Here is a 228,146-nt window from a genome sequence, read left to right as displayed (position 1 = left end):
AGGGTGTGAACCCGGACGAGGTCGTCGCCATCGGCGCCTCGCTCCAGGCCGGTGTCCTCAAGGGCGAGGTCAAGGACGTCCTGCTCCTCGACGTCACCCCGCTCTCCCTCGGCATCGAGACCAAGGGAGGGATCATGACCAAGCTCATCGAGCGCAACACCACGATCCCGACCAAGCGTTCCGAGATCTTCACGACGGCCGAGGACAACCAGCCGTCCGTGCAGATCCAGGTCTACCAGGGCGAGCGCGAGATCGCGGCGTACAACAAGAAGCTCGGGATGTTCGAGCTGACCGGTCTGCCGCCGGCCCCGCGCGGTGTGCCGCAGATCGAGGTCGCCTTCGACATCGACGCCAACGGCATCATGCACGTCGCCGCCAAGGACCTCGGCACCGGCAAGGAGCAGAAGATGACCGTCACCGGCGGCTCCTCGCTGCCGAAGGACGAGGTCAACCGGATGCGCGAAGAGGCCGAGAAGTACGCGGAGGAGGACCACGCCCGCCGCGAGGCCGCCGAGTCGCGCAACCAGGGCGAGCAGCTCGTCTACCAGACGGAGAAGTTCCTCAAGGACAACGAGGACAAGGTCCCGGCTGACGTGAAGACGGAGGTGGAGACCGCCGTCGGCGAGCTGAAGGAGAAGCTCAAGGGCGAGGACTCCGCCGAGATCCGCACGGCCACCGAGAAGGTCGCGGCCGTCTCCCAGAAGCTGGGCCAGGCGATGTACGCCAACGCCCAGGCCGAGGGTGCGACCCCGGGCGCCGACGCCCCGGGCGACGGTCAGGCCAAGGCCGACGACGACGTCGTCGACGCCGAGATCGTGGACGACGAGAAGGACACCAAGGGCGGTGCGGCGTGACCGAGGAGACTCCGGGCTTCGAGGAGAAGCCCGACGTCCCCTCCGGCGCCACCCCTGATGACGCCGAGCCGAAGGCTGCCGACTCCTCCGAGGAGGAGGAGACGGCAGCCCCGGCCGGGGACCTCGACCCGACCGTCGGTCTGACCGCACAGCTGGACCAGGTACGCACCGCGCTCGGTGAGCGCACCGCGGACCTCCAGCGGCTCCAGGCCGAGTACCAGAACTACCGCCGCCGCGTCGAGCGGGACCGGGTCACGGTCAAGGAGATCGCTGTCGCGAACCTCCTGTCCGAGCTCCTGCCCGTCCTCGACGACGTCGGCCGCGCGCGGGAACACGGCGAGCTGGTCGGCGGCTTCAAGTCGGTGGCCGAATCGCTGGAGACCACCGTCGCGAAGCTGGGCCTCCAGCAGTTCGGCAAGGAGGGCGAGCCCTTCGACCCGACGATCCACGAGGCCCTGATGCACAGCTACGCGCCGGACGTCACCGAGACGACCTGCGTGGCGATCCTGCAGCCGGGGTATCGCATCGGCGAGCGCACCATCCGCCCCGCGCGGGTGGCCGTCGCCGAGCCGCAGCCGGGCGCCACGCCCGCCGCGGCCAAGGAAGAGAAGACAGACGACGAGGAGAGCGGTGGCACCGAGGAGGTCTGACGGCAACGCGTCTGACCACCACGGTGCCCACCGACCGGCCCGGCGGCCGGCCCACGGGCCGGCCGCTCGGCCGATCGTCCGGAAGGAGGGACGTCGATGAGCACGAAGGACTTCGTCGAGAAGGACTACTACAAGGTCCTCGGCGTCCCCAAGGACGCCACCGACGCCGAGGTCAAGAAGGCGTACCGGAAGCTCGCCCGCGAGTTCCACCCGGACGCCAACAAGGGCGACGCCAAGGCGGAGGAGCGCTTCAAGGAGATCTCCGAGGCGAACGACGTCCTCGGTGACCCCAAGAAGCGCAAGGAGTACGACGAGGCGCGCGCCCTCTTCGGCAACGGCGGCTTCCGGGCCGGCCCCGGTGGTGCCGGCGGCAACTTCAACTTCGACCTGGGCGACCTCTTCGGAGGCGGCGCCCCCGGCGGGGGCGGACAGGGCGGAGCGGGCGGCGGCTTCGGAGGCGGGGGCGGTCTCGGCGACGTCTTCGGCGGGCTGTTCAACCGCGGCGGCACGGGCACCCGTGTCCAGCCGAAGCGCGGCCAGGACATCGAGTCCGAGGTGACGCTCAGCTTCACCGAGGCGGTCGACGGGGCCACGGTCCCGCTGCGGATGTCCAGCCAGGCGCCCTGCAAGGCGTGTTCCGGCACCGGCGACAAGAACGGCACCCCCAGGGTCTGCCCGACCTGCGTCGGCACCGGCCAGGTCTCGCGCGGCAGCGGCGGCGGCTTCTCGCTCACCGACCCCTGTGTGGACTGCAAGGGCCGGGGCCTCATCGCCCAGGACCCCTGCGACGTCTGCAAGGGAAGCGGCCGGGCGAAGTCGGCGCACACCATGCAGGTGAGGATCCCGGCGGGCGTCTCCGACGGCCAGCGGATCCGGCTGCGCGGCAAGGGCGGCGCGGGCGAACGCGGCGGTCCGGCCGGCGATCTGTACGTCGTCGTCCACGTCGACGCCCACCCGGTCTTCGGCCGCAAGGGCGACAACCTCACGGTCACCGTGCCCGTCACCTATCCGGAGGCGACGCTCGGCGGCGAGGTGAAGGTCCCCACCCTCGGCGGCCCCCCGGTCACCCTGAAGCTTCCCGCCGGCACCCCCAACGGGCGTACGATGCGCGCCCGGGGCAAGGGCGCGGTGCGCAAGGACGGCACCCGCGGCGACCTGCTGGTCACCGTGGAGGTCGCGGTCCCCAGGGAGCTGGGCCAGGAGGCCAGGGACGCCCTGGAGGCCTACCGGAAGGCGACCGCGGACGAGGACCCGCGGGCGGAACTGTTCCAGGCTGCGAAGGGAGCTTGAGATGGACGGCCGTCGACGCAATCCGTACCAGCTGACCGATGAGACACCGGTGTACGTGATCTCGATCGCGGCCCAGCTCTCGGGCCTGCACCCGCAGACACTGCGCCAGTACGACCGTCTCGGCTTGGTCTCCCCGGACCGTACGGCCGGGCGCGGCCGGCGCTACTCGGCCCGCGACATCGAGCTGCTGCGCACCGTGCAGCAGCTGTCGCAGGACGAGGGCATCAACCTCGCGGGCATCAAGCGGATCATCGAGCTGGAGAACCAGGTCGCGGCCCTCCAGCAGCGCGTCGCCGAGCTCTCGGCGGCGGTGGACGGCGCGGCGGTCGCCCTCCAGCAGCGCGAGGCCCAGGTGCACGCCTCGTACCGCCGGGACCTCGTGCCGTACCAGGACGTGCAGCAGACCAGCGCGCTGGTGGTCTGGCGGCCGAAGCCGAAGCGGCCGACGGACTAGAAGCGGCCGACGGACTGGAAGCGGCCGACGGACTGGAAGCGGCCGACGGACTGGAAGCGGCCGACGGACTGGAAGCGGCCGACGGACTGGAAGCGGCCGACGGACTGGAAGCGGCCGACGGGCCGAGGACAGTCCTTGGCGTCCGGCGGGTCCCTTCGTACGACCATGGGGCCGGGAGGGCGTTCATCCGCTCTCCCGGCCCCTTGGCGTGTGCGGGGCGCGGGGCCTACGGCAGGAACTCGCTGACCGTTTCGACCGCCATCATCCACATCGGCTGGCCCCCGGTCCCGAACGCGGCGGCCAGCGCGTAGCCGATCGCCGCGTCGCGCGGCTGGACGGCGGCCCCGGGCCGCCACTCGGCGAGCACCCGCCGGTCGCCGCCCGAGGAGAAGTCCCCGAGGCGCTTGCCGTTCCGGGTCAGCCGGCTGCTCGGGATCGAGTCGGGCACGAGCCGGTAGGACGTACCCGCGCAGCGGACGTCGACCCGGTAGGAGCGGCGGCGGAGTCTCCCCTTGCCGGGCTTGATCGTCGCTTCCTGGCCGTCCACGGTGAGCGTGAGGCGGCGGGGGTCGCGGGTGCCGATGGCGATGTGGTCGTCGACCTCCGTGCCGGGAGCGCGGGTGAGGACGACGCGGGGAATCCTCTCGCCGCTCACGACGAGCATCTCGCTCTGCTTGCCCGCGAGTTCGACCAGGATCTCCCCGTGGTGGTCGTCCTCGACGGCGGCGGGTATGGGGGTGGTGTCGTGCATCCGGTCTTCGAGGTCCTTCTGTGGCGTGGCGGGAACGCGCCAGGTCGGTCAGGCCTGACGTAGGGAATTCTCGCAGGCGGCAGGGGAGTTCGGGATTCCACCGGCCGTCGGCCATGTCGCCGGTCGTCCGCCACGGAGTGCTTCATGCTCCGGGCTGGGAGTTGAGCGCGTGATCGGGGCCTGATTCCAGGATTCCGGACCGTGCGATCAAATAGCCGAGCTGGGCGCGGCTGTTGCTGCCGAGCGCGACGCTGAGTTTGGCGATGTGCGACCGGCAGGTGCGTACGTTCATGCCGAGGCGGCGGGCGATGGCCTCGTCGACGTGGCCCTCGACGAGCAGTTTGGCGATCGAATGTCTCACCCCGGAGATGCCGTCCGTCGTGGAGTCGTACGGAATCTGTTCCTGGAGGGGTACCGCGCGGTGCCAGAACTGCTCGAAGACCTTGGCGAGGTACTCCACGATGCCGGGGTGTCGCAGCTCAAGGGCTACGGTGCGGTCGTCGGTGGCCGGTATGAAGGCGACGGTGCGGTCGAAAATCATGAGCCGCTCTATCAGCTCTTCGAGTGTTCGGATCTCCACCTTGCTCTCGGCCATTCGGGCCGCGTAATTGAGGGTTCCGTGGCTGTGGCGGACGGTGTGCTGATAAAGGGTGCGCATGCCGACGCCACGTTCCGTGAGCATCTTGCCGCGTTCCATGGCGATGGTGAGCGCGTTCTCGCTGCGCCCGCCGCCCGGCTGAATGGTGAGGACTTCCGAACGGCACTCGGCGAGGGCGAGTTCGATCGAGGCGTTGATGCGGCCGATGCCTTCGAGGACCGTGATGGCGTGTGTGGTCGGCGGAGCCTGGGCACTGATCGCCATGAAGGGCTCGAACGCCTCGGTGAGCTCCACCGAGAGCCGCCTTCGCTCCTGGATCTCCCGCTCGATCGGGTGGAGCCGCTGTGTGAGCGCCGCGGACGGCGGCACCGGCCGCAGCCAGGTGGGGTCGTCGGGATCGGGATGGAGCAGGGCGAATTCCAGCAGACAAGGGGCGTCCTCCGCCTCGACGCGAGCTATTTTGCCCACGCTCAGCGCACTGGCGTAGAGCCGTGCTCCCTCGTCACACAAGGCACTAACCGAGTGGGGATGTACCGCTTTGGTGCTGTCTGTGGTCAATTCTCCACCCCCCAGGAACATGAATCAGCAGGAACATGATGCATCGCTTCTGTGGCGTTGACGTGCCTGGATGGGCCATCGTCTTGTTCTGCGGGGGAGAGGAAACCTTGGAAGTGAGGACGAAGCCCATCATGAGTAACAAAACGCTTCGCTCGGTGCTTGCTGTTGCCTTCTCCTTTGGGCTGACGACCGGGGCGCTGAGTGTTCTTGACCTCGTTGAGGGCGGCGTGACCCACGGTACGGGCGGCGCACAGGTGCAGGCCGCTCCGCCTCCGGACCTGGCCTGGGACTCGATGCCCGCACGGACGACGGGGGCGGAAGCAGCCCCCGGGTCGCTGCTGGAGAACGCCCCTGCAGCACGGGGCCGGGTATGAGCACCCCGCCGGACGACCGCACCTTCCGGCGCGAGATGGCGACCGCCTATCGCTCAGGGTGGCATTTCATCGATCTGCTCACGGCACTCCCCCGCCGTGGCGACTCGTTGATGGTCACCCTGTTCGGAGAGCCGGTCGTCGTGGTGATGGAAGAGGACGAGGACGTCCGCGCCTATCGCTGTCTCCGTCGGCCGCGCGGTGCGCCGCAGCCGGTCCGCTGTGCCGTCAGGTACGGCATGATCTTCGTCAATCTCGATCAGCGGGACCACGAGCTGTTCGACGCAGAACCCCTTTCCGCCACCCCCCGCAGTGCCTGAGCGATTCCCCCGTCGTCACCTATCGCTCCGGCGCTTCCCCCACACAGCGGCGCCACCGTGACCTGAACACGGTGGCGCCGTTGTGCTGTCCCCGTACGGGGGCGGCGCCCGGGGGAGCCGGGGGTCAGGCCTTGCCGAGCGCCCGGTCGAGGGTGATCTCGATGACGACCCGGGTCGGGTTGATCCGCGGGGCGCGGCCGTAGCGCGCCTCGTGACGGGCTTCCGCGTCCGCGACGGCCTCCGGCTCCGTCCGGATGACCGCGAGGCCCTCCAGGGTCGCCCAGCGGGCCCTGTCGATCTGGCAGACGGCCACGCGTGCCCCGCCGTGGCCGGCGGCCCGGATGTTGGCGACCTTGCGGCTGCCCCCGTCGGTGATCACGCGCGCCACCCCGGCCTCCGGGTCGTACGTCACGCACACCGGCACCACGTGCGGCGTGCCGTCCGGGCGGGGGGTCGTCAGGGTGGAGAGGTGGCTCTCGCGCCAGAACGCGACGTATGCGGGAGTGGGGTGGTGTACGTCTGCCATGGGGGCAGCGTACGAGGCCGGTCCCCGCGTGCCCGCAGCGCGTGCGCACAACGCCTTGAGTGGAATAGACTCAACTTTGTGTACGTTAATTGAGTCAACGAAGCACGTACGACCCACCAGCTGCGAGGAGGAGTAACCACACGTGGACGCCGAGCTGACCAACAAGAGCCGGGACGCCATCAACGCGGCCACCAGCAGGGCCGTGAAGGACGGGCACGCCGATCTGACCCCGGGGCACCTGCTCCTCGCGCTGCTGGAGGGTGAGGACAACGAGAACGTCATTGACCTGCTCGCCGCCGTCGAGGCCGACCAGGCCGCGGTGCGGGGCGGGACCGAGCGGCTGCTCGGGGGCCTGCCCAGCGTCACCGGCTCCACCGTCGCCCCGCCGGCGCCCAACCGCGAGCTGCTGGCCGTCATCCAGGACGCCGCCCAGCGGGCGCGGGAGCTGGGCGACGACTACATCTCCACCGAGCACCTGCTGATCGGCATCGCGGCCAAGGGCGGCCGTGCCGGTGAGATCCTCGACGGGCAGGGCGCCAGTGCGAAGAAGCTGCTGGCCGCTTTCGAAACGAGCAGGGGAGGGCGCCGGGTGACCACACCCGACCCGGAGGGCCAGTACAAGGCCCTGGAGAAGTTCGGCACCGACTTCACGGCCGCCGCGCGCGAGGGCAAGCTGGACCCGGTCATCGGCCGCGACCAGGAGATCCGCCGCGTCGTGCAGGTGCTGTCCCGCCGGACGAAGAACAATCCCGTGCTCATCGGTGAGCCCGGCGTCGGCAAGACCGCCGTCGTCGAAGGTCTCGCCCAGCGCATCGTCAAGGGCGACGTTCCCGAGAGCCTGAAGAACAAGCGGCTCGTCTCGCTGGACCTCGGCGCGATGGTCGCCGGCGCGAAGTACCGCGGCGAGTTCGAGGAGCGCCTGAAGACCGTCCTCTCCGAGATCAAGGAGAGCGACGGCCGGATCATCACGTTCATCGACGAGCTGCACACGGTCGTCGGCGCGGGCGCCGGCGGCGACTCCGCCATGGACGCGGGCAACATGCTCAAGCCGATGCTGGCCCGCGGCGAGCTGCGCATGGTCGGCGCGACGACGCTCGACGAGTACCGCGAGCGCATCGAGAAGGACCCCGCCCTGGAGCGGCGCTTCCAGCAGGTGCTGGTCGCCGAGCCCTCCGTCGAGGACACCATCGCGATCCTGCGCGGGCTCAAGGGCCGTTACGAGGCCCACCACAAGGTGCAGATCGCGGACTCGGCGCTGGTGGCCGCCGCCACCCTCTCCGACCGTTACATCACCTCCCGCTTCCTCCCCGACAAGGCCATCGACCTCGTCGACGAGGCGGCCTCCCGGCTCCGTATGGAGATCGACTCCTCGCCGCTGGAGATCGACGAACTCCAGCGCTCCGTCGACCGGTTGCGCATGGAGGAGCTGGCACTCAAGAACGAGTCCGACCCCGCCTCCAAGCAGCGCCTGGAGAAGCTGCGCCGCGACCTCGCCGACAAGGAGGAGGAGCTGCGCGGCCTCAACGCCCGCTGGGAGAAGGAGAAGCAGGGCCTCAACCGGGTCGGTGAGCTGAAGGAGCGCCTCGACGAGCTGCGGGGCCAGGCCGAACGCGCCCAGCGTGACGGCGACTTCGACGCCGCCTCCAAGCTGCTGTACGGGGAGATCCCGGGCCTGGAGCGGGAGTTGGAGGAGGCCGCCGAGGCGGAGCAGGAGGCCTCCAAGGACACCATGGTCAAGGAGGAGGTCGGCCCGGACGACATCGCGGACGTCGTCGGCGCCTGGACCGGCATCCCGGCCGGGCGGCTGCTGGAGGGCGAGACCCAGAAGCTGCTGCGGATGGAGTCCGAGCTGGGCAAGCGGCTGATCGGGCAGAGCGAGGCCGTGCAGGCCGTCTCCGACGCCGTACGCCGCACGAGGGCCGGGATCGCGGATCCCGACCGGCCCACCGGGTCGTTCCTCTTCCTCGGCCCCACCGGCGTCGGTAAGACCGAGCTGGCCAAGGCGCTCGCGGACTTCCTGTTCGACGACGAGCGGGCCATGATCCGCATCGACATGAGCGAGTACGGCGAGAAGCACAGCGTCGCCCGCCTCGTCGGCGCCCCGCCCGGCTACGTCGGCTACGAGGAGGGCGGCCAGCTCACCGAGGCCGTCCGCCGCCGCCCGTACAGCGTCGTGCTGCTGGACGAGGTCGAGAAGGCCCACCCCGAGGTCTTCGACGTCCTGCTCCAGGTCCTCGACGACGGCCGGCTCACCGACGGCCAGGGCCGTACGGTCGACTTCCGCAACACCATCCTCGTCCTCACCTCCAACCTCGGCTCCCAGTTCCTGATGGACCCCCTGGTCAAGCCCGAGGTCAAGAAGGAGCAGGTGCTGGAGGTGGTGCGGGCCTCCTTCAAGCCGGAGTTCATCAACCGGCTCGACGACCTGGTGGTCTTCTCCGCCCTGTCCGGCGACGAGCTCACGCACATCGCCGGGCTCCAGATCGACCGGCTGGCGAAGCGCCTCGCCGACCGCAGGCTCACCCTGGAGGTCTCGCCGGAGGCGCTGGCCTGGCTCGCCGAGGAGGGCAACGATCCGGCGTACGGGGCACGGCCGCTGCGCCGGCTCATCCAGAGCGCGATCGGCGACCGGCTCGCCAAGGAGATCCTGTCCGGCGAGGTCCGCGACGGTGACACCGTACGGGTGGAGCGGACCGAGGACGGGCTGATCGTCGGCCCCGCCGCGTAGCGGCCTCCCCACGCGCTGTCTGTCAGCTTGTGGCGGATCGGGGCCGCCCGGGCTTGCCATGCCCCGCCCGCCATGGGAGAGGATGGCCGTACTCGTCACGAAGGGAAATAACGGTGAGCATCGATCCGTCCTCGATTCCTAATTTCGGGGGCCAGCCCGAACCGCAGGCGGCAGGACCGGAGGGCCCCGTCGTCCCTGACCAGGACCTCGTCAAGCAGCTCCTCGACCAGATGGAGCTGAAGTACGTCGTCGATGACGAGGGCGACCTCGCGGCGCCGTGGGAAGAGTTCCGGACGTACTTCATGTTCCGGGGCGAGGACGAGCAGCAGGTCTTCTCGGTCCGCACGTTCTACGACCGCCCCCACGACGTCGACCAGCGTCCCGTCCTGCTGGACGCCATCGACGACTGGAACCGCCGCACCCTGTGGCCCAAGGTCTACACCCACGCCCACGAGGGCGAGGAGGGCGAGGCGGGTTCCGTCCGGCTGATCGGTGAGGCGCAGATGCTCATCGGCACCGGCGTCAGCCTGGAGCACTTCGTCTCCTCGACGGTGAGCTGGGTCCGCGCCTCGATCGAGTTCGACAAGTGGCTCGTCGAGCGCCTCGGCATCGAGTCCGCCGAGGACAAGACGGAGGGCGAGGAGCCCGCGGGCGCCTGAACCCACGGCCCACGGCAGCGGCCCGGGCGGCGGTCACCATGACCGCCGCCCGGGCCGTCTCCGTGTTCAGCCCAGCCGGGCCAGGCGCTCCACCGCCTCTTCCAGGACCTCGTCCTTCTTGCAGAAGGTGAAGCGGACCTGGCTGCGGCCGGCCTCCGGATCGTCGTAGAAGACCGAGACCGGCACGGCCGCCACCCCGCAGCGCTCCGGGAGCGCGCGGCAGAAGGCGCCCGCGTCCTCGTCGCCGAACGGGGAGATGTCGGTGGTGATGAAGTACGTCCCCTCCGGCTCGTAGACCCGGAAGCCCGCGGCGCGCAGCCCCTTCGCCAGCAGGTCCCGCTTGCGGCGCATGGACTCCCGGAAGTCGGTGAAGAAGGCGTCGGGCAGGGCGAGCGCCTCGGCGATCGCGTACTGGAACGGGCCCCCGCTGACGAAGGTCAGATACTGCTTCGCCGCGCGCACGGCGGCCACCAGCGGCGCGTCCCCGGTGACCCAGCCGATCTTCCACCCGGTGTACGAGAACGTCTTGCCCGAGGAGGAGATCGACACAGTGCGCCCGCGCATCCCGGGGAGCGCGGCGATCGGGTGGTGCGCCCCCGCGAAGACCAGGTGCTCGTACACCTCGTCGGTGACCACCAGCAGATCGTGCTCCACCGCGAGGGCCGCGATCCCGGCCAGCTCGTCGGGGGTGAGCACCGTGCCGGTCGGGTTGTGCGGGGTGTTCAGGAGCAGCAGGCGGGTGCGCGGGGTGATCAGGGTGCGCAGTTCGCCGAGGTCCGGGCGGAAGTCCGGGGCGCGCAGGGTGAGCGGTACGCGCTTCGCGCCCGCCATGGCGATGCAGGCGGCGTACGAGTCGTAGTACGGCTCAAAGGCGATGACCTCGTCGCCCGGTTCGAGGAGGGCGAGCAGCGAGGCGGCGATCGCCTCGGTGGCGCCGGTCGTCACCAGGACCTCCGTCTCCGGGGACCAGGTCAGGCCGTAGAAGCGTTCCTGGTGGGCGGCGACGGCGGCGCGCAGCTCCGGGACGCCGGGGCCCGGCGGGTACTGGTTGCCGTGCCCGGCGCGCAGCGCCCGGACCGCCGCCTCCCGGATCTCCTCGGGGCCGTCGGTGTCGGGGAAGCCTTGGCCGAGGTTGATGGAGCCGGTCCGCACCGCCAGCGCGGACATCTCCGCGAAGATCGTCGTGCCGAACGCGGCGAGGCGGCGGTTGAGCAGTGGCCGCCCTTCTGCCGGGGTTCCCTGGGTCGCTCGTCCCTGTGTCATGGGCGCCATCCTGGGCCGAAGCTCTGGAGTTGCTCAAGTCCGCTTTGGCGCGGGGCGGGCCGGGGAATCCCCCTGTCACAACAACGGGGAAGCGACGGGGGACCTCGCTTCGGGGGAAGGAAAGGCGGGTGGGGAGCATGAGCGTCTTCACCGCGGTGCTGGTCGCCGTAGTCGTCATCGGAGCACTGCTGGCCGGTCTGCGGGTCACCGGCGGACGCGGACCGGCCAAGCCGCGCGCCGGGCGCCGGCGCTCCGCGAGCGGAGCCTCCGCCGACGGCGGGGGCGGCTCCGGCGGCTGGTGGTCGGGGGGTGACTCCGGCGGCGACGGTTCCGGCGGGCACTCCTGCGGCGGCGGCTCGTCGTGCGGGGGCGGCGGGGGCGGCTGCGGCGGGGGCGGCAGCTGACCGGGCCGCCGGCGCACCGTCACCGAAAGTGACGTGCCGCCGAGCGTCCGGAGGGTGAACTCCCTCCGGACGCTCTTTTGTTGAGCGACGCGGACGTTTTTGGTTGAACAAGTGAACCGGTGGGCCCCCGGTGGGATGGAAACCACGGCAAGTTGGGCGAAAACGCTGTGAGTGGGCGTACTTCGTGATTCCCTCGTGGAAGAGAACAATCAGCCCTCGGACCCCAGTCGGACCAGATCGGGCGCTCCCCACCTCCCACGTGCGGCAACTCGGGGCGTCCTGCTGTCCATGCGTCCATGTGTGTTTGCGGAGCCCACCCATGCTCACCACCCTCCAGACGGCCTATACCGATACCCGCGCCGCCGACCTGGCCTGGATGCTGGGGCGGGAGCCGCTGCCCGCCCTGGCGGTCCTCGATCTCCAGCTCGGCGGCGCCGAACTCCAGTTGAGGCTGCTCGGCGCCTCCCACCAGGTCCTCCTCCAGGAGGACCGCGGCGTCTGCTCCGAGACCGTGGCCTGTATGCCCGGCAGCAGCACCCCCCTGCCCCTCGGCGTCGCGAAGCGGCTCGGGGACTGGGAGTACGAATTCGCGGCGCGCGTCGAGAACCTGACGCAGGGACAGTTTGCCGGGCGCGCGCAGGAGTTGCTCGCCCTGGTGAGCGACCACCCGCACGGCCTGGCGGGCACCTTCCCCGGCAGCCCGTACGCCTTCACCGCGATGCTCGCCCAGCGCACCGAGGGCCAGGTGCGGTGGCGCACCTGGCACGCGTACCCGCAGGAGGGGCAGTTGGTGGTGACCCGGACCAGGGTGGGGGTGCGGATTCCCGTACCCGCGGCCTGACCGGCAGGGACGCGGGGCTCCGGCGCCCGCGGCCTGACCGGCAGGGGCACGGGGCTCCGGCACCCGTGGCCCGACCGGCGGCGGTACTTACACCCGTGTGGGTGACAGGTGGCGATGGCGCGGTGACGTAGCGTTCGCATCATGATCGACCAGCAGATGTCGCTGCGAGGGGGCGCGGCGCGGCTTCCCGTACGGCCGAGGACCGGCCGGTTCCTCGTGCTGGCCGCGGTCTTCGTCTGCGCCGCCTGCGGTCTCGTCTACGAGCTCGAACTGGTGGCCCTCGCCTCCTACTTGATCGGCGATTCGGTCACCCAGGCCTCCGTCGTGCTCTCCGTGATGGTGTTCGCGATGGGCATCGGCTCCCTTCTCGCGAAACGTTTGCGCTGCCGTGCCGCCGTCGGTTTCGGGATGGTCGAGGCGGCCCTCGCGCTGATCGGCGGCTCCTCCGCGCTGGTGCTCTACGCCTCGTTCGCCTGGCTCGGTGACTCGCAGTACGCGCTGGTCGGGTTCTCGCTGGCGATCGGGGTGCTGATCGGCGCGGAGATCCCGCTGCTGATGACGTTGATCCAGCGCGTCGACCGGCAGGACGCGGGCGGTGCCGTCGCCGATCTCTTCGCCGCCGACTACGTGGGCGCGCTGGTCGGCGGGCTCGCGTTCCCGTTCCTGCTGCTGCCGGTGCTGGGGCAGTTGACCGGTGCGCTGTTCACCGGCGCGGTCAACGCGGCGGCGGGCGGCGCGCTGGTTCTGTGGGTGTTCCGGCGCGACCTCACCACGCGTTCCCGGTGGCTCCTCATCATGGTCAACGGCTCGGTGATCGCGGTGCTGGCCACGGCCACGGTGCTGGTCGACGACTTCGAGCGGGCGGCGCGGCGGGCGGTGTACGGGGACCAGGTGCGGGTCGCCGTGCAGACCGGGGTGCAGGAGGTGGTCCTGACCGGCGCCGACCGCGATTCCCTCGACCTCTATCTGGACGGCCGGCTGCGGGTCAGCGCCCGCGACGAGTACCGCTACCACGAGGCGCTGGTGCACCCCGCGATGAACGGGCCCCGCGCCCGGGTGCTCATCCTGGGCGGCGGCGACGGACTGGCCGCCCGCGAGATGCTGCGTTACGCGGATGTCCGCTCGGTCACCGTCGTCGAGCTGGACCCGGCCGTCACCCGACTGGCCCGCACGGACCCCGCCCTCTCCGAGCTGAACGACCACGCCTTCCGCGACCCCCGCGTCTCGGTGGTCGGGGCGGACGCGTTCACCTGGCTCCGGGCCGACCGGGGACGCTACGACGTGGTGATCTCCGACCTTCCGGACCCGGGCATCACCGCCAGTACGAAGCTGTACTCCGCCGAGTTCTACGGGCTGGTCGCCGAGTCCCTGGCCCCGGACGGGCGGCTCGTGGTGCACGCCGGGCCGCTGGGCGCCCGGCCGCGGACCTTCTGGACGGTGGAGGCCTCGGTGCGCGCGGGCGGCCTCGCGACCCGCCCGTACCGCGTCACCGGCCGGTACACGGGCCTCGCCGCGAGCCCCGACCGGGGCGGCGGCGAGGACCGGGAGCGGGAGGACTGGGGCTTCCTCCTCGCCGGACCGGGCGTGGCTCCGCGGCTCGCGCTGGCCCCGGGCGGGCCCGTCCCGCGGTCGCTGGGCGGCCGGGAGCTGCGCGAGGGGGCGCGGGCGGCGGACGACGCCCGGCTTCCCGGGCTGATTCCGTCGACGCTGATCCATCCCCGGTACTGGGAGGACGTGTGAACGCGCCCGGCTTTCGGCGGACGGAAGCGTTTCGGCGGGCGGAAGCGCTGACGTCCGGGCCGGGGCCGATTAGGCTCGGGCTCCATGGAGCATGAGGTGTTCGTTCCGGTTCCCGTCCCGACCCTGCTGCGCACGCTGGGCGATCCCGCCCGGGTCGCCCGCTGCGTCCCCGGCCTCCAGCAGGACGCCGACGCGTCGGCATCGCCCCTGGCGGGCCGGCTGAAGCTGCGGGCCGGCGGCCACACCATCACCTACCGGGGCGAGCTGCGGCTCACCGGCCCGGAGAGAGACCGCTTCTCCGTCACCGGGAAGGGCGTGGAGGCCCGGGGCACCGGTGCGGTCGAAGTGGCCCTGACCATCGGCCTCACGGCGACGGACGGCGGGACGACGATCGCCTACAGCGGCACGGCCGACGGGGACGGGCGGCTGGTCGAGCTGGAGGAGGGCGCGGCGCTCGCGGCCGCCCACCGGCTCCTGGACCGGTTCACCCAGCAGCTGGTGACTGAGTCGCTGGCGGCACGGGAGGACGCGGACGGGGACGGGGACGCGGACACGGACGCCGATGTGGACGCCGATGTGGACGACGCCGTGGCCGCGGAGGGGCTTGAGGGCGACGAGAGCGACGACGACCCCGGGTCCGTGTTCGACTCGCCCGTGCCGCCGCCCTCGCTCGACCCCGTCGCCGGCGTGGAGTTCACCGTTCCGGACGAACCGCCCGCCGAGGCCGCACACGCCCGCCGCACCATGATCGGGCGCAGCGCCGAGGAGGTCGACCACGCGCCCCCTCGGGGCCGCTACGCCCCCGTGCCCTCCCCGGAGGCCGGCGGTGCGAGCACCACCCTGCGGTGGGTCGCCCCCGCCGCCGCCCTCGCGCTCGCCTCCGCCGTGGTGCTGAGCCGGGCGCTGCGACGCCGGAGGTAGCGGTGACCGGTGGCGACGGGCGCCGGAGGCCATGGTCATCGGTGGCGACGGGCGCCGGAGGCCATGGTGATCGGTGGCGACGGGCGCCGGAGGCGGAGCGGGCCAGTAGGGTCGTCGGGTGAGCAGGAGCGAAGAGAACGTCAGGCTGACCGTCGGCGAAGCCGAGTTGACCGTCGACCCCGGGCACGGCTGCCGGATCAGCAGCCTGCGGATCGGGGGCGCCGAGCTGCTCCGCCAGGGCGAGCGCTACGGCTGCTTCCCGATGGTGCCCTGGTGCGGGCGCACCGGGAACGGGGAGTTCCGCAACGGCGACGAGCTCCACCGGCTGCCGCTGAACTCCCCGCCCCACGCCATCCACGGCACCGGCCGCGACACCTCCTGGCAGCCGGCGTTCACGGCCGCCGACCTGGAGGAGGGGCGGGCCGCGTTCTACTACGACCTCGCCGAGCCCTGGCCGTACCGGGGCCGGGTGACGCAGACCTTCGAGCTGACCGGGGACGCGCTGACGCTGGGCCTCGCCGTCGAGACGTCACGCGACTCCTTCCCGGCCCAGGCCGGGTGGCACCCCTGGTTCCACCGCACCATCGACGGCGTGGCCGCCGAGCTCTCCTTCGACGCCGCCTGGCAGGAGGAACGCGGCGCGGACCATCTGCCCACCGGCCGTCGCATCGACCCCCTGCCCGGCCCGTGGGACGACTGCTTCGGCATGCCCGACGGCGTGGACGTGAAGCTCACCTGGCCGGAGCGGCTGGAGCTGACGGTGAAGAGCCGCAGCGAGTGGGTGGTCGTCTACGACGAGCAGGACGAGGCCGTCTGCGTCGAGCCGCAGTCCGGGCCGCCGAACGGGCTGAACACCGCGCCGCGGCTGGTGACTCCTATCGACCCCCTGGAGATCACGACGACCTGGAGCTGGACGCGGCTCTGAGCCGGTGCCCGGCGGTGGGCCGGTGCGGTACCGCTTACCCTCGTGCACATGACTGACGTACGCGCTGACCTGCTCCAGCAGATCAAGGACAAGGCCGTGGTGCACGGCAAGGTGACCCTCTCCTCGGGGCTGGAAGCCGACTGGTACATCGACCTGCGCCGGATCACGCTGGACGGCAAGGCCGCGCCGCTGGTCGGCCAGGTCATGCTCGACGCCACCGCCGAGCTGGACTACGACTGCGTCGGCGGGCTGACCCTGGGCGCCGACCCGGTCGCCACCTCGATGCTGCACGCCTCCGCCGCCCGGGGTAAGAGCCTGGACGCGTTCGTCGTCCGCAAGGCGCAGAAGGCGCACGGGATGCAGCGCCGGATCGAGGGCACCGACGTGAAGGGCCGCCGCTGCCTGGTCGTCGAGGACACCTCGACGACGGGCGGTTCACCGCTGACCGCCGTCGAGGCGGTGCGCGAGGCGGGCGGCGAGGTCGTCGCCGTCGCCGTGATCGTCGAGCGCGGTGCCGCCCCGGCGATCGCCGAGGCCGGTCTGCCGTACATCCACGTCTACTCGGTGGCCGACCTCGACCTGGGCTGAGGCGGGGGACCGACGGTTTCACGTGAAACCGGGTCCGCCGAGTGGAGCCGGATGAGGAGTCTGGGAAGATGGGGGCGACGATGACGTCGCCCCCAGGTCAGGGACTCAAAGCCTGCACACCCGCACATCCCAAGGAGCGGTCAGATGCCCATCGCAACCCCCGAGGCGTACGCCGAGATGCTCGACCGGGCAAAGGCGGGCAAGTTCGCCTACCCGGCCATCAACGTCACCTCGACCCAGACCCTGCACGCCGCCCTGCGCGGTTTCGCGGAGGCCGAGAGCGACGGCATCGTCCAGATCTCCACCGGCGGTGCGGAGTTCCTGGGCGGCCAGTACAACAAGGACATGGTCACGGGTGCGGTCGCCCTGGCGGAGTTCGCGCACATCGTCGCCGCGAAGTACGACGTCACCATCGCGCTGCACACCGACCACTGCCCCAAGGACAAGCTGGACGGTTACGTACGTCCGCTGCTCGACGTCTCCGCGGAGCGCGTCGCCAAGGGTCTGAACCCGCTGTTCCAGTCCCACATGTGGGACGGCTCGGCCGAGACCCTCGCCGACAACCTGGCCATCGGCCAGGAGCTGCTGGCCAAGGCCGCCGCCGCCAGGATCATCCTCGAGGTCGAGATCACCCCGACCGGCGGTGAGGAGGACGGCGTCACGCACGAGATCAACGACGAGCTGTACACCACCGTCGACGACGCGCTGCGCACCGCCGAGGCGCTCGGCCTGGGCGAGAAGGGCCGCTACCTGCTGGCCGCCTCCTTCGGCAACGTCCACGGCGTCTACAAGCCGGGCAACGTCGTGCTCCGTCCCGAGCTGCTGAAGGACCTTCAGGCGGGCGTCTCCGAGAAGTACGGCAAGCCGGCCGGCAGCCAGCCGTTCGACTTCGTCTTCCACGGCGGGTCCGGCTCCACCGCCGAGGAGATCGCCACCGCGCTGGAGAACGGCGTCGTGAAGATGAACCTCGACACCGACACCCAGTACGCCTTCACCCGCCCGGTCGTGGACCACATCTTCCGCAACTACGACGGTGTCCTGAAGGTCGACGGCGAGGTCGGCAACAAGAAGACCTACGACCCCCGTACCTGGGGCAAGGCCGCTGAGGCGGGCATGGCCAAGCGCGTCACCGAGGCCTGCGGCCACCTGCGCTCCACGGGTACGAAGCTGAAGTAATCCCCGTCCGCACGGACGCACGGACGCACGGTGTCGGGCCCGGTCCTCCTTCAGGGGGCCGGGCCCGCTGCCGTGCCAGGCCGTGCCAGAAGAGACCAGAAGAGACCAGAAGAGAGAAGAGGCCCCGCTGTGGGTGCGACTTACGATTTCGACACCGTCGTCGACCGCCGGGGCACCTGGTGCGTCCAGTGGGACGGGGTCGCGGACCGGTTCGGGGTCGACGGGCTGCTGCCGTTCACCATCTCCGACATGGATTTCGCCACGGCCCCCGAGGTCCTGGCCGCGCTCCGGGACCGGCTGGAGCACGGGGTGTTCGGCTACACCACCTGGCAGCAGGACGACTTCCGCTCGGCGATAGCCCACTGGTACGCGACCCGGTACGACACCACCATCGACACCGGGCAGCTGGTCTACGGCCCGTCCGTGCTCAACCAGCTCTCCCAGCTGCTGCGGATGTGGACGGTGGAGGGGGACGGCGTCGTCGTCCACACCCCCACGTACGACGGCTTCCGCAAGGCGATCACGGGGCTCGGGCGCGAGCTGCGGGGGGTGCCGGTGGGGGACGAGGAGGCGCTGGAGCGCGAGCTGGCGCGGGCGGACGCGAAGGTGCTGGTGCTGTGCTCGCCGCACAACCCGACGGGGCGCGTGTGGACGGCCGGCGAGCTGGCCCGGACGGCGGAGCTCGCGGAGCGGTACGGGGTCGCGGTGATCAGCGACGAGATCCACGCGGACTTCGTGCACGACGGTGGTGTGGGGCGCGCCCATGTGCCGTGGACGCGGGTGGCGGGCGCGGGGCGCTGGGCGCTCATCTCCTCCGGGTCGAAGGCGTTCAACTTTCCGGCGCTGACCGGTTCGTACGGGCTGATCGGCGATCCGGCGGACCGGGCGGAGTACGTGCGCCGGATGGAGACGGGGGAGGGGCTGGCGTCCCCGGCCGTGCTGTCGTTGACCGCGCACATCGCGGCGTACCGGGAGGGGGCGGCGTGGCTGGACGCGGTACGGACGTATGTGGCGGGGAATCTCGGGTACGTCGCGGAGCGGCTGGGCGAGGCCTTCCCCGAGCTGGGGTGGGCGCCGCCGCAGGCCGGGTACCTGGCCTGGATCGACCTGCGGCCGCTGGGGGTGGACGACGCCGCGTTGCAGCGGGTGCTGGTGGAGCGGGAGGGGGTGGCGATCATGGGGGGTGCCGTTTATGGGGCGCCCGGGTTCGTGCGGCTGAACGTGGGGTGTCCTCGGGAGAAGGTGGTTCGGGGGGTGTCGGCGTTGGTGCGGGCGGTGGGGGCCGTGCGGTAGGGGGGGTTTCGGGGGCGTTGCCCCCGGGCCCCCGTTACGGGGGCTCTGCCCCCGCACCCCCGCTCCTCAATCGCCGGAGGGGCTGGAGATGCGGGCTTCGGTCCCGCGCCCCCGCTCCTCAATCGCCGGAGGGGCTGGAGATGCGGGCTTCGGTCCCGTGCTCCCGCTCCTCAATCGCCGGAGGGGCTGGAGATGCGGGCTTCGGTCCCGTGCTCCCGCTCCTCAATCGCCGGAGGGGCTGGAATGGTGTCCCCGGAGGGGATGGAAATGCGCCGAAAGGCGTGAATCGGGGCATGCTGCTCCCATGGCTGCTGCCCCCGCACCCGGAGAGATTCGGGTCGCCTCGTCCGTCGGGCGGTGGGTCGTTCTGACCACCGTGCTCGGCTCCAGCATGGCGATGCTGGACTCCACGGTCATCAACGTGGCCCTTCCTCGCATCGGCGAGGACCTCGGCACCGACATGGCCGCGCTCCAGTGGACCGTCAACGCGTACATGCTCACCCTCGCCGGGCTGATCCTCCTCGGCGGGGCGCTCGGGGACCGGTACGGGCGGCGGCGGGTGTTCGTGGTGGGGGTGGTGTGGTTCGCGTTGGCCTCGTTGCTCTGCGGGATCGCGCCGAACGCCGGGGTTCTCGTCGCCGCCCGGGCCTTGCAAGGGGTTGGCGGCGCGCTGCTCACTCCCGGGTCCCTCGCGCTCATCCAGGCGAGCTTCCATCCGGACGACCGGGCCCGGGCCGTGGGGCTCTGGTCCGGGTTCGGCGGGGTCGGGGCGGCCGTGGGGCCCTTCGTGGGCGGGTGGCTCGTCGACGGGCCCGGGTGGCGGTGGGTCTTCCTGCTCAATCTGCCGCTCGCCGCGATCTGCGTGCCCGTCGCGCTCCGGCACGTACCGGAGTCGCGGGATCCGGCGGCGCACGGCCGGTTCGACGTGCTGGGGGCCGTCCTCGGGGCGCTGGCGCTCGCCGGGGTGACGTACGCCCTGATCGAGGCCCCGGGGCGGGGCGCGTCGCCGGTGGTGATCGGGTCGGCCCTCGGCGGGGTGGCCCTCGGAGTGGCGTTCGTCCTGGTCGAGCGTCGGCGGGCGGATCCCATGCTGCCGCCGTCGATCTTCCGCTCCCGGCTGTTCACCTCGGTCAACCTGGTGACCTTCTGTGTCTACGCGGCCCTCGGCGGCTTCTTCTTCCTCTCCGCGATCCAGCTCCAGGTGGTGGCCGGATACTCCGCGCTGGGGGCGGGCACCGCGCTGCTGCCGACCACGGTCCTCATGCTGCTGTTCTCCGCCTGGTCGGGGGAGCTGGGGCGGCGGATCGGGCCCCGTATCCCCCTCACCGCGGGGCCGCTGCTGGCCGCCGCCGGGATGCTCCTGATGCTCCGGGTGGGGCCCGGCACCCCGTCCGTCGGTTCGTACGTCGGTGAGGTGCTGCCCGCCGTATCGGTGCTCGGCGCCGGGCTCGTCGTGGTCGTCGCGCCGCTCACCGCGACCGTCCTGGCCGCCGTGGACGCCGGGCGGGCGGGGCTGGCCAGCGGCATCAACAACGCCGCCGCGCGGGCCGCGGGGCTCATCGCGGTGGCGGCTCTGCCGCTGCTCGCCGGGATGGGGCCCGAGGCGTACCGGGACGCGGGCGAGTTCGCCGCGACCTTCCGGCGGGCGATGCCGATGTGCGCCGGGCTGCTGGTGGCGGGCGCGGTCGTCGCCTGGTGGACGGTGCGTACCCCGACCGCCGCCGTCCGCGGTGAGCGGCCCGAGTGCGCGGTGCACTGCGGGGTCGCCGCCCCGCCGCTGGAGCCGGAGCGCCGCGACGGATGACGTACGCCCGCGGGTCAGGCCCCGGAGCCCGGGCGGCCGAGTCGGGGCGCGGTGCCGCCGGTCCGTCGCGGCAGGCACACTTGAGCCATGTCCATCCACGAGAACCTGCTCGGGGGCCCCGCCCCGACCCACCTCCCCGACGACCCGGAGCCGCGCGAGCTGCTCGCCGCCGGCACCCCGCCCACCGAGGTCGCCGCGAAGTACCCCACCTCCTCGCTCGCCTGGGCGCAGCTCGCCGACGAGGCGTTCGAGGGCGGCCGGGTCGTCGAGTCGTACGCGTACGCCCGTACCGGCTACCACCGCGGCCTCGACTCCCTGCGCCGGGCCGGCTGGAAGGGCCACGGCCCCGTCCCGTTCGAGCACGAGCCGAACCGTGGCTTCCTGCGCGCCCTGCACGCCCTGGCGCGGGCCGCCGGGTCGATCGGGGAGACCGAGGAGCACGAGCGCTGCGCGACGTTCCTGCGGGACTCCTCGCCGACCGCCGCCGACATCCTGAGCTGAGCAGTCCTCCCCCGAGCCGCTCCCTGCCCACGCGAACCGGGCGGGGAGCGGCTTAGTATGCGAGCAGGGGACCGGAGCTCCATCACCTCACGGAAGGGGCGGACCGCTACCCGGAAGCTCGTGTCGAGGAGACAGAAATGTCGACGAATCACCCCGACCCCGAAGCCACCGGTGCGGACACCCCGCACCTGGACTTCGAGGGAACGACTCCGTACGAGGACTATGTCCAGGCGGATGTCCTGACCCACCTCCAGCACCTGTGCTCGGACGATCCCGGCGAGATGGTCTTCCTGGTCACCACCCAGGTCATGGAGCTGTGGTTCACGGTCATCGTCCATGAGTGGGAGACCGCGACCCGCGCCCTGCGCGAGGACCGCATACCCGTCGCGCGCGACGCCCTGAAGCGTTCGCTGCGCGAGCTGGAGGCGCTCAACGACTCCTGGCGGCCGCTGGCCGGCCTCACCCCCGCCCAGTTCAACTCCTACCGGGGTTCCCTCGGCGAGGGATCCGGGTTTCAGTCGGCGATGTACCGGCGGATGGAGTTCCTGCTCGGCGACAAGTCCGCCTCCATGCTGGTGCCGCACCGGGGCGCGCCCCGGGTGTACGCCGAGCTGGAGAAGGCGCTCGGGGAGCCCAGCCTGTACGACGAGACCCTCGCCCTGCTGGCCCGGCGCGGCTATGCCATCCCCGAGTCGGTCACCGGCCGGGACCTGACCAAGCGGTATGAACCGTCGCCCGAGGTCGAGGGCGCCTGGGCGGAGATCTACGCCTCCGACGACCAGAACGACGAGCTGGTGCGCCTCGGCGAACTGCTCACCGACGTCGGCGAGCTCGTCTGGCGCTGGCGCAACGACCACCTCGTCGCCACCCGGCGCGCGATGGGCTCCAAGACCGGCACCGGCGGTTCCGCCGGGGTGGCCTGGCTGGAGAAGCGCGCCACGAAGAACGTGTTCCCCGAGCTGTGGACGGCGCGCAGCCATGTCTGAGGCCTCCACCCCGCGTACGGACCTCCGGGAGCGAGCGCTCGTCCTCGACGCCGCCGATCCGCTCGCCGCGCGGCGGAAGCTCTTCGCCCTCGACGACGGCGTCTACCTCGACGGCAACTCGCTGGGGGCGCTGCCCGTCCACGTCCCCGCCCGCGTCCAGGACGTCCTCACCCGCCAGTGGGGCGAGCTGCGCATCCGGTCCTGGGACGAGAGCGGCTGGTGGACCGCGCCCGAGCGGATCGGCGACCGGATCGCCCCGCTCGTCGGGGCCGCCACCGGGCAGATCGTCGTCGGTGACTCGACCAGCGTGAACGTCTTCAAGGCCGTCGTCGCCGCGGGCCGGCTCGCGGGGGAGGGACGCGACGAGATACTGGTTGACGCGACGACCTTTCCCACGGACGGGTACATCGCCTCGTCCGCCGCCCGGCTCACCGGCCACCGGATCGTGCCCGTCGCGCCCGCCGACGTCCCGGCCGCGCTCGGGCCGCGTACCGCCGCCGTGCTGCTCAACCACGTCGACTACCGCTCCGGCCGGCTGCACGACCTGCCCGGACTGACCGCCGCCGTCCACGCGGCGGGGGCGGTCGTGGTGTGGGACCTCTGCCACAGCGCCGGCGCGCTGCCCGTCGGCCTGGACGAGCACGGGGTGGACCTCGCGGTCGGCTGCACCTACAAGTACCTGAACGGCGGCCCCGGTTCGCCCGCGTACCTGTACGTCGCCGAGCGTCACCAGGCCGCCTTCGACTCGCCGCTGCCGGGCTGGAACTCGCACGCCGACCCGTTCGGCATGACGCCCGACTACGCCCCCGCGGACGGTTCCGTACGGGGCCGGGTCGGCACGCCCGACATCGTCTCCATGCTGACGCTGGAGGCGGCGCTGGACGTGTGGGACGGGGTCTTGGTCGACGTGGTGCGGGCCAAGTCCCTCGCCCTGACGGACTTCTTCCTGGAGTGCGTCGAGGCGTACGTCCCGGCGGGCCGGGTCACCTCCGTCACCCCGGCCGCGCACGCCGAACGCGGCAGCCAGGTCGCCCTGCGCTGCGACGGGGCCGAGCCCGTGATGCGCCGGCTGATCGAGCGGGGCGTCGTCGGCGATCTGCGGCGGCCGGACGTGCTGCGGTTCGGCTTCACCCCGCTGTACGTGGGATACGCCGACGCGGAACGGGCGGCGCGGATTCTCGCCGAGGTGCTCGCCGAGGTGTATGCCGAGGCGCTCGCCGACAACACCGTCGGCTGACGGGTCGTCACCGTCTGTTCGACCGGGCGGGGACGGTGCCGAGTGCTGGTACCGTCCCCGCAGGTCAGCCCAGTTGGGCAAGAACACAGGCACTGGACACAGGCATAGGACGGTTGAGCAGCATGTCGGATTCTGCCGCGCGTGATCGGGACGTCGCCGAGACGGAGTCGGCGCTCGCGCATCCGGAGGTCGCGCCCGACCGGTCCGCCGCCTACGGGGACCACCCCGACCAGGTCATCGACTTCTACGCGCCGCGCGACGGCCGCACCGGCGCCCCGCTCGTCGTCCTCCTGCACGGCGGCGCCTGGCGGACCCCGTACGACCGGGCCCATGTCTCCCCGTTCGCGGACTTCCTGGCCCGCCGGGGCTTCGCCGTGGCGAGCGTGGAGTACCGGCGCGGCGGCGAGGACATCCCGCAGCAGCGCGGCGGGGAGAACACCCGGCCGAGCGGCGCCGACCCGGTCGCGGGGCGCTGGCCGGAGACCTTCGACGACGTGGCCGCGGCGATGGACGCGATGCCCGTGCTGGCCGCCCGCGAGCTGCCCGGGGCCGATGTGCGGCGGATCGTGGTCACCGGCCACTCGGCGGGCGGGCACCTCGCCCTGTGGGCGGCGGCGCGGCACGTCCTGCCCGAGGGGTCGCCGTGGCGGCTGCCCGCCCCGCCGCCGCTGCGCGGGGCCGTCGCCCTGGCCCCGATCGCGGACTTCACGGTGGCGGCCGAGCTGGGGGTGTGCGGCGGTGCGGTCGCCCAACTCCTGGGCACGGGGGCCGACTTCGAGGGCCGGGCGGCGCAGTCCGACCCCGGGGTGCTGTTGCCGACCGGGATCGCCACCGCGATCGTGCAGGGCGTCGAGGACATCGTCGTCCCGCAGGCCGTCTCCGAGGCGTACGTCGACGCGGCGGCCAGGGCCGGCGAGATGGTGGGGCTGACGCTGCTCGGTGGCGTCGGGCACTTCCCGCTGATCGATCCGGCCGCCGACGCCTGCGCTGTCGTGGCCGAGGAGATCACCCAGCTCGCCTGGTGAATGTTTTCCGGCCCCCCGTCGCGATTGCGGACGGAAGCTGTCCGCAAGGGTCTCTACGTTGGTCCTGTTGCCGCTCAGAGGGAGCCGGTACCGACGAAGGGGAACCACATGACGATCCTGGTGACCGGAGCCACGGGAACGGTCGGACGCCGCGTGGTCGAGCAGCTGCTGGAGCGCGGCGAGCACGTCCGGGCCCTGACCCGCGACCCGGCGCAGGCGGAGTTCCCGGACGGGGTCGACGTCGTCGCCGGCGACCTCACGGACCCGGCGTCGCTGGGTCCCGCGCTGGACGGGGTGAGCGGGCTGCACCTCATCACCTTCGGCGGCGAGCTCTTCGTCCCGCTGGAGACCGGTGAGGAGATCCTCGCCCTGGCCCGGAAGGCCGGCGTGCGCCGGGTGACCGTGCTGCACGGCGGCGGCGAGACCCCGATGGAGGCGGCGGTGCGGGCGAGCGACTTCGCCTGGGCCGTCGTGATGCCGGTGGAGTTCATGGCGAACGCCCTGGAGTGGGCGCCCGGCATCAGGAGCGAGGGCGTGGTGCGCGAGCCCTTCGTCGGCCGGCTGAGCGCGATGGTCCACGAGGCGGACATCGGGGCGGTGGCGGCGGCGGCCCTCACGGAGGACGGCCACGGCGGCCGGCAGTACCTGATCACCGGCCCGCAGGCGCTGACCGTCGGCGACAAGACGGCGGCCGTCGCGGCGGCGCGGGGCGCGGACGTGGAGCTGGTCGAGCTGACCGAGGAGCAGGCGCTGGAGACCTGGCGGAACCAGGGCATGCCGGAGGACGTGATCGCGTTCCTCATCGACGTCTACCGGGACACCCCGCCGGAGGGCCGGACGGTGACCGACACGGTGGAGAAGGTCACCGGGCGGCCGGCCCGGACCTTCGCCCAGTGGGCCGAGGAGCACGCGGACCACTTCCGCGCGGGGGTCTGAGGAGGCTGCCACCAGGGGTTTTCCGGTCCTCGGGACAGTACGGCGGAGGCGGGTAGTCCTTGAGGGGGACGCCCCGGAATCCGTAGCGATGCTGACGACCCGCCGTCCGCCGCCGCCTACCGTGGAAGCGTGACCGAGACCCAGACGAAGACCAGTGGCCCGGAGTTCCGGGCGGCCGCAGGGGCCATCGACGGCCTGCGGAACGACCTGATGCGTGATGTACTCGCCTACCGGCCGCTGCCGCCGCTGAACCCCGACGGCCGGCTGATACGGCGGCTGCCCGAGGGCCTGCGGAAGGCCACCGTCTGGACCCCGCACGCGCTGGTGCTGTTCGCCGCCTTCCTCGTGATGATGGCCGGGTTCGCCGAGTGGAACCACCGCTTCCTGATGGGCGTGGTGCCCGCGATCCCGGTCGCGATGACCCTCATCAGGCCGGTCGCCGCCTTCTGGGCCTCGATGCTGGCGACCGTCTTCTGCGGGATCCTGGGCAGCGAGCTGTGGGGGCCGAGCACCTTCGCGGCGCAGGTGGTGGTCCTGGTGGTCGTGGCCGCCCGGACCCGGCCCCGTACGGCCGCCTTGATGTGGCTGCTGACCCTGTTGTTCGGGGTGCTGGTGGAGGGCGGCGACCCGTCGATCACCGCGCCCCTGGTGACGCTGTCCGCCTTCGCGCTGCTCGTCGTCGCCGTGGTCCAGATCCGGCGCGACGCCGAGCGCGAGGTCACCGTGCAGCGCACCGTCACCGCCGTCGAGCGCGACCGGCGCACCCTGCTGGAGGAGCGCACCACCATCGCCCGGGAGCTGCACGACGTGGTGGCCCACCACATGTCGGTCGTCGCGATCCAGGCCGAGGCCGCCCCCTACCGGGTCGAGAACCCGCCGCCCGAGCTGGAGCAGGCCTTCGTCACCATCCGGGAGAACGCGGTGGCCGCCCTCACCGAGCTGCGCCGCGTCCTCGGGGTCGTCCGGGCGGAGGACTACGAGGCCCCCGACGCCCCGCAGCCCACCCTCGCCGCGCTCGACGGGCTCCTGGACAACGTCCGCGAGACGGGCCTGGAGACGGAGAAGGTGATCACCGGGGCCGTCCGCGAGCTGCCGCAGGGCGTCGAGCTGTCGGCGTACCGGATCGTCCAGGAGGCCCTGAGCAACAGCCTGCGGCATGCCCCGGGAGCCTCGGCCCGGGTCGAGCTCGGCTATGTCCTCGGCGGGCTCGGGCTGCGGGTGGTCAACGGGCCCCCGCGCGGTCTGGTCAAGCCCTCGCCGGGGGCCGGGCACGGGATCACCGGGATGCGGGAGCGGGTCGCGATGCTGAACGGCGAGATGACGGCCGGGGCGACGGAGGACGGCGGATACGAGATCTCCGTGTTCCTCCCCGTCCCGCTGTCGGACGGGCCGGAGCCACGGGAGACGGCCGGCGGCACGGCGGACGCGACGGGCGCGACGGGCGCGACGGGCGCGACGGGCGACGCGGACACGGTCGTCGTCGAACGGGGTGGCGGCGCATGAGCGGCACCGACATCCGGGTCCTGATCGTCGACGACCAGATGATGGTCCGCGAGGGCTTCTCGGTCCTGCTCAACGCGATGCCGGGGATCACCGTCGTGGGCGAGGCGGTCGACGGGCGTCAGGCCCTCGCCCAGGTCGCCGCCCTCCGCCCGGACGTGGTCCTCATGGACATCCGCATGCCGGAGATGAACGGCATCGAGGCGACCCGCGAAATCGTCGCGCGGGACGCCGACGCGAAGGTGCTGGTGCTGACGACCTTCGACCTCGACGAATACGTCTACCAGGCGCTGCGGGCCGGGGCCTCGGGCTTCCTCCTCAAGGACGCGTCCGCCCGGCAGCTCGCCGACGGGGTACGGGTGGTGGCCTCGGGCGAGGCGCTGCTCGCCCCGACGGTGACCCGGCGGCTGATCACCGAGTTCTCCAAGCTCGCCGAGACCCCGCGCCCGCCCGCCCTGGCCCGGATCGGCGATCTCACCGAACGCGAGACGGAGGTGCTCGTCCTGATCGCGCAGGGGCTCTCCAACGCGGAGATCGCCTCGCATCTGATCGTCGCCGAGTCCACGATCAAGACGCACGTCAGCCGCATCCTGGTGAAGCTGGGGCTGCGGGACCGGACCCAGGCGGCGGTGTTCGCCTACGAGGCGCGGCTGGTGACGCCCGGGTAGCACCTCTTGCGGCGGCCCCGGGCGGTCCCGGGACCGCCCGGGGCAGGCGCACGTACCTCTTGCTGTGGCGGCGGGCGGTCCCGGGGAGGCCCGGGCGGGATCACCCCTTGCGGTGGCGGCGGGCGCGGGTAGCGTCGGGTCATGCACGTGTCCTTCGATCCCTGGTCGCCCGCGTTCGTCGCCGATCCCTACCCCGCCTACACCGCGCTGCGCGCCGCCGGCCGGGCGCACTGGTTCGAGCCGACGGGGCAGTGGCTGATCCCGCACCACTCCGACGTGTCGGCTCTGCTGCGCGACCGCCGCCTCGGCCGGACGTATCTGCACCGCTTCAGCCACGAGGAGTTCGGCCGGACCCCACCGCCCGCAGCGCACGAGCCGTTCACCACGCTCAACGGGCAGGGCCTCCTCGATCTGGAGGCCCCCGACCATCCCCGGATCCGGCGCCTGATCTCCAAGGCGTTCACCCCGCGTACGGTCGAGAACCTCGCCCCGACCGTCCGGCGGCTGGCGGCCGAGCTGGTCGACGCCTTCGTGGCCGAGGGCGGCGGGGATCTTCTCGCGGAGGTCGCGGAGCCGCTGCCGGTCGCCGTGATCGCGGAGATGCTGGGCGTTCCGGAGGCGGACCGGGGCCTGCTGCGGCCCTGGTCGGCGGCGATCTGCAGGATGTTCGAGCTGAACCCGTCGGAGGGGACGGCCGAGGCCGCCGTCCGGGCCTCCGTCGACTTCTCCGCGTATCTGCGCGGGCTCATCGCCGAGCGGCGCACCAACCCCGGCGAGGACCTGGTCTCGGCGCTCATCGCCGCCCACGACGAGGGCGAGCGGCTGACCGAGCAGGAGATGATCTCGACCTGTGTGCTCCTGCTGAACGCGGGCCACGAGGCGACGGTGAACACCACCGTCAACGGCTGGCGCACCCTCTTCCACCACCCGGAGCAGCTGGCCGCCCTGCGCGCCGACCCCGCGCTGCTGCCCACCGCTGTCGAGGAACTGCTGCGCTACGACACCCCGTTGCAGATGTTCGAGCGGTGGGTGCTCGACGACATCGAGATCGACGGCCAGGTGATCGGGCGGGGCGCGGAGGTGGCGCTGCTGTTCGGCTCGGCCAACCGGGACCCCGAGCGGTTCGCGCGCCCGGACACGCTGGACCTGTCCCGGGAGGACAACCCGCACATCACCTTCGGCGCGGGCATCCACTTCTGCCTGGGCGCCCCGCTGGCCCGGCTGGAGCTGGCCGCCTCCTTCGGGGAGCTGCTCCGCAAGGCGCCGGCGCTGCGGATGACGGCCGAGCCCGAGTGGCAGCCGGGGTATGTGATCCGGGGGCTGAAGGAGCTGCGGGCGGAGGTGTAGCGCCTGCGCCGGTGGCTCAGCAGGGGTCGTAGCACTCCGGCCTCGGCGCTCCGGCCAGCGCGTCCACGCCGACGCCGATCGCGAAGAGTGCGGCGATGGCCGCGACGAGGCCGAGCGCCCGCTTCCACTCACCCCGGACCAGGAAGAACAGGGCCAGGGCCGCCGCGATCCCGCCGAGGATCATGAGGGGCAGGCCGACCCAGAGCACGTTCCAGTTGGAGGCGCCCTCGAAGCCGTCGAGGAGGCCGCCCTTGCCGTGCGGGGCCCAGAGCACGATGCCCGCGAGCGCTCCGGCGAAGGCGGTCAGACAGCCGGCGGTTCCGACGACGGCTTCCCGCCGCGCGTTCTGGATCTCCATGTGGTGGAGGACGCGGCGGGGTGCGGGCGCGGTTCCGCTTACGGGGGCGCTGCCCCCGGACCCCCGCTCCTCGGCACACTCAGCCCCTCCGGCGATTGAGGAGCGGGGTCCGGGGCGGAGCCCCGGTGCTACGTCAGGGGGTACGACGACCTGCCCGACGCCTCGTCGATCTCGTCGTGCGCTTTGGTCAGCAGTCTCATCGCCAGTTCGTTCAGCGCCCTGGCCCCCGCGATCTCCTCGCCGACCCTCTGCTGGTCGGCGTCCGACGGATGGCGGCTGGCGTAGCCGTGGGCGCGTACCTCTGTTCCGTCGGAGAGGCGGACGAGCGCCGCCGCGCGGGTGCGGTGGGTGTCCTCCTCGAAGGCGAGGTCGATGTGCCATCCGACAGCGATCCTGGTCATGACGGTCACCTCCGGGACGTCTCGGGCCGTCTTCTACCAGCGTGCGCCCGCTGATCCGACCGCGCTCGCCGGGCCCGGCAGCATCAGCCCCCAGGCGCCCGCCCGGACCGTCCAGGTCCGGGTGCGTACCGGCCCCCCGGTCTGTATGTCCGCCCGGTAGCGGAAATCCGCGCCGGAGACCGTGACGGCCTTGGCCTCCGCCGTGACGTCCTCGCCCGAGGCGGTGCGGACGACGACGTCGGCCTGGCCCCCGTCGCCCTGGGAGGTCACCTGGACGCCCCGGACAGGGGTGTCCAGGTCGCTCAGCAGCACCCCGTCCGCCTCGACGCGCAGCCGGTGCGTGCCCGGGTGCGTGTTGGCGGCGACCGGGGCCGGGCGGACCAGGGACGTCATCAGCGAGCGGCAGGTGTCCCAGACGGCCGTGACGCCCGTGTGCGGGCCCCCCGGGCCGGACGGCGGGGCCGGGGCGGGGATGCGGAGGCGGCCGAGGACGACGCCGTCGCTGTCGTCGACCAGGAGGTCCAGACGTCGCACCGCGCCGTCCAGCGCAGTCCGGGCGGCCGCCACGGCGCCCCGGGGGACGCCGAGGGCGTGGGCCACCTCCAGGGCGTGCGCCGCGCCGACGGGGATCAGGGAGAGGACGCCGTCGGCCAGCTCCCGTTCGCGGTGGAGCTGGGCCACCGCGCGCAGCAGCGCGTGATCGTCGCCGACCACCACGGGCCTGCGCGAACCCCGCCGGGACAGGGCCCGCGCGAACTCCTCGGGGGTGTCCGGAAGGCAGATCTTGGCGTGCGAGCCGGCGCTCAGCACGTCCTTGGCGATACGGACGGACTCGCCGTCGGTCCGGCGGGCGACCGGGTCGATGACCACCAGAAGCTGGTCGTCGCCGTCGCCGGGGGGCTCTGCAGCCGACACCTCGGTCCTTCCTCGGGTAGCATCTTGGTGCAAGAGCCCCTTGCGCTATTGCGCCAGGGGCTTCGTCTATTCCGGGGCACCCGGTTCGACGGCTCAGGTTTTGCCGTACATCGTCGTACGGCAGGTACGACCTTTACGTACGCCCCCTGACCTTGGACATGCCCCGCCCGGAAGGGGTGTACGCCTGTGCCCGCACTTGTGCTGCTCGGTGCTCAGTGGGGTGACGAGGGCAAGGGGAAGGCCACCGACCTCCTCGGTGGATCCGTGGACTATGTCGTGCGATACCAAGGCGGTAACAACGCCGGTCACACGGTCGTCGTGGGCGACCAGAAGTACGCACTGCATCTCCTCCCCTCCGGAATCCTGTCGCCGGGGTGTACCCCGGTCATCGGGAACGGTGTCGTGGTCGACCCGGCGGTCCTGCTCTCCGAGCTGAGCGGTCTGAACGAGCGAGGCGTCGACACGTCCAAGCTTCTGATCAGCGGCAACGCTCATTTGATCACTCCGTACAACGTCACGCTCGACAAGGTGACCGAGCGCTTCCTGGGGAAGCGCAAGATCGGCACGACGGGCCGGGGTATCGGTCCGACGTACGCCGACAAGATCAACCGGGTGGGGATCCGCGTCCAGGACCTCTACGACGAGTCGATCCTGGTGCAGAAGGTGGAGGCGGCCCTGGAGCAGAAGAACCAGCTCCTGGCCAAGGTCTTCAACCGCCGGGCCATCGAGGCCGGCAAGGTCGTCGAGGACATGCTCCAGTACGCGGAGCAGATCAAGCCGTTCGTCGCCGACACGACCCTGATCCTGAACGATGCCATCGACGAGGGCAAGGTCGTCCTCTTCGAGGGCGGCCAGGGCACCCTGCTCGACGTCGACCACGGCACGTATCCCTTCGTCACCTCGTCGAACCCGACCGCGGGCGGCGCCTGCACCGGCGCCGGCGTGGGCCCGACGAAGATCAGCCGGGTCATCGGCATCCTCAAGGCCTATACGACGCGGGTCGGGGCCGGTCCGTTCCCGACGGAGCTGCACGACGAGGACGGCGAGGCGCTGCGGCGCATCGGCGGCGAGCGCGGTGTCACCACCGGCCGTGACCGCCGCTGTGGTTGGTTCGACGCCCCGATCGCGCGGTACGCGACCCGGGTCAACGGCCTGACCGACTTCTTCCTCACCAAGCTGGACGTCCTCACCGGCTGGGAGCAGATCCCGGTCTGCGTGGCGTACGAGATCGACGGCAAGCGCGTCGAGGAACTCCCGTACAACCAGACCGACTTCCACCACGCGAAGCCGATCTACGAGAACCTGCCGGGTTGGTCCGAGGACATCACCAAGGCCAAGACCTTCGACGACCTGCCGAAGAACGCGCAGGATTACGTGAAGGCCCTGGAGGAGATGTCGGGCGCACCGATCTCCGCGATCGGCGTCGGCCCCGGCCGGACCGAGACCATCGAGATCAACTCGTTCCTGTAGAAACGCCTCCTGGGGACGCGTTCCTGTAGGGACGCCTCCTGGGGACGGCCGGACAGCGACGCGGCGGCGGACGACGGGGAGGCCCCGTCGTCCGCCGCCGCGTGTGTGTGTTCGTCAGGCCGGGAGGGCGGCGCGATCACCGCCCTGTTCGTGGTCCTGTTCGTGGTCCTGTCCGTGCCGGCCTCTGGCTCGTCGTCAGTCGATGGCCTGGTAGAGCTTGGTCCAGAAGTCGTTCATGGCGCGGGGCGAATCCGGGGTGGACAGTCCGACCTGGGTGAGCAGGACCCCGGTGAGCTGGTTGGTCCTGTCCGCGAAGGCGGTAGTGCCGGTACCGCCGAACCAGCCGAACTGGCCGATGGGCGCGTAGTCGCCGCGATGGGTGCGCACCGCCATGCCGATGCCCCAGCCGCCGGTCGACCCCTGGCCGGACGACAGGTGGGCGACGTTGCTGAACATGGCTTCCCGGGCGGCCAGTTGCCCGGGCGAGAGACGGTTGGTGGTCATCAGCTCGACGGCGGCGCGGGACAGGATCCGTTCATTCCCGTGCATGCCGTGGTTCAGCAGCATCTGGAAGTAGGCGTGGTAGTCGTCGGCGGTGGAGACCAGCCCGCCGCCGGCGCCCTGGAACGCGGGAGGCGCGCTGGACCTCCCCCCTGCCGCCTCGTCCCACACGACGAACTCGCCGGTCCGCGGGTCGGGCCCGTACAGGGGCGGCAGTCGGTCGATCTTGTCGGCGGGCACGTGGAAGGCGGTGTCCTTCATCCCCAGGGGATCGAGGACGCGCGTCCGCAGGAACGTCTCCAACGGCTGTCCCGTGACCCTGGAGACGAGGACACCGACCACCTCGTTGCTGAGGTCGTACTGCCACCGCTCTCCGGGCTGGAACTGCAACGGCAGCTCGCCGAGGCGGCGCATCCACTCGTCCGGACCGGGCGCGGGCCCGGATGACACGCTGTAGTCGAGACGTTCGTGGGTCGCGGCCCTGATCGGGGAAGCCATCGACTCGAAGTCCACTCCGAGCCCGAACGTGGAGGTCAGCAGGTCCCTTACGGTGATCGGCCGCCGAGCCGGCACGGTCTCGTCCAGCGGCCCGTCGGGCCGCTTCAGCACCTGCCGGTCGGCGAGTTCGGGCAGCCACTGATCCACCGGGTCGTCCAGCCGCAGCCGGCACTCGTCGAGCAGGATCATCGCTGCCGCCATCGTGACGGGTTTCGACGTGGACGCCATCCGGAAGATCGTGTGCCGGTGCATCGGCGGACCGCCGTCATGGCGCATCGTCCCGATCGCCTCGACGTGCGTCCGGCCGCCGCGGCTGACCAGGGCGACCAGGCCGGGAATCCTCTGGGACTCGACGTGCCCTGCCAGCACCTCGCGCAGTCGGCGCAGCCCTGCGTCCGAGAAGCCGTTGTCGCTGGTTCCCATGGTGGATCTCCTGTTCGCGGAGTGAGTTCTCACGGCGGCCCCGGTGGCTGCCTGGCCCTTCGAGCGGCCCTGTGCAGAGCCTGCGTCCTTGACCCGAGGTCAAGGTCAACCCCCCCCGTCGTGCGCCAAGGGTTGCCAGGCGCCGGCCGCAGGCGTCCCGGCCCTGCTCGGCGGCAGGGGGCGGGCGGGAGCGGGTGCGCGCTATCCTCGCCCCGGTGATCGTCCGGGCTTCCCGGCCGTCGCCGACGCGCTTCGCGAGACCGCGGCCGTCCACGAACCGGAGGTGCTGAGCCGATGGCAGACGGACTGACGATCGGTCAGGCGGCGGCGTACGTCGGTGTCACGATCAAGACCGTGCGGCACTACCACCGGCTCGGACTGGTCGCCGAGCCGGAACGCGACGGCTCCGGCTACCGCCGTTACCGGTCGGGCGAGCTGTTCCGTCTGGTCCAGGTCCGGACCCTGGCCGCGGCCGGCGTGCCGCTGGGCGAGATCGGTGACCTGCTCGACGCCGATCCCCGGACGTTCGCCGCCACCCTGGACGACGTCCATCACCAGCTCACCGAACGGATCGAAGACCTGATCGCTCGCCGCGACAGGCTGCACCGCCTCGACCACGGCGACCGGGCCCTGCTGCCCGACCGAGCCTGCGCGGTCCTGGACGGACTCGCCGGACTCGGCTTCGCTCCCGACTACGTGGCCGTTCAACGGGAGGCCCTGGTGCTGGCCCGAGCGCTGGTCCCGGAGATCTTCCACAACTTCCTGACCCGGCTCGAACGTGCTTTGGACGATCCCGAGTCCGTCGAGCTGACCAAGCGGGCCTGGGATGCGAGGTCCTGGGAGCCGGACGACCCGCGGATCGAGGAACTGGCGTCCGCGCTGGCCGGCAAGCTGCTGGCCGACCGGACGCTCCTGGCGATGCCGGCAGGGTTGGGGAACCAGTCCGACGCCGCCTCCCGGTACGCCCTGGTCAACCACCACCGCGAAGACCAGTCGCCGTCCATCGCCCGGTTGAACACGCTGGTCGAGGCGGACCTGCGCGCGGCCGGCATCACCGTTCCGCATCAGTGACGGCCGCCCGGCGGACCCGGCGCCGCAGTGGAACGCCCGCCGCGTCCCGCCGCGTCCGAACCGGGAACTGCGCCGCGTCCGAACCGGTAACTGCCCGGCGGGCGGCCCTGCGTACCACCCTTGCCCCGCACGGCCGTGCGATGTTCCTCAGCCCTGACTACACCGGCTTCGGTGACGGCTCCCGCGCGGCGGATTCCGGCTGTGCCGCGCTGTCCTTGGCGAGCAGTACGGCGATGAGCGCGGCGCCGAGAGCGAGCAGCCCGGCGGCGATGGTGAGCGTCAGGGAGAACCCTTCCGTCGCCGCGCGCAGCGGGCCGACGGAACCGGTCAGCTCCTCGCTGCGCCGGGTGGCCACGGAGACCAGGACGGCCAGTCCCACGGCGCCGCCGATCTGCTGCACCGAGCTGAGGACCGCCGAACCGAGGCCGGCGTTCTCCTCGTCGGTGCCGGAGACCCCGGCGATGGCGAGGGCGGGGAAGCCGAGGCCGGAGCCGAAGCTCACCACCAGCATGCCGGGCAGCACGCCGATCGCGTAGCTGTCGTTCGGCGACACCCCGGAGAGCAGCAGGAGTCCGCCCGCGCTGATCAGGAACGCCAGCACCAGCGCCCACCGCAGCCCGAGCCGGACCACGACGCGGGAAGAGCACCAGACGCCGGTGAGGATGCCCGCGCCGTAGGGGAGGAAGCCGAAGCCGGCCGTGAGCGGCCCGTATCCCAGCACCGTCTGCAGATGCAGCATCAGCAGGAAGGACAGGGAGAAGAAGGCGGCGGCGAAGAGCAGGCCCGCCGCGTTGGAGACGACGCGGATCCTGACGGCGAGGAACGACAGCGGGATGAGCGGATCCGCCGTGCGTGCCTCGACCACGAGGAAGAGGGCCCCCAGGGCGGTGCCGAGCAGCAGCGGCACCAGGACCGGCGGGTCGCTCCAGCCCGCCCGCTCGGTCTGGAGCAGGGCGTAGACCAGGGAGACGACGGCGCCGGTGCCCAGCAGCGCGCCCGGGACGTCCAGCCGGGCGGGGCGGTCGGTGCGGCTCTCGCCGACCAGGCGCGGCAGGAGCACCAGGGCCAGGACGGCGACCGGCAGATTGATCAGGAAGATCCAGCGCCAGGACGCCAGCCCGGTGAGCGCCCCGGAGATCACCACCCCGGTGGTGCCGCCCAGACCGGCGATGGCGCCCCAAATGCCGAGCGCCTTGGCGCGCTCCTCGCGGCCGGGGAAGAGCAGGGTGATCAGCGCCAGGGCTGCCGGGCTGGCCATGGCCGCGCCCGCCCCCTGGGCGAACCGTCCGGCCACGAGCTGCCAGGGCTCCTGGGCGAGTCCGCAGAGCAGGCTCGCGGCGCCGAACAGGGTCACGCCCCAGAGGAAGACCCGGCGGCGGCCGATCAGGTCGCCGAGGCGGCCGAAGAGCAGCAGCAGTCCGCCGAAGGCGAGGAAGTACGCGTTGGCGACCCAGGTCAGGTCCGTGGTGCTGAAGCCGAGGTCGCTCCTGATGCTGGGGAGGGCGACGTTCACGACGGTGTCGTCCAGCACCAGCATGAACTGGACGAAGCAGAGAACGACGAGTGCGGCCTGTCGGCGGGGGTGCGCGGTTATCACCCGACGACGCTATGGAGGGGGCGTCACTCGCCGCAATGGCTTGACCGGCCATATACCCGGGGCGGGTATCCAGCCCGGGCGGGGCGGGCGCGACCCGGCATGTCTGGTCTAGACCTTGACAGGTCCAGACCATGCGGGCTTGGGTGGTGACCCGTCATGTCGGCCTGCCGGGGTGCTCGGTGTGCCGCACCGAAGGAGTGAGCAGCCTGAACCGCATCGACCGCATCGACCGCATCGTTGGCCGCGTTCGCATCGTTCGCCTTGTTCGTGCCAAGAGGTTCCTGACCGTCCCTGCGGCCCTGGCCACCCTCGCCGCCGCTCTCGTGACGGCGGCCCCCGCCGCGTCGGCCGCCGCCCCCGCCGACGGGCTCTGCGCGCCGCTCCACAGCGCCTCGGTCGACTACCGCGCCGGGGACACCGTCTCCCACCACGGGCGCAACTGGAGCGCCAAGTGGTGGACGCGGGGGGAGAATCCGGGGGCCAGATCCGCCTGGTCGGACCGCGGCGCCTGTACGGGAGGGGTGTCCGACTTCGTCATCAGCGAGCAGCGGTTCGACGACATCTTCCCGGACCGCGACCCGTTCTACACGTACCAGGGCCTGATCGACGCGCTGCACGCCTACCCGCGGTTCGCCAACGTCGGTACGCCGCAGACGCGGGCCCGCGAGGCGGCGGCGTTCCTGACGCACGCGGACTTCGAGTCGGTGGGGCTGCAGTACGTCAAGGAGATCAACGAGGCCAACTACTGGCGCAAGTGCGACGACACCCAGCCCTTCGGCTGCCCGGCGGGGCGCGAGGCGTACTACGGGCGCGGCCCGATCATGTTCAGCTGGAACTTCAACTACAAGGCCGCCGGTGACGCCCTCGGGCTCGACCTGCTGAACGATCCCTGGCTGGTCGAGCGGGATCCGTCCGTCGCCTGGGCCACCGCCCTCTGGTACTGGAACACCCAGAACGGGCCCGGCACCATGACGTCCCACGACGCGATGGTCGGCGGCGCCGGCTTCGGCGAGACGATCCGCTCGCTCAACGGGGCCCTGGAGTGCGACGGCGGCAACCCGGGGTCGGTGACCGCGCGGGTGGAGCGGTACGAGCGCATCACGGGCATCGTCGGGGTGGCCCCGGGGGCCGGACTCACCTGCTGAGCCTGCCGGGCCCGGGTGCCCGTAGGTCATCCGGAACCGTCCGCATGCTGGGCGGGCCGGAAGATTTTACTTTCGGTTCCGCCCCCGTTCGCCGGGGCCCCGGACGGACTCCCTCCGGAGTAGCGGCTGTTGAGGGCCCTCTTGACGCGATCGCCCCGGGCGGCGGCGGTCGGAACCGGTGGAACCGGCATCTTCTTCGAGGATGGTCTAGACCTTGACAGGTCCAGACCATCCTCGCTTGAGTGTCGGCACCCCCACTGCGGCGCAGGCCGGACGTCGCGCCGCGTCCAAGGAGTGTGATCACGTGATCCGACGTGTCATGAGTCTGCTGGTCGCGCTCGCCGCGATCGTCGCGGCGCTCGTCGTCCTTCCCGCCACCACCGCGCAGGCAGCTACCTGCGCCACGGCCTGGAGCTCCTCCTCCGTCTACACGAACGGCGGCGCGGTCTCGTACAACGGCCGCAACTACACCGCGAAGTGGTGGACCCAGAACGAGCGTCCGGGCACGTCGGACGTCTGGGCCGACAAGGGTGCCTGCGGCACCGGCGGCGAGAACCCGGGCGAGAACAACGGCTTCGTCGTCAGCGAGGCCCAGTTCAACCAGATGTTCCCGAACCGGAACGCCTTCTACACGTACAAGGGCCTCACCGACGCCCTGAGCGCCTTCCCGGCCTTCGCCAAGACCGGCACCGACGAGGTGAAGAAGCGCGAGGCCGCGGCCTTCCTCGCCAACGTCAGCCACGAGACCGGCGGGCTGTACTACATCAAGGAAGTCAACGAGGCGAACTACCCGCACTACTGCGACACCACCCAGTCCTACGGCTGCCCGGCCGGCCAGGCCGCCTACTACGGCCGCGGCCCGATCCAGCTGAGCTGGAACTTCAACTACAAGGCCGCCGGTGACGCCCTGGGCATCAACCTGCTCGCCAACCCGTACCTGGTGGAGCAGGACCCGGCCGTGGCGTGGAAGACCGGCCTCTGGTACTGGAACACCCAGAACGGCCCCGGCACCATGACCCCGCACAACGCCATCGTCAACAACGCCGGCTTCGGCGAGACGATCCGCTCGATCAACGGCGCCCTGGAGTGCAACGGCGGCAACCCGGCGCAGGTCCAGAGCCGCATCAACAAGTTCACCCAGTTCACCCAGATCCTCGGCACCACCACGGGTCCGAACCTGAGCTGCTGACCGCTCCGACCGCCCCTCACCGGCCCGCGAGGGCTGCTGAGGGGCCCTGAGGATCCCCGAGAGACCCCACCCGAACGGGGGTGTGTCCGGCTCACGCCGGGTGCACCCCCGCTCCGGCGTCCGGCGCCCCTCACCCCAACTGCGGCTTCACCGACATCAGCAGGTGCCGGTGGACGTCCGTGCCCGTCTCGTCCGTGATCATCGCGCGCTGACCGGCCCCCAGCAGCAGGAGCCGCAGGGACGGCTCCGTGAAGGACGCCAGGGCGTCCGCCAGATAGCCGGGGTTGAAGGCCACGGTCAGCTCCTCGGCCCCCTCCAGGGTGGCCGGCAGGCGCTGGGACGCCACGTCGTCCTCGTAACCCGCGCGGAGGGTCACGGAGGCGTCGGCGCGGGAGAAGGTCATCTGCACCGGGCTGTCCCCGTCGGCGACGACGGAGACCCGCTTGACGGCCTCCGTCAGCCGGACCCGGTCCACCACCGCGGCCGCCGGGTCCACCATCGCGAACAGCTTCTCGTGGCGCGGCAGCCGGCCTTCCAGCAGCCGCACCGTGGTCCGCATCCCGGAGTGCTCGAAGCCCGCCGAACCGGCGTCCAGAGCGACGCTCACGAGCCCGGAGCGGCCCAGTGAGCGGGCGATCTCGGTGAGGCGGCGGGCGGAGACGATGACGTCGGCGGTCTCGCCGGGCGTCGTCGCCTTCCACGGGAGGGTCCGTACGGCGAAGCGGTACCGGTCGGTCGCGGCGAGCGTCATCGTGTCGCCGTCGAGCCCCAGCCGGATCCCGGTGAGCGCGGGCAGCGTGTCGTCGCGCCCCGCGGCCACCGCCACATCGGCCACGGCCGCCGCGAACAGCCCCGCGTCCACCGCGCCCCGGAGCTGCGGGAGCGGGGGCAGGGCGGGATAGTCGTCCAGCGGCAGCACGGAGAGGCCGAACCGGGCCCCGTCGCCCGACACCGTGAACCGCGAGCCCTCCACGGCGCACTCCACGGGCCCCTCGGGCAGCACCTTGCAGATGTCCAGCAGCCGCCGCCCCATGACGAGCACCTTCCCGGGCCGCACGACCTCGGCGTCCACGTCGATGCGCGCGGACGCCTCGTAGTCGAGCCCGGAGATCCGCAGGGGCCCGCCGCCGCCCTCGCCCCCGCCCGCCGTGTCCAGCAGCAGCCCGCCCAGCACGGGGACGGGCGAGCGCACCGGCAGGACCCGGGCCGCCCAGGAGACGGCTTCGGTCAGGGCACTGCGTTCGATACGGAACTCCATGGGGGCCTTTCCTGGCGCGTCGCAAGCCGGAGCCGGAGGCCGGCTCCCATGACGACGACGATAAAAGGCACCACTGACAATCGGCGCGGGGCGGGAGCCGACGACAGCGACCACCCCCGTGAGCCGCTGCCGCCGCGTTCCCCGTACCCCCGTACCCCCGTACCCCCGTACCCCCGTACCCCCGCGCCCCCTGTTCCGGAGCCGTCCCCCGACGGGCTGGAACACGTTGGGACGATAGAACGCAGGGTAGGGAGACGGGAGATTCAATGCGCCCAGTGGGACGGTCACGGGGGTATCGGTCCGCACAGTCAGTCGTGCGGGGCGGTCCGCCGGCTCCACGGCCGTGTCCAGGGCGGGAACGGGGGAACAGGTGCGAGCACGGGAGCGTGCGGACGACCTTCTGCTGATGCACCGGCTGGCCCGCACCGGCGGAACCGCCGAGCTGCTGCGCTGGCTGGCCGGGCGGGCGGGCGGCTGGGCCGGGCTCGTCGGCCCGGACGGGACGGTGCTGCACGCGGCGGCCCGTACGGCACGGGTGGTGGTTCCCGACATCGCGGGGCTCGTCGCCGAGGGCGCGAGCGCCCTCACGGAGCGCGCGGCCCGGGCGTACTCCCTCGACACCGGCGCGCACACCGCCCTGCTGTTCCCCCTGAACGCCGACGACCGCGCGGCCCCCGTGCTCGCCGTCGTCACCCCCCGGCCCGTGGCCGCCGGACTCGCCACGCTGCTGGCCGACGTGGTCCTGCCGCTGTCCCTGTGCCGGCAGGCCGAGACCCTGGAGCGCAAGCGCCGCCGGGTCGACCTCGCCGAGTCGCGGGGCCGCGAGGCGGTGCTGCACCTGCTGATGACGGGCCAGCTCTCCATCGCCCAGCAGGTCGCCGGTGCGCTGCGCCCCCGGCTGCCCGATCCGGTACGGGTGTGCGTCGTGGAGTGCGCGGGCGACGGCCGCGACGAGGTGGCCCGGATCTGCCTGGACGCGGACGGCGCCCGGTCCTGGATCGTGCGGTGCCCCGTCTACGCCCGCCACCTCATCCTGGTGATGCCCGCGCAGGAGCCGCAGGAGGGGGCCGCCCCGACCGACGAGGCCGTCGCAGCCCAGGTCGGCGACTGTGTCGTGGGCGTCAGCGAACCCGTGCCGCTGGCCGACACCGCGACCGGCTACCGCCAGGCCTTCCACGCCCTGGCCGTCGCCCGCGAACTACCCTCCCGGCACGCTCGGTTCGGGATCTCGCCGGATCCCGCGCTCGTCGTCGGACCGGCCGGGCGGCAGTGGGCGCACGACCTGCTGACCCCGCTCCTGACCCATGTGCCGCGCCGCGCGCAGGACCCCGGGGCCCAGGAGCTGGCGGCCACGGCCGGCTCCTGGCTGGCGTTCTCGTCGCACGCGACCGCCCACCTCAAGGTCCACCGCAACACCCTGGCCGCCCGGCTGCGGCTCATCGGCGAGCTGCTCGGCCTCGACCTGCACCGGCTCGCTGACCAGGCCGCCCTCGACCTGGCCCTGCGCGTCCGCGCCACCCCCGCCCCGGCGTGCACCACCGAGCCCGCCCCGTACGCCCCCACCGGGGCCGGTACGCGAGAGGCGGCGCGGGCGCTCGACGAGGTCCTGCGTCGCCCTGCCGTACTGCACTGGGCCGACCAGCAACTGGCCCCCGTCCTCGGGGCCGAGGAGACCCTGCGCACCTGGCTGCGCTGCGAGGGCCGCCTGGGGCCGGCCGCCGCCGAGCTGGGCATCAGCGTGCCCGGCGCCCGCAAACGCCTCACCCGGCTCGAAACGGTCCTCCAGCGCTCGCTGTTGCGGCCCCCGAGCGCCCGCTACGACCTGTGGCTGGCGCTGAGGGCCCGCGACCTGGGCGCGGCGGCCTGAGGAGCTGTCCCGCTGTTCGTACGCCCCCCTCCTGCGGGCCGGGGGCCGGTTGCTCCCGTGGGCCTGCTCAGGCGCTGAGCATCGGGTGTGTCTCCAGCAGCGCCTCGGGTACGGCGAAGGCGCGGGTGAGGGTCAGCGCGTGCGGTTCCAGGAAGATGAGGACCGCCTCGACCGCGTCGGGCAAGCCCTCGACCTGATGAGCCGTCAACCGGCCGCGTGCCAGCAGGTCCCCACTGTGCGCGGCGACCCGGCGCAGCGCGAACAGGGCGTGCAGCCCGCGCAGCAGGTCCGCCGGCAGCCCGGAGGGGGCCTGGTCGGCGGCGGTCAGCAGGGACTCGGCTGCCAGCCGGTGGACGTGTGCGTCGGCCAGCGCCACGGCGGGCGTCACGGTCGCGTTCCATCGGGCCAGCGGCGACGCGGCGCGCTGCCGGAGCCGGGCTTTCGCACGGGCGTGGGAGATGCGCTCGATGTCGGCCAAGAGGTCCTGGAGGAACTGGGGGTCGGTCAGCTCCCGGCCCCCGGGTGGGATCTCGCTCTCCGGCTTGAGGTCGACGCCGCCGAGCAGCATCTCTCCCCCGGCTTTCTGCATGATGACCTGGTTGTCACCCTCGGCCGTGATCGTGCCCTCGATGGAGGCGAGCTGGAGCGCGATGCCGTTCGCCTGGATCAGGCCCTGGGCGCCGCACCGTTCGCGGCACTCGGTCATGACCGCGCGGGCCCGCCAGGTGATCCATGCCTTGCTGATCGCTGTCAGCCGCTCGTACGCCTCGCGCTCCTCGCCGGTCGCCCGGTCCCACTGCCGCACGACCGACCGCTGGAGCAGCGTGGCGGCGTAGGTCGTCGCCGCGGCGTCGAGCAGAGGGGTGTGGTGCCCGCGGTGGGCGATCAGCGGGACGCGCTGGCCGTTGGTCATGCCCGAGGTGACCCGGGTGTGGGCGTAGCGCATGGCGATGTCGAGAGCGTGCCGCATGACGCCGAGGCTGTGGGCGGTCATGCAGAGCTTGCCCATCGTGACTCGTCCGATGGACTGGAGGAACCGTCGGCGGGGGCTTCCGAGCGTGCTGGTGAACTCGCCGGCGGGGGTGAGGTGGCCGTGGTCGCCCTGGAGGAGAGCGCTGTGCGGGAGGCGGACGTGGTGGAACGTCGTGGCGCAGTGGTCGACGGGGCTGCTGGCCGTCTGGGGCAGCGGCCGCACCTCCACACCTGGCAACGGGCTGCCGTCGCTGTCGCTGAGCGGTGTCAGGAACAGGAAGACGCCGTGGTCGGTGCCGTCGACGATCAGGCGGGCAGCGACGACGGCCCCCTTCGCCCCACCGGCCGGGCTGGTGTTGGGCATGAACTTCGCCGCGGCGGGTGTGGGGGTGTTCAGCACGAACCCGCGCGTCGCCCGGTCGTATGTCGCCGTGGTCTCCATGTGCGCGGCATCGTTGCCATGGGCGATCTCGGTGCAGAGGAAAGTCCCTATGCGGTCTCCGCGGATGTACTCGCTCAGGTCCCGCCCGGCCGCCTCGTGGTCTGCCAGGCTGCCGAAGAAGAGGTTGTAGTGGATGGCCACGATGGTCGCCATGCCCGGGTCCACCGCACCGGCCCACTCGTGGATGGCGGTGAGTTCGGCCGGATCGTTCGCCAGGACCTGCGGTGCCTCCACGGCCTCGTTGACCAGGCGGAGTCGGGCGTAGCTCAGGTCTATGCGTTCTCGGTGGGTCAGCCCCTCCTCGAAGCGGAACGGGGCGGAGCTGAAGAGGTGCCTCCATCGCTCGTGAGTCGTGCCCAGCTGACCGGCGAACAGGGCGTCGGCGAGGGCGGTGGAGGCGTGTGCGGTATCCGGGATCTGAGAGTCAGTCACACGGAAGAAAACTAGCCTGATCGATCACGTCTGACGGGGTGATGATCAACACGATTGAGCTGGGCGAAAACACGGTAGGTGCCTGCCTCGTCACTCGCTTCCGCCTGACGCGGGCAGCCGCCGTTGGACGATCGATTCCGCCTGGTGCCCGCAGCCGATTCACTGCTGCGTGGCGGACAGCTCACTGCTCCGGGGCGGCGGGCCGTCGCACCTCGAAGTGGAAGCATCCGTACTCCAGTGCCCTGACGTGTACGAGCACCACGTCCGGATCGTTGAACGCGTCGTCGAAGGCCGCGTCGAAGCCGGCCGTGGCGTCGGCCGGGATCTCCAGGAGGCGGCCGCCTGCGATATGGCCCCGTGCGTCGTAGCGCCGCACGGTACGCAGGGCTCCCGGCCGAGCGAAGGGGTAGCCCTCGCCGGGAGTGAACCCGCCGCAGTCGTCGGCATGGATGAAGACCGGGCCCTGTTCGTCGTACGCGCCCGGGTCTGCGCCCCTCGTGGTGGCCCAGCGGCGCAAAGGGGCGTAAGAAACAAGGGCTATCCGCTCGCCGAGCGTGACGGGGCGCAGGCAGCAGCGCAGCGGAGAGCCCGCGTCGTCGCCGGTCGCGGTGTACGGGGCGCAGGGGCGGCCCGCGTCGTCGAGGACCCGCAGTTCCTTCAGGACGGCCGGGTCGACAGGGAGCACGGTGTAGGTGGTCATGCGCCCATGCTGAAGCGGCGCGCGGGCGGTTGCTGGCAGAAAACGGACGTCGCGTTGGTGCGTGCCCGCGCAGAAGGCCGGCAGTCGTCACTCACCGCACCACGATCCGCGGCGCCGCCCCTGCGCCACCTCACGCCCGAGCGGCGTCAGGGCGTGCACCACCTCGCAGCCCCTGCGCGTACTGGTGATGAGCCTCGCCCTGCGCAGCACCGACGCGTGCTTGCTCGCGCTCGCGATCGACACACCGATCCGCACGGCCAGCTCGCCCGTCGAGCACGGTGAGGACAGCGCGCACAGAGCCATGGCCCGTGTGCGGCCCAGCAGTTCGGGCAGGCCGTCCAGGGTGTCCGCACCGTCGGAGCGACGGCTCGCGGGGTAGACCAGAACGGGAGGGAGGCCGGGGTCGATGAGCGTGATGGGACGCCCCGTGCAGAAGAAGGACGGGATCAGCGAGATACCGCGGCCGCGCAGGTGGAGGTCGCCGTCGCGCGGATAGTCGGCGATCAGCGTCGGCGGTTCCCAGCGGATGCAGGGCGACAGCGCCCTCAGTAGCCGTTCCGCGCCCCCTTCCAGCAGATCCCGGCTGTGGTGCGCGCGGTGGTTGTGCACCGCGTCGTCGATCAGTCGCCGTTGTGGGGCGAGGAGTTCGCTGAAGTAGACGGCAAGGGCGGCGTCGAGCTCCTGCCGGGCGGCGCGGTCGCCTTCCGCGAGCCGCCGGAGCCGGTCGGGCGGCTTTCGCTGCGTGCAGCATGCGGCTAACTCGGCGCGCACGCGTTCCGTCGGCGTGGCGAGAATCAGGTCACGGGCTATCTCCATTCCGCCTCTGTGGGGTGGGGTCAGAAAGTCGGGGAATTTCCCCCGGTCCGGCACCAACGCGGTGAGCAGGCGGATCGGCTCTCTCAGGTCGCTTCTGGCCAGCCGGCTGCGCACGTGCTCCCGCCACGGCGCGTGGTCGGGGGCGGGTCGCGGGGCCTGAAGTGCATGCAGGCTGGTGACCAGCTCCCACATGGGGTCGGGGCGGGGAGCCACCGTGATGCGTGTCAGATCGTCTGCTGTGAAATGGATACGGAGTTCCATGGATCCCCCGAATGAACACATCCGTTTGCCGTGCGACGAAAACCCTTGGACCCGTCTTCACGGGCTTCTTCATCATCGATGGAGAAGCTCCTGAAGGAGCGGGGAAGGACCCAAGACCGACCAGATGGGGGAAAACGCGCATGCGTCAGTTTCGGAGCACCATGAAGAGGACAGCGATGGCCGCCACGGCGCTCGCCACCGGCGCCGTACTCACGTTGGGCGGATCGGCCACCGCGGTGGAGGCGGCGGCCACGATCCACGGCTGCCCGTCCGGTGCGGTCTGTCTGTATCCCAACGCGAGCTGGAACGGCGACAGGCCGAGCCACGCGTTCTACTCGTACGGGACCCACAGGATCTACGACCAGATCGGCATGAAGCGCTGGTTCAACAACCAGACCGGCGGCGCCAAGGCGTACCGGTGCACGGGCTCCAACGGCACCGGCTGCGGGGGCAACCAGGCGGCCGGCACGTACTACGACTACGACTTCACGCCGATCAACTCCGTGAAGCTGGCCGCGTGACGGAGTCGCGCCTTTCGTGAGCGGTCTGCCTCCTGGCGTGGTGGTGATGCACGCCAGGAGGCAGGCCGCCGAAGTGGTGGTGCCGGGCTGTCAGCCCGTCCAGCCGAGGAACGCGGACCAGGCGTCCGGCGCGACGGCGAAGGCGGGGCCTGCGGGCACCTTGGAATCACGGACGTGGACGGCGTGGGGGCAGGTGGCCACCTCGATGCAGTCGCCGCCGCTGGAGCTGCTGTAGGAGGACTTGTGCCAGTCGTAGGCGACCTCGATGCAGTTGCCGCCGCTGTCGCTGCTGTAGCTCGACGTGAACCATCGGAGGGTGCTGCTCATTCCACTACTCCTGCCAACCGCTTGATGAGGTCCAGCGATTCACGAGGACCCAGAGCCTGTGACCGGATCTTCGCATAGCGCTGAGCGTAGGTGCTCACCTTTGCCGGGTCGCTGATCAGCAAGCTCTCGTCCTGCACCTCCAGATAGACGAGATGCTCGTGCGCCGGAGTCTCCACCAAGTTCATCTCGCCGCGAGCTCCTGCGTACTCCCCATACTTACCGGCGTCCAGCGGCAGCACCAGCAGTGTGACATTGCGGCGACGGGCACACTCCACGAGGTGGAGCAGCTGCTCCCGCATGATCTCCTCGTCGCCGATGACCCGGCGCAGGACGGACTCGTCGATGATGATCTCGATCATCGGGACCGGCTCCCGGTCGAAGAGCGCCTTGCGCTCCATCCGCAGCTGGACCAGCTCCTCCACGCGCTGGTCGGAGAGCGGCGGGCATCCGCCGCCGATCAGCGCACGCGCGTACGCCTCCGTCTGGAACAGCCCGTGGATGACGTTCGTCGCGAACAGCTGAAGGCTCAGTGCCGCCTGCTCCAGTAGCGCGTAGTCCTGGAACTGGAGCGGATACCTCTCCATCCGCATGTACCGCCGCGCGCTCTCGAACATGGCGGCCCCGTTGCCGAATACCCGTCCCAATTCGACCAGCATCGCGTCGCTAGCGGGCTGCGCGCACGTCTCCATGGCGCTCACCGCCGCTGCCGAGTAGCCCAGCTCCAGGCCGAGCTGTTCCTGTGTCCACCCCCGCTGGATACGCATCGTCCGGACCACTTCCGCCACCATGAGGGCCATCGGGCTCGCGGTCTGCTTGTTCTCAGCACTCGCCATTACGCGATCTCTTTTCGACTCAACCGAACTCAACCGGTCATTACTCGAAGTCGTTGAATTCCACCCCACTTCACAGAAGTTCGAGCAGGTCAACGGCTGTACGACGCACCTCGGCAGGTACGGAGAACGCTAGGTGATCGGGGTCACAATCGTCTCGTGAACGCACTTAATGGTGGGCTGAGGGCCGAGTGGATTCCGGACTCCGGATTTCACCTTCGCAAGGCGGGCGTGCAATTCGACGCCGTCCGCGTGGACGGCGACGACGGGCGGCGGCTGGCCGACCTGATGGAGGAGTTGGTCGGCGGCGAACCGGGACCCGTCGTCACCGAGTCGAACGGCCGGCGCGGGGTGTACTTCCTCGTGCCGGCGGGCTCCACGGCCGGGCGGCCGTGGCCGCGCGCGGTGACGACGTTCAACGGGGCCACGGGTCGGATCAGTTATGTTCCCGTACCGGCGCTCGGGGGTGACACCTGGCCGCTGATGTGGCGGTACCCGCCCACGCGCGCGGGACGGTTCGTGCACACGCTGATTCTGTTCAACGCGGCGTACACGTTACTGAGTTGAGCGGCCCAGGTACGTCACGGGTCCCGCGTCCGAAACGGCGATCTCGTGGAAGCCGACGCGGTCGTAGAAGGCGCGGGCCCGGGTGTTGGCGGTGAGCATGCCCAGATGGACCGCCTTGACGCCCTGCCCGTGCAGGGCGGCGAGGAAGGCCTCCATGAGCCGTCGCCCGTGCCCGGACCGCTGGTGGGTCGGGAGCAGGTCGATGTGCAGGTGGGCCGGATAGTCGGCCAGCTCCGGCACGATCATGCGCTCGGGGTCGTGCATCAGGGCGGTCATCCGCTCGGTGGGGGACGCGGGTTCGCGTACGGGGGCCGGGTAGCGCTCGGCGAGGCCGGGGAGCCATTCGGCGCGGTAGCGGTCGACGAAGGACGCGGTGTCCGCCGTGCCGAGGATGTAGCCGACCGCGCGCCCGCCGTCCTCGACCACGAACGCCAGCTCCGGCTCCAGGGCGGCGTAGGGCGCGGCGAAGATGTTCGGCAGCAGGCCCGGGTCCGGGTAGAGGTGGCGGGCGTCCCCACCCTCGTGCCCCGTGCGTACGCAGATGTCGAAGAGGGCCTCGCGGTCCTCGGGGCGGTACGGGCGCAGCACGGCCGACGGAGAAGTCATGCGGGGATCCTTCAGGTGCGGGAGCGCTCCCGCAAGGGGTTTCGGTCCTGTTCTCCCGAAGCTGCCGCGAAGGGGCACGTAGATCCGCGTGAGGCTCGGCTCCCGGCTCTGTGCGCTGAGGTGAGAGCGCAGGGGGCGCAGGGGGCCTTTCCCGATGGGTGAGGAGGCAGCAGGCAGGAGAGCTGCTGGTGGGTGGGCGCGCGCCCTCGATCGCCGCCCACCCACCCTGTTCCCCAGCGCGTCTCACCCGACCTCGGTGCGGTGGAGGTGGTGTGTATGACTACCGCGGTGTGGAGTCCTGCCGCCGGCCCGGTTTTCGGTGCGCCTGGCGCCCGTGGAGAAGCCGGAGTCGTGGCTGAGGCGGTGTTCAGACGGCCGCGTGAATGGCGTCACGCATCTTCTGCTCGGTCCGCTCCTGCGCCTCGGTGCGTTCGATCGTGTCCGACAGGGCGTGCTGCGGGATGACCACGATGCCGTCGTTGTCGCCGATGATGGCGTCGCCGGGGTTGCAGACGATGTTGCCGCAGGCGACCGGGAATCCGATACGGCCAGGGCCGTTCTTCCACGGGCCGGCGGGGGAGATGCCCCGGGCGTAGACGGCGAGGCCCTGCCCGGCGAGTTCGTCGACGTCTCGGATGGAGCCGTCGACGACGATGCCGGTCACCCCCTTGGCGAGGCAGATCTCGCCGAGGATGTCCCCGAAGACGGCGCGGTTGGTCTCGGCGTTGGCGTTGATGACCAGGATGTCGCCGGGGAGGGCGTCGTCGAGGGCGCGGTGGATGGCGAGGTTGTCGCCTTCACGGGCGTGAATGGGAAGGACCGTGCCCGCGAGGCGTGGTGAGGGCGTAACGGGGCGGATGGGCGACGCCATCATGCCCAGGCGGGACTGGGCGTCGCCGATCAGAGCCACCGGGTACTGGGCGAGCTTCTTCACTTCGTCGAGGTCGGCGCGCGGCCACGGCGGGGCGATCTCGATGTTGTCGGTGGGGGCCTTGATGAACAACGGAGGTCTCGATTCTGGTCGTGCGGCGGGATGCGCTCAGCGCCTGGCTCAGGCCGCGGAGGCCGGGTGGTTGACGGCGTGCTGCGGCGTGCCGCCGGTCAGAACCTGCTGGATGCACTGCAAGGCCTGGGTGCCGGCGGCGAGCAGGGACTGGGTGGTCTGTCCGCCCACGTGCGGGGTCACGATCAGGTTGTCGAGGTGACCGTTGCGCGCGGTGATGCCGTCACTGTGGGGCAGGGGGTCCTGCATGTCGGCGGACTCACCCTCGATGACGTCAAGGGCGGCGCCGCCAAGGTGCCCGGACTCCAGGGCCAGCAGCACGGCCGCTTCGTCGATGAGCGCACCGCGTGCGGTGTTGATGAGTACGGTGCCGGGGCGCATGCGGGCGATGGCGTCGGCGTCGATGATCCGCTTGGTCGCCGCGGTGAGCGGCGCGTGCAGGCTGAGCACGTCCGACTGGGTGATGAGTTCATCGAAGGCGACGAGTTCGGCGCCGTACTGTCGGACGAACTCCGGGGCCACGTAGGGGTCGCACACGAGGACGGGCATGCCGAAGCCCCGTGCGATCTCGGCGGTCAGGAAGGCGATGCGGCCGAAGCCGAACAGGCCCAGGGTGCGGCCGTGCAGCTCGAAACCGGTCAGGCCCGGCTTGATCGCCGACCACTGCCCCGCGGCGGTACCGGCGGCCGCGGCGGGGATGCGCCGTGCGAGTGCCAGCGTGAGGGCGAAGACGTGCTCGGCGACGGAGCGGGCGTTGCTGCCCGGTGTCACGGTGACCCACACGCCGCTGCGGGTGGCGGCGTGGATGTCGACGTTGTCGGTGCCCACCCCGTGCCTGGCGATGATCTTCAGGCGTGGTGAGGCTTCGATCTTGTCCGCGGTGAACTGCTCGGCGCGCAGCATGACGGCGTCGACACGATCCTGGACGGCCGCGTACGGGGTTGCCGAGGGGCCGTAGCCGAGGTGAACCTCGCCGATCTCGCGCAGTTGGGCGAGCACGTGCGTGTGGATGGCGTCGGAGACGTAGAGGGACGTCATGCGTTCTGGTCCGTTCGGTCAGAGAAGGGCGGTCAGGCGTAGAGGTGGTCGCGCGAGGCGCTGGGGCGCATGAGACCGAGGACGACGGCGAGTCCGAACAGGCCGAAGAAGACGAGGATGTAGGCGGGCACCAGGGTGCTGCCGGTGGAGTCGATGAGCCAGGTGGAGGCGTAGGGGCCGGCGCCGCCGCCGATGACGGCGCCGACGCTGTGGCCGAAGGCGACGCCGGTGTGGCGGACCTGGACGGGGAAGAACTCGGGCATGGCGGCGTAGGTACCGGCCTGGCACAGCGCGTAGGGGATCATGCCGAGCAGGAGGCCGGCGATGGCCAGACCCACCGATCCGCGTCCCATGAGCCAGAAGGACGGGATGGTGAGGGCCACGTAGGCGATGTAGGAGACGATCAGGACCCGCTTGCCGCCGACGCGGGAGCCGAACTGGCCGCACAGGGGGATGAAGACGGCGGCCGCGAGGACGGCGAGCAGGACGATGGTGGCGGCTTCGCCTTCGCTGAAGTCGAGGACGCTGCTCAGGTAGGAGGCCACGAACACGGTGCCCACGTAGGTGCCGACGTTCTGCACGGTGGAGATCGCCATGACCTTTCCGAGCGGGCCGGGGTAGTCGGCCATCAGTTCCTTGAACGGCTTGCGGTCCGGGCGGGCGGAGCGGTCGGCCGACTGGGTGTCGCGGAACTCGGGGGTGTCCTCGATCTTCAGGCGCAGGTACAGACAGAGCAGGCCGAGCGGGACGGCGAGCAGGAACGGGATGCGCCAGCCCCACGACTCCATGGCGCTCTCGGGGATCAACGTGGCGGCGAGGGCGGCCATGCCGGCGGCGCAGGCCTTGCCGAACACGGCCACGCCGGGGATGAAGGAGATGTAGAGCGAGCGGCGTTCCTTGGGCGCCCACTCGCGGATGTAGCTGGCCGCGCCGCCGATCTCGCCGCCGGTGGAGAAGCCCTGGAGCATGCGCAGGATGATGAGCAGGATCGGGGCGGCTACGCCGATGCTGGCGTAGCCGGGGAGCAGGCCGGTCAGAGCGGCGGCCAGACTCATGAGGCCGATGCTGGCGATGAGGCTGACGCGACGGCCGGCGCGGTCGCCGAGGCGGCCGAAGAACAGTGCGCCCAGGGGGCGGACGGCGAAGGCCGAGCCGAAGACCAGGAACGTGTTGAGCAGGCCGACGGTCGGGTTGTCACTGGGGAAGAAGACGATCGCGAGCGTCGCGGCGACGTAGCCGTAGACGCTGAAGTCGTAGTACTCGATGAACGTGCCGAAGGCAGCGACCGCTGTCGCCTTCTTGGCCTTGCGCCGGTGTTCCTCGGTGGCGGGCGGGCTCACCCCTGCAGTGTCTGTCGAGACTGACATCTCGCACCTCCCTGTGCAAAAAATGGGACACTGTCCTGTAAAGCGTTCAGTGAGTGTCTGGCTGGGATTGGCCTGGTGTCAACCCCTTGCCGCAAGGCAGGAGAAACGTTGGCGAAACAACTGACCGCCCCTCTGAGCAGCAACGACATCGCCCGCAAGACCCGTGGGGCGCCGCGTAAAATGGCCGAGCCGCCCGGAACCGCGGGCGCGACAGGACGGGGAGGCCCGCAATGCTGACGTCGCCACGGAGCCCGCGAGCGCGCGCCGACCGGCGCGTCGTATGAGCGGATCGGCCGTCAACGACCGGCTCGTCGTCACCCTTGACGCCCTCACCCGCCGACCGGTGAACGAGCCGTGGGGCGTGCGTGAGCTGGCTGCGGAAGCACACCTGAGCCGCAGTACCGTCCATCGTGTCCTGCAGGCTCTCACCGAGTGCGATCTGGCCGCCCAGACCGCCAACGCCACCTACAGCTTCGGGCCGCGCCTGCGCGTGCTGATGGACAACGTCCACCGCACTCACCCACTGTTCTGCCAGGCCCGACCGCTGGCGGAGCAACTCGCGGCCACCTGCGACGCCACCATCCTTCTGTCGCTCTACGACCCGATCCGCACCGAGGCCTTCGTCGCCCTCGCCGCCGTGCCGGACGGACCACTGCGCTATCGGCTCGACCCCGGAAAGATCATTCCCCTGCACGCGGGCGCGGCCGGCCGCGCCATCCTCGCCGAACTGGGACCCGAGGTTCTCGAACGCCTCGACCTGATCGCCTATACCGCGGACACCGTCACCGACCGCGCCACCCTGGCCCGGTCAACCCGGCAGTCGCACCAGGACGGCATCACGATCAGCATCGGTCAGCACGTCGCCCTGGCTGCGGGAGTCGCAGCACCACTGCGCGTAGCAGGACTCACGGGCGCGATTTCAGCCACGCGCCTGCGACATGAAACCACGACCGAAGACCTTGAGCGCTTCGCGGTACACGTACGAAACACCGTCGACGAGATCAGCCGGCTCGCCCGTGAAGCCGTGCCCGCGGCCCAGCACACTGCGGAGCCTGTCTCGCTGACCGGCCGCGGCGTCGACGAAAGAGGATCGGCCGCGGACCGCCTCGAACGATTGCTGACCGCTCTGGCCACCGGCGCGCCCCTCCCCACGGGAGGCCGCGCGCTGGCCCGCCTCCTGAGCGGCAACCCCGCCACCGCCGCCCGTCTTCTGGACGCCGCCTATGCGACAGGGCTGGCCGCACCCCGCGATGACCAGGCCCAGGTCGGCCCTCTGCTCCTGCGCTGGGCGGCATCACTGGGTTCGCTGCCCTCCGCCGGCGTGATCGCCGCACCTGTGCTTGAAGCCCTGGCCCATGAGACCGGCGAAACCATCGGCCTTACCGAGTACAGGCCCGCGACCCGCACCGCCCACATGACCACCGTCGTCTCGGGCTCCAAACCGATCCACTACAGCCTGCCCACCGATACGGAAACTCCGCTTGCCGCAGGCGCCGCAGGTAAAGCCATCCTGGCGTTCCTGCCCGAGAACACCCTGTCCCAGCTGCCCCTGGTGATGTACACCGACAACACTCCACTGGACCGCACGCACATCAGCGACGATCTACGGCAAGTACGCGAACGCGGCTGGGCCCAGGGAGACGGAGAGCGCATTGCCGATGCGTTCGGCATCGCCGTTCCCTACTTCATCAACCACTCGGTCGCAGGCTCCGTCACTGCCACCATCCCCCGCCACCAGGCAGAACAGCTCAACATCGACGACCTCATCCGCAGGCTCGCCGAAGCTGCGCGCACCCTCACGCGGCTTCTGTCTCTCCAGTAGGCCCCTGGCCGTCCCCCGTGCCTTACCGCCGTTGCCGCAGCGATCTCGGCGATGCGACGGAGCGCTGTGTCGAAGCGGGCCGGGGCTGGTCCGCTCTCCCGGGTTGCCGTCTCGACCGGCGGCGGGGAGACTTGACACAAAAGTGCATGATCGTGCAACCTTCTGGACGTCCGTCAACTCCTGCCGCACCGTCGGGGGATGTTGTTGCTTGCGCGATCAATGACCTGGAGGTCGGCGCATGGCTGAACCCGTGAAGATCAAGATCTGGTCCGACTACGTCTGCCCCTTCTGCATGCTGGCCGAAGGTCCGCTCGAAGAGGCGATCAAGGACGTCGGCGTCGAGGTGGACGTCGAGTGGATGCCCTTCGAGCTGCGTCCCCACCCCCAGCCCACCCTGCGGCCGGAGGACGAGTACCTCCCCAGCATCTGGGAACGGGCCGTCTACCCCATGGCGCGCCGACTGGGCGTCGACATCACGCTCCCCGCCGTCTCTCCTCAGCCGTACACGGCTCTCGCCTTCGAGGGCTATCAGTACGCGGCCGAGCACGGCCTCGGGACCGCCTACAACCAGCGGATGTTCCGCGCCTTCTTCCAGGAGAACCAGGACCTGGGGCAGATCGACGTCCTCGTCGCCCTGGCCGGCGAGATCGGCCTGGACGAGGCCGGCTTCCGGGCCGCGCTGGCGGACGGCACCTATCGCGCCCGGCACCAGGAGGCCCTGCGGGAGGCGGCGGCCCACCGCGTGCAGTCCGTTCCCACCATGCTCGTCGGCGACACCCGGATCGAGGGAGTTCCGCGTCCGGCCCAGTTGCGCAAGGCGATCCTGGACGCCCGGGCACAGCAGGCGGAGGGCGACGTGTACGGCGCCTCCTGCGGCATCGACGGGAGCTGCTGAGGTGCCCGCCACGCATCCCGCCACGCATCCCCCCATGCTTCCCGCCACGCATCCCGCGCTCAAGGCCTGCCGGTTCGCGGGGCTGGAGCTGTGCAACAGATACGCCGTCGCCCCCATGACCCGGGTCTCCGCGACCGAGGACGGCCGGGCCACCCAGGAGATGGCCGCGTACTACGCGGCCTACGCCGAGGGCGGCTTCGGGCTCCTGATCACCGAAGGGACCTACACCGACCGGGCCTTCAGCCAGGGCTACCTGCACCAGCCCGGCATCACGGACGAGGCGCAGGCCGCAGCCTGGAGGCCCGTCGTGGAGAGAGCGCATGCCGCCGGCGCGCGCGTCGTTCTTCAGCTGATGCACGCCGGGGCCGTCTCGCAGGGCAACCGGTTCCGCGACCGGGCCGCGGGCCCGTCGGCGGTCAGGCCACTGGGCGAGCAACTGGCCAAGTACCGCGGCACCGGCCCGTGGCCCGTGCCGATGGAGATGACCCGCCGCCAGATCGCCGAGGCCGTGCACGGCTTCGCCGCCGCCGCGGTCCGCGCCCGCGACGCCGGCTTCGACGGGGTGGAGATCCACGCCGCCAACGGCTATCTGCTCGACCAGTTCCTGACCCCGTACACCAATCTCCGCACCGACGAGTACGGCGGAGGAGTCGAGGAACGCCTGCGGCTCGTACGGGAGGTGACGGCCGAGGTCAGAGGCGCGACCGGGTCCGGTTTCCCGGTCGGCGTCCGCTTCTCCCAGGGGAAGATCAACGATCCCGCCTGGCGATGGCCGGGCGGGGGCGCCGAAGCGGAAGCGGTCTTCACGACGGCCGCCGCGGCCGGGGCCGACTATCTGCATCTCGCGGGAAGCGGACGGGACTGGTTCCCGGAAGGGCGGACGCTGCCCGCGCTCGCCCGGTCGGTCACCGGACTCCCCGTGATCGCCAATGGCGGGCTGCACCAGGAAGCCGTGGCGCGGCGTGTGCTGGACGACGGGCACGCCGATGTCCTGGCCGTCGGGACGGGCGCGCTGGCCAACCCCGACCTGCCGCGCAGGGTGGCCGCGGGGACGGTCCAGGCCGCGTTCGACCCCCGGCTGCTGGAGCCGCTGGCGACCCTGGACAACGCCCGTGCGTACGCGCGTGCTTGACAGTGGTTACATGCACATGCAAGATTAGTTCCCGCAGGGCAAGTTGCCGGCGGAGAGTTGCGGAAGTATCCGCTTGCATGTGCAGGCAAATGACTGAGCGAAATGATCGACGCAGGGCAACTCGGGAGACGAACTGCTGATGGGTACACACGAAAGCGAACTGCTGGGCTACGCCCACGAGGCGGTCCGGATCAGCCGCGAGCACGTCGCGCAGGGCGGTATCCCCTTCTCCGGCGTGGTCGTGGCCGGTGGACGGATTCTGGGGACGGGCTTCAACCGGGTCCGCGAGGACAACGACCCGACCGCCCACGCCGAGGTCGTCGCCCTCAGGGAAGCCGCCACCAAGTACGGGATCCACGCCGTGGCGGGCGCCACCCTCTTCGCCTCCGGCGAGCCCTGCGCCCTGTGCTACCTGGCGGCCCGGTTCGCCGGCATCGGGCACATCGTGCACGCCGCCGACCGCAGGACCGCCGCCCGGTACGGCTTCGACTACACGAGCTCGTACGCCGTCTTCGCCGAGGACCCGGAGAAGTGGCCGATCAAGGTCACCGCGCTGCAACTCCCCGAGGCCGAGCAGCCGTTCCAGGACTTCCTCACCCTGAGTCGATCGCCTCGCTAGCCACCGGACCTCCGCCACGCGGCATCGCCACCCGGCGCCGCTGACTCCGCTCACCCGCACTTCCCGCTCACCCGCACTTCCCGCTCACCCGCACTTCCCGCTCACCCGCACTTCCCGCTCACCCGCACTTCCCGCTCACCCGCACTTCCCGCTCACCCGCACTTCCCGCCCACCCCGTTCATTCACCGCACGGAAGGACCTCCCATGCACTGGCTCTACCTCGCCATCGCCGTCGCCCTCGAGATCGTGGTCGCCATCGCCGCCGGAAAGGCCGAGGGCTTCAAGAACCGCAAGTGGACCGGCATCACCCTGGCCAGCGGCGCCGCCGCGACCTTCTTCCTCAGCAAGGCGCTGCTGACCTTCGACGTCGGCGTCGGCTACGCCCTGTGGACGTCCGTCGCGGGCGTCGGTATCACCGTCCTCGGAGCGCTGTTCTTCGGCCAGCGTCTGAACGCGAACAAGGCGATCGGCATTCTCCTCGTCATCGGTGGCGTCGTCGGCCTGCAGCTGAGCGGCTCCGCCTGAGCCGGAGCCCAGCCTCCGGCCCCGCACGCCTCGCGCACCCCGCGCACCCTGCGCACCCCGCGTAACCACCTGACGCCTTCCCTGAGAGAGGACTCACCTCCCATGTCCAACGCAGCCAAGAGCTCCACCAACGCCTGGCTCTCCCTCCTGCTCGCCGGAGGCTTCGAGATCGGGTACGCGCTCGCCGTCGGCGGCAGCGAGGGCTTCACCGTTCTGACCTGGTCCCTGGTCGCGGTGGTGTTCTTCCTGCTGACGCTCTACGCACTGAGCCTCGCCCTCCGCACGATCGACGTGAGCATCGGCTACGCCGTCTGGGCGGGAATCGGCGCGGTCGGCGCCGCGGTGCTCGGCCCGTTCTTCTTCGACGAGACCCTCACCCTGGCCAAGGGCATCTGGCTGGCCGTCATCATCGTCGGGGTCATCTGGCTGAAGCTCGCCGACCGCACGAAGCCCGAGGCGGCCACCGCGCCCCGCTCCGAGCAGATCGCGGACCGGCCCAGTGCGGTTCAGGTCTGACGTTCCTCGCTCCGCCGGTACGCCGCAGGCGCCCGCCGCCCCTCACGAGGGGGCCGCGGGCGCCTGCGGCGTACCCGTCACTTCGCTGTTCTGCCGCCGTCCACCGCGAGGGCGGATCCGGTGGTGAAGGACGAGGCGTCCGAGCAGAGCCAGGCGGCGGCGCGGGCGATCTCGGTCGGGTCGGCGAGGCGCTGCTGGATCGCCTTGCCGCCGAAGCCGGCGCTCACGGAGGGTCCGGCCGACAGGACGCCGTCCATCATCTCCGTGTCGGTGCTGCCCACCACGAGCGCGTTGACGCGGATGCCGTGCTCGCCGTACTCGGCGGCTGCCGCCCTGGTCAGCCCGATGACCGCGTGCTTCGCGGCCACGTAGGGCGCGGAGGCGGAGGTGGCGCGCACGCCCGCGACGCTGGAGGTGTTGACGACGGAGCCGGCTCCGCCCGGCAGCATGGCGGGTATCTGGGCGCGCAGACAGTTCCACACGCCGCGCACGTTGACGTCCATGGTGCGGTCGAAGACGTCGTCGGGGAGTTCGTGCAGAACCGTTCCGGCGCTGGCGTAACCGGCGTTGTTGAAGGCGCAGTCGAGCTTGCCGAACCGGGCGACCGCCATGGCCACGGCCTGCTCCATGTCCGCCTGGAGGGTGACGTCGCCCGGTACGGCCACCGCCCGGCCGCCGTCCTTCCTTATGCGTTCGGCCACCTCCTCGACCAGCCGGGCCCTGCGGGCCACGAGCACGACGGCGGCTCCCTCGTCGGCGAAGTGCCGGGCCGCCGCGGCGCCGATGCCGCTGGAGGCACCGGTGATCAGCGCCACTTTCCCTTGCAGCAGGCGCCCACCCGGCGTCACGCGCACCGGGCCGGGCCGACCGCGGACAGGGGCGATCTCCAGAACTCCTCCGAGCTCATCTCCCGGTCGATCCGGTGCAGCAGCTCGTCGTCGAGCGCGTCGAGACCGCTGATCACGTGGCGTACGCCCGCCTCCCGCATCAGAGCGCGCTGGTGGCTGTGGACGAAGGAGGAGGGGTGGCCGACGAAGGCGGTGCCGAGCTCGCGGGCCACGTCGGCGACCCGGGCGACGTCGTCGACGAAGAGGGACTGGCCGGGACGGAGCCCGAACACGTCCTCGGATATCTCCTTGAGGCCGGGTCGGATGTCGTTGGTGCAGACGTAGCCGGGCCCGTCGAACAGGTCGGCGTACGACCCCAGATGGCGGTCGAAGTGGTCCTTGCTCAGACCGCCGTAGCAGACCGTGCGCAGGCCCGCGCCCCGCAGCCGGACGAGCAGGTCACGCGCGCCCGGCGTGATCGTGACCGGGTGGCGGTCGAGGTGGGCGGCGCGGTCCTCGAAGTACGCGGCGAGCGCCTCCTCACCCGTCATGCCGCCACCCACGGCGGCCGAGAGCAGCCGACCGGCGATGTGCTGCGGCTGGGAGAAGATCGATCGCTCCAGCTCGGCGGAGTACGTACCGCCTCTGCTGACGATGAAGTGGTGGATGACCGGGCTGAAGGTGTCGTTGAGCAGGACACCGTCGATGTTCAGGGCGGCCAGGCGCAGGGAGATCATGCGGCTCCGTAGATGATCGTCGTGGACGTTCGGTACAGGCAGAGCAGGCACAACAGCCGGGGCGGTCAGGACAGGGCGGAACGGGTCAGGACGGATCGGAACAGGGCAGGGCAGGCCAGGCCAGGCCAAGGTCGGCCAGGGCCGGTCGGGCCAGGGCCGGTCGGGCCAGGGTCGGCCAGGGCCGGGCGGGACTGGGCAGGGCGGGGCGCGCGGGCGGTCCGGCGGTCAGGGCATCATCGCGGCGCCGCGGGCCGGGGCCGCTTCGGCGCGGGTGATCACGGCCGGGACCGCGATGCCCGGGAGCAGCAGGTTCCACATCTGCTGGGTGCGCTCGGGAAGGTCCCTGCGGCCGCTGACGACGTTGGAGTACATCTGCATCCCGGTACAGGCGGAGATCACGAACTCCGCGACCACGATCGGTTCGATCCCCGGCTGCAACTCGCCGTGCTCCCGCGCCTCGTCGAGGCACGAGCTCATGATCCCGCGGAACTTCTCGTACGGGTCGGAGTTCAGGGAGTCGCCGATGGAGGACTGTTCGTTCGTCAGCCGCACGCCGGCCCGGAGCAGCGGGTCGCGCTGCAACTGCCACGACCACACGAGGGTGAGGTCGATGAGCCGCTGCAGTCCGCTGGCGGCGATCAGCGGGACGAGGGTGTCCGGCTGGCTGTTCATCACCGCCTTGGCCAGGTCCTCCTTGGAGCCGAAGTGGAAGTAGAGCGCCCCCGCCGTCACCCCGGCGCGCTTGAGGATGCGCGTGATGCTGGCCCCCGCGTAGCCGTGCTCGTCGAAGACCTCCGCCGCTGCGAGCAGGAGTGCTCGACGGGTCTGTTCTGCCCGCTCTTGCTTCAGTGCCATGCCTCTCACCTTCCCAAAAAGAATGCTCCTTATGTTATCTGAGTGAACAGGGGTTGGAGCAAGTCCGTTCTGGTGAAGATGAGTTGCATAAGGCGACAAAGCATCACCAATGTGACCCAGTGGTTCGCCGCCCTTGACTTGCCAAAAGAAAAGGAACATTATTTTTTGAGTCGGGCACACACGGTTGCTCTCATGCGCCTCTGTGTAGTCGCTCGCTCAAACAACCGATCTTGGGGGGCCAAGTTGTCTGTTTCTGTACTGAACCGTGAAGCGAGACCAGTCCAGCGGCGGCAGGTGCACCAGTGGCAGGTGCACAAACTTCGGAGAGAGGAAGTCCTGCTCACGTCGTGGGCCGAGACGAATCCGGGATGCTACGAAGTCACCGCGCGCTGGCCCCGGGGGCACGCCTTCTACCGTCCGTCGGGGGGGTCGTACGACCCGATGCTGATCGCCGAGAGCGTGCGCCAGACGGTCCCCCTGCTGTCCCACGCCGTGCACGACGTCCCGCGGGAGTTCAAGCAGGCGTGGGAGGACTACAGCTTCGCGGTGGAGCCGTCGGCGTCGCTGGTCACCACCGTCGAGGAAGAGGTGCGCCTGGCGGTGTCCTGCTCGGACGTGGTCCGCCGCGGCAGCAGGTTCGCCGGTATGACGATGCGCGTCGACATCCACCTGGGGGAGCGGCTGATGGGCACCGCGCGCACCCGCTTCAACAACCAGCCCGCGGCCATATACCGGCGACTGCGCGGGAGTTACGCGGACACCGAGGAAGCGCTCGCCGCCTGCCTCCCGGCCGGCCCGCCCGTGGAACCGCACCGGGTGGGCCGGGACTCCCCGGCCGACGTGGTGCTCTCACCGGCGCCGGGCATGGCGCCGGGCCGCTGGATGTTACGGGTGGATCCCGGGCACCCGGTGCTGTTCGACCACGCCGTCGACCACGTGCCCGGGATGCTTCTCCTCGAAGCCGCCCGACAGGCCGCGCACGCCGCCGTCGACGGCGCGTCGACGGTCACCGGGATGCGGACGGACTTCGCGCGGTACGTCGAACTCGACGCCCCCGCCGTCGTCGTGGCCGGCGACCCCGTTCCCGACGGCACGGGCCGCAGCCGTGTGAACGTGTCGATCGAGCAGCACGGCGTCCGCGTCTTCACCTCCGAGGTGAACGTCCAGAGGCCGACCGGCCTGTAGGGCGTGCCGGGCCGCACCACGCGACGCGGCGGGCGGCCGGTATCCCCTCCGTGGGGGGACACCGGCCGCCCGCCGGCGGTCGTCAGGCCGGCACCGGCGTCGGCATCGGCTCCGGTATCGGCATCGGCTCCGGAAGCTCCTCGTGCACCGTGACCGCGACGTGCACCGAGGCCGGGACCGCGAAGCTGGCCTCGTACCCGGGAGGTGCGAGCAGCTGCCGCACCCGCCAGCCGAGCGGCTGGCCGGTGAGATCCAGCCGGTTCATGACGGCGGCCATGCCCTGTCCCGTCGCCTTGGCCATGGCCTCCTTACGGGTCCACAGGCGGGCGAAGTCCCGGACCAGTTCGTCTTCCGGGCGACCGCCCAGCCACTGCTGTTCCTTCGGATGGAGGAACGGCAGATACCCGGCGACGGATTCCGGGGTCGGCCAGGACTCGATGTCGATGCCGATGGTGGCCTCGGCGACCGCGATGGCGACGTGGTCCCCGCTGTGCGACATCGAGAACTCCGGTGCCTCGCCGTCCGGGTCCGGATCGCGGATGGCCGGTCTTCCGTGCGCCCCGCCGCAGCCGGGACACGGCTGCCGCAGAAAGCCGACGCTCCTGGGGGAGCAGCCGAGCGAGGAGCCGAGAACGCTCCGCAACGCCCAGTGGGTGAAGGCGTAGGCATCCCGGCCCGTCTGCTGCGGTATCGAGGCCAGCCGGCCGCGCTCCTTCTCGTCCAGCCAGTCGGGCGGGTCCTCGCCGGGCGTGAGGAGCTGTCCGGCCGGAGCCCGGACGATCCAGATGCCGACCGGATCGAGGACTTCTCCCGGAGGCGCGTCGGACCACTTGAGGTCGTGTGTCATATCGATACGGCTCCTGATGTGACGGGGACCCGGCCGGCCCCCGCCACGGTTCGGATCAGGCGGTTGCTGCGAGCAGCGGCCACGGGCCGGTCGAGGCGTACTGCTCCAGGTCCTCGGAGGCGAGATAGCGCCGGAACCCCGGCACCTGCTCCGCCGGGCGGAGCGCTCCGCGGTACAGCACCATGCCGCGCACACCCGTCCCGTCGTCGTGCCAGCACACGAGCGGGAGGTGGTACTCCGGCGTGTCGCAGGTCTCCTGCACGGCGGCTTGGTAGCCGTACGCGGGCAGCAGGCTCATCGGGCCGCCCCCACGGCGACGCCTCTGGCCGCACCCTCGGGGCGGACGCCGAACAGGGCGCCGTAATCGGTGATCCGCGCGGCCGCCTCGCTTGCGCCCGCGGCGTGCAGCGCGTGCCAGAACAGCACCTGGTTCGCGGTGAGCACGGGAAACCCGAGGCGCTCCTCCAGACCCCCGATGGTCCCCACGGCGCGGATGCCGTTGCCGGCGACCAGAACCGCCTGCGGCCGCTGCGGGGCGACGGCGGTCTCGATCCACTTCACCAGCGCCTCCGGAGTGATCAGCTTCTGGTTGCTGGGCAGGCCGCAGGGGGCGTGGTGGACCACGTCGAAGCCGCGCTCGCCGAAGTACGAGGCACCCAGCGCCGACAACTCGTCGTCGAACCAGGGCGGGTTGACCAGGGCGATCCGCTCCGCGCCCAGGGCGTGGAAGCCGGCCGCGGCGGCGTGGGTCGTGCCGGTGAGCGGGATGCCGCGGGTCCGCTCGGCCAGCCGCTCGAACAGCTTCTGTTCACCGTCGGCGCCCAGGACGTAGGCGGAGCTGGTGAACCCCAGGGCGATGGAGTCCAGCGGGGAGGCGGCGAGCAGCTCGACGGCGTCGTCGATGAAGGGCGGGTCGATGAAGGCGCGCACCGGGTCGTGCGGGATCTTCGGGTCCATCTCCCCACCGGGGCGCATCGCCCCGAAGTGGACGCGCGAACCGTGGATGAAGACGTCGCTCGGCGCCATCGCCTGAAGCTCGGACTCGGGCCCGACGTCCGCGTGCGGAACGACGACGCCGACGCGGGCGACCGCGCCCCAGCCGTCCTCGCGGGCCTGGAACTGCGTCATGGGCTGCTTCTCCTCTTCTGCCGTTCTTCTGCTGTGCCTGCTGTGGCTGCTGTGTTGTTGGCTGTGCCCGCTGTGTGCGCTGTACCGCTACGGGTGGGGGGCGCGGATCAGGCCGCTTCGTCGGCGAGTGAGCCGCCGCTGACGGTGCCGGTGCCGCCCTCGGCCAGGAACTTCGGGTGCTTGCGGCGCATCGTGGCCATCACGAACGCGTACGGGACGTCGTCGAAGTCGCCGTGGTCGGTGAGGAACTCCATGCTCTGCCGCCCCTGCGCGTCGAAGGGGTGGTAGAGGCTGTCGGAGCGGCCGTCGAACTCCAGAGGGGTCATCCCGTACAGCCGGCACAGGAGCTTGTTGAAGACCGGGGTCACCTGGAGCCAGCGGCCTTCGAGATACACGGTGGCCAGGCCGTGGAAGAAGACGTCGCCGCCGATGTAGGAGCGCAGCCGGTCGGAGGCGAGGTGGTTGCGGACGTCGCTGTAGTGCAGCCGGGCGGGGATGCCGACGGCGCGGCAACAGGCCGCGTAGAGAACGGACTTGTGCAGGCAGAAGCCCATGCCGCCGGCGATGATGCTGGACGCCCGGAGGCCCTCGGGCGACAGGTCGGCGCCGTAGACCTCGTAGTGGATGCCGTCGCGCACCGCGTAGTAGAGGGCGACGGCGAGGTCGACCTGGGTGGCGGTCTCGCGGTCGATCCCGTCCAGGGCCTTGTCGACGAAGGCCTTGACGCTCGCGTGTTCGTGGTCGAGGAAGTCGGTGGCCGCCGTGAGGCGGGCGAGGTCGTCGGCGTCCGGCTGGGCGGCCGCGGCGTCGGCGGTCTGCTGCTCGGACAGGGTGGGGGCCAGGGTGTCGGTCATGCGGATGCCTCTCGTCACAGGCCCATCAGGGCGGCGATGCAGTTGCGCTGGATTTCGTTGGTGCCGGAGTAGATGGAGCCGGCGGTGGCGTTGCGCAGCTCGCGCTCGATGCCCGTGCCGGTCAGATAACCGCGGGCGCCGAATATCTGGATGGCGTGCTGGGCGGTGAGCTGGTTGGCCTCGCTGACCACGATCTTGGTGGCGGCGACGTCCAGGGAAGCGTCCTTGCCCTGCTGGACCTTGAGGCCCGTGTCGTACAGCCACTTGCGGGCCGTCTCCACGGCGATCCTCATGTCGGCGATCTTGTGGGCGACCGCCTGGTTCTTGCCGATGGCGCTGCCGAACTGCTGCCGGGTGGTGGCGTGTTCGACCACCCGCTTCAGGCGGTGGGTCATCTCGCCGAGGTTCACGGCGAAGGAGAAGAGGACCTCCCGCTTCATCACGTAGTCCATGATCAGGAAGCCGGCGCCCTCGCTGCCCAGCCGGTTGCCGACGGGCAGCCGTACGTCCTCCAGCGTGACCTCGCTGATCGGGGAGGTGCGGAGCCCCATCGTCTCCAGCGGCTCGCCGACCGTGAGGCCCGGGGTGTCGCGCTCGGCGAGGAAGGTGCTCAGCCCGAAGGCGCCCGGCTTGCCGGTGCGGACGTAGAGCAGGAAGAGGCCGGCCACGGGGGCGTTGGTGATGAACATCTTGCCGCCGTTGAGGACGTACTCGTCGCCCTCGCGGACGGCGGTGGTCCGGATGTTCATCACGTCCGAGCCGTGGCTCGGCTCGGTGATCGCGTGCGCGGTGATGGCCTCGCCGGAGGTGACCTGCGGCAGATAGCGCCCGCGCAGCTCCTCGGAGCCGAACGCCTGGAGCGGGATGCCGACGCTGACGATCTGCGTGGACGCCGAGAAGTTGAGGCCGGCGTCCCGGCTGGTGTGGCCGAGGCCCTCCAGCGCCGCCATGGTCTCGGTGAGGGTCCGGCCGGCGCCGCCGTACTCCGGGGCGAAGGGGAGGGTGAACAGACCGGACCGTTGCAGCGGCTTCCACTTGTCGTGCGGGAACTCGCCGATCCGGTCCCAGTGGGTGACGTCGTCGTTCAGCTCGTCACCGTAGGGCGCTGTGATGCCGTACGTGTCCGGGGCCTTCTCTGCTGCCATGGGTGTTTCGCCTTGCCTTTCGCTGGGCGCTGGGCGCTGGACGCCGGGGGCCGGGTGCCGGGTGCGGGGCCGCGCCGTCGCGGCCCCGCACCCGGCTGTGCGGATCAGTAGCGGGAGAAGCCGTCCTCGGAGAGCGAGTGCTTCTCGTCGCCACGCAGCGCCGGGCTGAAGACGGAGACGAGGAGAAGGTCCTCGTCGTCGGAGGCGATCAGGTGGTGGGCGTCGTTCTTGTCCAGGGCGTAGATGGTCCCGGTCGTGATCTTGTGGTGGTCGCCGTCCACGGTGACGACCTCGCCCGATCCGCCTATGCAGTAGCAGGCCTCCAGGTGGCCGAGGTACTGCAACGCGCTCGACGTGCCCTGGCGGACCAGCGTTTCGCAGACCGTGAAGCCCATGCCGTCGGCCTCGGTGAGCAGGCGGTGGCTGGTGCCGCTGCCCCACTCGATCGCGGGGACGTCGGAGAGAGAACGGACGATCATGGAAGTACTCCTGTCATCGTTGTTTTCTGGACGTGTGCTGCTGGTGCGATGCGTGTGGGGGGCGAGGGGCACGCGCGGGCACGCGAGGGCAGGCCTTGCGCGGTACGCGAGGTTCGTGAGGGTGTGGGGGTGTGGGGTACGCGGTGTTCGCGGAGGTTGTCTCTGCGGGGAGGGGAAGGGCCGTCAGACCGCGGCCGGGGCGGCCTTGCTGACGAAGCCGCGGATGTCCGCGAGCGTGCGGTAGGCGGCCGGCTCCAGCGGGATGTCGTCGACGGGGATGCTGTACGTCTCGGATATCCAGGAGATGAGGCGGACCAGGCCGAGGCTGTTCACGACGGTGCTCTCGATGAGGTCGAAGTCGTCGGTCAGGTCCTCGGCGTCCTCACCGGCGAGGAACTCGTTGACGATGTAGGCGCGGATCGGGTCGTTGGTGACGGTGCTCATCAGACGTCTCCGTTCAGTTGGGTCTTCTTGATCGAATTGCGGTCCGGTTTGCCGGTCGCGGTCTTCGGCAGCGGGGTGCAGGCGAGCCCCACCGAGCTGGGCACGGCGTGGCGCGGCAGGTGCTTCGCCGCGTACGCCCGCAGGCCCAGTGAGCTGAGGGAGGTGCCGTCCCGGCGCACCACTTCGGCGTGCAGCCGGGTGCCGGCCTCGGGGCAGGGCAGGGCGACGACGGCGGCCTCGACGACGTCCGGATGCGCTCCGAGGACGGTCTCGACCTCCAGGGTGTTGGTGCGCACGCCGCGCACCTTGACCTGGAAGTCGGTACGGCCCTGGAGGAAGTAGCGGCCGTCGGCGTCGCGGTGGACGAGGTCGCCGGTGCGGTAGAACATGGCGCCGCCGCCCCGCGGGTCGGGCATGAACGCCTGGGCGTTGCGGGCCTGTTCCAGATATCCGCACGTCTGGAAGGGCGTGTGCACCAGCAGTTCGCCGGTGCCGGGCCCGCGCAGGACCTCGGTGCCGTCGGGTCCCTCGATCAGCAGCACGGCGTCGGTGCCGTCGATCGGGGCGCCGATGGGCAGCGGGTGCACGTACGCGGCCGGATCGATGTCCTGGATGAAGCTGTCGTTGGTCTCCGTACAGCCGAAGACGTTGTGGAAGCGGGCGGCCGGGCAGGCGGCGAACGCGTCCCGCAGCCCCTGCTCGGAGACGGCCTCCCCGGTGAACACGACCGTGCGGACCGTCGGATAGCGGGCGTCGTCCGCGGCCAGGAGCCGGTGCAGCAGCGGAACCCCCTGGATCAGGGTCACCTCGTTGCTCCGGGTGAGCTCGCGCAGATAGCCGGCGTCCCCGCTGGCTCCGGCGTCGGCCAGCACGACGGTGCCGCCGGCCTCCAGCACGGTCCAGACGTCGAGCAGGGCCAGGTCGAAGTTGAGCGGCGAGAAGCTCAGCGATCGGGTGCCGCCGTCGATCCCGAACTTCTCCGTGGCCCAGTCGCCGAAGCGGTCGAAGGCCTCGGTGCGGACCGGGACGAGCTTGGGTACGCCGGTGGAGCCGGAGGTGGTGAGGGTCAGCAGCGACTCCCCGGGGTCGGGGACGCTGAAGCCGTCCGACAGGGTGGGGTCGGCCTCCTCCCGCGACAGGGTCGCACCGCCGCCGGGAACCGCGGCGGCCGACAGCGGGCCGTGGGCCTGGGCGATGAGCGTGGACAGGGCGGCGGCGCCCAGGGCTGGCGACGGGACCAGGGTGTTGATCCCCTGGCGCCAGGCCGCCAGCAGCAGGGCGACGGTCTCCGGCGACTTGTGGGCCGGAACGCACAGGGCGCGTACGGATCCGAAGCCGGCGCCGTCGAGGTCCCCGGCGGCGGGGTGGGTCAGCCGGTCGAGCTCCGCGTAGGTGATCCGCCGGCCGGCGAAGACGAGCGCGGTGCTGTCGGGCTTTTCCTGCACGTGTCTGTCGAATGCCTGCAACAGGCGAGGCGAAGGCAACGGTCCCCCCTAGGTGGATGCGCAGTCTGGCTACGAGAGAGAACCTACGGCCTTTTATTTGCATGGTCAAGCAACTACATCAGAGGATCGAGTGATCCAGGTCACAGTTCGCCCGGGTTCTGAAAAGGAGCCCCGAACATGCAAAAGACGGCGGGAGGCCCGGTCGCCCGGGCCTCCCGCCGTCTGTCGTGGTCTTGTCAGGCGGCGCTGCGCAGTGCCTGTACCGCGCGGGCGAGCTGGTCGTCCGCGCTCGCGGTGTTGAGGGCCGAGCTGAGGACGTCGGCGTACGTGGCGCGGGCGTCCTGGTAGTGCTTGCGGCCCTCGTCGGTGATGACGGCGAAGACCCCGCGCTTGTCGTCGGCGCAGTTGTCCTTGTAGGCGTAGCCGGCGCTGTCCAGCCGCCCCACCAGCCGGGTTACGGAGCTCTGGCCCAGGCCGATGTGGTCCGCGAGCTCCTGCATGCGGCATTCGCCGTTCTCGGCCTGGGTGAGGGCCTCCAGGGCGCGGTACTCGGAGAGGCCGACGCCGTAGCGCCGCTGCAGGGTGTGTGCGAGCTGACGCTCCACGAAGGCGTGCAGGCCGAGGACGGCCTCCCACATGGTCTGGTCGGAGGCGGCGCGCGGCTGCTTGTGGATCGTCATGGAACGGCTCCCCTTCTCGACTGCGATGAACAACAAGATACATGCCCATGCAATCATCTGGGGAGTGGTAGTGCTCAGGAAAGGGACCCCGACCCCTGTATAGTTGTAGGAGCAAGTAAAAGGTCAGTCGTCGCTCATGCCCCCCAGGGTGCTACAGGCGTAAGCGGCCGAGACGAGCGTCATGTGCCGGTGCCAGCCGGGGTAGGAGCGGCCCTCGAAGTCGAGGAGTCCGAAGTCCTCGCCCATGCGGTCGATCGAAGCCTGCGCCCCCTGCGGCGAACGGGCCAGCTCCAGCAGTTCGGCCGGATGGCGGTCGGTGATGTTCGTCAGCCAGATCCGGCCCGGACGCCCGCTGCTCGTGTCCCACTCGGCCATCAGCCGGCCCGCCCCGTGGCTGCGCTCGCCGTCCGGACGCAGCCCGCGTACGGGTGTGTCGTACGAGATGACCTGCCGGCCCGACCCTGCCGGGTGCCGTACACCTCGGCGGATCAGGAGGCCGCGCGCCGACTCCCGCTCACCCGGCGGCAGTTCGGGCCCGGCGAGAGCTGTCTGGCCCGGGATGGCGAGGACGAAGGGGTGCTCGCCGCCCTGGAGCCGCTGTGCCAGTGGCGCGACGTCGCACAGGGCCGTCAGGTCGGCCACCACCGGCGCCGTCCGCCCGTTCGACCAGGACGTCATCTCCTGGACCAGGCGCAGGGCGTGGTCCCACAGCGGCTGGGCCTGCGTCGTCGCGGGGATCTTCGCCCGGTCGCGTACGGCCTCGTCGCGGGTGAACCGGGGAGGCAGGAAGAGTCGCCAGTCGACGGGGACGTGCGTCTGCCCGGCGTCCAGGAACAGGCCGAGTCCGAGCTGGCAGTTGACGGTGCGGCCGGACTCCGGCAGGAAGCGCTGGTGCACCCCGGCCGAGCAGTTGCCGCGCTTGGGCAGCACCGCCGGCGCCAGTGTCCAGGCTCGCACCGGCAGCGTCCGGGAGGCCCAGCGGGCCAGCTCGCCGCGCGCCGGGGCCCACTCCCAAGGGCTGGCGTTGACGAACTGGTGCAGCGACGTCGACGCCGCCTCCGAGCCGGTCACGACGGCCGCCATCCGGCGCACCGTCTTCTTTCCGTCCGTCCGCAGCAGTCCCTGGAGATAGACGCGCCCCCAACGCTGCTGGTCGGAGCGGTGTAAGTGGCCGAACAGGAGCCGGGACAGATCGCCCGGCGGCCGGCCCGTCGCCATGTCGGGCATCTCGTGCGTCGTCGTCACTGCAGGTCCCTCCCAGGTGAGCGTCGCTGAGCAGACTAACAAACATAGAGAATGTTCGTTATATTTCTTACGCAGAGCACGACTACTTGCCGAGGTCCAAGGGAGAAGGCGCATGCAGGAACGGGCGGCCAGGACGCGCCAGGCCGTATTGGAAGCGGCCGCCGACGAGTTCGCCGAGCGCGGCTACGAGGGCGCCTCCCTCCAGCGGATGGGCCGGCGGGCCGCGACCTCGATCGGCGCTCTGACCTTTCACTTCGGGAACAAGACCACCCTGGCCGAGGAGGTGCGCACGACGGGGCGGGCCCGCTTCGAGCGCTGTCTGGAAGACCTCGCGGCCGCCCCCGACCCCTTACGTCAATTGCGCACCCTCATCGGTGCTTTGGCCCGGATGGCGCACGAGGACGCCTTCGTGCGCGCCACGCGCCGCCTGGAGGCCGACGGCCCCGGGGACGTATCGCCGTTGACCGAGGTCTGGCTCCCCGTGCTCCGCGGCCTGCTCGACCGGGCCCACGACGCGCGAAAGCTCCGTCCCGGAGTGTCTCCGGAGGACGCGGTGGCCCTGCTGGCGCATCTCGCGGAGGGCGCTATGGCCGCACACGGAGCGGCCCGGGACTCGGCGACGGAATCGGCGACGGACTCGGCCCGGGAATCGGCTCGGGACTCGGCCCCGGAATCGGCCCCGGACTCGGTCTGGGACTCGGTCGGGGATTCCGTCTGGAACGTCGTCCTGCACGGCCTCGCCGCCGACCGGACTGGTCGGGCGGACGGGGCGGCTGGTCAGGCGGACGGGGCTGGTCAGGCGGGGAGGGCGGAGCAGGTGGGCCGGGCTGGGCAAGAAGGGCTGGCGCGGCAAGCGAGCCGGACATGCCGGACGGACATGACGGACGTGCCCGACGCCGCAGACGCGCCCGACGCCGCGGATGTGACCGCGTGCGGGGCGGAACCCGCCTGAAGGCTGGTTCCGGCCCCCGTTCCGCCCGGTCTCAGGCGGTCGTCCGCAGCGATCTCGCCATCGCGTCCGCCACCTCGTCCAGGAGCTGCGCGCCGGCGCCCGCCGTCAGCCGGCTGCGGACCAGGGCGGCGCCGGCTCCGGCCTGCGGCCAGGCCTGGTAGGCGATCCCGCCGGGACCCTGGTGGCCGAAGGCGCCGGAGCGGACGTCCGGGTGGAGGCCCTCGTCGAGGAGTTGGAGGCCGCCCTCGCCGTATGCGCTGACCCCGCCGAGCAGCGGATCCAGGCCCTCGACCCAGAAGCTCCGCGCCTGGTCCAGCGTGCGGCGCGACAACAGCAACGGCTCCTCGCCCGGGGCCCGTACGGCGTCCGCCGCCAGGACGCCCTGGAGCCGGGCGAGGCCGCGGGCCGACGCGTACGCCCCCAACGAGGGGATGACCGCGTACCGCCGTCGGCTCTCGCTCCACACCCCGGCGTCCGCGGGGAACGGAGACGGGTTGTTCCAGACCCGCCCGGAGAGCCCCGCCCCGCTGTCGCCCGTCCCGCCGCGTCCCGTCCCGCTGTCGCGCGTCCCGCCGCGTCCCGTCCCCCCGCCCCTTCCGCCCTCCGGCGCCGGGAAGCGGGCGCGGAAGCCGGCGTCGTACGAGATCCGGGCGGCGTACGGCAGTTGGTCGGGCACGAGGCCGAAATGGATGTCGAGACCGAGCGGGCCCGCGATCTCCTCCAGGAAGAACAGGTCGAGATCGCGGCCGTCGACCCGGCGGATCACCTCGGCGGCGATCCACCCGGCGGTCCACGGCCCGTGCAGCACGCCGCCCGCCCGCGGGTCCTCCTCGGGGCTGTGCAGTTCGAGCAGCGCGGCCATCATCTGCGGGTTCTCGACATCGCGCTGGTCGAGGTCCGCCGCCATGCCGGGGAGCCGGGCGGTGAACGTCAGCACGTCCCGCAGCGTCACCGCGCCCTTGCCGCGCGTCGCGAACTCCGGCCAGTAGTCGGCGACGGGCCGGTCCAGCGCGAGTGCGCCCATGTCGGCGAGGAGCAGGACCGCCGTGGCCAGGATCCCGTGGGAGCCCGTCAGCACCGGCACGAGGGTGTCGCCGGTCCACGGAGTCCCGGTGACCGGGTCGGCGGTTCCGTGCCAGAGGTCGACGACCGTTTCACCGTCCCGTACGACCGCCAGCGCGGCCCCCTGGGAACCGGCCGGACCCGTGTCCCGGCAGGCGCGTTCGAAGGAATGGCGTACGGAGGCGAACCCGGGCGCCGTGGTTCCGTGGACGCCGGCCGTCGTCGGCCGGGGCCGGGGCCGCGGGAGGACCTGCCGTACCAGAGAGGTCGTCATGTCAAGAACTCCAGGAGTGGTGGGGAGCCAGGGACAGGGGCGGGCGGTGCGTGGGCCGGGCGCGGCTCACACCTCGGGGGCGCCCGCCGGGTAGGGCAGGAACTCCAGGTCGGTCAGGTCCTGTTCGGTCAGGCGGATCCGGTCGCCGCCGAGGTTCTCCGCGAGGTGGTACGGCACCGTCGTGCCGGGCAGCGCCACCACGTGCTCGCCGAGCCGGAGCAGCCACGCCAGGGCGACCTGCGCGGAGGTGGCCTCGTGCCGGGCGGCCACCTGGGCGACCGCCTGCGTGAGGGCGTAGTTGTGGCGGATGGCGCGCGGGGCGAAGCGGGGCTGGGTGCGCCGCCAGTCGTCCGGGGCCAGGTCGTCGGCGCGGGACAGCGCGCCGGTCAGCAGACCGCGGCCGAGCGGAGCGCCGGCCAGCAGCGCGATCCGGCGCTCCACCGCGTACGGCACGACGTCGTCGAGACCGCAGCGGGTGAAGAGCGACACCTCGGCGGCCATCGCCGCCGCCTCGTGCACGGCTTCGGCGGCGCGCGCCTCCGGGACGGTGACGACGGGCAGCCCCAGCATGCGGATCTTCCCCGCCCAGACCTGCTCGGCCAGCGCACCCCAGCTCTCCTCCAGCGGCACGCCCGGATCGACGCGGCGCAACAGATAGAGGTCGATGTGGTCCACGTGCAGCCGGCGCAGGCTCTCGTCGACCGCGGCCCGCAGCGCCTGCGGACCGCCCGCGGGCCGCAGCGCCCCGTCGGCGTCGCCGAGCAGGCCGCCGCCGGTACACAGCACCACCTCGTCCCGGCGCCCGCGGATGGCCTCACCGATCAGCCGCTCGTTGTCCCCGGCCGCGTAGGCGCCCGCCGTCTCGACGAGGTTGACCCCGAGGTCCACCGCCTCCTGGACCAGCGATACGGCCTTGCTCCTGTCCCTGAGGGACGGGGCGTAGCGGTACGAGAGTCCCATCGCGCCCAGTCCCAGCCGTCCGACGACCGGCCCGTCCCTGCCCAGTGTTGTGGTTCGCATCCTGCGAGAACTCCCTTCTCCACAGAGGAAAGCGACCACCTCATAGCAACAGCCCGCGCTGCCGAAGCACAGCATCCCGTTCCTACTTGCCGACCTCTGGACGACTTCGGGATGTTCGCCGGGCCCGGAGCCGGTCCCTCGCTCCTGGAGTCAGGGAGCCGAAGCCGCCGCGTCCGGGGTGCCGGGGTCCGGCGCCGTGATCCGCGCGATCGCCTCGACCGTCAGGGCGCGCTCGTGGGGCTCGGTCTCCAGGGCGCGGTGGATCGACAGGCCCTCGATGAGCGCGTCGAGCTGACGGGCGGTGGCCGGGTCGAAGTGCCATTCCAGGGCGCGGCGGCTGCGACCCATCCAGGTGCGGGTGAGCTCGCGGTAGGCGGGCCGGCGAGCGGCGAGGGTGTAGAGCTCGTGGGTGAGGATCAGCTCGCGCTGGTTGCCGCCGGAGAGGTGGTGGACGAGATCGGCGACGGCCCCGCGCGCCTCGTCGGGGGTGCTCGCGGCGCCGAGGCGTTCCTCGAAGACGGCGACGATCGTGCCGGAGAAACGGGTGAACGCCTCGTGCAGCAGCTCGTCCATGCCGGAGAAGTGGTACGTCATCGAGCCGAGCGGCACGCCCGCGCGGGCGGCGACCTTACGGTGCGAGACACCCGCGACGCCCTCGTCGACGATGAGGTCCAGCACGGCGTCGATGATGCGGTCCCGCCGTTCTGGGTCGGTGCGCCCTGTCGCCACGCGGGGCCTCCTCGGTGGGCTCGGTCCTGCTCGCAGCATAGAGCGCGGGGGAGAGGGGCGGCCGTGCGGCCGACGGGCCGCCGAGGGGAATGTACGAACGTACGCCTCGGGCGTACGCTCGTACGCCGGAAGTGCTTCCCACCTGTCTGCCGAGGCCCGACTCCCGTGAAGAACCCGCCGGTCATGGACGCCACCACCCGCCGCTGGCGCGCGGCGCTCTTCCTCTTCATGCTCGCCACCGGGGTGAGCATGGCGTCCTGGGTCGCCCGCACCCCGGCCGTCCGGGACGCGTTGGACGTGACGACCGGATCGATGGGTCTGGTGCTGTTCGGGCTCTCCGTCGGGTCGATGGCCGGGGTGCTGGTCTCCGGCGGGCTGGTGCGCAGGCACGGCGGGCGGCTGGTGATCGCCGTCGGTGCGGGGCTGCTCGTGGCCGGGCTGCTGGTGATCGCCGGGGGAGCGGCGCTGGAGGTGTCGGCCGGGGTGTTCTGCGGACTGGCTCTGTTCGGTGCCGGGATGGGTCTGGCGGAGGTGGCGTTCAACATCGAGGGCGCGGCCGTCGAACGGGCCGTGGGCCGCCCGGTCCTGCCGGTGCTGCACGGCTGCTTCAGCCTGGGGACCGTGGTCGGCGCGCTGGTCGGGATGGGGCTGACGGCGGTCCGGTTCCCGGTCGGCCGGCACCTGGCGGTGATAGCCGTCGCCGTCGCGGCGGCCGGGGTGTGGACCGTACGGGCGCTGCCGGCGGGCACGGGGAAGGAGGGGCCGGAGGCCGGTGACGGGGAGGCCGGTGACGGGGGGCGGACCGGGGGCGTGCGCGCGCAGGTGGAGGTCTGGCGGGACCGGCGGCTGGTGCTGATCGGCCTGATCGTGCTGGCCATGGCCTTCGCGGAGGGCTCGGCCAACGACTGGCTGCCGCTGCTGATGGTGGACGGCCACGGGACGAGTGCGACGGCCGGTTCGCTGACGTTCATGCTGTTCGCCGTCGCGATGACGACGGGCCGGTTCACGGGCGGGCCCCTGCTGGTGCGCTACGGCCCGGCGGCCGTGGTCCGGGCCAGCGCCCTGGTGGCGGCGGTCGGCGTGGCCCTGGTGATCTTCTCCGACAGCGCGCTGCTCGCCGGGGCGGCCGTGGTGCTGTGGGGGCTCGGCGCCTCCCTCGGGTTCCCGGTCACGATCTCGGCGGCGGGCGAGGGCGTGCGGAACGCTTCGGCCCGGGTCGCGGCGGTGTCGACGGCGGGCTACGCGGCGTTCTTGGTCGGCCCGCCCTCGCTGGGCTTCCTGGCGGACCATGTGGGGCTGCGGAACGCGATGGTGGTGGTGCTCGTCCTGCTGGCCGGCGCGGCGCTGATCACCCGGGCGCTGCGGACGCCGTCCTCCGGGGCGGGCGTGGAGCCGCCCGGTGCGCAGGTTCCCGGGGTCTCTCAGTCCGACCTGGTGTAGATCAGGCTCTCGCCCGTCCCGGCAGTGGACCGGCGCAGGTCCCCGTCCGGGAGCAGGGTCAGTTCGGTGGGCTTCCCGGGCGTGCAGGAGGAGGCCGGGCGGCCGGAGGACACCGTGGAGGGCCCGATTCGGACCGGGCCGTCCTCGGCGGGCCGGTCGGAGAGGGGGGCGGTGAACTCGCAGTGGTACGTGGATCCGGAGGCGAGGGGACCCTCGGCGGTGAGGACGAGGATCTGGTCGCCCACTTTTCCCTGCCGGATGGTCAACGTCCGTGAGGCAGTGCCCTGTTCGCCGGGTATGGAGCCGGTCCAGGTCCCCAGGAAGCCCTTCGGGACGGCTCCTTCGCCGCTCTGCTGCCCGCCGCCACCGCCGGTTGCGGTGGAGCCCGACGGGCCGGGGGAGGCGGTCGTCCCCGGGGCGGTGCCGTTCATGAACGCGTACACCGATCCGCCCGCCCCGATCGCCACGACCACGGCGACGGCGACCAGCGCGGCGGTGGCCCCGGCGGAGCGGCGCTCCCGGGCGGGCGGGGGAGCGGTGGGAGCGAAGTAGGCCGGAGGGGAGGCCTGTTCGTCGGTACGGCCGGGGGCCGGCTGCGGCGCCGGGTGAGGGGCCGGGTGCGGGGCGGCGGGGGTGCCGTACGGCGAGTGGTGCGGGGTGTAGGGGCGCTGCGGATGCTGAGCGCCCTGGGCGCCTGGAGGCCCGTGGGCACCCTGAGGTCCATGGGCCCCCTGAGGTCCGTGCGGAGCTTGCCGACCGCGTGGGTCCTCCGGGCCATCCCGGCCATCCCGGCCATCCCGGCCCTCCGGGTCCGCCGGGTCCTCCGCGTCGAGCAACCCCACTGCGTGTCGGCCGAGTTGGGCGATCAGGGTGGCGGGCAGCCAGGGTTCGTCCACCTGTGCCTGCGTCTGCGTCTCCGCCTCCGCCTCGCCGAGGCGGGCCAGGATCTCGCCGGTGCCGGGGCGGGCCGCCGGGTCCTTCGCCAGGCAGTCCCGGACGACGCCGGCCAGGTCATCCGGAACCCCGGTCAGGTCCGGGCCCTCCTGGGCTATCCGGAACATCAGGGCGTGGACCCCGCCGCTCTCCGTCGTACCGAACGGCAGCCGCCCCGAGGCGGCGTACGCGAGGACGGACCCGAGGCAGAACACGTCGCACGCGGTGGTCACGCGCTCGCCGCGCACCTGCTCGGGGGCCATGAAGCCGGGGGAGCCGACCAGGGCCCCGGTACGGGTCAGATCACCGTCGGGCACGGACTCCAGGGCGCGGGCGATCCCGAAGTCGATGACCCGGGGGCCGTCGATGGTCATCAGGACGTTGGAGGGCTTCAGGTCCCGGTGGATGAGCCCGGCCCCATGGATGTGCTGGAGCGCGTGGGCGAGCCCGGAGCCGAGGAACCGTACGGAACGCAACGGCAGCGGCCCGTACGCCCCCGAGTCCGTGACCGGGGCGCCGGAGCGTCCCGAGACGATGCGCTGGAGGGAGGGCCCGGCGACGTAACCGGTGGCGACCCAGGGGACGGGTGCCTCGGTGTCGGAGTCCAGCACCGGTGCGGTCCACGCGCCGCCGACGCGATGCGCGGCACGGACCTCCTGGCGGAAGCGGGCCCGGAATTCGGGCTGCTCGGCGAGCTCGCGGCGGACGAGCTTGAGGGCGACGGTGCGGCCGCGGTCGGAGCGGGCGAGGAAGACCTGGCCCATGCCGCCCTCGCCCAGGCGGCCGAGAAGACGGTACGCACCGATGCGGTGCGGGTCGTCGGACCCGAGCTTGTCCATGGTGCGCTTCCTCCCCGTGCGGCCCGCAAGAGGATAGCGCCGCACCCCTGCCCCGCACTCCCCAGCCCGTCCGGCCTTTGAGGACGGACCCGCATTCTCCAGCCCGTCCGGCGTTTGAGGACGGACCCCTGGCCCGGGACGGGGTGGGCCCGCACATTTCAGCCCGTCCGGCGCTTGAGGACGGAACCCTTGATCGGACAGGGCCGACGCACTCAACAACGCCGGTGCCCCGGAGGAGCCAACCCGACAAGGCCGGGGCCCGACATCGGCAGGGTTCCGTCCTCAAGTGCCGGACGGGCTGGGGTGGGGCGCCCTCGCACGGGGGCCGGGGCCCGACGCCGGCAGGGTTCCATCCTCAAGCGCCGGACGGGCCGGGGTGGGGCAACCTCGCACGGGGGCCGGGGCCGGGGCCCGACACCGACACGGCCCCGTCCTCAGGCGCCGGACGGGCCGGCGTGGCCCGGGCCGGAATCGGCCGCCCCCGCAGCGGTCAGATTCTCCACCGCCCCCGACAACCGCTCAAGCACCCGCACCGTCTCCGCCAGCCCCTCCACCCCCAGCTCCCCCACGAGCCTCGCGGCGAACTCCGCGTGCGGCGGGCCGATCCGGGAGACCGCCTCCCGCCCCGCCTCCGTCACCCGCAACAGCTTCGCCCGGCGATGGGCCGGATTCTCCGCGTACTCCGCGAGCCCCCGCCCGACCAGCAGATCTGCGATCCGCTGCACGCTCTGCCGGGTGATCCCCATCGCCCGGGCGATCCCCGACACCGGCAACGGCTCCCGCAGCACCGCCCCCAGCACCTGCCACCACGCCGCCGTGAGGCCGCCCGGCCGCGCCAGCTCGTCGGCCACCCCGAGGAACTGCCCGTTCAGCCGGAACACCGACAACGCCGTACGGCTCAACAGATCCTGCTGGGCCCGGACATCACCCGCTTCCGCCGCCTCACTCACCTTCCAGCACCTCGTACGCGCCGGCGTCCGAGTCGTGGAACAGCCGGTACCACGCGTCCAGCTTCTCCGGCCCGTAGACCCCGAGCAGCGCGAAGACCTCCCGCGCGAACGCCACCGGCTCCGTCGGCCCGGCCGTGATCAGCCCGCCGTCGGTGACCGCGTCCGCTTCCACGTACCGTGAGCCGCCCGCGTACCCCGTCGCCGCGAGGTAGAAGGAGACCGCGCTCGTGTGTGTGCGGCCGTCCAGCAGGCCCTCCCGCGCCAGCCCGGCCGTCGCCCCGCAGATGGCCGCGACCGGGACCCCCGCGTCCAGGAAGCCCCGGGCCGCCCGCGCGAACGGGGCCAGCCCGTCGCCCGCGTCCCACGTGTCCGCACCGGTCAGGATGAGCAACGCGCTGTCCTGCGGGCGTAGTTCGTCCAACGACAGGTCGGGCTGGACGCGCAGGCCGCCCATGGTCGTCACCGGCTCCCGGGAAGGGCCCACGGTCCGGACGGTGTAGCCGTGCCGTGCGAGATGGGCGGTGGTGTGCCCGGTCTCCCAGTCGGCGAAGGTGTCGTAGACGGCGAGATGCACGGTGTTGCTGCTGCTGCTGCTGCTGTTGCTGGTCATGGTGACCTCCTCAGCTCGATGACAGAAGACTGTCAGAACGACAGCAGGCTGTCAATGTAGGACTCGCATCGAATCCACCGCATCCACCGCATCCACCGCATTCACCGATCCGGACCCGACACCCTGCCGACCCATCCGCCCCAGGCCGTACAAGGTGGCCATGGAGGCCGCCCCCACCAGCGCCTACGCTCGCCGCATGACCCCTCATGCCCCTCATGCCCCGTCCGCCGACCCCGCGGCCGGTGCGGCCGTGAAGGCCGCGGACCGCGCGCACGTGTTCCACTCCTGGTCCGCCCAGGGCCTCATCGACCCGCTCGCCGTCGCCGGCGCCGAGGGCTCCTACTTCTGGGACTACGACGGCAACCGCTACCTGGACTTCACCAGCGGGCTCGTCTACACCAACATCGGCTACCAGCACCCCACCGTGATCGCCGCGATCCAGGAGCAGGCGGGCAAGCTCGCCACCTTCGCGCCCGCGTTCGCGATCGAGGCGCGCTCCGAGGCCGCACGCCTCATCGCCGAGCGCACCCCGGGCGACCTGGACAAGATCTTCTTCACCAACGGCGGGGCCGAGGCCGTCGAGAACGCCATCCGCATGGCCCGGCTGCACACCGGCCGCACGAAGGTGCTCTCCGCCTACCGCTCGTACCACGGGGCCACCTCCACCGCGATCAACCTCACCGGGGACCCGCGCCGCTGGCCCTCCGACAACGGCTCGGCGGGCGTCGTCCGCTTCTGGACCCCGTTCCTCTACCGCTCGCCCTTCTACGCCGCCACCGAGGCCGAGGAGTGCGCCCGCGCCCTCCAGCACCTGGAGGACACCCTCGCCTTCGAGGGCCCGGCCACCATCGCCGCGATCATCCTGGAGACCATCCCGGGCACGGCGGGCATCATGACCCCGCCGCCGGGCTATCTGGCGGGCGTCCGCGAGATCTGCGACCGGTACGGGATCGTCTTCGTGCTCGACGAGGTGATGGCCGGATTCGGCCGCACCGGCGCCTGGTTCGCCGCCGACCACTTCGACGTCGTGCCGGACCTGCTGACCTTCGCCAAGGGCGTCAACTCCGGTTACGTACCGCTGGGCGGCGTCGCCATCAACGCCGAGATCGCAGCGACCTTCGAGACCCGCCCCTACCCCGGCGGCCTCACCTACTCCGGACACCCGCTGGCCTGCGCCGCCGCCGTCGCCACCATCGGCGTGATGGAGGACGAGAAGGTCGTCGAGCACGCGGCCCGGATCGGCGAGAAGGTCCTCGGCCCCGGCCTGCGCGAACTCGCCGAACGCCACCCCTCGGTGGGCGAGGTGCGCGGCCTCGGCGCGTTCTGGGCGCTGGACCTGGTCCGCGACCGGGAGACCCGCGAGCCGCTCGTCCCGTACAACGCCTCGGGGGAGGCCAACGCCCCGATGGCGGCTTTCGGCGCGGCGGCGAAGAAGCAGGGGCTGTGGCCGTTCATCAACATGAACCGGACCCATGCCGTCCCGGCCTGCAACGTCTCCGAGGCCGAGGCCAAGGAAGGGCTGGCGGCCCTGGACGTCGCTCTCACCGTCGCCGACTCGTACACGGTGCAGGGCGCGTAACGATCTCCCCGGCCCGCACGCCGAGTAACCGGACGACTCGATTCCGTACGGGATCAACCCGGTGCGCATCCCCGCCGTGCCCGGAATCGGGCACGGCGGCGGCCCTGGCTTAAGGTGACCCGAACCAGAAATGACCCCCGCCGGAAACGGCCGACGCCGGAAACGGCCGACGCCGGAAACGGCCGACGCCGGAAACGGCCGACGCCGGAAACGGCCGACGCCGGAAACGGTCGGCGTACGGGGATCGGGTACGGGCAGGGACAGACGGACGGATGGGGGCCGGTATGAGTCCGAGCGGAGGTGTGACGCGCAACACCCTGCGCCAGCAGATCGCCGACGCGCTGCGTGACGAGGTGCTGGCAGGGCGTCTTCCGCCGGGCCGGGAGTTCACCGTCAAGCAGATAGCCGAGCAGTACGGGGTCTCCGCGACGCCCGTCCGTGAGGCGCTGTTCGACCTCTCCGCACAGGGGCTCCTCGCCTCCGACCAGCACCGCGGCTTCCAGGTGCGCGAGTTCACCGTCGCCGACTTCCGTGCGATGGCCGAGGCCCGCGCCCTCGTCGTCGAGGGCCTCTTCCGCAACCCCGCCGAGCGGGTCGCGGTCCGGCCCGAGGGCCTCGCCTCGATCCGGCGCCGGGCGGCGGAGGCGGTCCGCGCGGCGAAGGGCGGCGACCTCGACGTGCTGATCGGGTACGACCTGCGGTTCTGGCGGGAGCTGGGGCAGTTCGTCCTCAACCCGTACGTCACCGACTTCCTCACCCGGCTCCGCGTCCAGGCCTGGGTGTTCGCCGTCCACCGGCTGCGCCGCGACGGCATGGACGAGGACGTGCTCTGGTTCGGTCACGAGGACCTGGTCGAGGCCATCGCCCGGGGCGACCACGAGCAGGTCCACGCCGCCATGCACTCCTACTACGCGCACGCGCTCGCCTGGGCGGACCGGCTGGAGGCGCGGGCAGCCGGAGGAGACGCTCCAGGACCGCCGGTCCCGCCGGTCCCGCCGGTCCCTCCGGAGCCCGGGCAGCCTGGGGAGTTCGGGGCGTCCGGGCACTCCCCGGAGGCACCTAGGGCCCCGGGACACTGTGCGTGAGGTTCGCCCCGCATTACGCTGTCCCGACGAGCGCCCGAACCCTTCCGAGAGCGAGACTTCGTGGCCTGTGACCTGTGGCTGGTCCCCCTCGTCGATGTGCTGTGCCACAGCGCCGACAATCCGTTCGCCGAAGAGATCGCCGTCTACGACAAGGCGCTGAACGACGCCGGGCTGCCGCCCGTCCCCGTCTACGCCTACATGCCGGGCCTCAACGGGGAAGTCGCCCCCGTGGCCGGCTTCGACTACGACGCCCTGCACTTCCTGCGCCGCGCCTACCTGCTCCAGTTGAGCGGCCTGGCCGTCACGCCCGTCGCGGGTCTCGACGGCGACTACGAGCAGCTCCTCGAAATGTTCGAGCAGGCCGCGCAGCAGTCGCATCTGGTGTGGCACTACGACCACGCCGGGGCGTACGTTCCGGTGGACTTCCCGGCCCCCCTGGCCGACGACGCGCTCCTGGCGGGCGGCGGACCGCTGGGCTCCGCGCACGGGTTGCTGCGCGAGCTGGAGTTCGTCGCCCCGTCCATCGGCATCGACCCGTCCAACCCGCCGGCCGCCCCGCAACCGCCCTCCGGCCCCACGGCCCTGGAGGAACCGGCGGACCCGATCCCCTACGACGACAGCCCGTTCGCCCGGGAACGCCACGTCTGGCTCGGCCTGCACGCGGCGGCGACCCGCAGCCTGGCCCAGGGCTCAATGATCATCTTCAGCTAGGACGACACCCAGCCCGGCCGCTTCCGGCCGCGAACCGGGAAGATCAAGCCCGTCCGGCGATTGAGGACCGGGGGCCCGGGGGCAGCGCCCCCGAAGCCGCACCCCGGCCCCCGGCCCCGGTCTCCTCACCGCGGCGGCGACTCCGGCGGCCGCTGCCGCGGCATGTTCGGCCGCGCCGCCACCGACGGCATCGAGAACCGCCCCGGCGCCGCCGACTCACCGCGCCCCCCGGCGCTCCCCGTCGCCAGGGCCTGCATGCCCATCGGCGCGGGCCCCGCCCGGAACTCCACCATCCAGTCCGCCGTCTCCGACCGCACCAGCTCGGTGACGTCCTCGGAGAACCTCCGCAGCACCCCCAGGCACCGCTCGGCCGCCTCGCTGGCCGTGCCCTCGGTCGGCCCGAGCATCTCCCGTACGCACTCCGAGGCCCAGTCGAACTGGAGCACCTGGAGCCGCCGCTGCACGGCCTGCGCCGTGGCGAGGTCCCTTATCCACCCGGAGGTGAGACCGAAGTACCGGTCGGAGGCCATACAGGCGGCCCCCAGCAGCAGGGACAGATAGCCCCAGCCCGCCGAGCCGCTCAGGGCGCCGGTCAGGTCGAGCAGCGGCAGGGCGGCCCCGGCGACCACCCCGGCGGCGGTGCCCATCCGCAGGGCCCTGGCGGCCCGGCGCTTCCGGACCCGGTCGTGGAGATACCAGTCGGCGGTGTTCAGCGCCCCGGTCTCGACCCAGCGGTAGAGCTCGTCGAGCCGCTCGGCCGGCTCACCCCAGTCGCCGAGGGGGAACGGGCGCCCGGTCAGATCACCCCCGCCGGGGTGTCCCCTGCCCGGGCCGGAAGCGGAATGCTCAACTCCGTTTTCACCGGATCCCGCATCGGACTCCTTGCGGGGCGGCCCCTCGGGCTGCATCTCCGGCTGACTCACCGGGGCACTCCTCTGCACTCTGACGGACGGGACGGACGCGTAGGGCTTCCCGGAACCGGACCCGACCGGCCCGGAGAGGGCGGGGCGGGCCGCGCGACCGACGACCCCCGCGGGGTAACTCTGCGTCACCGCACATGCACGCTCGTGTGTCGATGTGCATGCCCTTCCTACCGCCGAATGGTGGGCCGCGGGGTCGAAATCGCGGGATTCCCGCCTGCGTACGGCCGCTGGTCAGGTATAGGAGCAATCACGCCGCTTCCTGAATCTCACTCGAAAGAGTTGGTCCCTGGCGGGTGGAGCGCGGTGACCGGGGAGCACGTAGGCTCGGCTTACCGAAACATTTGTCGTCGAAATGCCAGGAGTGACCGTGATTCCCGGTGGTGGTCAGCCCAATATGCAGCAGTTGCTCCAGCAGGCCCAAAAGATGCAGCAGGATCTCGCAGCGGCCCAGGAGGAACTGGCCAGGACCGAGGTCGACGGACAGGCGGGCGGCGGTCTCGTGAAGGCCACCGTGACCGGCTCCGGCGAGCTCCGCGCCCTGGTGATCGACCCGAAGGCGGTGGACCCCGAGGACACCGAGACGCTCGCCGACCTCGTCGTCGCGGCCGTCCAGGCGGCCAACGAGAACGCGCAGGCGCTCCAGCAGGAGAAGCTCGGCCCGCTGGCCCAAGGCCTGGGCGGCGGGGGCGGCATCCCCGGCCTGCCGTTCTGACCGGACCGGGCCGACCGGGCCGACCGGCCTGACCGTTCTGACCGGACCGGATGGAGCCAGGCCCACGAGGCCTACTGGTACCGACCCGTACCCACTACGGTACGGAGCAGGAAGCAAAGAAAGGCGTTCCGTTGTACGAAGGCGTTGTTCAGGACCTCATCGACGAACTGGGCAGGCTGCCCGGCGTCGGTCCCAAGAGCGCGCAGCGGATCGCCTTCCACATCCTCCAGGCCGAGCCCACGGACGTACGACGGCTCGCGCACTCCCTCCTGGAGGTCAAGGACAAGGTCCGGTTCTGCGAGGTGTGCGGCAACGTCGCGCAGCAGGAGCAGTGCGGGATCTGCCGGGACGCGCGCCGCGACCGGAGTGTCATCTGTGTGGTCGAGGAGCCCAAGGACGTCGTGGCGATCGAGCGGACGCGTGAGTTCCGGGGCCGCTACCACGTCCTGGGCGGGGCGATCAGCCCCATCGAGGGCGTCGGCCCGGACGACCTGCGCATCCGCGAGCTGCTGGCGCGGCTCGCGGACGGCTCCATCACGGAGCTGATCCTCGCGACCGACCCCAATCTGGAGGGCGAGGCCACCGCGACGTACCTGGCGCGGATGGTCAAGCCGATGGGCCTCAGAGTGACCCGGCTGGCCAGCGGCCTGCCGGTCGGCGGCGACCTGGAGTACGCCGACGAGGTCACCCTGGGCCGCGCCTTCGAGGGGAGGCGGCTGCTGGATGTCTGACACCACCGCCGTACGCCCCCGTCACGTGCCGCAGCCCGCTCTGCCGCCCGCTCCGTTTTCGTCGTCCGCTTCGTCGTCCGCTTCACCGTCTGTGACCGCGCCCACGGGAGGTCCCCTCGATGTCTGACGCCACGCTGAACTCCGTCACGCAGGACCCGGGCGACTTCGCCGTCCAGATCGCGGACCAGATCAAGACGTTCATCGTCGCGGTCACCGAGGTGTCCAAGGTCGACGAGCCGGAAGAGGCCGTCCCGGTCCTGCTCCTCCAGGTCTCGCAGCTCCTGCTCGCGGGCGGCCGCCTCGGCGCGTACGAGGACGTCCTGCCCGACGAGAGGTACGAACCGGACCTCGGCCCCGAACCGGACGCGGACGGCCTGCGCGAGCGGTTCGCGGCGCTGCTGGAGCCGATCGACGTCTACTCCGAGGTCTTCGACCCGTACGAGCCCCGCAAGGCCCCGGTCCCGCACCGGATCTCCGACGACCTGGCCGACCTGGTCACCGACCTCGGCCACGGCCTCGCGCACTACGAAGCCGAGCGCACCGCCGAGGCGCTGTGGTGGTGGCAGTTCTCGTACTTCTCCAACTGGGGCTCCACCGCCTCCGCCACCCTCCGCGCCCTCCAGTCCCTGGTCGCCCACATCCGCCTCGGCCAGCCCCTGGAGGAGCTGGACGGCCTGGACACCGACCAGGACCCGGGCGAGGAGGACCTCGCCGAGGAGGCGGGCCGCGTGATGCTGGAGGAGATCGCGGGACCGCTGGGCCTGCGCCCGGTGAAGTAGCCGGAACGTGCAGGACCCGGGTTCTCGTTCACTCGTTTGAGCAGAGGATATAAGGAAAAGCTTCTATCCAGTTGCAGCGTACGCTGAGGTACGAAGCATGAACTGGGAGATCAACCTTCACTTATCGGTGGAGCTGTGGCTGCTCAGGCTGGCGGAGGAGGATCCCGTGACGGCTGACCTTGTCGAAGCGGCGGTCGACATGCTGGCTGACAGCGGGCCAACGTTGGGCCGACCGCTTGTGGACCGGCTCCAAGGGTGCCGTATCCATAACCTCAAGGAGCTGAGGCCGGCCAGCTCCGGCAGGAGCGAGGTCCGCATCCTGTTCGTCTTCGATCCGGGGCGGCGGGCCATCCTCTTGGTAGCCGGCGACAAGGCGGGCCGGTGGAGCGACTGGTATCGCGAGTCGATCCCGGTGGCCGAACGCCGATACGACGAATATCGGGCCGCGTCCAGTGCGCCCGGGATCCTGGAGGCGTCCGATGGGTGAGCACAGCAGTTGGACCGAGGTGAAACAGCGGATGCGCGGGACCGCCCCGGAGGCGACCGACGCCGAACGGGAAGGTCGCAGGCAAGCGGCGCGTACTGTCACCGAGGCGTACGTGCTGGGGCACCATCTGCGGGTGATCCGCGAGGAGCAGGGCCTGACCCAGGCACAGGTGGCCAAGTCCGTCGGCATTTCGCAGGCGCGGGTTTCCCAGATCGAACGGGGCGAGATCCACAACCTGGAGAGCATGCGTACCTACGCGGCAGCGCTTGGTGCCAGGATCAAGGTGTCCATCGAGTACGGGGATCGAACGGTCGGGGCGGCCTGACGGGCGGTTTTCGCGGAACGCCCCACCCTTCAGATCCGGCCGGTTGGGCGGGGCCTCCGCCACTTGACCTCAACCGCGCTTGAGGGCCGAGGCTCCTGGTGAACGGCCGACGCAACGGCCGCGCCCCGCAAGGAGATTCCTCATGAGCGCCACACCCACCGCCTCCACACCCACCGCCGCCACACCCACCGTCATCGGAGTGCCCGCCCCGCAGGAGGACGTGGACGCCATCGTCGCGTTCGTCGCCGGCGTGCAGCACGCCCAGCAGAACGCGCTGCCGGAAGCCTTCCTGGACGGCTTCCGCGAGGACGCCATCTGGACCACGGGCCACGGCAAGCGGCTGACCGGCCTGCCGGAGATCAGCGCCTTCACTCGCAAGGTGCTGCCCCCGCAGGCGGACTCCCCGGTGACCGCCACGTACACGGTCGACCTGATCCTCTTCATCCGCCCCGACATCGCCGCCGTCAAGATCCGCCAGCGCCCGGCCACCCGGGACGGGGTGTTCCTGGACGAGATCTTCCACGGCCAGGAGGACCCCTCCGAGCTGATGGCCGCCCACCCGGAGTCGGTCCCCGGCACCCCGACCTACTTCCTGGCGAAGGACGACGGGGTCTGGCGTATCGCGGCCGCGCAGAACACCCAGGTCTTGGACGTGGAGACGCTGACGACGGGCTGAGCCGGTCAGGGTGCGATCCCGCAACCACGCGATCCCGCAACCACGCGATCCCGCAGGTCCGCCCGAGGCTCAAGCCCCGAGCCCCGAGTCCCGGGCTTCGAGCTTTCTCTGTAGGAATGGGTGGTTGGGTTCAACCCACCCACCCTCCCTTCCTGATCCCTGACCAGGTTCCGAACCGCCCTGCGGGCTGCGCGAATTCGATCGGAAGTGACGGTTGGTGACCAGGTTGCGTCGGAGCGTATGCACGCTCTAGGTTCGCGATGAGCAACCCACTATCCGTAAAACGGACAACCCCGGTGGTGCTCGCAACACCGACCGGGGTCTGACCGTAAGAGATCGCACCCGTTAGAAAGACGATCCCCATGGCTACTGCCAACCTTAGTGCCGCCCTGCGCGCGCCCGCCCACCCCATGGCGAAAGCCGGGTACGGAAAGCGTCAGGCCCCCGACCAGGCCCCGCCCCGCGCCGACGACTTCGCCGGTCTGGAGCCGCGCGAGGCGGCCATCGCCTCGTACATCGACGGGCTCCCCGAAGGCGCGGCGATCGGCTACAAGGTGCTCGCCGAGGAGTTGCCGGACTACGGGCAACAGGCGTGTCGCAGCTCGCTCGACTGGCTGACCCGGACCGGACACCTGCGGCGCGTCAGGGTCCACGTCACCCTGCCCGACGGCCAGATGCGCTGGGTGACGCGTACGTACTTCTCCCGGACCGCGCGCGACGCCGACTGGTGGGCCGCCCATGTGCGGTTCGTCCGGGGCCTGGACGCGCCCGGCCAGCCCCCGGCGCCCGCTGCCGTCGGCCGCCCCCCGGCACCCGCTGCCGCGGAAACGGCCGAGGAGCCCCGGCCCGGCGTCCGGGCCCCGCGCTCGGAGGCGTACGACGTCCTCGCCGGGCTCGGCCGCCGCGAGCCCCGGCTCCAGCTCTCCGAGGGCGACTGCGTGCAGCTGGAACACCTGGTCGGGGAGTGGCTGGCGCGCGGCGTGGGCCGCGAACAGATCACCCAGGCCCTGACCTCGGGCCTGCCGGCGTCCGTGCACTCCGCCGGACCCCTCCTCCGTAAACGACTGGAGACCAAGATGCCGCCCAGCCCCGCCCCCCGGCCGGAGAAGGACCACCCGCGCGAGGAGATCGTGGGCAAGGTGATGATGTGCCTCTTCTGCGACGAGGACGAGACGACGACCACGCTGGACCACGGCGTCTGCCGCGACTGCCGCGCCGACATCGCCCGCGACGAGGCGGCCGGCCTGACCGGCGACGTACCGGACACCTTCCTGGCCCGCCCGCGCGCCGAGGTGGACGTCGCCGCCCGCATGGCCGAACTCCGCTCGGCCACCGTCCGCCCGGTCCTCCCGGCCCCGAGGCCGCGCAGGTGAGCGTGCGGGAGGTCCCGGTCGGGGCACCATGGAGGCAAGGAGGCGACGCCATGACCCCCAGGACCACCGCTCAGCCCCAGATGAGTGTCGAGGAGTTCGAGGAACTCGCCCGCCGAGCTCCCGAACTGGTGCGGCTGGAGTTCATCCACGGAAAGGTCCAGGTAAAGCCCGTGCCGAACGGGAATCACGCGGAGATCGTCAAGTGGCTGCAGAAGCTCTGTATGCAGCACCGGCCGGACCTGTGGCTCTATCCCGAGCAGGGCCTCGCCGTCGAGACGTACCGCAAGGGCCGGGCCCGCCCCGACGGCGTCCTCGCGCCCGACGAGCACTTCGCCGGGGCGGGGGAGTGGGCGGCTCCCACCGGCGTACTGATGACCGTGGAGGTCACCTCCCGCGACGCCGACACCAACCGGCGCGACCGGGTCGAGAAGCCCGACGGTTACGCGGCGGCCGGCATTCCGGTCTACCTGCTCGTCGACCGCGAGGCGTGTTCGGTCACCGTCTTCACCGAGCCGGAGAAGGGTACGTACCGCTCCGCCACCACCCGGCCCTTCGGCGCGGTCGTCGAGCTGCCCGGGCCGGTCGGCTTCACGCTCGACACCGAGAAGCTCAAGGAGTACGCGGACTGAAGGCCTACGTCGACTGAAGGCGTACGCCGACTGACCCTCCCGGCTCGCCGGACGCCGCCCGATCGTGTGGGCTGGGATGGCCCCGATCGTGTGGGCTGGGACACAAACGGGAGTGCTCCCGGGCTGGGCGGGCAACAGCCACGTACGAGCGGTTCGGGCGACACGCCGTACCGAGTGGTGAGCGGGACATCTCACCATCCGATATGAGCGGGTCTATTCCGGGCCGCTCGTTAGACTGAGCCGACCGCAGTAATGACTGAGCGAGGAGCGCACGTGGGCCTTGTCGTGCAGAAGTACGGAGGCTCCTCCGTAGCCGATGCCGAGGGCATCAAGCGGGTCGCCAAGCGAGTCGTCGACGCCAAGAAGAACGGCAACCAGGTGGTTGTCGTGGTGTCCGCGATGGGCGACACGACGGACGAGTTGATAGACCTCGCCGAGCAGGTGTCTCCGATGCCTACCGGCCGCGAGTTCGACATGCTGCTGACCGCCGGCGAGCGGATCTCCATGGCCCTGCTGGCGATGGCGATCAAAAACCTGGGCCACGAGGCCCAGTCGTTCACGGGCAGCCAGGCCGGTGTCATCACCGACTCGGTCCACAACAAGGCGCGCATCATCGACGTCACGCCGGGCCGCATCCGGACCTCGATCGACGAGGGCAACATCGCCATCGTCGCCGGGTTCCAGGGCGTGAGCCAGGAGGGCAAGAACATCACGACCCTCGGCCGCGGCGGGTCGGACACGACCGCCGTCGCGCTGGCCGCCGCGCTGGACGCCGAGGTCTGCGAGATCTACACCGACGTCGACGGCGTCTTCACCGCGGACCCCCGGGTCGTGAAGAAGGCGAAGAAGATCGACTGGATCTCCTTCGAGGACATGCTGGAGCTGGCCGCGTCCGGCTCCAAGGTGCTGCTGCACCGCTGCGTCGAGTACGCACGCCGTTACAACATCCCGATCCACGTCCGCTCGTCCTTCTCCGGACTGCGCGGCACCTGGGTCAGCAACGAGCCGCAAGGGGACCAGCAGGTGGAGCACGCGATCATCTCCGGAGTCGCCCATGACGTCTCGGAGGCCAAGGTCACCGTCGTCGGCGTCCCGGACAAGCCCGGCGAGGCGGCCGCGATCTTCCGCGCCATCGCCAACGCCGAGGTCAACATCGACATGGTGGTGCAGAACGTCTCCGCCGCGTCGACCGGCCTGACGGACATCTCCTTCACCCTGCCCAAGGCCGAGGGCCGCAAGGCCATCGACGCCCTGGAGCGGACCAGGAACTCCATCGGCTTCGACTCGCTCCGCTACGACGACCAGATCGCCAAGATCTCCCTGGTCGGCGCCGGTATGAAGACCAACCCGGGCGTCACGGCCGGATTCTTCGAGGCGCTGGCCGACGCGGGCGTGAACATCGAGCTGATCTCGACATCCGAGATCCGCATCTCGGTGGTCACCCGGGCCGACGACGTCAACGAGGCCGTGCGCGCCGTGCACACCGCCTTCGGTCTCGACAGCGACTCCGACGAGGCCGTCGTCTACGGGGGCACCGGCCGATGACCGGACACCGCCCTTCGCTCGCGGTCGTCGGCGCGACCGGGGCGATCGGCGGTGTCATGCTCCGGATCCTCTCGCAGCACGCGGACGTCTGGGGCGAGGTCAGACTCGTCGCCTCACCGCGCTCGGCCGGGCGCAAGCTGGCCGTGCGCGGTGAGGAGATCGAGGTCCTCGCGCTCGCCGAGGACGTGTTCGAGGGCATCGACGTGGCCCTCTTCCTGGTGCCGGACGAGGTGGCCGCCCGTTGGGCACCGATCGCCGCCGCCAAGGGCGTCGTCGTCATCGACGACTCGGCCGCCTTCCGGCTCGACGACGACGTGCCGCTGGTCGTCCCGGAGATCAACCCCCATGCCGCCCGGCTCCGGCCGCGCTCCATCGTCGCGTCCCCGAACTGCACCACGCTGTCGCTGATCGTCGCGATCGGCGCCCTGCACGCCGAGTTCGGACTGCGCGAGCTGATCGTCTCCTCCTACCAGGCCGTCAGCGGCGCGGGCCGGGACGGCGTCGCCGCCCTCCGCGAGCAGCTGGCCCTGGTGGCCGGCACGGAGCTGGGCACCCAGCCCGGGGACGTGCGCCGGGCCCTGGGGGACAGCGCGGAGGCGGCGGGGAGCCCGTTCGCCGCTCCCGTCGCCCTGAACGTCGTGCCCTGGGCGGGTACGGACGCCGGCGACGGCTGGTCCTCCGAGGAGATCGCCATCCGCGAGGAGTGCCGCAAGGTGCTGGGCCTGCCGGATCTTAAGGCCACCGCGACCTGTGTGTACGTCCCCGTGATCGCCACGCACTCGATGTCCGTCCACGCCCGCTTCGAGAACGAGGTCGCCGTGGGCAAGGCGCACGAGATCCTGGCGACCGCCCCCGGTGTGGTCCTCTTCGACAGCCCGGCGTCCGGAGACTTCCCCACTCCGTCCGATGTGGTGGGCACCGACCCCACCTGGGTGGGCCGCGTCCGGCGTTCGATGGACGACCCGCATGCCCTGGAAATGTTCCTTTGCGGTGACAATCTCCGAAAAGGTGCTGCTTTGAACGTGGCGCAGATCGCCGAATCGGTCGCCGCCGAATTTCCCCGGGCCTGATCGAACCTGTTTTGTAGGATCTGTGAACGCCCTATGAGCAATTTGCTGGTCTGAACCTCTTGAGCTGGGGCGTTGTCGTATCCGACGATGATCTCCCGGCCATCTGCAACCGCTTCCTGGTCGGGCTGCGTCTACGCGGTCACTTCTTGCGTGGCCAGACGCTAAGACGGGGCATTTGGGGAAGAGCAGGTACGTATGAGGGCATGTCGCACAGCGTCGAACGTGACGCCGTACGCGTACAACCCTGACGGGGGGCAGCGTGTCCAACAGGCGTGGCAGCAGAGGTTCTCGACATCACAGTGGTGGGCCCGTTGCGAGGCGCGTCGGCGCGTCCGCTCCGGCGGCCCCGTACGCCCGGCGGCATGCCGGTGATCGCGCCCATGCCCGCCGCGCGCCCGGCACAGTTGCCCTCGCAGCGCGGGAATGCTGAAGAGACGGTGGCAGCGGGAACCACGGTCGACCATCTCACCGAGACCTATCGAGCCCACTACCGCTCCCTGCTCGGCCTCGCGGCCCTGCTGCTGGACGACACCGCGTCCTGCGAGGACGTGGTGCAGGAGGCGTTCATCCGCGTGCACTCCGCGCGGAACCGGGTCCGCGAACCGGAGAAGACCCTCGCCTATCTCCGGCAGACGGTCGTCAACCTCTCGCGCTCCGCACTGCGTCGCCGCATCCTCGGGCTGAAGCTGCTCTCCAAGCCGATGCCGGACATGGCGAGTGCGGAGGAGGGCGCCTACGACCAGCTGGAGCGGGACGCGCTGATCAAGGCCATGAAGGGGCTGCAGCGACGCCAGCGCGAGGTGCTGGTGCTGCGCTACTTCGCGGACATGACGGAGGCCCAGGTCGCCGAGACGCTGGGTGTCTCGCTGGGCTCGGTCAAGGCGTACGGTTCCCGGGGTATCGCGGCGCTGCGCGTCGTGATGGAGGCCCAGGCATGAGCGGGCCCGAGCAGCGCGACGAGCACAGGCACGAGAATGACCCGACGGGAAACGGAATTGTGAACCACGGGCCGGAGAAGACTCCGCACACCGATCCGGACCGCCCGCACGACGGGAACACGGGGCTTGAGCAGGGCGAGACCCCGGAACCGACGCCACCCGCGCGGGTGGACAACGAGGCCGCCGAGGACCCCGACGAGCAGGACCCGGGGACGGCGGAGGCCGCGGCGGACGCGAGTACGGGGCGCTCCGCGGGCGCCGACACCGCCGCCGGCGGTACGAGCAAGAGCCTCGCCTCCGGTACGAACGAGATCCCCGCCGGCGGTACGAACGAGATCCCCGCCTCCGGCAAGACCTCCGGCAAGACCTCCGGCAAGACCTCAGGCGAGGCCTCAGGCAAGGTCTCAGGCGAGGCCTCAGGCAAGGTCTCAGGCAAGGTCTCAGGCGAGGCCTCAGGCAAGGTCTCCGGGGCGCCGGACGATGACGACCTCGTCGGCACGCTGACCGACCTCTTCGGCCGTGACCGGGGCGCCCCCGCCTCCGACGAGCTGGACGAGGTGGCCCTGCGCCGCATGCTGCACGGTGCGGTGCGGGAGCTGGCCCCCTCCGAGGGGACCCTCGACCACCTCCACCGAGCGGTCCCCGCCCGCCGGGCCAGGCGACGGCAGGCCGTCGTCGGGGCGGCCGCGGCGGTCCTGCTGATCGGCACCGCCGTCCCCGCCTTCGTCCACGTCGCGACCTCGGACGGCCCGTCCGACGCCCGCCCCGCCATCGCCGGACACGGCGAGCAGGCCCAGGGCGGCAACGGGGACGAGACCGGCCCCGAGGCGCCCGGCCTGCGGACCGTCGGGCCCACCGAGCGGGAGAGCGAGGGCAGCGCGGGCGAGGTCGACCCGGACCCCAGCCCCACCCAGGGCGAGGGCAGTGACCCCGACGGCGCGGCGACGGGTGAGGCGACCGACTCCCCGAGCGCGGATTTCGCCTCCCTGCCGGTCTGCGACCCGAGTCAGCTCGGCGTCGCGTCCGCGGGCACCGACGCACCGGGAGCCGACGGCACGGTCTACGGAAGCTTCAAGATCGCCAACGTGTCCGGCACCGACTGCACGGTCAGCAGCAACGGCACGGTGGGCTTCACCGCCATGGGCGCGGCCGACCCGCTCAAGATCGGCGTGGTCCAGCACGCCGCGGGCGACGCGGCCCCCGGGCTGCCCGACCCCTCGCAGGAGCCGGGCACGGTGCTGTTGAAGCCGGCCATGGCGTACGAGGTGCGGTTCGCCTGGGTGCCGACCGACACCTGTCCGACCGTGGGTCCGTCACCGAGCCCGTCCCCGTCGGCGGACGGGGCCGGGGGATCGGTCGGCGAGGGAGACACCGACCAGCCCTCGGGCGTCGACACGCAGGCGCTGAACGAGGACGGCGGGGGCGCGGCGGAGGGCAGCGTCGCCGTGACGCACACCCCGGAGACGGGAGCCCCCACCGCGGAGACGAAGATCCCCAACGCCTGCTCGGGCACCATCTACCGTACGGGCGTGCTCGCCACGTCGTAGTCCGGCGACGACGGTCCCTGCACGACGGTCCCGGCACGACGGGTCCTACCGTCGCAGCCCCGGCGACGACGGGCCTCACCGTCGTAGTCCGGCGACCGCCGGGTTCCTACGGGGCCGCCGGGGCTTTCCGAGCCGCCTCAGGGGCCCCGGGCGCCCCAGGGGCTGCCGGGTCCTCCTGCGCCTCCTGCGCCTCCTGCGCCTCCTGCGCCTCCGGTGCCTCCTGCGAGGACGGGACCGCCGCCGGGTCCTCCGGTACGAGGCCGAGCGCGATGTCGCGCACGGCCTCGGCCTCGCGGCGCACCAGCCGGAACCACATGAAGAGCACGAAGCCGGCGAAGACGAACCACTCGCCCGTGTACCCCAGGTTCTGGAAGGCCTTCAGATCGAGGCCGCTGCCCTCGGGGGCCGCCGCGGGCACCGGCTTCATCGCACCGCCCGTACCGCCCGCCTCGGCCTCGGGAAGCGTCACCCAGGCGTCGTACACGTCGTACGGCACGAGGTTCACCAGGGTCGCGGCGCTGATCACGCCGACCTGGCCCCCGGGCAGCCCGCCCCGGGCGTCCACGCCCTTGCTGCGGGAGTTCTCGGAGGCCTGGAGGTCGCCGGTCACCGTGACCTCGCCCTCCGGCGCGGCGGGGACCCGGGCGCCGCTCGCGGAACCGGGCAGCCAGCCCCGTACCACCGGCAGGGCCTTGCCGCTGTCCGTACGCAGCATGTTCAGGACGTAGAAGCCCCGACGGTCGTCCAGCTCGCGGCCGGGCACCAGGAACTGGTCGGCGTACGTGCCGGTGGCGACGGCCGGGCGGCCGGACGTCACTTTGTCGACGGGCAGCAGCTCGTCCAGGGGTTTCGCGGCCCGGGTGCTGGGATCGGGCTGCTTCTCCGCCTGTTCGTGCGACTGCACGCGGTCCTCGAAGCGGCCGAGCTGCCACATGCCCATGAACACGCAGAACGGGATGGCCAGCGCGACGAAGAGGTTGATCCCCCACCATCGCGGGGTCAGCAGGAACCGGTACACCCCTCAAAGGTACGGTTCCCCGCCCCGGGCTCCCGGAGCGGGGTCCGTGATTTATTCGGCCTTTACGCCCGCCTCGGGGGCCGGGGAGGCTTGGACCGGGCCTCCGCCCAGGTGCTTCAGGGCGAACTCCAACTCCAGCCGCACCTGCTTGATCCGCTCCTCCACCACCAGCGAGCCGTGCCCGGCGTCGTACCGGTACACCTCGTGGACCGCGCCGCGCGCCGCCAGCCGGTCCACGTAGTTCTCCACCTGACGGATGGGGCAGCGCGGATCGTTGACGCCCGCCGAGATGTAGAGGGGGGCGCGCACCGCGTCCACGTACGTCAGCGGGGACGAGGCCTCGAAGCGCTCGGGGACCTCCTCCGGCGTGCCGCCCAGCAGCGTGCGGTCCATCGCCTTCAGGGCCTCCATCTCGTCGTGGTACGCCGTGACGTAGTCCGCGACCGGCACCGCGGCCAGGCCCAGCGTCCAGGAGTCCGGCTGGGTGCCGAGCCCCAGCAGGGTCAGATAGCCGCCCCAGGAGCCGCCCGCCAGGACCAGGCGCTCCGGGTCCGCGAGCCCGGAGGACACCGCCCACTCCCGTACGGCCGCGATGTCCTCCAGCTCGATCAGGCCCACCCGGTGCTTCAGCGCGTCCGTCCAGGCGCGGCCGTAGCCGGTGGAGCCCCGGTAGTTGACGCGCACGACCGCGAAGCCGTGGTCCACCCAGGCGGCGGGGCCGGAGGCGAAGGCGTCGCTGTCGTGCCAGGTCGGCCCGCCGTGGATCTCGAAGATCGTGGGGAAGGGGCCCTCACCGGTGGCGGGCTTCTGCACGAGGGCGTGGATCCGGCCGCCCGGCCCCTCCACCCAGGCGTCCTCGACGGGCACCGACGGCGGGGCCTTCGCGCCCGGCGGGTCCAGGACCACCGCACCGCTCGTCGACCGCACCACGGGCGGCCGCTCGGCCGAGGACCACAGGTACTCCACCGTGCCGTCCGGGCGGGCCGTGGCGCCCGACACGGTGCCTGCGGGGGTCTCCACGCGCACGGGAGCCGGGGCCCCGGGCTCGTACCGCCACAGCTCGCTGCGGGCCTCGAAGCCGTGCTCGACGAGCAGCGCGGAGCCGTCCGGATACCACTCGGCCCCCACGTCGCCCGGCAGGTCGACCGGCAGCGCGGTCTCCGTGCCCGCGACCGGGTCCCAGATCATCGGCTCCCAGCGGCCGCGGCGCTGATGTCCGACGAGGAGCCGGGTGTCACCGGCGACCGGGGCGAAGCCCAGGACGGCGAGGCCCAGTTCCTTCGTGCCGCCCTCGGTGTCGTCGAGCTCGGCCACCGTGGAGCCGTCGGGGCGCACCACGCGCAGCGCCGAGTGCATCGCGTCGCCGTGCTCGGTGTGCTCCAGCGCGATCAGGGTCCCGTCGTGGGAGAGGTCCCCGACCCCCGCGGACTCCCGGTGCCGGTAGATCTCGACGGGCTCGGCGCCCGGCGTCCGCACCAGATGGATCGTCGTGCCGTCCTCGTCGGTCGAGCGGCCGATCACCGCCGAACCGTCCCGCCCGATGGCCAGCCCCGCCGGGTAGGAGGGCGCGAGGCCAGGGGCGGCCGGCTCGTCCTCCCCGCCGTCGAACGGCTGGCGCATCCACACACCGAACTCGTCGCCGTCGGTGTCGCTGAACCACCAGACGGCTTCGCCGTCCGGCGTCAGCACGCCGTCCGTCGTGCCGTTCGGCCGGTCCGTGACCTGGCGCTGCCGCCCGCTCGCCCGGTCCCACGCGTACAGCTCGTAGGTCCCGGTGGCGTTGGAGACGAACAGCGCGCGGTCGGGGGCGTCCTCGGCCCAGTCGGGCAGGGAGACGCGAGGCGCACGGAACCGCATCTCCCAGTCGGGCACAGCTGCTGCATCAGTGGTCATACCTCCATCCAACCCGATCCGGGGGCGGGGTCCGTAGCGGGACCGAATTCCCCGTAAGGCCGCAAGCCCGAACGAAAGGGAAAGAGAGGAAAAGGGAGGAAAAAGGAAGGGAAGGGGAGGGAGGGGAAGAGCCCCCTTCCGGGGTGGGGGAACACCGAATATCCACTCGCACCACTCCCACCCCCTGGGTAGCTTTCCGGACATGTACTCCCCGACTCCGGACGACTGGCACGCCACCAACCGCGCGCGCTGGGACGAGCGCGTGCCGATCCACGCGGCGAGCGACTACTACGAGCTGGACGCGTTCCTGGCGGGCAAGGACGTGCTGCGCGCCTTCGAGCTGGCCGAGGTCGGTGACGTCACCGGGAAGACGCTGCTGCACCTCCAGTGCCATTTCGGCCTGGACACCCTCTCCTGGGCGCGGCGCGGTGCGGCGCAGGTCGTGGGCCTCGACTTCTCCGAGCCCGCCGTCGAGACCGCCCGGGGCCTGGCGAGATCACTGGAACTGGGCCCGGAGCGGGCGCTGTTCGTCGCGGCCGACGTGTACGACGCACCGGTCGCCGTCCCCGATTCCGCGTACGACATCGTCTACACGGGCATCGGCGCGCTGGGCTGGCTGCCCGACCTCGACCGCTGGGCCGAGACCGCCGCTTCGCTGGTCGCGCCCGGCGGGTTCCTCTACCTCGCGGAGTTCCATCCGCTGACCGACTCGATGGACGAGACCGGTTCGGTCGTCACCGACGACTACTTCAGCCGCGACGCCTGGGTGGACGAGACGCCGGGCACGTACGCCGACGTCGACGCGCCGACCGTGCACAACCGCAGCGTCGAGTGGCAGCACCCGGTGGGCCGGGTGGTGACGGCGCTCGCCGCGGTCGGCCTGCGGATCGAGTTCCTCCATGAGCACGATTCCACGCTCGTCCAGCGGTTCGGCACCCTGGAGCGCCACGCGGACGGCCACTACCGCTTCCCGGCGGACCGGCCGAGGATCCCGCTGATGTACTCGGTCAAGGCGTCGCGGCCCGCGGAGCAGCAGGGGTGACCGGGGGCCGGGGCCACCCCTCGGGGCTTCTCCGGCCGATTGTCAGTGGTGGGGTACACACTCGTTTCCATGACCGACACGACAGGTGGAACGGCGGGCGGAGCCAGGCCCGTCAAGGCTCACAGCACCACGCCCGGTACGGCTCCGGGTCCGACTCCCGGCACGGCTCCGGGTACGGCTTCCGGGACGACGGCGGCCGCGCTGCGCGGGGTGGTCGAGGCCTACTGGACGGCGGCCGAGGCGCGCGACTGGACCGCGTTCGGGGCGGCCCTCGCCGAGGACGTGGTGTACGAACTGCCGCAGAGCCGCGAGCGGATCCACGGCAAGGACCGGTATCTCCGGTTCAACGAGGAGTATCCGGGCGACTGGCACGCACGGGTCGAGCGGATCGTCGTCGACGCGGAGGGCCGGCAGGCTGCCGCCCGGACCGAGTTCACGGTGGCGGGGGATCAGCCGGGCGGGCCGCCAGAGCAGATGGACGCGATCCACTTCTTCACCTTCGACGCGAAGGGTCTGATCGCCGGGGTGACGGACTTCTGGCCCGAGTCGTACGAGCCCCCGGCCGGCCGCGAGCACCTGGTCGAGCGGTACTGAGACGGCGGCCCACCGATCGCCCGATGAACCGCCGTTCCGTACGAGGCGTTACCCGCGAAGCCGTGCCGCGGAGCCGCGGCCCGGAGTCACACCGCCGAAGTGCCCCCCACTGCCCCACCGAGCTGCGCCCCGCCGAACTCCGATCTACACCGCCGAGCGGAAGGCGGGCAGGTAACCACCCGACTGCCCCACGGCCTTGGGGTGGTACGAGTTGTGGATCGGGACCGTGACGCTGTGGAGCCAGGCGTCCCCGGAGCACAGCTCGTGCCCGGTGAATTCGTCCACGACGCTGGAGTAGGTGAACCCGGCGTCGGCGGACCGCTTGGCGAGGACGTCGTTCAGCACGTCCGACGCGTTGTTGATCGCGGTCCGCTCGGCCTCGGAGAGCCCGGCGATGCAGCTGCCGGCCAGCTGGTAGAAGCGCGGGTAGCCGAGAACCACGACCTGGGCCTGCGGGGCGCGGGCCCGGATGCCGTCGTAGAGCGCATCGAGGCTGCCGGGCAGGGAGCTGTTCATCTGCGAGACGGCGTTGTTCACGCTGTTGATGCAGGTGGCCTCGCCGGCCAGCACGCAGTCCTGCATGACGTCGGCGAACCCGACGTCGTTGCCTCCGGCGGTAACGCTGACCAGGGACGTGGAGGCGCTGAGCACGCCGAGCTGGGTGCTGGCCACGGACGAGGTGGTCGCTCCCGAGCAGGCGACGAAGTCGAACGAGGCGGGAGAGTTCGCCGCCTGCCACAGATACGGGTAGGCGTTGGTGCTGCGCCGGCATTCGCCGCTGTCGGGCAGATAGCTTCCGGCGCCGACACCGGAGGAGTAGGAGTCGCCGAGCGCGACATAGCCGCCCGCGGCGGCCGAGCCGGTCGCGGAGGCCGGTCCCGCGACGCCGAGTGCGGCCACGGCGGCGAGTGCGAGAGTGACGACGGATGCGCGAATTTTACGTACTGACATGGCTGCTGCCAGCCCTTCGAAGTGTGGGGGGATGAGGGGATGGGAGGACGAGCTGCGGGGGACAGGTGGGGGGTTGGGGGAGCGATGCAGTTTCTAGCAGCTCGCGGTACCCGCCGGTAATGCCCGCGCGAGAAGTCGTCTCATATGCCCGAATGATCGTTCGGCGGCCCAGGCTCCGCGCGTAGATAAACCCTCAACGCCGTGTCGAAATAGGCAAGTTCGGGGAAGTCCTGCGCATCCAGGAAGGGTCGGACGGGCGGCGACACGCGGTGCGGAAGGGCCCTGTCCGGGCGTCACCGCACCGGCGATTTCACCCGGACGGGTGGGGGCGGGGCGGCCGATGAGCGTCCCCCGCAGGACCGCCGACTCGTGTCATGCCGTCAGAGCGCGGCGGCGGGTCAACATACGGGTGATCGCGCCTACTGAATCGGCAGCGCGGGCGGGACCGGCTCAGGCCTGGCCGGGCCGGCCATACTACGTCCCCCTTACGGGGCGCCCCGCAGATCGTCCACCAGCAGATCAAGTGCCGCCTCCTCATGGAGCGCCACCCCGAGCGCTGCCATGGCAGGGGCGAGCCCCGCGTCCCACACGGCGCTGACGGGCTGACCGGCCAGTGGCAGCTGGGGGATTTTCTCGGCCTGGTTGCGTGTGGCCAGGTGCTCGTAGTCGTCGGCGCTCATGCGCCACGGCTGGGCTCCGTAACGGCGGATGATCCGGTTCGCCAGCGCGAGGCCCGGCCAGTCGAAGTCGCCGTGGTAGGCGAAGCGGCTGCCGGTGGATGCGAGGGTGTCGAGAAGGGCGAGGACCACCGTCGCGGCGCTGCCGGAGGTGCAGACCAGGGGGTGCGAACCGCCTGCCTCCGCTGCGGCCTCCACCACGCGCGGGTTCTCACAGATGTGGACGGTGGTTCCGGCGGGCAGGTGAAGCCGTACGTCGAGCAGGTCCCGGGACGTCAGGTGAGTCTCCGCACGGTGATCGGCCCGCTCCCGCAGTGACCTCGCGCGCCAGTCCTCGCCGACGGGCCGGAGGCCGTACGTCAGCACGGTGCTGGATACCTCGTCCGGTGTGACCGAGACCAGCCGCCACAGTGCCCGTCGGCCGGCCGCGTCGCCGGGAAGGTCCGTGCCGTGGGCCAGGGCGATACCGCGCTGGACGAGGCGGGCGAGCCAGGAACCGTCGTCCAGCCCGTGCGCCGAGCCCGTTACCGACGCGGCCAGCTCGCCGCGGCCGCATGCGTCGGTACGGTGCGGGTCGAGCAGCACGCCCAGTACCTGGACCGCTTGCTGAAACGTCCGTACGGCTGCTTCCGGTGTCACGCCTTTCGGGATGCCGGTGCGGCGCAGCGCATCCGACCACCGCCCCACCCACTCCAGCCCGGCCAGCGGCGATGCGTCGAGGGACGAGGCGAGCGAGGCCCGGACGCGTTGCCGCTCTGCCGCGTTCTCCTCACGGGCCGCACGTCGGTCGACGAGCGGAGGGCCCAGTTCCTCCAGGACCTGCCTGAGCCCGAGTCCGGCGGCCGAGGTCCGCAGGCGTTCGTCGAGCGCGTCGAGTCTCACGGTCACCGCCGCACCCGTGAGGGGCTTGCCCAGCAGGAGCGACAGGTCGCTCCTTTCCCGAGAGCTCACCGCCGTCAGCCGGAGGGAGCCGGTGGACTGCACCCCGTTGCTCTCCAGGCGTTGCCGCGCGCCGCTCCAGAGCCGCGCGAGAGCGGGACCTGCCAGCCAGTCACGGGTGGCGGGCGGAAGGGCGCTCATGCCGACGCCAACCGCCGGTGGCGACCGTTCCACGTGTAGTGCAACGTGGCCACTCCGCGTACATGAGGGTCGCGCAGGCACTCATAGATGTGCAGGGAGGGCACCTCGGCCCAATTGCCCATCAGGCGCTCGCTCGTGAGCACGAAGTCAAGGTCCAGATCGACCAGAATGCGGCCCAGGCGCCCGTGCGTTGGTTCGTCGACCTTGGCGAAGGCGTCGTCCAGGAGGATCAGCCGGGGCGCGTGCGGGGCCGAGTCGGCGAGGCTGGTGAAGTGGGCGGAAGCGGCGGCGAAGAGCACGAGGTACGAGAGCACGCGCTGCTCTCCCTGGCTCAGGCCGGTGCGGCCGGTCAGCTTCCTTCTGCGACCGGGGGCGGCGTCCTCGACCACGAAGGTGTGGAAGGTGAACCAGGAGCGGTAGTCCAGCGCGGTGCGGAGGTGGGCGGTGTAGCCGGCCGACGGGTCGGCGCGGCGGGCGTCCTCGATGCGGCGTTGGGTTACGTCGCGGAGCTGCTCGGTCTGCTCGCGCGTCCGGAGGCTCGACGGGCTGCGCAGCAGTTCGACGGCCACCCGTACGTCGGCGTCGGCGTCCTCGTTGAGTTTCCAGACGAGTTCCACGCCGAGGCCGTGCGAGGTCCGCACGGTCTTCAGGGTGTCGTTGAGGGCCGCGACCAGATGGGTCGCCGTGATGACCTGCGCGGAGAGGTGGTCGCCGAGCTCGCCGGTCAGGAAGCGCTGGAACACGTCGCTCTCGCGCTCGGTGAGCCGTCCTCGGGCCGCCGCGGCCTCTGCGGCGATCCGCTCGCCCACGACCGCGACGTCGTGCGAACCGTGGTCGTCGAGCAGGCGGCACACCTTGACGCCGTCGTGTTCGTCGAGCTGTGCGTCGTAGCCGCCCGCCAGTTGATCGCGCAGCGCCGTGTGGCGTTTGAGGAGAAGGCTGTCGGACACCTCTTCCCGGTGACGCATACGGGAGAGCAGGTCCAGCACGGCTTCACGCAGGGCATCGGGGTCTTCGAGGTAACCGCGCTGCCAGCCGCTGCGCTGCCCGTACCCGGCGACCAGCTCGGCCAGAAGCTCATCCACCGCACCGTCCGGAACGGCGACCCCGACGACGAGAACCCCGCCGGTCGCGGGATGCCCGGGTTCAGCCGGGCCGAGCCGCTCCACCAGTCGTTCCACCAGCAGCAACGAGGCCTGGGCGACGGTCCCCGTCCCGGGCAGATGGAGATCGGTCAGCTCCCCCTCAGGGTCGACCAGGGCCACTCCTTCGGCGCGGATCTCCGTCTCCAGGCTCAGGAGTTCGAGAAATGCATGAGCCTCCCGGCGCTGGCGGGTGCGGAGCCAGTCGCGTTCGGTGTCGGTCAGTTCGTCGAGGTGGACGACAGGGGTCTCGACAAGCATCCGGCGCACGTACGTGCGCGGCCCTCCGAACCCCGGGTCCGCCGCCCGCCGGACCAGGTCGGCGCCGTCCCGCGACTGGGCGAGCGGTCCGGCCACGACGACGCGGGCGAGCTCCCGGTCGACCGTGATCAGCGCCTCCCCGTCGGCTTCCTGGGCGATGACGCCCACGTGGCCGTGGGTCTCGATCAGGACACCCCACTGGACGAGCTGCCGCAGAGCCGCGACCAGCGTCCGCTTACCGCTCGCACGTCCGGTCTCCTCCAGTTCGACGTCCGCATCGGCCGCCGCGGCCCGGATGTCGGCGACGAGCTGCGACAGGAGCAACTGCTCCGGCGCGGTGACCAGCACCGACAGCGCCAGCGCCAGGCAGGCGTAGGTGTGCGGGGTGAAGGGTGTGCCGGTGGACCGTACGAGCCGGTGCCCCGACCGGGCTCCGAGCCCGGCCTTGAACAGCCGGGCGTAGGAGCTGTCGACCAGGAGGCGGTAGCCGAGCACTTGCTGGAACCGGCCGACCAGCCAATCGGCGTGCCTGCGGACCAGCGGAAAGAGGTCGGCGTGCGGGCCGTCCGATGTGACCAGCGGGTGGGCGAGCAACAGCCTTGCCGCGGTGCGGCGTTCGGTGGCCAGAGACACGTCGTGGGCGGAGGGAAGCGTCATGACACGCTCACCTCCTCCATACCGCCGGCGGGCGCACTGTGCGACCGAGGGGGAGGAGGCTCGTTGCCGGTCGGCTCCGCTCCGTCCTCCGAGACGGCCGCCCTGTGGACCACCAGCTCCAGGTCGTCCAGCAGCAGGTCCCCGTCGGCCGAACGGAGGAGTGTGCGCGCTCCCGCCGTACGGTGCACGGTGAGCCGGATGCCCAGATCGGCGTCCTCGCTCCACGCGGCGTCCAGCGCGAAACCCCGCTCGTCCCCCTCGGTGCGCCACCTGAGCTGCGCGTTGCCGAGCGCCGTTGCCAGCAGTTCCAGGAGCAGGCCGAGCGCCGCCGAAGTGAGCCGTACGCCGTCGAAACGGGCGGACGCGCTGCACAGTTCGTCCGCCGCGGCGCTTCTGTCAGCGGCCCGGCGGCGCGCCGCCTGACGCAGCCGTTCCTTCTGCGCGGAATGGTCCTCCACCGACGCCGTCCGGCCTCGCTGGGCGCGGCTGCCCCTCTCGCGCAGCGCCACCGGTACCTCGACCACAGGCCCCGTCCACCAGCTGGTGTAGGCGGGCACCACCTCGTCCGTGGCGGGCGGTATGCCCAGGTGACGGGCGCCGTACAGCCCGAAGGCGGCGACGGCGATGTCGTGCGCGTCCTGCGGCGCGGCCTCGTCGAACCACCGGGCCAGCCGCAGCAGGTCCCGGCGCCGAGACATCTCTCCGGTGGCCGAGCGCAGCATCCGCTTGGCGTTGGCCAGCAGCGACTGAAGGGCCCGCAGCGTGGCGTCGCGCAGCTGGTCGACCTGGCTGCCCTGCCCGTCGGTGTTCCTGAACCAGCCCCGCAGCCCCTCCCAGTCCGCGAGCTCGCGACCCCGGCTGCGCTGTACGCGGGTCTCCGTACGGCTCGCGCTCTGCGCCGGCAGCCCGGCGAGCCCCTGCGCGTGAGCGTCCAGCTGCTCCAGCAGGCCAGGGAGGTGGGGCCAGAGCGCGTCCAGGGCTGCCGAGATGCGGGGGGCGCGGAAGGACACGTCCTCGGTGATCGCCTCGACGTAGTCCAGGAGGAGTTCCTTGAAGCCCTGGTACTCGCCGCTGTCCAGGTCGTACCGGGCGAGCACTTGGCCGAGATAGGCGTAGAAGTCCCGGACGGAGTCCGCGAACCCGGCGAACTGCACGAACAGAGTGCTGATCCGCTCCAGCCCGTCCTGCGGGACGATGTCGCCCGGCTCGGCGACCAGCTCGGCCAGCTCCAGCAGCCCCCGCTCGACCAGGGCCAGCAGTTCGTTGCTCACCTCACGGGCGGCGTCGGCCTCGGCCAGGACCCCGTCGGCGTCCCGCTGGACGCGCTCGCCCAGCCGCGAAAGCTGGTAGCGGGCCCGCGAACGCTGGTACTCCGTGATGCTGGATGCCTTTACGGTGTGGCTGCCGCGCAGCAGGTTCCCCCACGTCACCAGCTGCTCCAGCCGCGCCGTGAGGGGGTCGGCGTCGAGCCCGGCGGCGGGCCCGCCGCCCTCCCTCAGCTTCGCCATCACGTCCGGGACGGCCAGGTCGGCCAGGAGCGTGCCGCAGAAGACCCGCATGACCGCGAGGTACTCCAGCCGTTCGGGCGCGCTGAGGTACGCGTACGCGTCGAGGCGACGGCGCGTCTCGTCGGCGTCGGGTGCCGAGGGCGCGCCGCGGGGTTCCGGCGGTGTGCCGGGCGCGGGTTCCTCCATGTCCGCGAGGTTACGTGGAGGGTCCGACAGGCGGTGCGGGGTGGCCGGAACTGACCTCCGGGCAGCCGGCGCGTCGGCCTCGGGCACGTTGGACCGGGGCGTGCGGAGCGGGTCGGCTTCGCAGGGCGCGTTGGGTCCGGAGGAAATCGCGCTCGTGCCGCTCTGCCGCTGAACTGGATCGCGCCTCACACGTCGTTCGTCATCCCGCGCGTATGTGAACTTGTTTATACGGCGTACGACATGGGCCCCCTCGCCCGTGACCTCGGAGACCAGGGCGCCCCCTTCTTCTGGGACGTAACCCGCCGCGCCCAGATCCGTGCCGAACTCGACGCCTACTTCTTCCACCTCTACGGCATCAGCCGCGCCGACACGGACTACATCCTGGAGACCTTCCAGCGTCGATCGGGCACGAACCGGCGTGGGCGACCGGCGCCGGGAGCGTGCGACTCGAACGAAGGTTCCGTAAACGCGAGTGTGAGCGACTCGCACGCCAAGAAACATCTGTTGACATTGCCAACGCGTGTAAGTGATCATTCAGGAGTGAACGGTTCGGCGTGTTCGTCGCGGCCGCCGCCCACTCCTGTGAGGAGCACTTCATGTACGACGAGACGCCCCTGCGCCAACTGATCACCGAGCGCATCGAGGACGCCGAGCCGTCCACTCTGTCCCCCAAGGCCGCCGCCCTGCTCCACGAGACGCTTCCGGAGCCCGCTCCGGAGGAGGAGGGGCGGGCCGGTCCCGTCTACCTCCGGTCCATCACGGCGGCCGGCTGGCGCGGCGTGGGCCCCGAGGCGACGCTCGACCTCCCGTACGGCCCCGGCCTCACCGTGGTCTCGGGCAGCAACGGGACCGGGAAGTCGAGCTTCGCGGAGGCCGCCGAGATCGCGCTCACCGGGTTCAACGCCCGCTGGGACGGCAGCAACGGTGGTAAGCCCCGGGTCAAGGTCTGGCGCGAGGGATGGCGCAACCTGCACGAGGCCACGGCGCCCCAGGTCGCCGTGAGCCTCACCCTGGGCGACGCCGCCGAGCCGGTCACGGTGCGGCGCACCTGGCACGGGGAGAAGGTGGAGGACGCGCGCACGACGGTGGTCCGGGAGGACGGGACCGAGCTGAAGCTGGACGAGTGCGTGAACGCCTCGATGCTCGACGTCTACCGGCCGTTCCTGCCCTACAGCGAGCTGGGCTCGATGGTGGACGGGACGATGAGCGACCTGTACCGGAAGATCTCCACGTTCATCGGGCTCGGTCAGCTCGCGGAGATGGACGCGAAGCTCGCCGCTCAGGTGAAGGAATGCAAGGAGACGGAGGCCAGGCCCGATCCGCTGAGGACCCTGGCCGTCGAGGCGCTCGACGGACTGGACGACCGGCGTGCCGTCGACGCGATGCGGGCCCTCGGTGGACGTACTCCCGACGTCGAGGCCGTACGGGACCTGCTCGACCGTGACGCGGTCACCGACCAGGGTGACGCCGCCCGCCTCCGGGCGCTGGCCTCCCTGGCGGGTCCCGACGAGGCGGAGGTGACCGGGGCGCTGGCCCGGCTGAGGGCAGCCACCGCTGCCTTCGAGGACGTACGGCACTCCGATGCCGAGGACGCGCACCGCCTGGCCGGGCTCCTGGAGACCGCCCTCGAACATCGCCGCCGGTCGGGAAACGCCCACTGCCCGCTCTGCGGTACCGAGGATCTTCTCGACCAGGCGTGGGCCGAGGCGACACGGGCCGAGATCGAGCGGCTCCAGGCGGAGGCCGCCGAGGCCGAGGCCGTGCGCCGGACGCTCAGCGGTGCCAAGCGCGCCGTGCATGACCTGGTGCAGCCCGTTCCCGACCTGCTGAGGGGGGAGGAATCCGACCTGGCGGGGCTGTGGCGCGAGTGGTCGCTCTGCCGGAGTCTCACCGACCCCGCCGAGCTGGCCCGGCGGGCCGGGCTCCTCGCGCCGACGCTGGCTGCGGCCTGCCGTCAGGTCGGGGAGGAGGCCGCACGGAGGCTGACCGACCGTGACACCGTCTGGAGGCCCGTGGCCGTGCGGCTCGCGGAGTGGGTCGAGGCGGCGGAGAAGGCGAGGGACGCGACCGGCCGGCGCAAGTCGGCTGAGGCGGCCCGCAAGTGGTTCAGGAAGCTTACGGACGAGCTGAGGGCCGAGCGGATGGAGCGCTTCGGCAAGCACGCCCAGGACGTGTGGGCGAAGCTCTGCGAGAGCAGCAGCGTCTCCCTGGGCCGCGTCATGCTGAAGGGGACGGCCAAGCAGGGAGGTGTGGAGCTCGACGTCTCGGTGGACGACCACGAGGCGGCCGCCTACAGCGTGATGAGCCAGGGCGAACTGCACTCGCTCGCCCTGTCGTTGTTCATCCCCCGGGCCACGCACGAGGCCAGCCCGTTCGGCTTCCTCGTCATCGACGACCCGGTGCAGTCGATGGACACCCAGAAGGTGGAGGGGCTGGCCGCCGTCCTCAGCGAGTGCGCCCGGCACCGCCAGGTCGTCGTCTTCACCCACGACAACCGGCTGGAACAGGCCATCACCCACCTCGGGATCGAGGCGACGGTCCACCGCATCTCCCGCGAGGAGCAGTCGCACGTGACCGTCGAGCGGATGAAGGACCCCGTCAAGCAGGCGATCGAGGAGGCCAGGGAGGTCTCCCTCGACTGCTCCCTGCCCCAGGTCGTGGCCGACCGGGTCGTCCCGGCGATGTGTCGTGCCGCCCTCGAGGTCGCCTGCGTGGAGACCGCCCGCCGTACCCTGCGCGACGAGCAGGGCCGCCGCCTGAGCCTCGCGGAGTTCGAGAAGCGGGTGCCCGAACAGGCGCGGACCAAGGAGTACGTGGCCTTCGCGCTGCTGGGAGACCCGGCAGGTGATGCCCATGCGGCCGTCGAGCGACTGCATCCCGGCGGCGGGGCGCTGATCGGTGAACTGAACAGGGGAGCGCACGGGGGTCTGGCCACCGTCACGGACCGCAAGGAGCTGGTGCGGCGTACGGAACGGCTGGCCGAGGGCGTCCGGCGCTTCGGCCGGGGCGCCGTCGGCCCGCAGGGAGGCGCCCGATGACGGACGACACCGCGCGCGCGGACGTGGCCGCAGCCCAGTCCCTCCTGCGCCCCTCGGCCGGCACGATGACCTCGCTCGGCCCCGGTGTGCGGGCCCGTGCGGCGGCCCTGCTGCTGCGCCGGGCCCTCGAACGCGGCCTGGACGACTTCTGGCGGGGTGTGACCCCCGGTATGACGAGAACCAACAAGCACCGCATCCTGTGTCTGGGGGCGTACACCGACCGGGAGACCGCCAGGCTCTGCTACCTCACCTGGTCCGCGCTCAGCACGGCCTGTCACTACCGGACGCAGGAGATGCCTCCTGCGCCCTCGGAGATCCAGGGCCGCCTGCCGGCGGTGGTGGCCCTGCTGGAGACGCTCGACGAGGGGCCCACGGCCCCGTACCCCGTGACGGCCCCGCCCTCGCCGCCGCAGCAGGCGGGGCGACCGGCCGCCACCCCCGCCGCGCCGGGCCGGCAGCCGAGCGGGACCGTTCCGAAGCCCGGCCCGCCGCCGGGACGGTGGGCCGCGCCTCCGGTCGTCGGCGGTCCGTGAGCGTAAAGGAGGGCCGTCCGCACGCCTCACGGCCGGCGGCGGACGGCACCCCGCACCTTCACGACCGGACGGGCATCCGCCGGACGGGCTTCGGCAGCCACCCGATGTGCCGGAGCGTCGGCATGACCCGGCTGAGCAGGAAGAAGACGACGGGCGTCCGTTCGTCCTCCTCGGGGAAGAAGAGCGCGTGCTGTACGGCGACGGTGTCCTGTGGGTCGTCCAGATCGACGTGGACGGGGTCCGCGAGCACGAACGCCGTGTCCAGCTCCACGTCGGGCCTGCTGGTCAGCTCCCGTAGCTCGTCCAGGCCGCACACCTCGACGAAATCCGCGGTGGTGAACGTCTTCTTGACGGTCGGCCGGTCGCCGGGCACCGCGACCCACCCCATGACACGGAGTTCCTCGTTCCCCGGGGCGGTCTCCTGGACACCCGCGCGACGACGGTTGTGCAGGTTGGACAGCGGAGCGGGCATCTCCGGGACCACGGCGGGCTGGTACAGGACGAGATCGCGCTCGCCGTTCTCCCACCGGGTGTCATGGATCGTGAGCTCCGGCCGGCCCTCCAGCCGTACACGCCACACCAGCGCCGTACCCCCGCACCGCGCGCCGGAACACGTGGCCGCGACGCCCTTCGGCACCAAGCCGTCCCGTCGCAGAACGAACTGATCCATGATGGTCATGGCGACCACGCCCCTCCCCTGTGGGGTGGCACACACCGTGCTCCCCTGGGCGGAGATTATGCGCTCAACTAGGTGGAAAGGGATGGGCGTTGGGACAAGTGGCGATGCGATCCTCCTCCGGGACGGAGAAGTGGGCATGAGCGGGAACGAGCCGGGGCCCGGCAGCCCGGACGAGACGCCCGAGTTCCTGCTCCGGCTGCCTGGCGCGGGCGAGGTCGACCGGGCCCGAGGGGTCCTGCTGGACGCGGTCGGGACCAACGGAAGCCGCAAGTTCCGCATCCTCGCCGGCTCGCCGGCCCGGGACCGGGAGATGCCGTCCTTCTCGACCCACTTCGCCGGTACGGCGAGGACGCGTGCGGGGTTGAAGCAGCAGGGGGTTCTGCGGCCGTCCATGCGCTGGCCGGGATGGCTGGAGGCGGCCGAGGACATCGACTGCGGCTCGCCCTCGTTCGCCGCCGGGGTGCTGGTGGGGGCGCCTCGCAACGGGTGGATCGACTGGAAGACGGAAGCTGACATACCGCTCTCGGACTTCATGGAGGGCGTCCGGTCCGGGCCCGCCCGCTCCTGGCTGGTACGCGGCAACAACGTCTCCGGCGCCGACCTCGTCCAGAAGCTGTGGCTTCCCGAGGGGCGCGTCTCCCTCGCCGCCCCGCGCCTGCGCCAGGGCGTCGGCCAGGGGGTGAGCAAGGAGCGTCTGCGCGCCATCGTGGAGGAGGACTGGGGCACCACCGCCACGTACAACCAGAAGCTCGAACTGGTCGAGGAACTGCACGCGTTCCTGTCCCGGATGAAGCCGGGCGACGCGGTGTGCACGCTCTCGGGCGGGCGGCTCTACGTCGGACAGATCTCCGGCCCGGCCGAACAGGCCGCGTCCGACAGCGGCCTGTCCAATCTCCGGCGGCCCGTCGAATGGCAGAGCAAGGGCCACCCCTACGACACCCTGCCCGAGGAGATCAAGCAGCGCCTCGCCGCCCAGCACGACGTCGTGGATCTCACAGTGGTACAGCCGCACATCGACGGGCTCGGCCGCACCGACGAGGAACTGGCGGACGAGGCCGTGGAGACGGAGCGCGACCCCAGTGGTACGACACCCGCGCTCGCCGCCCGCCGCGAGCTGGAGCTGCCCGTCCCCGGCCAGGCCCTCGCCGACGAGCTGCTGACGCACGACGCCGGCTGGCTCAGGGAGGTCCGCGACCTGCTCTGGGACGAGAAGCAGTTGATCTTCTACGGCCCGCCGGGCACCGGCAAGACGTACGCCGCCCTCGCACTGGCCGAGTACCTCGGCGGCGGGGCCGAGCGCGTGAAGCTCGTGCAGTTCCACCCCTCCTACTCCTACGAGGACTTCTTCGAGGGCTTCCGGCCCCGCGAGGACCCCGAGACGGGTGAGGTCGCCTTCCGCCTGACGGCCGGGCCCCTGCGCGAGCTGGCAGACCTGGCGTCCCGCGAGGGCAACCACCACATCCCGCACTTCCTGATCATCGACGAGATCAACCGGGCCAACCTGGCCAAGGTCTTCGGCGAGCTGTACTTCCTCCTGGAGTACCGCAGGAGGTCCGTGCGGCTCACGTACTCCGGCGATGACTTCCTGCTCCCGCTCAACCTCTTCGTCATCGGCACCATGAACACCGCCGACCGGTCGATCGCACTGGTCGATGCCGCGATGCGCAGGCGTTTCGCCTTCGTGGAGTTGTCACCCCGCGCCGAGCCCACCCGTGGCCTGTTGCGGCGCTGGCTCGGCCGGCAGGGGTTCGACAGCCGCCCGGCGGACCTCCTGGACGCTCTCAACTCCCGGATCGACGACCCGGATTTCCTCATCGGCCCCTCGTACCTGATGAACAAGAGCGTGCACCGGGAAGGCGGCCTGGACCGGATCTGGCGGACCAAGATCCTCCCGCTGCTGGAGGAGCACCACTACGGTGAGTCCTTCGACATCGCGAAGCGGTACGGTCTCGACGCCCTGTCCCGGTCCCTCGGCGAGGGCGGTGGCGGACCGGGCGCCGCGACCCCGTGACGACCGTCGAACTGGGCGAGCACGGAGCCGCCGTCAGCGTGCCGCTCCCGGACGAGGTCGGCCGGGCGTTCGCCGCCGCCCGCATCGTCGAGGCGGCCCCCGACCCGTATCTGCCGGGCGCCTGGCGGCTGAGGGCCGGCGGCAAGGTCGGAGCGGTGTCCGTGAGCGTGCCGGGGCAGGATCCCGTGACCCTCAGGATCGCGCCCAAGGTGCCGGTGCGGCGGCTGTTCTTCCTGATCGGCTACGCCGCCGACCCCCGGGTGCACCGGGACGGCGAGGTGGACGTGACCGAGCACGACGAGGTCCTTCCGGCACTGGCCCACGGGTTCGAGAGGGCTGTCGAACGCGCGCTGCGTCAAGGCGTTCTCCAGGGCTACCGGCACACCGAGGAGACCTCACCGGTGGTCCGCGGACGCATTCGGGAGGCCGACCAGGTCAAACGTCACCACGGGCGGGCCTTCCCGGTCGAGATCGCCTACGACGACTACGGCACCGACATTCCGGAGAACCGCCTCCTGAAGGGCGCGGTGGAGCGGCTGCTCCCCTTGGACCGTGTACCCGACGACGTACGCCGCCGACTCCGCCACCACAGAGGCCGCTTGCTGGACGTACAACCGCTGAGGCGGGGGGTGCGCGACCTGCCTCGGTGGCGGGCCGGCCGGCTGAACCACCGCTACCAGCCCGCACTACGGCTGGCCGAGACGATCCTGCGCGGTTCGTCGGTGGAGCACGGCGCAGGCGGGGTGTCCGTCGACGGGTATCTCATCGACACCCACAAGATCTTCGAGGACTTCGTCTGCGTGGCCCTGCGGGAGGCGCTGGCGCAGCACGGCGGCCGCACGGCCCTCCAGGCCCGCGGCGTGCACCTGGACGAGGACCGGAACGTAACGATGCGTCCGGACCTGGTCTGGTACGGGGACGGCGGTGAACCACGGGCTGTCGCGGACGCCAAGTACAAGGCGGAGAAGCCCGAGGGATTTCCCGACGCCGATCTCTACCAGATGCTCGCCTACTGCACGGCGCTCGGCCTTCCGGACGGCCACCTCGTGTACGCGAGGGGGTACGAGCCGAGCGTGAAGCACCAGGTGCGGAACGCCGGAATCCGCATCCACCAGCACGCCCTGGCCCTGGACCGCCCGCCGGGAGAGCTGCTGGCCGAGATCGCCGCCCTTGCCCACACGATGGCGGGCGGGACTGGGGACGCGTCCGTCAGGTGGGGTCCTCAGGCGGCACGAGGGCCCCGTTGGTGAGACCGTCGCGAGCGAGAGCGCTCGCTTGCTCGGCCAACCGGGCGACTTCCCCCACGTATGTCTCGAACTCCCGCAAGGCACGGAAGGCAGCACCGTAACGCCGTTGCTCTTCCACAGCCATCTGCGGGACGCGCGCGCCTTTCACGTCGAGGCGGTAGGTCCCGCTGCTGCTGGTCGAGCGCCGCTTGTTGGACGCACTGCGCAGAAAGCCCTGAAGGTAGTCAGTGTTCAACTGGTCGCTCGTCGAATGTGGTTCGGCATCCGTGAGCTCGACAAGTCCGGCGCGGGACAGATCGCCCAAGCTGACCGTCGCGCCGTCCAGCGTCCCGGGCCCCTCGCCCGCCGAGAGGGCGGGCAGCAGGGCGTTGAGCTGTCCCAGCCTCTCCTCAATGCGTTGCCGGAGGGCACGGTATTCCGCGGGCAGATCCTCGCGTGCGGCGTCCACATGGGCACTCGGGGTGAGATCGACGGAGTCGTTGAGCAGGTCGATGAGCGGCACATCGACGGCTTGCCCGGCCGCGGGATCCACCGGGCCGTCGGCCGAGTTGGAGGTCAGGTCCACCATGCGCACCGACCTGACGCCGCCGGACGCGTCGGCCGGGCGGCGCAGGACCCACAGATGAACGGGTTGCGCGTGTGAGGCAACCATCCCGGCCGGCAGGGCCACGACATCCGTGAGGATGCCCCGACGGACCATCTCCGCCCGAATACGTCTGCCGGCTTTTCGGTAGGCCACCGATGCGGGCATGACGGCGACGGTCCTGCCGCCGGGCGCGGTGCGGGCGTAGCAGTGCTGGAGCCAGGCCAGATCCCCCTCCGCCTTCGAGGGTGTGCCCAGCTCCCAGCGGGAGTCGAGAAGCAGCTCCTCACGGCCCCAGTCCGGGCCGGCGGTCGGCGGGTCGCACAGGACGAGGTCGGCACGGAGATCGGACCAGTGGTCCTGGCGCAGGGAGTCTCCGGTCTCGATGACCGTGTTCCGGTACCCGGCGAGGTCGGCTCGCGCCTGCGTCAGCTCCGCCACCCCCGGATCGATTTCCTGACCACGCCGTAGAGGGCCCTCGGCGGGTCCGACGGACAGGAGAAGGGTCCCGATACCGCAGGCAGGATCGAGGATGACGGAGTCGCCGGGCACGGCCCCCGCGAAGTGCCTTACTGCTTTGACCAGGCGCAGCGAAGTGACCTGATCGGAGCCGACGCGTCGTGAGGAGTCGCGGAAACGCTCCACCAGCTGCTCGACGACCTGGGCCGGCGATTCCTTCGCGGCCAGACCCGTGGCCAGCTCGGCCAGATCCTCGTCCAGTCCGCTTGCGTCGTCGCGCGCAAGGAGGCGGGCGACGCCCGTGACTCCGGTGATGATGTCGTCGCCGAAGCCACCTCGTAGCGCTTGCCACAGGCGGACGTCGTCCGAGACGTCCGTGCCCTTCTGCTGTTTGGCAAGCCAGGAACGCACTTCGGCGAGAGAGAAGAGCGGCGTGCTCGCTCCGGCATCGGCAGGGGCGGGAAAGTCGCTGTACCGCCGTCGCCAGTTGGAGACGGCGGCCCGGGTCACCCCCGCCAGCCTGGCGATCTCTGCTCCGGTGATCAGCGAATCGGCGGCTGGGGGAGTTGATTCCTTCATGGTTCCACCGTACACGCTGTTCGCCTGAGACCTGATAGTTGGTGCGTTGGCAATGTCAACAGGCATGCCTCGGGACTGCTCGAATCGAGTGGTGCCCAGGAGCTGAATCCTGCTGGCGGATTGCCCTTGAGATCTCCTCGACGGGGTGCGTCACATTGATCGAGGACCATCAGCCGGGGTCTGACTCCCCCTGGTTCCGGCGAAAGTCTTCGGCACAGGCCAAGACAGCTTCCGGGAGGCCGACGAAACCGGTCTTCACCGGCTTGAGGCACTCAAGGCTGGCCAAGGTGATGGTCTTCTGAAGTCGGCAAGGCTCGTCCAGCACCCGAGTGGGCAACCCATTCGAAGATGTCCGCTTCGATGAAACGGGTCGCGGTGCCCCGCATACGGTCGCGTGCCCGGCGGAGCATCTCCGGTGCCGCGTTCAGCGCGGTCAGGCTGTGGGCCTGGGGGAGGAGCAACTTGGTTTCCGGGCTCGTGCCGCAGGTGAGCTCCAGGACGTCACCCCTGACCGGTAGCGTGTCGAGGGTCTTCCCAGGACACCCCGCGTACGTGGGCCGTGGCGATGGCCCGTTCGACGCCTACGGTCGCTCTCCTTCGACGACGGCGGAGACCTCCTGGCCGCCTGTGGTGGCGGCGGTTCGGTACGTGTGTGGCACGGGCCGCACCGGGGAGTTCCGGAGCCGCTTCAGCAGCCCCCCAGCGGGTGGGCGCGCGCCGTCACCGTGAACGGACCGGGCGACCGAGTGGCGGTCAGGGCGGGAGCCGGCGATATCTCGGTACGGCATCTGGGGAGGGACCGGTTCACCTCCCACGTCTGTGGCCACACGGGCCGCATCCTCATGCTCGGGTTCACGAGCGACGAGGACCGCCTGGTATCGGCCGCGGCGACGGAACGGCGCGCCTGTGGCCGCTCGGTGAGCAGCGACAGGTCACCAAGGCCAGGATGGACGCCTCACTGCACTGCGCGGCATGCGAACCCGGGACGGGCGAAGTGCTGGTGGGGAGTGCGGCCGGCGTCGTCACCCTGGGGATCCCGGACACATGAGCGAGAAACGAAGGGCTTGGACACCATGACAGAGAAGACCTCCCGCGCCTCGGGCGAAGAGGGGCCGCGCACCTCCACATCGGCCGTCGCGTCGCATGCTCCGGTCATCCTGAGCAACGAGCCCGGTTCGTTCGCCTGGGGTGTGCTGGCCAAGCGCCACCCTGCTCTTATCCAGCAAGTACGAGACGCCTTCCCCTACAGCCGACGTCAGCACGAGGCCCTCGACGCCTTGTTGAACGAGATCACCAACGGGGTTGTCGAACCACTTGCCCCCGCGGAACGCGACCACGAGCGCTGGGCGGTCTCGGGCCAGGAGCACTTCGGCCGCTCCTGGTACGACGCTCCGTTCCTGTGGGCGGAGAGCTACTTCTACCGCAGGCTCCTCGGCGCGGTCGGGTACTTCGGCGCCGGCCCATGGCAGGGAGTCGATCCATTCGCGCCCTTCAAGAAGGCCGAACTGGAAGGCGGCGCGGTGAAAGAAGAACTGCGCGCCCTGGACTCGCTCGCGAACGTTCCGGCCGAGGAGCGGGCCACGGCCCTGCTCCACGCCTCGCTCTGGGGCAACCGCGCGGACCTCGGCTTCCGCGTCGCGGCGGGTGAACCGGAGGCCGGAGACACCGCCGCCCCTGCGTTGGTCGCCGATGACAGCGTCCTGCTGTGGCAACTCCTGCCCGTCGGAGCCGGCTCCACGGTCGCCGTGGTGGCGGACAACGCGGGTCGAGAGCTGATCCCCGACCTGATCCTCATCGACCACCTCCTCGAACAGCGGCATGCCGACCAGGTCGTGCTTCACGTGAAGCCCTACCCCTACTACGTCTCCGACGCGATGACGGCCGACGTCGTCGACTGCCTACGTCGCCTCATCGAGGCGCCGGGCGAAGCCGGCCGGATCGGCGGCCGACTGTGGAAGGCCATGGCGGCAGGAAACCTGGAGGCCCGCACTCACCCGTTCTTCTGCGCTCCGTACCCGTACGGGGAGATGCCGGAGGACCTGCGCGGCGAGTTCGAGTGCGCCACGCTCACCATTTTGAAGGGCGACCTCAACTACCGTCGCCTGGTGGGCGACCAGCTGTGGGACCCCACGGCGTCCTTCGCCGATCTCACCACGTACTTCCCTGGCGCCGTCGCGGCGCTCCGGACCCTGAAGTCCGACGTCATCGTCGGCCTGGAGGAGGGAACGCTGGACACTCTCGAGCAGTCCGGGGATGCCTGGCGTACCAGTGGCACACACGCGCTGATCCAGGTGGGGCAGTAAGGAGGGCGAGCCGCACGTGGACGGTGCTGCGTGAATGCAAGTGTTCCCAGATCCAGCGTGAGGATCAGGCTGGCAGCGTCTCGCGGCCGGTGATCAGTGGCAGGAATCTCGGCTGGTCGGCCACTTCAGCACGGCCCGCCACGGCAAAGGTCTACCGGAAGCAGATCCGTCCGGTGATCCAGACCGGCGCTACGGCCATGGACGGCATCTTCGGCACTCCGGCATCTCCGGAGCGGTAGTCAGTCACGCAGATAGACACGCACAAAGTCAGAGGGCCCTGTGCAACTTACACACTGGGCCCTCTGACCTGCTACTTAGCTGTCGGGGTGGCGGGATTTGAACCCACGACCTCTTCGTCCCGAACGAAGCGCGCTGCCAAGCTGCGCTACACCCCGATGTCCACCGGACTCCCGGCGACATCGATTACTTTAGCCCACCGGCGGCCGGAGGCGAAATCCGGTTTCTCCGGTGCTGGACCCACCCCGCCACGTTCGGCCGGAGGTGGTCCACGGTGGTGATCAGGACGCCCAGGGCGGCGAAGAGGAGACCGAGGGCAAGGGCCTGGGTGAGGGCGCCGACGTAGCCGTACGTGTCGACGTCGAGGAACGGGTACGGGTAGCGGGCCGGGGCGTCGGGGGAGAGCAGTGCTCCGCGGGTCAGGACGGCCCCCAGGTAGACCGCGGGGGCGGACAGCCAGAGGGGGACGTGGGCCAGGCGCAGGGTGCGGGGGGTGGTCAGCACGAGCCAGTCCGCGGCGACGGCCGAGGGGGTCACCGTGTGGAGGAGGAGGCTCGCGGTGGTGGACCAGTCGGTCCCTGTGTCCGGACCGGCGCGGGAGGCGCTCATCGGGGAGCCGCCGTGGTTCACCAGCACCAGGTGGTACATCAGGCCGGTGACCGCGGCGAGCAGGAGCACCCCGCCCGACAGCCCCGGCGACAGTGGTGGACCGCCTCGCCAGGAACGTACGGCCGACCATCCGAAGGCGCCCGCGATCAGGAGGTTCGCCAGGACCGTGAAGTGGATCAGCGTCGGTGACGCGTAGCCGGTCGCCAGGGCGATGACCGGGCCCGCGGCCGCTGCCCCGCACGCGGTCACGCGCAGGGTCGTGGCCCAGGGGCGGCGGGGCGCTGCGGGGCCCGGGAGCACCTCTGCCGCCCGGGGGCGGGGGAGCAGGGGGGTCCGGGGCGGGGTCATGGTTCGTACCGTAAGCGGGTGGGAAGAGCCCCGCGATTCGTCCGCCCGTCGTGGGTGACTCCTCGCTCGGGCGTCTCGGCGTCGGCGCCCCGTCTCGGCGTCGGCGCCCCGTCTCGGCGTCGGCGCCCCGGCGCGGGGCCACGCCGGGGCGCCGACGCCGAGACGCCCGCCCCGCGCCGAGACGCCCGCCCCGCGCCGAGACGCCCGCCCCGCGCCGAGACGCCCGCCCCGCGCCGAGACGCCCGCCCCGCGCTGTGGCCCCGCCCCGGGTGCCCGCTCAGGCCTTCGGCGTCAGCGTCAGCAGGGTGACCTCGGGCGGGCAGGCGAAGCGGACCGGGGTGTAGCGATTGGTGCCGCAGCCCGCGGAGACGTGGAGGTAGGCGCGCCGGTCGCCGACCGTGTGGCTGGACAGGCCCTTGACCCGGTCGGTGTCCAGGTCGCAGTTGGTGACCAGCGCCCCGTAGAACGGGATGCACAGCTGTCCGCCGTGCGTGTGGCCCGCCAGAATCAGGGGGTAGCCGTCGGCCGTGAAGGCGTCCAGGGAGCGCAGGTACGGGGCGTGGACCACGCCGATGGAGAGATCGGCGCCGCTCGGGGGGCCGCCCTGGACCTCGGCGTAACGGTCCCGCTTGATGTGCGGGTCGTCCAGACCGGTGAACGCCAGCTCCAGGCCGTCGAGCTTGAGCCGGCCCCGCGTGTTCGACAGGTTCAGCCAGCCCGCCTCGTCGAAGGCGTCGCGCATCGGCTCCCACGGGTTGTGGACGACGCCGACCGCGGGGGCGTTGCCGTTGAGGCCGTGCTTGCCCCGGGTCTTCTCCAGGAGGTAGCGCGCGGGGTTGCGGAGCTTGGGGCCGTAGTAGTCGTTGGAGCCGAAGACGTACACCCCCGGGAACTCCATCAGCGGGCCGAGCGCGTCGAGCACCTCGGGCACGGCCTCCGGGTCGGAGAGGTTGTCGCCGGTGTTCACGACGAAGTCGGGGCGCAGTCCGGCGAGCGACTGGAGCCAGGCGCGCTTCTTGCCCTGACCGCTCACCATATGGATGTCGGAGACCTGGAGCACGCGCAACGGGCGTGCCCCCTGCGGGAGTACGGGAACGGTGACCCGTCGCAGGCGGAACGAGCGGGCCTCGAACCCGGCGGCGTAGGCGAGTCCGGCGGCGCCGACCGCCGCGCCGACTGCCGTGACTTTCAGGGGTACTCCGTAGCGTGCGCGCATGAGCCCATCGTCGCAGAAGCGGAACCGTGAGCGGAAAACCGGTGGGGCGGCCGGAAAACCGGTGGGCGGCCCCGGCCCCGTACCTGTCACAATCGCGGCATGACCACGCTCAAGTCCAAGCTCAAGGAAGACCTCCACACGGCCATGAAGGCGCGTGACGAGCTCACCTCGTCCACCCTTCGGCTCACCCTCACCGCGATCACCAAGGAAGAGGTCAGCGGCACGTCGGCGCGCGAGCTCTCCGACGACGAGGTGCAGAAGGTGATCGCCAAGGAGGCGAAGAAGCGTCGTGAGGCGGCCGAGGCCTTCGCGCAGGGCGGCCGGACCGAGCAGGCCGAGCGGGAGAAGAGGGAGGGCGAGCTGCTCGACGGCTACCTGCCCCAGCAGCTCTCCGACGACGAGCTGAACGCGATCGTGGCGTCCGCCGTCGAGGAGGCGAAGGCCGCCGGGGCCGAGGGGCCGCGTGCGATGGGCGCCGTCATGAAGATCGTCAACCCGAAGGTCGCCGGGCTCGCCGAGGGCGGCCGGGTCGCCGCCGCGGTGAAGAAGCTCCTCGCCGGCTGAGGCACGCGGAGAAGACGGAGAAGACGGAGAAGACGGAGAAGACGGAGAAAGGGTGGGCGCCCCGGTTCTGGACCGGGGTGCCCACCCTTTTCCTGTCTGTACGGCTGCGGGAGGCAGGAGTACGGATACGGGTCAGGGGCCGTTCTGGCCTCGCCCGCCGCCACCGCCCGGTCCGCCGACCACGCCGTCCGGGAGTTCGATGCCGGGGAACCGGTTGCCGTCGTCGCCGGGCTTGGCGTCGTCGCGGTCCTCGTCGCGGCCCCGGTCGCGGTCCCGGTTGCCCTCCTCCTCGTCCTTTTCCTTCTTCTCCTTGCCCCGGGGGACGGCGACCGGGTTGAACCCGGGAGTCTCCGTCGCGTCCAGGGCTCCGGTCATCGCGATGCGCCAGATCGGACCGGGCAGGCAGCCGCCGCAGACCTTGTCGTAGTACTGGCCGCCGATGGTGACACCGAACATCGAGCTCTTCTCGCCGACGTCGTCACCGACCCACACCGCCGTGGAGAGGTTCGGCGTGTACCCGACGAACCAGGCGTCCTTGCGGTCGTTGGTCGTACCGGTCTTGCCCGCGTTGTCCCGGTCGCTGAGTCCGGCCTGCGTACCGGTGCCGTCCTCCACGACGCCCTTGAGCATCTGGTTGATCGTGTCCGCGGTCTTCTCGCTCATCGCCCGCGAGCAGGACGTCTTCGGCACGGAGATCTTCTTGCCCTGCGGGTCCTTGATGGACTCGATGGCGATCGGCGTGCAGTAGGTGCCCCGGTTGGCGAAAGCGGCGTAGGCGCCGGCCATGGAGAGCGGGGTGCTGACCTCGCCGCCGAGGGTGATCGAGGGGTACTCGCCGACCTTCTTGCCGTCGCCGCGCTCGTAACCGACCTTCTTGGCCATCTCCACGGTCTCGCAGAGGCCGGCCTTCTGCTCCAGCAGCGCGAAGTAGGTGTTGATGGACTTGCCGAGCGCGCTGGTCATGTCCCAGGTGCCCTTTTCGGACTCCAGCTCGTTCTGCAGGGCCCAGTCCGCGTAACCGGCCGGGGAGCCGGTGCAGTTCCGGAAGTCCCGCTCCTTGAGCGTCATCTTCCAGTCCGTCGAGAACGTCGTCGCCGGGCTGATGCCCTTCTCCAGCGCCGCGGCCGCGGTGAACGGCTTGAACGTCGAGCCGACCTGGAAGCCGTACGTGCTGCCGCCCATCTTGTTGCTGACGGCGAGGTTCAGCACGGTCTCGTTCTGCTTCTGGTCCAGGCCGTACGGGCGGGACTGGCCCATGGAGAGGATCTTGCCGCTGCCCGGCTGGACCTGCACCACGGACGCCGCGAACTTGTCGTCCTTGTTGACCCTCGCGGTGGCGGCCTCGTTGGCGGCCTTCTGGGCGCGCGGGTCCAGCGTGGTCCGGATGGTCAGACCGCCGAGATTCCAGAGCTTGGCCCGGTCCTCGTCGGTCTTGCCGAAGGCGGGGTCGGTGAGGATCGTCTTGCGGACGTAGTCGCAGAAGAAGCCGGAGCCGCTGACGGCGGTGATGCAGCCGTTCTTCGGCCGGGAGACCTTCAGCTTGATGGGCGTCTCCATGGCCTTGTCGGCCTCGGCCTGCGAGATGGTCTTGACCGCGGCCATCCGTGCCAGCACGATGTTGCGGCGCTTGGTCGCTTCCTCCGAGTCGTTGACCGGGTCGTAGCGGCTCGGCGACTGCACGAGGCCGGCGAGCAGCGCGGCCTCCTCCAGCTCGAGGTCCTTGGCGTGCTTGGAGAAGTAACGCTGCGAGGCGGCCTCGACGCCGTACGCCTGCTGGCCGAAGAACGTGATGTTGAGGTAGTTCTCCAGGATCTTCTTCTTGCCGAGCTCCTCCTCGACCTGGATCGCGTACTTCAGCTCGCGGACCTTGCGGCCGAGCGTCTGCTGCGTGGCCTCGGCGACCTTCTCCGGGTCGTCGCCCGCCTCCTCGACGAAGACGTTCTTCACGTACTGCTGGGTGAGGGTCGACGCGCCCTGCGCCGCCCCGCCCGCCTGTACGTTGCGGTTCATCGCGCGGAGGATGCCCTTGAGGTCGACCGCGCCGTGCTCGTAGAAGCGGGAGTCCTCGATCGCGATGATCGCGGCCTGCATGTGCGGCGAGATGTCCTCGAGCGGGACGACCGTGCGGTCACGGGAGTACACCGTGGCGATGGTGCCGCCGTCGCGGTCCTGGATCGTGGTCCGCTGACTGAGCGGTGGAGTCTTGAGGTTGGAGGGGATCTCGTCGAATCCTTCGACCGTCCCCTTGGCGGCGAGCCCCAGCGCTCCGGCTGCGGGCAGCGCGATGCCTGCCAGGACAGCTCCGGAGAGCGCGGCGACACCGAGGAACTTGGCGGCCTGCTGGGTCGTGGTGAGACCCCCGCCCGAGCGCTTCTTTGGCATAGGGGGCAGCCTAATCCGTAGTGATGAACGTGTCGCAGGAGCAGGGGCCTCTCGGAGCGTTCGGGTACCGGACCGTGACATCCGGACCGGTCGGCCGTGTCCTCCGAACGGGCAGACCGTGGCATTTGGGCCCGTCGGACGTGTCCTCCTCCGCACGGGCAGACCGTGACATCCGGACCGGTCGGCCGTGTCGTCCGCACGGGCACACCGTGACGTCCGAAGGGGTCGGCCACGACGTCCGGTCGGGTCGGCCGTGATATCCGAAGGGGCCGGGCGCCGGTCTCGCGAGGCATGCCCCGGCCTTCCGGCGAGAGCCTGCCAGGCGTCGCGGCGCGGGCGCGCGGACGCGGAGCGCCTACGTTTTCATTCGCCGGACAGACGGAGAGGCCTTGGCCTAAGCTGCTCTCAACTGTCACAGCAGACCGGTTCCGTATCAAGCCCCCTGCAACCCCATGCGCATCTTCTGGTCATTCTTCACCCGGCGGATGAGTAACCGCATCGTTCTTCACGTAGCCATCGAGGCGCTCCCGAAATCGCCCTGTATGTCGCGAGAAGTCCCTTGCAACTTGAGTGCACTGTCCCCTTTTCGCGGAGATAGTCGCGCATGTCCTCGGCTCACTCCTCTGGGTGATCTGCCGCATACGCATAGTCCGTTCGGACCATTCAAGATTGGGCCCGAAGGGGGTGTTGTGCTGTCCCCACCTTCCGTAACGTCCTCAACTGGCAGCGGTGAATATGCCGCTACCGCCGTGGGGGAGCCTCGATTCGGGAGAGGACGGCGCCGGGATGGGCTGGGTAACCGACTGGAGTGCGCAGGCAGCCTGCCGCACTACCGATCCGGATGAACTATTCGTACAAGGGGCAGCGCAGAACAGGGCCAAGGCGGTGTGCACCGGATGTCCGGTGCGGACCGAGTGCCTGGCCGATGCGCTCGACAATCGCGTCGAATTCGGCGTGTGGGGTGGAATGACGGAGCGGGAGCGCCGCGCACTGCTGCGGCGTCGGCCCACCGTCACGTCCTGGCGCCGACTGCTGGAGACCGCGCGCAGCGAGTACGAGCGGTCCACCGGTGTTCTGCCCGGCGTCATCGGGCTGGAGGACGAGGAGCTGCACGAGACGTACGCGGCCGTCGGGTAGCCGTGCGCGGCCGTCGGGCAGGCCTCGCCACCGCTGAGCGGCCCGTGCGTCATCAGGCCCGGGGAGTCCGGGGAGTGGTGTCTACGCCGCTCCGGCAGGGGCCGGAGTGGAACCGCCCGCCAAGCGGTCGCCGATGGCCCGGAGGCCGTTCAGGTCGTGTACGTCGCCGGGCAGCGCTGCCACGGCCGTCACCGGCACCTCGGGGTGCAGCGCGGTGAAGCGGTCGCGGGTGCGGTGCTCGCGGGCGACGATCTGCATGCGCTCGGCGTGCAGGCGCAGCAGACCCGCCGTCAGCTCCTCGACGCCCACGGCCTCGTCGGCCACAGACTCGTCGTCCACGGCCTCAACGTCCACGGCCGCGTTGGCGGTCGCATCGGCAGAGCCGGCCGCGTCCGCGGGGGTCGTCGCGTCGTCAGGGGGGTTCGCGGATGTCGCGATGCTCTCGTGGGGCGGCTCGTTCTCCGTCGTGTCCTGGTGCTCGGCTGTGGGGTCGGGGCCGGACGCCTGCCCGGCCTCGGGGGAGAGGGGCGGCTCGGTCGGTCCGGAAGCGGTGACCGCCGGGTCGGGGGCTTCCTGGGCACCAAGGCCAGCTTTCCCGGCCCTCTGATCCACAATGCGGGCGTCGTCAAGATTTTCTGCGGCGGCCAGTGCCTGCTCGGCGGAGAGCCGCGAAGCCTCGCTGCCGTGCACGCGGTTGAGGACCAGACCGGCCAGCGGCATCTTCTCGGCGGCCAGCCGCTCCACGAAGTAGGCCGCCTCGCGCAGCGCGTCCTGCTCCGGCGTCGCCACCACGAGAAAGGCCGTGCCGGGCGCCTGGAGCAGCTTGTACGTGGCGTCCGCGCGGCTGCGGAAGCCGCCGAACATGGTGTCCATCGCGGAGACGAACGTCTGGACGTCCCGCAGGAACTGCCCCCCGAGCAGCTTGCCCAGCGTTCCGCTCATCATCGACATACCGACGTTGAGGAACTTCATCCCGGCCCGGCCGCCCACCTTCGCGGGCGCCATCAGCAGCCGGATGAACTTCCCGTCGAGGAACGATCCGAGCCGCTTCGGCGCGTCCAGGAAGTCCAGCGCGGAGCGCGAGGGAGGGGTGTCGACGATGATCAGGTCCCACTCGTCGCGCGCCCGCAACTGCCCGAGCTTCTCCATCGCCATGTACTCCTGCGTACCGGCGAAACCGGCCGACAGGGACTGGTAGAAGGGGTTATCCAGGATCGCCCTGGCCCGTTCGGCGTCCGCGTGGGCCTCGACGGTCTCGTCGAAGGTCCGCTTCATGTCCAGCATCATCGCGTGCAGTTCGCCCTGGCCGTCGATGCCGTCGACCCGCCTCGGCACGTTGTCCAGCCGGTCGATGCCCATGGACTGGGCGAGCCGGCGGGCCGGGTCGATGGTGAGGACGACGGCCTTCCGGCCGCGCTCGGCGGCCCGTACGCCCAGGGCGGCGGCGGTCGTGGTCTTGCCGACCCCGCCGGAGCCGCAGCACACGACGATCCGGATGCCCGGGTCGTCCAGCAGCGCGTCCGTGTCCAGCCCCGCCGCTGACGGGCCCCCACCGGCTGTGTTCGCCGTCATGCCTCTCCCTCTTCCCCCGCGCCCTGCTTACGGAGCTCCGTGGCCAGGTCGTGCAGCGCGGCGAGGTCCACCCCGTCGCCGATCAGCGGCAACTCCGCCGTCGGCAGCCCGAGACCGGCCAGCACGGCGCGCTGCTCCCGCTCCAGGCCGACCCGCTCGGCGTGCTCGGCCGCCTGTTCGACCAGGGGTCGTACGAGTGCCGCGGAGCCGGTCACTCCGGCCCGGGTCAGCGCTTTGGCGATCTCCTTGCGGCGGCCGCCCGCGGCGGTGCGCAGGGCATCCTCGTCGAGCAGATGCGGGCGGACCATGTTCACGAAGACGCTGCCCACGGGCAGTTCGGCGGCGCGCAGTTCGGCGATGCCGTCGGCGGTCTCCTGGACCGGCATTTCCTCCAGGAGGGTCACCAGATGGACCGCGGTCTGCGGGGACTTCAGGACCCGCATCACGGCCTGGGCCTGGTTGTGTATAGGGCCGATCCTGGCCAGCCCGGCGACCTCGTCGTTGACGTTCAGGAAGCGGGTGATCCGGCCGGTCGGCGGGGCGTCCATGATCACGTGGTCGTAGACGAACCGGCCCTGCTTGTCCTTGCGGCGTACGGCTTCGCACGCCTTGCCGGTCAGCAGGACGTCCCGGACGCCGGGCGCGATGGTGGTGGCGAAGTCGATCGCGCCGAGCTTCTTCAGCGCCCGGCCGGCGCTGCCGAGCTTGTAGAACATCTGGAGGTAGTCGAGGAGCGCGCGCTCGGCGTCGATCGCCAGCGCGAACACCTCGCCGCCGCCGGGCGCGACGGCGATCTTGCGCTCCTCGTAGGGGAGCGCCTCGGAACCGAAGAGCTGGGCGATGCCCTGCCTGCCCTCGACCTCGACGAGGAGGGTGCGCCTGCCCTCGGTCGCGAGGGCGAGCGCGAGGGCGGCGGCGACCGTGGTCTTACCGGTGCCGCCCTTGCCGCTGACGACCTGGAACCTGCTCACGTATTCGAGCCTAACCAGTCCGGCCCCGGGCTACGCACGGGACCGTACATGCCAGGCGTTACAGTCGGGCCCATGACCAAGTGGGAATACGCGACCGTGCCGCTTCTCGTGCACGCGACCAAGCAGATTCTGGACACCTGGGGCGAGGACGGCTGGGAGCTGGTCCAGGTCGTTCCCGGCCCGAACAACCCCGAGCAGCTCGTGGCCTACCTGAAGCGGGAGAAGGCGTAGTGGCGGGCGCCGTCGAGGCGCGGCTCGCCGAGCTCGGCCTGACCCTGCCCGCCGTCGTGCCACCGCTGGCCTCGTACCAGCCGGCCGTGCAGACCGGGGTGTACGTGTACACCTCGGGCCAGCTGCCGATGGTGGACGGCAAGCTCGCCGTCACCGGCAAGGTCGGCGCCGAGGTCACGCCGGACGAGGCGAAGGAGCTCGCGAAGACCTGCGCGCTCAACGCGCTGGCCGCCGTGAAGTCGGTCGCCGGCGACCTGGACCGGATCGAGCGCGTCGTGAAGGTCGTGGGCTTCGTCGCCTCGGCCTCCGACTTCACCGGACAGCCCGCCGTGATCAACGGCGCCAGCGAGCTGCTGGGCGCGGTCCTCGGCGAGAAGGGCGTGCACGCCCGCAGCGCCGTGGGCGTCGCCGTGCTGCCGTTGGACGCACCGGTCGAGGTCGAGGTCCAGGTGGAGCTCGCCGACGCCTGAGAATCCCGTCTCGCTCTGCCCTTCGATCCCGTCCGGTCCTCGCGACCGGGCGGGATCGTCCGTGTCCGGGGCGGGTCGGGCGGGGGCCGGGGCAGGTCTTCCGTGTCCGGGCAGGCCGGGCAGGCCAGGCGGGTCGCGCGTGTACGGGGCAGGTCGGGTGGGGACGGGACACGTCGGGCGGGGGGCGGGGCGTGCCGGGCCACCGCGACGATCACGGAACCCTCGAACATCGGCGCGGTTCCGGATAGCCTCCGGCCATGTCCCAAGGTCAGTGGTACCCCCCGGAATGGCCCGACCGGATCCGGGCCCTCGCCGCCGGTGAGCTGACGGCCGTGACACCCCGGCGGGCCGCCACCGTGATGCTGCTCCGCGATCCGGGCGGGCCCGGGGCGGGCGGGACGGGCGGCGTACCCGGTGGCCCTGTCGTGCACATGCTTCGCCGCCGGACCTCCATGGCCTTCGCCGGGGGCGCGTACGCCTATCCGGGCGGCGGGGTCGATCCGCGCGACGACGACCGGCTGATCGGGTGGGCCGGGCCCCCGCTGGAGCACTGGGCCGCCCGGCTCGGCGTGGCGACGGTCACCGAGGCGCAGGCCGTCGTCTGCGCGGCGGTGCGCGAGACGTTCGAGGAGGCGGGCGTCCTCCTCGCCGGGCCGACCGCGGGGACCGTGGTCGGCGACACGACCGGCGACGACTGGGAGGCCGACCGGGAGGCGCTGGTCGCCCGGGAGCTGTCCTTCGCGGAGTTCCTGGACCGGCGGGGCCTGGTGCTGCGCTCGGACCTGCTGGGCGCCTGGGCGCGCTGGATCACGCCGGAGTTCGAACCGCGCCGGTACGACACCTGGTTCTTCGTCGCCGCGCTCCCCGAGGGGCAGCGCACCCGGGACGTCTCCACCGAGGCCGACCGCACGGTGTGGATCGCCCCCGCCGACGCGGCCCGCCGCTACGACCGGGGCGAGCTGCTGATGATGCCGCCCACCGTGACCGCGCTGCGGGCCCTCGCGCCGTACAGGACGGCCGCCGAGGCCCTCGGGGCGGCCGACGGGCAGGACCTGACCCCCGTCCTCGCACAGGCCCGTCTGGAGGGCGGCGAACTGGTGCTGAGCTGGCCGGGGCACGACGAGTTCACCAAGCACGTACCCGCTGCGGGCCCGGCAGGCGGTGGAGCGTGAGCGACGCGGCAGCCCTGCCCGGACAGCCGCGCGGAACCGTGGCCTCCGGCCCCGCGACCACCCGCACGGTCAACATCCTCGCCCCCAACCCGTCCGCGATGACGCTCGACGGGACGAACACCTGGATCGTGGCCGAGCCCGACGCCGATCTCGCGGTCGTCATCGATCCCGGGCCGCTCGACGACGTCCACCTGCGGGCCGTGATCGGGGCGGTGGAGCGGTCCGGGCGGCGCGTGGGCCTCACGCTGCTCACCCATGGCCACCCCGACCACGCGGAGGGCGCGGGCCGGTTCGCGGAGCTGACGGGGACGAAGGTGCGAGCCCTGGACGCCGCGCTGCGGCTGGGCGACGAGGGCCTCGCGGCGGGCGACGTGATCACCACCGGCGGCCTGGAGCTGAGGGTCGTGCCGACGCCCGGGCACACCGCGGACTCGCTCTCGTTCCATCTGCCCGCCGACCGGGCGGTGCTGACGGGCGACACGATCCTCGGCCGCGGCACGACGGTGGTCGCGCACCCGGACGGGCGGCTCGGCGACTACCTGGACTCGCTCAGGCGGCTGCGGTCGCTGACGGTCGACGACGGCGTCCACACGGTGCTGCCGGGCCATGGCCCGGTGCTGGAGGACGCCCAGGGGGCGGTGGAGTTCTACCTGGCCCACCGCGCGCACCGGCTCGCCCAGGTGGAGACGGCGGTGGAGGCCGGGCACCGTACGCCGTCGGAGGTGGTGGCCACGGTCTACGCCGACGTGGACCGCTCCCTGTGGCCGGCCGCCGAGCTGTCGGTGCGGGCGCAGCTGGAGTATCTGACCGAGCACGGGCTGATCCAGAGCTGATCGGGCCCCCGGGCGGCGAAGGGCCCCCCGACGGACGTACCGGAGTGCGTACTCCGGTACGTGCCCCGGTCGGTGCGTACTCCGCTACCTGCCCGGTCGGCGGGGCCCTTCGCGTACGGAAACGAGGTCAGCGCGAACGCTTCGCCAGCCGCTCCACGTCCAGCAGAATGACCGCACGGGCCTCCAGGCGCAGCCAGCCGCGGCCCGCGAAGTCCGCGAGCGCCTTGTTGACCGTCTCGCGGGAGGCGCCGACCAGCTGGGCCAGCTCCTCCTGGGTGAGGTCGTGCACGACGTGGATGCCTTCCTCGGACTGGACGCCGAAGCGGCGCGACAGGTCCAGAAGGGCGCGGGCGACACGGCCCGGCACGTCGGAGAAGACCAGGTCGGACATCTGGTCGTTGGTCTTGCGGAGCCGGCGGGCGACCGCGCGCAGCAGCGCGGTGGCCACCTCGGGCCGGGCGTTCAGCCAGGGCTGCAGGTCGCCGTGGCCGAGGCCGAGGAGCTTGACCTCGGTCAGCGCGGAGGCGGTAGCCGTACGCGGGCCCGGGTCGAAGAGCGACAGCTCCCCGATCAGCTCGCCGGGGCCGAGCACGGCCAGCATGTTCTCGCGCCCGTCGGGCGAGGTGCGGTGGAGCTTCACCTTGCCCTCGGTGACCACGTACAGGCGGTCACCCTGGTCGCCCTCGTGGAACAGCGCGTCTCCGCGCGCGAGGGTCACCTCACTCATCGAGGCGCGGAGCTCCGCGGCCTGCTCATCATCGAGCGCCGCGAAAAGCGGGGCGCGCCGCAGAACGTCGTCCACGAGTTCTCTCCTTGTCGGCCTGTTCAGGGAACCGTGGTCCCCATCATGCCGGACGGTAAAACAGTGCGATCAATCACAAACCAGTTTGACGCACGGGCGTGCCGGAGCTGACGGCAGGGGGCCGATCGGGGGTGGATACGCCGTGACAGCGGTGGTTGTCGGTGCCTGGCTCTAGGCTGGCCGGGTGTCCAGAACGCCGGGGAGAGCGCAGGCCAAGGGGGCGGACGAGGCTCTGAAGGGCGACGATTCCGCTGTGGGCGAACAGCCCTGGCCGCGTCCTGCGAATGCCGCGAATGGCCTCCTCGGAGGGGCGCACGGCTCCCCCGGAGAGCCGGGGGGTCCGCTCCGGAAGTCGGCCAGGAGGTCCGCAGTGTCATCGTCATCGTCATCGTCAATGCCCGACCAACCCGACCAACCCGGCAAATCTGGCAAATCTGGCAAATCCGATAAAACGGCCAAGGGTGCCGCGGCGCGCAAGGCGCCGAAGGCGGAGTCGCACCTCGCGATGGTCCGCCGGGCGCGCCGGATCAACCGCGAGCTCGCCGAGGTCTACCCGTACGCCCATCCCGAGCTGGACTTCCGTAACCCGTTCGAGCTCCTCGTGGCCACGGTCCTCTCCGCCCAGACCACGGACCTGAGGGTCAACCAGACCACCCCCGCGCTCTTCGCCGCCTACCCCACCCCCGAGGACATGGCGGCGGCCGTGCCGGAGGAGATGGAGGAGATCATCCGGCCGACCGGGTTCTTCCGGGCCAAGACCAAGTCGCTGCTCGGTCTCTCGGCCGCCCTCCGGGACGAGTTCGGCGGCGAGGTCCCGGGGCGCCTGGAGGACCTGGTGAAGCTGCCCGGCGTCGGCCGCAAGACCGCCAACGTGGTCCTGGGCAACGCCTTCGGCGTCCCCGGCATCACCGTCGACACGCACTTCGGGCGCCTGGTGCGGCGCTGGAAGTGGACCGACGAGGAGGACCCGGTGAAGGTCGAGGCGGTCGTCGCCGGGATCTTCCCCAAGAGCGAGTGGACGATGCTCTCGCACCGGGTGGTGTTCCACGGACGCCGGATCTGCCACGCCCGCAAGCCCGCCTGCGGCGCCTGCCCCATCGCTCCGCTCTGTCCTTCGTACGGAGAGGGCGAGACCGATCCGGAGAAGGCCGGGAAGCTTCTCAAGTACGAGATGGGCGGTTATCCGGGCCAGCGGCTCAGTCCGCCCGCCGACTACCCGGGAAAGCCCGCGCCCGCGCTCGGGGCCGGGTGAGGGCGACGCCCCGCGTACGGCCCACGTACGGCCCACGCCCCCCGCACCTTCACCCCTCAGGACGGAACGGCTCGGAACGAAATGGCCGATGACAGGCGTTGTGAATCGACGGGGGTGCCTATGACGCACACGCACACACACGGCACGGCGCATGCCGGGAATCAGCTCGCCGAGGGGCCGGGTCACAGCGGTGGCGGCCGTGCTCCCGACCCGGCCGTCGCCGTCACCACGGACGGCCTGCCCGCGTGGCTCGACCCCGTCGCGGCGGCCGCGCGCAGCGTCCAGCCGCAGCAGCTCAGCCGCTTCCTGCCGCCCGAGAGCGGGGTGGGCCGGCAGTCCGCCGTCCTGGTCCTGTTCGGCGAGGGGGAGCGCGGGCCCGAACTGCTGCTGATGGAGCGCTCCGTGACCCTGCGCTCCCACGCCGGGCAGCCGTCCTTCCCCGGCGGCGCGCTGGACCCCGAGGACGGCGACCAGGCCACCATCGGGCCCCTGCGGGCGGCCCTGCGCGAGGCCGAGGAGGAGACCGGGCTCGACCCCCGGGGCGTTCAGCTCTTCGGCGTGCTGCCCCGGCTCTACATCCCGGTCAGCGGTTTCGTCGTGACGCCGGTGCTCGGCTGGTGGCGCGCGCCCAGCCCGGTCGGGGTGGTCGATCCGGCCGAGACGGCCCGGGTCTTCACGGTCCCCGTGGCCGATCTCACGGACCCCGCGAACCGGGCCACGGCCATCCACCCGAGCGGGCACAGCGGCCCGGCATTTCTGGTCGAATCGGCCCTGGTCTGGGGCTTCACCGCCGGAGTGATCGACCGGATCGTGCACTTCGCGGGATGGGAACGCCCCTGGGACAGGGCCAGACAGGTGCCGCTCGACTGGCGCGCATGACACGCTGGCTGTCCTGCTGCGCTGTTCCGGGCCCGGCCCGGACCCCGTCACCACCGACGGGCCAGGTGACGAAACTGCGAGGGTACAGACGGTGAACGTGCTGGACATCCTGCTGCTGCTGGCTGCCGTGTGGTTCGCGGTCATCGGCTATCGCCAGGGTTTCGTCGTCGGCATCCTGTCGGTGATCGGCTTCCTCGGGGGCGGTCTCGTCGCCGTCTACCTGCTGCCGGTCATCTGGGACCGGCTTACCGAGGACGCCGAGGTCTCCACCGCCGTCGCCATCGGCGCGGTCGTCATCGTGATCGTCTGCGCCTCGGTCGGCCAGGCCTTCACCACCCACCTGGGCAACAGACTCCGCCGGTACATCACGTGGTCGCCCGCGCGCGCCCTGGACGCCACCGGCGGCGCCCTGGTCAATGTGGTGGCCATGCTGCTGGTGGCCTGGATGATCGGCCTGCTGCTGGCGGGCACCTCGCTGCCGACCCTCGGCAAGGAGGTCCGCAGCTCCTCGGTGCTGCTGGGGGTCGACCGGGTGATGCCGAAGCAGGCGCCCAGCTGGTTCCAGGATTTCTCCTCCGTCCTCGCGCAGAACGGCTTCCCGCAGGTCTTCAGCCCGTTCGCCAACGAGCCGATCACCGAGGTCAAGGCCCCGGACCCGGCCCTCGTGGGAAGCCCGGTGGCCGCCCGCGCCAAGAAGTCGATCGTCAAGGTCGTGGGCACCGCCCCGAGCTGCGGCAAGGTCCTCGAAGGGACCGGCTTCGTCTTCTCCGAGCGCCGGGTGATGACCAACGCCCATGTGGTCGGCGGCGTGGAGGAGCCCACCGTGCAGATCGGCGGCGAAGGACGGCTGTACGACGCGAAGGTCGTCCTCTACGACTGGCAGCGCGACATCGCGGTCCTGGACGTCCCCGATCTCCGGGCCAGGCCACTGCAGTTCACCGGCCCGGACGACGACGCGGAGACCGGCGACAGCGCCATCGTCGCGGGCTTCCCCGAGAACGGCGCGTACGACGTGCGCTCGGCCCGCGTCCGCGCCCGCATCGACGCCGACGGCCCGGACATCTACCACCGGGGCACGGTGCGCCGCGATGTGTACTCGCTCTACGCGACGGTGCGCCAGGGCAACTCGGGCGGCCCGCTGCTCACTCCGGACGGGAAGGTGTACGGAGTGGTGTTCGCCAAGTCGCTCGACGACCCGGAGACCGGCTACGCGCTGACGGCCGACGAGATCCGCGAGGACATCGAGATCGGCCGCGAGGCCAACCAGCAGGTCGACAGCCAGGGCTGCGCCCTCTAGGGAGGGCCCGCCCCGGCCGAGCCGGTGAGGGTCAGTTGCGGGGGTGCCGGAGCCGTGCCGAGACCCAGCGGGCCCGCCGGCGGAGGATGCGCGGAATCCCGAGACGGGAACGGTGAAGGTCATGCACGTCGTGCACCCGGCCCCGGGGGCCGCCCCCCTCATGAGTGCTCACACCGGCTGACGCGGTGGAGCGGCGGTTGCGTGCTTCGTCAGTGAAGTCGTGCGTCCAGCCCATACCCCGACGTCTGCCCGTGACCCAAGGTCGGTAATCGTGCGCGAGTCAGCCAATCGGCCTATGCGGCAGGCAATTGGCTGTTCGTCGGACACGCGTGCCTGTGACGGGCGGGCGGCTACCGGTCGGGCTCGGGGTCCTTGAGCCAGTTGATGAGTTCGGTGGAGAAGCCGATCGGATCCTCCTCGTGCGGGAAGTGCCCGACACCGTCGAAAAGTCGCCACCGGTAGGGCGCCTCGACGTACTGGCCGGACCCGGCCGAACTACGGGTGCGGACCGCCGGATCGAGCGACCCGTGCAGGTGCAGCGTCGGCACCCGGACCGGACGTTTCATCCGCCGGTTGAACTGGATCCCGTCGGGGCGCGCCATCGACCGCACCATCCAGCGGTACGGCTCGATCGAGCAGTGGGCGGTGGAGGGAATGCTCATGGCCCGCCGGTAGACGTCCAGGGTCTCCTCGTCGGGGAACTCCGGGGTGCGGGGACCCGCCCAGTCCTGGATGAGGCTTCCGACCAGTGCCGCGTCGTCCGCGAGGAGCTGACGCTCCGGAAGCCACGGGCGCTGGAAGCCCCAGACGTACGAACCGGCCCGCGACTGCGCGAAGTCGGACAGCATCGACGAGCGCCATCGGCGCGGGTGCGGCATGGAGGAGACGGCGAGCCGGCGGACCAGCTTGGGCCGCATCACGGCGGCCGTCCAGGCGAGGTAGCCGCCGAGGTCGTGGCCGACCAGGGCCGCGTCGGGCTCCCCGAGGGAGCGGATCACCCCGGTGACGTCGAGGGCCAGGTTGGCGGGGTCGTAACCGCGGGGTGTGCGGTCGCTGCCGCCCACCCCGCGCAGGTCCATCGCGACCGCCCGGAACCCCGCGTCGGCGAGCGCGGTCAACTGGTGGCGCCAGGCCCACCAGAACTGCGGGAAGCCGTGCAGCAGGAGCACCAGCGGCCCCTCGCCCATCTCCGCGATGTGGAACCGCGCACCGTTGGCCGCCACGTCGCGGTGGGTCCAGGGGCCGTCGAGGCGCACCGGGCCCCCCGCGGCGGCCCGGCCCGCCCGGCTCGTGGCCGGTTCGGCCGGAGCTGCCGGACCCTCCGGGTCCACCGGACCCGTCGGGCCGAATGCGCTGGAATCGGGAACCGTCATGTGGATGAGCGTGCCACAGCGTCGGCCCTGCCCTTACCGGAGTCCGTACCGGAGTCCTTACGGGCGTCCTTTGCGGAGCCGCTCTCGATGCTCGTCTTCGCCAGGGTGCTGCCGGAGCGCTCGATGATCGCGGCGGCCGCGATCGACGGGCGCGGGTGCGGCTTGGCCTTCTGCAGGACGGCGGCGGTCTGCTTGGCGGAGGCGATGGACTTCTCCGGCGGCTTGATCTTCTTGAACTTCCGCAGGCCGATGAACCCGATCAGGGCGGCCAGGAGGATGAAGGCGCCCGCCACGATCAGGAAGGACCACGCCAGGCCCAGGCCCAGGTTGTGGATCCCGTACGCGGCCGCGAAGCTCAGCATCGGCATCGTGAACAGCAGCAGCACGCCCGCGGCGATGAACGCCGCGCTGCCGATCGCCCCGCGCTTGACGTCCTGCCGCACCTCCGCCTTGGCCAGGGCGATCTCGTCGTGCACCAGCGCGGACATCTCGGCCGTCGCCGAGGCGACCAGCTGCCCGATGCTGCGGTCCGCACTGCCCGCGTAGTTGCCGGGGTCGCTCATCCCTGACTCCCTCTCCGTCTTCGACACGTCCGATGTCAGATCATGCCGGACTGTTCGGCTCGTCGCGCGCTGCCCCCGCCCGCTCTTCGGCGAGACGGCGGTGTTCTGCCGCCTTCCGCTCGTGGATGGCGGCCATCCGCAGGTGATATTCCGGATCATCCTGCTCGTAGACGTCGGGTACCCCGGATTCGTCCTCGTCCAGCTCCTCGGCCTCGTACAACTCCTTGTACCTGCGTACCCGGAGTTTGAGCAGTACGCAGGCAAGCAGAGCGGCGATCAACGAACCGAGCAGTACGGCGGCCTTGATCTCGTTGATCATCTCCGGGTCGCCCTCGAAGGCCAGCTCCCCGATGAGCAGCGAGACGGTGAACCCGATGCCGGCGAGCGAGGCGAGCGCCAGGACATCGGCCCAGGCCAGGTCCTTGTTCAGCTCCGCCTTGGTGAAGCGGGCGGCCAGGTAGGTGCCGCCGAAGATACCGACGGTCTTGCCGACGACGAGACCGAGGACGACGCCGAGCGTCTCGGGCCGGGTGAAGACGCCGGCCAGCGCCTCACCGTTCAGCGCGACCCCGGCCGAGAACAGGGCGAACAGCGGGACGGCGATCCCGGCGGAGAGCGGGCGGACCAGGTGTTCGATGTGCTCGCCGGGGGAGTGCTTCTCTCCCTCGCGACGGCTGCAGCGCAGCATCAGGCCCATCGCGACCCCGGCGATGGTGGCGTGGATGCCGCTGTTGTACATCAAACCCCAGATGACCAGGGCGAGCGGAACGTAGACGTACCAGCCCCGGACATCGAAGCGGAGGAGCAGGTAGAAGACGGCCAGGCCGAGCACGGCACCGCCGAGCGCCAGGAAGTTCAGGTCCGAGGTGAAGAACACCGCGATGATCAGGATCGCGAAGAGGTCGTCGACGACGGCCAGGGTCAGCAGAAAGGCCCGCAGTGCGGACGGCAGCGAGGTGCCGATCACCGCGAGGACGGCCAGCGCGAAGGCGATGTCGGTGGCGGTGGGGACGGCCCAGCCGTTCGTCGAGCCGCCGCCGACGACCACGGTGAAGTAGTAGACGAGGGCGGGCACGGCCATGCCGCACAGGGCCGCCACCACCGGGAGGGCCGCAGCCTTCGGATCGCGGAGTTCGCCCGCCACCAGCTCGCGCTTGAGCTCGACGCCGGCGACGAAGAAGAAGACCGCGAGCAGCCCGTCCGCCGCCCAGTGTGCGACGGAGAGGTCCAGGCCGATGGCGTCGATGCCGAAGTGGAACTTGCTGACCGCTTCGTACGAGTCACCGAAGGCGTTGGCCCAGACGAGCGCGGCGACCGCCGCGGCCAGCAGAAGCACCCCGCCGACCGTCTCGGTGCGAAGCGCTTCCGCCACGTAGTTCCGCTCGGTGAGGGAGAGCCGGCCGAGCAGCGGGCGCCGGGGCGGGGCGGGCGGCGCGGGCGAGTTGGGCGGTGCCACGAGAGGACCTCCAGGTCAGGGGCGGCATGAGGGCATGGCTGATGGACATGCCGACCAGACTTCCCGGCGCCCCTGTGGAGATGTTCTCTGCAGTTGTGGTGAAGCGCCCACTCTACCGGGGGCGTGAAGAGCGGGACCGTATGAGGTGATCTTCAGACTAAATGCCCGATGGGCACCCGGCGCGTTGCCGGATGCCCATCGGAGCCGTACTCCGTAGTGATGTGTCTGTTCGGTACCTGCTCTGTTCGGTACCTGCTCTGTTCTGCGCTGTCGTCTGCGCTGTCGGTCCTAGTCCTCGGACGAGGAGGACGGCAGCTGGGTGGTGATCAGGTCCATCACGGAGGAGTCGGTCAGCGTGGTGACGTCGCCCAGCTCGCGGTTCTCGGCGACGTCGCGGAGGAGGCGGCGCATGATCTTGCCGGAGCGGGTCTTGGGCAGCTCGGCGACCGGCAGGACCCGCTTGGGCTTGGCGATCGGGCCGAGAGTCGTGCCGACGTGGTTGCGCAGGTCGGCGACGAGTTCGTCGGAGGCGGTGGCGGTACCGCGCAGGATCACGAACGCCACGATGGCCTGGCCGGTCGTCTCGTCCGCGGCGCCGACCACGGCGGCCTCGGCGACCGACGGGTGGGAGACGAGGGCGGACTCGACCTCGGTGGTGGAGATGTTGTGCCCGGAGACGAGCATGACGTCGTCGACCCGGCCGAGCAGCCAGATGTCGCCGTCCTCGTCCTTCTTCGCGCCGTCACCCGCGAAGTACTTGCCCTCGAAACGCGACCAGTAGGTGTCGAGGAACCGCTGGTCGTCACCCCAGATGGTGCGGAGCATGGAGGGCCACGGCTCGGTGAGGACGAGGTAGCCGCCCCCGCCGTCCGGCACCTCGTTGGCGTCGTCGTCCACGACGGTGGCGGCGATGCCCGGCAGCGCGCGCTGGGCGCTTCCCGGCTTCGTCTCCGTCACACCAGGCAGCGGCGAGATCATCATCGCGCCGGTCTCGGTCTGCCACCAGGTGTCCACGATGGGGCACTTGTCGGCGCCGATGTTCTTCCGGTACCACATCCACGCCTCGGGGTTGATCGGCTCACCGACCGAACCCAGGACGCGGAGGCTGCTCAGGTCGAACTTCGCGGGGATGTCGTCGCCCCACTTCATGAACGTACGGATCGCCGTGGGGGCGGTGTAGAGGATCGTGACGCCGTACTTCTGCACGATCTCCCAGAACCGGCCCTGGTGCGGGGAGTCCGGGGTGCCCTCGTACATGACCTGCGTCGCACCGTTGGCCAGCGGCCCGTAGACGATGTACGAGTGCCCGGTCACCCAGCCGATGTCGGCGGTGCACCAGTAGACGTCGGACTCCGGCTTGAGGTCGAAGACCGCGTTGTGCGTGTACGACGCCTGGGTGAGGTAGCCGCCGGAGGTGTGCAGGATGCCCTTCGGCTTACCCGTGGTGCCCGAGGTGTAGAGGATGAAGAGCGGCTGCTCCGCCTCGAAGGCCTCGGGGGTGTGCTCGGCAGACTGCCGGGCGGTGATCTCGTGCCACCAGACGTCGCGGCCCTCGGTCCACGCGGTGTCCTGGCCGGTGCGGCGGACGACGAGGACGTGCTCGACGTTCTCGAACCGTGAGACGGCGTCGTCGACCGCGGGCTTGAGCGCGGACGGCTTGCCGCGGCGGTAGCCGCCGTCGGCCGTGATGACGACCTTGGCGTCCGCGTCCTTGATACGGGCGGCGATGGCGTCGGCCGAGAAACCGCCGAAGACCACGGAGTGCGCGGCGCCGATACGGGCACAGGCCAGCATCGCGATCGCGGCCTCGGGGATCATCGGCAGGTAGACGGCGACCCGGTCGCCCTTGCCGACGCCCAGTTCGGTCAGGGCGTTGGCGGCGCGGGAGACCTCGTCCTTCAGCTCCGCGTAGGTGATGGCCCGGCTGTCGCCCGGCTCGCCCTCGAAGTGGATGGCGACCCGGTCGCCGTTGCCCGCCTCGACGTGGCGGTCCACGCAGTTGTACGCGACGTTCAGCTTGCCGTCCGCGAACCACTTCGCGAAGGGCGGGTTGCTCCAGTCGAGGGTCTCGGTCGGCTCGGTGGCCCACGTCAGGCGGCGGGCCTGCTCGGCCCAGAAGCCCAGCCGGTCCGCCTCGGCCTGCTCGTACGCCTCTGCGGTGACGTTGGCGTTGGCGGCCAGCTCAGCAGGCGGAGCGAATTTCCGCTCTTCCCGAAGCAGGTTGGCCAGGCTCTCGTTGCTCACGACTTCTCCCAGTCCCAGGGTGTCCGTTGTGTCCCGGTGCATAGCTCATCAGGCGCGGGGCCAGGTGACAAGGGCCTGCCGGGAATTGGTTTAGACCTGTGTCTTCGTGTATGGAGCCATGATCCCGCTCCGCGGTCGAGGGTCGCCGTACGACGCGTGGCGCGCGGCAGTTCCGTCCCCGTCGGGGTGCGTCGCGGGGCGCGTCGCGGCGTGTCGGCCGGTATGGCGGGTTCGGGGATGTGGCGGGGTGCGACGCGGAACGGGGTCACCCGGTTGCACGGCTCCGGTGCTCGCCCGGTTCAGGGCGGAGGCGTTCGGGCTAGTTGATAACTCTTATCAGTGAATAGGCAGCTTTTCATTCGGTATGTCGCCCTTGCTGTGCGGAACCGCGTGCGAATTTGGCCGCGCCGTGTCGGCACTTCAACGCAAATAACCTGCAAGGAAGAGGGTGGGCGGATGATGGCCGCCACGAAGAGGATCGCTTTGGGCGTCATGTCCACGGCCTTGGTCGCCGTGCTCGCGGGCTGTTCCGGAGCCGGATCCGGGGGGTCCGCCTCGGAGGGCGCCGGATCCGACACGGAGAAGGGCGCCCATGGCGCCAAGGAGAACCCCCCGGCCGCCGCCCCGAAGAACGCGGTCAAGCTCATCGGGGACGGGTCCACCGCCTTCACCGGGGCCCAGCCGAAGATGCCGGCCGTCGAACGTCTGGCGCCCGGCGAGAAGCCTCCTCAGTTCGTGGTGTTCTCCTGGGACGGCGCCGGAGAGGACAGCCAGAAGCTCTTCTCGCACTTCCGCGGCGTGGCCAAAAAGTACAACGCCAAGATGACGTACTTCCTCAGCGGCGTGTACCTGCTGCCGGAGGAGAAGAAGGACCTCTACAACCCGCCCCAGCACGCGCCGGGCCGCTCCGACATCGGCTTCAACGACACCGAGGGCATCCGTGACACCCTCAACGAGGTGCGTGCCGCGTGGCTGGAAGGCAACGAGATCGGCACCCACTTCAACGGCCACTTCTGTGGCAAGGACGGCGGCGTCGGGACCTGGTCCGTCGATGAGTGGAAGAGCGAGATCAGCCAGGCGAAAGCTTTCGTCAAGAGTTGGAAGACCAACACTCCGGAGCTGAAGAACGAGGCCCCGCTCCCCTTCGACTACGACAAGGAACTGGTCGGCGCCCGCACCCCCTGCCTCGAAGGCCAGAAGAACATGGTCGCCGCTGCCCGGACCACGGGCTTCCGCTACGACTCCAGCGGCGTCGGCAACCAGGTCTGGCCCAAGAAGAAGGACGGGGTCTGGGACATTCCGCTCCAGCTCGTGCCGATGCCGGGCCGCGCCTTCGAGACCCTCTCGATGGACTACAACTTCATGGTCAACCAGTCCGGTACGGCCACCCAGGGAGACCCCTCCCAGCACGAGTACTGGGGCAACCAGATGCGGGACGGGCTGCTTCAGGCCTTCGACCGCTCGTACAACGGCAACCGGGCGCCCCTGATCATCGGCAACCACTTCGAGTCCTGGAACGGCGGCACCTACATGCGCGCCATCGAGGAGACCATCGCGCAGGTGTGCACCAAGGAGGGCGTGCGCTGCGTGTCCTTCCGCCAGCTCGCCGACTGGCTGGACGCACAGGACCCGAAGATGCTGGGCAAGCTCACCACGCTCGGCGTCGGCGAGGCCCCCAAGGCGGGCTGGTCCTCCTACCTCGGCACCCAGCAGGCCGCCGCGCAGCCCACGGACAAGGACAAGGGCAAGGAACAGGGCGAGGGCGAGGGCAGGGGTAAGGGCGAGGGTAAGGGCCAGGCGCCGGCCGAGGACGCCGGGGCGGCCCCGGGTCAGGCTCCGGGCGGGGACGCCGGAGAGGCCCCGGACCAGGCCCCGGACCAGGCCAGGGGTACTGCCTCGGGTCAGGGTGACGCGGGTTCGGCTCCCGCCGGAGCGACGGGCTGAAGCATCGAGGGAACGTCGGCCGGAGTATCGGCCGATCACGCGCGCCGCATCGTTCGCACCCTCGTCGGCCACTGAGAGGTGGCCGACGAGGGGGTCCCGTGCGACGAGTCAGGCGGGCGCGGTCACGCCCGCTGCTGCGTGGCGTTCGTCGAGCACGAAGGCGGGGTCGACCTGGGCGGCCAGGTCGGCGCCGGTCTTCTCGTTGCCCCAGCTCTCGGCGTTCTTCAGGTGGAAGTGCACCATCTGTCGTGTGTAGCGCTCCCAGTCACGCGACCCGTACGAGTCCTCGGCGGCGTCCTGCAGCGTCTGCAGGGCCATCCGATTGTCGGCCTCCAGCAGCTCGAACCTGGACGGCCGCCCCTTCTCCATCGACCGTACCCAGTCGGAGTGGCCGATCCCGATCAGCAGGTCGTCGCCGACCTCCGCATGCAGGAACTCCAGGTCGTCCGGGCCCTGCACCTTGTTCCCGACGACCTTCAGGGCGACGCCGAAGTCGCGTGCGTACTCCTTGTACTGGCGATAGACGGACACCCCCTTACGGGTCGGCTCCGCAACCAGGAACGTCATGTCGAAGCGCGTGAACATGCCCGAGGCGAACGAGTCCGAGCCCGCCGTCATGTCGACCACGACGTACTCGTCGGGGCCGTCGACCAGGTGGTTGAGGCAGAGCTCCACGGCCCCGACCTTGGAGTGATAGCAGGCCACTCCGAGATCGGACTCTGTGAAGGGCCCCGTCGCCATCAGCCGGACGTCCCCGTCGTCCAGCCGAACCGTGCACGCGCAGGCCGCGAAGATCGGGTTGTCCTCGCGGACCCGCAGCAGCCGGGAGCCCTCGCCGGGCGGAGTCGTCTTGATCATCGTCTCGGCGGAAGCGATACGAGGGTTGGCGCCCCGGAGGTAGTCCTTGATGAGGGGGAGGTGCGCCCCCATCGCGGGCAGCGCGGCGGCCTCTGCCTCGTCCAGGCCGAGAGCGGCCCCCAGGTGCTGGTTGATATCGGCGTCCACGGCGATGACGTGGGCTTCGTTGGCGGCGAGATGGCGGATGAAGAGCGAGGACAGCGTGGTCTTTCCGCTGCCGCCCTTCCCGACGAAAGCGATCTTCATGTTCACCTAGGGTAGCGGGTCCGTTGCGGTGTGCTGTCACTGTTCGTGAAGAAGGCCACGTGCGGCTGGGGGTGGTAGGGGCGTGGTGGGCGCGTAGCCTCGCTACTTATGAGTACGACTGCCTCTGACCCGCTCGCCGCGCTCGGTTCCCTGCCCGGCGTTCCCGATGCCGTGGACTCCGTGCGCAAGGCCGTCGACCGGGTCTACGGTCATCGCGTCATGCGACGCCGCAGCAACGAGGTCACGGCCGAAGCCGCACTTCGGGGCTCTCGTGGTTCGGCCGCGCTGGCCGGTGCCGACTGGAACCTCGAGGAAGTGCGTCGGCGTACCGACTTCAGCGGCGAGGACGAGGCGCGCATGGTCGGCGCCGCGCTGAGGCTCACCGCGGAAGCTGGGCAACTCCTTTCCATCTGGCGACAGTCACCGCTGCGGGTGCTGGCTCGGTTGCATCTGGTGGCGGCCGGCGGAGCGACTCCCGACGACGCGCTTGTGGGGCGCCCTCGGCTGGCGGGTGAATCCGTCGACGAGCCGCTGATCGAGGCACCGATTCCCGGGGCCGAGGAGGTCGCCGGACGACTCGAAGGGCTCTCGCGGCTGATCATTGCGGGCGGCAGCGCCCCCGCCCTGGTCACGGCCGCCGTGGTGCACGGCGAGCTACTGGCGTTGCGCCCGTTCGGCTCGCACAACGGTCTGGTGGCCCGGACCGCCGAGCGCATCGTGCTGATCGGCAGCGGGCTTGACCCGAAGTCGATCTGCCCGGCCGAGGTGGGACACGCGGAGCAGGGCCGGGCGGCCTATGTCGCGGCGTTCGAGGGCTATACGGCCGGCACCCCGGAGGGCATGGCAGCCTGGATCATCCACTGCGGGCGCTCCGTCGAGCTGGGTGTGCGCGAGTCGACCGCGGTGTGCGAGGCGCTTCAGCGCGGCGCAGCCTGAGGCACCCTGCCGCTGCCCGGGGCCGATGCCGACCCGGGTCGATGTCGGATCGGGCCGATGCCGGATCAGGGCCGGCGCGGGAGCGAGGTCGACGCGGCCTCGGGGGCGCATGTGGCCGCGACGCTCATCGCTCATCGCTCGACGTGTCTCCGGGCGGAAGCGGCCCAAGGGCCCGATGCTGCAGACGTCCCCGTCGGAGGATGCGAGTGGCGCCGAAGGCGCTGCCGGGTGAAGCAGTCGACTTCCGGGCGGCCGTGGGGTGATGGCCCGGGGCAAGGGTTGCGGCGGCACCGACGTGCGGTACCGCCGCTGGCACGTCCGCCCAGTTACCAAGCGTCCTCGTAAATTGCCCATCAGGTCGGGTACTTTGCCCGTCACCTGGTGCGGCTGGCCCGTAATCGACGGGTCGACGTCGCGTGGGTGCTCGGCTTTCGTGCGCGGTCCGTGGGGCCGTTCTGCGGTACAGGTCATCCTCGCGGATGTCCTTGGTCTCGCGGGCCGTTAAGTCCTTTGTACTCCAGGACCAGGGGAAGGGATACCCCTGGCCCCGCTTCTTTACTTTTAGGTTCAATCAAGGGCGAATCGGGCGAGGCGCCATTCCGGTGGAGCGCCCGTGTTCACCCTGCTGTGCTTCGCACCCTCTCACCCAGGCAGGGGGGCGCCGGTGGCACGTCGACGACTGGCGTACCAGACCAGCCCGGCGGTGACGGCCGCCGCGCCAACCGCGGCCGCCGCCACGAGAGCGGGGCGGGGAGGCATCGAGAAGGCGGGCAGTCGCTGCTTGAGTCGGACCGGGCGGTTGAAGACGAGAATCGGCCACTCGCGGAGGGTCGCTTCGCGGCGCAGCGCGCGGTCGGGGTTGACCGCGTGCGGGTGGCCGACCGACTCCAACATCGGTACATCGGTCGCCGAGTCGCTGTAGGCGTAGCAGCGCGAAAGGTCGTACCCCTCCGAGACCGCGAGCGCCTTCACGGCCTCGGCCTTGGTCGGTCCGTAGGCGTAGTACTCGACCTCGCCCGTGAAGCACCCGTCGTCACCGACGACCATGCGCGTGGCGACGACGCGGTCGGCGCCGAGCAATTCGCCGATGGGCTCGACGACTTCGGCACCCGAGGTCGAAACGATGACCACATCGCGCCCCGCCGTGTGGTGCTCTTCGATGAGGGTGGCGGCCTCGTCGTAGATGATCGGGTCGATCAGGTCGTGCAGGGTCTCGGCGACGATCTCCTTGACCTGCTGGACGTTCCATCCCTTGCAGAGGGCGGAGAGATATTCACGCATCCGCTCCATCTGGTCGTGATCTGCGCCCCCGGCGAGGAACACAAACTGTGCGTACGCAGTGCGCAGTACAGCGCGGCGGTTGATCAGTCCGCCTTGATAGAAGGACTTGCTGAAGGTCAGCGTCGAAGACTTCGCAATGACCGTCTTGTCCAGGTCAAAGAAGGCTGCTGTGCGCGGCGAGAAGCAGTTTTCCACAACGCTGAGCATAGGGGCCCACCATTCGGCGTAAACTCCGGCGCGTGGGTTTGCCTGAGAAGGCCCTCGGGTACACCATGGAAGTCACGGATCGTTCGCGACCGTGCTAACCCGGTCCGACTCCTCCCCCCCCGAGTCGGCCGTGGGGACGACCCCCGCTCTCCCCCCCGGCGGGGGTCGTCGCATGTCCGGACGCGTTTTAGGGGTGGAAACCACCTGAGCCTCCCGTCTGGCCGTCCATCGGCCTGAATGTGCGAGCCGGGTGTCGTGCGACTCGTCTCGTCACAGTGTGTAGCCATAGGGGTGCGCTCCGGAAGTCGCTGGTTCGGGTGACGAAGTTATTCACAGCCTCGAAGTTGTCCACAGCTTTTCATCAAGATCCACATAATTTTCCGAGGTGCTGCACGTTGATTCCACCCGCGAAGTCCGCGGGTGCCGGAATCGCGCATCTCGGAACGCTCCGAGAACACCGCGAACCGCACTGAAGGGGCAGTGAGAAGGGGGCGGAGATCGTGGCTGGATCCATCGCAGGAGAAGGATCGGCGGTCAACGGGGAGCGGCGCGGAGGCCCGCTGATCGTGACGGAGGACGTGGAACTGCTCGATGACCTGCTGCGGCTCTGCGCGGCGGCCGGAGCCGAGCCGGAAGTTCATCACGGGCCGCCCGGGCGCCGGGGCAGTTGGGAGCGGGCTCCGATGGTGCTGGTGGGGGATGACGCCGCCGTGCGTTGCCGCGGCGCCGGCCGCAGGAAGGGGGTGATGCTGGTGGGCCGGGACCAGGACGACCCGGACGTGTGGCGGCGGGCGGTGGAGATCGGGGCCGAATATGTGCTGCGACTGCCCGATTCCGAGGCCTGGCTCGTCGACCAGATCGCCAACGCCGCCGAAGGCGTCGGACGGCCCGCTCTCACCGTCGGCGTGATGGGCGGCCGGGGCGGCTCCGGCGCATCGACGCTGGCCTGCGCCCTTGCCGTGAGTGCGGCGAGGTCCGGTAGGCGGACGATGCTGATCGACGCCGATCCGTTGGGGGGCGGGATCGACGTCCTGCTCGGCGGCGAACGGGCACAAGGCATGCGGTGGCCGGATTTCGCGCAGTCGAAGGGCCGGCTCGGGGGCGGAGCCCTTGAGGACTCGCTGCCCGCGCTCCATGGGTTGCGGGTGCTGAGCTGGGGCCGGGACGACGAGGTGGTGATCCCGCCGCAGGCGATGCGTGCGGTGTTGGCCGCCGCGCGACGACTCGGCGGGGTGGTGGTCGTGGACCTTCCGCGCAGGGTCGACGAGTCAGTCGCCGAAGCACTGGCCCAACTCGATCTCGGGCTGCTCGTGGTGCCGGGCGAACTGCGCGCGGTAGCAGCGGCCAGGCGCGTCGCGGCCACGGCCGGAATGGTGCTGGACGACCTGCGAGTGGTGCCCCGGGGACCGTATGCGTCAGGGCTGGACGGGCGATGGGTCGCCCGGGCCACCGGCCTCCCGCTCGTCGGCGAACTTCCGCTGGAAGCGGACCTCCTGGTCTCCCAGGACGACGGCACCCCGCCCGGAGGCAGTGCCCGGGGGCCGCTGGCCCGGTTCTGTTCGGCCTTCTGGGAACAGGCCGCGGCGGCCGGTGACGCAAGCTCCGTGACCGGCCTGCCCGGGGGAGGAACGGCATGACGGACGAACTGCTCGACGCCGTACGCCAGCGGCTGGCACGCAGCGGTGCCGCTCCCACCCCGGCCGGAGTGGCCGCCGCCCTACGGGCCCAGGGGCGGTTGCTGGGGGATGCCGAGGTGCTCGGGGCGGCGGCGGAGTTGCGCGGCGAACTCGTCGGCACGGGAGTGCTGGAGCCGTTGCTCGCCGATCCGGAGGTGACCGATGTGCTGGTCTCCGCGCCGGACCGGGTGTGGGTGGACCGGGGCGGTGGGCTCCAGCTGACGGGCGTCACCTTCCCTGACGCGGCGGCGGTGCGGAGGCTGGCCCAGCGTCTCGCCGCAGTGGCGGGCAGGAGGCTGGACGACGCACGTCCGTGGGTGGACGCACGACTGCCCGACGGCACACGGATGCACGCCGTGCTGCCCCCGGTGTCCGTCGGCTCGACCTGCCTCTCCCTGCGCGTGGTGCGGCCACGGGCCTTCTCGCTGGCGGAGCTGGTGGACGCGGGCACGGTGCCGCCGGGCGGGGACCGGATCCTGCGGGCGCTCGTGGAAGCGCGGATCTCCTATGTGATCAGCGGCGGCACCGGAGCGGGCAAGACGACGCTCCTCGCCAGTCTGCTGGGCGCGGTCGGCCCCAACGAGCGGATCGTGCTCGCCGAGGACTCCGCCGAGCTGCGGCCGGACCATCCGCATGTGGTCCGCCTGGAGTCCCGTCCGGCCAATCAGGAGGGGGCGGGCCGGGTGACGTTGCGGGATCTGGTGCGGCAGGCACTGCGCATGCGGCCCGACCGGCTGGTGGTCGGTGAGGTGCGAGGAGCTGAGGTCACGCAGTTGCTGGCCGCCCTGAACACCGGACACGAAGGTGGGTGCGGCACGGTCCACGCCAATGCCGCCGAGCATGTTCCCGCCCGACTGGAGGCTCTGGGCACCGCGGCCGGTCTCGACCGGGCGGCGCTGCACAGCCAGTTGGCGGCCGCGCTCTCTGTGGTCGTGCATCTCGTGCGGGACCGCGCGGGGCAACGGCGAGTCGCCGAGGTGCACGTCCTGGAACGGGACGCGGCGGGACTGGTCCTCACGGTTCCGGCCCTGAGCTGGGGCGTCGGCGGATTCGTTCCGGAGCGCGGATGGGAACGTCTGCGGTCGCTGGTCGGGGGTGCGCTGTGACGGGGGCGACGTCCGCGCACGCGGCCCATGCGGTGGCTCTCTGCGCGGGTTCAGCGGTGTGGCTCGCGATGGTGCGGGACACGGGCGTTCGGCGGGCGCGAGTGTTGTTCGTGGACGCTCCCGCCGAGTCGGGGCGGCCATGGAGCCGATGGCGGCCATATCTGCTCAAGGCCCTGAGGCGTGTGGGGGAGTCGGCCCGGGGGCGTTGGGAGTGGTGGTGCGTTCCGGTCGCGGTGCTGCTTGCGGTGCTGGGGGATTCGGTGCTGCCGCTGCTCGCGGGGGCCGTGGCGGTCCCGTCGGTGCGCCGGTGGTTGCGGAGGCGGGCAGGAGCGCGGGAGGCGGAGCTGGCCGCGACCGCGGTGGCGGCGTTGTGCGGGGCCGTGGTCGGGGAGCTCCGGGCCGGCCGCGAGCCGGGACAGGCGTTACTGGTCGCGCTCCGCGAAGGTCCGGCGGAGGCCGGCTCATCGGCTACGCCCACTGCAGGCGGCCGACTGGGGGAGGCGGAGGCCGCGGTGCTGGCGGCGGCGCGGTTCGGCGGCGATGTGCCGGCGGCGCTGCGGCAGGCGGCGCAGGGCCCGGGGCTGGGGGGACTGTCCGGGATGGCCGCGTGCTGGCGCGTGGCCGTGGACGGCGGGGCCGGGCTGGCGGCCGGGCTGGAGCGCCTGGAGGCGGCGCTGCGGGATGACCGGCGCAGACGGGAGGAGCTACGCGCCCAACTGGCGGGAGCGTGGTCGACGGTCGTGGTCCTGGCACTGCTCCCGCTTGCGGGTCTGGGGCTGGGAGCGGCACTCGGGGCCGAACCCTTGCGTGTACTGCTGCACACCCCGGGCGGCCTGGCCTGCCTGGCTGTTGGGGTCTTCCTGGAGGCGGCCGGGCTGTACTGGGCCTGCCGGATCGTGCGCGGAGGGGAGGCGGCGTGAACGCGGCGGACGGAGAAGTTCTCCACAGCCTGGGGATGGCGGTGGCGGTGCTGGGCGTGGCGGCGCAGCTGGCAACGGTGATCGCCGCCGGATTTCGTGAGCGAGCGGTGCGCGGGCGGGGAGCCCTGATGCTGGGGACGGTCATCGCGGCACGGCCCGGCAGGAGGAGCCGGCTGATCGCACCGTTCCGGGCGAGTGGTGGTTCGGGTCTCTCCGAGTCCGCCCGGCGGTGGGCGGCCCCGGCCGGGGCCTGGCTGGCCGGATGGATTCTGGTCGGCGGTGTGATGGGCTGCGCGGTCGGTTCGGCCGTGGCGTACGGGCTGTGGTGGTGGCGGCGAACCCGGCCCGTCGCTCGTCCCGGCAGTAGCCATCCGGAGCGGGCCGCCATCGCCGGGCAGCTTCCCCTGGCCGCAGATCTGCTGGCGGCCTGTATCGCGGTCGGGGCAGGCCCCCGGGAGGCGGCAGCCGAGGTGGGCGAATCCATCGGCGGCCCGGTCGGTGATCGGCTCGCCCGTGCGGCCGCGGAGATTCGCCTCGGCGGCGAACCGGCCGAGGCGTGGGGTCGGTTCGGGGAGATACCGGGCGCCGGCCCGCTGGCCCGCTGTCTGCACCGGGCGGGTTCGACGGGGGCTCCGGCCGCGGAGCCGGTTGCCAGGCTGGCCGCGTCGATGCGCGCCGAGCGAGCCGCCGCGGCGGTGGCGCGGGCGCAACGGGCCGGGGTGCTGATCACGGCGCCGGTCGGCCTCTGCTTCCTCCCCGCCTTCCTGGCAGTCGGGGTGGCGCCGGTGATCATCGGCCTGGCCGGCGACCTGCTCGCGACCAGCCGTCCGGGCCGGTGAGGCTGCGCGGGCCGGTGGGCCTCCCGGGCTGGTGGGCCTGCGGGGCTGGTGGGCCTGCCGGGCTCTCGCGGCCGCCGACGACTTGGCGGTCATTCACTTTCGCTGTCGCTCAAGGGTGTTCCGTTCGGACGCCCGCTCGTCATCGATGCTTATCGGGGGATGAAATGGAAACGAAGTGCTGGGGTTGGGCCGTCGACGTTGTGCGCGGAGGCCGGCTGTCCGCAGGCGGGCCGGACCGGAGGGCGAAGTGGGCCGCACGGTGGGCGGGGCGGCTCGGCCGGTCCGACCGAGGGATGACCACGTCCGAGTACGCGGTGGGCACCATCGCCGCGTGCGCCTTCGCGGCGGTGCTCTACAAGGTGGTGAACAGCGGGCCGGTGCTGTCGGCGTTGCAGTCGCTGGTCGAGGACGCGCTCGATGCGAAATTCTGAGACCCCGCCGGGGCACTGCCCGGGGGAGGGGCCCGTGGCATCGGGCCACGGCCTTCCCCGGGGGCGGCAGCGGGGGCCATACGGGTGCCCGGCCATGCGTGGCGACGGGCGCGGCGACCGGGGCGCTGTGACCGCGGAGGCGGCCGTGGTGATCCCGGTGCTGGTGGCCTTCACCATGGCGCTGCTGTGGGCATTGATGGCGGCCTCGGACCAGATCCGCTGTGTGGACGCGGCGCGGGCGGGGGCACGGGCGGCGGCCCGCTCGGAGCCGGAGGCGGCGGTACGGGAAGCCGCCCGTGACGCGGCACCCCACGGCGCCCGGGTCGAGGTGGGGCGGGCGGGAGACCTGTGGCGCGTCCGGGTGGAGGCCCCGACCCCGGGGCCGGGCGTGCTGGCCCTGACGTTGAGCGCCGAGGCGGCCGCCTTGGCGGAGGACACGGTCGGGGACTCCGGGCCGTGAGGGCGAGGGAAACGGAGACCCGCGGCCGGGGACTGGGCGGGGCGTCGTCGGTGGGTCAGGTTTCCCGCGGTCGGGTCGGGTCGAGGCGGGGCGGGTGGATCTGGGCGGGGAGAAGGACGAGGGCGAGAGCGAGGACAGAGGTATGAACTGGAGGATGGGGCGTGGAGCGGACCGGGGAGCGGGCCGGCGAATGGATCGGGTCGCAACCTGGCTCGGGGCTTGGATTGCAGCCCGGCTCGTAGCCCGGCTCGGGGCCTGGCTCGGGGCCCGGATTGCACGCCGGATCGCGAACCGGCGTGCGGGTCTTGGCGCGGACCGAGGTGTGGCGACGGTGTGGGTGGCTGTCACCGCGGCCGGTCTCTGCACGGTCTTCGCCGTGGTGCTCGCGTTGGGACAGGCCGTGGCTGCCCGTCACCGGGCGGGTGGGGCCGCGGATCTGGCGGCCCTCGCGGCCGCGGACCGGGCGCTGGAAGGGACGGTGGCCGCGTGTGCGACGGCTCGGCGAGTGGCCCTGGCACAAGGGGCCGTGCTCGTTCGCTGCGCCGTGCGCGGGGAGATCGCTGACGTGACCGCCCGCTCGGAATTCGGGCCCTACCTGCCCGCTGTCAGGGCCCGGGCCGGCCCTCCCGTCGATCCCGGGGCCCCGGCCGATAGCCGGGCTATACAGGTTCGTTCGGTTCCGGAGGCGCGGCCCTGAGGAGTTCGGTGAGCAGGCGTACGGCTCCGCGTTTGTGCAGGGGCTCGTTGCCGTTGCCGCACTTGGGGGACTGGATGCAGGAGGGGCAGCCCGCCTCGCACTCGCAGGACGCGATGGCCTCCCGGGTCGCCGTCAGCCATGCACGGGCGGTGTGGAAGGCCCGCTCCGCGAATCCGGCTCCTCCTGGGTGGCCGTCGTAGACGAAGACCGTCGGCAGCAGGGTGTCCGGGTGCAGCGGTACGGACACGCCGCCGATGTCCCAGCGGTCGCAGGTGGCGAAGAGCGGCAGCAGGCCGATCGACGCGTGCTCGGCGGCGTGAAGTGCGCCGCCGAGGATCTCCGGGTTGACGCGGGCCGCGTCGAGCTGGTCCTCGGTGACCGTCCACCACACGGCGCGGGTGCGCAGGGTGCGGGGCGGCAGGTCGAGCTTCGTCTCGCCCAGGACCTCCCCGCTGATCAGCTTCCGGCGAAGGAAGGAGACGACCTGGTTGGTGACCTCGACGGAGCCGTAACAGAGCCGCCCCTGGCCCCAGGGGATCTCGGTGTCGGTCTCCAGGACGGTGATGGCCGTGGTGTCGCGGGCGACCGTCGAGTACGGCGGGTCGGCCTGCTCGACCAGGGCCACGGAGTCCTCCAGGTCCAGTTTCCGGACCAGGTGGGTGCGGCCCTGGTGGAGATGGACGGCCCCCTCGTGGACGGCCGTGTGGGCGGCGGCCTCGTCGACGGTGCCCAGCAGGCGGCCGGTGCCCTCCTCGACGATCTGGACGGGGCGGCCGCCCCCGCCCCGGATGTCGGCCAGGTCGGCGGCCCGCTCGCGGCGGGTCCAGTGCCACCCCGAGGCCCGTCTGCGCAGCAGCTTCGCCGCCTCCAGCTGCGGCAGCAGCTCGGGCACGGCCGGGCCGAAGAGGGCGATGTCGGGCTCGGTCAGGGGCAGCTCGGCGGCCGCGGCGCAGAGGTGGGGGGCGAGGACGTAGGGGTTGTCCGGGTCCAGCACCGTCGACTCGACGGGCTGCTGGAACAGGGCCTCGGGGTGGTGCACCAGGTAGGTGTCCAGCGGGTCGTCCCGGGCCACGAGAACGGCCAGGGCGCCCTGCCCCGAGCGGCCGGCCCGGCCCGCCTGCTGCCAGAGGGACGCCCGTGTGCCCGGGTAGCCGGAGATGACGACCGCGCCGAGGCCGGAGACGTCGATGCCCAGTTCCAGGGCGGTGGTGGCCGCCAGACCGAGCAGCTCGCCGGAGTGGAGCGCCCGCTCCAGGGCCCGGCGCTCCTCGGGGAGGTAACCCCCGCGATAGGCGGCGACCCGCTTCGGCAGCGAGCGGTCGACCTCCGCGAGGCGCTCCTTGGCGATCACCGAGATCAGTTCCGCGCCGCGCCGGGAGCGTACGAAGGCGACCGAGCGGACGCCCTGGAGGGTCAGGTCGGTGAGGAGGTCGGCGGTCTCGGCCGTCGCGGTACGGCGCACGGGTGCGCCCTTCTCGCCGTGCAGGTCGGTCAGCGGGGGCTCCCAGAGGGCGAAGACCAGCTCACCGCGCGGGGACGCGTCGTCGGACACCTCCCGGACCGGCAGACCCGTCAGGCGCCCGGCTGCGACCGCGGGATCGGCCGCCGTGGCTGAGGCGAGCAGGAAGACCGGATGGGCCCCGTAGCGGGCGCACAGACGGCGTAGACGGCGCAGGACCTGGGCGACGTGGGAGCCGAAGACGCCCCGGTAGGTGTGGCACTCGTCGATCACGACGTACCGCAGGGCGCGCAGGAAGGACGCCCAGCGGGGGTGGGAGGGCAGTATTCCGCGGTGCAGCATGTCGGGGTTGGTCAGGACGTAGTTCGCGTACTGCCGCACCCATTCGCGCTCCTCGACGGGGGTGTCACCGTCGTAGACCGCAGGCCGGAAGGCGTTGCCGAGCGGGGCCGCGAGCGCCTTCACCGAGCGCCGCTGGTCGGCTGCCAGGGCCTTGGTCGGGGCGAGGTACAGGGCGGTGGCCCCGCGGCCATTGGGGGCCTCCGAGCCGTCCAGGAGGGTGCTGAGGACCGGCGCGAGGTACGCGAGGGACTTCCCGGAGGCCGTGCCGGTGGCGATCACGACCGATTCGCCGTCCAGCGCGTGTTCCGCCGCGGCCGCCTGGTGGGCCCACGGATGGGTGATCCCGGCCTTCTCGATCGCCGAGATCACTTCTGGCCGGATGCGATCCGGCCAGATGGCATGGGTTCCCGATCGCGGGGGCAAGTGCTCCGTATGAGTGATGCGCGCGGCCCGGCCCGCCCCTGCGGCGAGCCGGTCGAGGATCATGGCGGGAGAGGGGTGCGAGCCCCCACTCTCGGGTGGTCGTCCGGGACGGTGATTCTTGGCCATCGGCACCGAGTGTGTCACTGGCGTGACGGACAATGGTCCCAAGGCGTCGTGCATGGCTGCTGGTAAGTGATTGAATGCCATCGCGGCTGGCGATCCGTCCCCTGGCCTCCGTCGGGGAGACCGAGGGGCGACCGCTCGATAGCAAGGTGCTGGAGGATCCGTGGACCTGTCCCTGTCGACTCGCAATGTGTCCGGGCCTGGTGGCGACCGTACGGTCGTCGAGGTCGGTGGCGAGATTGATGTGTATACCGCGCCCAAGCTGCGCGAGCAGTTGGTCGAGTTGGTGAATGACGGCAGCTACCACTTGGTTGTCGACATGGAAGGCGTCGACTTCCTCGACTCCACCGGCCTCGGCGTGCTCGTGGGCGGCTTGAAGCGTGTCCGGGCCCATGAGGGCTCGTTGCGCCTGGTCTGCAACCAGGAGCGCATTCTCAAGATCTTCCGGATCACAGGTCTGACCAAGGTGTTCCCGATTCACACCACGGTCGACGAGGCTGTCGCCGCCACCGACTGAGGTCGGAGCGGACCGGCCCCCGGGTCGGTCGGCAGGCAGTGAACAGGCCGGCAGCGGCAGCTTATGGGCCGTGACGGGCAGGCGGTCGACCCTTGGGTCGGCTGTCGGCTTCGTCGGCTTCCGGAGGAGGAGAGCAGGGGTGCCGGGCGCTATGCCCGGGGCCTCTGAGGCGTACGCCCGAACGTTCGAGGGGGATGTCATGGCCACCGTTGAACTCCGCTTCAGCGCCCAGCCTGAACATGTCAGGACGGCCCGCCTGGTGGCGGCCGCCGTGGCGCGCAGGGCCGGCGTCGACGAGGCGGTGCTCGACGAGGTCAGGCTCGCCGTCGGGGAGGCATGCAGCCGCGCGGTCGGGCTGCATCTCAGTCACGGCATCACCGAGCCGGTCAGCGTCGCGTTGACCGAGGAGGAGAAGGCGTTCTCCATCGAGGTCGGGGACAGTGTTCCCGGCCCCGGCGGGGATCCCGCCGCGTCCGGGGCGCGTAACGGCTCCGGTGCTCCCGGAGCGGGCCCGGACCGGCCCGACCTTGAGATGGACGATGCTGGCGAGGACGAGATGGGCCTCGCGGTCATCAGCGGTCTCGTCGACGACGTGGAGGTTCGGTCCGGCGCGACCGGCGGAGTGATCCGCATGAGCTGGCCGACGGCCGACGCCGCGGTCCGCCCCTGAGGGTCCGTACCTGCGCCTGTGCCCGTACCTGCTGCTCGTACCTGCTGCTCGGTGGGGGCGCCCGTGCTGGGGCGGTCTGTGCCCGTGCCCGGTACCCCGTGGCGCTGTCCGTGCCCGTGGCCGCCGCTCCGGTGCCTCTGTCCGTCATTCCAGGTGCCGAGGTGTTGAGATCCGTCCACCGGTCCGTGCGCGTTGAGGATCGTGGGCGTTGAGCCGCGCGGATGATGTTTCGATTTACCAGGCCCTGCTGAGCAGGGCCTTTTTCTTGATTATCTTCGCGTAATGCGTCTGTCTCATTACTGCATTCGAGGACAATCTCTCCGCTGATCTTCCGGCGTTGGGGGGAGAGCGATCAATTCTCTTCCCACCCACTGTTTTGATCAGGTTCCGCTCCCTACAATCCGTCCACGACTTGAGCGCTGAGCGTCAAGGAGGACGTATGGCGGAGTTCTTCACCACCCCAATGGCAGCACTGACGCAAGAATCCGCACTTTCCGACCGACCCGTCTCACTCGCGGCGGCGGTACTCACCGACGGCAACCGGCTGATCGTCATCGTGGTGGCGGTCGTCGCCGTCGCCGCGCTGATCGTCGCCCAGTTGCTCGTACGCCAGGTCCTGGCGGCCGGCGAGGGCACCGAACGCATGAAGGAGATCGCCGCGGCGATCTCGGAGGGCGCGAACGCCTATCTGTCCCGACAACTGCGCACGGTCGGTGTCTTCTCCGTCGTCGTGTTCTTCCTCTTGTTCCTGTTGCCGGCCGACAACTGGTCGCAGCGCGCAGGGCGTTCCCTCTTCTTCCTGGTGGGTGCGCTTTTCTCCGCGGCGACCGGATACATCGGCATGCGGCTCGCCGTACGGAGCAATGTGCGGGTGGCCGCAGCCGCACGTGAGGCGACTCCAGCGGAAGGCGAGCCGGAAAAGGATCTCACCGCCGTCTCGCACAAAGCGATGAAGATCGCTTTCCGTACCGGTGGCGTGGTCGGAATGATCACGGTGGGACTCGGCCTGCTCGGGGCCTCCTGCGTGGTGCTCGTCTATGCCGCCGACGCGCCCAAGGTGCTGGAGGGCTTCGGCCTCGGCGCGGCGCTGATCGCCATGTTCATGAGGGTCGGCGGCGGCATCTTCACCAAGGCCGCGGATGTCGGGGCCGACCTGGTGGGCAAGGTGGAGCAGGGCATCCCGGAGGACGATCCGCGCAACGCCGCCACCATCGCCGACAACGTGGGCGACAACGTCGGTGACTGCGCGGGCATGGCCGCCGACCTCTTCGAGTCGTACGCCGTGACGCTCGTCGCGGCGCTCATCCTCGGTACGGCCGCGTTCGGCGACTCCGGTCTCGCCTTCCCCCTGATGGTCCCGGCGATCGGCGTCCTCACCGCGATGATCGGGATCTTCGCGGTGGCCCCGCGCCGTGCCGACCGCAGCGGCATGACCGCGATCAACCGCGGTTTCTTCATCTCCGCGGTGGTCTCGCTCGTTCTGGTGGCCGTCGCCGCCTTCACCTATCTGCCCTCCTCGTACGCCGAGCTGGACGGGGTCACCGACGAGGCGATCGCCGGGCACGGTGGCGATCCGCGGATCTTCGCCCTGGTCGCGGTGGCCATCGGCATCGTCCTGGCCGCGCTCATCCAGCAGCTCACCGGCTACTTCACCGAGACCAATCGCCGCCCGGTCCGGGACATCGGGAAGTCCTCGCTCACCGGCCCGGCCACCGTGGTGCTGGCGGGCATCTCCATCGGCCTGGAATCGGCCGTGTACACCGCGCTGCTGATCAGCCTGGGCGTCTACGGGGCGTTCCTGCTGGGCGGTACGTCGATCATGCTGGCGCTCTTCGCGGTCGCGCTCGCCGGGACGGGGCTCCTCACCACGGTGGGCGTCATCGTGGCCATGGACACCTTCGGACCGGTCTCGGACAACGCCCAGGGCATCGCCGAGATGTCCGGGGACGTCACGGGGGCCGGCGCCCAGGTGCTCACCGACCTGGACGCGGTCGGCAACACGACCAAGGCCATCACCAAGGGCATCGCCATCGCCACCGCCGTCCTCGCGGCGGCGGCGCTCTTCGGGTCCTACCGCGACGCCATCGCCACGGCGGTGGACGAGGTCGGGGCCGGGGCGGGCGAGCTGGGGCTGAGCCTGGACATCTCGCAGCCCAACAACCTCGTCGGCCTGATCCTGGGCGCAGCGGTCGTCTTCCTGTTCTCCGGCCTGGCCATCAACGCCGTGTCGCGGTCCGCCGGGGCCGTGGTCTACGAGGTCAGGCGGCAGTTCCGCGAGCACCCCGGGATCATGGACTACTCGGAGAAGCCGGAGTACGGGCGCGTCGTCGACATCTGCACCCGCGACGCCCTGCGTGAACTGGCCACGCCGGGACTGCTCGCGGTCCTGGCGCCGATCACCGTCGGCTTCTCCCTCGGCGTCGGCGCCCTCGGCTCGTACCTCGCCGGCGCGATCGCCACGGGCACGCTGATGGCCGTGTTCCTCGCCAACTCCGGCGGCGCCTGGGACAACGCCAAGAAACTCGTCGAGGACGGCCACCACGGTGGGAAGGGCAGCGAGGCCCATGCCGCGACCGTCATCGGCGACACGGTCGGTGACCCGTTCAAGGACACGGCGGGTCCGGCGATCAATCCGCTGCTCAAGGTGATGAACCTGGTCGCCCTGCTCATCGCCCCGGCGATCGTGCAGTTCAGCTACGGAGCGGACGCCAATCCCTGGGTGCGGGCGCTGGTGGCCGTCGTCGCCATCGGGATCATCGTCGTCGCGGTCTACGTCTCCAAGCGGCGCGGCATCGCCGTGGGCGACGACGACGCCTCGGGGGATGGTGGTCCCTCGGTCCGCGCGCCGGATCCAGCGGCGGCCCCGTGAGCCGTACGTAGCGGGGCGCGCCGGGCGCGCGCAGCTGTGTGACGCGCGGTCAGGGGCGGGCGGTGGTGTTTGCTGACGCGCCGTCCGTCCCGCCTCTGTCCCGCCTCCGTCCCGTCTCCGCTTCCGCTTCCGCTTCCGCCTCCGCGTCCGTCCGCTCCTTCTCCGCCTCCGCTGTCCCTCCCGATGATCGGGAGCAGCCTTTCGGATGAGTTACCGATCGTGCGTCTGATTCTCGGCGCGAGTGGCGTCTCCCTCATTTCCCTTGGTGCAAATGGCTTCAAAAGCGTGCACACCGGATGACCGGCACCCGGCTGTCGTCCCCTCGGCGTGTAAGTTCCGGGGCCGAGAGCCTTGGAAGGGACCAATCCGGTGAACAAGAAGCTTGCAGCCGCACTGTCCGGCGGTGCGGTACTCGTACTGACGCTGTCGGGCTGCAGCGACGACAGCGACAACAAGGTCAACGACTGGGCCAAGAAGGTCTGCGACCAGGTTCAGCCGCAACTGCAGAAGATCGCCAACGCCAACGCCTCCATCCAGCAGCAGACCGCGGACAACAGCAAGCCCGCCGACGTCCAGAAGACCGACTCGGCCGCCTTCCAGCAGATCTCCCAGGCGTACAAGTCGCTGGGCACCGCCGTGGACTCCGCCGGTCCGCCGCCGGTGGACGACGGCGAGACCACGCAGAAGGAAGCGGTCAAGGAGCTCAACGCCTCCTCCAAGGCGTACGCCGACCTCAAGACCGAGGTCGACGCGCTCGACACCAAGGACCAGGCGAAGTTCGCCGACGGGCTGAAGGGCATCGCCGACGAGCTGAACAAGATCAGCACCAGCGGTGACCAGGCCCTGAAGAAGCTCCAGTCCGGTGAGGTCGGCGTCGCGATGTCGAAGCAGAAGGGCTGCCAGAAGCCGACTGCCTCGACCGGCCCCTCCGGCTCCGCGGCGGCCGGCTCCGACGCGCCGCCGGCGGGCACGGACGCCGACAAGAACGATGCGACGGAGAAGGACTCGACGGAGAAGGACTCCGCGGACAAGGACTCCGCGGAGAAGAAGGGCTGAGCGCCGTTCATCCGGCCCGGACACCCACGTGGGTGTCCGGGCCGCTGCCGTTGTCGGTGGGAGCGGACACAATGGGTGGGTGAGTAAGAGCAGCCTTCCCGCACCCGACCACGCCGCCGCCCTCCGTGAGGCCCTGCTCGCCGCGGACTTCACCGCGGACGGGCTCCTCGACCGCCTCGGCGCGCCCGCCTATGCCGCCCTCGCCCGCAGCGAGACGGTCCCCGCCCTGCGGGCCACCCGGGGTGACACCCCGCTCGACACGCTGGTGCGGCTGTTCCTGCTGCAGCGTCCCGTCGCCGAGGAGCAGGCGCGTGCCGCCCTGCCGCTCGCCGAGTGCGTCGCGGACGGCTGGGTGAGCCACGCCGACGGGACGGTCCGTGCGGACGTCGACGTACGGCCGTACGGGGGGCCGGACGGCGAGGACTGGTTCATCGTGTCCGACCTCGGGTGCGCGGTCGGCGGTGCGGGCGGGATCGGCTCGCGCGAGGAGGGTGTCGTCCTCGGGGTCGGCGGGGCCTCCACCACCCTCGCCGGGATCACCGTCCGGGCGCCGGTCGCCTCGGCCCTCGACCTCGGTACGGGCTCCGGCATCCAGGCGCTGCACGCCGCCCAGCACGCGACCCGGGTCACCGCCACCGACCTCAACCCCCGTGCCCTGGAGTTCACCCGGCTCACCCTTGCCCTGTCCGGCGCCGCCCCCGCCGAACTGCGCGAGGGCTCCCTCTTCGAGCCGGTGGGCTCCGACACGTTCGACCTGATCGTCTCCAACCCGCCCTTCGTCATCTCGCCCGGCGCCCGCCTCACCTACCGGGACGGCGGCATGGGCGGCGACGACCTGTGCCGGGCGCTGGTGCAGCAGTCCGGCGCCCATCTGAACGAGGGGGGTTACGCCCAGTTCCTCGCCAACTGGCAGCACGTGGAGGGCGAGGAGTGGCAGGACAGGCTGCGCTCCTGGGTGCCGTACGGCTGTGACGCCTGGATCGTCCAGCGCGAGGTCCAGGACGTCACGCAGTACGCCGAGCTGTGGCTGCGGGACAGCGGCGACCACCGCAGCGGCCCCGCCGAGTACACCGAGCGGTACGAGGCGTGGCTCGATGAGTTCGAGGCACGGGGCGCCACGGCCGTCGGATTCGGCTGGATCACCCTCCGCAAATCCGCCGCGGCGGAGGCCGGGAACCCCTCGATCGTGATCGAGGAGTGGCCGCACGCGGTGCGGCAGCCGCTCGGGCAGGCCGTTCAGGAGCACTTCGCCCGCCAGGACTACCTCCGCGACCAGGACGACGCGGCGCTGCTCGCCGGGCACTTCGTCCTCGCCGCCGAGGTCGTGCAGGAGCAGGTCGGCCTGCCGGGCGCGGAGGACCCCGAGCATGTGGTGCTGCGTCAGCACGGCGGCATGATGCGGGCGACCAAGGTCGACGCGGTGGCCGCCGGGTTCGCGGGCGTGTGCGACGGATCGCTGCCCGCCGGGCGGATCCTGGACGCCATCGCGCAGTTGATGGCGGAAGACCCGGTGCTCCTGCGCGACCGTACCCCGCAGGCGATCCGGCTGCTGGTCGAGGAGGGCTTCCTGGAACCGGCGCCCGGCGCCGTACCGCGGGGCCAGTAGGACGCGGAGTGCGCGAAGGCCGCGGAGAGCGCGGAGAGCGTGGAGGCGTCGGAGAGCGCGCCGAGTACGGGGGGTGTGGAGAGCGCGGCGAGTGCGGAGGGTGCGGCGGTCGGCGAACTGGAGGCCGTTTCCGTACGACGGTGTGAGCTGGAGGCCGTGTCCGTAGGACAGTGACCGCGACCGCCTTCCGGTACGGGGTGGGGCGCCCCTCGGTCGGACGGTGCCGGCCTCGTCACCAGTGCGTTCCCGCTCGGCGCGCTTTCCGGACCGCCCGGGCCGCGCATTCCGGTCGTGCGATCCCTGCGCGGTCCCTGCGCGGTCCGCAAGCCGTCAGCAAGCGGTCCGCAAGCCGTCCGCAAGCGGTCCGTATGCGGCCGATGGGGTTCCGCTGGTCGGCTGGGGAGTGCTGTTCACCCGGGGTTCGTGTGGGCGATGCCCCGGGGTGACAGCCTCCCCGTGCCGGGCCGCCCAGGTCCGGCTCCGGGACCGGCCGGCCCGCCCCGGGTGGTTCGCCACGACGGTCCAGGAGTACGACATGGAGAGCGTCTCAGCAGTCTTCGCCGGTACGGCCCTGGCGCTGTTCGGCGCGGCCCTCCTGATCTGGACAGGGGCGCGAGCCCTGCACCGCGCGCCGGTGGCGCACGGTGTGAGCCCCGTCGCCTCCACCGCACTCACGACGCTCTTCGGCGTAGTTTTCCTCGGCCTCGGCGTGTGGTGCTTCACGCTCGTCTGATCCCCGCCCCCGGCAGTGCGGCGCCCGGGCCGACAGGTTGCCCGGCGGACACCGCGACCACCTCCGAAAAGGCACTGGCCAAGCCTCCGTGCGGCGCGGACCCGGCGGTCCGGGCGGCAGGAATGGCGGAAGTCGGGTTACCGTTCGAGTGGCCGTTGCGGGCTTTTGCCGTTTGACACGGGGGCGGGTTGTACCGTCACACTCCGCAGCGACAGCACCGCGGGCAGCGTCATGACGCTGCCCGGATGCCCATCGAGTGTCGACCGGAGAGAAGAGCGAAGTTGTCCCCGACCAGCGAGACCGCACAGGGCGGCCGCCGACTCGTCATCGTCGAGTCGCCTGCCAAGGCGAAGACGATCAAGGGCTATCTCGGCCCCGGATACGTCGTCGAGGCGAGCGTCGGGCACATCCGCGACCTCCCGAACGGCGCGGCCGAGGTCCCGGACGAGTACACCGGCGAGGTACGCCGTCTCGGGGTGGACGTCGAACACGACTTCCAGCCCATCTATGTCGTCAACGCCGACAAGAAGGCCCAGGTCAGGAAGCTCAAGCAGCTGCTGGCCGAGTCCGACGAACTCTTCCTCGCCACCGATGAGGACCGCGAGGGCGAAGCCATCGCGTGGCACCTCCAGGAAGTGCTCAAGCCCAAGGTCCCGGTCCACCGGATGGTCTTCCACGAGATCACCAAGGACGCGATCCGGGCCGCCGTCGCCAACCCGCGTGAGCTCAACCAGCGCATGGTCGACGCCCAGGAGACCCGCCGCATCCTCGACCGCCTCTACGGCTACGAGGTCTCGCCGGTCCTGTGGAAGAAGGTCATGCCGAAGCTCTCGGCGGGCCGCGTCCAGTCCGTCGCCACCCGGCTCGTCGTCGAGCGGGAGCGCGAGCGCATCGCCTTCCGCTCCGCCGAGTACTGGGACCTGACCGGGAAGTTCGCCACCGGCCGCGCCGGTGACGCCTCCGACCCCTCGACCCTCACCGCCCGCCTCAGCGCGGTCGACGGCCGCCGGATCGCCCAGGGCCGCGACTTCGGTCCCGACGGGCAGCTGAAGGCCGGCTCCGCCCAGACCCTGCACCTGGACGAGACGAACGCCCGCGCCCTGGCCGCCGCGCTCGCCGACTCCTCCTTCGCGGTCCGGTCCGTCGAGTCGAAGCCGTACCGCCGCTCCCCGTACGCCCCCTTCCGGACCACGACCCTCCAGCAGGAGGCGAGCCGCAAGCTGGGCTTCGGGGCGAAGGCGACCATGCAGGTGGCGCAGAAGCTGTACGAGAACGGCTTCATCACCTATATGCGTACGGACTCCACGACCCTCTCGGGCACCGCGATCTCCGCGGCCCGGGCCCAGGTCACGCAGTTGTACGGGGCGAACTACCTCCCCGAGAAGCCGCGTACGTACGCCGGGAAGGTCAAGAACGCGCAGGAGGCGCACGAGGCGATCCGCCCTTCCGGCGACCGCTTCCGCACCCCCGCCGAGACCGGCCTCACCGGCGACCAGTTCCGGCTCTACGAGCTGATCTGGAAGCGGACCGTCGCCTCCCAGATGAAGGACGCCGTCGGGAACTCCGTCACCGTCAAGATCGGCGGCCGGGCGAGCGACGGCCGGGACGCCGAGTTCTCCGCCTCCGGCAAGACGATCACCTTCCACGGCTTCATGAAGGCGTACGTCGAGGGCGCGGACGACCCGAACGCCGAGCTGGACGACCGTGAGCGCCGGCTGCCGCAGGTGGCCGAGGGCGACGCGCTGTCCGCCGATGAGGTCACGGTCGACGGGCACGCCACCAAGCCTCCGGCCCGCTACACCGAGGCCTCGCTGGTCAAGGAGCTGGAAGAGCGCGAGATCGGCCGCCCGTCGACGTACGCCTCGATCATCGGGACCATTCTCGACCGCGGCTACGTCTTCAAGAAGGGCACGGCGCTCGTCCCGTCCTTCCTGTCCTTCGCCGTGGTCAACCTGCTGGAGAAGCACTTCGGCCGGCTCGTCGACTACGACTTCACCGCCCGCATGGAGGACGACCTCGACCGCATCTCGCGGGGCGAGGCCCAGTCCGTGCCGTGGCTCAAGCGCTTCTACTTCGGCGCCCAGCCCGGTGACGACACCGCCGCGGTCGGAGCGGCCTCCGACGCGGGCAACGGCGACGGCGACCACCTCGGCGGCCTGAAGGCCCTGGTCACCGACCTCGGTGCGATCGACGCCCGGGAGATCTCCTCCTTCCCGGTCGGCAACGACATCAAGCTCCGCGTCGGCCGCTACGGCCCGTACATCGAGCGGGGCGAGAAGGACGCCGAGGGCCACCAGCGGGCCGACGTCCCCGAGGACCTGGCACCCGACGAGCTGACCGTCGAGCTCGCCGAGGAGCTGCTGGCGAAGCCCAGCGGCGACTTCGAGCTGGGCGCCGACCCGGTCAGCGGCAACCAGATCATCGCCAAGGACGGCCGCTACGGCCCGTACGTCACCGAGGTGCTGCCCGAGGGAACGCCGAAGACCGGCAAGAACGCGGTGAAGCCGCGGACCGCCTCCCTCTTCAAGTCCATGTCCCTGGACACGGTCACCCTCGCCGACGCCCTCAAGCTGATGTCGCTGCCGCGCGTCGTCGGCGAGGACGCCGAGGGCGTCGAGATCACCGCGCAGAACGGCCGCTACGGCCCGTACCTGAAGAAGGGCACCGACTCCCGGTCGTTGACCTCCGAGGACCAGCTCTTCGACATCACCCTCGAAGAGGCCCTCGCGATCTACGCCCAGCCCAAGCAGCGCGGCCGGGCCGCGGCCAAGCCGCCGCTGAAGGAGCTGGGCACCGACCCGGTCAGCGGTGCGCCGGTCGTGGTGAAGGACGGCCGCTTCGGCGCGTACGTCACCGACGGCGAGACCAACGCGACGCTGCGGACCGACGACAGCGTCGAGGACATCACGCCGGAGCGCGGCTACGAGCTGCTCGCCGAGAAGCGCGCCAAGGGGCCCGCCAAGAAGAAGACGGCCAAGAAGGCCCCGGCGAAGAAGGCGACGGCCAAGAAGACGGCCGCGAAGAAGACGACGGCCACCAAGACCACGGCCGCCAAGAAGACCGCGGCGAAGAAGACGACGACCAAGAAGGCGACGACCGCCAAGACGGCCGCCAAGAAGACGACGGCGACGGCGAAGAAGACGGCCTCGGCCTCGTCCTCCGCCGCCGCCCCGTCGGACGACTGACCCAGCCGTCGCGCGGATCGCACCCAGCCGCCCGGTACCTCGATCCTTGTGATCCAGGTACCGGGCGGTGGTGCGTCGGTGTGCGGGGCGGTGGTGCGGAAGAGCGCGGGGCGGTGGCGCGTAGGCGTGCCGGGCGGCCGTGCGAAAGCGTGCGCGGCGGTGGGGCGCGAAGGGGGGCCTGGCGGCAGTGCGCAAGAGGGTCTCGTGCACCATGGCCGGAAGCTGTCTGCGTCCATATGTTCGGACGGGCCGACGTTCACCGCACCGCTGCCGATAGGCTGGGCGGATGACGCGAGCCGAGCAGCCAACGGTCGTGAGCCCCACCTCCGACACACTTGCCGCAGACTCACGCGAGCGCGCCGTACGGGCCCTGTTGCGTATTCCCCCGCTGAAGCGGTTGTGGAGTGCCCAGCTCGTCGGCGGTATCGGCGATGCACTCGCCCTTCTCGTGCTGGTGCTGCTGTCGCTGCAAGCGGCGGTCCTTGAGGGCTCATTCGGCACCGGATACCGCGGGGCGGCCTTCGCCGTCGCCGCCGTCTTCGGTGCCCGGATCCTGTCCACCCTGTTCTTCGGAGCCGTACTCCTGGGGCCGTTGACGTCCCTCACGGGGCCCGGCGGAAAGCTGGACCGGCGATGGCTGATGATCGGGGTGGACGGGCTGCGCCTGGCGCTCCTGGTCGTCGCCCCGCTGTGGATCGACTGGACGCCCGACAAGGCGCTCATGATGATCCTCATCACCGTCTTCGTGACCGGCGCCGGTGAGCGCCTCTGGGCCGTGGCCAAGGACAGCGCCGCCCCGGCGCTACTGCCCGCCCCGCCCCTCGAAGGCGCGGCCGTACGCCCCCTGCCCGACCACCTCGACGCCCTGCGCCGCCTCTCGCTGCGTACGAACTTCCTCGCCGTGCCCGCCGCCGCGCTGGTCCTGCTGGCCGCCACGCTGGTCGGCAACCTCCTCGGCTCGGGCCTGGAGTGGTTCTCCTTCCACCAGGCGGCCCTGGGGTCCTACGTGGCGGCCGGACTCTTCTCGGCCTCCATCTCCACCCTGTACTTCCTTCGGTTCCCGGCCACGGCGACGCCCCGGCCGCGCTCCCCGCTGGAGGGGCTGCGCCGCCCCGCCACCGGCAACGGCCCCGACAAGGGCCGCACCGGCGCGGTCCCCCTGCTGGTCGCGGTCTGCGCGGCCCTCGCCGGAGCCGTCGCGGCTGCCGCGGCCGTTTCCGTACTGCACGCGTACGACCTCGGTGGCGGGCCCGCGACGTTCGCGCTGCTGGTCCTCGGGCTGACCGGGGGCACCGCCCTCGGCATCCGCACCGCGCGCCATGTGCTGCCGACCCTGTCGCGCCGCCGTCTGCTGGCGCTGGCCATCATGGTCACCGGCCTCGCGCTCCTCGCGCTCGGCCTGGTGCCGGACACCGCGACCGGGATCGCCATCGCCCTGCTCGCCGGTTACGCCGCCGGGGTCGCGGCGAACACCGGGCACACCCTGATCGACCAGGAGACCGAGGCGTTCCGGCAGGCCCGGACCACCGAGCACCTCCAGGCCGTCGTCCGGGTGCTCGTCGCGCTCGGCGCGGTCGCGGGTCCTCTGCTGGCCGCCGCGATCGGCCGGCACCGCCTGGTCGCCGGCGACTTCGTCTTCGCCCACGGCGGGGCCGCGTTCACCCTGATGCTCCTCGGCGCGCTGCTGCTGCCCGTCGCCGCCCTCGTCCTCGCCAAGACGGACGACCGGGCGGGCGTGCCGCTGCGCCGGGACCTGCGCGAGGCACTGCGCGGCGGCGACCCGGCGGTCGCGCCGGCGGCCACCGGCTTCTTCCTCGTCCTGGAGGGCGGGGACGGAGCCGGCAAGTCCACTCAGGTCGAGGCGCTCGCCGACTGGATCCGGTCCAAGGGCCACGAGGTCGTCGTGACCCGCGAGCCCGGGGCGACCCCGGTCGGCAAGCGGCTGCGGTCGATCCTGCTCGACGTGTCCTCCGCCGGTCTGTCCAACCGGGCCGAGGCCCTGCTGTACGCCGCCGACCGCGCCGAGCACGTCGACTCCGTCGTCCGCCCGGCGCTGGAGCGCGGCGCGATCGTCATCTCCGACCGTTACATCGACTCCTCCGTCGCCTACCAGGGCGCGGGCCGGGATCTGGCCCCGACCGAGATCGCCCGGATCTCGCGGTGGGCGACGAGTGGCCTCGTACCGCATCTGACGGTGCTGCTGGACGTCGACCCGGCGACCGCGCGGGAGCGGTTCACCGAGGCGCCGGACCGGCTGGAGTCGGAGCCGGCCGCATTCCACGAGCGGGTGCGGTCCGGGTTCCTGACCCTGGCCGCCGCCGACCCGACGCGCTATCTGGTGGTGGACGCCGGCCAGGAGCCGGAGTCGATCACCACGGTTGTACGTCACCGGCTCGACCAGCTCCTGCCGCTCTCCGAGGCCGAGATCGAGGCCATCGAGGAGGCGCGCCGCCAGGCCATCGAGGAGGCCCGGCGCAAGGCGGAGGAAGAGGCCGCCCGCAAGGCCGAGGAGGAGCGCCTGGAGAAGGAGCGCCAGGAGCAGCTCGCCCGGCTGCGCGCCGAGGAGGAGGAGCGCAAGCAGCGCGAGCTGGAGGAGGCCCGCCGCCGCGAGGCCGAGCGCCAGGCGGAGGAGGCCCGGCAGCGCGCCGAGGAGGCCCGCCGCCGTGCCGAGGAGGACAGGCTCCGGCTGGAGGCCGAGGAGCGGGTCCGCGAGGCCGAGCAGGAACGCCTGCGCAAGCAGGCCGAGGAGGAGGCCCGGCTCCGCAAGGAGGCCGAGGCACAGCGGCTGGAGAAGCAGCGCAGGGCCGAAGAAGCCCTGATGCGCGCCGAGGAGGCTCGCCGCCGGGCCGAGGCCGAAGCCGCAGCCCGTACGGAGGCGGCGCGCGCCGAGGCCGAGCGTGCGGAGGCCGAGCGTGCGGAGGCCGAGCGTGCGGAGGCCGAGCGTGCGGAGGCCCGGCGGGCGGAGGAGGCGCGGGCGTCCCGTGACTCCCGCGACTCCCGCGACTCCCGTGACTCTCGTACGGAGACCTCTTCGCGGTCGTCCTCGCGGTCGGAAGGCCCGTCCGTTCCGGAGAACGAGCTCACGGTGCCCACACCGATCGTGAACCCGAACGAGATCACGCAGCCGGTCCCGGCGGTCCGGCCGGAGGACGACCGTCCTTCCGGATCCGGTGCGGGCACGGGTACGGGCACGGGCACGGGCACGGGCAGGGGTGCACGTTCAGGGTCCGCTCTCGGGGACGACGACACGGCGATGCTGCCGCGCTTCTCGGACCGGCGGCCGGAGGATCAGCCGGCGGACCGGCGGCAGCCCCGTGACGCGGATGAGACGGCCGTGTTGCCGCCGGTCCCCGCCGACCGGCCCTCCGACCGGGTGCCCCAGGGCTTCTTCCGGGACGAGAGCCGGGCGGCCTCGCCCGCGGAGAACGAGAACGAGCGCACCCGGGAACTGCCGCAGGTCGAGGACCCTAACGCCGGGGAGACGCCCGACCGGCAGCAGGGCCGCCGCAAGCGCCCCCGCCCGGACTGGGCGGAGGAGACCCCGCTGGACGATCTGCCGACCCTGGCGGACGAGTTGCTCGGGGGCCAGGAGGACGACGGCCCCGCGGGCCGGGGACGTCGCCCGCGCGGCTGACGCCCGCCCAGCGCCGACGGTGAAGTCCCGGCCCGTCCGTCCCTCCGGGGGCGGGCGGGCCGCACTGTCAGTGGCGTCCCCCACAATGGAGAGCGACGAGACGGACAGCGCGCCGCGCCCCCGCCCGCAGGACGACGCTGAACGCTCCACGCCTCCGCCGCACCACAGCACGGCACGACACCACCGGAAGGGCGGTGACCCATGACCGTATGGGACGACCTGGTCGGACAGACCCGCGTGCAGGAACAGCTCGCCGCCGCCGCCAAGGACGCCGACGCCCTGGTCACCGCCGTGTCCGACGGCAAACCGCTGGACCAGGGCTCGAAGATGACGCACGCCTGGCTGTTCACCGGACCGCCCGGCTCCGGCCGGTCCACGGTGGCACGCGCCTTCGCCGCCGCTCTCCAGTGCACGAGCCCGGACCGGGCGCTGGGCGGTGCCCCCGGCTGCGGGTTCTGCGACGGCTGCCACACCAGCCTGATCGGGACGCACGCGGACGTCCAGGTCATCCGTACGGATCTCCTCTCCATCGGCGTGAAGGAGACCCGCGACCTGGTCCGGCGCGCCCAGCTCTCGCCGGCGGTCGGCCGGTGGCAGGTCATCGTGATGGAGGACGCCGACCGCCTCACCGAGGGCGCGGGCAACGTCCTGCTGAAGGCCGTCGAGGAGCCCGCGCCGCGCACGGTCTGGATGCTCTGCGCCCCCTCGCTCGAAGACGTCCTGCCCACGATCCGTTCCCGCTGCCGGCACCTCACCCTGAGCACCCCGCCGGTGGAGGCGGTGGCCGACGTCCTGATCCGCCGCGACGGCGTCGACCCCGAGCGGGCGCACTCCGCGGCGCGCGCCACCCAGGGGCACATCGGCCGGGCCCGCCGTCTCGCGACGGACGAGCGGGCGCGGGCGCGACGGGCGGCGGTGCTGAAGGTTCCGCTGCGGGTCGCCGATGTCGGCGGCTGCCTCAAGGCGGCCCAGGAGCTGATCGACACGGCCACCGACGACGCCAAGCAGATGGCGGAGGAGGTCGACGTCAAGGAGACCGAGGACCTCAAGGCGGCGCTCGGCGGGGTGGCCGGGGGCCGGATGCCGCGCGGTACGGCGGGGGCGATGAAGGAGCTGGAGGACAAGCAGAAGCGCCGCAAGACGCGTACGCAGCGGGACAGCCTCGATCTGGCGCTGACCGAGCTCACCGGGTTCTACCGCGATGTGCTGGCGCTCCAGCTCGGTTCGAAGCTGGCGATCGCCAACGTCGATGTGCAGGACTCCCTCGACCGGATCGCGGAGTCCTCGACGCCGGCGCAGACCCTGCGCAGGATCGAGTCGGTGATCGCCTGCCGCGAGGCGATGGACCGCAACGTGGCGCCGCTGCTCGCGGTGGAGGCGATGACGATGGCGCTGCGGGCGGGCTGAAGGCCTTCACGACGGTCCCTGTTCACCCGAATGAGCAGGGAATCGGACGACTCGTCACCCGGCGGATACGCTCCCTGAATGGATACCAGTCGGCTGCTCCGCACCTTCGCCATCGGGATCGGCACTGCCGGCCTCTTCATCTCCGGCTGCAGTGGCAGCGGCTCGTCGCCGAGCGCTTCGGCCACCGGCACCGCGGCCCCCGAGGGGCTGTCGTCGTACTACGCGCAGAAGCTGGGCTGGCGTGACTGCGGGGTGGAGGGGTTCGAGTGCGCGACGATGAAGGCGCCGAGGGACTACGACAAGCCGGATGACGGCGACATCGACCTCGCCGTCTCCCGCAAGAAGGCCTCAGGCCCGGGCAAGCGGATCGGCTCCCTCCTGGTGAATCCGGGCGGCCCCGGCGGCTCGGCGATCGGCTATCTCCAGGGGTACGCGGCACTCGGCTATCCGGCCCAGGTGAGGGCCCGCTACGACATGGTCGCGATCGACCCGCGCGGCGTGGCCCGCAGCGAGCCCGTCGAGTGCCTCACGGGACCGGAGATGGACGCCTACACCCAGGTCGACCAGACGCCCGATGACGAGGCGGAGGTCAAGAAGCTGAGCGCGTCCTTCGAGAAGTTCGCGGCGGGCTGCGAGAAGCGGAGCGGCGAGATCCTCCCGTACGTCTCCACCGTCGACACGGCCCGTGACATGGACGTCCTGCGGGCCCTGCTCGGCGACGAGAAGCTGAGCTACGTCGGAGCGTCGTACGGGACCTTCCTGGGCGCCACCTACGCGGACCTCTTCCCGGAGCGGGCCGGCCGCCTCGTCCTGGACGGGGCGATGGACCCCTCCTTGCAGGCCATCGACATGAACCGCGACCAGACGGCGGGCTTCGAGGGGGCCTTCCAGTCTTTCGCCGCCGACTGCGTCGAGCAGCCGGACTGCCCGCTCGGCACCACGTCCACCGCCGACGCGGCGACCGCGCTGAAGCAGCTCTTCAAGGACCTGGACGCCAAGCCGATCCCGTCCGGCGACGACCGCAAGCTGGGCGAGTCCCTGGCCACCACCGGGGTGATCGCCGCCATGTACGACGAGGCGGCCTGGCCACAGCTCCGCGAGGCGCTGGCGGGCGCGCAGCGCAGCGATGGCTCCGGCCTCCTGTCCTTGGCCGACAGCTACTACGAGCGCGAGCCGAACGGGAAGTACGCGAACCTGATGTTCGCCAACGCCGCCGTGAACTGCCTCGACCTGCCGCCCGCCTTCAACGGCCCCGACGCGGTCGAAAAGGCGGTCCCGGACTTCGAGAAGGCCTCCCCGGTCTTCGGTCGCGGCTTCGCCTGGGCCTCCCTGAACTGCGCCTACTGGCCCACCGATGCCACGGGCACCCCGCACCGCACCGAGGCGAAGGGCGCCGACCCGATCGTGGTCGTCGGCACCACCCGCGACCCGGCCACCCCGTACAAGTGGTCCGAGGCCCTCGCCGAGCAGCTCTCCTCCGGCACCCTGCTCACCTACGAGGGCGACGGCCACACCGCGTACGGCCGGGGCAGCGACTGCATCGACACGGCGATCAACACGTACCTCCTGGAGGGCACCCCGCCCACCGACGGCAAGAAGTGCACCTGACCCCCTGCCCCTCCGACCTGCCCTGACCAGCGCGAAGGCCTCCGGGGATGCTGTGTGCGGAGCACCCCGGGAAACTGTGTAGACTTGGCTCCGCTGCTGATCGCACCATAGTGCGACAGGGCGCGCCGCCTTAGCTCAGTTGGCCAGAGCAACGCACTCGTAATGCGTAGGTCTCGGGTTCGAATCCCGAAGGCGGCTCCATCCGAAGCCCAGCTCAGATCCTTCTGAGCTGGGCTTCTTTGGTTCAGCGGATGCGGCGGCGACGCCGTGAGCGCTCCGTGCGGGTGCCGGGGGTCTCACTTCTGGTCTCAGACGGTCCTGCCGGCTGCTCCGGCGCGAAGGCGTTTCCCATCCGGAGCATGGCGTCCTTGGACAGTGCTGAGCGGCCCTTCACGTAGCGGCGGGTCTGGCTGATCTGGGTGTGACGGAGGATCTCCATGATGGTCGGCATGTCCACCCCCAGTTCGTTGAGGATCGTGCCGGCGGTGTGGCGGCTGCCGTCGTAGAGCCGCCGATCGCTGATCCCTGCCTCTTCAAGCAGCTCCTTGAACCCCTCCCAGTCCGACCGGGGATCAATCGGCCGGCCGTCCGGGCGCGTGAACACCGCGTCGAACTCCTGCCACTCCTCCCCGGCCGTCGCCCGTTGGACTGTCTGCTGCTCCTTGTGTTCTTGGAGATAGGGGATGAAGGGGGCGGGGATGGGGACGGCGTTGCGGCTCTTCTTGGTCTTGGGCCGGGTGAAGGCGAGCCCGCCACCCTTCCGGTCCGGGCAGGTGCTGGCGTGGCGCACGCAGCCTTTCGGGCATGGCTTCGGGCAACCGCGCTTGTACCCCTTGTGCCGGGTACAGCCGGTCGGGCAGGGATCGAGATGGTGAAGGCGCTCGCCGCAGAGATGCGGGTCGGTGCAGCCGTGCCGCCAGGTGAGGCGCTGGAGCTGCCACTGCGGGTGGGACAGCTCGGCTTCCAGGTCGACGTACTTCCACCGGAGACCCAGGCTCTCGCCCTGGCGGAAGCCCATGCCGATGCCGATGAGCCAGCGCATGAACGTGGGCCGCTTAGCCGCGGCGAGCAGGAAGGCTTTTGCCTCTTCCATGGTGAACGGGTTCGCTTCGGTCTCATCGACGGTGGGCGGGTCGACGAGGGTGGCGACGTTCTCCACGATCATCCGGCGGCGGTGGGCGATCTTCAGGGCGCGGGAGAGGATGCGGTGCACCTTGAGGACGTGGGACGGGGCGTGGCCGGCGTGGAGCATGTCGGCGTAGCAGCGTTCCAGGTGCTCGGGCTGGAGCTTGTCGATCCGGTGCTGTCCGAGCCCGGGGATGATGTCGTTGCGGGTCTTGGACCAGTAGTCGTCCAGCGAGCGGGGCTTGAGCTTCAGGCTCGCGATCGTGGTCAGGTAGGTCGTCATCCACTGCTCGACGGTGGGCTTGCGCCCGGCGACGGGGGCGCGGCCTTCGTCACGCAGCTTCTCCAGTTCCCGGACCTTGCGCTTGATCTCAGTCTCGGTCTTGGCGCGTCGATGGCGGCGGTCGGGGCTGCCGTCGTTCTTGGTGCCCATGGTGACGCGACCGTGCCACCAGCCGTCGTTGCCGAGATAGATGGACGATTCGAGGTTGGCTTTGCGGGGGCTCATCGTGCTCCTTGCACGCCGAAGCGTGGACCGGAGACGCTCTCCGGTCCACGCTTCGGCGTTGTGGTCAGTGGGTGGTGGTCTCCGACGGCATCCCTGCGACGAACGCCTTCAGGACGGCGACCTTGATGCGGCGGCAGCGACCCTGTTTGACGTACACCATCGGCCATCAGCTCGTAGACGGTGGACCGGCCGAGTCGGAGGGCTTCGGCGGCTTCCTCGGGGGTGTAGAGAAGGGGCTCGATGACTCGCGTCGCGGTGCTCAACGGAACATGCCTCCTCGGTGGCGATGCTGGGGGCGCTGCCCCCTTCCTGTCAGGTCCGCTACCTCCGCTACCGCCCTGGTCAGGGGCTTGTTTGTGGTAGCGGATGGGGTAGCGGTAGCGGATGGGTGCCGCTACCGGCCCCGCCCCGTGGTGGGGCCGGTAGCGGGTAGCGCTCAGGTAGCGGAGGGGAAGAGGGTTGCCGCTACCGTTTCCGGGTCGCTGACCTGCGCGGTAGCGGAGGTAGCGGAGGTAGCGGCTCCTGAGGGGGGTGGGGGGCAGTACCGCTGCCAGGCGTCGTGGAGATCGGCGGCGTAGTAGCCCTTGAGGACCGTTCCGGCGGTCTTGATGTTGCGGGCCTTGACCGGGGTGTTGTCCTCGGTCATGTACTCCCCGAGCATCTTGGCCAGGCCCCGGGAGTCGAGCGGCCGGCCGCTCATGTCGGCCCACGGTGCTTCGTCCAGGGCGCACAGCCGGTCCAGGATCGCGACTGTCGGCATCCGGTCGATGCCTGCCATCACGTGGTCCCGCAGGTCCGTGAGTAGCCGGATACCGAGGGACCCTTTGTCGTCGGCGCGGGCGGCGTTGACCAGCTCCACGCAGGCGGTGCGGGCGCGTTCGGGCCAGCCGCCCCCGGCCGCGTCCGCGACGGACAACAGCGGCGCGGCCAGGCCGACGATGAACGCGCCGGCCGACCACGCCTTGCGGATGCGGTCGGGGTCGTTGGTGGCCCGCTGCTCCCACTTCCGGTGACCGGCCACGCAGACACCGGTTCCCGGGCAGGCGACTTCACCGTGGAGGGCGGGCCGCTTGTCGGCCGGCCGCAGGGGGAAGACGTGCCAGCCGCGTTCGGCCGCGTTCAGGGCGGCGTTGAGGAGGTGGGTGTTCATGCGGCCACCGCCCGGGGGTTGGTCCAGGCGGCGGGGGTGGCTCCGAGGAGTTGTCCGTAGGCGTGGTGGGCCTGGCGGGGGATGACGCCGTTGCCGAGGATGCGGAGCTGTTCCTTGCGCGGGATGCGCGGGTGATGTCTCCGAGGTTCGGCACCCCGGGGTGGTGGGCGGCGAACACCTTCGCGGCGTAGGGGTCGTTCTCGGCGTAGGCGACCGGCACGAACACATCACCGGCCGCCCCGCCCCCTGCCCCGCCGAGCCCGGCACGCGGGGCAACCGCCGCCTCTCAAGGTCCCGTCCGGCACTCGCCGGATGGGGGTGGGTTGGGTCATGCTGGTGTCTCCAGTTCTGTGAGAAGTGCTGGCAGACGAGGGCGGCCCCGGTTCTTTGGCGAGACGCGGGGGCCGCCCTTGGCCGTGTCAGAAGGGCGGTTCGTTGCTCCACGGGTCGCGGTCGGCCTGGCGTCGGCGGGGCATGCGGGGCAGAGAGAGCAGGGTCCAGCGGCGGGTTTCGTCCCAGCAGGTGCAGGGGTCCCACTCGGTGCCGGCGTACTCCCCTTGTGGTCGCCGTAGTCGTAGGCGAACCCGCCGTGCCCGTCGCAGAGCGGGCAGTCGGGGCGGGGGGTGTCGGTCAGGATCAGGGTCCGGCGGTCCCAGCCGGTGAGCTGGATGCGCAGTCGCACGGGGTGCTCCTCAGGAGTTGGGGAGGGCGTCGATGAGGGCGGTGGCCATCTGGTTGATGGGTGAGAAAGAACCCGAACCCGGCGGCGGTGAACGCGCCGCCGGGGGTGAGGCTGCCGGAGCGCAGCAGGAAGAACAGGACGAGTCCGAAGAGGGCGACGAGGGAGAGGGTCACTGCCACGGGGTGGCCTTCCGGTCGGTGGCGTGGGGTCGGGTGCCGGCCGCGTGGATGCTGCGGCTGTTGTTCAGCAGCCGTCGCCCGATGCGGAGTCGGGCGCGGTTGCCGTGGCAGCGGCGGCAGACGGTCACGGTGCGGCGGCGGGTGCGGATGCCGATGCCGGAGCACTTCCGGCACGGGGCGAACGGCTTCACCGCGCACAACACTGCGTAACCGACTGCGGTGAGGAGGATGAGGAGGCTAGCGAGTGCCACGAGGGGCTCACATCCCTTCGTCAGGCGGGTTTCCGGGTGTTTCCGCAGGTGGGCTGCTAGACGCTAGGTCGCAGCTCAGGGCGGGTGTGGGGTGCTAGCGAGGGTGCGCCCGCTTCCCCTCCGAAGCGATACGCGCGTCCGCCTTCGGCGCGGTCGCCGAACTCGCCTACCTGGCAGGCTGGAAACACCACGACCTCGGCCACGAAGGCGCCGCCCAGCGCTACTACCAGGTCGGCTACCAACTCGCCTGCGAAGCCGACCCGCACGGCCACGCCGCCTGGATGATGCGCGCCCTCGCCCACTAGGCCCTCAGCCTCAAACAGCCCCACCACTGCATCGCCCTCACCGAAGGCGCCCTGACCACCGGCCTCGGCCACGTCGACGGCCAGACCGAAGCCCTCCTCCACATCGCCCACGCCCGCGCGTACGCGGCCACCGGCGAGAGACCTGCCGCCGCCCGAGCCCTCCTCGCTGCCGAGGACGCCCTGCTCCGCGAGGACGGCCCCCAACCCAGCTACTCCCGCGTCAGCGGCCCGGCCGCCGGCACCGTCGCCAGCCACACGGCCCGCACCCTCACCGACCTCGCCGACCACACCGGCACCGAACAACAACACCGCGACGCCCTCACCCGCTGGGACCCGGTGAAGTACAAACGCGTCCACGCCCTCACCCACGCCGACCTCGGCGACAGCCTCGCCGCCCAGGCCCGCGCAGACGAAGCGGTAGCCGCCTGGTCCCAGGCCCTCACCCTCATGGAAGGCATGACCTCCGACCGCACCCGCAAGGCCATCACCTCCCTGCGCTCCACTCTCGCCGTCTACCAACGCCGCTAGGTCTCCGGCGCCACCGAACTCGCCCGCCGAGCCCGCGAAGCACTCGCCTAACATGCCCAACTACCACCCCGACGGGGGGAATCCCGTGGCCCAGCCCCACACCGATGACCACCCCCAAGCCCTCAAGCCCGCCCTCGAATCCATGACCCTGCTGGTCGCCGCCGTCATCGTCCACGACAAGGCCACCAACCGCGTCGTCCTCCTCCAGCGCAGCGAGACCGCCAAGTTCGCCCAGGGCATGTGGGACCTCCCCGTCGGCAAGAACGAACCGGGCGAGCCGATCACGGAGACGGCTGTGCGGGAGCTGTACGAGGAGACGGGCCTGGTGGTGAAGCCGGAGTCGCTCAAGGTCGCGCACATCATCCACAGTGCGTGGGGTGTCGAGGCACCCAACGGGTTCCTCACTGTCGTTTTCACTGCCGACGAATGGACCGGTGAACCCGAGAATCGGGAGCCGCGGAAGCACGCCCAGGTGTGCTGGGTAGATGCCAACGCCATCCCGGAAAAGTTCGTGGACAATACCGCCACTGCCCTCCATCGGTACCTCGTGGCAGGGCCGCAAGTCACCCTCGACGGCTGGTAGTAGCTTCAAGAGCTCTTGCAGGCGTACGTCCTGGGCCAGCCCGAAGTCCAACCAAATCGCGCGCCGAAGACAGAGATCATCCTGTTCGGAGCCTGGCTGACGGTACGGGCCCGGCGAACTGCAGGACCTTGGTCCTAGAGCTGAACTACGATCTGCCCTAGACGCTCACCCGGTTGGTTCTGCACTATCTCCAGGGCATCTGTAGTCAGACAAGTAGCCAGAACAGAGAAGCAGGGCTGGAACTGGGCATGACGTACGACATCGCGGCCCCGGAACCAGCAGGCATGGTCGCCTCGCTAAGTTCCCTCGGCTACTCTCTGCCGGCTGCCATAGCCGACCTCGTGGACAACAGCATCTCCGCCAAGGCGTCCACTATCGACGTCGAATTCACCTGGGCTGGCCCGGACTCGTGGATCGCGGTCATCGACAACGGCGAAGGGATGACCGCAGACGATCTCGTGACCGCCATGACCGTTGCAGCGCGCGGCCCGGCGGCACAACGCAGCGCATCGGACTTGGGCCGCTTCGGCGTTGGCCTGAAGTCCGCATCATTCTCCCAGGCCAGACAGCTCACCGTCGCTACGGCCACAGACGGTGAGTGGAATGTACGTACGTGGGACCTTGACGTCGTCGAGAAGTTCGGCCAATGGCGGTTGCTGCGTGGAGCGGACAAGTCGACGACCGCCCTGCTCGACAAGATCCGCAGCACCACGAACCACGGCACGGTTGTACTGTGGCGCCGACTCAACGGTTATCACGACGTCACGGAGGATGACGAACGCACGCAGAAGCAGTTCTACGCCGAGGCCACGCGCGTGGAGTCACACCTAGGCATGGTCTTTACCCGGTTCCTGACAGGAAGCCGCCGCCGCACCATGCGGGTGTCTGGCACTTTGGTCGACCCCTGGGATCCCTTCCTCTCGACCCACCCCTCCGTGCAGCGCCTCCCTGTCGAGGACCTTCCGTTCGGCGGGGGCTCCGTACGCGTGGAAGCGTTCGTGCTACCCAGCGCACAGCGGCTCACGTCGGCCGAATGTGACAAGGCTGGAGGACCACGGGGTTGGCTTGACCAGCAGGGTTTCTACGTCTACCGCCGGGATCGCCTGATCCTCGCGGGCGATTGGCTCGGACAGCGCGGCGTGCGCCGGGAGGAGAAGTACAACCTGGCTCGAATCGCCGTGGACATCCCCGCGGAGATGGACGTCGAATGGGGTGTCGACGTCCGCAAGTCCAGCGTCGTCCCGCCCGTCGGGCTTCGTCCTCACCTCCGGCGCATCGCCATGCAGACCCGGAGACGGGCCTCGGACGTATTGCGGCACCGCGGACAGGTCGCTGCGCGCACCCATGGAGATCCACTCCTATACGCGTGGAAGGTACAGCGTTCTGACGACACGGTCACGTGTCGGATCAATCGTGGGCACCCACTCGTCAAGGCGGCGCTGCGCCCCGGCGGCGGGAACCCGGACGATGTGCGTGCACTGATCCGCCTCTTGGAGGAGACGGTGCCGATCACCGCGCTTCGAGTGATGCACGAGACCGACACCAGTGACGACCCCGAACCCTTCGGTGGTCCTGGACCTGCCGATGACGGGGCTTCGGAGGTCGCACAGAGGATCTACGAAGCGATGGTCACTGACGGTCGCTCTCCGGCAGCTGCCCGGGAACGCCTGCGAACCATGCCCCCTTTCGACCAGATGCAGGGTTTCTGGAACTCGTGAGCTCGTTGTCAGTGGTCGCCCCTACTCTTCCCGATACCTATCCCGTCCAGCCGGAGGTCCACTGTGAGCCCCACCCCTGAGGAATCCGAGGAATCTCTCGCCAAAGCGCGGCGGTTGGTTCTCGCGATGTTCTCCCAGGACCGTCAGCCCTCCTCTGAAGAGGTACAGACTGCGGTGACGATCATCTTCGCGATGCTGGCTGGGCAGGGTGAGGCACTCGACCGGGATCGGTTGGCCAAGGAGATCGAAGCCATAACTGCGGTGTTCCAGGAGGGCTCGTCTGGGCTGACCAGCGACCAGGGACATGAAGCGTGGCTGCCCGAAGCAAAGAACGACCGCGCGTGGGACTTTTGGGAGCGATACCGGCGATACCTCGAAGACGTCCGGAACTTGCCCCCGCTCGTCGTGCGGCGGTTGGAGCAGAGCACTGACGACGTTCTTAGCCAGCTAGAGGACCCGCGCCGTGAGGGCCCTTGGCGTCGTGCAGGGCTTGTGATCGGTCAGGTTCAGTCAGGCAAGACCGGCCAGTACATCGGGCTGGCCGCCAAGGCGGTCGACGCGGGGTACCAGTTTGTGGTGATCCTCGCCGGCATCCACAACGACCTTCGAAGTCAGACCCAGCTGCGTGTCGATGAGGGCCTCCTGGGATTCGACACCCAGCACCAGCAGCGCTCCAATCAGAACGGTAAGTCCCGTCTGATGGGTGCTGGTCGGATGCCCGGCGCAACGCGCTTGGACATTGCCTCGCCGACCAACAGCTCCGAGAAGGGCGACTTCGGTCGACAGGCGGCGAATGCAGTTAACTTCCCGCTCGGTCGCTTTCCAGTGGTTCTCGTCGTCAAGAAGCACTGGAAAATCCTTGAGTATCTGCGCACATGGGTGACGGAAGTTCAGGGCACGGAGGACGAAAAGGGCGACAAGATCGTCCGAGACATTCCGTTGTTCATCATCGACGATGAGGCGGACAACGCCTCCATCAACACCAAGCGCGACCCCGAAGCGGATCCGACCAAGACCAACGAGGCGATCCGTGCTCTCATGAAGAGCTTCGAGAAGTCTGCGTACGTCGGATACACAGCTACGCCGTTCGCCAACATCTATATCGATCCGGACGCGAAACACACGAAGCTCGGCCTCGACCTCTTCCCCGACAGCTTCATCCGAAGTCTCCCCTCGCCGTCCAACTACCTTGGCCCTGAGAGGGTCTTCGGGCTCAAGGTCGACAACGAGGACGATGAGGACGTGTCTCCTCTGCCACTGGTACGGGATGTATGCGACGCCGAGCGCTGGGTTCCGACCAAGCACAAGTCGAGCTACGAGCCGCCGGACGACCTACCTCAGTCTCTCCAAGACGCGCTCGCCTCCTTCGTGCTTGCATGCGCCGCTCGCAGAGCCCGAGGGCAGACGAAGGTGCACAACTCCATGCTGGTGCACGTCACGCGCTTCACCGACGTCCAGAAGATCGTCTGCGACCAGGTGGACGAACACCTGAGCCTCCTCTTGGACTCACTTCGTGACCGCCATGGCGCTGCTCCCCGACGGTGGGCCGAGCTCGAAGCTCTCTGGGAGAAGGACTTCGTTCCCACCACGGACGAGTTTCCCGTAGACGAGGTCGAGCCTCTGAGCTGGGAAGAAGTGTCCACGCAAGTCCTCCCTGCCCTGCGCAAAATCTCGGTCAGGACAGTGAACGGCACCTCACGCGACGCGCTCGACTACTACGAGCACCGAAGGACTGGGCTCTCGGTCATTGCCATCGGCGGCCAGAAGCTCTCCCGAGGACTCACCCTTGAGGGGCTGACCGTCAGCTACTACCTCCGCGAGTCCACCACGTACGACGGGCTGCTCCAGATGGGCCGGTGGTTCGGCTACCGCCCCGGCTACGAAGACGTCTGCCGTCTCTACACCACTCCAGTGCTCCAGGCGAAGTACGCAGAAGTCACCGTAGCTACCGACGAACTGCGCCGCGAAGTCGAGGAGATGGCCGCGCTCAACCTCACGCCGCGGAACTTCGGGCTGAAGGTACGCGCCTCCTCCCTCGGACTGGCAGTGACGGCTCCCAGCAAGATGCGCCAGAGCACGAAGGTCCTTCTCAGCTACTCCGGCGAAGGCCCCGAGACGGTGCTCTTCAAACTCGCCAAGGGGACTGTCGACCGGAATCTCAAGGCACTTGATGACTTCGTTCGACAGCTTGACGGCGCCGCGAAGGCCGCGCAGGCCGGCAAAGCCGAACAGACCAAGCAGCAGGAGGTCGTGGGAGGCAACGTGGAGTGGAGGGGCGTGACCGTCGGGCCCATCCTCGACTTCCTCTCCCGCTACGAGACCGACGATCTGGCGCAGAGAGTCCGCCCCCGGTTCATCGCGAAGTACATCGAGCAATGCGTGGCGTTCGGCGAGCTTCCCAATTGGACGGTGTGCCTGGTCGGAAAGGCCGCGTCAACAGATCACAAGCATGTGGCCGGTTACGAGATCGGCCCCGTGACCCGGTCGGCTCTCAAACCCAATGTCGAGGCTGAGGGACGGTACACGATCCGTCGCCTGCTCAGTCCTCCTGATGAGTACCTCGACCTTGACAAAGACCAGGTGGAGGCCGCTCTGGAGGCAACCCGGAAAGCTGCAGCCCTCAAGAAGAAGGAGAAGGTTCCGCAGTCTCCCTCGGGTGATCACCTGCGCTGGCACCGTAGGCCCGATCAGGCATTGCTGCTGATTTACCTGGTTGAGCGCCCGGCGTCTGCGGACGGTCCGGCCCAGCCTCCGCTAGTGGGGTTCAAGGTGAGCTTCCCCCACTCGGAGTACCAGTCGGACACCGAGTACGTGGTCAACAACATCTGGAAGCAGGAGGGGCTGGACAACGGCCTCGACGAGGAGGACGGGGAGTGACCGTCACTGAGGCGGAGTGGCGGGACCTGGAAGCCCCGCAGAGCGTGCCGGGTCGATCCAGGCTCCGCTTGCACCCCGAGGCCCCCCTTGATGTCTTCCTGTCCGTGACCCACCCCGGCCACCAGCGGATGCTGGTCCTTAGGACCGATGCTCGCTCCGCGGACCACATTGTGCGATCGGTGGGGCGCCTGCCGCGGGCTGCCGGACTCGAGATGAACCTGAGTGCGGTGTCACGGCTCGAATACGAGCTCCAAGTGGTCCTGACCGAGAACGCCCTGCGTGAGGTGTTCAATCCCCTCGTCACCGACGTCGCCGACACTGTCAGAGACGCGCCTGAGCCCGCGACCGCCTTGAGCGCGGCTGTGACCCGGTTTGAGCGCTGGCAGGACCTCCTGCGCGCTGTGAGCAGGGATGGACTGGGCCCCGAGGCGCGGCGCGGCTTGGTCGGCGAGCTCTTGGTTTTGCGGGAGCACTTCCTCCCGTGTCTCGATCCGGCGGATGCTGTGGAGGCGTGGACCGGCCCGAGTGGGGCCAATCAGGACTTCCAGCTGCCTGGGGTTGCCGTCGAGGTGAAGGCCAGCACTGCAAAGCGCCCACGCAGTATCCGCATTGCGAGCGAGCGGCAGCTGGACGACACCGGTACCCCTTCGCTGCTGCTTGCGCTGGCGATGCTTGACGAACGGCGTGGCGGGTCGGGCGAGAGCCTGAACCGGCTGGTGGACCGCATACGTGAGCGGCTCACTAGTTCAGTTGCACGCGCTGGGTTCGACGGGCGACTCGTCCAGGTCGGCTACCTCGCCAGCCAGCGAGACATGTATGACGAGCCCCGGTACACCCTCCGTGACCTGCGCTTTTGGCACGTGCGGGGAGACTTTCCGAGAATCGTCGAAGCGGATCTCCCCGAGGGTGTCGGTGACTGCACTTATCACGTGATCACCTCCGGGCTGAGCCAGTTCCGTGCCACGACCGACGAGGTGACCGAAATGATCAGGAGACCCCATGCCTGAGCTCGACCTGTCCGAGTACTCCCGAGACCTTGTCGCGGATGTCCAAGCGACCGCTGACGCCGAGAGGACGACCACCCCGGAGGCATTCACGCGGCGGGTCTTTGAGGATCTGGAACAGGCCGGTATCGCCTCCAACACTTTCACCGCATATCACATGGCACACGGGCACTTGGTCCACGGATACGGCATCGGGGAGTCGGGGGAGTGCCTCGATTTGTTCGTCACGGACTTCACTCTGGAGCCGTCGGAGTCCAAGCTCACAAAGGGCCAGACGGAGACAGCCTTCAAACGGTTGCTGACGTTCGTCGGACGGTGCCGAGGCGGGCTGCGGCAACACATCGACGAGTCCTTCGACGTCTATGACATGTGCGCGGCGGTCGAGAAGGCCCTCACCGAAGTGCAGAGGATCCGCCTCTTCCTCCTCAGCAACCGCGTCAGCACCGGCGCTGTGGTCCCACCCACGGAGTTCGATGGCCTGCCCTTGTCACACGAGGTGTGGGACTTGGCGCGGCTGCATCGCCACGCGACCTCAGGCAGCATCAGCGAGCCCATCGTGGTCACCTTCGACCCTCCGCTGCCGTGCGTCTCCGCACCCAGCAGCGAGCAGGACCACTCGGTGGCCTTGGCTGTCATCCCGGGCCAAAGGCTGGCCTCATTGTACGGGGAATACGGAACCCGACTCCTTGAGCTCAACGTCCGCTCGTTCCTCCAGGCGCGCGGATCGGTGAACCGGGGCATCAGAGAGACCTTGCTGAACGCGCCAGGTAAGTTCCTCGCATACAACAACGGCATTACGGCGACGGCATCAGAAGTCGACTTCGTGCATGGCCCAGGCGGAGAGCCGACTGGCATATCCCGCGTCCACGGACTCCAAGTGGTGAATGGCGGCCAGACGACGGCCTCGCTCCACTACGCGCAGAGCCGGGACAAAGCGGACCTGTCTCAGGTCTCGGTCCAGATGAAGCTGACGCAAGTGGCTCCGGAACGGCTCGCTGACATCGTCCCGATGATCTCTGAGTACTCGAACACCCAGAACCGGGTGACGCTGGTCGATTTCAGCTCGAACCATGAGTACCACGTGGGCGTCCAGCGGATTACCCGGTCGCTCTGGGCCCCAGCGACGGACGGTAGCGGTCAGGAGACCCACTGGTTCTACGAGCGTGCTCGTGGCCAGTACACCGACGAGGTTGCCAAGGCTAGGACCCCCGCGAAGCAGCGCACCTTCAAGAAGCTCAACCCTACTAAGCAGAAGTTCACGAAGGCGGACCTCGCGAAGTACGTCAACTCCTGGAACCACCTACCGTTTCAGGTCAGCCGGGGAGCGCAAAAGAACTTTGCCGCATTCATGGTCCGTGTCGACGAGGCACCCCCGCGCGTCGATGTCCAGTACTGCCAGCGTGTGATTGCTATGGCCATCCTGTTCAAGGCGGTCGACCGCATTGCGTCGACACACGAGGCTGGTAGTTACAAGAGCATGATCACGACCTATACCGTGGCCCGTCTGTCCCTTGCCGTAAACAGGCGCATCGACCTCGACCGGATCTGGCGCGAACAGCGGATCTCCCCGACGCTAGAGGACGCGATCGACCACCTATGCCCCCGGGTCATGGCAGTCGTGACCGATCCACGCGAGGGCAATCACGTCGGCGAATGGGCCAAGAAGTCCACTTGTTGGGACGCGGTCTCACGAGTTCGTTGGTCCGTCCCGCAAGAACTACAGCTGGAACTCCGCGACCACCCGTTCGACGAGGAGGCGCTCGCCGGCGGCGCCGAGGGCGACGATGGCGCTTGGGATGAGGTGATGTCAGTCCCTGCCGACGAGTGGTACGCGATCGAACGGTGGGCCAAGGAGACTCGCAACCTCGAACCCGCTCAGCGGCAGCTGGCCCAGTACGTCGGAAGGCGTCTCGAACTCGGACAGGAGGTCCCGGATCCGCAGGCGGGTCAGGCCCTGCATGCTCGCAACGAGGCCCTCTCCCTCGGATTCACCCCAGGACCGTAGGTGACTCTCCACCGGTACCGGGTGGCCGTTCTTCGTCGGCGAGGGCATCTAACACGGCCGTGGCGCCCATGGTGTTTCGTGGGCGGCACGGCGCATAGTGAAGGCGAAGATCGAAGCGAACAACACGCGGTACGGGCGCAAGACCGAGTCGGCCGAGGCCACGGGGATGCGCCAAGGCCCAGGTCCTAAGAAGTCATCTCATTTGGTGAGTCTGCGGTAGTAGATGAGGGTGCAGGCGATGCTGGTGAAGGCGAGGAAGTGATCGGCCTTGCGTTCGTAGCGTCGGTGGAGGCGGCGGCAGCCGGCGAGCCAGGCCATCGTGCGTTCTACGGTCCAGCGATGGCGGCCCAGCCGTTGCGAGGACTCGACTCCCTTGCGGGCGATGCGGTGCGTGATGCCCCGCTCGCGTAGGCCATCGCCGCAGATGGGCGTAGTCGTAGCCCTTGTCGGCATGGAGCTTGGCGGGCTTGCGCCGGCGCCGTCCGCGGCGTGAGCGGATCGGTGGGATGCCCTTCACGAGAGGGATCAGGGCCTGGCTGTCGTGCAGGTTGGCACCGGAGATCCCGACGGATATGGGCAGACCCGACCGTTCCGTGATCAGGTGGATCTTCGAGCCGTACTTGCCCCTGTCGACAGGATTCGGACCTGTCAGGTCCCCCTGCGCAGGGCCCTCATGTTCACCGAGTCGATCGCGCACCGCGACCAGTCCAACTCGCCACGGGCACCGAGTTCGTCGAGGACCAGGCGGTGAAGCTTGGCCCACACCCTGGCCTTCGACCACTCCGAGAACCGCCGATGGGCTGTCACTCCCGACGGCCCGAACGACGCCGAAGGCACCTGCCGCCAGGTACAACCCGACGTAGCCACGAACACGATCACGGCCAGCACCTCCCGGTCACCGTGCCGCCGCCGCCCACCACCCTGAGACCGCGACGGCGCCTCCGGCACCACCCGCTGGAACAACTCCCACAACTCGTCCGGCACCAGCCGCTCCACGATCCCCACCATGGCCCACAGATTACCAAGTGCGCCAAATGAGATGACCTCTAAAGTGCGAGACGCGGGTCGATGCCGCCCGAGCAGCCTTTCGACGTTTCGGCTACGCCGTGGGCGCAGTCTCGCAAGCCTGGCCTGGGACCGCATCCCGGCCATGGGTCCTGCTCAACGCATCACTGAATAGGTCATCGGAGACCCTGTCTCTGTCGACGCAGTACTCGCGCAGCGGGCACTCGTTGCACAACGGCTGCTTCGACCTGCACGTGGTGTTCCCGAGGAGCCGTAGCGCTGCCATGCGCAGCGGAGCCTTCTCCCCGGCTCCAACCAACTTCACCAGGTTCACCCGGCCGTCACTGAGCCTGTTCGTACGATCTGAGGTGCTGCCACTCAGGCGAGCTGCGACTCGCAGGGATCCTTGTCCCACCAGCAGAAGGTCCTCGCCGATCAGTAGCCGGTAGAGGTTCGTCTCCGCAGGCTTCATCTTCAGGCGCTCGGGGACCGCCTCTGGCGCCCCCCAGACGCTCGGCTTGTCCACGACCTCGGCCAGCCTCTCGATCCGAGCCCGCGCTGCGACAGAGGGGGCTGCGTCTGCGAGAGCCTGGAACGCGGCCTGGGGCAGGGACTTACGCCCCTTGACGATCTTGGTCATCTTCTCAAGCTGGGCAGGCTGCACCCTGGTACCGGAAAGCAGCGCCACTACCGCGGCGTGCAACGTGGACACTTGCTCGCCCGGCAGTTGATACCAAGCATCAGTCTTGGTCTGTGCCTCGGCCCACGCGGTCAAGTCTCGGCGCACCGTGCGCCAGTGCGGCTGGAGCTCGCCTTCAACCTTGGGGTCATCGTCCCTGGGCAGCAGCGCCTCTGCTGCTGCCTGCCCGAGCAATGGTGGCACCGCGTTGCCGATCTGGCGGAAAGCATCACTACGTGTACCCGCAAAACGGAACCGGTCGGGGAAGGTCTGAACTCGAGCGGCTTCCCTCACGGTCAGGGTGCGGTGTTGCTCCGGGTGGATGTACCAGTAGCCGTCTTTGGCGATATGGGCGGTAATTGACCTGCTGAGGTCCGCCCAGTCAAGCTTCTTGTACTTGTCCGTGAAGTGGTTCGCCTTGTAGCGCTGCAGCTCCGGAGCGATGTCCGAATACAGCGTCTTGGAGTCCATCCCGGAGAAAATTTCCCAGTCGTCTGAACGGACCCGACGGGTCATGTGGTCCCAGACGCGGTCCTTCGGTGCCCGCTTACGCATTTCCTTTGCGAACCAGGAAAGCTTGGGCACCTTGCTGTACGGCAGCTCACGCTGCCCGATGCGCTCCCTGGGCTCGACAGGGAGAACTGGCAGATCGCCGATGGCGTCCTGCAGAGTGGTGCGCTGCTCAGACGTCAACGCGTTACGCCACTCGAATTTCTCTACGTCGTTCCTGGCCAGGAGGATCAGACGCTTCCGATGCTGCGGCACTCCGTAACGCCATGCATCGACGAGACGGACCTGTGTCGCGTAGCCCAGCTCCTCAAGCTGCTGCTCGATCGTGCGCACCACGAAGAAGTCGTCACCGAGCCCCATGTCGGGCACGTTCTCCATGAGGATCGCACGAGGCTGGACCCGCTTTACGACGTCGAGGTAGGCGCTCCAGAGCTCCTTGCGCCGGTCATGCGGGTCCCGTCCGTGATGTTCCACGAGGCTGCGGATCTTGCTTCGTCCAGCTCTGCTGAACGGCTGGCAGGGGGGCCCGCCGGCGACCAAATCGATCTTGGCGGACTTCAGCATCTCCACGAGCTTGTCGCGCTCTTCCGGATCGCCCAAATCCATACGCAGGCTCATACCCGGGAAGTTTGCGGCGTGCGTTTCCAAGGCCCGCTCGTCAAAGTCGACTGCAGCTGCGACGGTCCAACCAGCCCTCTCGAGCCCGAGGCTCAAGCCGCCGGCGCCGGAGAAGAGGTCGAGCGCGAGACGTTTGTCGCTGCCGAAGTTCTTCAGCCACCTGTCGAACGTCGCAGGCGTGCAGCTCTTCCTGTGACGCTTGAGCTCCAGACAGTCACTCCGCTCAAGAGGCACGCCGTAGTACTGCTGCGTCACAGTACAAACCTCCACGGGATGAGAAGAACGAGCACCAGGAGATCACAGAACCTCTGGCGCGGGCAAGGGAACCAGTCCCTACCAGGAAGAACAAGACCAACTGTGGGTCGCCCTAGGCGACCCAGGAACATTATGAAGGTTTCAGTTCCTGAGGTTGTTGCGGCGTCCTGGTACTTCCTGAGGTGATCGATCATACGGCCTAGCACCGACAGGATCGCCGAATCTCGGCCCCTGCCGGTCAACGCTTGGCCGGCGGACACCTGCGTCAACGGAGGCATCGCCCGGCTGGACACGGGGACCCTGGGATCCCAAACCGATGGCTTGTGCACCAAGGCGAGCGTTAGCAGCAGAGGTGAACTGCGTGAACACGCGTCCGGCACAGGATGCAGGGGAACAAGGAACCGAAACCCTTTGGGCCGACAGATGATGGTGCCGCACCTTTTGAGAGTGCTTCGCGTCTCTGCGTGGCGTTCACGGAGGGCGTCCGCGACAGCTCTCACGGCGGGGCAGTGGGGTGCATTCCCGCCGCCGGACGCACTCGATGTAGGTGGGGCCGCGGGTCGAGCGTGCTGGGTGGTGCCGACAGCGGGCAGCGGCTAATGGTGGTGATTAGGTTCCGGAACTTCTGGTTGCTAGTCCTGCATCAGCTCAAGTTGCTCCACAAGTCCGTGGGCCCACTGCGGCTCCGGAAGGGCATCGAGGACGTCTCGCTGAGCCAAGATCAACTGCGCAAGAGCGTGCATTTCAGTTACAGACGCGGCATACACGTACCAACGACCCCACTCCTGCCCAATGCCGCAGCCTGCGCGCTCCGTGAGCTCAGCGAGCAGCTGAGCCCGCTCAGCATCTGGGACGACGCCCACCAGCGGGTGATCTGCGTGGTGGCTGGTGTCGTGGCTGCCAGAGCAGGAGTAGAAGGTCGCGGCTCGGGCCGCGCTGAGGGCCAGGCTCAGTCCGCCCACTCCGACGTCGTTGAACTGGAACACGGACATGCGATCCGCGTAGTGCACATCGTCCGCTTCTTGTATGGCATCCAGGATCTCTGTGATGCCGTCCTGCGCGCCTGACTTTGCAGCCTGGGCGAGGATCTCCGCCTCATCCTTGAGGCACGCCACGACGTCTTCCCAACTGGGCAGCCCAACGCACTCATACCCGTGGTGTTCCGTGAAGCCGCTGGCCACGTCCTCTGCGGTCAAGTCATCACGCAGTTCGGCTATTTCGTAGTCGAGTTCAATCTCAACATCGAAGGTAGGGATCATGCCCGCAATGATGCCGGAGGGCACTGGCGTTGGAGCTCTTTAGCTCAGAACCGCCACGCTTCGCGTGTCTTGCGTGAGCGATGCGTGAGCGATGCGTGAGCGGACAGGTTGGCATCAGTGTGGACCCAACGTCACACGACTTGTGGCTGCGCTCGCCTGACCAGCGGAAACGAGACTCTGCGGCATCGCGCGGCACCACCCGTCATGATCTTGTAGGCTCTCGTAATGCGTAGGTCTCGGGTTCGAATCCCGAAGGCGGCTCCAGTGCCACCATCCCTCGGCCTCGCCGTGCTCCCAGAGGTGGTTACTGGCCTGCACAAGGTCTGACTTCTTGTTGGTGAATGGTCGAGCCCCTGGCCCAGGGCCAGCGGTGGAGTCGCTGAGCCCCGAGCCATCTAAGGGGTGCCGCTCAGGCAGACTTGGCAGTCGTGCCGCATTCTCGGGCGAGGAGCTCGGCGATTTCGTGGAGACGGAACTTCGGGTCGGGAGCCTCGGCGATCATTTCGATGAGCAGGTTGCTGAAGTCGTCCAGTGCGGGGCTGCCGAGCCCAGCCGCGTTCATCCCGGCGTGCCCTTCCCGGAGTTGCGCGATGATGCGGGCGGCGTCGGCGTTGGCGGCGGTCGTCATGCCGACACTTCCGCCCGCTCGGACCCGGTCTCGCAGAGGACACGGGTGAGCGTGTCCCACACCTGGTCGGGGTCCCCGGTCTCCAGGATCATCCCGGCTGCCACGTCGAGCGCCTTGTCGATACGCCCGCCGTTGTTCTCCTTTTCTACGTCGATGGCGCGCAGGGCGCGGACAACGTGGGGGCGGGCCGCCGCATGGGCGGCGGGCAGCCGGTCGGTGGCGTTCGCCAGGTCCCAGCCAGCCGGGACCTGGTATGCCGCCGGGCAGTCGTCGTAGGTGACGACCCTGGGAGTACCTTTGCCGCTGCCCAGGTGGACGTCCAGGCGGAGCCGGGACGCTTCCCGGAACAGGGCGGTGATGCCCGGCCCCATGCCGTCGAGGATCACCTCGCGGACGGCGTACCCGTGCCGGCGCAGCAAGGCGCGGGCGAGCCAGACGGCGGTGCCGGGATCGGTGAGGTGCCTGTCGTAGACGAGGGTGGCGGTGCCGTCGGCGGCACTGAAGTCGCGTATGTCGGCGGCCTTGCCGGGGGAGGTGGTTCCGCGTCGGACCGTGAGGGCGAGGTCGAGGGGGATCGTGGCGGTCACAGCGTCACCTCGGTCTGCTTGGTGGGGATACGGGTCGTGACGAACGGCGCGGGCATGCCAGGCATCGGTACTCCGAGCGCCTCGGCGAGCAGGTACCGGGCGCCAGTGTCGTGCTCCAGTTCGCTGCGTCCGGTCGGCATGGTGAGCCGCAGCTCACCCGTCGTGCGCTGGATGATGACGGCACCGAAGAACGACCGGTCGATGGCCGGGGAGTCGGTGAGGGTGACGCCCAACTCGTTGATGAGCAGGGGCAGGGGGGTGTCCATCAGATGGTCGGCGGACGGCTTCGTGGCGGAGACGGTCACAGCGTCACCTCCGTGGCCTTGTCGGTGTACAGCTGGCGGAGGCGGAGGAAGATGTCGTCCGCGAGTTCCTTGGCCTTCTCCGGGGTGTACACGTCCGGGAGGGACTTCCGCATCGCCTCGTCGACCGCCCCGGGGAGGACGGCGGCGAGCCGGTCGAGGAACGTGGTGGGGGCGGTGGTGGTGGCCTTGTCTGAGCCGGAGGAGGTCATACCGGCATCACGCCTTGGTGGGCGAGGAGGGCGCGTGCGGCCCACAGGCGGGTGGCGGGAGCCTGTCCGGCGGGGACAGCGAGGAGACGGGTGCCGTCCTTGAGCTGCAGGTAGTGCCCGTACAGGCCGTCGAATGGACCTGTCAACTCCACCACCTTGATGCCATGCGTAGCGGTGAGCACCTCGAACACGGTGGTGGGTCGTTGACGACAGCCATGATGCGGGCGGAATCCTGCTCGACACGGGCCTGCATTCCTGCTTCGGGATTGAGGGCTTCGGGCTGTGGAGGCAGAGAAGCTAGGTGCTTGGTGACGCCGACGGGAGTAACACCTGTTGCTGTTTTCGCCATGGTCTTGCTCCTTCGACGCAGGAGTTGGGTCCAGACCTCGGGACCGTTTGACGTAACCACCGGCCGAGGACGTTCTGCTTTCGGTGGTAGTCGCCCTGGCGAGGGCGGAACAGGCGTCCTCCTCCGTTCGGGGGACGCTGCTCCCGAGACCGATTTCCGCCCTGCTACGAAGCGCGTATAATGCGCCTTTTTGGGGATCTTGGGTGACTGGTAGGCCGCGACGAGGACCGTGGTTTCGGCTTGGTCGGCAATGAGGGCGGCGGGGGCGACGACGGAGCGGACCACGAATTACGCCGCTGCGCTCCGCGGGCGGCCATCGCCGCTACTCCCGTTACCAGCTCCGCATCGCCGCCCGCGCCCGCGAACTCGTCGACGGCGGCACCCCGATCGAGGCCGCCTGCCGCATCGTGATCCTTGAGGACCAACTCGAGGAAGCCCAGCGGATCAACGCCGAACACCACCGAGACACCAAGCCGCCCGGCATGCCGACCTCGGCCTGAAGCGCTGCGCGTCCGGTGGAAGGCCGGCAGGTGCCGGACACACCTGCCGGAAGTGAGCCGAGGACCATCTCCCCTGCGGTTGTCACGCCCGAAAGGCTGCTCTCGCCTTCGGTGTGGGTGCTCTGTTGCGCCGATGCTTCTTCGCGCAGGATGTCCGTCGGCTGGTCGGGGCGGCGTCCGCGGGCGGTTTCGACGCGGTGAAGGGCTTCGGCTGGGGTGTCAGAGGCAGCTTCCCGGACGCGTACCGCCTCGTTCGTGAGGTGCCCTTCGGACTACGGTGAACTCCAGCCCTTCGCCGCCGACCAACGGTCGGCATCCCGCGCTGTGAAGGGTGAACACCCTTCCGGCAATGCTGCGCTCGGGGCCGGCCGATATCTATGGCCACGATGTGAGGGTTCAATGCGCCGCGCCGGGAGCCTTTTTACCGCAGCTAAGAGGCTCGAATCTTTCACCGTACGCGGACCATTACGGCATGCTACTGTCGATCTCGGTTGCAGTTGTGGTTCCCAAAACTTCAAGCTTCCCCGTGGGTATTTTCGACCATAGGAAGCTTCATTGTATATCCGGTTTTTCTCCGGGCGGGGCATCATCGCGGCGACGCGGAATCCGTGCACGACGGATCCCGACGTACCTGCCCCGAAGGAGATATGACATGGCGTCAGGCACTGTGAAGTGGTTCAACGCAGCCAAGGGTTTCGGCTTCATCGAGCAGGACGGTGGCGGCGCTGACGTGTTCGCCCACTTCTCGAACATAGCCGCCCAGGGCTTTCGTGAGCTGATCGAAGGCCAGAAAGTCACCTTCGACATCGCACCGGGCCAGAAGGGCCCGACGGCCGAGAACATCGTTCCCGCCTGACACTGACGCGCACTTCGGAGCTGGGGCCCGCATCCTTCGGGGTGCGGGCCCCAGCTCCGGGCATTCTCCCGGACTGGTGCCACCTGCGGTGAAGCCCGCCCCCGCAGAGTTTTCTCGCAGTCCACTCTTTCCGAGTCCCGCCTACCGGTGGGACTGGATTCCTCGCCTCAATGGCGTCGCCCGTTCCATGGCCTGCCTCCCCATCCGGGATCATCCGCAGGTTTTATGTGATTCCCCATTCTGCTCGGCCCGTTCTTGTGATTCCCCGCGCTGTTCTTCCGCTGCGGGAATTCCTTGATACGTGCCGTATCAAGGAAGGTTCTGAATGAACCCCACTCGTACGAACAATCGCTCTTCCCGTGCCCGCAGTCGTACCGCCGACTTCGGCCGGGGCGGTAGCCGCTTCAACTCGACCGCCCCGACCCGTTCCGCTGCCCCGGCCCGTTCCGGCGGTTCGGGCCGCTCGGGTGGCCATGGGCGGCGGCCCGCCGCGGTCCAGGGCGAGTTCGCCCTGCCGGTCACGGTCACTCCCGCGCTGCCCGCCGTCGAGGCGTTCGCCGACCTCGACATGCCTGCACAGCTGCTGGCGGCGCTCACCGCGCAGGGGGTGAGCGTTCCGTTCCCGATCCAGGGGGCGACCCTGCCCAACACCCTCGCGGGCCGCGACGCCCTGGGACGCGGGCGCACCGGCTCGGGCAAGACCCTCGCCTTCGGACTGGCCCTGTTGGCCCGCACCGCCGGTCAGCGTGCCGAGCCCCGTCAGCCGCTGGCCCTGGTCCTCGTGCCGACGCGTGAGCTGGCCCAGCAGGTGACCGACGCCCTGGCCCCCTACGCCCGCTCGGTGAGGCTGCGCATGGCCACCGTCGTCGGCGGCATGTCGATCGGAAGGCAGGCCAACGCACTGCGCGGTGGTGCCGAGGTCGTCGTGGCGACGCCGGGCCGGCTCAAGGACCTCATCGACCGCGGTGACTGCCGACTTGACCAGGTCGCGATCACCGTGCTCGACGAGGCCGACCAGATGGCCGACATGGGCTTCATGCCCCAGGTCACCGCGCTTCTGGACCAGGTCCGCCCCGAGGGCCAGCGGATGCTGTTCTCCGCCACCCTGGACCGTAACGTCGACCGCTTGGTCCGCCGCTATCTCAGCGACCCGGTCGTCCACTCCGTCGACCCCTCCGCCGGTGCGGTCACCACGATGGAGCACCACGTGCTCCACGTGCACGGCGCGGACAAGAACCGTACGACCACCGAGATCGCGGCCCGCGACGGTCGGGTGATCATGTTCCTGGACACCAAGCGGGCCGTGGACAAGCTCACCGACCACCTGCTGGCCAGCGGAGTGAGGGCCGCCGCACTGCACGGCGGGAAGGCGCAGTCCCAGCGCACCCGGACCCTGACCCAGTTCAAGACCGGGCACGTCACCGTACTCGTGGCCACGAACGTCGCGGCTCGTGGCATCCACGTCGACAACCTCGACCTCGTCGTCAACGTCGACCCGCCGACCGACCACAAGGACTACCTTCACCGCGGCGGCCGAACCGCCCGGGCAGGGGAGTCCGGCAGCGTCGTCACCCTGGTCACCCCCAACCAGCGCCGCGAGATGACCCGCCTCATGACCGCCGCCGGCATCGTGCCCCAGACCACCCAGGTCCGATCCGGCGAAGAGGCACTCGGCCGCATCACCGGCGCCCAGGCACCCTCCGGTATTCCCGTGACGATCACCGCGCCGGTGGCCGCGCGGCGTGAGCGCAGCCGCAGCGCATCCTCTCGCGGCCGGCGCAGCCCCGCCTCCGCGGCACGGCGCGTGACCGCACATCAGTCCTCCTTCGACGCCGCAGCCTGAGAACTCCGTGATCCGGAAACTCACCCACCACTGCCGGAGGCACCTTTTGACGCTGGTCCAGATGCAGCCCCGTTCGACGAACGCCACTGCCGCGGGCAGGACGGTGGCCGACGCCATGGACACCGCCGGGCCGCAGGTCTGTGATGACATGACCGTCGAGGTTGCCCTGGCCGTCATGGCCAGTGCCCGTACCGGGCATCTGCTCGTCTGTGACGACAGCGGCCGGTGTACCGGACTGGTCACCCACGCCCAGCTCGCAGCAGTTCGCGACGGCTCCGCGTACTCGGACAGGGTCCGGCTGCGGGACATCCTCGGCGACCGAGGGGACCGGGGGCCGTTCACCTCGCCCGTGACCACCATGGCCGAAGCCGGGCACATGATGTGCTACAGCGACGTCGATGCCGTGCCCGTGGTCGACGAACACGGCAGTGTCCTGGGCGTCCTCGCCCTCGCCCGCTGAGCCGTCCGATCTGCGGCAGAACCACTCCTCTTCGTTCCTCTCCCTGTGAGGCATCATGCGCTGTGTCATCGCCCGCTTCCCGTTCGACCTCACCAGGAGCGGCGTCCTGGAATCGATGAAGGGCATCAAGCCCGAGCACGCTCCCGGCGAGTCCGTGATCATCGGCCGACGCACCTACCCCGTCAAGCAGGTCGGACAGGTCATCACACGGCAGGACCGCCGCGACTTCAGCGCCGGAGAAGTCCTGCGGGCCATGGCCCGCCTCGGCTTCACCTGCCGCGACCTGGCCCCCGCCCCCACACCCACTCGGGTGGTCAACCCGTTGCAGCAGGCTTCCGCGATGCTCGGGGCTCCTGTGGCCGCTTGAGCGACGGGCAGGCCTGAGCCGCCGACGAGCAGTGGTGAGGGTCCGTTCGGAGCATCCGGGCGGAAAAGTCGCCCGGGCGGGCCGAGTGCGCAAGGACCTCCCACCCCCGCTGCCTCCAGACGGCTTCGGGAGCCAGTCGGCTTACCACCCTGTCGCGTCGGCCTTTGGGCTCGGCGCACACTCCGATACGGGGGATGGGCCCGGCCGGCTACTTCAGCTTGCAGGCTCAGCGGGCTCTGGGGGATAGGTGTGCCGGCCGACCGTCGGGGATGCTTCGGAGACGTCGGCGCCGTGGTCGGCGTCGCGGCGGGTGACGCCGGTGCCGTACCAGTCCAGGCACATCACGGTGGCGTCGTCGTCCAGGCGCCCGTCATGGGCATGGACGACGTGCTCGATCAGGACGCGGGCGGCCTCCCGCGGGTGCAGGTCCTGGGTGCTCTCGACGAGGGCCGGCAGATCGAGGTCCGCAGCGCTGCGCTCCAGCATTCCGTCGGTGAGCATGACCAGCCGGTCGCCGGCTTGCAAGTCCAGCTCCTGGACCGAGTAGGTGTGGGGCGCCAGGAAGCCGAAGGGCATGTCGACGGCCGGTGTGATCTCCTCGACCTTCCCGCCGCGCAGGCGCAGGGGCCAGGGGTGGCCGGCGTTGATGAACTCGGTTCGACCGTCGTGCAGGCTGATCCGCAGCAGTTGGCCGGTGACGTAGCGGCCGCCGCTGTGCTCGACCACGGCCCGGTCGGCGCTTCGCGCCTGTTCGTTGAGGTCGGCCCCCTGCCTGCGGGCGCGGCGCAGTGCGCCTACGAGGAGAGTGGCCAGGAGCGCGGCATCCACGTCGTGCCCCATGGCATCGGTGACCGACAGCTGGACGTAGTCGCGGTCTATGACGTAGTCGAAGGTGTCGCCGCCGACATGCTCGGCCGGCTCCAAGGCCCCGGCGACCGCGAACTGGGCCGCCTCGCAGGCCAGCGACGTGGGTAGCAGCCGGTGCTGAATCTCGGCGGCCAGGCCCAGTGGGGAGGTACGCCGACCCCACTGGTACAGGTCGGTGAAGGGCCGGTTCGCGATAACGATGTAGGCCAGGGCGTGGGCGCTCCGGCTGATTCTCAGCAACGTGTCCGCCCCGGGGTACTGGGGCAGATGGAGCTCCAGCAGCCCGAGCGCGTCCCCGCGATTGGTGACCGGTGCGATCACCCGCGTCCACGTACCGCCCTCTATGGCCTCTACGTGCGGCCGTTGGGTTCGGATCACCTTGTCGTAGACGGTGCCGGAGACGGGGATCGGATCTGCGGAACGCTCCAGGTCGATGTCGTGCGCGGTGCCCAGGCGGACGACGGAGGCGCCCGTGAAGTCGGTGATCAGGAACGACACCGACCGAGCCTTGAGCTGTCTGCGCAAAGAAGCGGCTATGACGTCGACGGACTCCACCGGCGGCGCGGCCTCCGCCGCGGCCAGCGCCTCACCCAGGCCGTCCTTCTCGCTGTCCCGCATGGAAGCGACCTCCCGCCGGCGTGCCCGCGTGTACGTGCCTGGCGACACGACTTTCCGGCCGAACACGACAGGCAAGCTACCCCACCGCAGGGCACGGCTTACTACTCGGTCGGGCGACGCGCCCCTGACACGACGGGTCCGCTCGTGCGCGGGTGTCGTGTTCCGGCGATGCGCCGCGGGCCGCCGCAAGGATGCGCAGCCGTGGTGAGGGCAGCGAGCGGTCCTTCGTACAGTGGTCCTCCCGACGGACACCGCGGGCTTCCCTTTGGCGGGCGCCTCGGAAGGCGATGAGCCGCCTGTTGGACGCGTCGAAGCGCGATCCGTCCAGGGACGCCGACTTCTGACCCGTCCGGGAGAAGCTGCACTTCATCAGTGGCGACCCGTGGCGACCCGTGGCGTGCGTCCCTGATCGGCTACTTGGCCTTTCTCGCGCTCCTCTTCTACGGGCTCGCCCACGCCTACTGGGCCTTCGGCGGGGACGGGTTCCCGTTCGGCGCCGACGACGCCAACCCGGAGTATTCGGCCTTCGAGCAAGTCGGCCGCGACCGGCTGGCGCCGTGGATCGCGGGCGGGTTCCTGGGCAGCGCGGCGGTCGCTCTCCTCCTCGCGCTGCCGGGCCGTCGGCGGATACCCGCCCGGGTACTGGTGGGCGCCTCCGCGTTCTCGGCGGGCGCGGTGTTCTGCACGCTCGCCGACTTCCGCATCCTCGGCAATCTCGCCTATGTCTTCATGCTGAAGTTCAGCGCGATCAACTGGACGGTGATCAATCAACTGTTCGCGGTGGTCTCGGTGGGCCTCATGCTCGTCTCGGCGATCATCTACCAGCGCCGCACCTCCGGCGCGTGCACCGGCTGCGGGCGTACCGGCTCGGGCGCCGGATGGACCTCGCCGGAGGCCGCGTCCCGCTGGGGCAAGTGGGCCGCCCGCACGGCAGTCGTCGTCCCGCTGCTGTACGCCGGCACCCGGTGGGCCTGGGCCCTGGGCATTCCGCTCGGCATCTCCGAGGAGCTGTGGGAGGAGGGCAAGGAGGACAACCTCTGGATCGCCGGCGCCGCGCTCGCCACCATGGGAGCGCTCGGCTCGCTGCTCACCCTGGGCCTGGTGCAGCGCTGGGGCGAGGTCTTCCCCCGGTGGATGGTGGGTCTCAGGGGCCGACGGGTGCCGTTGAGCCTGGCTGTCGTTCCGGCCACGCTGGTCTCCGTCATGGTGACGATCGCCGGGGTCATGTACATCCGACTGCGCTTCCAGGGGGCCTTCGACAACCAGAAGGACGACTGGAGGGCCACTGTTCCGGAGATGATCTGGCCGGTCTGGGGCATCGCCCTGGCGGCCGCCGCGCTCGCCTACTACTTCCGGCGGCGCGGGGCGTGCAAGCGCTGCACCCGCGGCTGAGCCGAGCGGGTGTGGGGTGGACCGGCACGGCAGAAGGGGCTCAGCTCAGTGGCAGGACCGCGGTGACCCGCCAGCCGTGTTCCCCGCGAACGCCGAACTCCAGGCTCCCCCCGAGCGCCCGGGTGCGTTCGGCGAGACCTTCCAGGCCGCTGGCACCGTGCCGTCCCCGGTCGCCCAGGTGCCTGCCGCCCTTCTCGTTGATGGCGGGCGAGCCGTTGGCCACGGACACGGTGAGCACCGGTTTCGAGTGTTCGGGGCCGAGCGTCACGGACACGGTCACCCACGGTGCGCTGCCGGCGTGCCGCCGTACGTTGGTCAACGCCTCCACCACCACGCGGTGGGCCATGCTCGCCACTTCGCGCGGGACTCGGCCGGGCTGCTCGGCCAACTCGTCAGTGTCCAGGCGGACTTCGGCTCCGCCGGTCGCGCGGAACCGGTCCACGACGTCCACGATGTCCTCCAGACCGTAGGCCGCCGACTGTGAAGCGTCGGACGGGCCCGGGCCGGCTGCGGGGGTTCCGTCGGAGGACCTGAGCATGTGGACCGTACGGTCCAGGGAGCCGAGGGCCTGGAGGCCGGAGGCCTCGATCTGCTGGAGGAGCGGCATGATCTTCTCCGGCCGGTCCGCGCCGATCACCTGGGCCGCCTGCGCCAGTGCGACGATGCCCGAGACGTCGTGGGCCACGAAGTCATGCAGATCGCCCGCCAGTTGGAGTCGCTGACTGAGCCGGGCGTCGTGCACCGCCCGGAGCCTCCGGGTCTCCAGGGCGCGCAGACCGCCGCCCGCGGCGGCCGCGGCGATGGCGCCGAGCGCGAAGAAGGAGCTCTGCGCGGCGGCTTCCAGCGGGGGCGGAGGGAGGTGGAGCCGCAGGAGCGCCGTCGATGCCAGAACCCCGAGCACGGTACAAAGCACGAAGGCCTGCCGGGTCCCGGCGTACCGGGCGACCAGGCAGACGAGCAGCAGGAGCCCCGTGATCTCCACCAGGGTGGCAACGCCGGTCGCCGTCTCGGGGGCCGGAGGGTCCCCGAAACAGGGTGCCGAGGGCGGAGCTCACGGCCACCACGGCGGCGGCCGCCGGGACGAGCCGGTCCCTGCCGTCCAGTGTGGCCACGGCGAGGGCGCCCAGCACCGCGACCATCATGGGCAGGACCGCGCGCCAACCGGCAGATGGGCCCGTCAGGAGACCGGCCGGCACCACGACCGCGAAGGACGCCAGGGCTGCGCAGAACGGGCTGACGGCGCGATCCCGGAGGCGGCCTCGGGCGCGGTTCGCCGTGTTCGTCCCCACCTCCCGGATTCTCCGTATTCCGTCAGGTCAGGTTCTCCTTCGTCTGTCAGCTCGGTGGTGCCGGGAACCCCGAACTGCTGGTGCGCGGCGCGATATTCTTCGACCTGGCACGCCTCGAACGGTCGGTGAGCCTGCCCGCGGAGGACCACGTGGCGATGACCCTGCCGCGGATACACCCGTCATCCGGCTCCCCATCACTCCAACTCTCAGTCGAGCGGCCCCCCATCGCCAGGAGCCGCAGAGCCCGAAGGATGACCGTATGAACGTCGGCACCCCCCGCACCGCACCGTCGGCCAACGTCGTCGCGGACGGATGGCTGCGCCGCTACCCCGCGACGGCGGGCGTCCGTCGCAGGCTGCTGGTCCTGCCGCACGCGGGCGGCTCGGCCGGCTTCTTCCATTCCTGGGGCACCGCGTTCGACAGCGGTACGGAGCTGCTGGTCGCGCGCTATCCCGGACGCCAGGACCGGCTGGGCGACCCCTGCATCACGGCGATGGACGAGCTGGCCGACCGGGTGACCGAGGTGATCCTCCCCTTCCACGACGCACCGCTGTCCCTCTTCGGCCACAGCATGGGAGCCTCGCTCGCCTACGAGGTGGCGCTGCGTCTGGAGCACCGGCGCGGGAGGAGCCCGGCGGCGCTGCATGTGTCGAGCCGCAGGCCGCCGCACCGCCTGACCCCGCGGGCCCTGCACGAACAGGGTGACGAAGCGCTGATCGAGGAGGTGCGCCGGCTCGGTGGCACCGACGAGTCGGTCCTCCGCGACCCGGACCTCCGGGAGATCATCCTGCCCGCCATCCGCGGCGACTTCACGATCGTCGGGACCTACGGTCCGCGCCCCGCCGATCCGGTCAGCTGCCCCGTGTACGCGTACATCGGGGACGAGGACCCGGGCACCTCGGTGGAGGACATGTCGGCGTGGTCCGACGTCGCGTCCGGCGGCTTCCGGTTGGACGTCCTGCCCGGAGGCCACTTCTACCTGGTCGAGCAGCGCGAGCCACTGCTCCGGTCGGTCCTCGCCCGCCTGCGCCCTGCCGACGACGGCCCCCGCTTTCCCTGACCCTGCCTCCCGCCGGGATCCGCATGAAGCACCGGCCCCCTGTGCTCCTATCCTTGGCGGGCGCACACGGCTCCGGCCGGGCGTGAACGACCGCAGGGGACAAGGCCATCGGGGGATCGGGTCAGCATGGGCGAAGGCACGGGCGAGGACAGCGGGCGCTACACGGCGATGGAGGGCATACGTCCGCTCGCGGCCGGTGATCCGGTCCGGATCGGGCCGTATCCCCTGCTCGGCCGGCTCGGTGCGGGCGGGATGGGCCGGGTCTATCTGGCCCGCTCGGCGGGCGGGCGCACCGTGGCCGTGAAGGTGGTGCACGAGGAGCACATCGCGAACGGGGAGTTCCGGGCCCGTTTCCGGCGGGAGATCGCGGCGGCACGGCGGGTCGGCGGGCGCTACACCGCCCCCGTGCTCGACGCCGACGCGGACGCCGAGCCGCCGTGGGTGGCCACCGGCTATGTGCCCGGCCCCTCGCTCGAACAGGCCGTCCGGGAGCACGGTCCGCTGCCCGCCGCTTCGGTGCACGCCCTGGCCGAGGGGCTGTTGCGGGCGCTGGGCGGCATCCATGCCGCCGGGATCGTCCACCGGGACCTGAAGCCGTCCAACGTCCTGCTCACCGTCGACGGCCCCCGCGTCATCGACTTCGGCATCGCCCGCGCACTCCAGGTCTCCGTGGAGTCCCTGCTGACCAGCACCGGCATGGTCATCGGCTCGCCCGGCTTCATGGCGCCCGAGCAGATCCTCGGAGAGGAGACCGGGCCCGGGGCGGACGTCTTCTCCCTCGGCTGTGTGCTGATGTACGCGGCCACGGGACGCCTGCCGTTCGGGGCCGGGGTGAGCAACCAGCACGCGGTGATGTTCCGGATCGTCCAGTCCCCGCCGGACCTCGCTGCGGTGACGGACACCCCCCTGCGCGAGCTGATCGAACGCTGCCTGACCAAGAGCGCCGCCGAACGCCCGGGTGTGAAGGCGCTGTTGGAGGCGCTGACGCCCGCGCCGTCCTCGGCCTCGCCGCGCGGTGCCTGGCTGCCGCCGGTACTCCTGGCCCGGCTGGCACAGCAGTCGGCGCTGTTGCTCGACGCGGAGGTGCCGCAGGCGCCGGAGGCCGCAGAGGTGGCGCGAGGTACGGACGTGCCGGAGGCCGAGGATGCCGCTGATGCTGCGGAGAGGCCGGTGGGCCTGGACGCACGGCGTGCCCCGGAGGCCCCGGAGGCCCCGGAGGCCCCGGAGGCCCCGGAGGTTCCGCCAGGTGCGGGCGCGCCGGAGGCCGAGGACGCCGTCGACGTACCGGGGAGTGCCGAGCCCCCGGCCGCCCCCGCTCCCGCTCCCGTTCCCGCTCCTCGTGACCTCGGCACCGTCGATCTGCGGCCGGCACCGGCGAAGGGCGACGGTCCAGGTACGCCGACGGCCGACTCGACGCCCGCGCTCCCGCCCGCGCCGACCGGGGGCCGGCCTCGGCATCGCCGTCGGCGTACCTGGATCGTCGCGGCCGTCGTCGTCGCCGTGCTGGCGGCCGGCGGCACGACGGCCTTCCTCAACCGCGATCCCGGTGGCGCCACCGACGCCCGGGGCGGAGGGGCCACCGCGCCGCCCGCCGCCGGCGCCCCCTCCGGCCCTGCCGCCTCCCCCTCCGGGGACAGCGACGACGCGGACGACAAGGACAGCGCCAAGGATGGCGAGAGGGAGAAGGAGAAGGGCAAGGAGAACGGGGAGGAGAAGGACCAAGGCGGCGACGGTGGTGACGGTCAGGGCGGGCAGGACGCCGGTAGCGGCGGTGGCTCCGCCTCCGGAGGGGGGCCGTCCGGAGGCGACGGGGCGGCTGCCTCCGGCGGAGACACCGCGCAGGGCGAGACCGGTGCGTCGGGGGCGGGCGGCTCGGGGGGCGCCGCGAAACCGCCCGCCCCGGACCCGGACCCCGCGGCCCCGGACGGCCGGGTGCCGCAGCACTTCGTCGGGACCTGGGCCATCGCGTCCCAGTACAACGCCCTCCAGCCCCACACCGTGGTCGTCCGGCGGGTGTCGCCGGGGCAGAGCGCGGTGACCCTCGTCGCCGACGTACAGGGCTCCGGGCACTGCGAGTACACGGCGAAGCTGACGTCCGTGGCGGACGGCGGGCAGCGGATCAACGTCGGGACCGCCGTGGTGGACCAGGCCCGTTCCACCGGTATGTGCCGCGACACCGACCCCTCGTTCTTCGCCGTCGCAGGGTCCGGCATCCAGCACGACGTCGGTCCCGCCCACGGCAGCGGCTACCGCTACAACCGCGCCTGAACCGGCGCCGGTCAGTCCGAAGGCGGTCGGTCCGAGTCAGTCGGTCCGAAGGCGGTCGGTCCGAGTCAGTCGGTCCGGGACACTCGGTCCGGGTCGGTCAGCCCGGCGCCTCGCCCGGGTACGCGCTCTCGAACGCCGCGTGGAACAGGGCCGTGACGTCCTGCCCGGTGAGGCCCTCGGCGCGGGCCCGGTCCAGCCATTCGGCGAGCGCGGAGCGCAGCGGTGAGCCGGGGCCGGACTGGGGCTGGGCGAGGGAGCGGGTGATGAACGTGCCCGCTCCCTGGCGCACTTCGGCGAGGCCCATGCGCTCCAGTTCGCGGTAGGCCTTCAGGGTCGTGTTCGGGTTGACCTTGGTGGTCGCGGCGACCTGGGCGGCGGTGGGCAGCCGGTCGCCCTCCTCCAGCGCGCCCATGCGCAGCGCCTGCTCGACCTGCCGGACGATCTGGAGATAGGTCGCCACTCCACTGCGCCGGTCGATGCGGAACACGACCACGGTCTTCACCTTCCGCTCGCTTGCGACATTTTACGTAGGAGGAGAGGGCGGTCTTCACAGCGGGCGGCGGGTGACCCGCCACAGAGTGAACGCCGTGAGCAGGGCTGTCCCGGCGAGCAGGATGCCTGCGGCGGTCCACTGCATCGGCGCCATCTGGCTGTAGTCGAGGTATTCGATCACGTCGTTGACGATGCCGTGTTCCTTGATGCACGCGTTCTGCGCCTTATCGGTCGCCTCGGCGCAGGTGCCCCAGCCGTACAGGGTCCCGTCGGCGCTGCCGACCCAGCGGTCCACCTCGTACGACTCGGCGTAGCGGGCCGGGAGTTCGGTGCCCATCGGGTACGTGAAGAGGTGCGTGGAGCCTAGGCGTACGCGGATCTCGTCCCAGACGAAAGTGGTGATCACCGTGAAGAGGAACGTGACCACCATGGCCGGGAGCGTCCGGCGGATCAGGGCGCCGATGGTGATCCCGGCCGCGGTGAGGAAGAGCAGGAGCGCCGGCAGGACGGGCCCGGTGTTGTCGAAGATGACGCCGTCGATCCACTCGCTGAGGAAGACTGAGCGGTACGGCTTCCACCACCAGGTGAACAGCGCCGAGAGCACCACGCCGGAGACCAGCGCGAGGGTGTAGGCCAGGCCCAGCTTGGCGATCAGCCACTGGCGGCGGGTCGCCGACTGGGTGGTGACGAGCTGCGCGGTGCCGTTCTCCTGGTCGCCCGCGATCAGCGGGGCGCCGATGAAGACGGCGAGGATCAGGGGGAGGCCGCCGAGGATGGAGGTGATGTACTCGTAGCCGCGGTGGTTCTCCAGCGGCTGGCCCGCGTCCTTCTCCGGCCAGCCCTTCGCGTCGAGCAGCTGGCCCAGTTCGTGGCGCTCGTACGCGATCCAGAGCGCGGTCAGCAGGGTGAGGCCCAGGACGCAGGTCAGCGCGGTCCGGTGCTGGCGTACGACGAGCCACGGCATTCCGCGCAGCAGGCGGCGTCCGGAGGCGGTTGCGGCGGGCTTCTCGGTGAGGGTGGTGCTCATGCGGCCTGGGTCCCTTCGGCCTCGACGCGGGCGCCCTGGGTGTAGAGCGAGGGCGCGTCCGGGGAGCGGAGATGGGCGAGGAGGACTTCCTCCAGGGAGGGTTCGGCGCTCTCCCAGTCGGCCGGGATCGGCGCCTTCGGCCGGATCATCGCCTGGAACTGCCGCCCCTGGAGGCGGGTTTCGACGACGGTGTGGTCGGCCAGCTCGGGCGGCAGCGAGCCGTCCCGGGCCACCCCGGTGACCAGCGCGTGGGCCGGGACCAGCGCGTCGGCGTCACCGGCCATCCGGATCCGGCCCTCGGAGACGACCAGCAGGTAGTCGCACATGTCCTCCAGCTCGGTCAGCATGTGCGAGGACATCACCACCGTGGTGCCCCGCTCGACGGCCTCCGCCATCAGCAGGGTGCTCATCTCGTCGCGGGCCAGCGGGTCGAGGTCCGACATCGGCTCGTCCAGGAGCAGCAGGTCGGGCCGCTTGCCGAAGGCGAGAGCGAAGGCTACGCGGGTGCGCTGGCCGCCGGAGAGCGTGCCGACCTTCGCGTCCAGCGCGACGTTGCCCGAGCGGACGATCCGCGTCGCCGCGGCCGCGTCCCAGGCGGGGTTCAGTTCGGCGCCCATGCGCAGGGTGTCGGCGACGGTGAACCGCTTGAACAGCGGCTTCTCCTGGCCGAGGAACGCGAACGTGGGCATCACGGCGGGGTCGTCGACCGGTACGCCGAAGACCCGCAGTTCGCCGGTGGTCGGCTGCACCTGCCGGGTCGCCAGTCCGAGCAGGGTGCTCTTGCCCGCCCCGTTCGGGCCGACCAGACCGCAGATGCGGCCGGCCGGGATCCGGAAGGAGCAGTCGCGCAGCGCCCAGCCGCGCCGGTAGCGCTTGCCCAGGCCGCGGGCTTCCAGCGCCCAGCTGCCGGACGTCGCGTTCGGGATGCTCGTGTCTGCCACGCGCCTCGCCTCGATTCCATTAGTCAATTAATGGAATCATGGAGTCGTGGGGGAATGGCTGTCAAGCCTGACGAGCGGGAGGGAGAGGTGGCGGGCTCAGCCGCGCAGGAACGCCAGGACCGCGAGCACCCGGCGGTTGGTGGCGTCCGAGACGTCGAGGTCGAGCTTGGTGAGGATCGACCCGAAGTGCTTGCTGACCGTGCCCTCGCTGACGCGCAGGGCCTCGGCGACGGACGCGTTGGACCGGCCCTCCGCCATCAGCGCGAGCACCTCCACCTCGCGGGCGGTGAGCCGGGCGAGCGGGTCGCGGCGGCGCCGGATCAGCTGCCGTACGACCTCGGGGTCCACCACCGTGGCGCCCTCGGCCACCCGGCGCAGCGCGTCGGCGAACTCCTCGACGTGGCCGATGCGCTCCTTGAGGAGGTAGCCCACCCCCGTACCGTCCGAGGCGTCCAGCAGGTCCTCGGCGTAGGTGCGCTGGACGTACTGGCTGAGCACCAGCACCGGCAGCCCCGGCAGCTTCCCGCGCAGCGTGACCGCGGCCCGCAGGCCCTCGTCCGAGAAGCCGGGCGGCATCCGGACGTCGGTCACCACGATGTCCGGGCGGTGCTCCAGGGCGGCGGCCGTCAGCTCCTCGGCGGTGCCCACCGCGGCGAGGACCCGGTGCCCGAAGCGTTCCAGCAGGCCGACCAGGCCCTCGCGCAGGAGCACGCTGTCCTCGGCCAGTACGACGCGCAGCATCAGGTCCTCGAATCCGCGGGCGGGCAGGGAACCTCCAGCCGGAACACCGTCGGCCCCCCGGGCGGACTGGACAGTAGCAGGGTGCCGCCCAGCACCGAGAGGCGATCGGCGACGCCCTGGAGGCCCGTCCCGCCCCTGCCCCCGTCGGCCGTCCCGCTCCCGCTCCTGCCCCCGTCGGCCGTCCCGCCCAGCCGCGCGCCCCCGCGCCCGTCGTCCTCGACCTCCACCGACAGCGAGTGCCGCACGGTCACTCCGGTCACCGTCACGCGGCTCGCCCCGCTGTGCTTCGCCACGTTCGTCAGCGCCTCGCTGACCGCGAAGTAGACCGCGGTCTCGACGGCTTGGGGCAGTCGGCCCGGTACGGCCAGGAGCACCTCGACCGGGACCGGCGAGCGGTCCGCCAGGTCCTCGACGGCGGCCTCCAGGCCCCGGTCGGTGAGGATGTGGGGGTGGATCCCGTGGATCAGCTCGCGGATCTCCACCAGGGCGACCGACGCCTCCTCGTGCGCCCGGTCCAGCAGCCCGCCCAGCGGTTCGGCGGGTCGCTCCAGCCGGGCGAGGCCCAGCGTCATGGAGAGGGCCACGAGCCGCTGCTGCGCCCCGTCGTGCAGGTCGCGCTCGATACGGCGGCGTTCCGCCTCGAACGCGTCCACCAACCGCGTACGCGACCGGTCCAGCTCCGCGATCCGGGAGTCGAGCGCGGAGTCCGGCGGGGCGAGCAGCGCCCGGGTCAGTACGGCCCGGCCCCGGGCCACCACCCCCAGCGGCCAGGTCAGCAACGGCAGCAGCACCACGCCCGCCAGCAGGACCGCGAACGCCTCCGGCCAGGAGTCGGCGAGCCAGAGCTTCAGGACGCGCGCCTCCCCGTCCCCGCCCGCCGCCATCATCACCGGGGTCCCGATCAGCCCGCCGCACACCAGCAGTACGCTGCCGACGGCCAGGGCCTCCAGCGGCCAGAGGACGAACGCGAAGAGCAGCGCGTACGCCAGCTCCCGCCAGGTGCACCGCTCCTGGAGCCGGGTCCGCAGCCAGGACGCCAGGCCCGGCTCGGGCGGTTCGCGGTGCGGATCGAGGAGAGGCGCCGGGTCGATCAGCCGGAGCCTGCGCCGCTCCAGCGCGGCCAGCGGAATCCCGGCGAGGACGAGCGTCAGCAGCAGCGGCACCCCGATAACGAGGACGGTCAGCGCGCTGCCCACGACAGCCAGCAGGAGCAGCGCGACCAGCGTCGCGACGCCGAGGGGCACGCTGGTCAGGAGGTAGAGCGCGGCACGCCACGGCCGGCCGCCGAGGAGCCGGCGGGACAGCGCCCGGGGCACGGCTCGGGGAAGGGCCTGGCGGGTGGCCCGGGGGAGGGCGGTTCGCGGCTCCGGCGACGAAGGCGGCGGGCTGGGGGAGAGCATGCCGGGCACGCTACGAGACGGTTCCCCGGGCGGCCACCCTGTTCTCTGCCCCTCCCATGGTGGAGCTGGCTCCACCATGGGAACCCCCTCTCGCTGCGATGTGCCGTGCGGGCGTCGCCGGTTGAGTGGACCCCATGAATCCAGTAGCAAGCCCCGGTCAGGTACCGGCCGTCCGGCTCCGGTCCGTGACCCGTTCCTACGGCAGCGGTGGCCGTGACGGCAGCGCTGTCCGTGGCGGCCGCGGTGTCCGTGACGGCCGCGAGGGCGGCGGCGACGGCGGCGACGGCCGCACGGTGAAAGCGCTCGACGACGTCAGCCTGACCATCCACCGCGGCACGTTCACCGCTGTCATGGGGCCCTCCGGCTCCGGCAAGTCGACGCTCCTGCACTGCGTCGCGGGCCTGGACCGGCCGACCGGCGGCCGGGTGCTGCTCGGCGACACCGATCTGACCGGGCTGAGCGAGGCCCGGCTGACCCGGCTGCGCCGGGGGCGGATCGGCTTCGTCTTCCAGGCGTTCAACCTGCTGCCCTCCCTGACCGCCGCGCAGAACGTGGCCCTGCCCCTGAGGCTCGCCGGCCGACGGCCGCGCAAGGCCGAGGTTCTCCACGCGCTGGACCAGGTCGGGCTGCGCGACCGGGCCGGTCACCGGCCCGGCGAGCTCTCCGGAGGCCAGCAGCAGCGGGTGGCCATCGCCCGCGCCCTGGTGACCCGGCCCGAGGTGCTCTTCGGCGACGAACCGACCGGGGCCCTGGACTCCACCGCCGGGCGCGTGGTGCTCGGCCTGCTGCGGGCGATGACCGACGAGGGGCGCACCGTGATCATGGTCACCCACGACCCGGTCGCCGCCTCCTTCGCCGACCGGGTCGTCTTCCTCGCCGACGGCCGCGTCCGGGACGAGCTGGACGCGCCCACGGCGGAGCGGGTCGCCGCCCGCATGGCGGCGGGCGCCGCCCCGACGGCACCGATGCTCTGCAGCGGTCCGGCGGTGGTCCCGTGCTGATGCAGGCACTGCGCGGGATGCGCACGCGCTGGGTCACCTTCGTCGGGTCGTTCGTCGCCCTGGCCCTGGGAGTGGGCCTGATCGCGGCCACCGGACTCGCCCTCGCCGCGACGTTCGACGCGCCGGAGCGGGGGCCCGAACGGTTCGCCGCCGCCCCCGTCGTCGTCCGGGCCGCCGATCACCTCCGGGTCGACACCCCGACCGGGACCCGGAGCAAGCCGCTCGACCACCCCGGACCGGTCGGCCCGCGGACCGCCGACCGACTGGCCGCCCTCGGCCGCACGGTGGAGGACCGGACGTTCCCGGCGGACGTCACGGTTTCGCGTACCGGCCCTGACGTCACGGCTGCTCGTACCGGCCCTGACGTCACGGCTGCTCGAACGGGCGCAGACACGAGGGAGCCGCGAACCGGCCCCGACACCACGGCTCCTCGTACCGGCGCCGACGCGAGGGGGCCCCGTCCCGGCCAGGCCGCCGAGGCCCGGGTCGGGCACCCGTGGCCGGTCGCCGCCGCGGCCCCGTACCGCCTCATCTCGGGCCGCGCCCCCGCCGCCCCGGGCGAGATCGTCGTCACCACCCGGCCCGGCGGCGGCATCCCGCTCCGCACCGGTGAGCGCGTCCTGGTCCGCACCCCGGCCGGTAACGCCCCCCGGACCGTCGTCGGCACCGTGGCCGGCCGGGGCTTCGAGGACGCCGTCTTCTTCACCGACGACGAGGCCGCCCGGATTTCCCCGGACATCGACGCCCTCGTCGTGCACGCCGACGCCACCGCCGTACGCAGGGCGCTCGGGCCGGACAGCGGCATGGACGTCCTCACCGGCCACGACCGCCGCCGCGCCGACCCCGACCCCGACCGCGACGCCCGGGCCCTGGTCTCCGTCAACGCCCTGCTCGGCACCGCCGCGGGCATCACCCTGTTCGTCTCCGCCGCCGTCGTGGCCTCGACGTTCTCCTTCGCCGTGGCCCAACGGCGGCGGGAGTTCGGCCTGTTGCGCACGGTCGGAGCGACGCCGGGCCAGATCCGCCGTACGGTGTGCGCCGAAGCGGTCCTCGTCGGCGTCCTCGCCTCGGCCGCGGGCTCGTGGCTGGGCGCCGGGGGCGCGCCCCTGCTCGTCGGCCGGATGACGGAAGCGGGGCTCGCACCACCCTGGTTCGCCCTCGGCGACGCCTCCTGGCCGCTGCACACCGCCTTCTGGACCGGGGTGTTCGTCGCCACGGCCGGGGCGCTCGTCTCCTGCCACCGGGCCGGGCGGACCGCCCCGACCGAGGCGCTGCGCGAGGCGGCCGTCGACAGCCGCGTCATGCCGGCAAGCCGCTGGGCGGCCGCCGTCCTGGTCCTGCTCGCCGGACTGGGCCTGCCCGCACTGGCGTTGGCCGTCGACCCCGGCGATCTGCTGGGCCGCAAGTCCTACGTCACCCGGCCCATGCTCCTCGTCGTCGGCTTCGCGCTCCTGGCCCCCGTCCTGGTGCGCCCCGTCGGCCGGCTGCTGACCTGGCTGCCCGCGCGGCTGCCCGGCGCCATTGGCGTACTCCTCCGGGAGAACACCGCCGCCGGGGTGCGCAGGACCGCGGCCGTCGCCGCGCCCGTCCTCATCACCGTCGCCCTCGCCGCCACCCTGACGGGCACCGTCGCCACCCTGGAGGAGGCCAGGACCACCGAGGCGCGCACCGCCACGACCGCCGACTTCGTGGTGACCTCGGGACAGGAGGGCCGGCCGCTGACGCCCGACTTCGTGGAGCGGGCGCGGGCCGTCGAGGGGGCCGTGGTCAGCGTCTCGCGGTCCACGGCCGTCACCGCCCTCGAAGAGGACACGGCGCTCGTCACCTCCGAGGCGCGCGCGGTCGACCCCGCCCGGCTGGCCGCCGTGTCGGAGCTGCCCGTGACGGCGGGCCGGCTCTCCGACCTCGACGACGGCGCGATCGTCGTCAACGAGGAGTGGCTGACCACGCGGGTCGGCGACCGGGTCACCGTCTGGCTGGGCGACGGCCGCAAGGCCTCGCTGCGGATCGCCGCCGTCCTGGCCACCGGGACCGGCGACAACGGCGTCTACGTCACCCGGCGCAACGCCGGGGGTGCGGGCGTCGACCGGATCGACGTCAAGGTCGCCGAGGGCGCCGACCGGCGGGCCGTCGCCGCCGCGCTGCACACCGCCGGGGCCGCCACCGGTACGCGGGTGACGACCCGGGCGGAGTGGCTGGCCGCGAACGGCCCGGGGACGAACGGCCAGACCAGGACCGGGCTCCGGATGATCCTCGGCATCGCTCTTCTCTGTACGGCGACGGCCCTGGCCAACACCCTGGTCATGGCCACCTCCGACCGGGTCCGCGATCTCGCCGTGCTCCGTCTCGCCGGAGCCACCGCCCCCCAGGTCCTGCGGCTCGTCGCGGCCGAGGCGGTGGTGGCGGTCGGGGTGGGCGCCTTCCTCGGGGGCGTGGTCGCGGCGGTGAACCTGCTGGTGGTGTGGGGTGCGCTGGTGCTGCTGGGCGTCATGTCCGCCGTCGTGGTGCCGTGGGGAACGCTCGGCCTCGTCGTCGCGGCCGCCGCGCTCCTGGCCGCCGTCTCCGCCGTCCTGCCCGCCTCGCTCGCCCTGCGGACCCGGCCGGTCGAACTTGCGGGCAGCCGGGAGTAGTCGCCGTCGGCTGCTCACCTGCACCTGCGAGGAGTCGTTGCCGGATCCGCAACGTCTGAGAGACGTCGTTGCCGCGTCAACGCCTGAGAGGCGTCGTTGCCGGATCCATTACGCCCGTGAGCAGCCGACGACGCATCCACAAGGCTCGTGATCAACCCGTCCAGGGCATAGGCTCGCCCCATGGGCAGCCACTCCGCACATCTGCCGAACCCGACCACCCCGGCCGGCCGCGAGGGGCTCGACGCCGTTCTCGCCCGGCCCGACCGCGCGGTCATCGCCCTCGACTTCGACGGCACGCTCGCCGACATCGTCCCGGACCCCGAGCAGGCCCGCGCCCACCCCGGCACCGTCACCGCGCTCGCCGCGCTCGCGCCGAAGGTCGCCGCCATCGCCGTGATCACCGGCCGCCCGGCGGGCGTCGCGGTCCGCTACGGAGGCTTCGCGGGCGTCCCCGGTCTGGAGCACCTCGTCGTGCTCGGGCACTACGGCGCCGAACGCTGGGACGCCGTGACCGGCACCGTGAACGCCCCCGCCCCCCACCCCGGTGTCGCCGCCGCTCGGGCCGAACTCCCGGGCGTACTGCACGAGCTCGACTCCTGGCACGGCACCTGGATCGAGGAGAAGGGGCAGGCCGTCGCCGTCCACACCCGGCGCGCGCAGGACCCGCAGGCGGCCTTCGAGACACTGCGCGGCCCCCTCGGCGAGCTGGCCGCGAAGCACGGGCTGATCGTCGAACCGGGCCGTCTGGTCCTGGAGTTGCGCCCGCCCGGCATGGACAAGGGCGTCGCGCTCGCCACGTTCGTCGCCGAGCTGGACGCCGAGTCCGTCATCTACGCGGGCGACGACCTCGGGGACCTCGCCGCGTTCGCCGCGGTGGAGAAGCTGCGGACCGAGGGCCCGGACGGCATCCCCGGCCTCTTGGTGTGCAGCGGCAGCACCGAGGTGCCCGAACTGGCCGAGCGCGCGGACCTTTCGGTGCCGGGCCCGGCCGCCGTGGTGGACTTCTTGGCGGCGTTGGCCGAGCGGCTCTGAGCCGAGTCAGGTCGCCCTGAGCGTCGATTCAGGCGGTTCCGAGCCGAGTGAAGCGGCTCTGAGCCGCGTCAGGAGACCGGCCTGCTCACCCCTGCCGCAGCGCCTCCAGCTGGTCCAGGAACCACTGCTGGGGCGGCAGCGCGGTCGCCGCCTCGGCCAGGCGTTCCGTGCGGCCGGACCGCTCGTCGGCGCTCATCGTCAGTGCCTCGTGCAGGGCCTCGGCCGTGCCCACCACGTCGTACGGGTTCACCACGATCGCGTCCTCGCCCAGCTCCTCGTACGCCCCCGCCTCCCGTGACAGCACCAGCGCGCAGCCGTGGTCGGAGACGACCGGGACCTCCTTGGCCACCAGGTTCATCCCGTCGCGGATCGGGTTGACCAGCGCCACGTCCGCCAGCCGGTACGCGGCCAGCGAGCGAGCGAAGTCGTCCTTGACGTGGAGGACGACCGGCGTCCAGGTCTCGGTGCCGTACGACTGGTTGATCTCCGTGGCCAGGGTCTGCACCGCCGCCGTGTAGTCCCGGTAGACGGCGAGGTCCTGCCGCGAGGGGTAGGCGAAGGCGATGTGCACGACGCGCTCGCGCCACTCGGGGTGGGCGTCCAGCAGGGCCCGGTACGCGTGCAGGCCGCGCACGATGTTCTTGGACAGCTCGGTGCGGTCCACCCGGACGATGGTCTTCCGGCCCTCGCCCACCTGCTCCCGCAGCGTCGCCATCCGCTCGTCCACGTCGGCCTCGTGCGAGCGCCGGCGCAGGAAGTCCGCGTCGGCCCCCAGGCCGTGCACCCCGACCCTGGTCCGGCCCGTCCCGCCGAGGATCTCCGTGCAGCAGCCGATGAACGCGTCCGCCCAGCGGCGGGTCAGGAACGCGGCCCGGTCCGCGCCGAGGATGCCACGCAGCAACTGCTCCGCGATGTCGTCGGGCAGCAGCCGGTAGTAGTCGACGGGCGCCCACGGGGTGTGCGAGAAGTGGCCGATCCTGAGGTCCGGGCGCAGCTCACGGAGCATGCCGGGGACCAGGGCCAGGTGGTAGTCCTGGACGAGGACCGACGCCCCGGGGCCCGCCTCCTCGGCGAGCGCCTCGGCGAAGGCCCGGTTGTACGTCTCGTAGGAGGCCCACTGGCGGCGGAACTCCGCGTCGAAGACCGGCTCCACGGGCGTCTGGTAGAGCAGGTGGTGGACGAACCACAGCACCGAGTTGGCGATGCCGTTGTACGCGTCGGCGTGCACCTCGGCGTCGATGTCGAGCATCCGCACGCCCGCCTCGCCGACCCCGCGCCGCACCGCCTCGCGGTCCCCGTCGCCGAGGGCCGCGCAGACCCACAGCTTGTCGTCGACGGCGCTCAGCCCGGAGACGAGCCCGCCGCCGCCGCGCTTGGCGTCGAGCGTCCCGTCCTCGCCGAGGGTGTACGAGACGGGGCCGCGGTTGGACGCGACGAGGACCTGGGCCGTGGAGGCGGCCGCGGATCCGGGTTCGGGTGCGGGTGCGTGTTCGGCGTGCTCGGAGACCATGTAGCGGAACCTAGCCCGTTCGGGAAGCCCCCAAACGCCTCAGGGCGTCATGCGGCCCACCGCCTCACGCCGCGTGGCGCTCCGCGTACTCCGCGATCTCCCGCATCGGCGGGCGCTCCTCCGTGTCCACCGCATGGGTGCGGGGCACGAAGCCGTCCTCGCCGCGCTCGAACTGGGTCAGCGCGGGCCGCACCAGATGGCCCCGGGAGAGCCGCAGCTGCGCCGTGCGGTAGATCGCCGCCGCCATCCGGCCCAGCGCCTGCCCGTCCTGGTGGCGGTGGACGCGCACGCCGACGTCGACCTGGCCCAGCGCGTCCAGGCCCACCGTGTGCAGCGCGTCCACCAGCAGGCCCAGCTCCACTCCGTAACCGACCGGGAACGGCAGCCGCTCCAGCAGGGACCGCCGCACCGCGTACTCACCGCCCAGCGGCTGTACGAACCCGGCCAGCTGGGGCCAGTGCAGATTGAGCAGCGGGCGTGCCACCAGCTCGGTGACCCGACCGCCCTGACCTGCCCTGTCACCGAGCGGGCGGTCGTACATCGCCTTGACGAACTGGACGGACGGGTCGGTGAGCAGGGGTCCGACCGTGCCCGAGACGAAGTCCGCGGAGAAGTCCCTGAGGTCGGCGTCGATGAAGCACACGATCTCGCCGCTGGTCACCAGGAGTGACCGCCACAGCACCTCGCCCTTCCCGGGCAGGGCCGGGATCCGGGGCAGGATCGCGTCCCGGTGGACCACCCGGGCACCCGCCGCCCGGGCCACGGCGGCGGTGGCGTCGGTGGAGCCGGAGTCGATCACCACGAGTTCGTCGACGAGCCGGACCTTCTCCATCAGCTCCCGGCGGATCGTCGCCACGATCGCGCCGACCGTGGCCTCCTCGTTCAGCGCGGGCAGCACCACGCTCACGGACGTGCGGTGCGGATCGGTGTCCCGGGCGTCGGTGAGCCGGTTCAGCGGGCGGTCGCCGGACGACCAGGAACGCCTGGTCAGCCAGCGTTCCACCTCTTCGAGCACGGTCGGCACTCCCTGTGTGTGATCCATCTCGCGGTTCGGACGACTATCTCAACGGTCCGGTGCTTCGGTTACAGTCTTGAACAACGCGGATGGCCGTCGCATGTCGGGGTCGGAGCGCACATAAACGCCTGGATCGAAGATCCAGCGCCATAAGAGCTCATCCAGAGGGACTGAGGGAACGGCCCGTTGAAGTCCCGGCAACCCTCCTGCCGACCGCGAGGTCACGGTGGGGAAGGTGCCAATTCCGTCTTGCGGCGAAATGCGTCGCAGGGAAGATGAGGAGAAAGGGACCTCCGCCATCATGGCTGTTCAGACCGTTGCAGGTAGCACCGCTTCTTCCGCCCCGGCCGCCGATCTCGGCCCCGCCGCGGCGCTTTCCTGCCGCGAGTGCGGCGAGCGTTTCGAGCTCGGCCCCCTTTTCGCCTGTGCGTCCTGTTTCGGGCCGCTGGAAGTGGCCTACGAGCTGCCCACCGGCTCCCCGGAGGAGCTGCGGAAGCGCATCGAGGCCGGCCCGAACAACATCTGGCGCTACGCCCCGCTGCTGCCGGTGCCCGCGGACGTCGCGGAGAAGCCCAACATCAACCCCGGCTTCACCAAGCTCGTCAAGGCCGACAACCTCGCCCGTGAGCTGGGCGTCACCGGCGGCCTGTACGTGAAGGACGACTCCGGCAACCCGACGCACTCCTTCAAGGACCGCGTCGTCGCCATCGCCGTGGAGGCCGCCCGCGCCTTCGGCTTCACCACCCTCTCCTGCTCCTCCACGGGCAACCTGGCCGGAGCCGTCGGCGCCGCCGCCGCCCGGGCCGGACTGCGCTCCTGCGTGTTCATCCCGCACGACCTGGAGCAGGGCAAGGTCGTCATGGCCGCGGTGTACGGCGGTGAACTGGTCGGCATCGAGGGCAACTACGACGACGTCAACCGCTTCTGCTCCGAGCTCATCGGCGATCCGCTCGGCGAGGGCTGGGGCTTCGTCAACGTCAACCTGCGCCCGTACTACGGCGAGGGCTCCAAGACGCTGGCGTACGAGATCTGCGAGCAGCTCGGCTGGCGGCTGCCCGACCAGATCGTCATCCCGATCGCGTCCGGCTCCCAGCTCACCAAGATCGACAAGGGGTTCCAGGAGCTGATCAAGCTCGGCCTCGTCGAGGACCGGCCGTACAAGATCTTCGGCGCCCAGGCCGAGGGCTGCTCCCCGGTCTCCGCCGCCTTCAAGGCCGGTCACGACGTCGTACGGCCCCAGAAGCCGAACACCATCGCCAAGTCGCTGGCCATCGGCAACCCGGCGGACGGCCCGTACGTCCTGGACATCGCCCGCCGCACCGGCGGCGCGGTGGAGGACGTGACCGACGAGCAGGTCGTCGACGCGATCAAGCTGCTGGCGCGCACCGAGGGCATCTTCGGCGAGACGGCGGGCGGCGTGACGCTCGGCGTGACGAAGAAGCTCATCGAGGCGGGCGTCATCGACCCGGCGCTCACCACCGTCGTCCTGAACACCGGCGACGGCCTCAAGACGCTGGACGCGGTCTCCGCGACCTCGCAGGCCACGGCGACCATCAAGCCGAGCCTGGACGCGTTCCGCGCCGCGGGCCTCGCCGCCGGCTGATCACCCGAGACTTCAGGAAGGCACCCACCATGAGCGTCAAGGTCCGTATCCCCACCATCCTCCGTACGTACACGGGCGGCCAGGCCGAGGTCCCGGCGGAGGGCGCCAAGCTCTCCGAGGTCATCGAGTCCCTGGAGAAGGACCACCCGGGCATCGCGGCCCGCGTCCTGGACGACCAGGGCAAGCTGCGCCGCTTCGTGAACGTGTACGTCAACGACGACGACGTGCGCTTCGAGGGCGGCCTGGACGCGGCCACGCCCGACGGCGCGGGCGTCTCGATCATCCCCGCGGTCGCCGGCGGCTGCTGAACCGTCAAGGGCCGCTGCGCGGCGGCCCACCGCACCTCTGAGTGACCACAGTTGCCCCCTCCGCGAGACAAGCGGAGGGGGCAATTCTGCATGGTTGAGCACGGTACAGTTGGGGAAGCCCCGTCCGCTGCTCGTGCCGCCCGCATATGTGAATGCGCCCGGCCCCGATAAGAAGCAGCCAAAGTACGTGAACCTCTTGCGGCATAAGTGCCCTTTGTCTGGCCCGACTTGCCCGCAAATCTCAGCAAACCCGCATATTCGCGTGTTCTTCCGTGCCCGGAATTCTCGTCCGATTGACCTGTTGCAGAGGGCAGTTGGGCGGATACATTCGGCCGCGGTCGACGCGCTGCGGCGCCGCCCACCCTCTCCTGTCGGGGGGTGAGTTCCGACCCGGGTCCGCGAAGTGCGGTCCCGTGCAAGGGCCAGTAATAGGGGAGTTAGGCATGGCTCAGGGCACCGTCAAGTGGTTCAACGCGGAGAAGGGGTACGGCTTCATCGCGGTCGACGGTGGTGCGGATGTTTTCGTCCACTACAGCGCGATCCAGATGGACGGGTACCGCACCCTCGAAGAGGGTCAGCGAGTTGAATTCGAGATCTCGCAGGGCCAGAAGGGGCCCCAGGCCGACATGGTCAAGCTCGCCGTCGGCTGAGCTCGGCGCGGTCGTCCGACGACACTACTCACGCACGCAGGGCCCGGCCCCCGGATCAGGGGACCGGGCCCTTCGTGCGTCCCGGCGGCCCTGCGACCGGGAGGAGCGTGCAGCCGTCCCCATCCGATGCGCGCTGCCGTCCCCGTCCAAGGCGTACTGCCGTCCCCGCCGTCCCCATCCGAGGCGCGCCCCCGTCCCCGTCCGAGGCGCGCCCCTGTCCGCCTCCGAGGCGCGCCGCTGTCCACATCCGGAGAGGGACGCTTGCACTCGCAGGGGTCGAGTGCTAATCATTGGCGTTAGCACTCTCCAGGTGAGAGTGACAGAAACTTGGACCGGGCCGGTGAGGCCCGCAGGCGCGGTGGGGCAAGGAACCACCACGCAGGCAGGCCGTCCGTCGCGGGCGCCTCTCGGTCCGGAGAATCCACCCCTGTCCGGGAGGACCACTTCACATGGCCAAGATCATCGCGTTCGACGAGGAGGCACGGCGCGGTCTCGAGCGCGGGATGAACCAGCTCGCCGACGCCGTCAAGGTCACCCTCGGCCCCAAGGGCCGTAACGTCGTCCTCGAGAAGAAGTGGGGCGCGCCCACGATCACCAACGATGGTGTTTCCATCGCCAAGGAGATCGAGCTCGAGGACCCGTACGAGAAGATCGGTGCGGAGCTGGTCAAGGAGGTCGCCAAGAAGACGGACGACGTCGCCGGCGACGGTACGACCACCGCCACCGTTCTGGCTCAGGCTCTCGTCCGCGAGGGCCTGCGCAACGTCGCCGCAGGCGCCAACCCGATGGCCCTCAAGCGGGGCATCGAGAAGGCCGTCGAGGCCGTCTCCGCCGCTCTGCTGGAGCAGGCCAAGGACGTGGAGACCAAGGAGCAGATCGCTTCGACCGCCTCCATCTCCGCCGCCGACACCGAGATCGGCGCCAAGATCGCCGAGGCGATGGACAAGGTCGGCAAGGAAGGCGTCATCACCGTCGAGGAGTCCCAGACCTTCGGTCTGGAGCTCGAGCTCACCGAGGGTATGCGCTTCGACAAGGGCTACATCTCGGCGTACTTCGCGACCGACATGGAGCGTATGGAGGCGTCGCTCGACGACCCGTACATCCTGATCGTCAACTCGAAGATCGCCAGCGTCAAGGACCTGATCCCGCTGCTGGAGAAGGTCATGCAGTCGGGCAAGCCCCTGCTGATCATCGCCGAGGACGTCGAGGGCGAGGCGCTCTCCACCCTGGTCGTCAACAAGATCAAGGGCACGTTCAAGTCCGTCGCCGTCAAGGCCCCGGGCTTCGGCGACCGCCGCAAGGCCATGCTCGCGGACATCGCCATCCTCACCGGTGGCACCGTGATCTCCGAGGAGGTCGGTCTCAAGCTGGAGAACGCCGGCCTGGACCTGCTCGGCCGTGCCCGCAAGGTCGTCATCACCAAGGACGAGACCACGATCGTCGACGGCGCCGGTGACAGCGACCAGGTTCAGGGTCGCGTCAAGCAGATCCGCGCCGAGATCGAGAACTCCGACTCGGACTACGACCGCGAGAAGCTCCAGGAGCGTCTGGCGAAGCTGGCCGGCGGCGTGGCCGTCATCAAGGCCGGCGCCGCCACCGAGGTGGAGCTCAAGGAGCGCAAGCACCGCATCGAGGACGCGGTGCGCAACGCCAAGGCCGCCGTCGAGGAGGGCATCGTCGCCGGTGGTGGCGTGGCTCTGCTCCAGGCCTCGGCCGTCTTCGAGAAGCTCGACCTCACGGGCGACGAGGCGACCGGCGCCAACGCCGTGAAGCTCGCGCTGGAGGCCCCGCTCAAGCAGATCGCCGTCAACGGTGGTCTCGAGGGTGGCGTCGTCGTGGAGAAGGTCCGCAACCTGCCGATCGGTCACGGCCTCAACGCCGCGACCGGTGAGTACGTCGACATGATCGCCGAGGGCATCATCGACCCGGCGAAGGTCACGCGCTCCGCTCTGCAGAACGCCGCGTCCATCGCCGCGCTCTTCCTCACCACCGAGGCCGTCATCGCCGACAAGCCCGAGAAGGCCGGCGCGGCCGCTCCGGGCGGCATGCCGGGCGGTGACATGGACTTCTGATCCGCCGCGGAGTCCCGGGCCCGCCCGGAAGCCCTCCGGCTGATCGAAGTTCGCCGTACGTCCCACAGGGGCGGTATCTCCTTCACGGAGGTGCCGCCCCTGTGGCGTTCCCCGACGCGCGCCGACGTTCCCCGACGTTCCCCGACGTTCCCCGACGTCCCCCGACGCGCGCCGACGCCGGCCGCCCCGCGTGCGGGCACGTGGCCGAATGGCTACTTGCCGCGCCCTTCCCGGTGAGGCAGCACGCGTCAGCGCGGTCGTGCCGATCACGGTGGTGCGCCCGCGCCCCCGGAGGCAGGGCGGACGCGGAGCCGCCCGGAGACCCGTTCCGGCTGGTTCCCCGCTGCCCCGGTGGGCCGCTCCCCCTCCTGGCAGCTCACCGCCCGGTCGGGCGCCCGCAGCCGGTCAGTGGTCCAGTCCACCTCGCGTCTGCGACCCGGCGGTGTGCGACTGCACACGGCGGCCGACCGGCGTTCCCGGCCCCGGTGGAGACGGCCCGGAGCGGACCGCCCCGGACCTCGCCGCTCGCGCTATCCAGCCAACTTCGGACGGTAAGTCGGAATCATGCGTACCGGTTGGGCTGCGGGACATGATGGCTCTGGTGTTCACGTGGTGAACACCAGTCGCATGAAGAACGTCCGTCATGCAGAACTCACTGGGCATAACGGTCGTCAACCGCACAGAAGGGAAGGTGTCATGAAGCCGCAGAAGAAGGCTTACGTGAAGCCGTCGCTGTTCAAGCAGGGCGACTTCTCGAAGAAGACCGCCGGTTACTTCTACGGCTCGTACAAGGAGTACTGGGTCCGTCGCATCAGCTGATCCGGCCCCCGGTTTCCTGCGCGCCGTATGAGAACTTCCGGAAGGTGAACATGCCCGGCCACCCGCGTGACTACTTCGTCGTCCTGCCGGACAGTGCGGCGGGAGCGGCGGTGGCCGGGCAACTCCCCCCGGGCACAGGCCTTTCCCCGGGCACGGGCCTCCCTGCGGGCGCGGGCCTCTCCCTGAGTGCGCGCCTTCGCCCCGGTACGGGCGGGACGCCGGTCGTCGCCCACGCTTCGGGACGGCCCTGGGTCATCGCCCGCCCGCTGGTCCGCGAGGTGAGCCACCTCCGCCGGGGCGACGACGCCCTCGTGCTCATCGGCCCGGGCCGGGTCCCCGAGGCCGTGCTCGCCGGCCTTCTGGAGGGCGCCCGCGACCGGGCCGGCCTGGAACGCCGCCTCGCCCGGCTGCCCGGCCTCCACCACGTGATCGCCCGGCTCTCCGGCGAGACCTGGATCCGGGGCACCGCCTCCGGGCTGCGCCGGATCTACCACGCCCGGCACCCCGAGGCCGGAACCATCGCCTCCGACCGCCCCGCCGTCCTGGCCCGCCTGACCGGCGCGCCCCTGGACGACGGCGCGCTGGCCCTGCGCATGCTCGACTTCCTGCCGCACCCGCTGAGCCGCCGCGTCGTGTGGCGGGGCGTGTACGAGACCGGCGCCGGGTACGGCCTGGCCCTGCCCGTCGCAGCACCGGGCACGGCCGCCGTCCCCGGCCCCACGGAGCACCGCTGGTGGGAGCCGCCGCCCGCCGAACTCTCCCTGGACGAGGGAGCCCGAAGACTCGGTGACGCCGTCGCCGCCTCCGTACGGGCCCATATCGGCGGCCTGGACCGGATCAGCTGCGAGCTGTCCGGCGGACTGGACTCCACCTCGCTCACGTTCGCCGCCCGAGCGACGGGACCTGCCGAGCTGGCCCTCCTCACCGTGGCCGCCCGGGACCGCTACAGCGAGGACGAGACATGGGCGCGGAGGGCGGTGGAGGCGGCCGGGAAGGGCGAGGCGGCCGGGCGGAGCACGACGAGCACCGCGTCCACCGCCCTGGACCACCAGGTCATCCCCGCCGACGACGTCCCCTACTTCTACGCCGGTCTGGCCTCCTGCGCCGACGAGTTGAACGACGAACCGCTTCCCGTCGCCCCCGGCCGGGCCCGCGCGCACCTCCTGCTCAGCCGCGCCCACGCCACCGGCTCGCGCTACCACCTCACCGGCTACGGCGGCGACGAACTCTTCCTCGGTCTGCCCCACGCCTACCAGGACCTCTTCCACGGCAACCCGTTCACCGCCTGGAGCCACCTCGGCGGCCTGCGCCACCAGCTCGGCTGGCCGCTCCTGCCGACGGTGAGGGCCCTGCTGAACCGCTCCACGTTCCCCCGCTGGCTCGCCGGGGCGGTCACCGCCGAACCCCAGCCGGTAGCCCGGACCCCACTGCTCTCCTGGGGCGTACGGCAGTCGCTGCGGCCCTGGTTCACCGACCACGCGAACACCCTGATCACCGCGGAGTTCCGGGCCGCCGCCGAGCACGCCGAGCCGATCGACCCGTGGCGCGGCCGGCACGTCGACATCGACGCCGTACGGATGGGGGCCCGGCACTTCCAGGCGATGGAGGACATCGGCATGACGATCGGGCTGCCGGTCGCCGCGCCGTTCTACGACGACCGCGTCCTGGAGGCGACCCTCGCCGTCCGCCTGCCGGAGCGCATCAGCCCCTGGCGCTACAAACCGCTGCTCGTCGAGGCGATGCGCGGCGTGGTCCCGGACACGCTCCTGGCCCGGACCACGAAGGACCACATGTCCGCCGACGAACACCAGGGTCTGCGTGAACACGCGCCGGAACTGGCCGCTCTGTGGACCGGCTCCCGGCTGGCGGAACGCGGTCTGGTCGACTCCCGCCGACTGCTCCGGCTCGCCGCCGAACCCTTCTCACCGGTCCTGGTCGAACACTCCATCAGCTCCACCGTGGCCGGGGAGACCTGGCTCCGCACGGCCGAGGACGCCTGGCCGGCCCCTCGGACACGTACGACATCGCCGACATCGCCGACACCGCCCATCTGACCACCAGCGAGGCATCCGATGAAGCTCAGAAAAGGCATCGCCGTCACGACCACCGAGTACGGCGGCGTCCTCCTCGACGAGAAGGACGGCAGCTACTGGCAGTTGAACGACACCGGCGTCATCGTCGTCGACACCCTCGCCTCCGGGCACACCCCCGAGATCGCCGTGGAGCGGATCCTCGCCGACTTCGACGTCGAGCGGGCCGAAGCGGAGTCGGACGTGGCGGAGCTGACCCGCCTGCTCGTCGAGGCGAGGATCCTGCACCCATGACCACCGAGATGACGATGCCGCGCCGGGGCGCGGGAGCGGGCGGGTTACGGCTGCGCACGGCCATCGCCGCCGCGTTCGTTCTGGCCCGCCTCAAGCCGGGGCGCCTGCGCCGGGTGCTGGCCGGGTGCGCCCGGGGTGCGCGCCCGGCCTCGTACGCGGAGACGTTGGAGGTGTTCGGTGCGGTCGTCGCCACCAGCCGCCGCTGTGCGGGCCGTTACGGCTGCCTGCCCCGCTCGGTCGCCGTCGCCCTGGCCTGCCGGATGTCCGGAGTCTGGCCCGACTGGTGCGCGGGGGTGCGGGCGGCTCCGCCGTTCTCCCCGCATGCTTGGGTGCAGGCGGGGGGCCGCACGGTCGGCGAGCAGGCGGAACCGGCGGATCTGCGTCCCTTGATAGTGGTGACGGCAGACGGAGGGGGTCCGGGTGAGCACGGTGGCGGGGACGACGGAGACGGACGAGGGCGGCGGGGCCGAGGGGAGGACGGACGAGGTCGGCGGGCATGAGGGGACCGCCGCGCCGCCCGCGCGGGGTGCCGCAGAGGCGCCGGCCAAGGGGGCCGCGGAGGAGGTCGCCAAGAGGGCCGCCAAGGGGTCCGCCAAGCGGTCCGCGAAGGGGTCCGCCGGGAAGCAGCCGGCCGGGAAGCAGCCCGCCCGGGATGCCGCGGAGCGGTCCGCGGAGGGGGCCGCCGAGAAGCAGCCCGCCCCGGATGCCGCCGAGGGTTCCGCCAAGGGCGGGCCGAGTGCCGGCCCGTCCCCTCTCCGGCTCCTCCTCTCCCGGGTCCGTCCGCACCGGGGCGTGCTCGTGCGCGCGGGGCTGCTCTCGCTCGCCGGATCCGGGGCGGGCCTCGCGATGCCGCTGATGGCGAAACACGCGGTCGACGCGTTCGCCGCGGACCGCTCGCCCGCGGGACCGCTCGTCGCGCTGACCGCGCTCGTGCTGGTGGGAGCCTGCCTCTCCGCGTACGGGCGCTATCTCATGTCCCGTACGGGAGAGGGCGTCGTCCTGCGCGCACGCGAGCAACTCGTGGGCCGCATCCTGCGGTTGAAGGTTCCGGCGGTGGACCGGCTGACCCCGGGCGACCTCCAGTCACGCGTGACCAGCGACACGACCCTCCTGCGGACGGTTCTCTCCAGCGGTCTGGTGGAGTCGTTCAACAGCGTGCTGATGCTGCTGGGGACGATCGGCTTCATGGCGTACATGGACCTGACGCTGCTCGGCGTGACGCTGGTCGTGATCGTCGGTATCGGAGCCGTGACCTCGCTGCTGATGCCGCGCATCCAGCGGGCCCAGCTCCGCGCCCAGGAGTCCGTGGGCGCGATGGGCGCGGCCCTGGACCGGGTGCTTCAGGCGTTCCGCACGGTCAAGGCGAGCGGGGCGGAGGAGCGGGAGACGGCGGCCGTCGCGGCGGCCGCCCGGCACGCGCACGACCGGGGCGTCTCGGTGGCGCGGTGGTCGTCGGTCTCCGACGTCACGATGGGGATGTCGATCCAGCTGGCGTTCCTGGCGGTGCTGGGCGTGGGCGGCGCACGGGTCGCGTCCGGCTCGCTGGAGATCTCGTCGCTGATCGCGTTCCTGCTCTACCTCTTCTACCTGATGGGCCCGATCGGTGGTCTGGTCGAGGGCTGGACGGGCTTGCAGAGCGGGCTCGCGGCGGTGCGCAGGATCGACGAGGTCGAGTCGCTGCCCGGCGAACCGGCCGCCGATCCCGGAGCCGTACGGCAGGAGATTCCGGCGACTCCGCTCGGCGTCACGTTCCAGGACGTGGCGTTCGGTTACGGGGACGAGCGCGCGCCCGCCCACAAGGGGGTGTCCTTCGACGTCCCGACCGGCGGCCTGGTCGCGCTGGTGGGTCCGTCGGGGGCGGGCAAGTCGACGGTGTTCAGCCTGCTGGAACGCTTCTACGACCACGACTCCGGCACCATCACCGTGGACGGCCGGGACATCCGCGACTGGCCGCTGGCCGAGCTGCGGGGCTCGCTGGCGTACGTGGAACAGGACGCGCCGGTCCTGGCCGGGACGCTGCGGGAGAACCTCGTCTTCGCCGCCCCGGACGCCGAGGAGAAGGCGGTGGCCCTGGCGGTGGCCCGGACCCGCCTGGACAGCCTGGTCGGCCGGCTGCCGGAGGGCCTGGACACGGCGGTGGGCCACCGCGGCGTCACCCTCTCCGGAGGCGAACGCCAGCGGATAGCCATCGCCCGGGCCCTGTTGCGCCGCCCCCGCCTGCTGCTGCTCGACGAGGTGACCTCGCAGCTGGATGCGGTCAACGAGCAGGCGCTGCGGGACGTGATCCTCGAACTGGCGGAGCACACCACGGTGCTGGTCATCGCGCATCGCCTCTCCACCGTCCGGCACGCGGACCGCATCGTGGTCCTGGAGGACGGCCGGGTCCGCACGGCGGGCACGCACGAGGAGCTGATCGCCGGGGACGACCTGTACCGCGAGCTGGCGACCACCCAGCTCGCGGCGGACGTCCCGTGACGGGGGGTCTCAGCAGGAGGGCTTGATCCGGTCGGTCAGCCGGCCGAAGGCGAAGTCCGCGGACTGGTGGTTCTCGTCGAACTTGTACCAGTCGCCCCGGCCCCCGCCGGTCGGCGAGTCCTGGAAGCAGCCCGAGGCGTTCGAGATGAACGAGGCGATGTTGTCGGCCAAGTCGTGCTCGCCGAGGAACACGTTGCCCATGTCCGGGTTCCAGTCGAAGCGGGTGCCGCCGTAGTGCCGATGGCTCCACATGCAGACCCATCCGGGCGCGCAGTCGTCGGCAGCCCTCTTCGCCGCGGTCTCCGAGGCGGCCGCGGAGGTGGTGGGGGTGGCGGGGGCGGCCGAGGTGACCGGTGTGGCGGCGAAGGAGAGGGCGAGGGTCGCGCCGACGGCGGTGAGTGCGGCGAGGGTGGCGTGGAGACGCCGGGACGGGCGGGGGGTGTGCTCTTCGGTGTGCTCTTCGATGCGCACGCTGGTGCCTTTCGCGCTGGGCGGCTCTGTCGGCCCTGTCGGCCCTGTCGGCCCTGTCGGCCCTGTTGGGACTGTTGGGACTGGCCGCCTTCCGGTTACGTGGCTCCAGCGTCGGTCGCCCGGTGTCCTGGGCGCCCGGGGCCGTTGTCCTGTTCCGGTCCTGGTTTCGCCCGGCCCGGCCTGGGACGAGGTCCCGGTCCCGGCACGGTCGGCTCGGGGCGCGGTCCCGGGCACGGAGGCGTCCTGGCCGGCCGGGGCGGGGCCGAAGCGGCCGAAGCGGCCGGTGTGCGCGGCGTGGCCGAAGCGGCCGATGCGACCGGTGTGGCCGGCTCGGGCGGCGCGGGCGGCGGGGTCAGGGGGACGACCGCGCGGACACGGGTGCCGTGGCCCACCGGCGGCGGTCCCACCGTGCAGTCGCCGCCGAGTTCGCGGGCCCGTTCGGTCATGGTGGAGAGCCCGAGGGCGCCCGGCCGCACCGTGCCCGGCAGACCTCTGCCGTCGTCGGTGACCGTCAGGAGTGCCTGACCGGGCGAGACCGCGAGCGTGAGCGCGACCTCCGTGGCGTGCGCGTGCCGTACGGCGTTGCTGAGGGCCTCGGCGGCGAGCCGGTGCAGCGCCGTCTCGACCGCGGCGGGCAGCGGGGGAAGCGGCTCCGGGGCGACCGTGACCGCGACCCGGGGGCCGCCCGCCCCCGGGCCCAGCCGGGCCGCGAGCTCCCGAAGGGCCGGCCCGAGGCCCCGTTCGTCGAGGGCGGCGGGGCCGAGCCCCGAGGTGAGGCGCCGCACCTCGCCGATCGCCTCCTCCAGCGCGTGACGGGCGTGGGGCAGCGGCGCGGGGTCCCCGGCCGCCGGCCCCGACACCGCCTGGGCGGTGTCCAGCTGGAGGAGTACGGCGGCGAGCAGCGGCCCGAGCCCGTCGTGCATGTCCCGGCGCAGCCGGCGGCGCTCCTCCTCGCGCGCCATCACCAGATCGCGGCGTGCGGCCGTGACGTCCTCCAGCAGCCGCAGGGCCTCCACGGCCGGGGCCGCCTGGTCGGCCAGCAGTTGAAGGAGGTCCGCGTCCAGGGGATGCAGCTCCGCCTCCCCCGTGCGCGGTGCGACCAGCACCGCTCCGACGACGGATCCCAGGTGGCGCAGTGCGAACACGTGCGGGGCGGGGCCGGGGCCGGTCCCGGTGGCGGCCAGCCGCCGCAGCCCCGCCCTTGTCTCCACCTCCACCGCCGCTCCCGGGAAGCGCAGGCAGTCCGTCGCCGACCGGCACAGGGCCTCGGGCACCCCGCCGGGGTCCGGTGCCAGGCGCAGCCGGTCGGCGAGGGTGCGTACGGCTTCGTACGGCAGGGCCCGTACGCCGTGGAAGACGCGGTCCACGCGCCGCGCCGCCCAGCCCGCCAGCGGGCGCACCCCGCTGCCGATGGCCAGGGCGAGGGCGGCCAGGGCGAGCCCTCCGGGCGTGGCCGCGCCGGGCAGTACGGCGGAGACGGTGAAGGAGGCCGTCACCAGCCCGCCGGTGACGGCCGTGACGACCACGGCGGTGATCAGTAGCCGCCGTACGTTCCGGTCGGGTCGCCAGAGGCCGTCGTGGCTCGCGGCGTAGCCGATCGCCGTCAGCCAGGCGGCGGTCAGCGCGGCGAAGGTCGACGTCGAGGCCCACGGCGTCAGCCAGTCGTGCTCCATGGCGAACTCGGCCCAGAGCCAGATGACGTAAGCGGCGGTGAAGACAGCGGCACGGGAGCGGCGGGGTGCGGGGAACGCCCTGCGGGCCGCCAGCACCAGGACGTTGACGGCGCTGCCCGCCACCAGCAGCCATGGAGCGGCCCGCATGCAGGGCGTGAACCAGGCGCGCGCCCAGTGCCCCCACGCGGTCGGGTGCAGCGGGTTGGCCCGGCCCTGGACCTGTTCCTGCGCACCGGCGGCCACCGCGCCGATGAGCAGACAGGCGACGAGCAACGCGAACGCGTACGCCCGGACGGCTCGCCGGGGCAGCGGGGACAGGGGACGGCCGGGGCAGTGGAGCGGGATCGAGAGGAGCGCGTAGGCGTAGACGGTGGAGCCGAGCCACTGCACCAGGAGGGCGCCGAGCAGCAGCGCGTCCCGGGCCGGGAGCACGGCCACCAGCAGTCCGGTGAGGAGCGGAACCGTGGACCCGGTACCGCCCGCCATCAGGAGCCATCCGGCCGCCCTCGCCTCGCCGCGCACGACGAGCAGGAAGCCGAGGGCGGTGCCGGGCAGGCCGACGAGGAGCAGCGTGAGGCCGGTGGTGACGTCGGGCAGCCGGGCGACGCTGTCCGGCACGGCGGTGCCGGGGAAGACGGCGACCGCGAGGACGCACCAGCCCAGGAACGCGAGGAGCGCGGAGGTCAGGCAGAGCGCGGCGGCCAGGGTTTCGCGCTCCCGATGCGCCGTCCGGAGCCCTCGCGAGCCGCCGTTATCGCTCTCCGTATTCATGGGATGACAGTTAGCATCCGGTCGTGGATGAAGTCGGCGAACCGGGGAAACCCGCCCCTGTGCGGGTGGTGGTGGTCGACGACCACCCGCTCTTCCGCTCCGGCCTGCGGGCCGCGCTCGACAGCGGGGAGGGAGTGCGGGTCGTCGGTGAGGCCGGGGACGCGCACGATGTGGAGGCCCTGGTCGCCGGGGCCCGGCCGGACGTGGTGGTGATGGATCTGCATCTGCCGGGCGTCCCGGGCTGCGAGGCGGTGCGGCGGCTCACCGCGGCCTTCCCCGGGCTTCCGGTGCTGATGCTCACCATGTCCCAGGACGACGGCAGCCTGCTCGCCGCGCTACGGGCGGGGGCGCGGGGCTACCTGGTCAAGGGCGCGGGCCGGGACGCGGTGCTCAACGCCGTACGCGCGACGGCCGCCGGGGGCGCGGTGTTCGGGGCGGAGGTCGCCGAGCGGGTGACGTCCCTGCTGCTGGGCGAGGGGAGCGGCGGGGCGCGCCGGATGCCGTCGCCGGGCCCGCTGGCGACGCTGACCGAGCGCGAGCGGGAGGTGCTGGACCTGATGGCCCGAGGCGCGGACAACCGGCACATCGCCCGGACGCTGTGCCTCGCGGACAAGACGGTGCGCAACCATGTGTCCAGCGTCTTCGGCAAGTTGGCGGTGGAGCACCGTGCGCAGGCGGTGGTGGTGGCCAGGGACGCGGGGTGGGGCGAGGGGCAGCGGCGGACGGAGGGTTGAGGGAGAGGAGGGAGGGATCAGCGGGCGTAGTCCTTGAGCTCCTCGGTGTCCAGGGTGATGTCGACGGGGCCGGGGAGGGGGACGGCGTCGCCGTAGTCGTACGAGTGCTGCTGCCGGTAGCGGCCCTTGTCGGGCTCGCTGTGGACGATGAGGGTGCCGTGGTCGCGGTCGACGAGGAGGTAGACCGGGATGCCCGCTGCGGCGTACCCGTCACGCTTCTCCGTGCGATCTCGGCTGTCGGTGTCGTGGTCGTGCGACGTCACTTCGACGGTCATGAGGATGCGGTCGGGGTTCGACCACTCGCCGTCACCCGCGAACCGGCCCGCGCGGGCCAGAGTGCCGTCGGGGCGGGCGCGGCCGTTGCGGTATCCGCCGATCCGCAGCCCGCGTTCGCGGTACAGCCGCAGATCCGGCTGGTGCCGCATGCACTGCATCGCGACCCACATGATGATCTCGTCGTGGTCCCCGTCCGGCACGGGCTTGACCTCCAGCTTTCCGTTGATGAGCTCAAGCGTCACGGTCTCGGGGGACGTACGGGCGAGCTGCTCGAACTCCTCGACGGACAGCTGGGCGTGCGGTACGTGATCGGCGGTGCTGGGGGTCATGGCGTCGCCTCCTCCCCTCCATCGTGCCCCGTCGGATCTCTGGGCGAGCCGCACGGTCATCGGTATGTCCTCTCGGATCGGGGAATCAGACCCGCCCGGACCGCGTTCATCCGGTCCCGTACGCCGGGCGGCTGCACGGCTCCCGGCGGGCCGACCGGCGGTTGCGGGGACGGCCCCCGGCACGGCCGGCAGAGGCCCCCGAGCAGCGCTTCGGGCGCGCCTGGGGCCCCGCACTCGCCGCACTCCAGGGTGCGCAGGACCGTACGGGGGCCCGGCAGAACCCGCTCGGGCGGCAGCTTGTCGCGCAGGCGGCGTTCGACGAGGCGGGCGGCGCAGTGGACGGGCGACGGCAGCCCGACGGTGAGCGCGTGCAGCAGCTCCGCCTCCGTGGCACCCCGCGCGAACCACTCGCTGACCTGCGGTTCCAGATGGACGCAGTCGGCTGCGGACAGCGTCAGCGCGGGGGCGGTCCGGCCGAGCGCCGCCAGCAGGATGAACGCCCGCGAACGGGTCGGCCGCCGGGGCTCGTCCGGCGGGGCGTCACCCCGGGTGTAGGCGTTCCACCAGTCGTCCTCGCGTGCGGTGCGGGAGAAGAAGGTGCGGGTCACCCAGAGCATGACGTCGTCGGTGATCACGCACTCGCTGCCGCGCCGCAGGTGTCCCTCGTCCTGGAGCCGGTTGAGGGTCGTGCCCAGGGCGCACTGGCCGTACGGCAGGTGCTTGGCCAGGGTCTTCACGGAGATGTCGGAGCCGTCGGGCAGCCGGTCGATGTAGGCGGCGACGGCGGCGTCGCGGGGGCGGAGGTGAGCGAAGTCCCGGTCGGTGCGGGGGCGTTCGCCGGGGGCGGAGCGCTTGCCGTAGCCGGGGTTGGCCAGGGGGTGGGAGGTCGCGGAGGTGCTCGTGGGCGGGGTCTCGCGCGGGGCGCGGTGGGCATCACTAAACTGGCTGGCAGCCATGGGGATCGTTTTCTTTCGGAGTTGGGTCGATCTTCGGTGGTCAGACCCCTGTCGGTGTTGGAGCACCGGCGGGGGTCGACTTTTTGGTCCAGGTCCTCCGCACGCTAGAGCCTGGCGACCGTGTGTCGCAACTCGATCACAAATTGTCAACTTCGTAGCCAGGGTGGGTGGGTGGGACAACTGACCCATCCACCCCATCCTTGTTAAGAGGGCTCGGAGCTCACGGCTTGAGCTTCGGGAGGTCGAAGCGGAACGGGGGGCGGTATGAAGGACACAGAGGGCGCAGGTGCGGGTGTGGGTGCGCATGCGGGTGCGGGTGCGGGTGCGGGTGCCGAGCTGACGGGCCGGTTCGTCGCGGAGGTCGACTGGGCGAAGGTGGTCGACCCCTCCATCCCCAAGCCGGACGGGCAGTACGGGCCGGACCTGCTGGAGCGGCTCTGGTCCCCCGATCTGCGAACGGCCGACAACGCCCACGCCACCCTTCACTTCACGTGCTCCGGCGACGGCGGTTCGGTGCGGCCCGCGGCGCCCGAGGTGCTTCCGTTCCTCGTCGAGGCCGTCCGGGACCCGGCCGTGAACGTGCGTCCGCAGATCCTGGAGACGCTCGTCGTTCTCGCCCGAGCCGGGAACGCCGCCCGCGCCGCGGAACTCGGCCTGGGGCACGGCGGGCGGTGGCGCACCGCACCAGCCGCCTGGCCCGCCGCCTGGGATCGGGCGGTCGACGCGCTGCTGCCGCTCCTCGCCGACGACGTGGAAGGCGACGAGGACATCCGGGTCGGAGTGGCCGCCCTACTCGCACGGGCCATCCACCGGGCGGACGACCTCGTCGACCGCTTCCTGGCCCGGTTCGAGGACGAGCCCGATCTGTCGGTGGCGGAGCAACTCGTGCTGACCGTGGGCGAGCTTGTCCCTCACGCGGTGGAGCGGCGCGAGGACGCCGTCGCGTGGCTGCGGGAGCGGACGACCGACGCCGGGAAGGGCGAGGAGCCCGACATGGACGACGACGTCGAGGCGTGGCTCGCCTGGATGGAACAGCACGGGCACGATGTCCGGCCGGCCGCGATCGTCGCGCTGCGCCGCGCCCTCCAACCGCGTTGACGCGGTGAAGCTGTGACGCGGTGCCGCTGTGACGACTGTCACCCTCGATTCCTCCTGGGTAGTGTCGACCGGATGACCTGCGGCGGGCGTATACCCGGTGAGGCGAAAGATCCGGGAGCAACTTTTGACCGTCGAGGAGTTCGAAGAGTTTTACGCCCGGGCGGTCGCCCGTCTCACGGGCCAGCTGTACGTGATGACCGGCGACCTCCAGGAGGCGCAGGACGTCGTGCAGGAGGCGTTCGTCAAGGCGTGGGTCCGGCGCGGCCGGCTGGACCGCGACGGCGGCCCCGAGGCGTGGATCCGTACGGTCGCCTGGCGGCTGGCGGTGAGCCGTTGGCGGTTCCGGCGGCGTTCGGCGGACGCCTGGAGCCGGGGGAGCGGCGCGCCCGGACACGTGGAGCCGCCGGACCCGGGCCATGTGGTCCTGGTCGACGCGCTGCGGGAGCTGCCCCCGCAGCAGCGGCGGACGCTGACCCTGCACTACCTGTGCGACCTCACGGTCGAGCAGATCGCCGGGGAGACCGGGCTCTCCGGCAGCACGATCAAGACGCATCTGGTTCGCGGACGGGCGGCGCTCGCCCACCGTCTGCGGGACCCCCGCATCGAGGAGGCCCCTGATGTCTGACCCGCGGGACCCGTTGCGGTCCCTGTTCCGGGAGGCCGGTGAGTTCGGGCGGACCCGCTCCGACGCGGACGACGCGTCGAGCATCACGCAACGCGGAATGCGCGCGCAGCGACGCAGGATGGCCCTGGTGGCGGTCGGAGTGTGCCTGGTCGTCGTCGGCGGGGGCGGAGCGGTCGCGGTGGGCCTGCTGCCGGTCCGTCCGCAACCGGTCCTCCCGGCCACGGTCCCGTCGCCCAGCTACCCGTCGCCCGTACCGTCGGACCC

Annotated in this window: 204 protein-coding genes, 2 tRNA genes, 6 pseudogenes and 1 riboswitch (2 of these 213 only partly in view); of the genes and pseudogenes, 123 read left to right on the top strand and 89 right to left on the bottom strand. The window is 71.0% G+C overall.

Annotated features, from left to right (window positions below; all coding sequences use genetic code 11):
* From dnaK to N7925_RS16580, 4 genes are all read left to right on the top strand, one after another.
* Window positions 1-854 carry the end of a molecular chaperone DnaK gene (gene dnaK, locus N7925_RS16595; RefSeq protein ID WP_018960887.1) on the top strand. It extends 1,000 nt beyond the left edge of the window, so 854 of the gene's 1,854 nt are visible here — the last part of the coding sequence; the start codon falls outside the window, past its left edge; it ends in the stop codon at window positions 852-854.
* Entirely contained in the window at window positions 851-1,504 is a 654-nt protein-coding gene (gene grpE / locus N7925_RS16590) for a nucleotide exchange factor GrpE (RefSeq protein WP_274344297.1), read from the top strand. The genes dnaK and grpE overlap by 4 nt, the downstream gene beginning before the upstream one ends.
* A 96-nt stretch (window positions 1,505-1,600) precedes the next feature.
* The gene (gene dnaJ, locus N7925_RS16585) at window positions 1,601-2,794 is read left to right on the top strand and encodes a molecular chaperone DnaJ (protein WP_265600376.1); all 1,194 of its coding nucleotides are present in this window, start codon (window positions 1,601-1,603) and stop codon (window positions 2,792-2,794) included.
* Window position 2,795: 1 nt separating this feature from the next.
* The gene (locus N7925_RS16580; RefSeq protein WP_018960890.1) at window positions 2,796-3,248 is read left to right on the top strand and encodes a heat shock protein transcriptional repressor HspR; all 453 of its coding nucleotides are present in this window, start codon (window positions 2,796-2,798) and stop codon (window positions 3,246-3,248) included.
* On the opposite strand, the gene N7925_RS16575 is transcribed toward N7925_RS16580, so the two are convergent.
* The 3 genes from N7925_RS16575 to N7925_RS16565 all read right to left on the bottom strand — a co-directional run bounded on the left by N7925_RS16575 (window position 3,245) and on the right by N7925_RS16565 (window position 5,176).
* Complete coding sequence (locus N7925_RS16575; protein WP_274344296.1) at window positions 3,245-3,415, bottom strand: hypothetical protein; 171 nt, start codon at window positions 3,413-3,415, stop codon at window positions 3,245-3,247. The genes N7925_RS16580 and N7925_RS16575 overlap by 4 nt on opposite strands.
* A 59-nt stretch (window positions 3,416-3,474) precedes the next feature.
* Window positions 3,475-3,999: a hypothetical protein gene (locus N7925_RS16570; RefSeq protein ID WP_274344295.1), complete on the bottom strand. Its 525-nt coding sequence runs from the start codon at window positions 3,997-3,999 to the stop codon at window positions 3,475-3,477.
* 142 nt (window positions 4,000-4,141) lie between these two features.
* Window positions 4,142-5,176 (bottom strand): helix-turn-helix transcriptional regulator, encoded by a 1,035-nt coding sequence (locus N7925_RS16565; RefSeq protein WP_265600374.1) that lies wholly within the window; start codon window positions 5,174-5,176, stop codon window positions 4,142-4,144.
* A gap of 349 nt (window positions 5,177-5,525) precedes the next feature.
* Between N7925_RS16565 and N7925_RS16560 the strand changes: the two genes are divergently transcribed.
* Window positions 5,526-5,846 (top strand): (2Fe-2S)-binding protein, encoded by a 321-nt coding sequence (locus N7925_RS16560; protein WP_073768512.1) that lies wholly within the window; start codon window positions 5,526-5,528, stop codon window positions 5,844-5,846.
* Between the two features lie 124 nt (window positions 5,847-5,970).
* On the opposite strand, the gene N7925_RS16555 is transcribed toward N7925_RS16560, so the two are convergent.
* A complete protein-coding gene (locus tag N7925_RS16555) occupies window positions 5,971-6,372 on the bottom strand; it encodes a TIGR03618 family F420-dependent PPOX class oxidoreductase (protein WP_274344294.1) in 402 nt (133 codons plus the stop codon).
* Window positions 6,373-6,514: 142 nt separating this feature from the next.
* On the opposite strand from N7925_RS16555, the gene clpB reads away from it, so the two are divergent.
* On the top strand, window positions 6,515-9,100 hold the full coding sequence (gene clpB / locus N7925_RS16550; protein ID WP_265600372.1) for an ATP-dependent chaperone ClpB: 2,586 nt from the start codon (window positions 6,515-6,517) through the stop codon (window positions 9,098-9,100).
* Between the two features lie 113 nt (window positions 9,101-9,213).
* Window positions 9,214-9,759 (top strand): YbjN domain-containing protein, encoded by a 546-nt coding sequence (locus N7925_RS16545; RefSeq protein ID WP_265600371.1) that lies wholly within the window; start codon window positions 9,214-9,216, stop codon window positions 9,757-9,759.
* 66 nt (window positions 9,760-9,825) lie between these two features.
* Here N7925_RS16545 and N7925_RS16540 read toward each other — a convergent pair whose 3' ends face one another.
* Window positions 9,826-11,022 (bottom strand): pyridoxal phosphate-dependent aminotransferase, encoded by a 1,197-nt coding sequence (locus N7925_RS16540; RefSeq protein WP_274344293.1) that lies wholly within the window; start codon window positions 11,020-11,022, stop codon window positions 9,826-9,828.
* Window positions 11,023-11,159: 137 nt separating this feature from the next.
* Between N7925_RS16540 and N7925_RS16535 the strand changes: the two genes are divergently transcribed.
* From N7925_RS16535 to N7925_RS16455, 17 genes are all read left to right on the top strand, one after another.
* Window positions 11,160-11,426, top strand: coding sequence for a hypothetical protein (locus N7925_RS16535; protein WP_274344292.1), 267 nt, complete (start codon window positions 11,160-11,162; stop codon window positions 11,424-11,426).
* 319 nt (window positions 11,427-11,745) lie between these two features.
* Complete coding sequence (locus N7925_RS16530; RefSeq protein ID WP_265600368.1) at window positions 11,746-12,267, top strand: DUF2617 family protein; 522 nt, start codon at window positions 11,746-11,748, stop codon at window positions 12,265-12,267.
* 141 nt (window positions 12,268-12,408) lie between these two features.
* Window positions 12,409-14,007, top strand: coding sequence for a polyamine aminopropyltransferase (locus tag N7925_RS16525; protein ID WP_274344291.1), 1,599 nt, complete (start codon window positions 12,409-12,411; stop codon window positions 14,005-14,007).
* Between the two features lie 84 nt (window positions 14,008-14,091).
* Complete coding sequence (locus tag N7925_RS16520) at window positions 14,092-14,928, top strand: SRPBCC domain-containing protein (RefSeq protein ID WP_274344290.1); 837 nt, start codon at window positions 14,092-14,094, stop codon at window positions 14,926-14,928.
* A gap of 118 nt (window positions 14,929-15,046) precedes the next feature.
* Window positions 15,047-15,853 carry an aldose epimerase family protein gene (locus N7925_RS16515; RefSeq protein ID WP_265600365.1) on the top strand — a complete coding sequence of 269 codons (807 nt, stop codon included), beginning with the start codon at window positions 15,047-15,049 and terminating at the stop codon, window positions 15,851-15,853.
* A 48-nt stretch (window positions 15,854-15,901) separates the two neighbouring features.
* Window positions 15,902-16,441, top strand: a complete 540-nt coding sequence (gene pyrE, locus N7925_RS16510; RefSeq protein ID WP_050358452.1) for an orotate phosphoribosyltransferase — start codon at window positions 15,902-15,904, stop codon at window positions 16,439-16,441.
* Between the two features lie 144 nt (window positions 16,442-16,585).
* Window positions 16,586-17,617 carry a class II fructose-bisphosphate aldolase gene (gene fbaA, locus N7925_RS16505; protein ID WP_265600364.1) on the top strand — a complete coding sequence of 344 codons (1,032 nt, stop codon included), beginning with the start codon at window positions 16,586-16,588 and terminating at the stop codon, window positions 17,615-17,617.
* A gap of 129 nt (window positions 17,618-17,746) precedes the next feature.
* Complete coding sequence (locus N7925_RS16500; protein WP_274344289.1) at window positions 17,747-18,910, top strand: MalY/PatB family protein; 1,164 nt, start codon at window positions 17,747-17,749, stop codon at window positions 18,908-18,910.
* Between the two features lie 304 nt (window positions 18,911-19,214).
* The gene (locus N7925_RS16495; protein WP_274344288.1) at window positions 19,215-20,714 is read left to right on the top strand and encodes a DHA2 family efflux MFS transporter permease subunit; all 1,500 of its coding nucleotides are present in this window, start codon (window positions 19,215-19,217) and stop codon (window positions 20,712-20,714) included.
* 87 nt (window positions 20,715-20,801) lie between these two features.
* Window positions 20,802-21,215, top strand: a complete 414-nt coding sequence (locus N7925_RS16490; RefSeq protein WP_265600361.1) for a DUF3151 domain-containing protein — start codon at window positions 20,802-20,804, stop codon at window positions 21,213-21,215.
* A gap of 137 nt (window positions 21,216-21,352) precedes the next feature.
* On the top strand, window positions 21,353-22,201 hold the full coding sequence (locus N7925_RS16485; protein ID WP_274344287.1) for a tryptophan 2,3-dioxygenase family protein: 849 nt from the start codon (window positions 21,353-21,355) through the stop codon (window positions 22,199-22,201).
* The gene (kynU, locus tag N7925_RS16480; protein ID WP_274344286.1) at window positions 22,194-23,438 is read left to right on the top strand and encodes a kynureninase; all 1,245 of its coding nucleotides are present in this window, start codon (window positions 22,194-22,196) and stop codon (window positions 23,436-23,438) included. The genes N7925_RS16485 and kynU overlap by 8 nt, the downstream gene beginning before the upstream one ends.
* Window positions 23,439-23,560: 122 nt before the next feature.
* Window positions 23,561-24,463, top strand: coding sequence for an alpha/beta hydrolase (locus tag N7925_RS16475; RefSeq protein WP_265600358.1), 903 nt, complete (start codon window positions 23,561-23,563; stop codon window positions 24,461-24,463).
* Window positions 24,464-24,571: 108 nt separating this feature from the next.
* Window positions 24,572-25,399, top strand: a complete 828-nt coding sequence (locus tag N7925_RS16470; RefSeq protein WP_274344285.1) for an NAD(P)H-binding protein — start codon at window positions 24,572-24,574, stop codon at window positions 25,397-25,399.
* A 129-nt stretch (window positions 25,400-25,528) separates the two neighbouring features.
* On the top strand, window positions 25,529-26,902 hold the full coding sequence (locus tag N7925_RS16465) for a sensor histidine kinase (protein WP_274344284.1): 1,374 nt from the start codon (window positions 25,529-25,531) through the stop codon (window positions 26,900-26,902).
* Complete coding sequence (locus N7925_RS16460) at window positions 26,899-27,567, top strand: response regulator (RefSeq protein ID WP_217228327.1); 669 nt, start codon at window positions 26,899-26,901, stop codon at window positions 27,565-27,567. Before N7925_RS16465 ends, N7925_RS16460 begins: the two co-directional genes overlap by 4 nt.
* 141 nt (window positions 27,568-27,708) lie before the next feature.
* Window positions 27,709-28,914 (top strand): cytochrome P450, encoded by a 1,206-nt coding sequence (locus N7925_RS16455; protein WP_274344283.1) that lies wholly within the window; start codon window positions 27,709-27,711, stop codon window positions 28,912-28,914.
* Between the two features lie 16 nt (window positions 28,915-28,930).
* On the opposite strand, the gene N7925_RS16450 is transcribed toward N7925_RS16455, so the two are convergent.
* From N7925_RS16450 to N7925_RS16440, 3 genes are all read right to left on the bottom strand, one after another.
* On the bottom strand, window positions 28,931-29,272 hold the full coding sequence (locus N7925_RS16450) for a hypothetical protein (protein WP_265600354.1): 342 nt from the start codon (window positions 29,270-29,272) through the stop codon (window positions 28,931-28,933).
* 128 nt (window positions 29,273-29,400) lie between these two features.
* Entirely contained in the window at window positions 29,401-29,673 is a 273-nt protein-coding gene (locus N7925_RS16445) for a DUF1876 domain-containing protein (protein ID WP_265600353.1), read from the bottom strand.
* Window positions 29,674-29,706: 33 nt separating this feature from the next.
* The gene (locus N7925_RS16440; protein WP_265600352.1) at window positions 29,707-30,588 is read right to left on the bottom strand and encodes a diacylglycerol kinase; all 882 of its coding nucleotides are present in this window, start codon (window positions 30,586-30,588) and stop codon (window positions 29,707-29,709) included.
* Window positions 30,589-30,774: 186 nt separating this feature from the next.
* Between N7925_RS16440 and N7925_RS16435 the strand changes: the two genes are divergently transcribed.
* Window positions 30,775-32,058, top strand: coding sequence for an adenylosuccinate synthase (locus tag N7925_RS16435; RefSeq protein WP_265600351.1), 1,284 nt, complete (start codon window positions 30,775-30,777; stop codon window positions 32,056-32,058).
* 195 nt (window positions 32,059-32,253) lie between these two features.
* On the opposite strand, the gene N7925_RS16430 is transcribed toward N7925_RS16435, so the two are convergent.
* Window positions 32,254-33,480, bottom strand: coding sequence for a serine hydrolase domain-containing protein (locus N7925_RS16430; protein ID WP_274344282.1), 1,227 nt, complete (start codon window positions 33,478-33,480; stop codon window positions 32,254-32,256).
* A gap of 294 nt (window positions 33,481-33,774) precedes the next feature.
* Between N7925_RS16430 and N7925_RS16425 the strand changes: the two genes are divergently transcribed.
* On the top strand, window positions 33,775-34,551 hold the full coding sequence (locus tag N7925_RS16425; protein ID WP_274344281.1) for a MerR family transcriptional regulator: 777 nt from the start codon (window positions 33,775-33,777) through the stop codon (window positions 34,549-34,551).
* Window positions 34,552-34,708: 157 nt separating this feature from the next.
* Here N7925_RS16425 and N7925_RS16420 read toward each other — a convergent pair whose 3' ends face one another.
* Window positions 34,709-36,088, bottom strand: coding sequence for an MFS transporter (locus N7925_RS16420; RefSeq protein ID WP_274346486.1), 1,380 nt, complete (start codon window positions 36,086-36,088; stop codon window positions 34,709-34,711).
* Between the two features lie 311 nt (window positions 36,089-36,399).
* Here N7925_RS16420 and N7925_RS16415 point away from each other — a divergent pair, with 311 nt between their 5' ends.
* The gene (locus N7925_RS16415; RefSeq protein WP_331618203.1) at window positions 36,400-37,293 is read left to right on the top strand and encodes a glycoside hydrolase family 19 protein; all 894 of its coding nucleotides are present in this window, start codon (window positions 36,400-36,402) and stop codon (window positions 37,291-37,293) included.
* 304 nt (window positions 37,294-37,597) lie between these two features.
* On the top strand, window positions 37,598-38,482 hold the full coding sequence (locus N7925_RS16410) for a glycoside hydrolase family 19 protein (RefSeq protein ID WP_265600347.1): 885 nt from the start codon (window positions 37,598-37,600) through the stop codon (window positions 38,480-38,482).
* A gap of 130 nt (window positions 38,483-38,612) precedes the next feature.
* Here the strand turns inward: N7925_RS16410 and dnaN are convergent, their stop codons facing one another.
* Entirely contained in the window at window positions 38,613-39,740 is a 1,128-nt protein-coding gene (gene dnaN, locus N7925_RS16405; protein ID WP_274344280.1) for a DNA polymerase III subunit beta, read from the bottom strand.
* Window positions 39,741-40,146: 406 nt separating this feature from the next.
* On the opposite strand from dnaN, the gene N7925_RS16400 reads away from it, so the two are divergent.
* The gene (locus N7925_RS16400) at window positions 40,147-41,607 is read left to right on the top strand and encodes a helix-turn-helix domain-containing protein (RefSeq protein WP_274346484.1); all 1,461 of its coding nucleotides are present in this window, start codon (window positions 40,147-40,149) and stop codon (window positions 41,605-41,607) included.
* 67 nt (window positions 41,608-41,674) lie between these two features.
* On the opposite strand, the gene N7925_RS16395 is transcribed toward N7925_RS16400, so the two are convergent.
* The 3 genes from N7925_RS16395 to N7925_RS16385 all read right to left on the bottom strand — a co-directional run bounded on the left by N7925_RS16395 (window position 41,675) and on the right by N7925_RS16385 (window position 44,969).
* The gene (locus N7925_RS16395) at window positions 41,675-43,453 is read right to left on the bottom strand and encodes an acyl-CoA dehydrogenase family protein (RefSeq protein WP_274344279.1); all 1,779 of its coding nucleotides are present in this window, start codon (window positions 43,451-43,453) and stop codon (window positions 41,675-41,677) included.
* Window positions 43,454-43,634: 181 nt separating this feature from the next.
* The gene (locus N7925_RS16390; protein WP_274344278.1) at window positions 43,635-44,153 is read right to left on the bottom strand and encodes a DUF1203 domain-containing protein; all 519 of its coding nucleotides are present in this window, start codon (window positions 44,151-44,153) and stop codon (window positions 43,635-43,637) included.
* Between the two features lie 87 nt (window positions 44,154-44,240).
* Entirely contained in the window at window positions 44,241-44,969 is a 729-nt protein-coding gene (locus tag N7925_RS16385; RefSeq protein WP_274344277.1) for an ArsR/SmtB family transcription factor, read from the bottom strand.
* 422 nt (window positions 44,970-45,391) lie between these two features.
* Here N7925_RS16385 and N7925_RS16380 point away from each other — a divergent pair, with 422 nt between their 5' ends.
* Window positions 45,392-45,751 (top strand): hypothetical protein, encoded by a 360-nt coding sequence (locus N7925_RS16380; RefSeq protein WP_416222901.1) that lies wholly within the window; start codon window positions 45,392-45,394, stop codon window positions 45,749-45,751.
* A 90-nt stretch (window positions 45,752-45,841) separates the two neighbouring features.
* On the opposite strand, the gene N7925_RS16375 is transcribed toward N7925_RS16380, so the two are convergent.
* Window positions 45,842-46,078 carry a DUF397 domain-containing protein gene (locus N7925_RS16375; RefSeq protein WP_274344276.1) on the bottom strand — a complete coding sequence of 79 codons (237 nt, stop codon included), beginning with the start codon at window positions 46,076-46,078 and terminating at the stop codon, window positions 45,842-45,844.
* A complete protein-coding gene (locus N7925_RS16370) occupies window positions 46,075-46,911 on the bottom strand; it encodes a helix-turn-helix domain-containing protein (RefSeq protein WP_274344275.1) in 837 nt (278 codons plus the stop codon). Before N7925_RS16370 ends, N7925_RS16375 begins: the two co-directional genes overlap by 4 nt.
* 156 nt (window positions 46,912-47,067) lie before the next feature.
* Between N7925_RS16370 and N7925_RS16365 the strand changes: the two genes are divergently transcribed.
* Window positions 47,068-47,475 carry a hypothetical protein gene (locus tag N7925_RS16365; RefSeq protein ID WP_265600340.1) on the top strand — a complete coding sequence of 136 codons (408 nt, stop codon included), beginning with the start codon at window positions 47,068-47,070 and terminating at the stop codon, window positions 47,473-47,475.
* Here the strand turns inward: N7925_RS16365 and N7925_RS16360 are convergent.
* The 4 genes from N7925_RS16360 to N7925_RS16345 all read right to left on the bottom strand — a co-directional run bounded on the left by N7925_RS16360 (window position 47,464) and on the right by N7925_RS16345 (window position 51,489).
* Window positions 47,464-48,081, bottom strand: a complete 618-nt coding sequence (locus N7925_RS16360; RefSeq protein ID WP_265600339.1) for a GNAT family N-acetyltransferase — start codon at window positions 48,079-48,081, stop codon at window positions 47,464-47,466. The genes N7925_RS16365 and N7925_RS16360 overlap by 12 nt on opposite strands.
* Window positions 48,082-48,448: 367 nt before the next feature.
* On the bottom strand, window positions 48,449-49,084 hold the full coding sequence (locus N7925_RS16355; protein ID WP_274344274.1) for an RraA family protein: 636 nt from the start codon (window positions 49,082-49,084) through the stop codon (window positions 48,449-48,451).
* A 48-nt stretch (window positions 49,085-49,132) separates the two neighbouring features.
* Entirely contained in the window at window positions 49,133-50,122 is a 990-nt protein-coding gene (locus N7925_RS16350; RefSeq protein ID WP_274344273.1) for a hydroxyacid dehydrogenase, read from the bottom strand.
* Between the two features lie 32 nt (window positions 50,123-50,154).
* A complete protein-coding gene (locus N7925_RS16345) occupies window positions 50,155-51,489 on the bottom strand; it encodes an MFS transporter (protein ID WP_274344272.1) in 1,335 nt (444 codons plus the stop codon).
* 280 nt (window positions 51,490-51,769) lie between these two features.
* Here N7925_RS16345 and N7925_RS16340 point away from each other — a divergent pair, with 280 nt between their 5' ends.
* From N7925_RS16340 to N7925_RS16315, 6 genes are all read left to right on the top strand, one after another.
* On the top strand, window positions 51,770-53,311 hold the full coding sequence (locus tag N7925_RS16340) for an IclR family transcriptional regulator (RefSeq protein ID WP_274344271.1): 1,542 nt from the start codon (window positions 51,770-51,772) through the stop codon (window positions 53,309-53,311).
* 238 nt (window positions 53,312-53,549) lie between these two features.
* Window positions 53,550-54,206 (top strand): DsbA family oxidoreductase, encoded by a 657-nt coding sequence (locus N7925_RS16335; protein ID WP_265600338.1) that lies wholly within the window; start codon window positions 53,550-53,552, stop codon window positions 54,204-54,206.
* A 34-nt stretch (window positions 54,207-54,240) separates the two neighbouring features.
* Window positions 54,241-55,338 carry an NADH:flavin oxidoreductase gene (locus tag N7925_RS16330; RefSeq protein WP_274344270.1) on the top strand — a complete coding sequence of 366 codons (1,098 nt, stop codon included), beginning with the start codon at window positions 54,241-54,243 and terminating at the stop codon, window positions 55,336-55,338.
* 139 nt (window positions 55,339-55,477) lie between these two features.
* Window positions 55,478-55,957, top strand: a complete 480-nt coding sequence (locus N7925_RS16325) for a nucleoside deaminase (protein WP_265600336.1) — start codon at window positions 55,478-55,480, stop codon at window positions 55,955-55,957.
* Between the two features lie 204 nt (window positions 55,958-56,161).
* The gene (locus N7925_RS16320; RefSeq protein WP_265600335.1) at window positions 56,162-56,482 is read left to right on the top strand and encodes a DMT family transporter; all 321 of its coding nucleotides are present in this window, start codon (window positions 56,162-56,164) and stop codon (window positions 56,480-56,482) included.
* A gap of 102 nt (window positions 56,483-56,584) precedes the next feature.
* The gene (locus N7925_RS16315; RefSeq protein ID WP_274344269.1) at window positions 56,585-56,998 is read left to right on the top strand and encodes a DMT family transporter; all 414 of its coding nucleotides are present in this window, start codon (window positions 56,585-56,587) and stop codon (window positions 56,996-56,998) included.
* 77 nt (window positions 56,999-57,075) lie between these two features.
* On the opposite strand, the gene N7925_RS16310 is transcribed toward N7925_RS16315, so the two are convergent.
* From N7925_RS16310 to N7925_RS16300, 3 genes are all read right to left on the bottom strand, one after another.
* Window positions 57,076-57,813: an SDR family NAD(P)-dependent oxidoreductase gene (locus N7925_RS16310; protein ID WP_416222900.1), complete on the bottom strand. Its 738-nt coding sequence runs from the start codon at window positions 57,811-57,813 to the stop codon at window positions 57,076-57,078.
* A 29-nt stretch (window positions 57,814-57,842) separates the two neighbouring features.
* Entirely contained in the window at window positions 57,843-58,562 is a 720-nt protein-coding gene (locus tag N7925_RS16305) for an HAD family phosphatase (protein WP_274344267.1), read from the bottom strand.
* Window positions 58,563-58,787: 225 nt separating this feature from the next.
* The gene (locus N7925_RS16300; protein WP_265600332.1) at window positions 58,788-59,417 is read right to left on the bottom strand and encodes a ScbR family autoregulator-binding transcription factor; all 630 of its coding nucleotides are present in this window, start codon (window positions 59,415-59,417) and stop codon (window positions 58,788-58,790) included.
* Window positions 59,418-59,711: 294 nt separating this feature from the next.
* Here N7925_RS16300 and N7925_RS16295 point away from each other — a divergent pair, with 294 nt between their 5' ends.
* Complete coding sequence (locus tag N7925_RS16295; protein WP_274346483.1) at window positions 59,712-60,602, top strand: ScbA/BarX family gamma-butyrolactone biosynthesis protein; 891 nt, start codon at window positions 59,712-59,714, stop codon at window positions 60,600-60,602.
* 82 nt (window positions 60,603-60,684) lie between these two features.
* Here the strand turns inward: N7925_RS16295 and N7925_RS16290 are convergent, their stop codons facing one another.
* From N7925_RS16290 to N7925_RS16245, 10 genes are all read right to left on the bottom strand, one after another.
* Window positions 60,685-61,449: a 4'-phosphopantetheinyl transferase family protein gene (locus N7925_RS16290; RefSeq protein WP_274344266.1), complete on the bottom strand. Its 765-nt coding sequence runs from the start codon at window positions 61,447-61,449 to the stop codon at window positions 60,685-60,687.
* Window positions 61,450-61,504: 55 nt separating this feature from the next.
* Window positions 61,505-61,747 (bottom strand): DUF6253 family protein, encoded by a 243-nt coding sequence (locus tag N7925_RS16285; RefSeq protein WP_265600329.1) that lies wholly within the window; start codon window positions 61,745-61,747, stop codon window positions 61,505-61,507.
* The gene (locus N7925_RS16280) at window positions 61,744-62,577 is read right to left on the bottom strand and encodes a maleate cis-trans isomerase family protein (protein WP_274344265.1); all 834 of its coding nucleotides are present in this window, start codon (window positions 62,575-62,577) and stop codon (window positions 61,744-61,746) included. The genes N7925_RS16285 and N7925_RS16280 overlap by 4 nt, the downstream gene beginning before the upstream one ends.
* 107 nt (window positions 62,578-62,684) lie before the next feature.
* Window positions 62,685-63,431, bottom strand: a complete 747-nt coding sequence (locus N7925_RS16275; protein ID WP_265600327.1) for a transglutaminase-like domain-containing protein — start codon at window positions 63,429-63,431, stop codon at window positions 62,685-62,687.
* A gap of 14 nt (window positions 63,432-63,445) precedes the next feature.
* On the bottom strand, window positions 63,446-64,576 hold the full coding sequence (locus tag N7925_RS16270; RefSeq protein ID WP_274344264.1) for an acyl-CoA dehydrogenase family protein: 1,131 nt from the start codon (window positions 64,574-64,576) through the stop codon (window positions 63,446-63,448).
* 104 nt (window positions 64,577-64,680) lie between these two features.
* A complete protein-coding gene (locus tag N7925_RS16265) occupies window positions 64,681-65,055 on the bottom strand; it encodes an ectoine synthase (protein WP_265600325.1) in 375 nt (124 codons plus the stop codon).
* Window positions 65,056-65,238: 183 nt separating this feature from the next.
* A complete protein-coding gene (locus N7925_RS16260) occupies window positions 65,239-65,499 on the bottom strand; it encodes an acyl carrier protein (RefSeq protein ID WP_265600324.1) in 261 nt (86 codons plus the stop codon).
* Window positions 65,499-66,944, bottom strand: coding sequence for an AMP-binding protein (locus N7925_RS16255; RefSeq protein WP_274344263.1), 1,446 nt, complete (start codon window positions 66,942-66,944; stop codon window positions 65,499-65,501). Before N7925_RS16255 ends, N7925_RS16260 begins: the two co-directional genes overlap by 1 nt.
* Before the next feature lie 236 nt (window positions 66,945-67,180).
* Window positions 67,181-67,624 carry a MarR family winged helix-turn-helix transcriptional regulator gene (locus tag N7925_RS16250; RefSeq protein WP_007452970.1) on the bottom strand — a complete coding sequence of 148 codons (444 nt, stop codon included), beginning with the start codon at window positions 67,622-67,624 and terminating at the stop codon, window positions 67,181-67,183.
* A 123-nt stretch (window positions 67,625-67,747) separates the two neighbouring features.
* Window positions 67,748-68,869, bottom strand: coding sequence for an IS701 family transposase (locus N7925_RS16245; RefSeq protein WP_274344262.1), 1,122 nt, complete (start codon window positions 68,867-68,869; stop codon window positions 67,748-67,750).
* 112 nt (window positions 68,870-68,981) lie between these two features.
* Here N7925_RS16245 and N7925_RS16240 point away from each other — a divergent pair, with 112 nt between their 5' ends.
* Window positions 68,982-69,821 (top strand): TetR family transcriptional regulator, encoded by an 840-nt coding sequence (locus N7925_RS16240; protein WP_274344261.1) that lies wholly within the window; start codon window positions 68,982-68,984, stop codon window positions 69,819-69,821.
* 31 nt (window positions 69,822-69,852) lie between these two features.
* On the opposite strand, the gene N7925_RS16235 is transcribed toward N7925_RS16240, so the two are convergent.
* From N7925_RS16235 to N7925_RS16225, 3 genes are all read right to left on the bottom strand, one after another.
* Window positions 69,853-71,157, bottom strand: a complete 1,305-nt coding sequence (locus tag N7925_RS16235) for a serine hydrolase domain-containing protein (protein ID WP_274344260.1) — start codon at window positions 71,155-71,157, stop codon at window positions 69,853-69,855.
* A 66-nt stretch (window positions 71,158-71,223) separates the two neighbouring features.
* A complete protein-coding gene (locus N7925_RS16230; protein WP_274344259.1) occupies window positions 71,224-72,177 on the bottom strand; it encodes an aldo/keto reductase in 954 nt (317 codons plus the stop codon).
* Between the two features lie 150 nt (window positions 72,178-72,327).
* A complete protein-coding gene (locus N7925_RS16225) occupies window positions 72,328-72,906 on the bottom strand; it encodes a TetR/AcrR family transcriptional regulator (protein ID WP_265600318.1) in 579 nt (192 codons plus the stop codon).
* Window positions 72,907-73,071: 165 nt separating this feature from the next.
* Here N7925_RS16225 and N7925_RS16220 point away from each other — a divergent pair, with 165 nt between their 5' ends.
* Window positions 73,072-74,346 (top strand): MFS transporter, encoded by a 1,275-nt coding sequence (locus N7925_RS16220; RefSeq protein ID WP_274344258.1) that lies wholly within the window; start codon window positions 73,072-73,074, stop codon window positions 74,344-74,346.
* Here the strand turns inward: N7925_RS16220 and N7925_RS16215 are convergent.
* From N7925_RS16215 to N7925_RS16205, 3 genes are all read right to left on the bottom strand, one after another.
* Window positions 74,328-76,118, bottom strand: coding sequence for a serine/threonine-protein kinase (locus tag N7925_RS16215; protein WP_274344257.1), 1,791 nt, complete (start codon window positions 76,116-76,118; stop codon window positions 74,328-74,330). The two genes, N7925_RS16220 and N7925_RS16215, sit on opposite strands and share 19 nt — an antisense overlap.
* Window positions 76,119-76,552: 434 nt before the next feature.
* The gene (locus N7925_RS16210; protein WP_274344256.1) at window positions 76,553-77,068 is read right to left on the bottom strand and encodes a MarR family winged helix-turn-helix transcriptional regulator; all 516 of its coding nucleotides are present in this window, start codon (window positions 77,066-77,068) and stop codon (window positions 76,553-76,555) included.
* Window positions 77,061-77,678, bottom strand: a complete 618-nt coding sequence (locus tag N7925_RS16205) for a type 1 glutamine amidotransferase family protein (RefSeq protein ID WP_274344255.1) — start codon at window positions 77,676-77,678, stop codon at window positions 77,061-77,063. The genes N7925_RS16210 and N7925_RS16205 overlap by 8 nt, the downstream gene beginning before the upstream one ends.
* Before the next feature lie 196 nt (window positions 77,679-77,874).
* Between N7925_RS16205 and N7925_RS16200 the strand changes: the two genes are divergently transcribed.
* The 3 genes from N7925_RS16200 to N7925_RS16190 all read left to right on the top strand — a co-directional run bounded on the left by N7925_RS16200 (window position 77,875) and on the right by N7925_RS16190 (window position 81,053).
* On the top strand, window positions 77,875-79,257 hold the full coding sequence (locus N7925_RS16200) for an aspartate aminotransferase family protein (RefSeq protein ID WP_274344254.1): 1,383 nt from the start codon (window positions 77,875-77,877) through the stop codon (window positions 79,255-79,257).
* Window positions 79,258-79,541: 284 nt separating this feature from the next.
* Complete coding sequence (locus tag N7925_RS16195; RefSeq protein WP_274344253.1) at window positions 79,542-80,342, top strand: GntR family transcriptional regulator; 801 nt, start codon at window positions 79,542-79,544, stop codon at window positions 80,340-80,342.
* Window positions 80,343-80,402: 60 nt separating this feature from the next.
* Window positions 80,403-81,053, top strand: a complete 651-nt coding sequence (locus N7925_RS16190) for a hypothetical protein (protein ID WP_274344252.1) — start codon at window positions 80,403-80,405, stop codon at window positions 81,051-81,053.
* Between the two features lie 125 nt (window positions 81,054-81,178).
* On the opposite strand, the gene N7925_RS16185 is transcribed toward N7925_RS16190, so the two are convergent.
* Complete coding sequence (locus tag N7925_RS16185; RefSeq protein WP_265600310.1) at window positions 81,179-81,976, bottom strand: SLATT domain-containing protein; 798 nt, start codon at window positions 81,974-81,976, stop codon at window positions 81,179-81,181.
* Window positions 81,977-82,343: 367 nt separating this feature from the next.
* On the opposite strand from N7925_RS16185, the gene N7925_RS16180 reads away from it, so the two are divergent.
* The 12 genes from N7925_RS16180 to N7925_RS16125 all read left to right on the top strand — a co-directional run bounded on the left by N7925_RS16180 (window position 82,344) and on the right by N7925_RS16125 (window position 92,788).
* Window positions 82,344-82,688, top strand: a complete 345-nt coding sequence (locus N7925_RS16180; RefSeq protein WP_003967515.1) for a YbaB/EbfC family nucleoid-associated protein — start codon at window positions 82,344-82,346, stop codon at window positions 82,686-82,688.
* 131 nt (window positions 82,689-82,819) lie between these two features.
* Window positions 82,820-83,419, top strand: a complete 600-nt coding sequence (gene recR / locus N7925_RS16175) for a recombination mediator RecR (RefSeq protein ID WP_018961762.1) — start codon at window positions 82,820-82,822, stop codon at window positions 83,417-83,419.
* Between the two features lie 119 nt (window positions 83,420-83,538).
* Window positions 83,539-84,198, top strand: coding sequence for a DUF5063 domain-containing protein (locus N7925_RS16170; protein ID WP_265600309.1), 660 nt, complete (start codon window positions 83,539-83,541; stop codon window positions 84,196-84,198).
* A 97-nt stretch (window positions 84,199-84,295) separates the two neighbouring features.
* Window positions 84,296-84,685, top strand: a complete 390-nt coding sequence (locus N7925_RS16165) for a type II toxin-antitoxin system RelE/ParE family toxin (RefSeq protein ID WP_274344251.1) — start codon at window positions 84,296-84,298, stop codon at window positions 84,683-84,685.
* Window positions 84,678-85,010, top strand: coding sequence for a helix-turn-helix transcriptional regulator (locus tag N7925_RS16160; protein WP_265600307.1), 333 nt, complete (start codon window positions 84,678-84,680; stop codon window positions 85,008-85,010). Before N7925_RS16165 ends, N7925_RS16160 begins: the two co-directional genes overlap by 8 nt.
* Window positions 85,011-85,152: 142 nt before the next feature.
* On the top strand, window positions 85,153-85,686 hold the full coding sequence (locus N7925_RS16155) for an SgcJ/EcaC family oxidoreductase (protein ID WP_274344250.1): 534 nt from the start codon (window positions 85,153-85,155) through the stop codon (window positions 85,684-85,686).
* Window positions 85,687-86,048: 362 nt separating this feature from the next.
* Window positions 86,049-87,059 (top strand): hypothetical protein, encoded by a 1,011-nt coding sequence (locus N7925_RS16150; protein WP_274344249.1) that lies wholly within the window; start codon window positions 86,049-86,051, stop codon window positions 87,057-87,059.
* 50 nt (window positions 87,060-87,109) lie between these two features.
* Window positions 87,110-87,688, top strand: a complete 579-nt coding sequence (locus N7925_RS16145) for a Uma2 family endonuclease (protein ID WP_274344248.1) — start codon at window positions 87,110-87,112, stop codon at window positions 87,686-87,688.
* Between the two features lie 273 nt (window positions 87,689-87,961).
* Window positions 87,962-89,233: an aspartate kinase gene (locus N7925_RS16140; RefSeq protein WP_265600303.1), complete on the top strand. Its 1,272-nt coding sequence runs from the start codon at window positions 87,962-87,964 to the stop codon at window positions 89,231-89,233.
* A complete protein-coding gene (locus tag N7925_RS16135) occupies window positions 89,230-90,303 on the top strand; it encodes an aspartate-semialdehyde dehydrogenase (RefSeq protein ID WP_274344247.1) in 1,074 nt (357 codons plus the stop codon). Before N7925_RS16140 ends, N7925_RS16135 begins: the two co-directional genes overlap by 4 nt.
* 362 nt (window positions 90,304-90,665) lie before the next feature.
* Window positions 90,666-91,241, top strand: a complete 576-nt coding sequence (locus N7925_RS16130) for a SigE family RNA polymerase sigma factor (RefSeq protein WP_265603898.1) — start codon at window positions 90,666-90,668, stop codon at window positions 91,239-91,241.
* Window positions 91,238-92,788 (top strand): hypothetical protein, encoded by a 1,551-nt coding sequence (locus N7925_RS16125; protein WP_274344246.1) that lies wholly within the window; start codon window positions 91,238-91,240, stop codon window positions 92,786-92,788. Before N7925_RS16130 ends, N7925_RS16125 begins: the two co-directional genes overlap by 4 nt.
* Window positions 92,789-92,894: 106 nt before the next feature.
* Here N7925_RS16125 and N7925_RS16120 read toward each other — a convergent pair whose 3' ends face one another.
* Window positions 92,895-93,806: an SURF1 family protein gene (locus tag N7925_RS16120; protein ID WP_274344245.1), complete on the bottom strand. Its 912-nt coding sequence runs from the start codon at window positions 93,804-93,806 to the stop codon at window positions 92,895-92,897.
* 51 nt (window positions 93,807-93,857) lie between these two features.
* Window positions 93,858-95,699, bottom strand: a complete 1,842-nt coding sequence (locus N7925_RS16115) for a S9 family peptidase (protein ID WP_274344244.1) — start codon at window positions 95,697-95,699, stop codon at window positions 93,858-93,860.
* Between the two features lie 202 nt (window positions 95,700-95,901).
* Here N7925_RS16115 and N7925_RS16110 point away from each other — a divergent pair, with 202 nt between their 5' ends.
* Window positions 95,902-96,741, top strand: coding sequence for a class I SAM-dependent methyltransferase (locus tag N7925_RS16110; protein WP_274344243.1), 840 nt, complete (start codon window positions 95,902-95,904; stop codon window positions 96,739-96,741).
* A gap of 210 nt (window positions 96,742-96,951) precedes the next feature.
* Entirely contained in the window at window positions 96,952-97,335 is a 384-nt protein-coding gene (locus tag N7925_RS16105; RefSeq protein ID WP_331618202.1) for a nuclear transport factor 2 family protein, read from the top strand.
* A 144-nt stretch (window positions 97,336-97,479) separates the two neighbouring features.
* Here the strand turns inward: N7925_RS16105 and N7925_RS16100 are convergent, their stop codons facing one another.
* The 4 genes from N7925_RS16100 to N7925_RS16085 all read right to left on the bottom strand — a co-directional run bounded on the left by N7925_RS16100 (window position 97,480) and on the right by N7925_RS16085 (window position 103,797).
* Entirely contained in the window at window positions 97,480-98,286 is an 807-nt protein-coding gene (locus tag N7925_RS16100) for an SGNH/GDSL hydrolase family protein (RefSeq protein ID WP_274344242.1), read from the bottom strand.
* A 485-nt stretch (window positions 98,287-98,771) separates the two neighbouring features.
* The gene (locus tag N7925_RS16095; RefSeq protein ID WP_274344241.1) at window positions 98,772-100,043 is read right to left on the bottom strand and encodes a TIGR02679 family protein; all 1,272 of its coding nucleotides are present in this window, start codon (window positions 100,041-100,043) and stop codon (window positions 98,772-98,774) included.
* Complete coding sequence (locus tag N7925_RS16090) at window positions 100,040-102,103, bottom strand: TIGR02678 family protein (protein ID WP_274344240.1); 2,064 nt, start codon at window positions 102,101-102,103, stop codon at window positions 100,040-100,042. The genes N7925_RS16095 and N7925_RS16090 overlap by 4 nt, the downstream gene beginning before the upstream one ends.
* A complete protein-coding gene (locus N7925_RS16085; protein WP_274344239.1) occupies window positions 102,100-103,797 on the bottom strand; it encodes a TIGR02677 family protein in 1,698 nt (565 codons plus the stop codon). Before N7925_RS16085 ends, N7925_RS16090 begins: the two co-directional genes overlap by 4 nt.
* 177 nt (window positions 103,798-103,974) lie before the next feature.
* On the opposite strand from N7925_RS16085, the pseudogene N7925_RS36180 reads away from it, so the two are divergent.
* From N7925_RS36180 to N7925_RS16070, 3 genes and pseudogenes are all read left to right on the top strand, one after another.
* Window positions 103,975-104,205, top strand: a pseudogene (locus N7925_RS36180) (hypothetical protein); the annotation flags it as partial.
* Between the two features lie 188 nt (window positions 104,206-104,393).
* Window positions 104,394-106,835: an AAA family ATPase gene (locus N7925_RS16075; RefSeq protein ID WP_274344238.1), complete on the top strand. Its 2,442-nt coding sequence runs from the start codon at window positions 104,394-104,396 to the stop codon at window positions 106,833-106,835.
* Window positions 106,832-107,368 (top strand): hypothetical protein, encoded by a 537-nt coding sequence (locus N7925_RS16070; RefSeq protein ID WP_274344237.1) that lies wholly within the window; start codon window positions 106,832-106,834, stop codon window positions 107,366-107,368. The genes N7925_RS16075 and N7925_RS16070 overlap by 4 nt, the downstream gene beginning before the upstream one ends.
* A 58-nt stretch (window positions 107,369-107,426) precedes the next feature.
* Here N7925_RS16070 and N7925_RS16065 read toward each other — a convergent pair whose 3' ends face one another.
* Window positions 107,427-108,047 carry a hypothetical protein gene (locus N7925_RS16065; RefSeq protein WP_274344236.1) on the bottom strand — a complete coding sequence of 207 codons (621 nt, stop codon included), beginning with the start codon at window positions 108,045-108,047 and terminating at the stop codon, window positions 107,427-107,429.
* Between the two features lie 136 nt (window positions 108,048-108,183).
* Between N7925_RS16065 and N7925_RS16060 the strand changes: the two genes are divergently transcribed.
* Together N7925_RS16060 and N7925_RS16055 are read left to right on the top strand one after the other, a co-directional pair.
* The gene (locus tag N7925_RS16060; RefSeq protein ID WP_265600291.1) at window positions 108,184-110,058 is read left to right on the top strand and encodes a DUF4357 domain-containing protein; all 1,875 of its coding nucleotides are present in this window, start codon (window positions 108,184-108,186) and stop codon (window positions 110,056-110,058) included.
* Complete coding sequence (locus N7925_RS16055; protein WP_274344235.1) at window positions 110,055-111,308, top strand: McrC family protein; 1,254 nt, start codon at window positions 110,055-110,057, stop codon at window positions 111,306-111,308. Before N7925_RS16060 ends, N7925_RS16055 begins: the two co-directional genes overlap by 4 nt.
* Here N7925_RS16055 and N7925_RS16050 read toward each other — a convergent pair.
* Together N7925_RS16050 and N7925_RS36100 are read right to left on the bottom strand one after the other, a co-directional pair.
* The gene (locus N7925_RS16050; protein ID WP_274344234.1) at window positions 111,268-112,926 is read right to left on the bottom strand and encodes an N-6 DNA methylase; all 1,659 of its coding nucleotides are present in this window, start codon (window positions 112,924-112,926) and stop codon (window positions 111,268-111,270) included. The genes N7925_RS16055 and N7925_RS16050 overlap by 41 nt on opposite strands.
* A 272-nt stretch (window positions 112,927-113,198) precedes the next feature.
* Complete coding sequence (locus N7925_RS36100; RefSeq protein WP_331617019.1) at window positions 113,199-113,387, bottom strand: hypothetical protein; 189 nt, start codon at window positions 113,385-113,387, stop codon at window positions 113,199-113,201.
* A gap of 612 nt (window positions 113,388-113,999) precedes the next feature.
* Here N7925_RS36100 and N7925_RS16045 point away from each other — a divergent pair.
* Together N7925_RS16045 and N7925_RS36175 are read left to right on the top strand one after the other, a co-directional pair.
* Window positions 114,000-115,229, top strand: a complete 1,230-nt coding sequence (locus N7925_RS16045; protein WP_274344233.1) for a damage-control phosphatase ARMT1 family protein — start codon at window positions 114,000-114,002, stop codon at window positions 115,227-115,229.
* 106 nt (window positions 115,230-115,335) lie between these two features.
* Window positions 115,336-115,468 (top strand): annotated as a pseudogene (locus N7925_RS36175) (site-specific integrase); the annotation flags it as partial.
* Between the two features lie 82 nt (window positions 115,469-115,550).
* Here the strand turns inward: N7925_RS36175 and N7925_RS16040 are convergent.
* The 3 genes from N7925_RS16040 to N7925_RS16030 form a co-directional block, all read right to left on the bottom strand.
* Window positions 115,551-115,624: transfer RNA gene (locus tag N7925_RS16040), tRNA-Pro, on the bottom strand.
* Between the two features lie 28 nt (window positions 115,625-115,652).
* Window positions 115,653-116,423, bottom strand: a complete 771-nt coding sequence (locus N7925_RS16035) for a Pr6Pr family membrane protein (RefSeq protein WP_274344232.1) — start codon at window positions 116,421-116,423, stop codon at window positions 115,653-115,655.
* A gap of 277 nt (window positions 116,424-116,700) precedes the next feature.
* Window positions 116,701-117,639: a metallophosphoesterase gene (locus N7925_RS16030; RefSeq protein WP_265600286.1), complete on the bottom strand. Its 939-nt coding sequence runs from the start codon at window positions 117,637-117,639 to the stop codon at window positions 116,701-116,703.
* Between the two features lie 99 nt (window positions 117,640-117,738).
* Here N7925_RS16030 and N7925_RS16025 point away from each other — a divergent pair, with 99 nt between their 5' ends.
* Window positions 117,739-118,203: a GatB/YqeY domain-containing protein gene (locus N7925_RS16025; protein WP_274344231.1), complete on the top strand. Its 465-nt coding sequence runs from the start codon at window positions 117,739-117,741 to the stop codon at window positions 118,201-118,203.
* A 132-nt stretch (window positions 118,204-118,335) separates the two neighbouring features.
* Here N7925_RS16025 and N7925_RS16020 read toward each other — a convergent pair whose 3' ends face one another.
* Complete coding sequence (locus tag N7925_RS16020; protein WP_274344230.1) at window positions 118,336-120,585, bottom strand: transglycosylase domain-containing protein; 2,250 nt, start codon at window positions 120,583-120,585, stop codon at window positions 118,336-118,338.
* Window positions 120,586-121,371: 786 nt separating this feature from the next.
* On the opposite strand from N7925_RS16020, the gene N7925_RS16015 reads away from it, so the two are divergent.
* A complete protein-coding gene (locus N7925_RS16015; protein WP_003967458.1) occupies window positions 121,372-121,722 on the top strand; it encodes a WhiB family transcriptional regulator in 351 nt (116 codons plus the stop codon).
* 81 nt (window positions 121,723-121,803) lie between these two features.
* On the opposite strand, the gene N7925_RS16010 is transcribed toward N7925_RS16015, so the two are convergent.
* Window positions 121,804-123,294 carry an ArsA family ATPase gene (locus tag N7925_RS16010; protein WP_274344229.1) on the bottom strand — a complete coding sequence of 497 codons (1,491 nt, stop codon included), beginning with the start codon at window positions 123,292-123,294 and terminating at the stop codon, window positions 121,804-121,806.
* Window positions 123,291-124,265: an ArsA family ATPase gene (locus N7925_RS16005; RefSeq protein WP_265600282.1), complete on the bottom strand. Its 975-nt coding sequence runs from the start codon at window positions 124,263-124,265 to the stop codon at window positions 123,291-123,293. Before N7925_RS16005 ends, N7925_RS16010 begins: the two co-directional genes overlap by 4 nt.
* A gap of 72 nt (window positions 124,266-124,337) precedes the next feature.
* Here N7925_RS16005 and N7925_RS16000 point away from each other — a divergent pair, with 72 nt between their 5' ends.
* The 4 genes from N7925_RS16000 (at window position 124,338) to N7925_RS15985 (ending at window position 126,971) form a co-directional block, all read left to right on the top strand.
* Complete coding sequence (locus N7925_RS16000; protein WP_003967454.1) at window positions 124,338-124,496, top strand: DUF4177 domain-containing protein; 159 nt, start codon at window positions 124,338-124,340, stop codon at window positions 124,494-124,496.
* A complete protein-coding gene (locus tag N7925_RS15995) occupies window positions 124,496-124,966 on the top strand; it encodes a RidA family protein (protein ID WP_274344228.1) in 471 nt (156 codons plus the stop codon). Before N7925_RS16000 ends, N7925_RS15995 begins: the two co-directional genes overlap by 1 nt.
* A gap of 257 nt (window positions 124,967-125,223) precedes the next feature.
* Window positions 125,224-126,138, top strand: a complete 915-nt coding sequence (locus N7925_RS15990; RefSeq protein ID WP_274344227.1) for an NUDIX hydrolase — start codon at window positions 125,224-125,226, stop codon at window positions 126,136-126,138.
* Window positions 126,135-126,971 carry an MBL fold metallo-hydrolase gene (locus N7925_RS15985; protein WP_265600279.1) on the top strand — a complete coding sequence of 279 codons (837 nt, stop codon included), beginning with the start codon at window positions 126,135-126,137 and terminating at the stop codon, window positions 126,969-126,971. Before N7925_RS15990 ends, N7925_RS15985 begins: the two co-directional genes overlap by 4 nt.
* 127 nt (window positions 126,972-127,098) lie before the next feature.
* On the opposite strand, the gene N7925_RS15980 is transcribed toward N7925_RS15985, so the two are convergent.
* On the bottom strand, window positions 127,099-127,773 hold the full coding sequence (locus N7925_RS15980; RefSeq protein ID WP_003967450.1) for a Crp/Fnr family transcriptional regulator: 675 nt from the start codon (window positions 127,771-127,773) through the stop codon (window positions 127,099-127,101).
* Window positions 127,774-128,167: 394 nt separating this feature from the next.
* Between N7925_RS15980 and nth the strand changes: the two genes are divergently transcribed.
* The 3 genes from nth to N7925_RS15965 all read left to right on the top strand — a co-directional run bounded on the left by nth (window position 128,168) and on the right by N7925_RS15965 (window position 131,201).
* Window positions 128,168-129,025, top strand: coding sequence for an endonuclease III (gene nth / locus N7925_RS15975; protein WP_274344226.1), 858 nt, complete (start codon window positions 128,168-128,170; stop codon window positions 129,023-129,025).
* 120 nt (window positions 129,026-129,145) lie between these two features.
* On the top strand, window positions 129,146-129,904 hold the full coding sequence (locus tag N7925_RS15970; protein WP_265600277.1) for an NUDIX hydrolase: 759 nt from the start codon (window positions 129,146-129,148) through the stop codon (window positions 129,902-129,904).
* 91 nt (window positions 129,905-129,995) lie between these two features.
* Window positions 129,996-131,201 (top strand): MarP family serine protease, encoded by a 1,206-nt coding sequence (locus tag N7925_RS15965; RefSeq protein ID WP_265600276.1) that lies wholly within the window; start codon window positions 129,996-129,998, stop codon window positions 131,199-131,201.
* A gap of 31 nt (window positions 131,202-131,232) precedes the next feature.
* On the opposite strand, the gene N7925_RS15960 is transcribed toward N7925_RS15965, so the two are convergent.
* The 5 genes from N7925_RS15960 to acs form a co-directional block, all read right to left on the bottom strand.
* Window positions 131,233-131,436: a hypothetical protein gene (locus N7925_RS15960; protein ID WP_073740733.1), complete on the bottom strand. Its 204-nt coding sequence runs from the start codon at window positions 131,434-131,436 to the stop codon at window positions 131,233-131,235.
* A 115-nt stretch (window positions 131,437-131,551) separates the two neighbouring features.
* Window positions 131,552-132,574, bottom strand: a complete 1,023-nt coding sequence (locus tag N7925_RS15955; RefSeq protein ID WP_265600275.1) for an alpha/beta fold hydrolase — start codon at window positions 132,572-132,574, stop codon at window positions 131,552-131,554.
* Window positions 132,571-133,137, bottom strand: coding sequence for a phage holin family protein (locus N7925_RS15950; protein WP_265600274.1), 567 nt, complete (start codon window positions 133,135-133,137; stop codon window positions 132,571-132,573). The genes N7925_RS15955 and N7925_RS15950 overlap by 4 nt, the downstream gene beginning before the upstream one ends.
* Window positions 133,138-133,177: 40 nt before the next feature.
* On the bottom strand, window positions 133,178-134,593 hold the full coding sequence (nhaA, locus tag N7925_RS15945) for a Na+/H+ antiporter NhaA (protein WP_265600273.1): 1,416 nt from the start codon (window positions 134,591-134,593) through the stop codon (window positions 133,178-133,180).
* A gap of 288 nt (window positions 134,594-134,881) precedes the next feature.
* Complete coding sequence (gene acs, locus N7925_RS15940) at window positions 134,882-136,879, bottom strand: acetate--CoA ligase (RefSeq protein WP_274344225.1); 1,998 nt, start codon at window positions 136,877-136,879, stop codon at window positions 134,882-134,884.
* A 414-nt stretch (window positions 136,880-137,293) separates the two neighbouring features.
* Between acs and N7925_RS15935 the strand changes: the two genes are divergently transcribed.
* Complete coding sequence (locus tag N7925_RS15935) at window positions 137,294-138,781, top strand: hypothetical protein (protein WP_274344224.1); 1,488 nt, start codon at window positions 137,294-137,296, stop codon at window positions 138,779-138,781.
* 108 nt (window positions 138,782-138,889) lie between these two features.
* Here the strand turns inward: N7925_RS15935 and N7925_RS15930 are convergent, their stop codons facing one another.
* A complete protein-coding gene (locus tag N7925_RS15930) occupies window positions 138,890-139,885 on the bottom strand; it encodes an ATP-binding protein (RefSeq protein ID WP_274344223.1) in 996 nt (331 codons plus the stop codon).
* 108 nt (window positions 139,886-139,993) lie between these two features.
* Here N7925_RS15930 and N7925_RS15925 point away from each other — a divergent pair, with 108 nt between their 5' ends.
* Window positions 139,994-140,821: an oxidoreductase gene (locus tag N7925_RS15925; protein ID WP_274344222.1), complete on the top strand. Its 828-nt coding sequence runs from the start codon at window positions 139,994-139,996 to the stop codon at window positions 140,819-140,821.
* A gap of 642 nt (window positions 140,822-141,463) precedes the next feature.
* Here N7925_RS15925 and N7925_RS15920 read toward each other — a convergent pair.
* Window positions 141,464-142,309 (bottom strand): HAD family hydrolase, encoded by an 846-nt coding sequence (locus N7925_RS15920; RefSeq protein ID WP_265600268.1) that lies wholly within the window; start codon window positions 142,307-142,309, stop codon window positions 141,464-141,466.
* Between the two features lie 500 nt (window positions 142,310-142,809).
* Between N7925_RS15920 and ssd the strand changes: the two genes are divergently transcribed.
* The 7 genes from ssd (at window position 142,810) to N7925_RS15885 (ending at window position 148,438) form a co-directional block, all read left to right on the top strand.
* Window positions 142,810-143,946, top strand: a complete 1,137-nt coding sequence (gene ssd / locus N7925_RS15915; RefSeq protein ID WP_274344221.1) for a septum site-determining protein Ssd — start codon at window positions 142,810-142,812, stop codon at window positions 143,944-143,946.
* Entirely contained in the window at window positions 143,943-145,091 is a 1,149-nt protein-coding gene (locus tag N7925_RS15910; protein WP_274344220.1) for a TadA family conjugal transfer-associated ATPase, read from the top strand. The genes ssd and N7925_RS15910 overlap by 4 nt, the downstream gene beginning before the upstream one ends.
* Complete coding sequence (locus N7925_RS15905; RefSeq protein ID WP_265600265.1) at window positions 145,088-146,011, top strand: type II secretion system F family protein; 924 nt, start codon at window positions 145,088-145,090, stop codon at window positions 146,009-146,011. The genes N7925_RS15910 and N7925_RS15905 overlap by 4 nt, the downstream gene beginning before the upstream one ends.
* Entirely contained in the window at window positions 146,008-146,850 is an 843-nt protein-coding gene (locus N7925_RS15900) for a type II secretion system F family protein (RefSeq protein ID WP_274344219.1), read from the top strand. Before N7925_RS15905 ends, N7925_RS15900 begins: the two co-directional genes overlap by 4 nt.
* Before the next feature lie 164 nt (window positions 146,851-147,014).
* Window positions 147,015-147,281: a DUF4244 domain-containing protein gene (locus N7925_RS36095; RefSeq protein WP_331617000.1), complete on the top strand. Its 267-nt coding sequence runs from the start codon at window positions 147,015-147,017 to the stop codon at window positions 147,279-147,281.
* Between the two features lie 94 nt (window positions 147,282-147,375).
* Entirely contained in the window at window positions 147,376-147,741 is a 366-nt protein-coding gene (locus N7925_RS15890) for a TadE family type IV pilus minor pilin (protein WP_265600262.1), read from the top strand.
* A 142-nt stretch (window positions 147,742-147,883) separates the two neighbouring features.
* Window positions 147,884-148,438: an Rv3654c family TadE-like protein gene (locus N7925_RS15885; protein ID WP_331616996.1), complete on the top strand. Its 555-nt coding sequence runs from the start codon at window positions 147,884-147,886 to the stop codon at window positions 148,436-148,438.
* Here N7925_RS15885 and N7925_RS15880 read toward each other — a convergent pair.
* The gene (locus N7925_RS15880) at window positions 148,401-150,869 is read right to left on the bottom strand and encodes a DEAD/DEAH box helicase (protein ID WP_274344217.1); all 2,469 of its coding nucleotides are present in this window, start codon (window positions 150,867-150,869) and stop codon (window positions 148,401-148,403) included. The genes N7925_RS15885 and N7925_RS15880 overlap by 38 nt on opposite strands.
* Before the next feature lie 79 nt (window positions 150,870-150,948).
* Here N7925_RS15880 and N7925_RS15875 point away from each other — a divergent pair, with 79 nt between their 5' ends.
* From N7925_RS15875 to N7925_RS15825, 11 genes are all read left to right on the top strand, one after another.
* Window positions 150,949-151,302: an STAS domain-containing protein gene (locus tag N7925_RS15875; protein WP_003967428.1), complete on the top strand. Its 354-nt coding sequence runs from the start codon at window positions 150,949-150,951 to the stop codon at window positions 151,300-151,302.
* Between the two features lie 199 nt (window positions 151,303-151,501).
* Window positions 151,502-151,972, top strand: a complete 471-nt coding sequence (locus tag N7925_RS15870; RefSeq protein WP_265600259.1) for an ATP-binding protein — start codon at window positions 151,502-151,504, stop codon at window positions 151,970-151,972.
* Between the two features lie 439 nt (window positions 151,973-152,411).
* A complete protein-coding gene (locus tag N7925_RS15865; protein ID WP_274344216.1) occupies window positions 152,412-154,841 on the top strand; it encodes a sodium-translocating pyrophosphatase in 2,430 nt (809 codons plus the stop codon).
* Between the two features lie 369 nt (window positions 154,842-155,210).
* Window positions 155,211-155,897 carry a small secreted protein gene (locus N7925_RS15860; RefSeq protein WP_274344215.1) on the top strand — a complete coding sequence of 229 codons (687 nt, stop codon included), beginning with the start codon at window positions 155,211-155,213 and terminating at the stop codon, window positions 155,895-155,897.
* 79 nt (window positions 155,898-155,976) lie between these two features.
* Complete coding sequence (locus N7925_RS15855) at window positions 155,977-157,503, top strand: class I SAM-dependent methyltransferase (protein ID WP_274344214.1); 1,527 nt, start codon at window positions 155,977-155,979, stop codon at window positions 157,501-157,503.
* A 535-nt stretch (window positions 157,504-158,038) separates the two neighbouring features.
* Window positions 158,039-158,236 carry a hypothetical protein gene (locus N7925_RS15850; protein ID WP_032791540.1) on the top strand — a complete coding sequence of 66 codons (198 nt, stop codon included), beginning with the start codon at window positions 158,039-158,041 and terminating at the stop codon, window positions 158,234-158,236.
* Window positions 158,237-158,517: 281 nt separating this feature from the next.
* On the top strand, window positions 158,518-161,421 hold the full coding sequence (gene topA / locus N7925_RS15845; RefSeq protein WP_274344213.1) for a type I DNA topoisomerase: 2,904 nt from the start codon (window positions 158,518-158,520) through the stop codon (window positions 161,419-161,421).
* A gap of 286 nt (window positions 161,422-161,707) precedes the next feature.
* Complete coding sequence (tmk, locus tag N7925_RS15840) at window positions 161,708-165,055, top strand: dTMP kinase (RefSeq protein WP_274344212.1); 3,348 nt, start codon at window positions 161,708-161,710, stop codon at window positions 165,053-165,055.
* 201 nt (window positions 165,056-165,256) lie between these two features.
* A complete protein-coding gene (locus tag N7925_RS15835; RefSeq protein WP_265600252.1) occupies window positions 165,257-166,462 on the top strand; it encodes a DNA polymerase III subunit delta' in 1,206 nt (401 codons plus the stop codon).
* Between the two features lie 78 nt (window positions 166,463-166,540).
* Window positions 166,541-168,070, top strand: coding sequence for an alpha/beta hydrolase (locus N7925_RS15830; protein ID WP_274344211.1), 1,530 nt, complete (start codon window positions 166,541-166,543; stop codon window positions 168,068-168,070).
* Between the two features lie 124 nt (window positions 168,071-168,194).
* Window positions 168,195-168,271 (top strand) — tRNA-Thr (locus N7925_RS15825).
* 43 nt (window positions 168,272-168,314) lie between these two features.
* On the opposite strand, the gene N7925_RS15820 is transcribed toward N7925_RS15825, so the two are convergent.
* The 4 genes and pseudogenes from N7925_RS15820 to N7925_RS15800 form a co-directional block, all read right to left on the bottom strand.
* On the bottom strand, window positions 168,315-169,703 hold the full coding sequence (locus N7925_RS15820; RefSeq protein ID WP_274344210.1) for a tyrosine-type recombinase/integrase: 1,389 nt from the start codon (window positions 169,701-169,703) through the stop codon (window positions 168,315-168,317).
* Window positions 169,704-170,139: 436 nt separating this feature from the next.
* Entirely contained in the window at window positions 170,140-170,853 is a 714-nt protein-coding gene (locus tag N7925_RS15810; protein WP_274344209.1) for a DUF3631 domain-containing protein, read from the bottom strand.
* Window positions 170,854-171,272: 419 nt separating this feature from the next.
* Window positions 171,273-171,535 (bottom strand): annotated as a pseudogene (locus N7925_RS15805) (hypothetical protein).
* Between the two features lie 169 nt (window positions 171,536-171,704).
* On the bottom strand, window positions 171,705-171,965 hold the full coding sequence (locus N7925_RS15800; protein ID WP_274344208.1) for a hypothetical protein: 261 nt from the start codon (window positions 171,963-171,965) through the stop codon (window positions 171,705-171,707).
* A gap of 110 nt (window positions 171,966-172,075) precedes the next feature.
* Here N7925_RS15800 and N7925_RS15795 point away from each other — a divergent pair.
* The 6 genes and pseudogenes from N7925_RS15795 to N7925_RS15770 form a co-directional block, all read left to right on the top strand.
* Window positions 172,076-172,798: pseudogene (locus N7925_RS15795) on the top strand (hypothetical protein); the annotation flags it as partial.
* 52 nt (window positions 172,799-172,850) lie between these two features.
* Entirely contained in the window at window positions 172,851-173,381 is a 531-nt protein-coding gene (locus tag N7925_RS15790; protein ID WP_274344207.1) for an NUDIX domain-containing protein, read from the top strand.
* Window positions 173,382-173,629: 248 nt separating this feature from the next.
* Window positions 173,630-175,099, top strand: a complete 1,470-nt coding sequence (locus N7925_RS15785) for an ATP-binding protein (protein ID WP_274344206.1) — start codon at window positions 173,630-173,632, stop codon at window positions 175,097-175,099.
* Between the two features lie 63 nt (window positions 175,100-175,162).
* Window positions 175,163-177,976, top strand: a complete 2,814-nt coding sequence (locus N7925_RS15780; protein ID WP_274344205.1) for a Z1 domain-containing protein — start codon at window positions 175,163-175,165, stop codon at window positions 177,974-177,976.
* Window positions 177,973-178,983 carry a PD-(D/E)XK motif protein gene (locus N7925_RS15775; RefSeq protein ID WP_274344204.1) on the top strand — a complete coding sequence of 337 codons (1,011 nt, stop codon included), beginning with the start codon at window positions 177,973-177,975 and terminating at the stop codon, window positions 178,981-178,983. The genes N7925_RS15780 and N7925_RS15775 overlap by 4 nt, the downstream gene beginning before the upstream one ends.
* The gene (locus N7925_RS15770) at window positions 178,976-180,985 is read left to right on the top strand and encodes an AIPR family protein (RefSeq protein WP_274344203.1); all 2,010 of its coding nucleotides are present in this window, start codon (window positions 178,976-178,978) and stop codon (window positions 180,983-180,985) included. Before N7925_RS15775 ends, N7925_RS15770 begins: the two co-directional genes overlap by 8 nt.
* A 198-nt stretch (window positions 180,986-181,183) precedes the next feature.
* Here N7925_RS15770 and N7925_RS15765 read toward each other — a convergent pair.
* From N7925_RS15765 to N7925_RS15730, 8 genes and pseudogenes are all read right to left on the bottom strand, one after another.
* Window positions 181,184-181,993: pseudogene (locus tag N7925_RS15765) on the bottom strand (IS5 family transposase).
* Between the two features lie 91 nt (window positions 181,994-182,084).
* A complete protein-coding gene (gene dcm, locus N7925_RS15760) occupies window positions 182,085-184,052 on the bottom strand; it encodes a DNA (cytosine-5-)-methyltransferase (protein ID WP_274344202.1) in 1,968 nt (655 codons plus the stop codon).
* A gap of 632 nt (window positions 184,053-184,684) precedes the next feature.
* On the bottom strand, window positions 184,685-185,311 hold the full coding sequence (locus N7925_RS15755; protein ID WP_274344201.1) for a hypothetical protein: 627 nt from the start codon (window positions 185,309-185,311) through the stop codon (window positions 184,685-184,687).
* A 409-nt stretch (window positions 185,312-185,720) separates the two neighbouring features.
* Entirely contained in the window at window positions 185,721-185,939 is a 219-nt protein-coding gene (locus tag N7925_RS15750) for a hypothetical protein (protein WP_274344200.1), read from the bottom strand.
* The gene (locus N7925_RS15745) at window positions 185,936-186,526 is read right to left on the bottom strand and encodes a hypothetical protein (protein ID WP_274344199.1); all 591 of its coding nucleotides are present in this window, start codon (window positions 186,524-186,526) and stop codon (window positions 185,936-185,938) included. Before N7925_RS15745 ends, N7925_RS15750 begins: the two co-directional genes overlap by 4 nt.
* A complete protein-coding gene (locus N7925_RS15740) occupies window positions 186,523-186,831 on the bottom strand; it encodes a hypothetical protein (protein WP_274344198.1) in 309 nt (102 codons plus the stop codon). The genes N7925_RS15745 and N7925_RS15740 overlap by 4 nt, the downstream gene beginning before the upstream one ends.
* On the bottom strand, window positions 186,828-187,040 hold the full coding sequence (locus N7925_RS15735) for a hypothetical protein (RefSeq protein WP_274344197.1): 213 nt from the start codon (window positions 187,038-187,040) through the stop codon (window positions 186,828-186,830). The genes N7925_RS15740 and N7925_RS15735 overlap by 4 nt, the downstream gene beginning before the upstream one ends.
* On the bottom strand, window positions 187,037-187,186 hold the full coding sequence (locus N7925_RS15730; RefSeq protein WP_274344196.1) for a hypothetical protein: 150 nt from the start codon (window positions 187,184-187,186) through the stop codon (window positions 187,037-187,039). The genes N7925_RS15735 and N7925_RS15730 overlap by 4 nt, the downstream gene beginning before the upstream one ends.
* 490 nt (window positions 187,187-187,676) lie before the next feature.
* On the opposite strand from N7925_RS15730, the pseudogene N7925_RS15725 reads away from it, so the two are divergent.
* From N7925_RS15725 to N7925_RS15705, 5 genes and pseudogenes are all read left to right on the top strand, one after another.
* Window positions 187,677-187,889: pseudogene (locus tag N7925_RS15725) on the top strand (MerR family transcriptional regulator); the annotation flags it as partial.
* Between the two features lie 652 nt (window positions 187,890-188,541).
* Window positions 188,542-188,745, top strand: coding sequence for a cold-shock protein (locus N7925_RS15720; RefSeq protein WP_097933814.1), 204 nt, complete (start codon window positions 188,542-188,544; stop codon window positions 188,743-188,745).
* 325 nt (window positions 188,746-189,070) lie between these two features.
* A complete protein-coding gene (locus N7925_RS15715) occupies window positions 189,071-190,588 on the top strand; it encodes a DEAD/DEAH box helicase (RefSeq protein ID WP_265600235.1) in 1,518 nt (505 codons plus the stop codon).
* A gap of 46 nt (window positions 190,589-190,634) precedes the next feature.
* On the top strand, window positions 190,635-191,048 hold the full coding sequence (locus tag N7925_RS15710; protein ID WP_274344195.1) for a CBS domain-containing protein: 414 nt from the start codon (window positions 190,635-190,637) through the stop codon (window positions 191,046-191,048).
* 55 nt (window positions 191,049-191,103) lie between these two features.
* Window positions 191,104-191,415: an SCO5918 family protein gene (locus N7925_RS15705; protein WP_265600233.1), complete on the top strand. Its 312-nt coding sequence runs from the start codon at window positions 191,104-191,106 to the stop codon at window positions 191,413-191,415.
* A gap of 213 nt (window positions 191,416-191,628) precedes the next feature.
* On the opposite strand, the gene N7925_RS15700 is transcribed toward N7925_RS15705, so the two are convergent.
* Window positions 191,629-192,900: a PP2C family protein-serine/threonine phosphatase gene (locus N7925_RS15700; RefSeq protein ID WP_274344194.1), complete on the bottom strand. Its 1,272-nt coding sequence runs from the start codon at window positions 192,898-192,900 to the stop codon at window positions 191,629-191,631.
* Window positions 192,901-193,272: 372 nt separating this feature from the next.
* Between N7925_RS15700 and N7925_RS15695 the strand changes: the two genes are divergently transcribed.
* Window positions 193,273-194,292 carry a hypothetical protein gene (locus N7925_RS15695; protein WP_274344193.1) on the top strand — a complete coding sequence of 340 codons (1,020 nt, stop codon included), beginning with the start codon at window positions 193,273-193,275 and terminating at the stop codon, window positions 194,290-194,292.
* Window positions 194,293-194,332: 40 nt separating this feature from the next.
* Here the strand turns inward: N7925_RS15695 and N7925_RS15690 are convergent, their stop codons facing one another.
* Complete coding sequence (locus tag N7925_RS15690) at window positions 194,333-195,274, bottom strand: sensor histidine kinase (protein ID WP_274344192.1); 942 nt, start codon at window positions 195,272-195,274, stop codon at window positions 194,333-194,335.
* Window positions 195,275-195,840: 566 nt separating this feature from the next.
* Between N7925_RS15690 and N7925_RS15685 the strand changes: the two genes are divergently transcribed.
* Entirely contained in the window at window positions 195,841-196,641 is an 801-nt protein-coding gene (locus tag N7925_RS15685; RefSeq protein WP_265600230.1) for a thioesterase II family protein, read from the top strand.
* A gap of 126 nt (window positions 196,642-196,767) precedes the next feature.
* Window positions 196,768-198,909: a serine/threonine-protein kinase gene (locus tag N7925_RS15680; protein WP_274344191.1), complete on the top strand. Its 2,142-nt coding sequence runs from the start codon at window positions 196,768-196,770 to the stop codon at window positions 198,907-198,909.
* A gap of 97 nt (window positions 198,910-199,006) precedes the next feature.
* Here the strand turns inward: N7925_RS15680 and N7925_RS15675 are convergent, their stop codons facing one another.
* From N7925_RS15675 to N7925_RS15655, 5 genes are all read right to left on the bottom strand, one after another.
* On the bottom strand, window positions 199,007-199,411 hold the full coding sequence (locus N7925_RS15675; protein WP_265600228.1) for a GntR family transcriptional regulator: 405 nt from the start codon (window positions 199,409-199,411) through the stop codon (window positions 199,007-199,009).
* Between the two features lie 45 nt (window positions 199,412-199,456).
* Window positions 199,457-200,428: an ABC transporter permease gene (locus N7925_RS15670; RefSeq protein WP_274344190.1), complete on the bottom strand. Its 972-nt coding sequence runs from the start codon at window positions 200,426-200,428 to the stop codon at window positions 199,457-199,459.
* Window positions 200,425-201,369 carry an ABC transporter ATP-binding protein gene (locus tag N7925_RS15665; protein WP_265600226.1) on the bottom strand — a complete coding sequence of 315 codons (945 nt, stop codon included), beginning with the start codon at window positions 201,367-201,369 and terminating at the stop codon, window positions 200,425-200,427. Before N7925_RS15665 ends, N7925_RS15670 begins: the two co-directional genes overlap by 4 nt.
* 96 nt (window positions 201,370-201,465) lie before the next feature.
* Window positions 201,466-202,110 (bottom strand): response regulator transcription factor, encoded by a 645-nt coding sequence (locus tag N7925_RS15660; protein ID WP_265600225.1) that lies wholly within the window; start codon window positions 202,108-202,110, stop codon window positions 201,466-201,468.
* A complete protein-coding gene (locus N7925_RS15655) occupies window positions 202,110-203,510 on the bottom strand; it encodes a sensor histidine kinase (protein ID WP_274344189.1) in 1,401 nt (466 codons plus the stop codon). Before N7925_RS15655 ends, N7925_RS15660 begins: the two co-directional genes overlap by 1 nt.
* Before the next feature lie 134 nt (window positions 203,511-203,644).
* Between N7925_RS15655 and N7925_RS15650 the strand changes: the two genes are divergently transcribed.
* The 3 genes from N7925_RS15650 (at window position 203,645) to otsB (ending at window position 208,173) form a co-directional block, all read left to right on the top strand.
* Window positions 203,645-204,511: an ABC transporter ATP-binding protein gene (locus N7925_RS15650; RefSeq protein ID WP_274344188.1), complete on the top strand. Its 867-nt coding sequence runs from the start codon at window positions 203,645-203,647 to the stop codon at window positions 204,509-204,511.
* Window positions 204,505-207,141: an ABC transporter permease gene (locus N7925_RS15645; RefSeq protein WP_274344187.1), complete on the top strand. Its 2,637-nt coding sequence runs from the start codon at window positions 204,505-204,507 to the stop codon at window positions 207,139-207,141. The genes N7925_RS15650 and N7925_RS15645 overlap by 7 nt, the downstream gene beginning before the upstream one ends.
* Before the next feature lie 180 nt (window positions 207,142-207,321).
* Window positions 207,322-208,173, top strand: coding sequence for a trehalose-phosphatase (otsB, locus tag N7925_RS15640; RefSeq protein WP_265600221.1), 852 nt, complete (start codon window positions 207,322-207,324; stop codon window positions 208,171-208,173).
* 85 nt (window positions 208,174-208,258) lie between these two features.
* On the opposite strand, the gene N7925_RS15635 is transcribed toward otsB, so the two are convergent.
* Window positions 208,259-209,683 (bottom strand): alpha,alpha-trehalose-phosphate synthase (UDP-forming), encoded by a 1,425-nt coding sequence (locus tag N7925_RS15635; RefSeq protein WP_265600220.1) that lies wholly within the window; start codon window positions 209,681-209,683, stop codon window positions 208,259-208,261.
* A gap of 64 nt (window positions 209,684-209,747) precedes the next feature.
* Entirely contained in the window at window positions 209,748-210,698 is a 951-nt protein-coding gene (locus tag N7925_RS15630; RefSeq protein ID WP_265603896.1) for a glucosyl-3-phosphoglycerate synthase, read from the bottom strand.
* Window positions 210,699-210,852: 154 nt separating this feature from the next.
* Window positions 210,853-210,980: riboswitch (SAM riboswitch) on the top strand.
* Between the two features lie 19 nt (window positions 210,981-210,999).
* Between N7925_RS15630 and thrC the strand changes: the two genes are divergently transcribed.
* The 9 genes from thrC (at window position 211,000) to N7925_RS15585 (ending at window position 220,949) form a co-directional block, all read left to right on the top strand.
* Window positions 211,000-212,301, top strand: coding sequence for a threonine synthase (gene thrC / locus N7925_RS15625; protein WP_274344186.1), 1,302 nt, complete (start codon window positions 211,000-211,002; stop codon window positions 212,299-212,301).
* Window positions 212,302-212,330: 29 nt separating this feature from the next.
* Window positions 212,331-212,609, top strand: a complete 279-nt coding sequence (locus N7925_RS15620) for a MoaD/ThiS family protein (RefSeq protein WP_003967347.1) — start codon at window positions 212,331-212,333, stop codon at window positions 212,607-212,609.
* A gap of 443 nt (window positions 212,610-213,052) precedes the next feature.
* On the top strand, window positions 213,053-213,259 hold the full coding sequence (locus tag N7925_RS15615; protein ID WP_003967346.1) for a cold-shock protein: 207 nt from the start codon (window positions 213,053-213,055) through the stop codon (window positions 213,257-213,259).
* 449 nt (window positions 213,260-213,708) lie between these two features.
* Window positions 213,709-215,331 (top strand): chaperonin GroEL, encoded by a 1,623-nt coding sequence (groL, locus tag N7925_RS15610; RefSeq protein WP_265600218.1) that lies wholly within the window; start codon window positions 213,709-213,711, stop codon window positions 215,329-215,331.
* A gap of 696 nt (window positions 215,332-216,027) precedes the next feature.
* Window positions 216,028-216,150 carry a keywimysin-related RiPP gene (locus N7925_RS15605; protein ID WP_265600216.1) on the top strand — a complete coding sequence of 41 codons (123 nt, stop codon included), beginning with the start codon at window positions 216,028-216,030 and terminating at the stop codon, window positions 216,148-216,150.
* Window positions 216,151-216,200: 50 nt separating this feature from the next.
* Window positions 216,201-218,204 (top strand): asparagine synthase-related protein, encoded by a 2,004-nt coding sequence (locus tag N7925_RS15600; protein WP_274344185.1) that lies wholly within the window; start codon window positions 216,201-216,203, stop codon window positions 218,202-218,204.
* A gap of 18 nt (window positions 218,205-218,222) precedes the next feature.
* The gene (locus N7925_RS15595; protein WP_265600214.1) at window positions 218,223-218,474 is read left to right on the top strand and encodes a lasso peptide biosynthesis PqqD family chaperone; all 252 of its coding nucleotides are present in this window, start codon (window positions 218,223-218,225) and stop codon (window positions 218,472-218,474) included.
* Window positions 218,471-218,974 (top strand): lasso peptide biosynthesis B2 protein, encoded by a 504-nt coding sequence (locus N7925_RS15590; RefSeq protein WP_274344184.1) that lies wholly within the window; start codon window positions 218,471-218,473, stop codon window positions 218,972-218,974. The genes N7925_RS15595 and N7925_RS15590 overlap by 4 nt, the downstream gene beginning before the upstream one ends.
* Window positions 218,895-220,949, top strand: coding sequence for an ABC transporter transmembrane domain-containing protein (locus tag N7925_RS15585; protein ID WP_443032156.1), 2,055 nt, complete (start codon window positions 218,895-218,897; stop codon window positions 220,947-220,949). Before N7925_RS15590 ends, N7925_RS15585 begins: the two co-directional genes overlap by 80 nt.
* Before the next feature lie 9 nt (window positions 220,950-220,958).
* Here the strand turns inward: N7925_RS15585 and N7925_RS15580 are convergent, their stop codons facing one another.
* Together N7925_RS15580 and N7925_RS15575 are read right to left on the bottom strand one after the other, a co-directional pair.
* Window positions 220,959-221,420 (bottom strand): peptidase inhibitor family I36 protein, encoded by a 462-nt coding sequence (locus N7925_RS15580; RefSeq protein ID WP_265600212.1) that lies wholly within the window; start codon window positions 221,418-221,420, stop codon window positions 220,959-220,961.
* 95 nt (window positions 221,421-221,515) lie between these two features.
* Window positions 221,516-223,864 carry a sensor histidine kinase gene (locus N7925_RS15575; protein ID WP_274344183.1) on the bottom strand — a complete coding sequence of 783 codons (2,349 nt, stop codon included), beginning with the start codon at window positions 223,862-223,864 and terminating at the stop codon, window positions 221,516-221,518.
* A 23-nt stretch (window positions 223,865-223,887) separates the two neighbouring features.
* Between N7925_RS15575 and N7925_RS15570 the strand changes: the two genes are divergently transcribed.
* Window positions 223,888-224,598: a response regulator transcription factor gene (locus N7925_RS15570; RefSeq protein ID WP_274344182.1), complete on the top strand. Its 711-nt coding sequence runs from the start codon at window positions 223,888-223,890 to the stop codon at window positions 224,596-224,598.
* A gap of 17 nt (window positions 224,599-224,615) precedes the next feature.
* Here N7925_RS15570 and N7925_RS15565 read toward each other — a convergent pair whose 3' ends face one another.
* Both N7925_RS15565 and N7925_RS15560 read right to left on the bottom strand, forming a co-directional pair.
* Window positions 224,616-225,203: a Uma2 family endonuclease gene (locus N7925_RS15565; protein WP_265600209.1), complete on the bottom strand. Its 588-nt coding sequence runs from the start codon at window positions 225,201-225,203 to the stop codon at window positions 224,616-224,618.
* A 56-nt stretch (window positions 225,204-225,259) separates the two neighbouring features.
* On the bottom strand, window positions 225,260-226,078 hold the full coding sequence (locus N7925_RS15560) for a hypothetical protein (RefSeq protein ID WP_274346480.1): 819 nt from the start codon (window positions 226,076-226,078) through the stop codon (window positions 225,260-225,262).
* Window positions 226,079-226,453: 375 nt separating this feature from the next.
* On the opposite strand from N7925_RS15560, the gene N7925_RS15555 reads away from it, so the two are divergent.
* The 3 genes from N7925_RS15555 to N7925_RS15545 all read left to right on the top strand — a co-directional run.
* On the top strand, window positions 226,454-227,257 hold the full coding sequence (locus tag N7925_RS15555) for a hypothetical protein (protein WP_274344181.1): 804 nt from the start codon (window positions 226,454-226,456) through the stop codon (window positions 227,255-227,257).
* A gap of 124 nt (window positions 227,258-227,381) precedes the next feature.
* Entirely contained in the window at window positions 227,382-227,882 is a 501-nt protein-coding gene (locus tag N7925_RS15550) for a SigE family RNA polymerase sigma factor (RefSeq protein WP_265600207.1), read from the top strand.
* A protein-coding gene (locus N7925_RS15545) for a hypothetical protein (RefSeq protein WP_274344180.1) crosses the window boundary here: on the top strand, window positions 227,875-228,146 show its 5' portion. It continues 217 nt past the right edge of the window; the window shows 272 of its 489 coding nt (coding positions 1-272); the start codon lies at window positions 227,875-227,877; its stop codon lies beyond the right edge, outside the window. Before N7925_RS15550 ends, N7925_RS15545 begins: the two co-directional genes overlap by 8 nt.

It is taken from the genome of Streptomyces sp. CA-278952 (genome assembly GCF_028747205.1).
In the GTDB taxonomy this organism is placed as follows: Bacteria; Actinomycetota; Actinomycetes; order Streptomycetales; family Streptomycetaceae; genus Streptomyces.
The sequence above is the reverse complement of the archived record's forward strand: the minus strand, read 5'-3'. Positions and strand labels throughout refer to the sequence as shown.

Bases quoted from the DNA above. Each gene is read 5' to 3' on its own strand.
- N7925_RS16470 (WP_274344285.1), top strand. From the start codon at position 24,572: ATGACGATCCTGGTGACCGGAGCCACGGGAACGGTCGGACGCCGCGTG.
- N7925_RS16085 (WP_274344239.1), bottom strand. From the start codon at position 103,797: ATGGAGGAACCCGCGCCCGGCACACCGCCGGAACCCCGCGGCGCGCCC.
- N7925_RS36095 (WP_331617000.1), top strand. From the start codon at position 147,015: ATGGAAACGAAGTGCTGGGGTTGGGCCGTCGACGTTGTGCGCGGAGGC.
- N7925_RS15960 (WP_073740733.1), bottom strand. From the start codon at position 131,436: ATGGGCTGGACGCACGACTTCACTGACGAAGCACGCAACCGCCGCTCC.
- N7925_RS16060 (WP_265600291.1), top strand. From the start codon at position 108,184: ATGAGCGGGAACGAGCCGGGGCCCGGCAGCCCGGACGAGACGCCCGAG.
- N7925_RS16045 (WP_274344233.1), top strand. From the start codon at position 114,000: ATGACAGAGAAGACCTCCCGCGCCTCGGGCGAAGAGGGGCCGCGCACC.
- N7925_RS16150 (WP_274344249.1), top strand. From the start codon at position 86,049: ATGGCTACTGCCAACCTTAGTGCCGCCCTGCGCGCGCCCGCCCACCCC.
- N7925_RS16215 (WP_274344257.1), bottom strand. From the start codon at position 76,118: ATGGACAAGCTCGGGTCCGACGACCCGCACCGCATCGGTGCGTACCGT.
- kynU (WP_274344286.1), top strand. From the start codon at position 22,194: ATGTCTGAGGCCTCCACCCCGCGTACGGACCTCCGGGAGCGAGCGCTC.
- N7925_RS16200 (WP_274344254.1), top strand. From the start codon at position 77,875: ATGACCCCTCATGCCCCTCATGCCCCGTCCGCCGACCCCGCGGCCGGT.
- N7925_RS16540 (WP_274344293.1), bottom strand. From the start codon at position 11,022: ATGACACAGGGACGAGCGACCCAGGGAACCCCGGCAGAAGGGCGGCCA.
- N7925_RS15885 (WP_331616996.1), top strand. From the start codon at position 147,884: ATGAACTGGAGGATGGGGCGTGGAGCGGACCGGGGAGCGGGCCGGCGA.
- N7925_RS16280 (WP_274344265.1), bottom strand. From the start codon at position 62,577: ATGACGCAGTTCCAGGCCCGCGAGGACGGCTGGGGCGCGGTCGCCCGC.
- N7925_RS16455 (WP_274344283.1), top strand. From the start codon at position 27,709: ATGCACGTGTCCTTCGATCCCTGGTCGCCCGCGTTCGTCGCCGATCCC.
- N7925_RS15925 (WP_274344222.1), top strand. From the start codon at position 139,994: ATGAGTACGACTGCCTCTGACCCGCTCGCCGCGCTCGGTTCCCTGCCC.
- N7925_RS15820 (WP_274344210.1), bottom strand. From the start codon at position 169,703: ATGAGCCCCCGCAAAGCCAACCTCGAATCGTCCATCTATCTCGGCAAC.
- N7925_RS16580 (WP_018960890.1), top strand. From the start codon at position 2,796: ATGGACGGCCGTCGACGCAATCCGTACCAGCTGACCGATGAGACACCG.
- N7925_RS16075 (WP_274344238.1), top strand. From the start codon at position 104,394: ATGTACGACGAGACGCCCCTGCGCCAACTGATCACCGAGCGCATCGAG.
- N7925_RS15770 (WP_274344203.1), top strand. From the start codon at position 178,976: ATGCCTGAGCTCGACCTGTCCGAGTACTCCCGAGACCTTGTCGCGGAT.
- N7925_RS15870 (WP_265600259.1), top strand. From the start codon at position 151,502: ATGGCCACCGTTGAACTCCGCTTCAGCGCCCAGCCTGAACATGTCAGG.
- N7925_RS15920 (WP_265600268.1), bottom strand. From the start codon at position 142,309: ATGCTCAGCGTTGTGGAAAACTGCTTCTCGCCGCGCACAGCAGCCTTC.
- N7925_RS16100 (WP_274344242.1), bottom strand. From the start codon at position 98,286: ATGTCAGTACGTAAAATTCGCGCATCCGTCGTCACTCTCGCACTCGCC.
- N7925_RS16475 (WP_265600358.1), top strand. From the start codon at position 23,561: ATGTCGGATTCTGCCGCGCGTGATCGGGACGTCGCCGAGACGGAGTCG.
- groL (WP_265600218.1), top strand. From the start codon at position 213,709: ATGGCCAAGATCATCGCGTTCGACGAGGAGGCACGGCGCGGTCTCGAG.
- N7925_RS16485 (WP_274344287.1), top strand. From the start codon at position 21,353: ATGTCGACGAATCACCCCGACCCCGAAGCCACCGGTGCGGACACCCCG.
- N7925_RS15670 (WP_274344190.1), bottom strand. From the start codon at position 200,428: ATGAGCACCACCCTCACCGAGAAGCCCGCCGCAACCGCCTCCGGACGC.
- otsB (WP_265600221.1), top strand. From the start codon at position 207,322: ATGGGCAGCCACTCCGCACATCTGCCGAACCCGACCACCCCGGCCGGC.
- N7925_RS16495 (WP_274344288.1), top strand. From the start codon at position 19,215: ATGGCTGCTGCCCCCGCACCCGGAGAGATTCGGGTCGCCTCGTCCGTC.
- N7925_RS15620 (WP_003967347.1), top strand. From the start codon at position 212,331: ATGAGCGTCAAGGTCCGTATCCCCACCATCCTCCGTACGTACACGGGC.
- N7925_RS16160 (WP_265600307.1), top strand. From the start codon at position 84,678: ATGGGTGAGCACAGCAGTTGGACCGAGGTGAAACAGCGGATGCGCGGG.
- N7925_RS16250 (WP_007452970.1), bottom strand. From the start codon at position 67,624: ATGACGATCCACAAGCAGCCGCGCGCCGCCTCCGACCAGACCATGTGG.
- N7925_RS16370 (WP_274344275.1), bottom strand. From the start codon at position 46,911: ATGGCGAGTGCTGAGAACAAGCAGACCGCGAGCCCGATGGCCCTCATG.
- N7925_RS15955 (WP_265600275.1), bottom strand. From the start codon at position 132,574: ATGACGGTTCCCGATTCCAGCGCATTCGGCCCGACGGGTCCGGTGGAC.
- N7925_RS16135 (WP_274344247.1), top strand. From the start codon at position 89,230: ATGACCGGACACCGCCCTTCGCTCGCGGTCGTCGGCGCGACCGGGGCG.
- N7925_RS16315 (WP_274344269.1), top strand. From the start codon at position 56,585: ATGTCCAACGCAGCCAAGAGCTCCACCAACGCCTGGCTCTCCCTCCTG.
- N7925_RS16525 (WP_274344291.1), top strand. From the start codon at position 12,409: ATGATCGACCAGCAGATGTCGCTGCGAGGGGGCGCGGCGCGGCTTCCC.
- N7925_RS15720 (WP_097933814.1), top strand. From the start codon at position 188,542: ATGGCGTCAGGCACTGTGAAGTGGTTCAACGCAGCCAAGGGTTTCGGC.
- N7925_RS16325 (WP_265600336.1), top strand. From the start codon at position 55,478: ATGGGTACACACGAAAGCGAACTGCTGGGCTACGCCCACGAGGCGGTC.
- N7925_RS16115 (WP_274344244.1), bottom strand. From the start codon at position 95,699: ATGACCACTGATGCAGCAGCTGTGCCCGACTGGGAGATGCGGTTCCGT.
- N7925_RS16420 (WP_274346486.1), bottom strand. From the start codon at position 36,088: ATGCTGGTGCTGGACGACACCGTCGTGAACGTCGCCCTCCCCAGCATC.
- N7925_RS16300 (WP_265600332.1), bottom strand. From the start codon at position 59,417: ATGGCACTGAAGCAAGAGCGGGCAGAACAGACCCGTCGAGCACTCCTG.
- N7925_RS15595 (WP_265600214.1), top strand. From the start codon at position 218,223: ATGAAGCTCAGAAAAGGCATCGCCGTCACGACCACCGAGTACGGCGGC.
- N7925_RS16130 (WP_265603898.1), top strand. From the start codon at position 90,666: ATGCCGGTGATCGCGCCCATGCCCGCCGCGCGCCCGGCACAGTTGCCC.
- N7925_RS15590 (WP_274344184.1), top strand. From the start codon at position 218,471: ATGACCACCGAGATGACGATGCCGCGCCGGGGCGCGGGAGCGGGCGGG.
- N7925_RS16260 (WP_265600324.1), bottom strand. From the start codon at position 65,499: ATGAGCACCGTCACCAACGACCCGATCCGCGCCTACATCGTCAACGAG.
- N7925_RS16125 (WP_274344246.1), top strand. From the start codon at position 91,238: ATGAGCGGGCCCGAGCAGCGCGACGAGCACAGGCACGAGAATGACCCG.
- tmk (WP_274344212.1), top strand. From the start codon at position 161,708: ATGACGCGAGCCGAGCAGCCAACGGTCGTGAGCCCCACCTCCGACACA.
- N7925_RS15650 (WP_274344188.1), top strand. From the start codon at position 203,645: ATGAATCCAGTAGCAAGCCCCGGTCAGGTACCGGCCGTCCGGCTCCGG.
- dnaN (WP_274344280.1), bottom strand. From the start codon at position 39,740: ATGGAGTTCCGTATCGAACGCAGTGCCCTGACCGAAGCCGTCTCCTGG.
- acs (WP_274344225.1), bottom strand. From the start codon at position 136,879: ATGCACCGGGACACAACGGACACCCTGGGACTGGGAGAAGTCGTGAGC.
- fbaA (WP_265600364.1), top strand. From the start codon at position 16,586: ATGCCCATCGCAACCCCCGAGGCGTACGCCGAGATGCTCGACCGGGCA.
- N7925_RS16360 (WP_265600339.1), bottom strand. From the start codon at position 48,081: ATGACTTCTCCGTCGGCCGTGCTGCGCCCGTACCGCCCCGAGGACCGC.
- N7925_RS16385 (WP_274344277.1), bottom strand. From the start codon at position 44,969: ATGGAGATAGCCCGTGACCTGATTCTCGCCACGCCGACGGAACGCGTG.
- N7925_RS16035 (WP_274344232.1), bottom strand. From the start codon at position 116,423: ATGACCCCGCCCCGGACCCCCCTGCTCCCCCGCCCCCGGGCGGCAGAG.
- N7925_RS16155 (WP_274344250.1), top strand. From the start codon at position 85,153: ATGAGCGCCACACCCACCGCCTCCACACCCACCGCCGCCACACCCACC.
- N7925_RS15790 (WP_274344207.1), top strand. From the start codon at position 172,851: ATGCCCAACTACCACCCCGACGGGGGGAATCCCGTGGCCCAGCCCCAC.
- N7925_RS15685 (WP_265600230.1), top strand. From the start codon at position 195,841: ATGAACGTCGGCACCCCCCGCACCGCACCGTCGGCCAACGTCGTCGCG.
- N7925_RS16110 (WP_274344243.1), top strand. From the start codon at position 95,902: ATGTACTCCCCGACTCCGGACGACTGGCACGCCACCAACCGCGCGCGC.
- N7925_RS16050 (WP_274344234.1), bottom strand. From the start codon at position 112,926: ATGAAGGAATCAACTCCCCCAGCCGCCGATTCGCTGATCACCGGAGCA.
- N7925_RS16070 (WP_274344237.1), top strand. From the start codon at position 106,832: ATGACGGACGACACCGCGCGCGCGGACGTGGCCGCAGCCCAGTCCCTC.
- N7925_RS16095 (WP_274344241.1), bottom strand. From the start codon at position 100,043: ATGAGCGCCCTTCCGCCCGCCACCCGTGACTGGCTGGCAGGTCCCGCT.
- thrC (WP_274344186.1), top strand. From the start codon at position 211,000: ATGGCTGTTCAGACCGTTGCAGGTAGCACCGCTTCTTCCGCCCCGGCC.
- N7925_RS16490 (WP_265600361.1), top strand. From the start codon at position 20,802: ATGTCCATCCACGAGAACCTGCTCGGGGGCCCCGCCCCGACCCACCTC.
- N7925_RS15600 (WP_274344185.1), top strand. From the start codon at position 216,201: ATGCCCGGCCACCCGCGTGACTACTTCGTCGTCCTGCCGGACAGTGCG.
- N7925_RS15935 (WP_274344224.1), top strand. From the start codon at position 137,294: ATGATGGCCGCCACGAAGAGGATCGCTTTGGGCGTCATGTCCACGGCC.
- N7925_RS16555 (WP_274344294.1), bottom strand. From the start codon at position 6,372: ATGGCAGACGTACACCACCCCACTCCCGCATACGTCGCGTTCTGGCGC.
- N7925_RS16170 (WP_265600309.1), top strand. From the start codon at position 83,539: ATGTCTGACGCCACGCTGAACTCCGTCACGCAGGACCCGGGCGACTTC.
- N7925_RS15700 (WP_274344194.1), bottom strand. From the start codon at position 192,900: ATGCGGGACAGCGAGAAGGACGGCCTGGGTGAGGCGCTGGCCGCGGCG.
- N7925_RS16335 (WP_265600338.1), top strand. From the start codon at position 53,550: ATGGCTGAACCCGTGAAGATCAAGATCTGGTCCGACTACGTCTGCCCC.
- N7925_RS15850 (WP_032791540.1), top strand. From the start codon at position 158,039: ATGGAGAGCGTCTCAGCAGTCTTCGCCGGTACGGCCCTGGCGCTGTTC.
- N7925_RS15835 (WP_265600252.1), top strand. From the start codon at position 165,257: ATGACCGTATGGGACGACCTGGTCGGACAGACCCGCGTGCAGGAACAG.
- N7925_RS15970 (WP_265600277.1), top strand. From the start codon at position 129,146: ATGACGCACACGCACACACACGGCACGGCGCATGCCGGGAATCAGCTC.
- N7925_RS16290 (WP_274344266.1), bottom strand. From the start codon at position 61,449: ATGACACACGACCTCAAGTGGTCCGACGCGCCTCCGGGAGAAGTCCTC.
- N7925_RS15605 (WP_265600216.1), top strand. From the start codon at position 216,028: ATGAAGCCGCAGAAGAAGGCTTACGTGAAGCCGTCGCTGTTCAAGCAG.
- N7925_RS15680 (WP_274344191.1), top strand. From the start codon at position 196,768: ATGGGCGAAGGCACGGGCGAGGACAGCGGGCGCTACACGGCGATGGAG.
- N7925_RS15880 (WP_274344217.1), bottom strand. From the start codon at position 150,869: ATGGCATTCAATCACTTACCAGCAGCCATGCACGACGCCTTGGGACCA.
- N7925_RS16000 (WP_003967454.1), top strand. From the start codon at position 124,338: ATGACCAAGTGGGAATACGCGACCGTGCCGCTTCTCGTGCACGCGACC.
- N7925_RS16340 (WP_274344271.1), top strand. From the start codon at position 51,770: ATGAGCGGATCGGCCGTCAACGACCGGCTCGTCGTCACCCTTGACGCC.
- N7925_RS16285 (WP_265600329.1), bottom strand. From the start codon at position 61,747: ATGAGCCTGCTGCCCGCGTACGGCTACCAAGCCGCCGTGCAGGAGACC.
- N7925_RS16400 (WP_274346484.1), top strand. From the start codon at position 40,147: ATGCACCGGCTGGCCCGCACCGGCGGAACCGCCGAGCTGCTGCGCTGG.
- N7925_RS15785 (WP_274344206.1), top strand. From the start codon at position 173,630: ATGACGTACGACATCGCGGCCCCGGAACCAGCAGGCATGGTCGCCTCG.
- N7925_RS16275 (WP_265600327.1), bottom strand. From the start codon at position 63,431: ATGACCGACACCCTGGCCCCCACCCTGTCCGAGCAGCAGACCGCCGAC.
- N7925_RS15660 (WP_265600225.1), bottom strand. From the start codon at position 202,110: ATGCTGCGCGTCGTACTGGCCGAGGACAGCGTGCTCCTGCGCGAGGGC.
- N7925_RS16450 (WP_265600354.1), bottom strand. From the start codon at position 29,272: ATGGAGATCCAGAACGCGCGGCGGGAAGCCGTCGTCGGAACCGCCGGC.
- N7925_RS16375 (WP_274344276.1), bottom strand. From the start codon at position 46,078: ATGAGCAGCACCCTCCGATGGTTCACGTCGAGCTACAGCAGCGACAGC.
- N7925_RS16065 (WP_274344236.1), bottom strand. From the start codon at position 108,047: ATGACCATCATGGATCAGTTCGTTCTGCGACGGGACGGCTTGGTGCCG.
- N7925_RS16565 (WP_265600374.1), bottom strand. From the start codon at position 5,176: ATGTTCCTGGGGGGTGGAGAATTGACCACAGACAGCACCAAAGCGGTA.
- N7925_RS15735 (WP_274344197.1), bottom strand. From the start codon at position 187,040: ATGACCTCCTCCGGCTCAGACAAGGCCACCACCACCGCCCCCACCACG.
- N7925_RS16270 (WP_274344264.1), bottom strand. From the start codon at position 64,576: ATGGCAGCAGAGAAGGCCCCGGACACGTACGGCATCACAGCGCCCTAC.
- N7925_RS15750 (WP_274344200.1), bottom strand. From the start codon at position 185,939: ATGACGACCGCCGCCAACGCCGACGCCGCCCGCATCATCGCGCAACTC.
- N7925_RS15565 (WP_265600209.1), bottom strand. From the start codon at position 225,203: ATGACCCCCAGCACCGCCGATCACGTACCGCACGCCCAGCTGTCCGTC.
- N7925_RS15615 (WP_003967346.1), top strand. From the start codon at position 213,053: ATGGCTCAGGGCACCGTCAAGTGGTTCAACGCGGAGAAGGGGTACGGC.
- N7925_RS16320 (WP_265600335.1), top strand. From the start codon at position 56,162: ATGCACTGGCTCTACCTCGCCATCGCCGTCGCCCTCGAGATCGTGGTC.
- N7925_RS16425 (WP_274344281.1), top strand. From the start codon at position 33,775: ATGGCAGACGGACTGACGATCGGTCAGGCGGCGGCGTACGTCGGTGTC.
- N7925_RS15990 (WP_274344227.1), top strand. From the start codon at position 125,224: ATGTCCCAAGGTCAGTGGTACCCCCCGGAATGGCCCGACCGGATCCGG.
- N7925_RS16520 (WP_274344290.1), top strand. From the start codon at position 14,092: ATGGAGCATGAGGTGTTCGTTCCGGTTCCCGTCCCGACCCTGCTGCGC.
- N7925_RS15655 (WP_274344189.1), bottom strand. From the start codon at position 203,510: ATGCTCTCCCCCAGCCCGCCGCCTTCGTCGCCGGAGCCGCGAACCGCC.
- N7925_RS16195 (WP_274344253.1), top strand. From the start codon at position 79,542: ATGAGTCCGAGCGGAGGTGTGACGCGCAACACCCTGCGCCAGCAGATC.
- N7925_RS16145 (WP_274344248.1), top strand. From the start codon at position 87,110: ATGACCCCCAGGACCACCGCTCAGCCCCAGATGAGTGTCGAGGAGTTC.
- N7925_RS15755 (WP_274344201.1), bottom strand. From the start codon at position 185,311: ATGATCCCTACCTTCGATGTTGAGATTGAACTCGACTACGAAATAGCC.
- N7925_RS16025 (WP_274344231.1), top strand. From the start codon at position 117,739: ATGACCACGCTCAAGTCCAAGCTCAAGGAAGACCTCCACACGGCCATG.
- N7925_RS16380 (WP_416222901.1), top strand. From the start codon at position 45,392: ATGAAGAGGACAGCGATGGCCGCCACGGCGCTCGCCACCGGCGCCGTA.
- N7925_RS16010 (WP_274344229.1), bottom strand. From the start codon at position 123,294: ATGACGGCGAACACAGCCGGTGGGGGCCCGTCAGCGGCGGGGCTGGAC.
- N7925_RS16305 (WP_274344267.1), bottom strand. From the start codon at position 58,562: ATGATCTCCCTGCGCCTGGCCGCCCTGAACATCGACGGTGTCCTGCTC.
- N7925_RS16015 (WP_003967458.1), top strand. From the start codon at position 121,372: ATGGGCTGGGTAACCGACTGGAGTGCGCAGGCAGCCTGCCGCACTACC.
- dnaJ (WP_265600376.1), top strand. From the start codon at position 1,601: ATGAGCACGAAGGACTTCGTCGAGAAGGACTACTACAAGGTCCTCGGC.
- N7925_RS15705 (WP_265600233.1), top strand. From the start codon at position 191,104: ATGCGCTGTGTCATCGCCCGCTTCCCGTTCGACCTCACCAGGAGCGGC.
- N7925_RS15635 (WP_265600220.1), bottom strand. From the start codon at position 209,683: ATGGTCTCCGAGCACGCCGAACACGCACCCGCACCCGAACCCGGATCC.
- N7925_RS16090 (WP_274344240.1), bottom strand. From the start codon at position 102,103: ATGACGCTTCCCTCCGCCCACGACGTGTCTCTGGCCACCGAACGCCGC.
- nth (WP_274344226.1), top strand. From the start codon at position 128,168: ATGCCCGACCAACCCGACCAACCCGGCAAATCTGGCAAATCTGGCAAA.
- N7925_RS16165 (WP_274344251.1), top strand. From the start codon at position 84,296: ATGAACTGGGAGATCAACCTTCACTTATCGGTGGAGCTGTGGCTGCTC.
- N7925_RS16575 (WP_274344296.1), bottom strand. From the start codon at position 3,415: ATGGTCGTACGAAGGGACCCGCCGGACGCCAAGGACTGTCCTCGGCCC.
- N7925_RS16530 (WP_265600368.1), top strand. From the start codon at position 11,746: ATGCTCACCACCCTCCAGACGGCCTATACCGATACCCGCGCCGCCGAC.
- N7925_RS15950 (WP_265600274.1), bottom strand. From the start codon at position 133,137: ATGAGCGACCCCGGCAACTACGCGGGCAGTGCGGACCGCAGCATCGGG.
- N7925_RS15930 (WP_274344223.1), bottom strand. From the start codon at position 139,885: ATGAAGATCGCTTTCGTCGGGAAGGGCGGCAGCGGAAAGACCACGCTG.
- N7925_RS16235 (WP_274344260.1), bottom strand. From the start codon at position 71,157: ATGACGACCTCTCTGGTACGGCAGGTCCTCCCGCGGCCCCGGCCCCGG.
- pyrE (WP_050358452.1), top strand. From the start codon at position 15,902: ATGACTGACGTACGCGCTGACCTGCTCCAGCAGATCAAGGACAAGGCC.
- N7925_RS15865 (WP_274344216.1), top strand. From the start codon at position 152,412: ATGGCGGAGTTCTTCACCACCCCAATGGCAGCACTGACGCAAGAATCC.
- N7925_RS15910 (WP_274344220.1), top strand. From the start codon at position 143,943: ATGACGGACGAACTGCTCGACGCCGTACGCCAGCGGCTGGCACGCAGC.
- N7925_RS16230 (WP_274344259.1), bottom strand. From the start codon at position 72,177: ATGCGAACCACAACACTGGGCAGGGACGGGCCGGTCGTCGGACGGCTG.
- N7925_RS16535 (WP_274344292.1), top strand. From the start codon at position 11,160: ATGAGCGTCTTCACCGCGGTGCTGGTCGCCGTAGTCGTCATCGGAGCA.
- N7925_RS16460 (WP_217228327.1), top strand. From the start codon at position 26,899: ATGAGCGGCACCGACATCCGGGTCCTGATCGTCGACGACCAGATGATG.
- N7925_RS16430 (WP_274344282.1), bottom strand. From the start codon at position 33,480: ATGGGAACCAGCGACAACGGCTTCTCGGACGCAGGGCTGCGCCGACTG.
- N7925_RS15890 (WP_265600262.1), top strand. From the start codon at position 147,376: ATGCGTGGCGACGGGCGCGGCGACCGGGGCGCTGTGACCGCGGAGGCG.
- N7925_RS16020 (WP_274344230.1), bottom strand. From the start codon at position 120,585: ATGCCAAAGAAGCGCTCGGGCGGGGGTCTCACCACGACCCAGCAGGCC.
- N7925_RS16560 (WP_073768512.1), top strand. From the start codon at position 5,526: ATGAGCACCCCGCCGGACGACCGCACCTTCCGGCGCGAGATGGCGACC.
- N7925_RS16350 (WP_274344273.1), bottom strand. From the start codon at position 50,122: ATGACGTCCCTCTACGTCTCCGACGCCATCCACACGCACGTGCTCGCC.
- N7925_RS16030 (WP_265600286.1), bottom strand. From the start codon at position 117,639: ATGCGCGCACGCTACGGAGTACCCCTGAAAGTCACGGCAGTCGGCGCG.
- N7925_RS16265 (WP_265600325.1), bottom strand. From the start codon at position 65,055: ATGATCGTCCGTTCTCTCTCCGACGTCCCCGCGATCGAGTGGGGCAGC.
- N7925_RS16570 (WP_274344295.1), bottom strand. From the start codon at position 3,999: ATGCACGACACCACCCCCATACCCGCCGCCGTCGAGGACGACCACCAC.
- N7925_RS16240 (WP_274344261.1), top strand. From the start codon at position 68,982: ATGCAGGAACGGGCGGCCAGGACGCGCCAGGCCGTATTGGAAGCGGCC.
- N7925_RS16445 (WP_265600353.1), bottom strand. From the start codon at position 29,673: ATGACCAGGATCGCTGTCGGATGGCACATCGACCTCGCCTTCGAGGAG.
- N7925_RS16205 (WP_274344255.1), bottom strand. From the start codon at position 77,678: ATGACCAGCAACAGCAGCAGCAGCAGCAGCAACACCGTGCATCTCGCC.
- N7925_RS15830 (WP_274344211.1), top strand. From the start codon at position 166,541: ATGGATACCAGTCGGCTGCTCCGCACCTTCGCCATCGGGATCGGCACT.
- N7925_RS15575 (WP_274344183.1), bottom strand. From the start codon at position 223,864: ATGAATACGGAGAGCGATAACGGCGGCTCGCGAGGGCTCCGGACGGCG.
- N7925_RS16390 (WP_274344278.1), bottom strand. From the start codon at position 44,153: ATGACCACCTACACCGTGCTCCCTGTCGACCCGGCCGTCCTGAAGGAA.
- N7925_RS15810 (WP_274344209.1), bottom strand. From the start codon at position 170,853: ATGAACACCCACCTCCTCAACGCCGCCCTGAACGCGGCCGAACGCGGC.
- N7925_RS16330 (WP_274344270.1), top strand. From the start codon at position 54,241: ATGCTTCCCGCCACGCATCCCGCGCTCAAGGCCTGCCGGTTCGCGGGG.
- N7925_RS16345 (WP_274344272.1), bottom strand. From the start codon at position 51,489: ATGTCAGTCTCGACAGACACTGCAGGGGTGAGCCCGCCCGCCACCGAG.
- N7925_RS15715 (WP_265600235.1), top strand. From the start codon at position 189,071: ATGAACCCCACTCGTACGAACAATCGCTCTTCCCGTGCCCGCAGTCGT.